This is a genomic window from Cupriavidus sp. FW305-3-2-15-C-LB2 (assembly GCF_058787575.1).
In genome coordinates, this window is record NZ_JBYSZW010000008.1 from 1 (window position 1) to 166,351 (window position 166,351).

A 166,351-nucleotide genomic window follows, 5' to 3' on the forward strand; every position below is an offset into this window, starting at 1 on the left:
ACCACCACGCCCTGTCCGGCGCCCTTTGTCCCCCCCACCCCGCCCCCGAGAGATGATGACCATGATGTCTGCAATCCCGCTTCGCCGTGCCGGTGCCGTCGCGTTGTGCGCCCTGGCATGCATGTCCGCCGGCAGCGCAATCGCCGAGACCGTGCTGCGCACCGTGCCGTCGTCCGACCTGAAGATCCTGGACCCGGTCTGGACCACCGCGAACATCACGCGCAACCATGGCCTCATGATCTACGACACCCTGTTCGGCATGGACGAGAAGGGCGTGATCCGGCCGCAGATGGTGGACAAGACCAGCACCAGCGCCGACAACAAGACCTGGACCTTCACGCTGCGGCCAGGGCTCAAGTTCCATGACGGCACGCCGGTCACCGCGCAGGACGTAATCGCCTCGCTGGCGCGCTGGGGCAAGCGCGACGTGCTGGGCCAGCGCATGTATGAAGCCATGGCCAGCATCACTGCCGAAGGCCCGGCCACGGTGCGCATGACTTTCCGCCAGCCCTTCGGCGCAGTGCTGGATGCGCTGGGCAAGCCCAGCCCGCTGGTGCCGTTCATCATGCCCAAGCGTGTCGCCGAGACGCCTGCCGACAAGCAGATCGACGACCTGACCGGCTCCGGCCCCTTCACGCTGAAGAAGGAGGACTTCCGGCCCGGCGACCGCGTGGTCTACCGTCGCAATCCCGACTATGTGCCGCGCAAGGATGCGCCGTCCGGCCTGGCCGGCGGCAAGGCCGTGCACGTCGACCGCGTCGAATGGGTGTTCCTGCGCGATACGCAGACCCAGGTAAACGCGCTGCTCAACGGCGAGGTGGATATCCTCGAGGTCGTGCCGTCATCGCACTATCCGCAACTGCGCACCGACAAGCGGGTGCAGATGTTCGACATCATGCCCGCCGGCCCCTTCACCGTGATCTACAACCACAAGGTGCCGCCGTTCAATGACGCCAGGGTGCGCAAGGCCGCGATGCTGGCGATCAACCAGGAAGCGATGCTGCGCGCGCAGGCCACCTACCGCGACTTCTACAAGCCGTGCGCCTCGATCTACCTGTGCGGCTCGCCCTATGCCAGCGACCAGACCGGCTTCTTCACCGGCAAGCCGCAGTTCGAACAGGCGCGCAAGCTGCTCAAGGAGTCCGGCTATGACGGCAAGCCAGTGGTGATCATGCTGCCGGGCGATGCCCCCGCGCTGAGCCGCCTGCCGGTGGTCTACGGCCAGCTGCTCAGGCAGGTGGGCTTCAATGTCGACGTGCAGGCCACCGACTGGAGCACCCTGATCACGCGCCGCACCAGGAAGGAACCGCCCGAGAAAGGCGGTTGGAATGCCTACATCACCTTCTGGGGCGGCGTCGACGCCAGCAGCCCCATCACCTACAGCCCGCTGACCGGCAACGGCGACCGCGGCTACTTCGGCTGGCCGGAAGACGCCGAGCTGGAAACCCTCAAGACCCGCTTCATCGAAACCGCGGACGCCGCGCAGCGCAAGGACATCGCCACCAGGATCCAGCTGCGCGCCATCGAAAACGGCATCCTGGCGCCCGTCGGCGAAGGCAAGGCGCCCACCGTGGTGCGCAGCGGTGCGATCAGCGGCCTGCTGCCGGCACCGGCGGTGCTGTACTGGAACGTGCGCAAGCAATAGCCCGCTACGGCGCCCGCGGCCCCGGCTGCCGTGCCGCCAGCCTGCTGACCTCCCTTTCCCCCAACGAGGTAGTGCCATGATGAATTTCCTGGTCCGCCGCAGCCTGGCCACCGTGCCAGTGCTGGCGGTGGTGGCTGTCATCGTCTTCACGCTGCTGCGGCTGACCCCCGGCGACCCGGCCGCGGCCATTGCCGGCGACGCCGCCAGCGTGGAAGACATCGCCCGCATCCGCACCCAGCTCGGGCTGGATCAAGCGCTGCCGCGCCAGTTCATCGGCTGGCTCGGCCACGTGCTGGGCGGCGACCTGGGCTATTCCTTCTTCTACAAGATGCCCGTGACCACGCTGATCGCGCAGCGGCTGGAGCCCACGCTCTCGGTGGCGGCGCTGACCATCGTGCTGACCGTGCTGACGGCGGTGCCGCTGGGCACGCTGGCGGCCTACCGGCGCGGCCGCTGGCTCGACCGCCTGGTGATGGGCGGCTCCGTGCTGGGCTTCTCGGTGCCGATCTTCGTGGCCGGCTACCTGATGATCTGGGTGTTCTCGCTGCACCTGGGCTGGCTGCCGTCGCAGGGCTACAGCCGCCTGGCCGACGGCATCTGGCCATGGCTGCGCAACCTGGCCCTGCCCTGCGTCACGCTGTCGGTGATGTCGTGCGCGCTGGTGGCGCGCACGACCCGCGCCGCCGTGTCCGAAGCACTGACCGAGGACTTCGTGCAGACCGCGCGCGCCAAGGGCATTCCAGAGTGGCGCATGCTGACGCGCCATGCGCTGGCCAATGCCGCGGTGCCGATCGCCACCGTGATCGGGCTGAGCGTGGCCGGCCTGATCGGCGGCGTGGTCGTGACCGAGAGCATCTACGCCATTCCCGGTGTCGGCCAGCTCACAGTGGATGCCGTGCTGTCGCGCGACTACCCGCTGATCCAGGGCATCACGCTGTTCTTCTCGGTCTCGTACGTGGTCATCAACCTGCTGGTGGACGCGAGCTATCTGCTGCTCGATCCCCGCATTCGCTACTGATATCTCCCACGGAAACCCGGCCCCATGACCTCACTCACCACTGCCATCGAATCCGCCCCGCCCGGCACCGGCGCCCGTCCCTCGCGGCTGCGCGCGGTGCTGGCCAACGGTGCCGTGCGCGCCGGCGGCACCATCCTCGGCCTGATGCTGTTCCTTGCCGTGGCCGCGCCCTGGCTCTACACCATCGATCCCAACACCATGGACCCCGCCAGCAGCCAGCTGGCCCCCTTCACGCGCGCCGAGATCGTGACGCTGGCCGGCGATGCCTTCGAACGCCTGTTCCCGCTGGGCACCGACAGCCTGGGCCGCGACATCTGGAGCCGCACGTTGTACGGCGCGCGGGTCTCGCTGGCGGTCGGGGTGTCGGTGGCGCTGGCCTCGGTGCTGCTGGGGCTGGCGGTCGGGCTGGTATCGGGCTATGTGCGCTGGCTGGACGGCTTCATCATGCGCGTGATGGACGGCATGATGGCCATCCCCGGCATCCTCTTCGCCATCGTGCTGGTGGCCGCCTGGCGGCCCAGCCTGCTGACGGTGATCGTGGCCATGACCGTGCCCGACACGCCGCGCGTGGCGCGCCTGGTCCGATCGGTGGTGCTGTCGGTACGTGAAGAGCCTTATGTCGAGGCCGCCATCGCGCTCGATACGCCGACCTGGAAACTGATGCTGCGCCACATCCTGCCGAACACCATCGCGCCGCTGCTGGTGCAGGGCACCTTTATCTGCGCCGGCGCGATGCTGGTGGAAGCGGTGATGTCCTTCCTCGGCATCGGCCTGCCCACCGACATCCCCACCTGGGGAAACATCATGGCCGAGGGGCGCGCCCATTTCACCGCGCATCCGCACAGCGTGCTGCTGCCCGGCGCCTTCCTGGCGGTAACGGTGCTGGCCGTCAACATGCTCGGCGACGGCCTGCGCGACACCCTCGACCCCAAGTTCAGCAAGCGGAGTGCCTGATGATGCCAACGAACACGACCGCGGCCGCGGACTCGGCCACGCCCTGCCTGCGCGTGCGCGACCTGCGCATCGACCTGCCGCCCGGCGCCGACCGGCCGCATGCGGTCCAGGGGGTTTCCTTCGACGTCATGCCGGGCGAAGTGGTCTGCCTGCTGGGCGAATCGGGCTCAGGCAAGTCCGTGGTCGCGCGCGCGGTGATGGGCTTGCTGCCCGAAGGCCTGAAGGTCTCAGGCGGCAGCATCGCGCTGGCCAGCGAAGACCTGCTGGCGGCCACCCCCGCACGCCGGCGCGAACTGCGCGGCACCGGCGTGGCCATGGTGTTCCAGGAACCCATGACCGCGCTGAACCCGGTCATGCGCTGCGGCCGGCAGGTCGAGGAAATGCTGGCGCAGCACACCAGCCTGGGCGCCGCGCAGCGGCGCGAGCGCGTGCTGTCGATCTTTGCGCGCGTGCGGCTGCCGGATCCCGAGCGGATCTACGACGCCTATCCGCACCAGCTGTCCGGTGGGCAGCGCCAGCGCATCGTCATCGCCATGGCGCTGATCCTGCGCCCGGCCCTGCTGGTGTGCGATGAGCCCACCACCGCGCTGGACGTGACCACGCAGGCCGAGATCCTGGCACTGGTGCGCGAACTGCAGCACGAGAACCAGACCGCGGTGCTGTTCATCACGCACGACTTCGGCGTGGTCGCCGACATTGCCGACCGGGTGGTGGTGCTGCAGCTTGGCCGCCAGGTGGAAAGCGGGCCGAAAGACCGGGTCTTGCGCCAGCCCGAGGCGGACTACACCCGCATGCTGCTCAATGCCGTGCCGGGACTGGAGCCCGCGCAGCGCCCGTCGGTGGCGCAGCGAGCGTTGCTGCTCGACGCCAGCGGCATCGGCAAGACCTATGTCTCGGGAGCCTGGCCGGGCCGGCGCCGCGTGGTCGAGGCGGCCACCGATGTGTCATTGCAGGTGCGGGCGGGCGAGACCGTCGGCATCGTGGGCGAGTCCGGCTCGGGCAAGTCCACGGTGGCGCGCTGCATCGCGCGGCTGATCGAACCGTCCGCGGGCAATATCCAGGTGCTGCCCGAAGCCGCGCAGCAACTGCCGCGCCGCGCGCAGCTGTCCGCGTTCCGGCGCATGGTGCAGGTGGTGTTCCAGGACCCCAACCGCTCGCTCAATCCGCGCCGCACGGTGGGCCAGTCCATCGTCGAAGGCGCGGTCAATTTCGGCGCGACGCCCGCGCAGGCGTGGCAACGCGCCGAGTCGCTGATGGAACTGGTGCGGCTGCGGCCCGACGCGCTGCACCGCTACCCGAGCGAGTTCTCCGGCGGCCAGCGCCAGCGCATCTGCATTGCCCGCGCGCTGGCGTGCGAACCGCGCGTGCTGATCGCCGATGAAGCGGTGTCGGCACTGGACGTCTCGGTGCAGGCGCAGATCCTGAAGCTGCTGGCCGATATCCAGCAGCGGCTTGCCATCGGCATCCTCTTCATCACCCACGACCTGCGCGTGGCCAGCCAGGTGTGCGACCGCCTGATCGTCATGCACAAGGGCCGCGTGGTCGAGCAAGGCGCCACGCGCGACGTCGTGCTGTCGCCGCGCCAGGACTACACCCGCGCGCTGCTGGCCGCCGCGCCGGGACGCCATTACCCGTTCGGTGTGCAGTAACGCCGGCCATGCAGATTCCCAAGCGCCAGCCAACCCTCTCGGAAAAGACAATGAAGACTCCGCTCTACGCACTCAGCGCCGCCGAGCTGCTCAGCAACTACCGCCAGCGCGAACTCTCCCCGTTCGAAGTCATGCAGTCGGTGCTGGACCGCATCGAACACTGGGAGCCCGGCATCCGTGCGATGTACGCGGTGCATGCCGAGCAAGCGCTGGCCGCCGCGCGCAGCGCCGAGGCGCGCTGGCTGGCCGGCACCCCGAACGGCCCGCTCGACGGCGTGCCGGTGACGCTGAAGGAGAACATCGCCACGCGCGGCACGCCGGTGCCGCTCGGCAGCGCCGCCACCGTGCTGGCGCCGGCACCGGCCGATGCGCCGGCCGCGGCGCGCCTGCTCGAGGCCGGCGCAATCGTGGTCGGCAAGACCACCATGCCGGATTTCGGCTTCCTGGGCGCGGCGCCGTCCAGCTTCCATCCGCTCACGCGCAACCCGTGGAAGCTGGACCGCAACACCGGCGGCTCCAGTTCCGGCGCCGGCGCCGCGGCTGCGGCGGGCTACGGCCCGCTCCACCTGGGCACGGATATCGGCGGCTCGGTGCGTATTCCCGCCAGCTTCTGCGGCGTTTTCGGCCTGAAGCCCAGCCATGGCCGCGTGCCGGTCCATCCGCCAGCCGCCGCGCGCGTGATCGGTCCGCTGACGCGCACCGTGGCCGACGCCGCGCTGGCGATGCAGGCGATCTCGCGCCCCGATGCCCGCGACTACATGAGCCTGCCTCCGCAGGACATCGCCTGGCAGCAGCTTGAGCGCGATATCCGCGGGCTGCGCATCGGCCTGTGGCTGGACCCGAGCGGCGACTGGCAGGTCGATGCCGAAGTCCGCGCGGCGGTGCTGGCGGCAGCGCACCTGTTCGAGCAAGGCGGTGCCGTGGTCGAACCCGTGCGCGACTGGACCACCATGGACATGCGCATCGGCATGGCGCACTTCTTCACCATGCGCTGCCGGGTCGACCTGGCCGGGATGCCGCCGGAGCGCGCCAGCCTGGCGGCAGGCTACATCCGCAAGGCCGCCGAGTTTGCCGGCACGCTCACGCCGGAGCAGACCTTCCAGGCCTTCACGCGCATGCAGCAGCTGCGCGAGGCCACCGTGGCCGCGACCCAGCCCTATGATTTCGTGATCTCGCCGGTGTCACCGGTGCTGCCCTTCGCCGCCGATGCCATCAACAGCGGCGGCGACCTGCCGCTCAAGGACTCTCACTTCACAGCGGTGTTCAACCACTCCGAACAGCCCGCGGCATCGATCCCCTGCGGCATGTCGCGCGACGGCCTGCCCATCGGGCTGCAGATCTCCGGCCGGCGCTTTGACGACCTGGGCGTGCTGCAGCTGGCGCACTGGTTCGAGCGCGCCTCGGAACCCCAGCGGCAATGGCCTGAGCCGCAGTAAGCCCTGCGTGACCGGCGCGGGGGAGGTGCGGCGCTACAATGGCCCGCACCGACCCCAGCGCCATCACGCCCCATGCGATTCGAGGATCTTGAAGCCTTCCTGGTTGTCATCGAGCAAGGCAACCTGCACCGCGCCGCCGACACCCTCGGCATGACCCAGTCCGGCCTGTCCAAGACGCTGGCGCGGCTGGAAGGCGAAGCCGGCATGCCCTTGTTCGAGCGCACCCCGCGCGGGCTGGTGCCGACCAGCGTGGGCCGCACCCTGGCCGCCCATGCGCGCCGGATCGCGCTGGCGGCGGGCGACATGCGCAACGAACTGGCCGAGCAGCGCGCGGCGCGCGCGGGCACGGTGCGCCTGGGCGCCATCCCCTACCTGCTGCCGTCGCTGCTGTCGCCGCTGCTGGCCCGCTTCTTCCTGAGCCGGCCGCTGGCCACGTTCTCGATCGAGACCCACCTGAGCGCGCGCCTGATGGCGATGCTGCAGAACGGCGAGGCCGACCTGATCCTGGGCGCGCGCCCGACCAGCCTGCCGCCGGACATTGCCTGGCTGCCGCTCGGTCCGCTGACCATGCAGATCGTGTCCCGCACCGGCCATCCGCGCCGCGAGGGCTTCCGCACGCTGGCCGACCTGAGCGGCGAGCGCTGGGTGGTGCCGGCGAGTTCGCTCTACCTGCGCCAGTGGCTGGAGGAACGGTTTACCTCGGTCGGGCTGCCGCCGCCGCGCGTGGCGGTGGAAAGCACGGCGTCGCCGGTGGCCTTCGGCGAGCTGCTGCGGCACTCGGACCTGCTCGGCATCATGCCGCCGCGCATGCTGCACCAGGCCGAGGGCCAGGGGCTGGCCGCGATCGAGGCGCCAGGCATGTCGTGGCAGCATGAGCTGGCCGTGCTGTGGCGCGCCGATGGCTACCTGTCGCCGATCTGCCAGGACTTCCGCGATGCAGTGGTGGCGTGGTGCGAAGAGATGGAGCTGTGAGGGCCGGGGTGCTCAGGGCACCCACCAGTAGCGGGTGATATGGAAGAACACCGGCGCGGCGAACACCACTGAGTCCAGCCGGTCCAGCATGCCGCCGTGGCCCTGGATCATATGGCCCCAGTCCTTGATGCCGCGGTCGCGCTTGATCGCCGACATCACCAGCCCGCCGAGGAAACCCATCAGCGCAATCACCAGCGCAATCGCGCCGGCCTGCCACGGCGAGAACGGCGTGATCCACCACAGCGCCGCGCCCAGCGCGGTGGCACTGGCCACGCCGCCGACAAAGCCCTCGACGGTCTTGGACGGCGACAGCAGCGGCGCGATCTTGCGCTTGCCGCACAGCTTGCCCCACACATACTGCAGCACGTCGCTGCCCTGCACCACGATCACCAGGAAGGCGATCAGCAGCAGGTTGCGGCCTTCAAAGCCCGGGATCGGCAGCGTCAGCAGCGCCGGCACGTGCGAGATGCAGAACACGCACACCATCACCGCCCACTGCACTCCGGCGCAGCGCTCCAGGAAGCGCGTGGTCTCGGACGACAGCGCCGCCAGGATCGGCAGGATCAGGAAGGCATAGACCGGGATCAGGATCGAGAACATGCCGTACCAGCCGATATAGACCAGCACGTACTGCAGCGGCAGGAACACGAAAAAGGCGGCGACGATGGCGTGATGGTCGCCGCGCCGCGTGGTGATGATGGTGACGAACTCGCGCAGCGCGAAGAACGAGAGCAGGTAGAACAGCACGATCACCGCGGTGCGGCCCAGCGCAAAGGCCACGCCCATGATGCCGATCATCCACCACCAGGCCCAGACGCGCTGCGCCAGGTTGTCGATCACCGCGTGCTGGCCGCCGCCCGCCACCCGCCAGCGCAGCAGCGCGGTCACGGTGGAGGCCAGCAGCAGCACACCGAACAGTCCGCCGAACAGCAGCCAGGTCTCGGGGCTCCAGTGCAAAGTGGGCATGGCGGTCATTCCAGCTCCGGGGCAAGCGCTAGCAGGCCGTCGCGGCAGCGCGCAAGGAAGGCTTCCTTGCTGTCCTCGGCGGCCAGCAGCACCGGCTGCCCAAAGGTGACGGTGCACAGCAGCGGCACCGGCACGACTTCGCCCTTGGGCATCACGCGGTTGAGGTTGTCGATCCACACCGGCACGAACTCCACCCCGGGGCAGGCCCGCGCCAGGTGGTAGATGCCGCTCTTGAACGGCAGCAGGCGCGCGTCGGTGGTATTGCGCGTGCCTTCGGGAAACAGGATCAGCGAGTCGCCGGATGCCAGCGCGCCGTGCATCAGCGCCACCGGGTCGCTGCCTGGTTCGCTGCGGGTGCGGTCGATCAGCAGCGCGTGGAATACGTCGCGGCCGATAAAGCGCCGCAGCGACGAGCGATCCCAGTAGTCGGCACCGGCCACCGGGCGCGTGACTGTGCGCAGGTCGGGCGGCAGGCAGCCCCAGACCAGCACGAAGTCGCCGTGGCTGCTGTGGTTGGCAAAGTAGACGCGCTGCACCGCGGCGGGGATGCAGCCCTGCCAGTTGGCGCGCATGCCGGTCAGCAGCCGGGCGAAGACGATGATGGCGCGCGCGGTCGCGCGGGCAAGCCACATGGTTGGTTACCTCAGGATCACGGTCAGCAAGGCCAGCGCCAGCTGGCACACAGTCAGCGCGGCGCTGGCGCGCACCAGCCGCAGCGCACCGCGGGCGCGGTCCGGCAACGGACGGCCGGCGCGCTGCGCCGGCATCCAGCCCAGTTCGAGCAGCGCGGCGTCCAATCCGGCCAGGTCGGGCTGGTCCTGCCGCCCGGCCGCGAGCGCATCGAACAGCCGGCGGTCGATGGCAACGCGCAGCAGCAGCCAGACCTGGGGCAGCGCCAGCAGCAGCGACGCGGCCGCCAGCACGCGCGGGACCGGCGTGGCCACCCCCAGCCATACCGTGGCCACGCCGAAAGCCAGCCCGGCCGCGCCGATCCACACGGCGCCCGACAGCGCCCCGGCGACGGCGTGCGCGATCCAGGCATCAGTGCCTTGCGTGAACTCAGCGGCCATCATCGGGCTCCGGCATGGCGGGACGGTCCAGGCAGCGTTGCAGCGCCTCAGCATGTTCGCGCCCGAGCACCACCGCCGGGCGATGCTCGCGCAGCAACGCCAGCGCAGCGCCGGCGTCGCGCAGTCCCTGCCGGCGCGCCAGCCATGCGGCGGCAACCAGCGCGCTGCGCGAATAGCCGAGCGCGCAGCTGACCAGCACGCGGCGGCCCTGCCGCTGCCAGGCGTCGAGTTGAGCCACGGCCTTGTCCAACTGCTCCGGCGTCGGCACGGTCAGGTCCAGTACCGGCACGCAACGATACGCAAGCGCCGGGTCGGTGGCTGCGCGCGACAGTTCGGCGGTCAGGTCGAGGACGGCGTCCGCCCCGATCGCGCGCAGTTCGGCGCGGGTCGGGAAGCGGCCAACCCAGATGCCGTCCGCGATGGCACTGGGCTGCGGCGCGCGCCGCGTCCACCAGCGCGAATTGAGGAAGGCGCCCAGCAGGTACGGCGCCAGCACCCAGCGCGCGGCCGGGGCCATCATCCCATCGCCGTCCTTCTGGAACCACGCCGGCGCGGCCAGCGCGTAGATCCGGGCGACGCAGGCCAGCGCCAGCGCGGCCCACAACAGCAGCAACGCCAGCGTCACCGACGCACCCACCGCCAGCACCGCGCACAGCAACCCCACCAGCGCGCCCACGGTGTAGCGGCGCGACAGCTGGCGCGTGCGCGCATCCGGCGCGCCGGCAGCGGGCCGTTGCATCGGGAACAGGTAAACGCACAGCCAGCCCACCAGCGCGCCGGTGGGCACATCGATCAGGTGGTGCTGCCAGGTGGTCAGCACCGAGACCCCGATCAGCGCAAACCAGCCGTGCAGCAGCCAGCGCCAGCCGCCGCGCAGGTGCGCCGCAAAGGCGACCCACAGGATCACCAGCAGGCTGATATGCAGCGACGGCGCCTGGTTGAACGGCAGGTCGAAACCGCCCAGCAGCGTGAACAGCTGGCCCGGCAGGCCGTCGGCCTCGGGCCGGGCAAAGCTGAAGCGCAGCGGGAAGGCGATAAAGCACGCCACCGACACCAGCTGCGCCAGTACCAACCGCCTGACGTGCGTGAGCAGCGCCGCGCGCGTGCGCCACAGGAAGAAGGAGATGCCGTACAGCAGGTCGATCGACCAGTACGGCACGATGGTCCACGGCAGGAACGGGATCCCCTGCTCCCATTCGAAATAGACCGCCGGAACGTTGGCGCGCTGGCTCGCCAGCCAGTTGGCAAAGCCGTAGCTGGAGAAAAAGAACGCGCCGGCCAGCGCCAGCAGCAGGCAGGCCAGCCCCCAGGGCCGGTTGCCTGCAGGCAGCTGCGAATGCGCCCCGGCGCCAACCTCCGTCGGCACCGTGCTCATGCGCCGCGCCTGCGCGCCAGGCTGACGGTGAAGATGCCCCACGGGTCGATGCGCTGGGTCACCTTGTCAAAGCCAGCGGCCCGCACCAGTTCGTCCATCTCGGCCTGCGAGCGGCGGCGCATCACCCAGGCGGCGCCGGCGCGGTGGCTGGTGAGCGCGCGCGCGATGAATTCCAGCTGCGGATGCCAGGGCTGGCCGGTGTAGACCAGGTAGCCGCCGGGCGGCACCGCGCGCGCCAGGCCCTCGAGCGAGCGCCGCACCATCGCGTTGTCGGGAAACAGTTCGTACAGGCCGGAAACCACCGCCAGTGTCGGCGCCGGTGCCAGCGCCGCCAGGCTGTCGCCGTCGAAGGCATCGCCCTGCTCGAAGCGGGCCACGTCCGCGAGGTCCTTGGCGGCGATCAGGGCGCGGCCCTGCTCGACGTTCAGCGGGCTGTAGTCGCGCAACAGGATCGACTCGACCGCCGCGGCGCCGCCATCCAGCGCGCCCAGCGCCTCAAGCACATAGCGCCCGTGCCCGGCGGCGATGTCGACAATCCGCACCGGCATGCCGCCCGCGCGCAGCCGCCGCACGGCCTCGGCGATCAGGGCCTCGGCGTGGACCTTGCGCTGGCGGATGCCGCGCCAGCCGATCGCGTCCAGGTACTGCTGGTCGGCCAGCCGGCCCAGCTTGCCGCGGCCCGAGGGGGCGTTGCGGTAAACATAGTCGAGCGTCGAGCCCGAGTCGAAGCCGGTCTCATGGCCCAGCCGCACCCCGTCCGACAGTATTCCGCCCAGTTTCAGGTTGGCCCGCGCCGCGCGCCAGTACCAGGCGGCCAGCCCGACAGGCGCCGACGCCAGGCGGTCGGATTCCTCGCGGAACGGGCCGATCTGGTCGGCATCGAGCAGCGAGCGCGGCGCCGACGGCATGTCGAATTCGCGCAGGATAAAGCGGCGCGCGGCATCGACCGCCAGCTTGCGGTCGCGCTCACCGAGCGTGTCGTGATAGAAGCCGTCCAGCACGATGCGCTCCTTGGTGCGCGCACCCAGGCGCTCATAGAAGCGGTCCTGCGGCCCGCGATGCACGACCCAGTCGGCGCCGGAGATCAGCAGCTGCGTCGGCACCGTGATCGCCGCGGCATCGGCGACGATGCGCTCCGCCGTGTCGTACAGGTCCAGCAGGATATTGACCGCGATCGGGCGCGTGATCAGCGGATCGCTGTCGTAGCTGGCGATGCGCTCGGGATCGTGCGTGAGGAACTTGGCCTTGACGTAGCTGTTGACGAAAAACTTGCCGCGCAGGCGCTGCATCAGCTTCAGCCCCGGCCGCGCAAAGGGCACGTAGAGCTTGACCTTGAACGCGGGCGAGGCCAGCACCAGCGCGCGGATCGGCGGCGCGTAGTCGTGCACCCAGGTGGCGGCCAGCACCGCGCCCACGCTCTGCGCGATCACCGCGGTGCGTTCCAGCGGGATGCCGTGGACCTCGGCGATATGGGTGGTGAAGGTCTGGATATCGCGCACCGAGTCCGCCAGGCTGGGGCTGTAGCCGCGCTCGCCGGGCGAACGGCCGTGGCCGCGCGCATCCCAGGCAAAGATCTCGTAGCCGGGCAGGTTCAGTTCGTCGGCCAGGTGGGCGACCCGGCCGGAATGCTCATGGCCGCGATGGAACAACACCACGGCGCCGCGCGCCGGGCCCTCCACCGCCGGCCAGTGCCGATAGAACAGCGTCTGGCGGTCGTGGGTCTCGAATTGCCGCTCTTGCGGCTGGCGCGTCGACGGTCGGTCCATCTCGCTACTCCGCTGTGCGGGACTGGGCCTCGGCGACACCGCGGCGCACCCGGTTGGCAATCGTAAACAGCGACAGCAGCGACAGCACCAGCCACAGCCAGCTGGCGGCCGCGCCAAAGCCCAGGCCAACACCGGCCCACAGCGCGATCGCGCCGACCGCGAAGGCGCGGTCGCTCTTGCCCAGCGGGCCGTCGTAGCGCCGGCTGGCCCCGGCCAGCGGGCCGATCAGCCCGGTGGCCTCGACGATCACCGCCAGCAGCGCGAAGGTGCCGACCTGGCCCAGGCTGAAGTCCGGCAGCGCGGCCAGCGGCAGGATCAGCGCCAGGTCCGAGGCAATGTCGCCAAGCTCGTTCAGGTAGACACCCAGCACGCTCTGCTGGCCGTGCTCGCGCGCCAGCATGCCGTCGACGGCGTTGAGCGCCATGCGCAGGAACAACCATAGAGGGAACAGCAGGAACAGCGCCGGGGTCTCGGCCACCAGCATGCCCAGCGTGGCCAGCACCCCCACCGCCAGGGAGCCGGCCGCGGCGGCCAGCGTCACCTGGTTGGCAGTCACGCCGCGCTGCGCCAGGTCCTGCACCATGGGGCGCAACCGGGCCTGGAACCTGGGCTTCAGTTCATAGAGGGTCATCGCACCGGCCTCCCTGCCGAGCTGATGCCGGAAGCGACGCCGTGCGCCAGGCCGCGGCGACGCGCAGGATCATGCGCCCGGGCCTGCCCCGACCTCTTCCGTCTTGTTTCTGGTAGTTTTCTGACCGCGGCGCGGCTGCTGCTCGTGCCGGCCAAGGCATGGCGGCAGTGCCTGGCTCAGCACTCTACCGCCAACGTCGAGACATTACCAGAAGGCGCTTGCGGCCAGAGCCGGCTAGGCCGAGGCAATGGTGTCCCGCACTGCGTCGGTCACCTGCGCCACCACGCCCTCGCGCCAGTCGTCGGTATCGCCATAGAAGGCACGCCACATCGCCTGGCGGACCAGCGCGCGCTGGTTTTCGTCGGCTTCCGGGTGCTGGTGCAGCCAGTGGTCGCCGCGCAGCGCGTCCAGCACCTCGCCCACCGGCAGCGTGCCGAACTCAAGCGCGATGCCGGCGTAGTCGATGGTGGGCAGGGTCTGCAGCACCGCGTGCCAGGCCAGGCCGGTGAGGTTGGCCGAGGTCGACGAGCCATCGTAGATCGAGGTTACCCGCGCGCCCCAGATCGCGCGCGTGCGCGTGAGCGATTCCGGCGTGTCCGGGCCCATGTGGATGGGCTCGCCGTAGCCCCAGGGGCCAAGTCCGGTATGGACGTCGATCCAGCGCAGCGCCTCGCGCCCGGCGCCGAAGCGCGCCAGGATGCGGCACAGCGTGTAGTTGCTCCAGGCAGCCTTGTCGCCGCCGTAGAACATGCCGCCCGGGTCCTGGTACTGGCCGCGGCTGACCGCGGCCTGGTACCACGGCATGCCGCGCTCGGCAACGGCCTTCATCAGTTGCGCCTGGTCGGTGTCGGACGGCGGCCATTGCGCCGGCACCAGCAGCGGCGCGATCTCGGCATAGGCCTCGTTGTACGGCAGCGGCTGGGTGAAGTCCATGAAATTGCGGTTCAGGTCGACGTTGTCCTCGTTGACCCGGCGCAGGTGGGAAAAACCGTAGGGATTGATCGCATGCACCAGCAGCAGGCTGGTGTCGGCGGCGGCGCAATCGGCAAGCAGCGCGGCGTCGTGCAGCATTGTCACCTGCGCGCCGGATCCGGCAAAGCCTTCGGCGCCGTGCGTGCCCGAGGTCACCATCAGGCAGCGGCGGGCCTCGGCCGGACCGGCCAGCGCCACGTCGATGGCGAGGTCCTCGCCGGCACTGCCGCGCTTGGTGGGGTGCGGGAACTGGGCCAGCGCGGCCCCGGCCGTGCGCGCGGCGTCAAGGAACTTCTGGCGGGCTTCGGCGTAGCTGCGAGAAAAATGGCTCATGGCGTGACCGGCTGATGCGATGCAGGCATTAGACGCCAAATCCGCAGGTCTTGCCACCCGCAGCTAAAACAGCGATCCGGATGCGTACCCGGGCGATGCCGGCGCGGGCTCTGTCCCCGGCCCCCAGATGCCGGGCGCGGTGAACGCCTGCGGATGCATCTCGATCCCGGCCGCGGCCAGCTGGCCGGCGGTCAGCACCAGGTGACGGGCCAGCCAGTCGTGCAGACTGCGCAGGAAGCGGATGTTGTCGACGCTGTTGGACCCCGCGATCAGCCATTCCAGCTTGATATGCGCGGTATAGACGTCCAGCAGGTTGGTGGCGCGCAGCCGCGGCGGGGTGGACGGGCTGCGCTCGATCGCCAGGATGCGGCGCACTTGCGCCATGCCGATGTCGCCGGTGCGCTGGTACTGCTCGTAGACGCCCTCAAGCGCCGGGAAACGCACTGTCGGCTGCACGCGCGGCACCGCGGCCACCTTCTCCATGCGCAGCACCAGGTAGCGGATCGCGGCGGCGCGCTCGGCGGCCTGCGCCTGGCCGGGATCGCGCCGGCGGGCCGGGGGCGCCACCTCGGGCAAGGCCGTGCGCGGCACCACATCGCGCTCGGTGTAGTCCGGCACCTGCAGCAGCAGGCCCGGATGCGGCACCGCGGCACGCGCGCAGTCGTCGCCAAAGGGGTATTCATGCCCTGCGGCGTCGCGCAGGATATAAGCCTGCCCGGTCGGAAAGCCATGGTGGCGGCGGCTCGCGCCCCGCGCATGGCAGCGCGTGGCGGGGTCGACGAAGTCCTTGCGCACGGGGATCCAGCCCCCGTCGTGTGCCTGGGTCATGCGTTGCGGCTCATGCCTGAATTGCTAGACCCGCCATTGTCGCCGATCTGCGCGACCGCCCCGGCGAATCTGCCCTGCCCTACTTCAGCATGAACGACATCGCCGACAGGCAGTTCAGCATGCGCACCGCCGCCTGGACCGAATCGGCCTGGAAGGACAGCGTCACGCCGTCGCGGCGCTCCAGCGCCGGCCACTGGCAGAACAGGTCCGCGTGCGCGGGCGTCAGGGTCTGCAGGGTGCAAGTCACCGGCGCGGCGATGTGCAGGCATTGCGCCTGCGCGCGTTCGCGCACCGCGGTTGCGGCCGCCGCGGCAATGGCCTCGCGCGCCGCCGCCGGCGACAGCGAGGTGCCGCTGCCGAAGCCGTCCGCTGACTTGGTCTCGACATAGCGCACCCACGGCATCAGCGCATGGGTTTCCTGCACGAAGACATCGTCGCCGCTGGCCATCAGCACCGGAGCGCCGAACTCGCCGGCCAGCGCGGCGTACAGGCCCGCCTCGCCCAGTTCCTTGCCGTTGAGCCAGACCCGCGCAAACGCGCCGCTGTTGATGGTGTGCGCCAGCACGCCGCGGCTCTGGGCGCGGCCGTGGTAGCCGATCATCAGCACGCCGTCGACTCCGGCCTCGACGCCGGCCATCATGCCAAGGTAGCGCGGCTTGCCAAGCACCACCCGCGCGCGCGGATCGAGCTGGTCCGGCAGCAGGTTGCGGAAGCCGCCGTGCGAATCGTTGACCAGTACTTCAGTCGCGCCGCCGGCAAAGGCACCATCGACCGCGGCATTGGCTTCGCCGGTCATCCAGGCGCGGGCGCGTTCGTATTCGCCGTTGCCGGGGCGCGTCTGTTCGGCGTGGAAGACGCCAGCCACGCCTTCGATATCGGTGGAAACAAGGATCTTCATCAGGCGGTTTGGCCCAGTTCGGGCATCACGTCCAGCAGTGCGCGCCGGCCGTGGCCGTCGCGGCCCTGCACCGGTGCGGCATGCCACAGGGCATGCAGGATGGCTTGCTCGACGCTGTCGGCCGCGGCGCGGAACAGCGGGTCGAGATGGGTTTCATGCAGCATGGCGACGGCCGGCATCGGCCGGGCGGTGTCGTGCGGCACGGTATACGCGCTCGAGAACGCGACTGCGATATCGCCCGAGCCATGCCCGAACACCGAGCCAGTACGCGCCAGCCCGGCGCCAGCGCGCAGCGACAGCCGGCGCAGCTGGCGCGCATCCAGCGGGGCGTCGGTGGCGAGGATCATGATGATCGATCCCTTTTCCGGTTGCGCCGCGGTGTCGGGCTGCGCCAGGCGCTGCGCCAGTTCCGGACCGGCCAGCCGGCCGGCCACGGTCAACGATTCCGGCGTGCCGAAATTGGCCAGCACCAGCGCGCCCACGCGATAGCCACCGGCCAGGCGTGAAGCAGTGCCGATACCACCCTTGACGCCGAATGCCGACATGCCGCGTCCGGCACCGACCGCTCCCTGCGCGACGTCATGACCGGCACCGGCCAGGGCCGCCTCATAGTGGCTGCCCTCCACCGCCATGCGCTGGATATCGTTCAGGTAGCCGTCATTGCACTCGAACACCAGCGCATTGACGGTCGGCAGCGCGCGGCCGATCTCCGGATTGGCCGCCACCGCCGCACGGATCTGCGCCTGCGCGACCGCGCCGACCGAGAAGGTATTGGTCAGCGCCAGCGGGGTTTCCAGCACGCCCAGTTCGTCCACCTGCACCAGCCCGATGCTCTTGCCAAAGCCGTTGAGCACCGTGGCCGCGGCGGGCACCTTGTCGCGGTACGGATCGCCGCCATGCGGACGGATCACGGTGACGCCGGTCTGCACGGCGCCATCCGCCAGCGTGCAATGGCCGACGGTCACGCCGGCCACGTCGGCGATGCTGTCCTGCGGACCTGCCGGCAGGCTGCCGACACGCGGCACGCCCGTTGTCGATGCGGTCATGTTCAGCGGCTCAGGTTCAACGGCGGTCGATCTTGGGGTCAAGCGCGTCGCGCAGGCCGTCGCCCAGCAGGTTGAAGGCCAGCACGGTCAGGAAGATCGCCAGGCTGGGGAAGATCGCCACGTGCGGCGCGGTCACCATGTCGGCGCGGGCTTCGTTGAGCATCGCGCCCCATTCCGGCGTGGGCGGCTGCGCGCCCAGCCCCAGGAACGACAGGCTGGCCGCGGTGATGATCGAGGTGCCGATACGCATCGAGAAATACACCACGATCGACGACACCGTGCCCGGCAGGATATGCCGCATCAGGATGGTCCAGTCCGACGCGCCGATGCTGCGCGCCGCCTCGATATAGGTCAACCGCTTGAGCATCAGCGTATTGCCGCGCACCAGCCGTGCAAACGCCGGGATGCTGAAGATGGCCACGGCGAAGATCACGTTGGTCATGCCGTTGCCGAGGATGGCCACGATGCCGATCGCCAGCAGGATGCCCGGGAAGGCGAAGAGCACGTCGGAAATGCGCATCACGATGCGGTCCCACCAGCCTTCGTAGTAGCCCGCCAGCAGGCCCAGCACGGTGCCGATCAGCGCGCCGATGATCACCGACAGGAAACCCGCCGCCAGCGAGATGCGCGCGCCGGCCAGGATGCGGCTGAAGATGTCGCGTCCGAGCGAATCGACGCCCATCCAGTGCGCGGCCGACGGGCCGGCGTTGAGCGCGTCGTAGTCGAAGTAGTTCTCCGGGTCGTACGGCACGATATGCGGCGCCACGATGGCAATCACCACCAGCACCAGCACGAAGGCACCGGCGCCCAGCGCCAGGTGCTGCTTGCGGAATTTGCGCCAGAACTCGGTCCAGGGCGTGCGCACGGCCTCCGGCACGGGGGCGGTGGCGGGTGCCGCTTGCGCTGCGGCGGGCGTGGAAAGCTCAGTCATGCCGGCCTCACTTGTAGCGGATGGTTGGGTTGATCACGGTGTAGAGCATGTCCACCACCAGGTTGATCAGAATGAATTCGAGCGAGAACAGCAGCACCTCGGCCTGGATCACCGGGTAGTCGCGCATCTCGACGGCATCGACCAGCAGGCGCCCCAGGCCCGGCCAGTTGAACACCTTTTCCACCACGATCGAGCCGCCCAGCAGGAAGCCGAACTGCAGGCCCATCATCGTCACCACCGGGATCATGGCGTTGCGCAGGCCGTGCTTGGCCACCACCAGCGTCTCGCGCACGCCCTTGGCACGGGCGGTGCGGATGAAATCTTCTTGCAGCACCTCGACGAACGAGGCCCGCGTAAAGCGCGCCATCACCGCGGCCACCGCCGCGCCCAGCGTGATCGAAGGCAACACGTAGTGCTTCCAGCTGTCGGCGCCGATCGACGGCAGCCAGCCCAGCTGCACCGAGAACACTTCCATCAGCAGCATGCCCAGCGCAAAGGCCGGGAACGAAATGCCCGACACCGCCAGCGTCATGCCGAACCGGTCCGGCCAGCGGTTGCGCCATACGGCCGAGCCGATGCCGATCGCCATGCCGAACACCACCGCCCAGGCCATCGACGCCACCGTCAGCAGCAGCGTGGGCATGAAGCGGTCGCCGATCTCCTCGCTGACCGGGCGCTTGGTGCGCAGCGAATGGCCGAACTCGCCGCGGACCGCATTGGAAAAGAAGTTGACGAACTGCTCGTGCATCGGCCGGTCCAGGCCCAGGTCCTTGCGCACCAGTTCGACGGTGGCGGAATCGGCCTCCGGGCCCGCCGCCAGCCGCGCCGGATCGCCCGGCAGCAGGTGGACGAACAGGAACACCAGCACTGCCACGATCAGCAGCGTGGGGATCACGCCCAGCACACGTTTGAGGAAGTAATTCAGCATGACACACCAGAAAGAAATGCAGCAGCAGAGGCCGCAGGCCGCCCGCCTGCGACCCCGCGACGCGGGCAAGGCGGCCACCTCGGCGTACTGCTTTACTGCTTACTGCTCTTTGGATGGGATTACAGCCGGCACCCGTTGTTTGCTCCCCTCTCCCGCTTGCGGGAGAGGGGCCGGGGGAGAGGGCAGGAGCTTCCACGAAGTCCCGGCCCTCGCCTCACCCATTACTGCTTGATATCGATCTCTTCGAAATTGAACGATCCATCCGGCATCACATAGGCGCCGCTCAGCCGCTTGCTGCGCGCGAACAGCACCTTCTCGGTCACCAGGAAGGCCCACGGCGCATCCTTCCAGATGCGTTCCTGGGCGTCCTTGTACAGGCGCGCCTTTTCGCCACGATCGGTGGTGCGCAGCGCGCCGGCGATATCGGCGTCGACCTGGTCGTTCTTGTAGTACGCGGTATTCAGCAGCTTGGGCGGCATCGACTCCGAAGCCAGCAGCGGACGCAGCGCCCAGTCCGATTCACCGGTCGACGACGACCAGCCCACGTAGTAGATGCGCACGCCGGCATCTTCCGGCTTGGGCACGCTCTCGACCTTCTCCACGCGCTGGCCGGCCTCAAGCGCCTGCACCGAGGCCTTGATGCCGACCTGCTGCAGCTGCTGCTGCACGAACTGGATCACCTTCTGCGCGGTGGTATGGTTGTAGGCCGACCACAGCGTGGTCTCGAAGCCGTTCGGATAGCCGGCTTCCTTCAGCAGCGCGCGCGCCTTGGCCGGGTCATACGGCCACGGGCCCAGCTTCTCGGCATAGTCCACGCCAGGCGGCACCACGCCTTCGGCCGGCACCGCGTAGCCAGCGAAGGCGACCTTGGCCAGCGCGTCCTTGTTGATGGCATAGTTGATGGCCTGGCGCACCTTGGGGTCGTTGAACGGCTTGACCATGGTGTTCAGCGACAGGTAGCGCTGGATGATCGACGGCGAGGCGATCAGATCCACCTTGGCGCTGTTCTTCAGCACCGCGGCCTGCTCGAACGGGATACTGAAGGCAAAGTCAGCCTCGCCGGTCTGCATGATCGCGGCGCGGGTGTTGTTGTCGACCACCGGCTTCCAGGTGATAGTGTCGATTTTCGGGTAGCCGGTCTTCCAGAAGCCCGCGAATTTCTTGCCCTTCAGGTGGTCGGGCTGCTTCCATTCGACAAATTCGAAGGGGCCCGTGCCGACCGGGTGGAAGGCGATTTCCTTGCCGTACTTCTGCAGCGCGGCCGGCGAGATCATCACCGCCGACGGGTGCGCCAGCACGTTGATGAACGGCGAGAACGGCTCCTTCAGCGTGACCTTGACGGTATTGGCATCGACCACGTCGGTCTTGGCGACACGGTTGAACAGCGTGTAGCGCTTGAGCTTGTTGGCCGGGTTGGTGACGCGGTCCAGGTTGGCCTTGACGGCGCCGGCGTCGAAGGTGGTGCCGTCGTGGAATTTGATACCCTTCTTCAGCTTGATCGTATACGTCAGGCCGTCCTTGCTGACGTCGTAGCTGTCTGCCAGCACATTGACCAGCTTCATATCCTTGTCCAGGCCGAACAGGCCCTGGTAGAAGCTCTTCCCAACCGCCTGCGACAGCGTGTCGTTCGAATCGTACGGATCCAGCGAGGTGAAGGTCGAACTCACCGCCATCACGGCATCCTTGGCGGCGAAAGCCGGGGCCGAAACCAGCATGCCCAGCGTGCCGGCGGCAAAGGCGCCGGCCACCCATCGGGGCGAAACCATACGTGCAGACATCGTCGATTCTCCTTGGTAACTTGGTGACTTCCAGGACTTCAATAGGCGCCGCCGACGGCATGCCGGGCGACATAGTGGCCGAGCGACCCGCTGCCGGCGACCTGCACCAGTGGCTGCACCACCGGCTCGTCGCCAACCGCGCGGATCGGGCTGGGGATCTCGTCGTTGAGCGGCTCGCGCCGCAGGTGGCGCCGAGCCGGGTCGGCGATCGGCACCGCCGACATCAGCTTCTTGGTGTACGGATGCTGCGGATTCTCGAAGATCGCGCGGCGCGGCCCGATCTCGACGATCTGGCCCAGGTACATCACCGCCACGCGATGGCTCACGCGCTCCACCACCGCCATGTCGTGCGAGATAAACAGAAACGCGATGCCCAGTTCGCGCTGCAGGTCCAGCATCAGGTTAACAATCTGCGCCTGGATCGACACGTCCAGCGCCGACACCGATTCATCGGCCACCACCACCTTGGGGTTCAGCGCGAGCGCGCGCGCAATGCAGATGCGCTGGCGCTGGCCGCCGGAGAATTCGTGCGGATAGCGCGCCGCGTGCGATGCATCCAGCCCGACCTTGTCGAGCAGCCAGGCCACGCGCTGCTCGGCCTCCTTGCCGCTGGCGACCTTGTGCACCAGCAGCGGCTCCATGATCGAATAACCGACCGGCACGCGCGGATCGAGCGAGGCGAACGGGTCCTGGAAAATGAACTGGATATTGCGGCGCAGGGTCTGCAGCGCAGGCCCTTCCATCTTGCTGATGTTCTGCCCGGCGAATTCGATGGTGCCGCTCTGGCTTTCCACCAGGCGCAGCAGCGAGCGGCCCGTGGTGGACTTGCCGCAGCCGGACTCTCCCACCAGCGCCAGCGTCTCGCCGGGATAGAGGTCGAAGCTGACCTTCTCGACCGCATGCACGCGCCGCGTGACGCGGCCGAACAGGCCGCCGGGCACGTCGAAGCGCGTCACCAGGTCCTGCACGCGCAGGATCGGCGCCACGCCCGGCGTCACCGTGTCCTGCGGTGCGACCGGCTCGGCGTTGGCGCTATCGAGTCGCAGCAGCGGGAACTTGGCCGGCAGGTCGGTGCCGCTCATCGCGCCCAAACGCGGCACCGCCGACAGCAGTGCGCGCGTATACGGGTGCGCCGGCGCGCGGAACACATCGTCGGAAGTGCCCTCTTCCACCTTCTCGCCGCGGTACATCACCAGCACGCGGTCGGCGACCTCGGCCACCACGCCCATGTCGTGGGTGATGAAGACCACGCCCATATGCATCTCGGCCTGCAAGCCGCGGATCAGCTGCAGGATCTCGGCCTGGATGGTCACGTCCAGCGCCGTGGTCGGCTCGTCGGCGATCAGCAGCGCCGGCTTGCACGACAGCGCCATCGCGATCATCACGCGCTGGCGCATGCCGCCGGAGAGCTGGTGCGGATAGCGCTCCAGCACGCGGCGCGCCTCGGGGATGCGCACCAGCTCCAGCATGCGCAGCGCTTCGGCACGCGCCGCGGCGCGGCTCTTGCCCTGGTGCAGCCGGATCGATTCGGCGATCTGCTCGCCCACCGGGAACACCGGGTTGAGCGAGGTCATCGGCTCCTGGAAGATCATCGCCACGTCGGCGCCGCGCACGCTGCGCAGCGTGGCGTTGTCCGCGCGCGCCAGGTCGATCACCTCGCCGCCGCGCCGGCGCAGCGCCATGCTGCCGGAGGCAATCTTGCCGCCGCCATGCTCGACCAGCCGCATCAGCGCCAGCGACGTGACCGACTTGCCCGAGCCCGACTCGCCCACCACCGCCAGCGTCTCGCCGCGGTCGACATGGAAGGACAGGTTGCGCACGGCCTCGACGGTGCGCTCGGACGTGGCAAAGCGCACGGTCAGCCCGTTCACCGAGACCACGCGCTGCGGTGGCAGCACGATGCCGGACTGGGAGGCTTGCATAGGGGAAGTGGCCACTGGAACTCCTTGTATTGCCGGGTGATGCAGGGGGATGGCGCTCAGCCGTAGATCGACACGTTCACGGCCTCGCCCACCCGGGCGAAACCGCGGTACATGCCTTCGGTGTTGAAAGGCAGCGTGACGTTGCCGGCGCGGTCCACCGCGATCAGGCCGCCGCGGCCGTTGATGGCCGGCAGCTTCTCCATCACCACGCGCCGCGCTGATTCCTCGAGCGACAGGCCCGCATAGCGCATCTGGGCAGCCACGTCGTGCGCGGCCACGGTGCGGATAAACATCTCGCCGGTGCCGGTGGCAGACACTGCCGCCACGTCGTCCGCATAGCAGCCCGCGCCGATCACCGGGGTATCGCCCACGCGCCCCACCTGCTTGTTGGTCACGCCGCCGGTGGAGGTGGCCGCAGCCAGGTTGCCGCGGCCGTCGCAGGCCACCGCGCCGACGGTGCCGAACTTGCTGTCCGGATCGATCGGGTCGCTCGCCTGCGTCTTGCCTTGCGCCACCAGCGCAGCGCCATCGTGGTCCAGCAGCGCCATGCCGGCGTTGCCAAGCGCACGCTGCCACTGGTCATGGCGGGCCTGCGTGAAGTAGTAGTCCGGGCCCACCAGTTCCAGCCCCTGCGACTGCGCAAAGGCCTCGGCGCCGGCGCCGGCAAAAAGCACGTGCTCGCTGTGGTCCAGCACCGCGCGCGCGGCCAGCACCGGGTTGCGCAGGCGCGTGACGCAGGCCACCGCGCCGGCTGCCAGCGTGGCGCCGTCCATCACCGCGGCATCGAGCTCATAGGTGCCGGCATGGGTCAGCACGGCGCCCTTGCCGGCGTTGAACAGCGGGCATTCTTCCAGCAGGCGCACGGCCTCGGTGACCGCATCGAGTGCGCTGCCGCCCTCGGCCAGGATGCGCTGGCCGGCTTGCAGCACGTGTTGCAGCGCTTCGATGTATTCGCGTTCGCGGGCGGCGTCCATCGCCGCGCGGGTGATGGTGCCGGCGCCGCCGTGGATGGCAATGACTGCTGGTTGCATGTGGATGCTCAGGACTTGCGGGTGTTGGAGGATCGGCCGCGCGTGGCGCCAGCCGTGGCTTCGGTGGACTGCGGGGTGCCGGGCGCGGCACGGCCCGCGGACTCCGCGGCCGGCGTGCCGTACAGCCACGGCAGCAGGAATTCGGTCATTTCGGCGGCGGCCTTGACCGGGCGCTCGGCCCGGTGCGCGACCGCGCCGCACAGCGCCTCGATCAGCGCCAGCACGGTGGCATCGGAGTTGGCCGAGAGCCGGTTGCCGGCCTGCGCGTAGAGCGCGATATCGGCCAGCGGCGCCAGCGGCGAGGTCGGCCCGTCGGTCAGCGCCAGCACCTGGCCGCCGCGCGACTTGGCCCGCTCGGCCAGTTCGATGGTGTCCGTGACGTAGCGCGGGAAGGCAATCACGATCAGCAGGTCGCTTGGCTGCTGCTTGAACAGCTGCCGCGCCGCATGCGAGGCGCCGCCGGCGCCCGCCACCGAGGTCACCATGCGGCAGTGCATTTCCAGCCCGTGCTGCAGCAGGCCCGCCAGGAAACCGCTGGCGCCGAAACCGGCCACGTAGACACGCTGCGCCGCCAGGATCGCCGAGACCGCGCGCTCGCAGGCCTCCGGGTCGATGCCGCGCCGCGTGGCTTCCGCGTTGGCCGCGGCATCTTCCAGCGAGGCGGCGAAGACTTCGGCCGCGGTCGCGGGCCGCTCCAGCTCGCTGCGCAGCCGCTCCACCGGAGCCAGCGTGGCCTCGAAGCCGCGCACCAGCTCGGCCCGGAACTGCGGATAGCCGTCGAACCCCAGCGCCCGCGCAAAGCGGTTGGCCGTGGCCACCGACACCTCCACCGCCGCGGCAAATTCATCGATGCGCATGGTCGCCGCGCGGAACAGATTGGCCAGCACGTATTCCGCCATGCGGCGGTGCGCCGGCGTCAGCGTCGGCAGGCTGCGCGCAATGCGGTCTGAGATCGAATGGCCTTTTTGCATGGTGGAAGCGGTTGGTCTGGACGTCGTCTGGTGCACGCCGTTTTCGTGAAAATGAATTTACACGCAACGCACGAACAAGAAAATAGAGTTTTGCAAGACCAAGGGTAATCCCTGAATCGTCGAGGCACGAAGGCACATTGGCGGTGCACGTTGCCGAGCTGTTTTGCACCGCCACGGCGTGCGGCGCACCGGAAACGCTACAATGCCGGCCAGCGCACCAGACCCGGCGGTTGCCCGCTTTCTCCGCGCTTTTTCTGTTTTTCACTCAGGCATTTCCCCCTCCCGTGATCCGAATCGACCAGCTAGTCCTCCAGCGCGGCACCAAGGTGCTGTTCGACCACACCAGCGTGACGCTCAACCCGGGCGAGCGCGTGGGCCTCGTCGGCGCCAACGGCAGCGGCAAGTCGACGCTGTTCGCGCTGCTGCGCGGCGAGCTGCATCCGGACGGGGGCGACGTCATCGTGCCGGCGCAGTGGCGCGTCGCGCACGTGGCGCAGGAAACGCCTGCGGTCAGCCGCACCGCCGTGGATTACGTGATCGATGGCGACACCCGTCTGCGCGAAATCGAAGGCGCCATCGCCGCCGCACAGGCCAGCGGCAACGGCAGCGCCGAGGGCGAAGCCCACGCCGCCTTTGCCGACGCCGACGGCTACACCGCCCCGGCGCGCGCCGAGGCCCTGCTGCTGGGCCTGGGCTTCACGCTGGCGCAGGTGTCGCAGCCGGTGGCCTCGTTCTCCGGCGGCTGGCGCATGCGCCTGAACCTGGCGCAGGCGCTGATGTGCCCGTCCGACCTGCTGCTGCTCGACGAACCGACCAACCACCTGGACCTGGACGCCATCGTCTGGCTGGAAGACTGGCTGGCGCGCTATCCCGGCACGCTGGTGATGATTTCGCACGACCGCGAATTCCTCGATGCGATCTGCAACGTCACCGTGCATATCGAGAACCAGCAACTGCGCCGCTACGGCGGCAACTACACGCTGTTCGAGACCCTGCGCCTGCAGCAGATGGCGCAGCAGCAATCCGCCTACGTGCGCCAGCAGAAGGAAATCGCGCACCTGGAATCGTTCATCACGCGCTTCAAGGCCAAGGCGACCAAGGCGCGCCAGGCGCAGAGCCGCGTCAAGGCGCTGGAAAAGATGGAGCGGCTGGCGCCGGTGCACGTGGCCGCCGGCTTCGCTTTCGAGTTCCGCGAACCCGACGCCGCCCCCAACCCGATGATGGTGCTCGACGGTGTCGATTGCGGCTATGCCGAGGCCGAGCCGCCCGTCACCATCCTGCACAACCTGGCGCTGTCGATCCAGAACGGCCAGCGCATCGGCCTGCTCGGCGCCAACGGCCAGGGCAAGTCGACGCTGGTCAAGACGCTGGCGGGCACGCAGGATCCGCTCAAGGGCAACCTGCGCCTGGGCAAGGGCCTGCAGATCGGCTACTTCGCCCAGCACCAGCTGGAGACGCTGCGCGACCACGACTCGCCGCTGCAGCACCTGGCGCGGCTGGCACCCGATACCCGCGAGCAGGAACTGCGCGACTTCCTCGGCAGCTTCAACTTCCGCGGCGACATGGCCACTTCGCCGATCGAACCGTTCTCAGGCGGCGAGAAGGCCCGCCTGGCGCTGGCGCTGATCGTCTGGCAGAAGCCCAACCTGCTGCTGCTGGACGAGCCGACCAACCACCTGGACCTCGACACCCGCGAGGCGCTGACCATGGCGCTGGCGCAGTTCGAAGGCACGCTGATCCTGGTGTCGCACGACCGGCATCTGCTGCGCGCGACCGCCGACCAGTTCATGCTGGTGGCCGACGGCACCATCAAGCCGTTCGACGGCGACCTGGACGACTACCGCGACTGGCTGCTGCAACAGGCCGCGGCCAAGCGCAATGCCGCCACCGCCGCGCACCTGGCAGAGAACGCCGGCGATGCCGCCGCGGCGGTCAACCGCAAGGACCAGCGCCGCGCGGAAGCCGACGAGCGCCAGCGGCTGTCAGCACTGCGCAAGCCGTTGACCAAAGAATTGGAAAAGGTGGAAAAGCGCATGGCGGTGCTGCAAACCGCCAAGGAGGAGATCGACCAGTTCATGGCCGATGAAAGCAGTTATGCCGAAGCCAACAAGAGCAGGCTGATGGAGATGCTCAAGCGCCAGGGCGAGGTCAACGGCGAGCTGGAGACGCTCGAGGAGAAGTGGCTGGAGTTGCAGGAGCAAATCGAGCAGATTGCGTGACCGCCTCTTTTCGGGCGCAGGGGGTACACGCTCATCGGCACAGCCAGCTCAGCGGCCTCAGCACCAAGACTACCCGCGCCACGTGCTGGGCCGCATCGCCGATCATCCGATTAACCGGACCCGAACTGCCGCCTGGGCCGTCGCTGCCGAACTGCCGGCCCTCGAACCGGCCCTGGCCTCCTACGTCAAAATCCCTTGCCCCTGGCACCGTCAAGGACGGCACGTTACATCTTGGCAGAGGTTCAGTCAGGTTTGCCGAGGCAGTTCGTACGCGATGGTACGAATGACGCCTACGTTGTCCTGCACCTCACAGAGTATCCGCGTCGACAAGGCTTTCAGCTCGAACGGCGGCTCCGTCAGCACAATCCCGCTTGGTATGGCGCCCCAAATCCGGAGACCGGGACCGATCGGCTTGTCGAGATTTGGCGGGAAATCGGTCAGAGGCAAGTACTCAGTCAGAATCAGGCTCTTGTATGGCGTCAGGCTGGCAAGCACGCCGGCAATGCGTGCGTTGTCCAGATGATCGAGCACCTGGCGCAGGAAAACGACGTCACCTCTCGGCCAGGGCTCGCTTGTGATGTCGAGGCACCGGAAGTCCACATCAAGACTGGAGAACCTGGTGCGGTTCGACTGGATGACTGCCTCCACCACGTCGCAAGCAATGTAGCGTGCGCAAGCCGGGCGGATACGGCTGCCGACATTGAAATCGCCGCAACCGAGGTCAACCACGTCTGGCCGGTATGGCAACGAGCCGAGGTAGGCCGTTACGGCTTCGACATAGGTGTCGACGATCGCCGGATCATGAGAACTGCTCCCGCTGTAGAACCCGGAGTGGTCCTTCGCCACGCCCCACCCCCCGGTTTCGTAGACATGGGAAAACACCTCGCGAAGCGCCTTTCCCTGATACAGTGCGCGGTCTTTGCGGATGGTCCGGTCGTGGTGGTATTTCAGCAACCAGGCTGGCGTGTACGGCTTGAGCCGTTGTTTCAGCCGTTGCATCAACACCGCGCGCAAAGGCTTGGTCGGTATGCTTGAAGTGTTCACAGTGCCTCCTGCTGAGAGTGGCGAAATTGACCCGCCGCGCCATGGAAATGAGCGCGCAACCGCTCACGGAATCGCCGCGATTTGCCGACAGTCTTGTTCAAGATCCATTTCGGACGAGTGTGGCTGCTCCGTCCTGTTGCATTGCTCGTTATCGCCTGCCTTTATCCCTCCTCAACCCGTGCTCCCACGCCGACCGGGTAGTCGCACTTGGCCAGTTCGATACCGGCCTGATAGCGGACTTCCTGCCCTTGCTGCCCGCCGCGCACGCAATTCAGCAGTATCCGCACCAGGTTGGCTCCCGCTATATGGGTGAAGGGATAGCCTCCTCCGAATCTTGGATTCATCTCCAGGAGGTACTGACGCCCGTCGCGCTCGATCACATCGCAGTCGACATTGCCGATGTGCCGCAATTCGCGACTGATTCGCGTGGCCAGGTCGTTGAATGGCGCGCTTTCGACAGTGATCGCCCGGTCCGTCTCCCCCGCCCGCATCGACAGCTTCTTGCGGACCGCAAACCCGATCGGCCTCGCCTCAAAGTCGTTGAAGATATCGAGCCCGTACTCCTGGCCCGAGATCACTTCCTGGATCAGCACCTCCATCCCTGGCTGTCCCATCTTTGCGAAGATCGATTTCTGCAAGATCCGCTGGCAGTACGCACGGGCGAAGCGAAGCTCGTTCAGGTCCTCGACGACGAAGATGCCAAAACTAGCGCTGCCCCAGCGGGGCTTGACAATCAGAGGGAAGGCTACCGAGCCCGTCGCAATGGCATGCTCTGCGCTTTCGAGGGTCGCATAGCTGCGCGGCGTGGACAGCCCGATTGATTCGGCGAACTGCGCAGTCAGGAACTTGTCCGCGCAAAGGTTAACGACCTCTGCCGACGAGATGACCGGTATCGTTCCGATTTCCCGAAACCGTTGAGCGTGCTCGGCAATGAGCGGGAGCTCCAAGTCATTCAGCGACAGGAGGGCCGAGACCCGATGCACCCTGCATACATCGATCAGGAAGTCGATGTAGTTATCCGCCAAGAGGCCGGGGCCTACCAGGAACATGTCGCATGCGCTCGCGGCCGGCGCGCCGCGTTGCATGTCCACCCCAAGCACCATGCCGGTCCCGTTCAGCTCCGACTTGAAATACTCCACCAGATAGCGCCGTCTCCCTATGCAGGTCAAAAGAACGTTCATCTTCACCCCAATCTCATTCCAATCACAATGACCCTGCCATAGCCCCACAGCCCCATCATGCAGGTCTTTCGATGCTTTCGTCGGACCGGATTTCGGTCCTGCGGCTGGAGCGCCGACTTTCTTCTTTGCCGCTCTTGAACCGGGGCTCACCGATCGCGCGAAGCCGTCCCGCCAGAACTGCGGCCATTGTCCTGCGCCCAACCGTAACACCTACCATCTAATCAGAATCACCGGCTGGAAAGAAGCACGATACGTGCGCAAATTCACGTAGTAGCAACACGCCTTTGAACACCCACCGGCACAGCCTCTCACCAACGTCCTTCCCCTCCTGGTCCGGTAGTTTGTCTTGTTCGAGCTGAACTGCCACGATACGGCATCGATCTCTTCGCGAGAGAAGCATGGTCACAAGGAGAACATGCGGCATTCAGCATGAACACTCGTCATGCCGTGCGAATCGGAACTTCTTCTTTCTGCGCGGGCTCGGACTCGCTGGCGACGTACTGGGTGCCTGGGCTGCCTGTAAATGAAGGCACGGTCAGATCCCCCGCGGCGTTGATGCCCCGGCGGTCCATGACAGTGCCCACCGTGAGCCAGAGGATCTTCAGATCCAGCCAGAAAGAGCAGTGGTCCACATACCAGGTGTCGAAGTGAAACTTATCTTCCCAGCTCAGAGAGTTCCGCCCGTTCACCTGCGCCCAGCCGGAAATGCCGGGACGGACCAGATGACGCCGTGCCTGGTCCGGTGAGTAGAACGGCAGGTACTTCATCGGCAAAGGTCGTGGACCAATGACACTCATATCGCCCACCAGAACGCACCAGAACTGAGGCAGCTCATCGAGACTGGAGCGGCGCAGAAAATTGCCGAACGGCGTGAGCCTTTCTTCATCCGGCAAGAGCTGGTCATCAGGGCCTCGCTCTTCCGTCATGGTTCGGAACTTCACGACTTCGAATGGCCTGGCGCCCAGGCCTGCACGTGTTGCACGAAACAGCACCGGACTGCCCAGCTTCCATCGCACTGCGCCAGCCAGGATCAGCAACGGAATGGCCAGCACGAGCAATGCCATGGAGGCGAAAACTATGTCGAACAAACGCTTCATGATCGATCCGCCCAGTTCGTCCCGCAGCGGCATTCATGGCCATCCCCTGACAGACAATGGATTTCCGCTCCGGAGTCTATCTAACCAAAGCCGAGCCTCCGTGTGAAGGACCAAAATGTGGTCGAGGCCACGTTGCGCCGCGCCACCGGTGCTGGAACCGGTTGCATCGCCAGCAATTCGACTATGTCCGCCATGGCATACATGGCTCTGACGACCTGCGCCTGCGCGCAAGCAGTGTCCGGCCACCCGAAAGAGAATCAAGAAAGCGAGTGTGCGCGCCCGTACAGAAGACACGGCGGCCTGGTTCTGGATTGCCTTAATCTGGCTGGACGGCACGATAGAAGCAATCGGAAATCGCTGTGCAGCACGCCACGCCGATCTATTGGACACGCTGAATTGGGCGATCGCAACTGTTCAATTGCCTGGATTGGCGCGCCCGATGGTCAATCGTGAAGTCAATAGAGCGGTTGATCTCTCAAGGCGCCGCACTATGGTCGCGCCACGCCTGTGGTTATTTGGTTCGCACTTTCAGTGGCATGATTTTATCGAAGACATGACAGCACCGGAAAAATGATTCAAGAATGATTTTCTGCACCCGCAGCATCATGCGGTGGTCCGTACTGCGCGGCTCCGCAAGCCAGGCAAGTTTAAGGGGAAGAGCAATAATGATCTCGTCAACGGATACGGTTATCATCGGAGCTGGTCCCTATGGCTTATCGGTTTCGGCCTACCTGACCTCAGCTGGCGTGCCACATCAAATTCTTGGGAAACCAATGCATGCCTGGAGGAATTTCATGCCTCCAGGCATGCTGTTGCGCTCGGAAGGATTTGCCTCGAATCTCTATGCGCCGCGGGAAGGCTATACGATTGAAGAATATTGCCGTCGCAATCGTATTGAATATAAGCCGATTGGTATGCACCTGCCGCTCGAGCTCTTTGTGGAATACGGGCTTTGGTTTCAGTCGCAGTTGGTCAGTCATGTTCGCGCAGTGGAAGTTGTCGATATGCACCGCAAGGATGGATTCTTCCGGCTGGCCCTGGGCGACGGCAGTTCCCTGGCGGCGCGGCGCGTGGTAATGGCTTTGGGTCTGAAGGGATTTTCGCAAATGCCTCCAGCACTACAGGGCATGCCGACACCTTACGTGGTTCACTCCAGCGAATTCGGGAGTCTGGAATGGGCTAAGAACAAGAACATCGTCGTTGTGGGCGGAGGTCAGTCGGCAATCGGGCTCGCCGCACTGTTGAGCGAGATCGGAGCGCGGGTTCGCTTACTCGTGCGCGGTGCGACTGTGAATTGGAGTAATGAACCGCGTACCTCCCGTGGGGGTATCTCAAGGCTACTGAGATCGCACGTCGGGATAGGACGCGGTTGGCAGTCGAATACTCCGAGCGCTCTTTTGTCTTCCTTCTTGCTGTCCGAGTACCCTATTGTCTTCCACATGATGAATCTTGAGCGCCGCAAGAGAACTCTAGAGACTGGGTGGGGACCGTCGGGTGCCTGGTGGCTGCGCAATCGCGTGGATGGCAAGATTGATATCTTGACTCAGACTGAAATCAGGCAGGCCGAAGTCAAGAATGGTCAGGTAGTTCTGCAGGTCGCGACCAGGAACGAAACGTCCTGCCTTAGCGCTGATCATGTTGTTGTCGCGACGGGGTTCAAGGTTGACATGGCCAGACATTCATTCATTTCCCAGGAACTCTTGAATTCGCTTTCACTCATTGACGGCTCGCCAAGTCTGACGCGCAATTTCGAAACCAATGTACGCGACCTATATGTGGTTGGGCCGGCCGCCGCGCTGAGCTTTGGGCCTGCTCTGCGTTTCATCTATGGCGCAAAATATGCGGCTCCACAGTTGGCACGGCACATCAGTAGATGCTTCAAGAATGAAACCAGGATTTCTGTCGCCCAGTCACAGGCCCTCCCTTCGGAGTTGGTCGAGGGAAATGGTGGCAGCGGCCTGCATGGGCAAAGCATTCTTCAGGCCCCGGGAAATAATATGGAATAGTTTCAGAAGGAGCTCTCAACTTGCTAAGAGCGAGACGGAGTAGTGGCAAGCCGGACCACTGCACCCAGGACATCCTGACTGCGGTAACTGACGGCCTCAAGGGCATGGAACAGGCCCTGAACGCGGTGTTCCCCCAAACGAGGCTGCAGTCCTGCATCATGCATCTGATCCGCAACAGCCTGGGATACGCCAGCAGGAAGGAGTGCCGGGCCGTGGCGGCGGCGATCAAGCTACTGTGGCTGGCCCTGCGCAACAGGTACTACCCGACTACGTCAAAGCAAACCAGCGCTGCTCGAAAATCCGTTGCATCAAACAAACACCGGCGCCTGGTGCGCCGGTTTCTTTATCAATTCACCACTCAGCGGAAATTCTTCTCGCGCCGGATCAACCCCACCGCCAGCGTCAGCGTCAGGATAAACAGCCAGATCAGCGACCATGCCGGCACCGACAGCCCCAGAACCGGCGGCAGCGGCGCGGTGCACAGGCCATCCGCGTAGAACACCTGCGGCAGCGCCTTGGCAGTCGGCAGCGCGTTGACCCAGTTCTCCAGCGGATCGATGCCGCAGCTGGCCTTGGGATTGAGCAGCAGCGACACGTGGTAGACCGCCACCGCAATCCCGGCAATGCCGGACAGCATGCCCAGGCCCTGCCACAGCGAGCGCGTATTCTGCGCCACGGCGGCCAGCAGCGAGAAGATGCCGATGCCGATAAAGGCAAAGCGCTGCATCACGCAGAGCGGGCAAGGCTGGTAGCCCTTTTCAAACTGCAGGTAGAGCGCAACGCCGACCAGGCCGAAGGAAACGAGGGCGATCAGCAGGAAATAGGCGCGTGAGTTGGCTTGCATAGTGGGTGATCAGGTAATCCGGTAAGCGGTGCCGTCAGTGGATGGCGCGGCATTGCTGCGCATTATTACCTATTTTGCAGCGCCTGCAGTTGGCGTCACATGCAGCGCAAGCCCCCTGCCCTGTGGCGGATTGACGCAGGGGTGCTATGCGCCGGCTGCCTGCCACGCCGTACGCGGCAAACGGTACAGGCAATGGGGCCGCAAGGGGTGCCCTGGCGGCAACGCGGGATGCTCGAAACCCACGGCATCCTCACGCATGCCGAGCCTTTCCATGACCGCCCGCGAGCGGGCATTGGCGAGTGTCGTGAAAGACACGATCTCATCCAGCCCCAGCCGCTCAAAGCCCCAGGCAAGCGCGCCGCGTGCCGCCTCGGTCGCGTAGCCGCTGCCCCAGGCGTGCCGCGCCAGGCGCCAGGCGATCTCCACGCAGGGCGCGAACGGCAGCGCCGCGGTGGGCTCGTGCAGTCCGACAAACCCCAGGAAAACACCGTCCGCCTTGCGCTGCGCCACCCAGACGCCCCATCCCTTCGCTGCGATCAGGCTGCGGCAGTGGTCGGCCAACGCATCGCTTTCAACACGCGCCAGCGGCGCAGGGAAATAGCGCATCACCTGCGCGTCGGCATTGAGCGCGGCAAACGGCGCATAGTCCGCCTCGCGCCACTGGCGCAGCCGCAGGCGTTCGGTCTCGAAGGCGATGCCGTCGTCCATGGCTCAGTCCAGATGGCGCACGCGGTCGATGGCCTGCTCGATGCGTTCCACCGCGATCACTTCGAGCCCGTCGATCTTCTGTTTGGGCGCGTTCGCCTTGGGAATCACAGCGATCGTAAAGCCCAGCTTGGCGGCTTCCTTCAGACGCTCCTGCCCGCGCGGGCTGGGCCGGATCTCGCCGGCCAGGCCGACTTCGCCGAACACCACCAGGCCGCGCGGCAGCGGCTTGTTGCGCATCGACGAGTGGATCGACAGCAGCACCGCGAGATCGGCGGCGGGTTCGGTGATCTTGACCCCGCCCACAGCGTTGAGGAACACGTCCTGGTCAAAGCAGGCTATGCCCGCGTGCCGGTGCAGCACTGCCAGCAGCAGCGCCAGCCGGTTCTGCTCAAGGCCCACCGCCAGCCGGCGCGGGTTGGGCACATGGGCGGTATCGACCAGCGCCTGGATCTCCACCAGCAGCGGACGCGTGCCCTCCTGCGTCACCAGCACGCATGAGCCCGGCACGGTCTCTTCGTGCTGCGACAGGAACAGCGCCGACGGATTGCTGATGCCGCGCAAGCCGCGCTCGGTCATGGCAAACACGCCCAGCTCATTGACCGCGCCGAAGCGGTTCTTGAAGGCGCGGATCAGCCGGTGCGAGGAATGGGTATCGCCCTCGAAATACAGCACCGTATCGACGATATGCTCCAGCACGCGCGGACCGGCCAGGCTGCCTTCCTTGGTCACGTGGCCGACCAGGATGATGGTGATGCCGCTGCTCTTGGCAATGCGCGTCAGCTGCGCCGCGCATTCGCGCACCTGCGCGACCGAGCCCGGCGCGGAGGTCAACGCCTCGGAGTACAGCGTCTGGATCGAGTCGATCACCGCGACTTCGGGCTTTTCCACTTCCAGCGTGGCCTGGATCTTCTCCAGCTGGATTTCGGCGAGCAGCCCCAGTGACGGGCTTTCCACGCCCAGCCGCTGCGCGCGCAGCGCGATCTGCGCACCGGATTCTTCGCCGCTGACGTAGAGCACGCGGCGCTGGCCCGCAAGGTTGGCCAGTGCCTGCAGCAGCAGCGTGGACTTGCCGATGCCGGGATCGCCGCCGATCAGCACCACCCCGCCCGACACCAGGCCGCCGCCCAGCACGCGGTCGAATTCATCGATGCCGCTGGAAAAGCGCGGCACGTCGGCGGCATCGATCTCCGACAGCTTGCGCACCGTGGCCGAGGCCGCCAGCGGCTGGAAGCGCTTGTTCGCGGCGGACTCGGCCACCGTCTCCACCAGCGTGTTCCACTGCTGGCAATGCGGGCACTGGCCGGCCCAGCGCGGCGTGGTGCCGCCGCATTCAGTACATGTATAGACAGTCTTGGTCTTGGCCAACGGATGTCCTTGCAGGAAAAAACGAGCCGGGCCCACAAGTGGCCCGGCCGGCAGATGGCAAGTGCGCGGGCCAGCGCCCGCACCAACGCCCCGGATCAGGCCACGGCAGGCGCGGCGCTGTCCGAAGCCGTGATCGTCGCCACCGAGGTCGGCACGCGCGGGGCCAGTGCGCACATCAGCTCATAGCCCACCGTGCCGCTGGCTTGCGCCACCTCGTCGATCGGCAGGCCCTGGCCCCACAGCGTGACCGGGCTGCCGACCCTGGCCTTCGGGCACGGGGTCAGGTCCACGCACAGCATGTCCATCGACACGCGCCCGACCAGTTCGGTGCGCACGCCATCGACCAGCACCGGTGCGCGCTGCTCGCCCCAGCCCGACGCATGGCGCGGGTAGCCGTCGGCATAGCCGCACGCCACCACGCCGATGCGCATCGGCCGCTCGGCGGTGAACAAGGAGCCGTAGCCGACGGTATCGCCCGGCTGCAGGTCCTGCACCGAGATCAGTTCGCTGTGCAGCGACATGGCGGGCTGCAGGCCGGTGCCGGCAATATCGGCATCGCGCCCGGTCGGCGAGGCGCCATACAGGATGATGCCGGGGCGCACCCAGGCGCGGTGCGCCTGCGGGTGCCACAGCACCGCGGCCGAGTTCGACAGGCTGGCCTCCCCCGGCAGGTTGGCCGTAGCGGCGTCGAAAGCCTCGATCTGGTGGGCCACGCCTCGGGCACTATCCGCATCGGAAAAATGCGTCATATGGACGATACTGCCCACACAGGGCATGGCGCGTGCGCGCTCCCAGGCGGTACGGTAAGCGGCCGGATGGAAGCCGAGCCGGTTCATGCCGGTATTGAGCTTGAGCTGGATCGCCAGCGGTCCCTTGGCGCGTGCGCTTTCCAGCATGCGCAGTTGCTCGTCGCAATGGATCGCGGTGGTCAGGCGGTATTGTTCGATGACGGCAACATCCTGCGGCTGGAAGAAGCCCTCCAGCAGCAGGATCGGGCCCTGCCAGCCAAGGTCGCGCAGCAGCACGGCCTCGTTCAGGTCCAGCAGGCCGAAGCCGTCGGCGCCCCGCAGGGCGGCAAAGACGCGGCGGATGCCATGGCCGTAGGCATTGGCCTTGACCACCGCCCAGATGCGCGACTCCGGCGCCTTGCCGCGGATGATGTCGAGATTGTTGGCCAGGGCGGGTTGGTGGATGACAGCGTGGATGGGTCTTGGCATGGAAGTCACATCTCAGGAAGCGGACGAGCAAGCCGGCGGCGCCGCTGGCGGCGTGGGCGGCCGGCGCGGGCGCTGGAAGTACGGCTCTGTCTCAGTATCGATGGCGCAAACGTCACCTGTCGGTGTGCAGCAGCATGTTGCGGCGACTGGCATGCGGGAATGTGCGGAATTGGCACGCCCTTGTATCCCAGTCACCATATCGGTTCGACCACGCACCAGATCGGGGAAGACCCGGTCGGCTGGTCGCGGTCGCAGTCGTTATTTGAACACATTCAGATGCCGTTGCCGGGGGTCATTGGGGAATCGGCACGGCAATCCGCTGTCAAAAAGAGCCCTTGCCGGGGTTCGGGAATGTCACGTTTTCGTGATATAAAGCCGGACGCTCCGGCCATGTTCTAAAAGCGAAGCATTATGTCAATGACTGTCAGGCAAGCCTCAAGGCGCCGCAGCGCAGCACCACAGACACAATTCGACACGGCCGCGGCACAAGGTTCCCTGCAAACCATGGCCTCCCCGGTGGGCGCCAGCCTGGCCAACCTGAGCGGAGCTCGCGATGGAGAAAAAGTCGACAGCATGAAGAAGGGTTTTTACACCATCATGGCCGCGCAGTTTTTTTCTTCGCTGGCCGACAATGCCTTACTGATCGCCGCCATCGCCCTTCTCACCGAATTGCATTCCCCGCAGTGGATGACCCCGCTGCTCAAGCTGTTCTTCGTTCTTTCCTACGTCGTTCTCGCCGCCTTCGTCGGCGCCTTTGCCGACTCCATGCCCAAGGGGCGGGTGATGCTCATCACCAACGCCATCAAGGTGGTCGGCTGCGCCATCATGATGTTCGGGCTGCACCCGCTGCTGGCGTATGGCGTGGTGGGATTCGGCGCGGCGGCGTACTCGCCGGCCAAGTACGGCATCCTGACCGAGCTGCTGCCGCCGGAGAAACTGGTGCTGGCCAATGGCTGGATCGAAGGCCTGACGGTGGGCTCGATCATCCTGGGCACCGTGGTCGGCGGCGCGCTGATTTCCGTGCACGTGTCAGGCATGCTGCTGCAGCTAGATGTCCCGTTCCTGAACACCGGCATCGACACCCCGGCCGAGGCCGCGATGGTGGTGATCATGCTGTTCTACGTGGTCGCCTCGATCTTCAACCTGTTCATCCCCGATACCGGCGCCCGCTATCCGGCGCAGGAAAAGAACCCGATCAGGCTGATCGCCGAGTTCGGCGACTGCTTCGTGGCGCTGTGGCGCGACAAGCTGGGACAGATCTCGCTGGCGGTGACCACGCTGTTCTGGGGCGTGGGCGCCACGCTGCAGTTCATCGTGCTGAAGTGGGCCGAGAAATCGCTGGGCCTGAACCTGTCCCAGGGCGCGCTGCTGCAGGCCGTGGTGGCCGTGGGCGTGGCCGTGGGCGCGATCCTGGCCGCGGCGCGCATCCCGCTGCGCAAGTCACTGTCGGTGCTGCCCTTTGGCGTGGCAATGGGCGCCACCGTGATGATCATGGCGTTCTACACCAAGGATGCAATGCCCAATGTCACGCTGGACGTGATGGGCCTGCAGATGCCGCTGTACATGGCCATTGCCTATGTGTTCCTGATGGTGGTGGGCGCCATGTCTGGCTACTTCGTGGTGCCGATGAACGCGCTGCTGCAGCACCGCGGGCACGTGCTGCTGTCGGCCGGCCACTCCATCGCGGTGCAGAACTTCAATGAGAACGTCTCGGTGCTGCTGATGCTGTGCCTGTATGCGCTGCTGATCAAGCTGAACGTGCCGATCGGCGTGGTCATCGTCGCACTGGGCCTGTTTATCTGCGTGACCATGGCGCTGGTGCTCAAGCTGCACAAGTACAACGCGCGCACCTTCAACTCGCTGGCGATGATCGGCGAGGACAAGCACCACTAGCCGGCGCAGCGAGGGTCAGGCCGCGTCCTGCGCGGCCTGCGGCCCCGGTCTTGGCGGCTCCGCCGCCCGCGCCAGCGCCCGCTCTTCCCACCCCGGCGGCACCACGAACCCGCGCGAGCATTCGCGCCACCAGCCTGGCGCCTCTGGCCCGGCCGGCTCCAGTTCGCACAGCATCACCGGAGATTCGCGCCGCCAGCCGTGGTCATGGCGCGGGTCGGCAAAGCGCTGCGCCAGCATCGCGCGCAGCGCGCCGGCTTCTTCCGTGCCGGATTCGGGCACCAGCGCGCCCGACAGCCAGCCGGTACGTGGCAGGCGGCACCAGCGCAAGCCGGGCCGAGCGGCTGCGCGGGCGGCCCAGTCATCGAGCGTGGACCACCAGCCGTGCAAATGGTCTGGCGCGATGCCCAGCGCATCCAGCCCCGGCGGCACCCGGCCATCGTGATAGAACAGCCAGCCCAGCAGGTAGACCTCGCTGCGGTCCACCGTATGTCCCAGCAGGGCCTGTGCCTCCGCGGTGCAGCCCAGCGGCAGCTGGCGGTGCACGATGTGGCCCAGCTTGTCGCCAAGGCGGTCGACCAGGTTCGGGCCGACGAAATCCTGCGCCCGCGCTACCTGGCTGTCGCCAGGCGCCATCAGGTAGAACTTGGCCGCCATCTCCCAGTGGACCACCGCGCCCGACGCCTGCTCGCGCCAGATAAAGTCCAGCTCACCCAGCGTGCGGATACCCTGCCGTCCTGCGCACCGCACCGGCACGTTGGCGGCCAGCAGCGACAGCCCCTGCATATGGCGCAGCGCAAAATGCAGCAGCCGCTCGGCATGGCGGCCCAGGCGCAGGCTGCGGCTGGCGGGATCCTGGTCGGGATCGTCGGCGGAAGGGGCGACGTGGCCGTCGGCCAGTTCGTCGATGGTGGCGGGCAGCGTGGCGGGGTCAGCGGCTTCCAGCCAGTGCTGCCAGGCGGCCAGCGTGCCGGCGGGCCAGCGCGCCGGGGCCGCGCCCGGCACCGCCGCCAGCAGCGGCGGCGAGAGCGTGGTCCAGGCCAGGTCGCGCGTGCGCGCCGACGCGGCGCGGCGCCACAGCGGCGGGCCCGACGGCCTGTTGCCGTCGCCGCCGCGGGTCAAGGAGAGGTCAGGCCCCAGCTCCCGCACGGTCATGGACCTCCCTGGCCAGGCACAGGTCTTCCCACGCGCGCGCCTTGTCGGTCAGGGTGCGCAGCAGGTAAGCCGGATGGTAGGTCACCACCACGGGGATACCTTCATAGCTATGTACGGTGCCGCGCAGCTTGCCGATGGGCGTGGTGCTGCGCAGCAGCGACTGCGCCGCAAAGCGGCCCAGCACCACGATCACCCTGGGCTTCACCAGCGCGATCTGGCGGCGCAGGAACGGCTCGCACTGCGCCACCTCCTCGGGCTCCGGGTTGCGGTTACCGGGCGGGCGGCACTTGAGCACGTTGGCGATAAACACATTGCGCCCGCGCGCCAGCCCGAGCGCGCCGAGCATATTGTCGAGCAGCTTGCCGGCCTGGCCCACGAAGGGCTCGCCCTGCAGGTCTTCGTTCTCGCCGGGGGCTTCGCCCACCAGCATCCATTCGGCCTGGCGGTCGCCCACGCCGAATACGGTATTGGTGCGGTGCTGGCACAGGCCGCACGCGGTGCAGCCGGCCACGGCGGCGTCCAGCGCCGGCCATTCCATGCTGGCAATGGCGGCTTCGCGATCTGCTTGCGCCGAGCCGGGTTCCGGGCCGGCCGGAACCAGAGCAGGCGCCGCCGGTGCCCGGGAGACCGGCGGCGCCACTGGCGCCGGCACCGGCATGGCGGGTTCCGCAGCCGGAGCGGCAACCACTGCGGCAACCTCGGCCACAGGCGCCTCGGCAACAGGCATCGCTGCCTGCGCCACGGCCACCTCCGGCGCAGCCTCTGCCTGCGCATCCGCGCGCTCGCGCGGCACCCATTCGGTCGGGATGCCCAGGACTTCCAGGAACTGTGCGCGGCGGCTCATGCCCTGCCCTCCGTGCCTTCATTGGCGGCGGACTCGGCCGGCCAGCTGCGGCGCAGCACCAGCGCATCCTCGCGCTTGCTGCCCAGGGCCGGGTAATAGCCCTTGCGGCGCCCGATCTCGGCAAACCCCGCCGCCTGGTACAGCGCGATCGCCCCGGTATTGGACGGCCGCACTTCCAGCAGCATGGTATGGATGCGGTGCGCGTGCGAGGTGGCCAGCACCACCGCCAGCATCAGCCGCCCCAGCCCCTGGCGCTGGCGCCGCGGCTCGACGGTGATATTGAGCAGGTGCATTTCATCGACCACCGGCATCAGCACGGCGTAGGCCACCAGCGTGCCAGCCGGGTCGCGCAGCGTCAGGCCGAGATGCCCGGACTTGACCGAGTTCTCGAAATTGCCGCGGGTCCACGGATGGCTGTAGGCACGCGCCTCGATGCCCGCCACGGCCGCCAGGTCAAGCGCGCTCATGCGGCCCAGCGCCCAGCCGTGCGGCAGCACCGGCATGGCGGGCACGGCCGGCCAGTGGTTGCGGGGATCGAGCGGATAGGCTGCACTCACGATGCGCTCCCGGTCTGGGCCGCGGCACGGGCGGCAGCGGCGGCTTCGCGTTCGGCGATGGTCTGCGCGACCTTGTCGCGCAGGTAGATCGGCATGGCCTGGTCGGCGTCGATGGCCTCGCCGCGCGCCAGTGCGCGCAGTGCAATCGCGATCATCGGCTGCGCATGGGGCATCGCCTCCGGCAGCACGCGCGCGGCACGCGCCAGGCCCGCCAGCCGCTCGCCGAAAACCGTCGAGGCATTGCCGGCCAGCCAGAAATCGCCGTCGGGCAGCGGCACGGTTTCCGGCGCGCTGACCTGCATCGGCGTGACTTCCGCCCATTCCCGCGCGCTGGCATGCCAGCGGAAAGCAGCGGAATAGGCTTCATCCATGCGCGCGTCCAGGGCCACCAGCACCGCGGTGTCGTCCGGCAGCGCCGGAGTAGCGGCGCGCGCGCGCTCGGCGCACGTCATCAGGGTATTGACCGGAACCACCGGCAGCCCGGCGCCGAAGGCCAGCCCCTGCGCCACGCCGCAGGCGGTGCGCAGGCCCGTGAACGAGCCCGGGCCGGCGCCAAAGGCAATCGCAGCGCAGTCCGCCAGCGCAATGCCGGCTTCGGCCAGCAGCTCGCCGGCAGCCGGCAGCACGCGTGCCGACGAGCGTGCACCAGTGTGCTCATGGCGCACCAGGCACTCGACTCCGGCACCCGGCACCGCACGTCCGAGCGCGACCGAGCACCACTCTGTAGAAGTTTCAACAGCAAGAATCCAGGACATGGCGCGATTGTATCCGGTGACGCCCGGAATCGAGGGCTTCTTCGGTTTTATACGGACGGCGCGGCGCCGCCGGGCGGCTATCATCGGCCTGCACTTTCGCAATCCAGACAGCACACACGGAGGAACCCCCATGAGCGACCTGCAGGCACGCTTCGACCAGGCCCAGATCGACGTCAAGCAACTGAGCGAGCGCCCCAGCAACATGTCCCTGCTGCGCCTGTACGCCCTGTTCAAGCAAGGCAGCGAAGGCGATGCCCACGGCGACAAGCCCGGCATGACCGACTTTGTCGGCCGCTACAAGTTTGAAGCCTGGGAAGCCCTGCGCGGCACCGCACGCGAACAGGCGATGGAGCAGTACGTCGCGCTGGTGGAAGAACTGCGCAGCGGCGCAGCCAGCTAAGCCGGCGCAGCCAGGCCCGGCGGCCTCAGGCCGCCGGCACCGGCCGCGGCCGGATCCGCCACGCCGCGATCATCGCACTGGCAATCACCACGCCCACGGCCAGGAAGGTTTCATCGAAGGCACGGATGCGCGCCGCCTGCACGGCGGCGTCGCCGGCCTGGCCCAGCACCGCGCCGTGCTCCGCCAGCCGCCATTGCAGGCCCACGCCCGCCAGGCTCACGCCGATGGCGCCGCCCAGCTGGCGCAGGAAGTTGATGCAGCTCGAGCCCTGCGCGATCAGCGTGAAGTCCACCCCCCGCATTGCCCCCAGCGTCAGCGACGGCAGGATGCAGCCCAGCCCGATCCGCCCCAGCACCGCCAGCGCCACCAGCACCAGATATGGCGTGGAGCGCGAGCCCAGCGCCATCAGCAGGAACGACAGCGACAGCAGCGCCAGCCCGAACGACACCTGGATATGCGGCGCGATCTTGTGGGTGAAGCGCCCCGATATGGCGATCGTCAGCGCCAGCATCACGCCCGCCGGGAACAGCACCAGGCCCGCGCGCGACGGCGTGTATTCCAGCGCCATCTGCATATAGACCGGCAGCAGGTAGGTCGAGCCGAACAGCCCCGCGCCGTAGATAAAGGCCACCACCGCCCCGGCCGCGAACTGCCGGTAGCTGTAGAGCCGCAGGTTCATCAGCGGATGCGCCGCGCGCAGCTGCCACAGCACGAACGCCGCCAGCATCAGCACGCCGAAGCCCGACAGCGCCAGGCCCGCGGGCACGCTGTCGCGCATCTCGACCACGCCGTTGAGCAGGCTTACCGTGGCAATACCGGCCAGGCCCAGCCCGCGCCAGTCCAGCGGCTGGCGCTCGCCCATCATGATCGAGTCCACCGCCATGAAGCGCCGCGCCATCAGCACGCCGATCAGCGTCAGCGGCACCACCACGAAGAAGATCGAGCGCCAGCCGAAGGCCTCGACCAGGAAGCCACCCAGGCTGGGCCCCAGCGCCGGCGCCAGTACCACGCCAAAGCCGAACATGCTGATCGCCTTGCCCTGCTCGCGCTCTTCGAACACGCGCAGGATCAGGATATTGGGCAGCGGCTGCATAATGCCTGCGGCGACGCCTTCGGCCACGCGCATCGCGATCATCACGCCGTAGGTCGGTGAAAAGCCGCCAAAGAGCCCGCCCGCGCCCAGCAGCAGCGAGGCCCCCAGGAAGGTGCGGCGCAGCCCGTAGCGGTTCAGCAGCCAGGGCGTCAGCAGCATCGACAGCGTCATCGCAATCATGAAGCTGGCCGCCACCCATTGCGCCCGCTCCTGCCCCAGCACGAAATGCCGGCTCAGGTCCGGAATCGCTACGTTGATGATGGTGGACGAGACGATCGACGAGATCGTGCCCAGCATCAGCGTCACCAGCACCAGCCAGCGCAGCCGCTCGCCGTAGCGCACACGCAGCGCCAGCCGGGTCGGCAGACCCGGCCGCTGGCCGGAACCCTCCGGCGTGGCGGGACCCTCGCTCACCCCAGCCGTCCGGTGTCAGCGATCTCGCGGATCTTGCGCACGGTGTCGATATCGGCCTCGTGGTAGGCGGACTTGACGATCTCGGCATAGCGGTCATCGCCGCTGGCGTCGACCGCCGGCATGGTGGTGTTGTAGACAAAGCGCAGCAGCAGCGCGCCCGGGCCCGGGGTCTCGATCGCCATGGTCAGCGTGCCGCCGGCATGCTCGGCCGTGGCCGCGGTTTCATAGCGCACCTGCCGGCGCGGCTCGAACACCACATGGTCATGGATCGACGCCTCGCCAAAATGCAGCACGCGATCGATCCAGTTGTCGCCGCGGCCGACTACTTCGGCGCGGTCCAGCCCCAGCACGAAGAGTTCGGGCGACTCGGCGCGCAGCACCAGCCCTTGCCACAGCTGGTCAGGCGTCAGCGGATCCAGTTGAGGATTGCCTGGATCGTTGATCTCAACCAAGTGCTCGAAACGCAACTTCATTCTCCCGATCGTCAGTAAGTCGATATTATGAAGTCTTCGCGTATTCGGGAGACCTTTTTGTCTGCGCGGTGCAACATGGCTTGACACGGACCATTGCCCTTTATCGACCAATATCCACGCCAACTGGAGTCCCGCATGACCGCCGCGCCGCTGGCCGAAACCGATCCTCTGCAGATCCTTGTCTACGCCGACTCGCTGTCATGGGGCATCGTGCCCGGCACGCGCCGGCGCCTGCCCTTCCCGGTGCGCTGGCCCGGCCGGCTGGAACTGGGCCTGAACGCCGGCGGCGGCGCCCCGGTGCGCGTCATCGAAGACTGCCTGAACGGCCGCCGCACGGTCTGGGACGACCCATTCAAACCCGGCCGCAACGGCCTGCACGGGCTGGCGCAGCGCGTTGAAATCCACTCGCCGCTGGCGCTGGTGGTCCTGATGCTGGGCAACAACGATTTCCAGTCGATGCACCCGCACAACGCCTGGCACGCCGCCCAGGGCATCGCCACGCTGGTGCAGGCGATCCGCAGCGCGCCGATCGAGCCGGGCATGCCGGTGCCTCCGGTGCTGGTCGTCACCCCACCCCCGATCCGCACCCCGCGCGGGCCGCTGGCGCCCAAGTTTGCTGGCGGCGAACATAAGTGGACGGGCCTGCCGCAAGCCGTGGCCGAGGTCTGCACGCAACTGGGCTGTCCGCTGTTCGACGCCGGCACCGTGATCCAGAGCAGCGAGGTCGACGGCGTGCACCTGGATGCCGACGCGCACCTGGCACTCGGCGACGCGCTGCGCCCGGTGGTGCGGGAGCTGTTGCGCGGCTAGCGCGCCGTTCCTGGCACCTGCCTGGCCGGCTGAAACATCACTCCTGACAGCAGTTGTCAGGAGACCCGGCGCACAATGCGGCCGCTTTCACACGGAACGCCGCCAGGAGGCTGTCATGGAGTTGCTGATCAATATCGATGTCGACGATTTGCCGCGCGGCATCGACTTCTACGCGCAGGGGCTTGGCCTGAGGCTGAACCGCAAGCTGTTCGACGGCACCGTTGCCGAAATGCTGGGCGGCAACACCCCCATCTACCTGCTCGCCAAGCCCGCCGGCACCCGCCCCACCACCCGCGCCGATACCCGGCGCGACTACCGCCGCCACTGGACGCCGGTCCACCTCGACTTCGTCGTGGCCAACCTGGAACAGGCCATCGAACGCGCGCTGGAAGCCGGCGCCGAGATCGAGGACTGGCCGCAGGACTTTGACTGGGGACGGCAGGCAAGGCTGTCGGACCCGTTCGGCCATGGCTTGTGCTTTATCGAGTGGAAGGGCCAGGGATATGGGGCGGTGACCGGCTGAGCCAGTGGCGCACCGTCACCGTGGCGCCAATGACTACCGGCAGCAGGCCGGCACCGTTTCGCGTCCCGGTGACTTTTCAGCGCAAGACTGGCCTGATCCTGCTGGACCAGCTCCGGATCGTGGACAAGTCCCGGCTGGTCAGGCGGGCCGGCGGCCTGAGTGACAGGATCGTGGAAGACACCTTGCGGACATTGCGCGAAGTCTTTGCAGACTGAGCCTTGGCACAGAAGCATTTAATGCCGGTCATCTGGCGTTGTTTGGATTCATAAGCTTATGAAAAAGAAATAGACGCCAGATTCATTCCCGCCGCGCCATCTTGACGCAATTGCGTTAATCTGTGGCCCTCGCCCCGGTCAGGCGATCCCTGCCCAGGCGACTGTCTCACTCGCCACATAACCAGAATATCTCCAGAACTCCTATGCGCAGCACGTCTCTCATCAAGCGCCTGGCGGTCGCAGTGTCCGCTCTTGGTTTTTTCGCCGCCGGCAGCGCGTCGGCCCAGGAACAGACCATCCGCGTCGGCACGGTCAGCGGCCCGGATGCCGAAGTCTGGCAAGTCGTCCAGAAAGTGGCCAAGCGCAATGGCCTGAACGTCAAGGTCGTCGAGTTCAACGACTACGTGCAGCCCAACGCCGCACTGGATGCCGGTGACCTGGACGCCAACAGCTTCCAGCACCAGCCCTACCTGGACAGCCAGGTGAAGCAGCGCGGCTACAAGATGCAGAGCGTGGGCTACACCTATATCTCGCCGCTCGGCATCTACGCGAAGAGCCTGAAGTCGCCGAAGGACCTGCCGCAAGGCGCCAAGGTGGCCGTGCCCAACGACCCGTCCAATGAAAACCGCGCCCTGCTGCTGCTCCAGTCGCAAGGCGTGATCAAGCTGAAGGCAGGCGCCGGCACCAACGGTGTCAACGCCACGCCGCTGGACGTGGCCGAGAACCCGAAGAAGCTGAAGCTCGTGGAACTGGATGCAGCGCAGCTGGCCCGCGCCCTGCCCGATGTCAGCGCCGCCGTGATCAACACCAACTACGCGCTCGCGGCCGGCCTGCAGCCGACCAAGGACGCGATCGCACTGGAAGACATCCACAGCCCGTACGCCAACATCATCGTCGTGCGCACGCAGGACAAGGACAAGCCGTGGGTCAAGAAGCTGGTGGCAGCGTACCAGTCTGAAGACGTGCGCCAGTTCATGAAGGCCCAGTACAAGGGCGCGATGGTGCCGTCGTTCTGATTGCCCGTGGCACATCCGGATCGCCGTAACGCAGTCCGGCCAGCGATGCTGCGTGTGCCCGCCGGAGGTGCTTGCAAATTTGTGAACCTTCGGTAAAATGCGCCGCTCACCTTGCCCAGGTGGCGGAATTGGTAGACGCACTAGGTTCAGGTCCTAGCGGTGGCAACACTGTGGAGGTTCGAGTCCTCTCCTGGGCACCAGAGATTCAAGCAGAAAGCCCGCACAAAAGTGCGGGCTTTTTGTTTTTTGCGGCCGCCAACGGATATTGAAGCGGTTCAGCGTTGTTCCGGCTGCCCCAGAACCGGCGGAGCCGGCGGCGGCAGCGGCGTGGCAACCGGCTCCGGTCCGGTCGTTCGCACGATCGTGGCTGCCGCCGGGGACGCCAGGAACCGAACAAACCGCGAAGCCGCCGCGCTCTGGTGGCCCGCCACCATCCCGGCGGAGAAGAAGACGCGCTGCTGCAGTTCGGCTGGTACCCGGCTGCCCGCTGCCACCTTGCCCTCCGATATCAGCTTGTCGAGACCCGAGTCCGCCAGGATCACCACATCGAAGGTCTCGCCGCGTGCCAGCCGGCTGGGGAAGCCAACCACGTGGTTGGCGTGCTGGCGCTGGTGGAAGCCCGCCTCGGCATGGCCGTGCTGCCGGGCCTGGCACTGCCACGCGATCATCCCCGCCTGTGCGCCATCGCGCTGACCGAGCCTGCCGTGGACCGTGTCCTGGCGCTGATACGCCGTCGCGACCGGGCGTTGCAGCCTGCGGCCAAGGCGCTGTTTGACATCCTCACTTCCGACGCTGACGTGTCCACCGATTGACCAGCAACAGCGGCCCACCGCAGCTCAACCGGATTTCTTGCGCCAAAGCCGGCCGAGGGACTTGCAAAATCCGCAGCGCGCTGTAAAATCCGGCGCTCACCTTGCCCAGGTGGCGGAATTGGTAGACGCACTAGGTTCAGGTCCTAGCGGTGGCAACACTGTGGAGGTTCGAGTCCTCTCCTGGGCACCAAGGTTTCAAAGCGAAAAGCCCGCACGAACGTGCGGGCTTTTTGTTTTGCCGCGACGGACTCGTCATTCATCCGCGCACAGCTTTGCCGCCGTCTGGTCCAGCTGCGCCTTCACCATTGCCAGCAGCGAATACACGTTGTGGCAACCCTCCGAACGCTCGCTCTCGATTTCAACCAGCAACAGGATGGCACTCAGCCCGGCGCTGATTTGCTCAAAGGACTCGATCGTGCCGGCCGGCACGATATGCCGGGGTCCTGAAGGGTGATGGGTAGACATTTGCATCGCGCTTATCTCCTACTAGCCAGAGAGAGCCCGCCTGCCCAGACGAGAAGAAGGTGGCGGGCCTGACAACGGGGGTGACATACCGGGGAACCTCAGCAGAAGAAGACCCGGCCAGCCTTGCAGCTGCCCCGCCCGGCCCGCCATGGAAACATGGTTGCCCGCGCGACTCTTGATTGAATGAGATCGAATCTGCCGAGGTTCTTTCGGGTTGTCACCCCCGCCCACCGAACCCTTCGGTGAGGCCTGCAGTTTCTCGCCCCCGCCATCGTGCGGCGATAAGACGTTTCGCATTCGCCACTCCCCGCCCCCATCGCCTACAGTATTCCTATCCAAGGGCGCGGCCGACCCGCCTGACCTAAGAACTGCGGAGAACCACCGTGGGCAAACTGCAAGAGCGTCGCCGTTTCCTGGGAGCCGCGCTGGGCGGCCTGCTGGTCCCTGCCCTGCCCGCCTGCGGTGGGGATGACGACGATCCGCCCAGGCCGCCCGGTCCGGTTCCCGAATCCCAGATCACCCAGGCCATCGCCCAGGTCGACAAGCTGGCCGCTGACCTGATGGCCAGTTCCGGCGTGCCGGGCATGGCCGTCGCCGTGGTGCGCGGCAATCAAACCGTTTACGCCAAAGGCTTTGGCCGCAGGCTGGTAACCGACCCCGCGCCGGTCGATGCCGACACTGTGTTCCAGCTTGCGTCGGTGTCAAAGCCCATCGGGGCAACCGTGGTGGCCCGGCAGGTCGGCCGCGGCGGCATCAGTTGGGATACGCCGGTGCGCGCGCACCTGCCGTGGTTCGCGCTCGCGGAAGCGGAAGTCACGGAAGCCGTCACCATTGGCGATCTCTACGCCCATCGCTCCGGCCTGCCCGACCACGCCGGCGACCGGCTTGAAGACATGGGCTTCGACCGCCAGCAGGTGCTGACGCGCCTGCGCTACCTGCCGCTGCATCCGTTCCGGGCGGTCTATGCGTACACCAACTTTGGCATGACCGCCGCCGCCGAGGCCGTGGCCACCGCGGCCGGCATCGACTGGGCCACGCTGTCCGAGCAGGCCATCTACCAACCGCTGGGCATGGCGCGCACCAGTTCGCGCTACGCCGACTTTGCCGCGCGCGACAACCGCGCCCTCGGCCATGTCAGGATCAACGGCGCCTGGGTGCAAGGCATGGGCACGATGCCGGATGCGCAGTCGCCCGCCGGGGGCGTCAGCTCATCCGTCAACGACATCGCGAAATGGCTGGCGATGCTGCTCGCCAAAGGCGAGTTCGCAGGCCAGCGCATCGTCGACGCCGCCGCGCTGGCACCCGCGCTGAGCCAGCAGATGCAAAGCAGCCCGCCCGTCAGCGGACGGCCGGCCAGCTACTACGGCTATGGCTTCAATGTCGGCACGACCGAACTCGGGCTGGCCTCCTATAACCACTCCGGCGCGTTCGCGGTGGGCGCGGCCACCAACTTTACCGCGGTGCCGTCGCTGAACCTGGCCATCGTCACGTTGACCAACGGCTATCCCATCGGCGTCCCGGAAACCCTGAACGCACAATTCTTCGATCTCGTGCAGTACGGCGCCATCCGGCGCGACTGGGGCAGGATCTACGGCGATGCGCTTGCGCCGCTGCTGGCACCGGAAGGCCGGCTGGTCGGCCAGACACCCCCGGCCAACCCGCTGCCGGCGCGCGCACTCTCGGCTTACACCGGCACCTACCAGAACGACTACTACGGTCCGCTGCAGGTGGCCGACCAGGGCGGCACGCTGGTGATGACGCTGGGCGCCACCCCTCTCACCTTGCCGCTGAGCCACTGGGACGGCGACGTCTTTACCTTCACGCTCAATAACGAGAACGCGACGCCGGGCACGATCTCGCAAGCGGCGTTCTCCAGCGACCGCGTGTGGCTGGAGTATTACGACCACGAAGGATTGGGCATGTTTGTCCGCTAGTACTGCAAGTTGCCAGGCCAATTCATCCAGGGAAGAAAGACCATGACCAGACTGCGCGCCGTTCTCCTCGCCACCGTCATCGCCCTGCTCGGCGCCTGCGCGGCGCCCACGCCGCCAGCGGAGGCCCGGCGCCCGATGCCGGCCGGCCAGCCCACCGCCGGCAAGGCCGAAGTGCTGTGGCTGGGCCAGGCCGCCACGCGCATCACCACGCCCGGCGGCAAGGTCATCGTGGTCGACCCATGGCTCACCACCAATCCCAAGACGCCGCCAGGCTTCAAGCAGCTCTCGGCGCTGGGCAAGGTCGACCTGATTCTGGTCACGCACGCCCACAGCGACCACCTGGGCGATGCCCCCGCCCTGGCCAGGCTGACCAACGCGCCGATCTACAACGGCGGCGGCCTGGGCCAGGCCCTGGTCAGCCTGGGCATGGTCCCGGCCGCGCAGGCGCAGCGCTTCGGCAAGAGCGGCACGGTCATGCCCTTTGGCCCGACCGGCCCCAGAATCACCGCAGTGCATGCCGAACACTCGTCGGAACTGGCGCTGAAGAACCCCGCCACCGGCAAGGACGAAACCCACTACGGCGGTGAGCCCGTCGGCTACATCATCGAGCTGGAGAACGGCTTCAAGATCTGGCACATGGGCGATACGGGACTGTTCGGTGACATGCGGCTGATCGGGGAGGTCTACAAACCCGATCTCGTGCTGATCCCCATTGGCGGCCATTTCACCATGGGACCGCAGGAAGCCGCCATCGCGGTGCGCGACCTGATCCGGCCGCGCTTTGCGATCCCGATCCACTATCAGACCTCGCCGCAGTTGAGCGGGACACCGGAAGCGTTCAAGGCGGCGCTGGGCGCTGGCGCCGCGGCAGGCGTGATCGTGCCGCAGCCGGGGGAGAAGGTGGATTTCTGATGCCGGGATGATGCTCACGCAACGCGATATCGCCGAATGACCTCCGGATCCGGGTCGATGCCCAGGCCCGGGCCAGCGGGTACCGCGATCATGCCATCGCGCGGCACCACGGCATCGCCAAGCACCTGCGCCTCCATGTCGAAGTAGCGCCATTCGATCATGGCCGCAGCATCCCCCAGCGCTGCCGTGGCATGCATGCTGGCCAGCAGCCCCGGGCCGTCATAGAAGGTATGGACCATCACTTGCGTGTTGTGCGCCTCGGCCAGCGCAAAGACGTTGCGCAAGGCGCTGATGCCACCCATCTTGGCCGGGCTGGGTTGCACCACATCGACGGCGCCCACGCTGAGCAGGTGCTGGAACTCCATCAGCGTGGTGGCATTCTCGCCGGCGGCGACCGGGATGGCGCACTGCTGGCGCAGGGCGGCCAGTCCGGCATAGTTCTCCGGCGGCCACAGGGGCTCTTCCAGCCACCGTAGCGACAAGGGTTCCAGCGCGCGCGCCATGTCGATGGCCTCATGGAGCGGCCACGGGCAGTTCGTATCCAGCGTGATCTCGATGTCCGGGCCCGCTGCTTCGCGGGCGGCGCGAATGACCGCGAGGTCGACCTCGTGCAGCTTCAGGCTCCGGTAGCCATCGGCGATGGCGCGGCTGACATTGACCGCCATCGTTTCGGGATCGGCATACCGGATCAGGCTGGCATAGGCAGGCAGGCGGTCCCGGCGCGCGCCGCCGAGCAGTTGGTGAACAGGCAGCCCGGCCGCTTTGCCGCAAAGGTCCCACAGGGCGATATCGAGCGCGGACAGCCCGTAGAAGATAGCCCCGCTGCGCCCGAAGACATGGAACCTGCGTTGCAGGTCCAGGCCGATGGCATCGATCCGGGTTGCGTCCCGGCCGAGGCAGGCCGGCGCCAGCATCTGTTCGATGGCCGCCTTGACCGCCGGAATCCCCACGAAGCCGAAGGTCTCGCCCCAGCCGACCAGCCCATCGTCGGTCGTCACCTTGAGCAGCAGCGAGTCGGCGGCCTGCATCCCGGCGCCGCCCCAGACGCCCGCGGCGGAAACGCCGCCCACCGTGAACGGAATGCGCAGGACGATGGCTTCGATGCTCGCGATCTTCATGGCGCCCTCCCTCCGTTACCCGCAGTCCGCCCGTGCAACGCATAAGGCGATGCCGGGCAGAGTTCAATATAGGCGAGAAGGCAAGCAACCGAGTGACGGCGGGTCGCCTACTCGATCGTCACCTTCCCGTCCTTCACCAGCCTGGCGAACTTGACCGTCTCGTCCTGGATCCGCTTGGCAAACTCCTGCGGCGTGCTCGCCATCGGCTCGGCCCCGACCGCCACCATGCGCTGCTGGAAGTCCGGCGATTTCACGATCTTGACGATCTCGGCGTTCAGCCGGGTGACGATGGGCGCTGGCGTGGCGGCCGGCGCCAGCACGCCGAACCAGGTGCCGATATCGAAGCCCTTCAGCCCCGCCTCTTCCAGCGTCGGCACATCAGGCAGGACGCTGGAGCGCCGCGCGGTGGTCACGGCCAGGGCGCGCAGCTTGCCCGACTTGATGTGCTGCAGCACCGGCGTCAGGGTATCGAACGACATCGTCACCTGTCCGCCGAGCAGATCGGTGGTCAGCGGGCCACTGCCCTTGTAGGGCACGTGCAGCAGCGGCGCACCCGTGGCGGCCTGGAACTGGGTGCCGATCAGGTGCTGCGCGGTGCCGTTGCCATTGGAGCCATAGGCAAACTCCGGCGCTGCCTTCTTCGCCAGGGCCACCAGTTCGCTGACGTCCTTCGCCGGCGTCTTGGCGGCATTGATGACCAGCACGTTGGGCACCATGGCGACCGTGGCAATGGGTGCCAGGTCCTTCTGGAAGCTGTAGGGCAGCTTCTTGTAGACGCTGCTGGCAATCGTATGGTGGACCGCGCCCATCAGCAGGGTGTAGCCGTCCGGCTTGCCCTTGGCGACGTAGTCCGCGCCCACGGTGGCGCCGGCGCCGGGCCGGTTCTCGACGATCACGGGCTGGCCCAGGCTCTTCGACAACTGGTCGCCCAGCGCGCGGGCCAGCACGTCGGTAGTCCCGCCCGACGGGAACGGCACCACCACGGTGATCGGCTTGGCCGGCCATTCCTGTGCCAGGCAAGTGCCGCTGAGGATAAAGCCGGCTGCCAGCACGGCCACGCCGGAAATACGACGCACGAGTTCAGTACCACGCATGCTTTGTCTCCTGAATGTTCTATGTTTGCAGCCGGTCTTCGGCTGATTAGTGCTTGATAGCGCCTTGGCCCCCTGATGTCTGCCTGCTGGACCTGCGCGATGCGCAGCAGGTTGGCGGTGCCGGCCACGGTGAACGGCAGGCCGGCCGAGATGACGATCTGCTGCCGGCCACGCCGAACTGCTCCTTCAGCACGGTGTGGCTGGCCAGGTTGGTCATCTCCAGCACATCCACCACTTCATGGCAGAGCACCGCAGGCTCCAGAGGCGCGCGTCAGCAAGATCGCGCGAAAGTCGTTGACGTTGGTCAGCGTGGGGCCGGTGATGACGGCATCCCCCAGCGCCTCGAAAAATCCATGGCCGTCGTTGGCGGCCAGCGCATCCTGCGGACGCAGTCCGGCGCGCCAGGCACGTTCCAGCGTGTCGGGGCCGATCACGGCACCCGCGATCTCTTCCTGGCCGTCGACGCCGTCGGTGTCGCCCGCAATCGCATGAATGCCGGGTTCGCCGCGCAGCGTCAGCGACAGCGACAGCAGTAACTCCACGTTCCTGCCGCCCCTGCCCGCGCCCCGCACTGTGACCGTGGTCTCGCCGCCGGACAGCAGCACGCACGGTGCCGCAAACAGCTGGCCATGCCTGGCGGCTGCCAGCGCGATACCGCCCATGACCTTGCCGACATCGCGGGCCTCACCTTCGATGGCGTCGCCCAGCACGTGCACGGCGAAGCCTGCGTCGCGGCCCACCTGCGCCGCCGCTTCCAGCGCCAGCCGGGGCGTGGCGATGAACTCGGTGCGGATGCGCGGCAGGCGCGGGGCGCCGGACTTGAGCGTCTCGGCCGCGTCGGACGCCAGCACTGCCATCACATTGGGCGGAAGGTCGATCGCATACTGCTTGACGATGGCCAGCGCATCGGCGCGCGTGGTCGGGTCAGGCACGGTCGGGCCAGAGGCGATATCGATGGGGTCATCGCCCGGCACATCGGAAACCAGCAGGTTCAGCACGCGCGCCGGATAGCATGCGGCTGCCAGCCGGCCGCCCTTGATGGCGGACAGGTGCCGGCGCACGCAATTCATCTCCGAAATCGTGGCGCCGGACTTCAGCAGCGCGCGATTGACGCGCTGCTTGTCGTCGAGCGTAATGCCGGCAAGCGGCAGCGGCAGCAGCGACGATCCGCCGCCGGAGACCAGGCAGATCACCAGGTCGTCCTCGGCCAGGCCCGCCACCATCGCCAGCATGCGCTGCGAAGCGGCCAGCCCGGCATCGTCCGGCACGGGGTGAGCGGCCTCCACGATCTCGATGCGCGAGCACGGCACCGCATAGCCGTAGCGGGTAACCACCAGGCCTTCAAGCGGCCCGGGCCATGCCGCTTCCAGCGCGCTCGCCATCGCCGCCGAGGCCTTGCCCGCGCCAATGACGACGGTGCGTCCGCGCGGCGGCGGCGGCAGGTGCCGCGCCAGGGTCCTGGCCGGCTGGCCGGCTGCGACCGCCGCATCGAACATGCGCCGCAGCAACACGTTGGGCTCGGAAAATTGCAGGCTCACGAAACGGCCCTTGCGCTCAGGCGGCCTTCGCTTGCTGGCCAGCGGCAAGCAGGTCGCACACCGCCCTGGTCACTTCAGCGGTAGTCGCCTTGCCGCCCAGGTCGCCGGTGTGCAGCGCGGGGTTGGCGGTGACGGCTTCGACGGCCTGCATCACGCGCTGCGCCGCCTCGTTTTCGCCCAGGTGTTCCAGCAGCATGACCACCGACCAGAAGGTGCCTACCGGGTTGGCCAGGCCCTTGCCCATGATGTCGAAGGCCGAGCCGTGGATGGGCTCGAACATCGACGGGTAGCGGCGCTCCGGATCGATATTGCCGGTCGGGGCGATGCCCAGGCTGCCAGCCAGCGCCGCCGCCAGGTCGCTCAGGATGTCGGCATGCAGGTTGGTGGCGACGATGGTGTCCAGCGAGGCCGGACGGTTCACCATGCGCGCCGTGGCCGCATCGACGAGTTCCTTGTCCCAGGTAACGTCCGGGAAGTCCCTGGCCACCTGCACGGCCACCTCATCCCACATCACCATGGCGTGACGCTGCGCGTTGGATTTGGTGATCACCGTCAGCAGCTTGCGCGGACGCGACTGGGCCAGCTTGAAGGCAAAGCGCAGGATGCGCTCCACCCCTACGCGGGTCATCATGCTGACGTCGGTGGCCGCCTCGATCGGGTGGCCCTGGTGCACGCGGCCGCCCACGCCCGAATACTCGCCTTCCGAGTTCTCGCGCACGATCACCCAGTTCAGGTCTTCCGCGGCGCAGCGCTTGAGCGGCGCATCGATGCCGGGCAGGATGCGCGTCGGGCGCACGTTGGCGTACTGGTCGAAGCCCTGGCAGATCTTCAGGCGCAGGCCCCAGAGCGTGATGTGATCGGGAATATGCGGGTCGCCGGCGGAGCCGAACAGGATGGCATCCTTGTCGCGCAGCGCATCCAGGCCGTCGGCGGGCATCATCACGCCGTGCTGGCGATAGTAGTCGCCACCCCAGTCGAAGTCTTCGAACTCAAAGCGGAAGTCAGCACCGGCAGCCGCCAGCGCCTCCATCACTTCACGGCCGGCCGGCACCACCTCCTTGCCAATGCCATCGCCGGGGATCGTTGCAATGCGGTACGTCTTCATCCGTGTCTCCTGGTCCAGATCGATTCAAGTACGAGTTGAGTGCATGGGGCGGATTCTGGGCCGTGGACAAGGTTTTGGATCGCTTGTAGAGTTAAACCATTGTTAACCTGAAATTAAAGATGGAATGGCGCTATCGTCCGGCATCCAACCGTCAGAACTGGGATTCTTCACGTCGGTGGCCACGGCAGGCAGCCTGAGCGCGGCCGCGCGCGACCTTGGGATCACTACCGCCGCGGTCAGCAAGCGGCTGGCGCAGATGGAAGCGCGCATCGGCATGCCGCTGGTGACGCGCACCACGCGGCGCATGAGCCTGACGCCGGAGGGCGAGGTCTACCTCGAGCACGCGCGGCGCATCCTCAGCGAGATCGACGACCTGGACCAGATCCTGACCCGCTCAAAGGGCCGGCCGAGCGGCCTGCTGCGGGTCAATGCCACGCTGGGGTTCGGGCGCATGCATGTGGCGCCGGTGATTTCCGAGTATGTCGCCACCTACCCCGAGGTCGATGTCCAGCTCCAGCTGTCCGCCGACCCGCCGCCGCTGACCGAAGATGCCTTCGACGTCTGCGTCCGCTTCGGCCAGCCGCCCGACGCCCGCATCGTGGCCCGGAAGCTGGCGCCGAACCGGCGCCTGCTGTGCGCCTCGCCCAAGTACCTGCGCAGCCACGGCACCCCGCACACGCCCGCCGACCTGCGCCAGCACAACTGCATCGGCATCCGCCAGGGCAGCGACGCCTATGGCGTGTGGCGCCTGACCTCAGGCAAAGGGACCAAGGCGCGGACCGAATCGGTCCATGTGCGCGGCAACCTCACCACCAATGACGGCGAGATCGCGGTCAACTGGGCGCTGCAAGGCCACGGCATCCTGATGCGCGCCGAGTGGGACATCGAGCGGTTCCTGCGCAGTGGCCGCCTGGTGCAGGTACTGCCGCAATACGCGACGCCCGAGGCGGACATCTATGCCGTCTACCAGCAGCGGCACCAGCTGTCGTCCCGGATCCGGCTGTTCGTGGAATTCCTGGCGGCCAGGTTCAGTGAGTTTGGGAAGTAAACGCAGCAGGTTGTTTTCCGGCGTCCGGGCCGCCAGGCGTGTATTCGAATCTATCGGTTGAACGACCGGAAAGGGACAGAAGCGCCCAAACCCCGGGCCCGCGCCGCCCCCTGTGGAATCCCCACCGACGGCCCACAGATCACGATGGACCGCCTGTGCTGGCCGTTGGTCCACGGAGTGGGCGAGTGTATGCAAATTCCGCCATGGGCGGAACGCCCCGTTCGGGGGAAAAAGAGACTAACGAGATTCGCTGCGGCACCAGAGGCGGACTGCGGTGCGGGCCCGGGCCAGCTAAATCGATCTTCACTTCAGATCTGAACGCAGCTTATGTGGGACGTTCCCCGCCCTTGACACGCGCTACCAGGCTTCCGTCCGGCCCAGGGCCGCGAGCAGTCGAGCGTTCAAGCAGGCGAAAGCAACTCAACCCCTATTGGCTCTCGATCCACTGAATCGCGAAGCGCATCAACTCCTTGCCGTTGGGGATGTCCAGCTTTTCCTTGATGTTGGCCTGATGCGCCTCGATGGTCTTGACGCTGCGATTCAGTTTCCCGGCGATCTGGCGGGTGCTGAAGCCAAGCCCGATCAGGTGCAGGACTTCGAACTCCCGTTCCGACAAGCTTGCGATCGAGCCCGCGCGGGTTCTTTGAGGAGCCTTCAGGGCCCGCGCCAGCTTGTCATGCATGGCGGCGCTCAGGTAGACATTGCCTGCCAGCACCTCGCGGATGGCATTCACAATATGCTCCGTGGCCTCGAGTTTCATCAGATACCCGTTGGCGCCTGCGCGCAGTGCGCGTTCGGCAAACAGCGTTTCGTCATGCATGCTGAGGACAAGGATTGCCAGCCTTGGATAGTGTTGCCGCAGCATCCTGACAAGATCCAGGCCGGAGTTCGAGTGCAGGCTGAGGTCGACAACGGCCACGTCAGGCTGGCAGGCCATCAACGCCAGAGCCTCTTCGGCACTGCCGGCCGCACAGCAGACGTGCAGGTCCTCATGCAGATTCAGCATTTGGCTTAACCCCTCGCGGATGATGGGGTGGTCATCCACGATCAGGATCTGGGTTGCGCGGCCCGGGCTAGATGGCTTCTGTTGCATGGCCCGGACTCTCTGGTATCGGATAGCTGATGGCAACCGTGGTGCCGCCCAGAGCATTGCGGGTGATCGTGCAGGAGCCGCCCAGGAGGCTCGCCCGGTGACGCAGGTTGTGAAGTCCCAGTCCCGAGGCACGCTCCATTTGCTCCGGGTCCACCCCCACCCCGTCGTCACTGATGGAAAGCCGCTGCATCCCGCCTTCGCGCTCAAGGTCGATCCCGATGTGGTGTCCCTGGCTGTATTTCAGCGCGTTGTTCACGGCTTCCTGCGCCGCACGATAGAGGTTGATCTGCATCGGCGGATCGAGCGAGTCCACGTCCGACCCGATGCGCAGCGTGCAGTCAATGCCATCCAGCGCGCAGGTCGTCTGCGCCAGCCTCTGCAGGGCGAGCGCAAGGCCACCGGACTCCATGGCGACCGGGTCCAGGCCGTGGGCAATCTTGCGAGTCATCAAGGACGCCTGCTTCACCAGTCCGACGATGGTAGCCGCGTCCGCCGCAGCCGGGTGGCCATGCTTCTGCAGCGTTTGATTCAGGCTCGTGCAGTAGAAGCCCAGGCTGGTGAGGTGCTGCCCGAGGCCGTCATGCAGCTCCCGGCCGATGAGTCTCTGCTGCTGGTCGCCGATCCGGATCAGCTCCGCTTCCAGCAGGCGACGCCGCGCCATCTCCTGCTTCAGTTCATGGTTTGCCCGCTGCAGGTCCCGGGTTCGCTCCCGCACGCGCCCCTCCAGTTCGATTTGGGATGCCTGCAGCAGGCTATGGACGCGCTTCTCCTGGGCATGTGCCGCCACCAGCAGCAGCCCGGTGACTGCCACGACGTTCGCGAAGGCGCACCATCTCACAAGGCTATCCACTGGAGACACTGCGGCAAAGGGACCGGTGCCGTTGGTGGTGCCCCAGATGGCAACGATCGAGACCAGCAAGGTTGCGAAGGTGGTGCCAAGGTGATCGAAACGCAGAGCCGCCCAGATGATGAACGGAAGAATCGCCAGGGCTGAAGGGTAGTAGCCGTGCCCGGCAAGCTCGGGAGCGCCGAAGATGAGGTAACTTGCCCAGAGCATGGCAACGGTCAGTCCGCACGCTTCCACGGCCTGCTTTGTGGAGTGCACAGGGCCAGGACTCGCAAGCAGGCTGAGCAGGGGCGGAGCCACTACCAGCACCCCCATCATGTCACCGAGCCACCATTCCAGGACTGCTTTGCCGTACTCGGAAGCCGACACCCGGCCCCCGCCAAGGAGAGCAGTCGCACCAATCAGGGCACTCACTGCTGTGCTGACTGTCGCGGCCAGGATGATGAAGGCCAATACGTCCCTGACGCGGTCGAGGGTAATCCGGAACCGGGCCACGCGCGTCAACAGCAACGTGGCCGTCAAGGCTGCAGCCGTCGCGCCGAAGCCAATCAGCGCGGCCATTGGCAGTGGCACGCCGACCGACATATTGGCAAAAAAGGAGCCAATGGCAATTCCCGGGGCAGCTGCGAAACCCATGACAAGGAGCGCAACCAGGGCCACGCCGCTGGCAGGCCACACCAGAGACACCGCACCGCCCACTACTGCATAAGCCAGTCCCAGCTTTGCACTTGCGAAATACGCCAAAGCGACAAGTCCGGTATGGACGAAAAGTCTGAGCCTTAAGTTGCGCGGGACAATAAACATGGTTCGCTTCAAACCCCCGGGAACCGACACTGTCACATCCAGTCATTTCTGTGGTTAAACGGAATGACGACACTCTTGCGAAAGTGAATGTTCCATGCACCTGCGGCAAATCACGAGCCTGCACCGAATCGATGCAAGGCGAAGCGCTGCAAAACCATGGTGCCACAACACTACTATGAATCTACGCCAGAACTCCCTTGCGCGGTAAGAGTTGCCGGATGGATTCGATCGCCACCGTGCAGTAATGCAGGACTGAATCTGCCTGCCCACCGGCTAGGGCAATCCCCTAGCCTCTTTTCGGAAAAAAGCCCGATTCATATGCTTGTCGCCAAGGCCTACATTTCATTGCACTTGTGCGAAGTTGCGACCCTCAAACTGAAGCGAAAGAAGAATCGTTTCGGTGTTTTTGCAACGACCTGAAATGGAGGTAAGAAAAATGGTAAAGACAGTCATACTGCTCGCTGCGGCGGGTGCGGCGCTTAGTGCCGGAATCGCCTATGCCGGCATCGGGACGCGGGATGTCTACACTGACGGCGCCAGCGTGATGGGGCCGCGAGACCCATATTCCGATGGGGGCAAGACCACAAAGTTTGACGTCTATTCAGACGGGGCGAAAGTCTCGGATAGGCGCGACGTGTACACCGATGGCGCGAGAATCACCAACCGCGATGGACTCGTTGACCACAGCATGTAAGGAACTACAGAAAAGAGTGTCCCCTCAAAAAATTCGTGGCCGGGACTCAGCGTCTCCGGCCACAGACCAGCACCTCCCCCAAGTAACAGCCTCGGGGGATTTTTTTGCCGTGAGCGGAGCGGTATTGCCGAGGCCGCTGCAGCAGTCAACAGCAAAAAAATCGCTCCGACCGATGGCCGGATTTCAGTGCGGCCATGATGTCGCCAGTGTGCGGCTCCGCTGTCGGGGTTGCACCTTACGGAGTGCGCTTGCGCTGAAGCGCCACCCCCTGCTCGAGCAGCTTTTCGATCTGTGATTCCGTAAGGCCCGCCTCGCGCAGCACCTCCACCGTGCTCGCGCCGATCTCTTGCGGAGCTTCACGGTACGTTGCCGGCGTGCGGCTAAGCTTGACCGGCGAAGCGACCGACTTGAATTTTCCAATTTCAGCCACCATGCCCCGGTGTGCCGTGTGCGGGTGGTTCAGCGCCTCGACCACGTTGTGGATGACACCGCACGGCACGCCAACTGCCACCAGGCGTTCGAACAGCGACTGCGCTTCGAAGCGGCTGAAGGCGGCCTCAAGATCGCGCTTGAGCTCGAAACGATGCACGGCTCGCTGAGCATTGGTTGCGTAGCGCGCATCGACCGCCAGTTCCGTTCGGTCCACCGCTTCGCACAGCCGCTGAAACTGGCCATTGTTGCCGACCGCGAGATAGATGGGCTCGGTGGCAGTGGCATAGGTGTCGTAGGGCGCGATGTTCGGATGGCCATTGCCAGACCGCATCGGAGCCTTGGCGGTGAAGAGCGTGTTGATGGAGTGTGGGTATAGGGAGAACAGAGCGTTGTCATACAGTGCCGACTCAATGGACTGTCCTTTACCGCTGCGCTCACGCTCATGCAAGGCCAACAACACCCCGATCACGGCGCTCAGACCAGTCGTCACATCGATGATCGGCACCCCAACGCGCGTGGCCGTTCCATCCGGGTCACCGTTGATGCTCATGATGCCACCGAGCGCCTGTACCGCGGCGTCGTAGCCGGGCAGCCCACCGAGCGGCCCCGTCGCACCGAAGCCCGTGACACGACAATGGATCAGCCTTGGAAAGCGCAAGGAGAGCACGTCGTCGTACCCCATCCCCCAACGCTCCAGGGTGCCGACCTTGAAGTTCTCGATAAGCACGTCCGCTTCGGTGAGCAGCTGCATCAGTACTTCGCGTCCTTGCGGCAACGCGAGGTCGAGGCACACAGTGCGCTTGTTGCGATTGATGCCCGCGAAGTACGAAGCCATGCCAGCCTCATTAAAGGGCGGCCCCCAGGTGCGCGTCTCATCGCCCATCGGACCTTCCACCTTGATCACGTTGGCACCGTGATCCCCGAGGATCTGCGCACACAGGGGACCACCAAGTACGCGGGACAGATCCACGACCTTCAAGCCTTCCAGCGATGCCATGATTTCCAACCTCCGAAAAGTTGACGTTCGACGCGTGTGGTTCAGTTCGCCGCAAGCGGCGGCAGTTCGGCCCCCACGTTCCAGAGCGCCGGCCTGCGCTCCCGGGCGGCTGTCACGCCTTCCACCGCTTCGGAGCGCATCTGCTGCGCAAACTTGACGGAGGCAGTGTCCAGGTAGTGCGTCAATGCCTCGTGCGACTGTGCCGAAAGTGGGCGCATCTGCGTCAGAAGGCACTTGGTTGCAGCGCTGGCTGCGGGTGCCGTGGCAACGACGGACCCCAGAATTTCCCGCACGCGCGCAGGCAACGCCTCCTCGGATTCGGCAAGGTAATCCAGCAACCCGAGACGGTGGGCCTCCGCGCCATCGATCCGTTCACCGGTGAGCATGAGGCGGCGCGCTACTTGAACGCCAATGCGTGCGCTGACGAAAGGCAGGATTTGCCCGGGCACCAGGCCAATACCGGCCTCTGGAAAGCCGAACCGGGCCGCGGGTGAACCGATGGCGATATCCACCGCGCATACAAGGCCCGCGCCTCCGCCCATGGCTGCGCCGTGCACACAGGCCACCGTGACCTTCGACGACCGGATGAGCCGGGCAAGGAACTCGCCATAGCGCCGGTTACCCACCGCGATGGGATCCTGGCCATCCGCGCCGGGCTTGACCGCCAGGCGGTCCGAGATATTGCCGAGATCCCCACCAGCACTGAAGGCCTTGCCCGCTGCGGTGAAGAGGATGATCCGCACGTCATCCATTTGCTCGGCCTGATCAACTGCCTTTGACAAGGCCGCAACCATGTCGGCGCCCAGTGGATTCCTCGCATCGGATCGGTTAAGCTCGATGCGAAAAACGGGTCCGTGAACGACGGTGCGAACGAACGGTGCGTCCGTGATGGCAGACGGCCCTGTAGCTTCGATGGGTGTGGAGGATACGCTGGAAGTCACGCTGTTCAATCCTGAATGTTAATGTTGGGAATCACGACAACTTGCAAGCGGCAGCCGCAACGCTATTCGACATGAGCTTTCGCAACCTTGACATCGGCCTGCTTCGCACGTTCGTTGCCGTGGCAGAGAAAGAAAACTTCGCTGTGGCGGCAGAGCAGGTCTTCCGCACCCAGGCGGCCGTGTCGCAGCAGATGCAAAAGCTGGAGACCGCGCTCGACTGCGTGTTGTTCGAGCGCGTTGGACGCAGCAAACGCCTGACCACGGCGGGCACCAGGCTCCTGGACTACGCGCGTCGCATCGTCGGCCTGAACGATGAGGCTTATCGCGCCATGACCCAGAGAGCCTTCGACGAACCGGTGAAAGTCGGAGCTTGCGCGGATGCCGTCGACTCGCTCATTCCCGAATACCTGAAGATGTGTGCAGAGGTTTTTCCCGGCCTGCGCGTGGACATCCAGGTTGGCCGCCGCCGTTGGCTGACCTCGTCCCTGCGCCGCGGCGAGATTGACCTGGTCGTCATGCTTGACCCTGTGCCCAACCCGGAGTTCGATCAGGTCGTGCTGCGCACCTCTCCCGTAACCTGGATCGCAGGCGCGCGATACCACCATCAGCCCGGCGCGCCGGTACCGCTCGTGCTCATCGAGGGGGCCTGTCCGTTTCATAGCATGGCAATCAAGTCCCTGTCGGACGCGAACATCCCCTGGCGTGTCGCTTTCCAAACCTCGACGCTGGCGGGTATCCGGGCGGCATTGCGAGCGGGCATGGGGGTCACGCCTCGCACCGTGGAGATGCTGGCCCCTGACCTGAAGGTCCTGGACCCTCACGCCGGCATGCCAGCGCTGCCGACCATCAGCTACCGGCTCTATGCGCGCACCGACAAGCTTAGCGAGAGCGCACTGGGCATCAGCCGCCTGATCTCGCCGCGCTGAACGTGCTATGGGCTTCATGGCTGCTGCATTCCCGCGTCAATGATGATTTTTCCCCAGAGCTTGGTGTCGCGCCGCTGCAACTCCTGCAGATGCATCGGGGCAACCTTGGCCGGAATCAGGCCCTTGCCGATGAGGAAATGACGACCATCGGGCGAGTCCAGCGTATCGGCGATCCAGCGCGACAACAGCCTGGCCACAGGCTGGGGAGTCGACGCGTTAGCGCTCCAGATGCCGATCCACGAACTGACGTCAAAGTCCGGGAATCCGCTTTCCGCCAGTGTCGGCACATCAGGTAATGACTGCACTCGTTCGGAGCTGGAGATTGCCAGGGCGCGCACGGTTCCGGCCTGGATCTGCGGCAGCGCGGTGACCATGTCGCACAGGTAGTAGTCGAACTGGCCGCCAAGCAGGTCCGTCATGGCCTGGCTGCTGTTCTTGTACGGAACGCTGACTGCCTTGACGCCTGCTCGTTGCTTGAACAACTCCCCGCTGATACGGCCTCCCACGTTGGCGCTCGCAAAGGAAAGCGGATTGCTCTCCTTCCTGGCCCATGCCAGGAACTCCTTGAACGTTGCTGCGTGAACACGCTTTGGATTCACGAGCAACACGAAGGGTGTGCTGGCCATTGTGGCCAGCGGCGTGAAGTCCGCTTCCGGGTCATAGGGAAGTTTGCGGTAGATGGTGGCGTTTGCCGCGTGCGTCGATGAGCCGGACACCAGCAGCGTGTAAGCATCGGTCGACGCGCGGACTGCAGCGTCGGCTGCAATGTTGCCGTCAGCACCGGACTTGTTTTCTACGATCACGGGCTTGCCGGCACGCCTGGAGAGTCCGTCGCTCACGAAACGCGCGATGCTGTCCGAAGCCCCGCCGGCGCCGTAAGCAACGATGATGCGCACCGGCTTGTCGATGCGATCAGTGCCGGGAGTGGACGTTGGCTGGGCGCTGGCTGCAGCGCCCCACAGGATGGCACCCAGCGCGCTCACGGCGACGCGGCATCGTCGCTTGGCGAGCCGCCGCGTGGTGCTCTGAGCTTGGTAGTCCGGTTGCTGTGTCGCTTGCATGGCTCATGTCTCCTGGTTCGTTGTCGGTCGCAAAGTGCCCTGCCGCCCGGTCAAGGTGTGGGCGCTGTCCCCGCTGTCCCCGCCGCCGTTTCTGGCAGAAGGTCCGCGGGACATTCGATTTCCATGTCCAGCAGCATCTGTGCATAGCACTTGCCCAGCGGATCGGAACGCAGGCTGCAGGAACCACCGCCACCCAGTGCCTTTTCCAGTACAAAGTTGAAGGCGCCGATTTCCGGCAGTTCGTAGCGTTTCACCGGGCCTTCAATCAGATGCGCAAAGTAGTCGCGTACCCTCTGCGCCGTCGCCTGCGCGCTGACCACAGGCAGCCACGCAGGATCGCGCACCATCAATCCGATGTTGGCATCGTTGCCTTTGTCGCCGCTGCGCCCGACCGCCAGTGTGCCGAGCGGAATACGCACGAGGCCGCGCGCGTCCTGCCGCGGCTCGTCCCCAGGCGGTCTCCAGGGCGTGTGCGAAGTCATTGCCGGCCGCTCCGAGGGCACACCACACGCCGGCACCGCCACCGTTGTCGCCGGCTCGTCAGCCAGCCTCCATTGCACCGTCACCTCCTGCTTGGGGAGCAGGAACGAGGCCGTGCGGATCACACTCTGGATATCCGAACGCCCGCCAAAGTGGCTGCGCGTTCCCGGCCCCATGGAGGTGCCGGCTGACGCCGCCTCCTTCTGCAAGAACGTCAACGCTTGCTTGTCATCGTGCTGGGCAGCAATGCGCAGCACCACCTCCCGGCTGTCTCGTACGCGACGATGCGGCCCGTACATGGATTCGGCGCCTAGCAACTCCACCAGGGTGTCGCTGTAGTCGGCATGGCCGGCCTTGGCCATCAGGCCGCGGCTACGCGCCAGCAGCGCTTGCGCCGTACGCTCGGCCTTCTCCAACGCCCGCTGTCCGCGAATGGCCATCATCAGTGCAATCTGGTAGCCCTGCTGGTAGGTCGCTGTCACCTTGTAGCAATCGCCGGGCGCCCTTCCCCGCGCCCCACTGACGCGCACGCGGCCGCCACTGGCTTCGAAGCCCGGCAGGTCCTCGATGCGGACCTCGGAGAAATCGCAGACCACATCAGGCAGCGCATAGGCCTGCGGATCACCGATCTCGTAGAGCAGCTGCTCGCCCACGGTCTGGCGCGTCACCAGTCCGCCCGCGTCAAACGGCTGGTAGAGCTCGAATACGCCGTCGGCTGTCATGCGCACCAGCGGGTAGCCAATGTTGGTCCAGTCCGGTACGCGCTCCCAGTCCGTGAACAGCCCGCCCGTGGCCTGCGCCCCGCACTCCACCAGGTGGCCTGCAAGGCTGCCCTGCGCCAGCCGGTCGTAGTCCTGCATCGACCATCCGAACTCGTGGATGGCAATGCCAAGCAGCGCGGCACTATCCACGCAACGGCCGGTGACGACAATGTCCGCGCCGCCGTCCAGTGCCTCGGCAATGGGCAGGGCACCGAGGTAGGCATTGGCCGACATCAACCGCGGGAGGCTGGCATCGGCCTCGTCACCGGGCCAAGGCAGGAATCTCCCCTGAAGTGCCAGCACGTCGTCGCCGGATACGATCGCCACCTTCAGCTCCAGCCCTTGCTCTCGCGCCAAGGCAAGGATGGCATCGCGGCAGCCTGCCGGGTTAAGGCCGCCTGCGTTGGACACCAGGCGCACCCCATGCTGCTTCAGAGCCCGCAGGTTGGGCCTCAGCGCCGCGCTGACAAAATCCGTTGCATAACCCAGCTCCGGCGCCCGAAGGCGCGCTCGCTGAAGGATCGCCATGGTGGTCTCGGCCAGGTAGTCGAAGACGAGGTAGCCCAGTTCCGGCTCCTGCAGCAATTGCGGGACGGCAATCTGCGAGTCGCCCCAGAATCCCGATGCGCCGCCAATGACAACCGCGCGGCCGGACTTTGCGTTTTGGCCCATTCATGCTCTCCTGTAGTGTGTGCGGACGTGCTTGTGGTCGTGCCCCGCGGGTCCGATCTGCGTTTCGGCTTCCGTGCAGTCAGGTCGCCTCCTGGGCTTGGATGGCACCCTCCTCGGCGCCCGTGCCGACTTCGATCAGCACCTGGCCGGCATTGAGCTGCATACCCTCCTGGACAAGCAGGCGCGCAATGCGTCCCGTGCTTGGCGCGGCCAGGGGCATTTCCATCTTCATGGACTCCATGACGGCCAGGGTCTGGCCTCGCTCGACGGCGTCGCCCTCACCCACCATGACGGCGATCACGCGCCCGCTCATCGGCGCCCGCACGCTGCCTCCCTGCGTCTCGCCGTCGCTGGCCTCGAAGCGCGCCAGCCGCCTGAACACGAAGGTATCCGCGCCATCCTGCAGCCACCATTCGTCGCGCCGAGGCGAGTCGCACAGCAGCTGGCGGTACACGCCATCGACGGCCAACCCGAGCGTGCCGCCATGTCTCCCGGCTGAGCCGGCGATCGGCGCCCAGTGCACATTGCCGACGCTGCAGACAGGCTCGTCGTCACACGCTTCGGAACGCTTCCCGTCGCGCGCGGGCACCGCTGCGCCAGCCCGGAAGCTGATGAGAACTTCGCCCCCGTCATCGGACGGCCGCAGTTCGACTGCGCTGGCCGTCCCTTGCGCGGCGGCGCCTGCGTTGAGCGCATGGGTCGCGTCCACGAGCCACAACGCCCGCGTCTGCGCCGGGCCAGCCGGCAGCCGGCGAATGCCAGATGACTCGCGGCCGACTGCGCCTGACAGCAGCAAGGCCGCCGCGGCGCGTGCATGCACCGACGGCTGTGCTCGCCAGGCCGGGCCGCCCATGTCTTCGCCCGCCAGGAAGTCGGTAGTGACTTCACCGGTCACGAAGCGTGAATGACGCAGACAGCGGGCGAGCAGGCCAAGGTTCGTTCGGACGCCCAGCAGCGCCGTGCGCTCGCAGGCCCGGACCAGGCGGTTGATGCTTTCCTCGCGCGTCTCGCCCCAGGACATGATCTTCCCGACCATGGAGTCGTAGTCGGAACCGATCTCCATGCCGTCCTGCAGCGCGCTATCAACGCGGATGTCGGGCGACGGCCGCCAGACGTCGACGCGGCCCACCTGAGGCAGAAAGCCCGCCGCAGGGTCCTCCGCACACAGCCGCACCTCGATGGCATGGCCGCGCATGCGTACATCCTCCTGCCCGAACGCGAGCCGCTCACCCTGGGCAATGCGCAGTTGCTGCTCCACCAGGTCCAGCCCCGTGACCAGTTCTGTCACGCCGTGCTCAACCTGGAGCCGCGTGTTCATCTCCATGAAATAGAAGCGTCCTTTTCCGTCAAGCAGGAATTCGAGCGTGCCGGCGCCCGTGTACCCGATGGCCTCGCAGGCGCGCACAGCGACCTCTCCCATCGCGCGGCGCAGCTCGGCGTTCACCGCGGGCGAAGGGGCTTCCTCGATGAGCTTCTGGAAGCGCCGCTGTGTCGAACAGTCGCGCTCACCGAGGTGCAAGCAGCGACCATGTTCATCGCACAGCACCTGGATCTCGATGTGTCGTCCCCGTTCGATGGCGCGCTCGATGATGATCTCGTCAGAGCCGAATGCGCCTGCCGCCTCGGAGCGCGCCTGTCGCAGCGCCGCCAGCAAGGTCGAGGCATCGCGCACGACCCGCATGCCGCGGCCGCCCCCGCCTGCCGCCGCCTTCAGGATGACCGGGAAGCCGATACGCTCGACCGCAGCGATTGCCTCCTCGTCGGTCGCGCAGCCCTGTTCTCCTGGCACAGTCGGCACGCCGGCTTTCTGCATGGCGAGTTTTGCCTGGGCCTTGTTTCCCATCAACGCAATGACGTCTGCAGAGGGCCCTACGAAGGTAATTTCCGCATCGGCGACCGCCTGCGCGAATTCCGCGTTCTCAGACAGGAATCCATAGCCCGGATGTATCGCCTGGGCTCCGGCGCGCCGGCATGCCTCGATCAGCGCATGGGCATGCCGATAGCTGCGGGCAGCCTCGGCCGGTCCAATGCGCACGGCCAGATCGGCCTCGCGCACGTGGAGGCTGCGGGCATCGGCGTCCGAATAGACGGCGACCGTGCGCAAGCCGAGCTTGCGCGCGCTGCGCAGGACCCGCAGTGCGATTTCTCCGCGGTTGGCGACAAGCAGTGTGTCAAAGCGCATGTGACTCTCCGTTGATCAGGCCGCCCGTTTCGGCAGGATCCCCATGTGCTTGCAGATGATCGTCAGCATGATCTCGTCGGCTCCCCCGCCAATGGAGATCAGCCGCAGGTCCCGCCAGGCGCGCGATACACGGTTGTCCCAGGTGAAGCCCATGCCGCCCCAGTACTGCAGGCAGGAATCGGTCACCTCACGGCACAAGCGGCCGGCCTTGAGCTTGGCCATGGATGCCAGCTCGGTCATGTCGCCGCCCGACATGTGCACCTGTGCCGCGCGGTAGATAACGGATCGCAGCAGCTCGACTTCCGTCTTCAGCTCAGCCAGCCGGAAATGGACCGCCTGGTTGTCCAGGATCGAGCGCCCGAATGCCTTGCGCTGACGGGTGTATTCAATGGTTTCGTTGATCGCATTGGTGAGCGCGGTGACCCGGCGGGTAGCGCCACTGAGGCGCTCCTCCTGGAACTGACGCATCTGGTAGGTGAAGCCCATGCCCTCATCTCCGATGCGGTAGCGCTGGGGCACGCGAACGTCGTCGAAAAATACCTGGGCGGTGTCGGAAGACCACATGCCGACCTTCTTGATCTTGTTCATCGTGATGCCGGGACGCAGCTTCCCGCCTTCCCTCAGCGGCAGGCAGATGAGCGACTTGTTGCGGTGGATATCTCCATCGCTGGTGTTCGCCAACAGGCACATCCAGTCGGCTTGCAGCCCGTTCGTGATCCACATCTTGGAGCCGTTGATCACATAGTCGGAGCCATCCTTGCGCGCCGTGGTCTTCAGCGATGCCACGTCCGAACCGGCACCCGCTTCCGACACGCCCAGGCACACCACGAAGTCGCCCGCGACGGTCGGCTTGAGAAAGGTCTCCCGCAATTCGTCGGAGCCAAATCGCGCCAGCGCCGGAGTTGCCATGTCAGTCTGCACCGCGATGGCCATGCCGACGCCGCCTGCGCTGATGCCGCCGATGGCCTCGCAAAAGGCAATCTCATATGAGTAATCCAGCCCCATGCCGCCGAATTCCACGGGCTTGTTCACGCCGAGATAACCCGCCGAGCCGAGCTTCTTGAACACTTCGTGCGCGGGAAAGATTTCGTCAGCCTCCCATTTTTCGACATGGGGTTCGATCTCCCGGTCGATCAGCTTGCGTACGCTATCCTGCAGCGCGATGTGGTCGGGGGTCATCATCTTTCGTGTCTCCTTGTGGTTCGAAGGGATGGGGCGCGGCAAGCCGCCCGGCACGCGAAGGTGCCGGCGCGCAGCGCCGCCTTGTGGCTAGAGGCGGGCGACGCCGAACTGCATCGGTTGCACGGTGCGGTGCTTCGCCTGTTCCACCGTGGCCAGGGCCATGCCCAGCCAGGACCGCGTGTCTCTCGGGTCGATGATCCCGTCATCGAGCAGCAGGCTGCTGGTGTGGATCGCGCTGGATTGACGATCGAAGGTAGCGACGATGTCGCGGCTCTCGGCCTCGATCGCCCGTTCGTCGGCGGAGTTTCCGCTGCGGCGGGCGGCGTTCTCGGCGACCAGCCGCATGGTCATGGCGGCCTGCTCGCCGCCCATGACCGCCGTGCGCGCATTCGGCCAGGAGAAAAGGAAGTCGGGGCGAAAGGCGCGGCCGCACATGCCATAGTTGCCGGCGCCAAAGGACGAACCGCACAATATGGTCAGGCGCGGCACCGGCGCATTGGACAGCGCCTGGATCAGCTTGGCGCCGTGCTTGATCATCCCCGCCTGCTCATGCTCGCGCCCGACCATGAAGCCGGTGATGTTCTGCAGGAAGACAAGCGGCCGGCCCAACTGCACGCACGACTGGATGAACTGCGCCGCCTTGGTGGAGCCATCGCAGTCGAGCGGCCCATTGTTCGTCAGGATCCCCACGTGGTACCCCTGGATACGGGCATGACCGCAGACGGTGTGAGCCCCGTACATCGCCTTGAATTCCCTGAAGCGGGATCCATCGACAATGCGCGCAATCACTTCGCGCATGTCGACGGGCGTGCGGGTGTCGACCGGCATCAGCCCCAGCAGGTCCCCGGCAGGCTCAAGGGGCTCGTCCCAGCTCTCGCCGCCCGGCACATCGCGCCAACCGATCGTATCCATCACCTCTCGCAGGCAGGCAATGCCATCAAGATCGTTGTCGGCGACGTGGTCGGCGAGGCCGGAGACGCTGGCGTGCATGTCGGCCCCACCGAGCTCCTCATCGCTCGCCTCCTCGCCTGTCGCGGCACGCAGCAACGAGGGCCCGGCCAGGTACGCATGGGCCTGGCGCCGCACCATGATGACGTGGTCGGAAAGTCCCGGCAGATAGGCACCACCAGCGGCCGAAGATCCATGGATGAGAGACACCACCGGCACGCCGGCCGCGGACAGCCGCGCCAGGTTGTAGAACATGCCGCCACCCACGACGAAGCGTTCGACCCGGTATTTGCGCAGGTTCCCCCCCGCGCTTTCGACCAACTGGACAAATGGCAGCTTCTGGGCAAGCGCAATCTCCTGCGCCCGAATCAGCTTCTGGCCGGTCAGCGCCTGCATCGCACCGGCGCTGATGCCCGAGTCGTTTACCGCGATCATGCAGCGCACCCCCTCGATATAGCCGATGCCGACTATGAGTGCCGCACCGGGTACGCTGGTGGCCGGGTCCGGATCTTCGAGGCCGCAATACCCGGCCAGGGTCATGAGTTCAAAGAACGGGCGGTCGGCGTCCAGCAGGTGCGCCAGCCGCTCCCGTGGCAACAGCTTGCCTCGGGCATGAAATGAATCTGCCGCCCTTGCAGATTTTCTGACCGTCCGTTGCTCCAGTTCCCGCACCTGGCCCAGCATCGCCAGCATGTGCTCACGGTTGCGTTCGGCGCCTGACGTCAAAGGACGTGCGCCTGAAATCGTTGCGTCCTGAGTGATATTGTTCTCTGCCATCTTCTGCCCTTGTGGCCATCGCATGCTGGCTCGTACGTGGATTCGAAGCGTGTCTGACTGCTGCATGATGGCCTCCTGGCACGAGAGCTTCCAGTTAGAAATTCATCCCGATTTGATAAGAAAACCTTATGTTTTCTCGCGAAAGTGCCTCACGCGGGAACGTGCAGCCGCACTCGCCGCCTGCCATGCCATGGCATCGCGTCGACAGCAGCAGACGCGGCATAGCGCGGAGCCGTCAAGGCACCGTTCAGGATCGAGTGGGAAATTTCGGGAAGCAGCAGCCCGCGGTCATGCCGCGGTGGAAGCCGAGACGTCATGGCCATCGGCCAGCGCGCAACCGCGCCGGCCGGCTCTTGGCCTGGCCAGCGCATCAACAATCAGCCGGTCTTCCAGATGCCGCTGGGGTGGCTGGCGTTTGTTGCGGCCATAATCTCGCCAGTGTGCTGGCCGCGCCGTGGAATCGCGCCCGCCGCCATGGCCTTGCCATCGAAGCGCGGCGCGGGGGCAGCCTGCAGATGGCCCTCCGCTTCGAAGTAGACGCCCCGCGCGGCAAGGTGCGGATGCCCGGCGGCCTCTTCCGGGCTCAGCACCGGGCCGAAACAGACGTCGGTGTTTTCCAGCAGAGCGCACCATTGCGCGCGAGTCCTGGTGGCAAAGAGTTCTTCGAAGTGCCGATGCAGCTCCGGCCAACGCTCGCGGTCCCATTGCCGGGCGAAGCGCGGATCCTCGGTCAGGCCCAGCTTTTCCAGCAGCAGCGCGTAGAACTGCGGCTCGATCGAGCCGAGCGTGACGAACTTCCCGTCCGCGCAGCGGTAGGTCGAATAGAAATGAGAGGCATCGTGGATATTGTTGCCGCGCTCGCCGGTGATGAAGCCCTTGCGGCGCGTGGACAGCAACAGCTGCAGCATATGGGCCGAGCCATCCACGATGGATGCATCCACCACGGTTCCCTTTCCGGTGGCGCGGGCGTTGAGGATGCCTGACAGCAGGCCCACCGCCAGGTAAAGCGCGCCACCGCCGACGTCGCCCACCACGGTAATGGCCGACGACGGCGGCTCTGCCGGTGTGCCGTGGTAGTACAGCGCGCCGGAAAGCGAGATGTAGTTGTTGTCATGCCCCGCGGCCTGCGCCATCGGGCCGCTCTGCCCCCATCCTGTCATGCGCCCGTAGACCAGGCGGGGATTGCGTTGCAGGCAGACATCCGGGCCCAGCCCCAGGCGCTCCATGACGCCGGGGCGCATGCCTTCGATCAGCGCGTCGGCATCCTGGATCAGTGCCAGCACCAGCTCACGCCCTTCGGCCGTTTTCAGGTCGGCAACCACCGAGCGCTTGCCCCGGTTCAGCACGTAGCCTTCGGTGGATAGCGCCGCATCGTTGGCCGGTGCCGCGCGTTCCACGGCAATCACATCGGCGCCGAGATCGGCGAGGTGCATCGCGCAGAACGGGCCTGGACCGATCCCGCAAATCTCGACAACTTTTACACCGGAAAGCATGAACGATCCCCCTGATTCAGCATGAAAGTGAAGGTCTTCCGTACAGTACGTTGGAGTCTTGGAGGCTATCAGCCGTCCGGCCAGGCGCGGCCTCCCCGGAACAGGGAGGGCGGCCCGGCCTGCGACACCGCTCAGTCAAGCGTGATGCGCGCGTTGGCCGCGATCCGTCCCCAGATCTCGGCGTCGCGCCGCATCAGCTTCAGGAATGCCTCGGGCTCCAGCGTTCCCGGCTCCAGGCCTTGCTCACGAATCGCCGTTTGCATGGCCGGCTTGGCCAGGATTGCCAGCACCGCCGCGGATAGCTTGTCCTTCACCGCCTTCGGCGTCGCCGCCGGCACGAACAGGCCATACCAGCCGTTTGGCTCGAAATCGCGGTAGCCCAGTTCGGTAAAGGTCGGCACCTCCGGCAGCAGCGCCAGCCGGCGCTCGCCCGTGACGGCCAGTACCTTGATCTTCGGGGAGTTGAGCGCGGCCTTGCCGCTGGCCACATCCACAAACCCGGAACTCACCTGCCCACCCAGCAAGTCCTGGATCAGTGGCGAGCCGCCCTTGTAGGCCACGTGGGTCAGGTCGACGTCCCCCTGCATCCGCAGCAATTCCCCGTGCATGTGGGAGGAGGTGCCGTTGCCGTAGGAGCCGTAGCTGATCTTGCCAGGCGTGGCCCGGGCCGCGGACAGCAGCTCGCTCACGCTGGCAACGCGGGTGGATACCGGAGCGGCAAATACGTCCGACGAGAGCGCCAGGCGCGCCAGCGGCGCGAAGTCGCGGAAGGTGTCATAGGGCAGTGACTTGTAGACGCCCTGCAACTGCACCAGCGGCGTTGCGCCCAACAGCAGCGTATAGCCGTCCGGTGCAGCCTTCGCGACCGCGCCTGTGCCAATCGCGCCGCTGGCACCGGGCCTGTTCTCGACCACCACCGTCTGGCCCCACATCGCCGTCAGCTCGCGGCCGAGCAAGCGGGCCACGGTGTCGGATCCGCCTCCGGCCGGGAATGGCACGACCAGCCGGATGGGCTTTTGCGGATAGGCAGAATCGTCAGCGGCGTGCGACCAGGCCGGCAGTGCGGCGATGCACGCCAGCGCGGCCAGGGCAGCACGCCGCCGCGGCACAGTGATGATGGGCATGGGCCCTCCTTGGGGCAGGATTGGGTCAGTCGATCAATTCGAACTGCGGCAGGCTCACGTCGTCACTCGCCTTCTCGAACACCACTCGCACGCGCTTGCCGATAGCAATGGCCTCGGGCGATGCGTTGAGGATGTTCGCCATCATGCGCACACCTTCGTCAAGTTCGACGATGGCAACGGCGTACGGCAGCCGCGCCTTCATGAAGGCATTGGGTGCGCGATGGTTGATGGTGAAGGTATAGATCGAGCCAAAGCCGCAGACCTCCGTCCAGTCGACCTGGTCCGATTCGCACGCAAGGCACAGCGTGCGCGGATAGAACTGGCGGTGGCCACAGGCGCTGCAGCCTTGCACCACCAGCCGGCCCTGCGCCGCCGCATGCCAGTAGCCTTCGGTGATCTCGGTGGGACGCGGCAGGGGACGTTGTGCTTCGCTCATGCTTCAGACTCCGAGGATCATGGTGGTGTTGCAGGAGAAGACCAGTCCGGGCGCATGGCACAGCGCCAGTTCGGCATCAGGCAATTGCCGCTCGCCGCACTCCCCGCGCAACTGGCGCACGGCCTCGATCAGCACGAACATGCCGAACATGCCAGGGTGGCCGTAGGAAAGGCCGCCGCCGGAGGTATTGATGGGGAAGCGGCCACCCGGGCCCAGGGCGCCATCGGCGACGAAGGCACCGCCCTCGCCTCGCTTGCAAAAGCCCAGTTCTTCCAGCGACTGGATGACGCCGATGGTGAAGTGGTCATAGATCTGCACCACGTCGATGTCTTCGCGGGTGACGCCAGCCATGCCGAACGCTTCGTCCGCCGTCTCGGCGACGCGCGTATCCAGCCAGTCCGTCGTGCTGAACGGGGTGTAGTGGTGCGAGAAGGTCTCGGCTGCGCCCATCACATAGACCGGCTTCGACTTCAGGTCTCGGGCACGATCGGCGGAGGTGATGATCAGTGCGCCACCGCCATCCGTGACGAGGCAGCAGTCACGCGTACGCAGCGGCGACGCGATCACGGGCGACGCCATGACCTCCTCGATGCTGGTTTGCTCGCGCCGGTATGCCTTCGGGTTCAGCTGCGCCCAGCGCCGCGCCGCCACTGCCACCTCGGCGAGATCCCTGGACGTGGTGCCGTAGCGATGCATGTGCAACTGGGCAACCATTGCGTAGTAGCCGATCGGGCTGAGCTGGCCATAAGGCGCGATGAACTGGCCACGCGGCGAGTCCGGCGTATCCGCGGCGACGGCGCCACTCTTGCGCGAGCCGTCGGACAGTTGCGTACTGCCATAGGTCACCAGCGCCACCGAACACATGCCGGCGGCAATGGCCGCCATCGCATGGCGGATGTGCATCAGGTTGGACATGCCGCCGACGTTGCTGGAGTCGACGTACCTTGGCTGGATACCGAGGTATTCGGCCAGCTGCACGGTGGCAAAGCGGTCATCGGTATGCGCAAAGACGGCATCCACATCGCGCAGCGACAGCCCCGCGTCCTGCAGCGCCAGCCGCGCGGCCTGCGCCTGCAACTCCAGTGCCGTCTTGCCGGGCACCTTGCCCAGGTCGGATTCCGCGGCACCCACGATGGCGACCGAGCGAGAGAGGTTCTTGGTCATGGTGAATTCAGAGTGCGCGCGCGATGACTTCGCGCATGATTTCGGCCGAACCGCCGTAGATCCGGTTCGGACGCACGTCGGTGTAGGCACGGGCGATGGGGTACTCGCGCATATAGCCGTAGCCGCCAAAGAACTGCATCAGGTCATCGATGGCCCGCGTGGCCTCGCCGGCCCAGTACTTGGCCATGGCGGCACCATCGGGCGTCAGCGTGCCGGCCAGGTATTGTTCAAGGCAGCTGTCGACGAAGGCACGCGTGGCACACGCATGCGTCTTGATTTCGGCCAGGCGGAAGCGGATGAACTGGTTGTCGATCAGCGCCTTGTCGAAGGCACGGCGTTCCTTGACATGCGCGATGGTCCAGTCAAGCGCCACCTCCAGCGCCACGGCGCAACGCAAGGCGATCAGCAGGCGCTCACGCACCAGCCCGCTCATGGCGTAGCCGAAGCCGGCATTGCGCTCGCCGACCAGCATGTCGTCCGGCACGAGGACGTCCTCGAAGAAGAGTTCAGCGGTGTCCTGGGCCTTCTGGCCGATCTTGTCCAGCAGGCGGCCGCGGCTGAACCCGGGGCTGGTGGTGTCGACCCAGAACAGGCTGATGCCGCGCGCACCGGCGGCCGGCTCTGTCTTGGCGAACACCAGCACGCGGTCAGCGTGGTAGCCATTGGTGATAAAGGTCTTCTGGCCGTTGAGCCGGTAACCACCATCCACCTTGACAGCGCTGGTGCGGATGGCTTTCAGGTCACTGCCAGCCCCCGGCTCGGTCATCGCGATCGATCCAACCACATCGCCGCTGGCCATGCGCGGCAGGAACTCACGCTTCTGCGCCTCGGTGCCGAACTCCAGCAGGTACGGCGCGACGTTCTCCGAGTGCGTGGTGAACCCCGTCACGCCGCTGGCCAGGGCCCGGGCGATCTCTTCCACCACGATGGCGCTGTGCAGGAAGTCGCCGCCGGCACCGCCGTAGGCTTCGGGCAAGCCGGGGCACAGCAGGCCGTGGGCGCCGGCATCGCGCCAGAGATCGCGCGGAACCAGGCCGGCGGCTTCCCATTCGGCGTGTCCGGGCATGACCTTGTCAGCCAGGAAACGGGCGACGCTGTCGCGGTACATCTCGTGCTCCGGCGCGAACATCTTGCGCGGCGCGTGGTAGCTGGCTTCTTGTCGGGACATGGCATCAGTTGCGCTCAATGCGCGATTCGGTTTTCGGTTGGCCAGTAGCTGGCCTTGACGGCGCGCTTGAGCAGCTTGCCGGTTTCGGTGCGCGGCAGCGCCGCGACGAAGTCGACCGAGCGCGGGCATTTGATTGGGGAGATCCTGCTGCGGCAAAGCGCGATCAGTTCTTCGGCCAGGACCGGCGACGCCCGCTCAGGCTCGTGCAACTGGACCACCGCCTTCACTTCCTCGCCGAACTCGGTATTCGGCACGCCGACCACCGCCACGTCGAAGACCGCCGGATGGCTCATCAGCACGTTCTCGGATTCCTGCGGATAGATATTGACGCCGCCAGAGACAATGGTGTTGGCAAGGCGGTCCGTGAGGTAAAGGAAGCCGTCGGCATCGACGTAGCCGACGTCCCCATAGGTGGCCCACCCACGGTCGTTATAGACCTGCCGGGTTTTCTCCGGATCATTGTGGTAAGCAAAGGTCCCGCCGCCGGAGAAGTAGACCACGCCGGTCTGGCCCTGCGGCACTTCATTGCCATCGTCGCCGACGATGTGTACCTGCCCGAACTCGGGCCGTCCGACCGACCCCTTGTGCGCGAGCCATTCCACGGAGTCCAGCGAGGTGCGCCCGACCAGTTCGGTGCCGCTGTAGAACTCATAGAGGATCGGCCCCCACCAGTCGATCATCTGCTGCTTGACTGAGATCGGACACGGCGCGGCGGCGTGGATCGCATAGCGCATGGTGGACAGGTCGAAGCGCTCGCGCTCCGCCGCAGTCAGCCGCAGCAAGCGCACGAACATGGTCGGCACCCACTGGCTATGGGTCACGCCGTAGCGCGCGATCGCATCCAGCGCCGCCAGCGGCTCGAACTTTTCCATCATGACCGAGGTGCCTCCGGCGCGCATCGTGGCCATGTTCCAGCGCACCGGGGCAGTGTGATAGAACGGCGCGGTCGACAGGTAGACCGTATCGCGGTCCAGCGACTTCCAGCCCAGGCGAGCGTCATCACCGGTGCGGAAAAAAGCGTTGGCGCCTTGCAGTGGACGCTTGATGCCCTTGGGCCTGCCCGTGGTGCCGGAAGAATATGAGAAGTCAGTTCCCTCCACCGTGCGCGGCAACGTGACCTCGGCCGGCATCTGCTCCAGCCACGCTTCATAGTTGCTGTAGCCCGGCTCGCTCCCATCCAGAAGCACCCGCGTGACCCGAAGCGATGCCAGGGCGCCGGGCGCAAGGTCGCCAAGGGTCTGCGCCGAGCAGAACAGTACCCGGGCGCCACAGTCCTGCACGATGTACTCCACCTCGTCGGCTTTCAGGTGACGGCTGATCGTGGTGTAGTACAAGCCGATCCGGTGCGCGGCCCAAAGGATCTCGAAATAGCGGACATGGTTCTCCAGCAGCACGGCAATGCCGTCGCCCTCGCGCAGACCGGCAGCCAGCAGTGCGGCAGCGCACTGTCGCGAACGCTGCTCCAGTTCGGCCCACGTCACCGCCTGGCCGGACGGCACCATGCGGTAGGCAACCCGGTCGGGCGTGGCACGGGCGAATTGCTCGATCACGGACATCTTGACTCCTTGATTACGGATGCAGGTCGGCGACGCCGTGGCTCAGCACGACCACATTGCGCTCGTCTGCGAGCGCACGGAACCGGACCTGCCCTTCGCCGCGCCACATCTCCACGCGCAGCGTTTCACCAGGCACGAATGGCGATGAAAAGCGCACCGAAAGGCTGGCCAGGCGCGACGGATCGCCACCGCAAGCCTGCTTCAGCAGCGCCCGGCATGCCATGCCGTAAGTGCAAAGGCCATGCAGGATCGGCCGCTCGAAGCCGGCCTGCCGGGCGGCGGCGGGCAGTGCGTGGATGGGATTGCGATCGCCATTGAGGCGGTACAGCAAGGCCGCGGAAGGCTGGGTCGGCATCGACATGATCATGTCAGGCGCGCGCTCCGGCACCGCCGGCAATGGCTCGAGCGGTGCATCGCCGGGCGTGGCGGCGCAGGCAAAGCCACCATCAGCCCGGCAGAACGACACATGCTCGACGGTCGCCAGCAACTCGCCGCTGGCCTGGTCCTCGATGCGCCGCTCAGTGACCACCAGCGCGCCCTTGCCGGCGCCCTTGTCCACCACGCGGCTGACGCGCGTCTGGCTGCGTACCGCGCCAGACGCCGCGGGCACTGAAAAAAAGCGCATCCGGTGCTCGCCGTGCAGGATCTGCATCCAGTCGATGCCCGTACCCGGGTCGCTTGCCCATGCACCTGGCGCGCCGACGGTGGCGAGGAAGGTGGGCACCACGCTCAGTCCTTCCTCAAAGACAAAGGGCAAGTCCGCCTCGTCCATCGGATCGGAGCCAAAGCCGAGGCTCAGCGCATAGCGAATGTTGTCATTCGCCGCATAGCTGGAAACCTGGTCAAAGAACGCCCACGAGCGCAGGCGGTGATAGTCGATGGCCATCGCTGCGTACCTCCGTTCTCAGATCGGGTCCCAGGAAAACACCTCGGGCGAGCGCTCCAGCGGCGTGAAAGCGCGCTTCACCGCCGGCACGGCATGCTCCGCCAGCGTCTCCAGCGTCCAGCCTTCGGCGCGATGCACAGACGCCACCGGGCGCGGCTGGCTCATGACGATCAGCTCATTGCCGCGCACGGCCAGCACCTGGCCATTGACGTCCGCCGAAGCATCGCCAGACAGGAACGCGGCAACCGGGGCAACCTGCTCCGGCTTCATCGCCTGCATCCGCTCAAGGCGCTTCTTCTCGGCCTCGGTTTCGCTGGGCAGCGTGCCGATCAGGCGGCTCCATGCGAACGGGGCAATACAGTTGGAACGGACATTGAAGCGGGCCATGTCCAGCGCGATGGATTTCGACAGCGCCACGATGCCAAGCTTGGCGGCGGCGTAATTGGCCTGCCCGAAATTGCCGACCAGGCCGGTGGTGGAGGTCATGTGGACGTAGGTGCCGCCTTGCTGTTCCTTGAAATAAGGCGCCGCGGCACGGCTGACAAAGTAAGCGCCGTTCAGGTGCACATCCAGTACCGCCTGCCATTCAGCGGTGCTCATCTTGTGGAAGATGCGGTCGCGCAGGATGCCGGCGTTGTTGATCACGCCATCGATGCGGCCGAACTCGCGGATGGCGGTATCGACAATGGCCTGCGCGCTCTCCGCAGTCGCGACCGAATCGGTGTTCGCCACAGCCTTCCCGCCGGCTGCGCGGATCTCGTCAACCACCTTCTGGGCTGGTCCGGCATCACTGCCCTCGCCGCTGCCGCTGGAGCCCAGGTCGTTGACGACCACCCTGGCGCCCTGCGCGCCGAGCAGCATGGCAATGGCACGGCCGATGCCATTGCCGGCTCCGGTGACGAGGATGACCTTGTCCTTGAAATTGTTTTGCATGGCGTTGTCTGCAAGAAGAGAGTGATGAATTTGTTCGCGCTTACTCGGGCTTGATGTTGCCGTCCTTGATGACCTGCTCCCAGCGGGCTTTTTCGGCGCGCACGAAGCTGTCGAACTGCCGCGTCGACCCGCCCGCGGCCGTACCGCCCTGCTGCGCCAGCTTCTCGCGCAGAGCAGGATCGGCCAGCGCCTTGTTGACGGCAACATTCAACGCCTGCACCACCGCGGGCGGCGTTCTGGACGAGACAAAGAGGCCGAGCCAGACCGAAACGTCGAAGTCGCGGTAACCGGATTCGGCCATGGTCGGCGTATCCGGGAGTTCCGGGGCACGCTGCCTTGTCGTGACCGCAAGCGCGCGCAGCTTGCCGGCTCGCACCAGCGGCAATGCGGTGATGAGGTTGTCCACCATGAAATCGACTTGCCCCGCCACCAGGTCGGTCAGCGCCGGCGATGCGCCCCGATAGATCACGTCGACGGCGGTAATGCCGGCGCGCTGCTTCAGCAGGTCCCCGGCGAGATGGCCGGAAGAACCGCTCGTCGACACCGCCATGGACAAGCCGTTGGGGCGCGTCCTGGCATAGGCCGCCAGCTCGGCAATGGTCTTGACCGGCAGTTTCGGGTTGACCACCACGACGTCCGGCATCGTCAGCACATGCGCCACCGGTGCAAAGTCCTCGAACTTGTAAGGCAGCTTGTCGTGCAATGCGTAGTTGGCCGCATTGGGGCCAAGGCTGCCCATCACCAGCGTGTGGCCGTCCGGTTCCGCGCGCAGCATGGCCTGCATCCCGATCACGCCGCCCGCGCCAGGCAGGTTCTCCACGACGACGGGCTGCCCCAGCTGCTCAGACAGAGTCTTGCCGAGCAGGCGGCTGGTCAGGTCAAGGATGCCGCCGGGCGAACTTGGCGCGATCAGGCGCAAAGGACGCTTGGCCTGGAAGGTCTCGGGGGACGGGTTGGCGAATGCAAGGCCCGAGGTGGACACGACAGCGAGGCAGGCTAGCGCCTGGCAAAGAAAACGCCGCTTCATGGTTGTCTCCTGTTTAATTTTTTTCGGACATTTATGTCCGCCTAGCGGTCATTGCCGCCCGTTTTTTCGAACTTTACGTCCGGCCTTGCTACAATGTCAACCTGAAATCAGACCTCGTACAGACATGACTACTACCGACAACGATGGCTTCGTACGCTCTTTTGCCCGCGGACTGGCCGTGATCCACGCGCTCGGGCGCAGCGGCACGCACACCGTTGCCAGCATCACGGCATCCACTGGCCTGCCGCGGACCGTGGTGCGGCGGATCCTGCTCACGCTGTGCGAGCTGGGCTATGCGGCGGAATCCGAAACGCGGGGTTTTCGCCTGACCCCGAAGATCCTTACCCTCGGCATGACCTACCTGACCTCGCTGCCCTTCTGGGGGCACGCGCAACGCGCGCTGGAAACCCTGTGGACGCAGGTCACCGAGTCGTGCGGCATGTGTGTGTTCGACGGGCACGATGCGGTATATGTCCTGCGCATTCCGTCGCTGAAGATCCGCTCACTGGGGCTTGGCGTGGGCAGCCATGTGCCGGCCTTCGCCACAGCACCAGGCCGGGCGGTGCTGGGCTTCCAGACCACGGAATTTCTCTCGCAGTTTCTCGACGAGGCCTCCCTGCGGGCCTACACGGACCGCACCGTGCACGACAAGGCAGCATTGCTTGAAGCGTTCGCTGCCGTGCGCCGCGATGGCTATGCGTGGGTGGATGGAGAATTCGACCAGCACATCGCAGGCCTCGCCGTACCGGTACGCGACGAACACCACAACGTGGTGGCATCGATCAGCGTCAACCTGCCCTCGGGCGAAGTCACGAGGGAGGAAGCGGTGAAGCGCTTCCTGCCGCCCTTGCGAGCGGCCGCGGAACAGTTGACTGGCCTGGCGCCGGCATTCCTGAACCCGGTCGTGGTGCCCACGCAGCGTGAAGCAGCGGTCAGCATGCAAGCTTGAGCAGGCTGCATGCCAGCAAACGCCGACTTCCAGTGCTGCTTGCGAAGTTCGTGCTTGAGCACCTTGCCGACGCTCGACAAAGGCAACGCCTCCACGAATTCAACGCTGCGGGGGACCTTGTAGCTGGCAATGCGTTCTCGGCAGCTTGTCGCCAACCTTCACGTCGGCGAAACGGGGGGCTTGCATGGTTCTGTTCTCCTTGTGCGCGATCAGCCGCGGCGTTCCACCAGGGTGCTGCGCATGTCGGCGACATGTTCGCCGTCCTGGTTGGTCACGCGGGTGGTGTTGACGACAAGATGCAGCGCGCCCCCCTTCTTGTCGTAGACGTCGCTGACCGTCGTGTCGAAGTGCAGCGTGTCGCCGGCGTAGGCCATGCGGTGATAGTCGAAGGCCTGTTCAGCGTGCAGGATGCGGCCCAGGTCCACTTGCAGCACCTTCATGCGGTCGATGCCCGATGCGGCCGACACATCGCTGTTCAGGCACATGAAGAAGCCCACCCGACGGGTTGACCACGACCTTGCCGCCGTAGGTGTTGTCACCGTCCCGCACCATCATCTCGGCCTCGCCGGCCCTGGCGAAGCCCAGCGACTCATAGCTCAGCAGTTCGTTCTGCGCGAAGCAATCGTGCAGTTCGCAGACCTGGATATCCGACGGGCCGACGCCGGCCTGCTCGTACACGGCCTGCGCGCCCGCCTCGGCCATATGGAAGCCCACCAGGCCGATCATCGAAGGCGGCTCGAAGCTCGGGGCCACGTCGGTGGTCAGCGACTGGGCCAGGATGCGCACGTCGGTGCGCAGGTTGTGCTTGTTCGCGAAGGCTTCGGTGCAGACAATGGCAGCGGCGGCGCCGCAGGTCGGCGGGCAGGCCATCGAGCGGGTCATCACGCCGGGCCACATCACCTTCTCGGCCATCACGTCTGCTTCCGTGACGACGGTGCGGAACACGGCCAGCGGGTTGTTGGCAGCGTGGCGGCTGGCCTTGGCGCGGATCCTGGCGAAGGTCTCCAGCCTGGTGCCGTAGCGCTGCATGTGCTCGCGGCCGGCGCCGCCGAACAGCGTCAGCGCGCGCGGGCACGCCGGCCTCGACCGCATCCTGCACCATCGGGGCGGCGATGTTGGTGAACTCGACCATGGCCGCCTCGCGGTCAGTCCACGCGCTCTTCAGCGGGCCCGGCTGCATGAACTCGAAGCCCAGCGCCAGCGCGCATTCCACCGCGCCGCTCTCCACTGCCTGGCGCGCCACCATCCCCGCTGTCACAGCAGCCGCTCCGCCTCCTCGATCAGGGCGGTCGGCGACAGCATGTCGCCACGCGCGAACCGCACCAGTGCGATGGATCGCACCAGTGGAGGATCGCCCGGGACGTGGGCAGTGAGCAGGTCGATGTCGTATGCCGGCCCCGCGCTGTCCGCCGCGAGCAGCACGTTCATGGCACTAAGCCGCAAGTGTCTTTGCTCGATGGAAAAGCAGGAGCGTGCGTCCGCCAGGACCTCGGCCAGGCATTCCAGTTGACGGTCAAGCGCCCCGGTTTCGGGGCCGAGCTGCGCAAGTTCCTGCTCGTTCGCGGCAATCTGCCCGCCCAGGGCGGCCTGCTCGCCGGGACTTGCGTCGGCATCGCCGCCGAGCACCGAACGCATGCCGGTGCCTTGCTGCTGGAGCAGGCGCAGGCGCGCCACCAGCAGCGCCTGCTCGCGCGCGAGCACCTCGCGGCGTGACTTGCCGGCAGCGAAACGGGCGAGACCCTCCATGCTGAACTGATCGAACATGCGCCGGACAATTTCCTCGCGCAGCGCGGCCTCGCTGCGAGCGATGATCCTGACCTTGTGATCGCCGAAACTGACGGTGGTTTGCGGCACTTCCGTGCGCATGACATCCCCTTCCAGCGCAACCCCGAGCGTGCGCCGCTCGGTCATCGCCATCCCCAGCACCGCAAACGCCTGCGGCGCATCGGGCGACTGTTCGAAGAACGCGCGCAGTTCAGGAGAGCGGCTGAAGGCCAGCGGCACGTCACGCGGCGCGCCGAAGAAGGCGTGAACATAGGGATCGTCACCCCATGCCTGCATGCTGGCTTCCCGCGGCGCGGGAAGACCCTGGACGAGTTCGCGCACGTAGTCCTGCGCTTGCTCGAGCGCAGGCCGAAGCCGCTGCTGGTAGCGTGACACCAGCCGCAAGCGCGGATAGATCCGGGTCACGCGCTCGGTCAGCTCGGCAATCTCCTGCTTGCCGTGCGCATGGACTTGCGCATTGCGCCAGCGCAACCACCGCAGAAAACCCATTGGCATGCTCCCACCCGGCGCCGCCTTACTCAGCGGGCACGCCTGGGCGTGACAGAAATGGCAAGGGCTTCGGTGTAGACGGCCTGCACCTGGTCACCGCGTCTAACCGCCTTCAGTTGCTCCGGATCCTCGACATGCACGTCCACCGTCTTGCCCTTTGGCCCCTTGAGCGTCACCATGCCGGTCTTGGCGTTGACGGCCACCACATCGGCAGTGACCGTCACCTCGCGCCCGACCATGCCGCCGGGCTTGGCGCCAGGAGCGGCCCGCTCGGCGATCTCGCGTTCGGTGCTGGAGCGCATGCCGCTCTGCTTGGCGAGAGCCACTGACAAGGCCTGCGTGTACTCGACGGTGACCATGTCGCCCACGCGGAGCTGCTCGAAGTTGCGCACGTCCTCGCCGACCTGTACGTCCGTGACCTTGCCCTGCTTGTTCTTGAGCGAAATGGTGCGCGTGGCGGCATCGATGGCCACCACCGTGGCAGTGGCCTTGACCGTGCCGGTGGTCCTGGTAGCCCCCACGCCCGACACCGTGTCCACGCGCGTCTCGGGCTGTGCCAGCACCGGAAGAGTTGCCGCGGCAAGTATCGCCGCCACGATTAGCTTGCTGGGATGCATGACTTACTCCTCGAGCCCCGTCTGCTGGCATGCCGTCGTTCGGCGGCGCCGGCACGACGCCGGCGCTTCTACCGGAAAGGTCTATAAACCATAGCATACGAACGGTTATTCGCCTGCCCCGCGTCCCTCACGCCACATTTGACGTCGGCGTTCACGGACTGGCCCCTGAGCGCGGAGGTGGTCATCATCGATGTTGCGCGAATCCGGGCCGAAGGCCAGGCGCTGGAAGCTCCCCCGCCGCGAAGCCAGCGGCCCCCGCAGGGCATCTCAAAGATCTCTGGAGATTTCTAGTCCCGGTGGGAATCGGCATCGTGCTCTGGTTCCTGCCGGCGCCGGCCGGCCTCGCGGTGAAGGCGTGGCACATGTTCGCGGTATTTGTCACCACCATCGCCGGCATCATGACCGCCCCTGCCCATGGCGGCCGTCGCCATCATCGGCGCCAAGGAAATCATCATGGCGGCAATTTTCCTTGGCTTGCTGGTGCTCTGGATTTTCGGTGAGGACCTGGCCATCGGCGCAACGCTGGCGGCGGCTCTCGGCGTCTCGCTGCTGTTCATCACCGGCGTGCTGACCTGGGAGGATGCCCTGAACGAGAAATCCGCCTGGGACACCATGATCTGGATCGGCCTGCTGATCATGCTGGCCTCCAAACTCAATGAGTACGGCATGGTTGCCTGGTTCGGCAAGGAGTTCGGGGCACACCTCGAGGGCTTCCACCGGCTGGCCGTCTATATGCTGGTGGCGGCGATCTATTGCTACGCTCACTACTCCTTCGCCAGCGCCACGGCACACATCAGCGCCCTCTTCCCGCTATCCATGGCGCTGATGGTCGCGGCCGGTATCCCGCCTTTCACCGCGGCGCTTTGATCGCGCATGCGCTAACAAGCACTTTTCATATTCTTTGGTTGGCGGAGCAAATCGCGCTAACAATAGCTTACATACACGGACATCCGCTTGATTTACCCTCCGCTGCCTGAACCTTGCCCGCCCGGGCCCACCACACGAAAAACAGGCAAAAATGAAGAAGATCCACGCGTACCCGCTGATGGCAATCGCCATGCTGACCGCCTCGGGGGCCGCCTTTGCGCAGCATGTCGTCGGGGGGATGGGCGAGGAAGTCAGGATCGGCGCGTTCTCCGGTCCGACGCACCGCACCGACAGCAGTCGCGGCACGCCCACTGGGCGCAGGGACAATACGGCAAAGCCAGGCCGGCAAGCCGCCGATCCGCGTAGCGCACGTCCGGTCAGCACGCGCGGACCTGCACCCACGCTTCCCGGCAAGCATTTGCCATAGCCGCGCACAGGCGAACCTCACCGAAGCCAACCTGGCACAGAACCAGTTGCTGCCGGCACGGAACGCGTCAGCTGACGCCTATAACGGAGCGCTCGCCGCCGCGGCGACATTGGCGCTGGCAACCAGCTCGGTTGGCGCGGCGCGCGATGGGGGTGGATGGCCGGTGCGGTGACGCGGCCTGTGCCCTGCTCCCGGCGTCGGGGACGAAAGCAATGGGGGCGAAACCTTGTGGCACGCGCGCTTTTGCACGCACGAGAAGGCAGCGGGCCGGCCCAGATCAGCCCTGCCGCGGCTGCACCGTCGCCGCAAGGCCGGGCTTGCGCAGCATTTTCTCGACCTCTCCCGCATGCAGTTCCTCCAGCTGGATCAACTGCCGCGCATACTCCTCCAGCGCGACTGAGCGCCCCTCGACCAGGCTTAGCAGCTCACGGTACAGGTCCAGGGCCTCCATCTCGGTCGCGAGCGATTCACGCAGGATCGCGCCGATATCGGTCGTGTGGGTGTCCAGCAGCTCGCCGATGCCAAGCGAGGGATAGGCGCCGAGGGTCGTGATCCATTCGCCGGCCTGGTGCGCGTGCAGCAGCGACTCATTCGCCTGCTCACGCAGCCACGACACGATGGGAATGCGGCCGAAGCCGAATATCAGGAACGAATAGTGCGTGTAGCGCACAACCCCGGCGAGCTCGGCTTCGAGTATTCGATCCAGCACACCGACGACTTTCTCCTGTTCCATTTCCGTCATGGCAGGTTCCCCCCGTGAGGTGGATTCGACAGTACGCCAGCACCCGCGGCGGCACGCCGCGCAGTGTCTAGCGGTAGACGAGGACAGGAACCCGGCAGTGGGTAAGAACCTTCTGGGTTTCACTGCCGACCAGCAGCCCCTCCAGGCCCCTGCGGCCGTGCGACGCCATGAAGATCACGTCACACCCGTGCCTCGCGGCCGCATCGATGATGCCCTTGTAGGGTACCGAAGTCGTCATATCCGTTTCGCATGTGACTCCCGCAGCCCTGGCCGCAGCAACAACCGCTTCCAGCCTGGCGCTTGCATGTGCGGCCTCTTGCTCTTCGAAGGCCTTGCGCCTGGGATGGCCGGCATCGCCTGACGCCACGTAGGGATACTCTTCCATGCACGTATAGGCCGTCAGCCTGGCGCCGCCGGCTTTGACAAAACCAATGGCCGCATCCATTGCCATTTTTGACAGTTCCGAGCCATCGGTGGCCAGCAAGATGTGCTTGAACACGATTCTTCTCCTTGGGCGATTGATCCCGGCGGGCAGCGACAGCCCGCCAGTCAAGTTCAGTATGGACAAGAATCCGCCTCTCGCCACCCACGCCGATGCACCCGCGCACACGCCGACGCTGCCGCGGCGCCCTCACCCATCGATCTTGAAGCCGATATCCTTGATGAACTGCCCCCAGCGCGCATGATCGGTCCGGATCTGCGCGGCGAAGGCCTCAGGCGTGACCGCCTGCGGCGGCAGCACGCCAACGCCTGCCAGCCGCTTCTGGTAGGCCGGGTCGGCCAGCACCTTGCGCACCGCAGCAGAGACCGCATCGACCGTGGCCTTGGGCATGGCCTTGGGGCCGAACAGCGCGAAATAGCCGCTGAGCTGCTCCATCTCAGGAAAGCCCTGCTCACGGAAGGTAGGCGCCCCGGGCGCCAGATCAGAGCGTTCCGGGATGGTGGTGGCCAGCGCCTTGGTCTTGCCGGCCTGGTATAGCGGCACGCCGGTGGTCAGGCCGTCGATCATCAGCGGCACCACGCCGCCCACGAGGTCCTGCGTGGCCGGCGCCGAGCCCTTGTACAGCACCGGTTCAAGGTTGGTGCCTGCCAGCCGGTTGAACAGCAGCGGACCGAAGTGCGACGAGGTGCCCGGACCGTACGAGGCCGAGTGGATCGGCTTGGTCGGATTCGCCTTGGAATAGGCGATCAGTTCCTTCAGCGTGGAGTACGGCGCATCCTTGTTGGCCGCCAGCAGCACCGGGGCGCGGCCAAGTTCCGCCAGCGCGGTGAGGTCGGTCAACGGGTCGTAAGGAACGCGGTTGATATGCGCGCCCGAGGTGGCCGAGGAACCCAGCGTCACCAGCAGCGTCTGCCCGTCATTCCTGGCGCGGATCACGTCCTGCGTGGCGGGAATGGTGGCCCCGCCGGGCTTGTTCTCCACCACCACCGACTGCCCGGTCACGCGCGTCAGGTAGTCGGCAAACAAGCGTGCCACCACGTCGGTGCCGCCACCAGGCGGATAGGCCACGACCAGCCGGATGGCGCGCGCCGGCCACTGCTGCGCGATGGCGTGCGGCGCGACGCCGGCGGTCGCCGCGATGGCCGCGGCGCTCAGGAACTTTCGACGATCCATGTATGAAGTCTCCGCGTTATCGTTGTTTGCCGCGATGGCGGCGGGTACTTCATGTTAGAGGCTGATGCGCCGTGGGACAGGCCCGGGTTTTCCTCCATGCGGCGGAGCCGGGCACGGACTGCCGGTGGCTTGCCTGCCTTGCATTCGCCTACATCGCCTGCGGGCTGCTGCCGTTGTCGTCCCGCGTCATGCGCTGCGTTTCTGGCGCACGGTCGCCGGCACGCAAGTCCGCGCCGGCGAAAACCCCAGCGATCACCTCGCCTTGCCAGGAGAAATAGGGATTGAACGTCAGCCGCGCATGCACCTTGCCGGCTTCGCGATAGCCCCAGTCCGAATACCACACGGCCTCGCCACGCTCGCAAGCCCGCGTCGCCAACTCATCCTGCCCGTTCCAGCAGATGCGCAGGCGGCCCTGTTCCCCGTACAGCGGATTCGCCGGCGAGAACAGCAAACCCATATGGGAGAACTGGCTGATCCGCAATTGCGGCAGCGTATCGCCACGCACCAGCACGCGGCCGCTGTCCGCCGTGGTTTCCGGCCTCTGGCCATACCAGATCAGGCGGCTTGCGGGATGCGTAAACCTGTCCTGGAACACGGTCAGCAAATAGCGGGTATCGAGCACCGAATCGTGCTGCGCCACCGCCATGAAGACCGGCTTGTCGTAGGCCCCCTGCTCCAGCCGCAGGCGCGCCGCGCGACTGCTGCGGTAGAACTGGGCGAAGCCGTTGGTTGGCACCGTCATGTAGCGCACGGCGTTCTGCATCGGCCGGCGCCCGTCCGGCTCCAGCAGCCATGGGCGGATCCAGCCAATCAGCGGGGTCAGCCAGTCGTAGCGGCTGTTGGACTGGAATGCCGGTGAAAACAGCACCAGCCCCGCCACGTCCGGGTGAGCGTAGGCGTATTCAAGTGCCAGGTTGGCGCCAGTGGAGAAGCCTCCCAGGTAGACCTGCCCGACATCGCGGCGCAGCACCTCGGCCTGCTCCCGCACCACGCGCTGCCAGTCTTCCAGCGTCACGTCCAGCAGGTCCTCCGGCCGGATGCCATGACCGGGCAGCAGCACGGTCCTGACCAGGAAGCCCTGCGCGGCGAGCTGCCGGGCGAGGTCATGGAACGACCACGGCGAATCGCCAAGGCCGTGGATCAGCAGGATGCCCTTCTCCGGCTTCGTTCCGGCACGGGACAGCGCCGGCAGCCATTCGCCGGGGCCGTTCCACGCGAGTTCGGCTGCCTTGTCGGCAAGCTGGAAGTGGCGCCGCGCCTGCAGCTGGCTGAGGGTTTCGCTACGGTAATCGCTGAAGCTCGCGCGCGCGGGCAGCGGGCCGCCGCTGCCGATGCCGGCGCACGCTGCCACGGTCAGTGCCATGGCACCCAGCACGGCCCTGGCTGCGTTCAGCTTGTTGCGGTTGGATCTCAACCTGTCCTCCACATCGTCTGCCCTCACTGGCAGCGTCGCTGCCGTGCGCCGGATTCCGGGCATGATGGCCCGGCCCTGCCAATCGATAAACCGCGTAGCTTAGCTGCCCGCAGCCAACGGCGTGCTGACAGGCAACTGGCAAAGCTGTCAGCAAGCACGCCGCGACTACCGCATGCGCGCGCGCCGCGGCCTTCCTGACAGCCCTGACAGGCTGGAGTCACCGTTCCAACCGCCTCCGTTGGCTATAAACCAGCATGCCAATGACTTGTGGATCCGGCGGGTCCGACTGCCATGCCTGCGTTCTCCCTCACCTCCTATCTGCTCGCGGCGCTCGGGCCTTATGCGCGACGGTTGTGGTTTGCAGCCGCGGCGCTCTGCGTGCTCGCGCTCGGCACGCTCGGCCTGGTCCGGCGCAGCCAGTCCGATGCGCCCCCACCGCCGCCACCGCCTGTTCCTGTGCGCGTGGCGCGCGTGGAGGCACGCGACGTCGCCCGCCAGGCGGAAAGCGTCGGCACCGTCCGGCCCTTGCGCGACGTGGTGGTGCGCACGCAGATCGACGGCCAGCTGATGCGCCTGCATGTGCGCGAAGGCCAGCAGGTGGCCCGCGGCGAGCTGCTCGCCTCGCTCGATGACCGGCCGATCCAGGCCGCACTGGGTCAGGCCCGCGCCACGCTGGCGATGAACCTGGCGCAGCTGCGCGCGGCCGAGCTCGACCTTGGGCGCTACCGCACGCTGATCGCCGCCGATGCCATCCCGCGCCAGACGCTGGACCAGCAGCTCGCCACCGTCGAGCAGCTGCGCGCCACCGTGCAGGGCAACCGCGCCGCTATCGTCGCCGAGGAAGTGCGCCTGTCATACACCCGCATCCGCTCGCCCATCGCCGGGCGCATCGGCTTGCGCAACGTCGATGAAGGCAACCTGGTGCGGGTCGGCGACGCCGACGGGATCTTCACCGTCACGCAGCTGTCGCCCATCACCGTGGAATTCACCATGCCGCAGTCGGCGCTGCCGGTGCTGCAACACCTGAGCGCCGGCGGCGCGAACGCGGCCGTGCACGCGCATGCACGCGACGGCGGCGCGCCGCTGGCGCAGGGGCGCCTGCTGGTGATCGACAGCCGCGTGGGCACCGGCAATGGCGCGGTCCGGGTCAAGGCCGAGTTCGACAACCGCGCCGGCGAGCTGTGGCCGGGCCAGTTTGTCGCGGTGCGGCTGCACACCGGGCTGCTGCGCGATGCGCTGGTGGCCCGGCCCGCGGTGCTGCGCTACGGCGAACAGGACCAGCCTTATGTGTTCCGCGTCAGGCCGGACAACACCGTGGAGATCGTGCCCGTCAGCGTGCGCTACCAGGACCGCCAGCAGGTCGTGCTGGAGGGCGTCGCCGCCGGTGACCAGCTGGTGTCGGACGGCCAGTCCCGGCTGCGCGCCGGCAGCCGCGTCTCCGTGCCGATCGCAACCCCGGCCCCGAGAGCCTGAAGTGAAATCATCCTCTTCGCTATATGGCTGGTGCATCGATCACCCGATCGGCACCGCCTTGCTGGCTGCCGCCCTGGTGCTGCTGGGTGCGGCCGCATATTTCCGGCTGCCGGTGGCACCGCTGCCCGAAGCCGAAGTGCCAACCATCCAGGTCAACGCCCTGCTGCCCGGCGCCAGCCCGGACACCATTGCCTCGTCGGTTGCCACACCGCTCGAAGTGCAGTTCAGCGCAATCCCCGGCATTGCCGAGATGACTTCGACCAGTGCGCTGGGCTCGGTCACCATCGTGCTGCAGTTCACGCTGGAGACCCGGCTCGACAGCGCCGTGCAAGAGGTACAGGCGGCCATCAACCGCGCCACCAGCCGGCTGCCGCCGGACATGCCGGCAATGCCGACCTGGCGCAAGGTCAATCCCGCGGACAGTCCGGTGGCGATCCTTGGCATCACCTCTGACACGCTGCCGCTGACCGAAGTCAGCGACTACGCCGAGCGCGTGCTGGTGCGCCAGCTCGGGCAGCTGCCGGGCGTGGGGCTGGTCAACGCCACCGGCCTGCGCCGCCCCGCGATCCGTGTGCAGGCCTCGCCGGCGGCGCTGGCCGGCGTGGGCCTGACGCTGGCCGACGTCCGCGGCGCAATCCGCGCGGCCAGCCGCAACGCGCCCAAGGGCGCGCTGTACGGCGAGGCGCGCGTCAGCACGCTGGAGACCAATGGGCAGTTGCTGGAACCGGACGACTATCGCGAGCTTGTCGTGGCCTGGCGCAACGGCGGCCCGGTATTCCTGAAAGACGTCGCGCGGGTTGCGGCCGGGCCTGAAGACGCCTACGTCAATGGCTTTCCGAATGGCCGGCCGGGCGTGGCGCTCGCCGTCATGCGCCAGCCCGGCGCCAACATCGTGCAGACCTTCGATCGCATCAACGAAGCGCTGCCGTCCCTGCGGCGTGCCTTGCCCGCCGATGTCCGCGTGGAGATCCTGAACGACCGTACCCGCACCATCCGCGCCTCGCTGCACGAGGTCGAGCTGACCCTGCTGATCGCTGTGATGCTGGTGATCGGCGTGATGGCGCTGTTCCTGCGCGAGTGGTCGGCCACGCTGATCGTGACGGCGGTGCTGGGCGTGTCGCTGGCGGCCACCTGCGCGGCGATGTACCTGATGGGGTTCAGCCTGAACAATCTCACGCTGGTGGCGGTGGTGGTGGCGGTCGGCTTTATCGTCGACGACGCCATCGTGGTGGTGGAGAACATCCACCGCTACCGCGAATCCGGACTCGGCCTGCGCGAGGCCGCGCGCCGCGGCGTGGCCGAGGTCGGGCCCACGGTAGTGTCGATCGGCCTGTCGCTGGTGGCGGTGTTTATCCCGTTGCTGTTCATGTCCGGGGTCGTGGGCCGCCTCTTCCGCGAATTCGCGCTGACCTCGGCGATGGCGATACTGATCTCGGTGGTGGTGTCGCTGACGCTGGCGCCCGCGCTGGCGGGCATCGCCATGCGCAAGGCGCATCACGATACGGGCGCGCGCCAGGCGGACCTGTCCACGTGGCTGGGGCAGCGCTACGCAGCCGGGCTGCGCTGGTGCCTGCGGCGCCAGGCGCGCGTGCTGGCGGTGTTCGGCCTGACGGTATGCGCCAGCGTGGCAGGCTTCGTGCTGATCCCCAAGGGCTTCTTCCCGCTGCAGGACACCGCATTCGTGCTGGGCACCTCGCAGGCGGCGGCGGATATCCCCCATGCGGACATGGTCGCCAAGCATCGCGCCCTCGCCGACATCATCGCGGCCGACCCGGCCGTGCTGACGGTCACCCATTCGGTCGGCATGACCGGCGGCAGCCAGACCCTGGCCAACGGCCGCTTCTGGATCGTGCTCAACGACCGTTCCGACCGCGACGTCTCGGCCAGCGGCCTGATCGACCGCCTGCGGCCCAGGCTGGCCGCGGTGCCGGGCATCCGGCTCTACCTGCGCGCAGCACAGGACATCAACATCGGCGCCGGGCAGCCGCGGGCCCAGTACCAGTACGTTCTCAAGGGCAACGAAACCGCCGAGCTCTATGCGTGGTCGCAGCGGCTCACCAGCGCGCTGCAAGGCGAGCCGCTCTACCGCGACCTGTCCAGCGACCTGCAGCTCGGCGCCAATGTCATCCGCATGCGCATCGACCGCGCGGCGGCAGCGCGGCTGGGTCTCACCTCAGCCGATATCGACGAGGCCCTCTACAACGCCTTCGGGCAGCGCCAGATCAACGAGTTCCAGACCGACACCAACCAGTACCAGGTGGTGCTTGAAGTCGACGACGACGGGCGCGGGCATATCGAGACGCTGCAGTCGTTCCGCCTGCGATCCCCGCTGTCGGGCGAGATGGTGCCGCTCGCCGCGGTGGCGAGCATCGCGCCGCCGGGCGCCGGGCCGGTCTCGATCCTGCACCACGGCATGCTCCCTGCGGTCAACCTGTCTTTCAACCTCGCGCCGGGCGCACCGCTGGGCGATGCGGTGGCACGGCTGGAGCAGGTACGGCAGCGCATCGGCATGCCGGCCGCCATCCAGGGCACGTTCCTGGGTTCGGCCCAGGCGTTCCAGGAGGCCCTGGCCGGGCAGCCCTGGCTGATCCTGGCGGCGCTGCTGGCGGTCTACATCATCCTTGGCGTGCTCTACGAAAGCCTGGCGCATCCGCTGACGATCCTGTCCACGCTGCCGTCGGCGGCCATTGGCGCGCTCGCGCTGCTGTGGCTGGGCGGGTTCGACTTTTCCATCATGGCGCTGATCGGCGTGATCCTGCTGATCGGCATCGTCAAGAAGAACGGCATCCTGCTGATCGATTTTGCGCTGGCGGCGCAGCGCACCCGCGGCATCAGCGCCGGCCAGGCGATCTACGAGGCGGCGCTCACACGCTTGCGCCCGATCATGATGACCACGCTGGCCGCATTGCTGGGCGCGGTGCCGCTGATGCTGGGCTTCGGCACCGGCGCGGAACTGCGCCAGCCGCTGGGCGTGGCCGTGGTAGGCGGCCTGCTGCTCAGCCAGGCGCTGACGCTCTTCACCACGCCAGTGGTCTACCTCGCGCTGGACCGGCTGTCCCGCTATCGCCGGCCCCTGGCGGCGGTGCCGGGCGCTGCCACGCCTAATGGCAGGCCGTGATGGCTGCATGGGTGTTGGTGGGCTGCGGGGCTCAGCCGTTCGCGTCAGCGGGCCGTGGCTCGCTGCGCGCGCCGTCCGTGTACGTGTCGCGCGGTTCACGCACCCGGGCGCCGTCGCTGTACACATCGAAGCGGCCCTTGGCTGTCGCCGCGCTGGCCGCGCCATCGGTATACGGGTCAACGGCCCGCGGTGCAGCCTTGGCCGACAACGAAATGCTTGCGCCGACCATCATCAGCAAGGTCGGGATCAGGGCGCGCAGCAGCGCGGAACGGTGGCCTGTGCTGTCGTGGTGGTGGGATCGCTTGGGTGAGGTCATGGAAGGACTCCTGTGCAAGTGGGAAAACCGGCCCGGCCGGGCACGCATGGAGTCTAGGGAGCGCAGCCGACGCCACCCTGACGCAACGCTGACAATTGCGTCAGGCTGGAGCGGCGGCGCGTCTTCAAACAGTCTTTTCCACCAGTGTGAACAAAAGCGGCACGTGCTCCTGTCATGCTTGCGGAGCGCGCGCCGCAAGGCCTGGCTGCACAGCTTCGGTGCGGCACCGGGAAACTGACAGGATTGACAGGTTGGAGCCGCACACATCTTCTATATTGTTTAGATTCCGAGGACTGGACCAATGAAACTCCTGCTGGTCGAAGATGAGATCAAGACGGTCGATTACCTGCGCCGCGGCCTGTCCGAGAATGGCTACGTAGTCGATACCGCGCACAACGGCGTGGACGGCCTGCACCTGGCCTGTACCGAGCCCTACGACGCGATCGTGCTCGACGTGATGCTGCCCGCGCTGGATGGCGTCTCGGTGCTGAAGTCCCTGCGCCGCGAGCAGCAGACCCCGGTGCTGATGCTGACCGCGCGCGACGACCTGGATGACCGCCTCAATGCCTTCGATGCCGGCGCCGACGACTACCTGTCCAAGCCCTTCTCTTTTCTGGAGCTGCTGGCGCGGCTCAACGTGCTGACGCGGCGTGGCCGGCAGACTGAGCCGTCGCAGCTGACCGTGGGCGATCTGCGCATCGACCTGCTGTCGCGGCGCGCCACGCGCGGCACGCGGCGCCTGGAACTGAGCGCACGCGAATTCACGCTGTTGTCGGTGCTGGCCAGGCGGCAGGCGCAGATCGTGTCCAAGACCGCGATCACGGAACTGGTCTGGGACATCTCGTTCGACTGCAACACCAACGTGGTCGAAGTTGCGGTCAAGCGTTTGCGCGCCAAGCTGGACTGGCCCGGCGAAGCCAAGCTGCTGCATACCATCCGCGGCATGGGTTACGTGCTGGAGCACCGCGACGGATTGAGCGCATGAACCGGCAACGCTCGATCGCGGCGCGGCTGGCCGCCATGTTCGGGCTGGCGGCAGCCCTGGTCTTCACCGTCACCGGCATGGTGCTGTACCGCGTGCAGTGCGTGGAACTGGAAAAGCGCCAGCTCGGAGAGATCCGCGCCCGCTTCGACCTGGCCGGCACCAAGGCCGCGGGCCTGGGCACCGAAAAGCAATGGGAGCACTTTGCCGCCATGCTGCGCACCCTGACGCCGGCCGATCACAGCGTGCGCTACTTTGTCGAAAGTACCGACCCCCGCTTCGACTACGGCGAGCCCTTCCCGCGCGAGGCCGACACCAGCCCGCGCGCACCCGACGTGTGGGCGGTGGAGTTCGGCGACCACCGCTTCCTGATGCTGAAGCGCCGCATCCCGGCGCTGAATGATCGCCCCGAGGTGGCGCTCGCGGTCGCGGTGGACCAGGCGGCATTCTTCGAGACCAGCCGCACGCTTGGCATCGCCCTGGTGGTGTCGTCGGTGCTCGGCGTGATCGCGGTGAGCCTGCTTGGCTGGCGCATTGCCAAGTCCGGCCTGGCGCCGATCGAGCGCCTGTCGCAACATGCCGGCGCGCTCGACCCCAAGCAGCTGGAGCACCTGCCCGACGCCGACCTGCCCGCCGAGCTGGGCGGCCTGGTGCATGCCTTCAACGGCGCGCTCGACAAGCTCGAGCACGCCTACCAGCAGCTATCCGCCTTCAATGCCGACGTCGCGCACGAACTGCGCACGCCGCTGGGCAATGTCATCGGCCAGACCCAGGTGGCGCTGTCGCGCCCGCGCAGCACCGAACAGCTTGAAGAGATCCTGCAGTCCAACCTGGAAGACCTGGAGCGCCTGAGCCGCATCGTGATCGACATGCTGTTCGTGGCGCAGTCCGACCGCGGGGCGCTGGCGCGCGACCTGGTCGAGGTCTCGGTCGCCCAGGAAGTCCGGCGCAGCGCGGACTTCCTCGACATGCTGTTCGAGGAAGCCGGCGCCACGCTGCACGTGACCGGCGATGCACGCGTGCGCGTCAACGTCTCGCTGCTGCAGCGCGCGCTGACCAACCTGATGAGCAACGCCCTGCAGCACGGCCGGCCCGGGCGGCCGGTGACGGTCACGATCGCGCAATCGGCGGACACGCTGACCATCGCCGTGCGCAATGAATCCGATCGCCTGCACACGATCCGGCCCGAGCGGCTGTTCGATCGCTTCTACCGCGCCGACGCCGCGCGCAGCGACAGCCGGCAGAACCACGGACTGGGGCTGGCCATCGTCAAGGCAATCGCCACCATGCACGGCGGCAGCGTGTTCGCGCAGGTGCAGGCGGACGCGATCCGGATCGGCATGACACTGCCGGTCAGCGAGCCGGCGCAAGCCGCACCCGCGCCGGCACGGCCGCTGCCGCGCCCCGCGGCGGCCTGATTGCGCCGTGTTGATGCCTCAGGCCGCGCCCCGGAGCGGCCCGAACCGCTCCACGTACAACCCCGCCACCCAATCGACAAACACCCGCACCCGCGGTGCCAGCTGCCGGTGGAACGGATACAGCGCCGACACCGGCAAGTCCGGGCAGGGCCAGGCCTCAAGCACCGGCACCAGCCGTCCCGCGCGCAGGTGCTCTTCCACGCGGAAGCGCGGCACCTGGATCAGGCCGCAGCCGGCCAGCGCCGCGCTGGTATAGCACTCGGCATCGCTTACCGAGATCCAGCCGCGCGCCTTGAACTCCTGCACCTCGCCATCGACGGTCAGCGTGAAGGGATAACGGCGGTCATGGTTGCGCGAGAAGAATCCCACGCCGATGTGCTGTGCCAGCTCCGACGGGTGTTCCGGTTTGCCATGCGCGGCCAGGTATGCGGGGCTGGCGCACAGCACCTCCGGCATTTCCGCCAGCCGCCGGGCCACCAGCGAGGAATCGCGCGGCTGGCCGGCACGCACCACGCAATCGATACCCTCCCCGACCAGGTCGACCAGCCGGTCGCCGCTGCTGACGATCAGGTCGATATGCGGATAGCGCTCCCGGAACTCGCCGATGCGCGGCAGGATGATCATGGTGGCGTGGGTGCCATGCAGGTCCAGCCGCAGCGTGCCGCGCGGGTTGGCCACCTGCGTGCTGAGCGAGGTCTCGGCGTCTTCCAGGTCCTGCAGCAAGCGCTTGCTGCGCTCATAGAACGCCTGCCCGTCCAGCGTGGGGCGCACCTGGCGCGTGGTGCGCTCCAGCAGGCGCGCGCCGACGCGGGCCTCAAGTTCCTTGATGGCGTGCGTGGCGGTGGCGCGTGGCATGTCCAGCGCGCTGGCGGCGCCGGTGAAGGAGCCCAGTTCCACGATCCGGGTAAAGAGTTGCAGCGCGTCGAAGCGGTCCATGCGGAGGGGCTGTCATAGCGGAAAGGTCACTTCCGGATTGGAATCAGGTTCCGGGCGCGCGTCAAGCCAGATCCCCGCTCGCCTGTCCGGGGTCGGGTCCTTGACTGCGGGCAGGGACCACGAATCAGCCAGGCATCGATGCTGCTAGCCTATATTTCATTAATAGTCTTCTGCCGTTCTCCCACGTGTCCCGTGCCGGGCCATGTGGCGAGTATGCAATCCGGTTAGTGCTGGGAGATGGGATATGAGCGCCGTTCCTGAGTCGCGGGTCACCGGCACCACTTCGGCCCCAGGGAAACGTCCCGTCACTTCCACCCGGCATGTGTGGACCCGATACTGGGCCATTGCAAAACTTTACTGGTTCTCGCGGGAAAAATGGAAAGCCTCCGGCTTGCTGGTCCTGCTGATCCTGCTGCTGTTGGGCCAGACCCAGACCGAGGTACTGATCGTCCAGCAAACCGGTGAATTCACCTCGGCCCTGGCAGCGCAAGACGCGGATCGTTTCTGGGCCTCGATCAGGAAGTGTCTCTATATCCTGATGGTTGCAGTCCCCATCTACGCGGTCTATTACTACCTGAGGAACAAGCTGAGCCTGCTCTGGAGACGCTGGCTGACGCATCACTATCTGGACGGGTATTTCAAGGGCCGGGTCTACTACAAGCTCAATTCAGATGCCGCGATCGACAATCCGGACCAGCGCATCGCCGAGGACATCAATACCTTCACGCGGCAATCCCTGTTCTTCCTTTCAATCGGTATCGGCGCGCTGCTGCAGCTCATCGCCTTCAGCGCCGTCCTGTGGTCGATCTCAAGAGAGCTGGTCTACTTTCTTGTCATTTATGCCATCGCCGGTACATTTGTCTCCATCTTCTTCTTCGGCCGCGTCCTGATCGGCCTGAACTTCTTCCAGCTAAGGCGGGAGGCGGATTTCCGCTTCAGCCTGATCCGGGTGCGTGAGAACGCCGAGTCCATCGCTTTCTATCGCGGCGAGGCGCTGGAGTCATCCCATGTGAGAGGCCGTTTTGGCAAGGCCTTCCAGAATTTCGACCGGCTCATCAAGTGGCAGCTGAGCCTGAACATGTTCCAGTATGCCTATGGCTTCCTGACCATCCTGCTGCCCAGCGCCATCGTCGCTTCACGCGTGCTTTCCGGCGAGCTTGAAGTCGGCAGCGCCATCCAGGCGGCCGGCGCGTTCGCCGCCATCCTGAACGCGCTGACCGTGATCGTCGACAACTTTGAAGACCTGAGCCGCTTCGTGGCGGGGCTGGATCGACTGGACACATTCTCCATCTCGCTGACCGGGACGGCAGCAGCCTCCGTGAAGCCGGCCACCACGATCGAGTCCATCCATGACTCCCGCCTGGCGCTGGAACATGTGACCTTGCGCACGCCGAATCAGGAGCGAACGCTGGTCACCGACCTGACGCTGTCGGTCAACCCGGGAGAGGGCCTTCTTATCGTCGGCGCCAGCGGCGGCGGCAAAAGTTCGCTGATGCGCGCGATCGCCGGATTGTGGAACAACGGCACGGGATGCATCGTGCGGCCAATGCCGCAGGAAATGCTGTTCCTGCCGCAGCATCCTTACATGGTGGTCGGCAGCCTGCGCAGCCAGTTGCTATACCCGAACCACATCGGCCAGCGGATCCCTGACGAGGAGCTTCTGAAGCTGCTGGAAGCGGTCAACCTGAAGGACATCGCTGGCCGCTTTGGCGGCCTGGACACGGAAGTGGACTGGGGCAAAGTCCTGTCCCTTGGCGAGCAGCAGCGGCTGACCATCGCCCGCGTACTGCTGTCAAAGCCGCGCTATGTCATGCTGGACGAAGCGACCAGTGCCCTGGATATCAGCAATGAGGAAGCCATGTACCAGTTGCTGGCCGACATGCAGTCGACGCTTGTCAGCGTCAGCCACCGGCCCACGCTGCTGAAGTTCCACCACCAGGTGCTGGAACTGCCCGGGAACGGAAAGTGGTGGCTGCATCCGACCAGGGACTATCGCTTTGGCTGGTAGGCATCCGGCCCGCCCCCAACCATCATCGTGCAGTGCTAACGTCGAACGTCGCCCAAATCGAGGACCAGTTGCTGTCGCAGCGCCTGCAAGGCAACCGCGCCGACCTGGGTTCGATGCGGCGCGGGCCGGTGCGGCTGCAACGGGCCCGCGCCGCGCATTCGCCTGGCGGCGCCTGGCCCAGCACCCTTACTGCATGTGCTGCCCGCCATTGATGGCGATATTGGACCCGGTCACGTAGGCCGCTTCCTCCGAGCACAGGTAGGCAATCAGCGCTGCGACTTCTTCCGGCTTGCCGACGCGGCCGACCGGAATCTGCGGCAGGATCTTGGTCTCCATGATTTCCTTGGGCACGGCGTTGACCATCTTGGTGGCAAGGTAGCCCGGAGAGACGGTGTTGACGGTCACGCCCTTCCTTGCCACTTCCAGCGCCAGCGACTTGGTGAAGCCGTGCATCCCGGCCTTGGCGGCGGCATAGTTGGTCTGGCCGAAGGCGCCCTTGGATGCGTTGACCGATGAGATGTTGATGATGCGTCCCCAGCCGCGTTCGACCATGCCTTCGCAAAGCGGCTTGGTGAGATTGAACACCGAGTCGAGATTGGTCCGCATCACGGCGTCCCAGTTCGGCTTGTCCATCTTCTTGAAGGCCATGTCGCGGGTAATGCCGGCGTTGTTCACCAGGATATCCACGCGGCCTACGTCAGCCAGGATCTGCGCCGCGCAAGCCTGGCAGGCATTGTAGTCGGATACATCCACCTCGTAGGCACGCATCTCGCGGCCGCCGGCGGCCATCGCGGCAAGCCAGTCCTGGGCGGCCGCATTGCCCGGCGAGTGCGTCACCACCACCGCATAGCCTGCGTCGTGCAGCTTGATGCTGATGGCTTCTCCCAGCCCACCCATACCACCTGTTACCAGTGCAATTTTCTTCATCATCCTGCCTGCTTCATTCTCGTAAAGTTGAAAGACCCCTGCCTTGCCGGGACGGGCTCTTGCCTGATTGTCCCGAGCACATTCCCGCTGCCCTGGCGCGGACAAAGCGAGGGCGAGCCGGGCCGGATGACTCCGGGCCCAGCTTGTATACCGATGCGGGAAGATTGGCGTCGCAGTGCTGTGGCCTGCAAGCCTGCGATCTATGTCCAGCGCGCTGGCCTGGCCTGCTTGGCCAGCCGCACGCCGTTATTGCTTGGAAGCGCGGGGCGCCGCCTGCTGGGCCGCGCCGGAGGCCGCTGCGGCGGTCTTGGCAAAGTTGGCCTTGGCGACTTCAGCCGTCTGCTTCGCGGCGTCCTGGAAGGATTGAAAGGTGCTGCTGGCGGCTGCAACGCTCGATTGCAGCAGCGCGGTGATCGCTTCAGACCCGGCTGGCGCGTTCTTCACGAAGTTGTCAACGAAGGCTTGCACATTGCGGTTGTGCTGTTCGTACTGGCCCTCGACTGCCTTGGTCAGTTCCACCTGCGTGTTCGATGCGATTTCGTACACATGGCGTGCATATGCAACCGCCTTCTCCGCGGCAGGCTGTGCCAGATTGCCCTGCACGGCGAACACTTCACGCAGGTCCTTTCCGGCCAGCACCGCTTCGATATTGCCCTGGCCTTCGGCAAGCGTCGTCCTGACTGCCTGCAGGTTCAACTCGGTCAACTTCTGGAAGCCGTCAAAAGCCATGTTCGTCAGCGCGAACAGTTGGTTCAGACTGGACTTTTGCACTGCAGCAAATTGCTCGGGCATAAAAGGGGACATGCAAAATCTCCTGTGGATTGATCGAACGGATTCGCGCAACAGTTTGCAACGTGAATCCGCTTCGGTTTGGCTTCCGGATTGACAGCGCCACCAATCCCGCAGCGCAGCATCCGAGTGCGAATCCTAGAGGGTTTCCTCTAATTTGATCCCTAGGTATATACCCAAAAAGTCTTTAAAACAGGACATTAAAAGTGCGTCGTACGTCTCTAAATTTACATGTGCTTACGCAGAAATGTTGCAGTGCATGACATGTGTAGGGCGCACTTCACCCCAGACGCTTGGAACGGATCTCTGAATACAGCAAGGGGAAAATGGAAATGAGCCCTGAGCGGCCACACAGGGCAGCCCGAGCTGCCGGTATGCCTCACGTCGCAGCCTTCCTGAGCCGCAACGCATTGGTAATGACCGAGGCAGAACTCAGGCTCATCGCCAGCGCCGCAATCATGGGCGACAACAACAGGCCTGTCATTGGATACAGAACGCCCGCCGCCAGCGGAACGCCCAATGCGTTATAAACGAACGCAAAACCGAGGTTCTGCTTCATGTTTCGAATGGTCGCTTGCGAGAGTTTCCGGGCACGGGCAATCCCGCGCAAATCCCCCTTGACCAGCGTGACCTGAGCGCTGTTCATCGCGACATCAGTGCCCGTGCCCATGGCAATACCGACGTCGGCCTTCGCCAGCGCCGGCGCATCGTTAATGCCGTCGCCCGCCATCGCCACCACCGCGCCTGCCTGTTGCAGCGAACTGACAAGTTCAAGCTTGTCCGCCGGCTTCACCTCGCCGTGGAACTCGTCAACGCCAAGTTTCCCGGCCACCGCCTTCGCCGTCGCAATCCCGTCGCCGGTCGCCATCACGACACGGATACCTTCTCCCCTGAGATGCGCCAGCGCCTCCGGCGTGGTGGCCTTGACCGGATCCGAAACGGCGAGCAGGCCAGCAAGCTTGCCATCGACGGCAAGATACATCACGCTGGCGCCTTGCGCCCGCAGCTCATCGGCCTGCGCCACGAGCGGATCGATGGGAACGCCTTCGGCTTCCATGAGCGCAGTATTCCCGATCGCGACCTTGCTGCCTCCCAACTTGCCTCTTACCCCAATCCCGGAGCTCGACTCGAAGCCCTCCGGCTTTTCCAACTGCAGGCCGCGCTCACGGGCTGCTGCAACAATCGCGGCAGCCAGGGGATGCTCGCTGCCCTGATCCAGGCTGGCAGCTAACCGCAGCATGTCCTCCTCGGCATAGCCATTGGTGCCGATCGCGCGCTCAAAAGCCGGCCGACCCTCGGTAAGCGTCCCGGTCTTGTCGACAATCAGGGTATCGATCTTGCGCAGGTTCTCGATTGCAGCGGCGTCGCGGAACAGCACGCCGCTGGAAGCGCCCTTCCCGCTTGCAACCATGATGGACATCGGCGTGGCGAGACCCAGCGCGCACGGACATGCGATGATCAGCACCGCGACGGCATTGATCAGCCCGAACACCCAGCTCGGCTCGGGGCCGAAGAGTCCCCACGCGACAAAGGTCAGCACCGCAATGCCGATGACACCGACGACGAAGACGCCGGCAACCTGGTCGGCCATCCGCTGCATCGGTGCCTTCGATCGCTGCGCTTGCGCCACCATCTGGACAATCTGGGACAGCACGGTCTGGGAGCCGACCTTTTCGGATTGGATGACAAGGCTGCCCGAAGTGTTCATCGTGGCGCCGATGACGCGGTCGCCGACGCGCTTGGTGGTCGGAATGGGCTCGCCAGTGATCATCGATTCGTCGACCGCGCTGGTGCCTTCCGTTACCACGCCATCGACCGGCACCTTCTCGCCGGGCCGCACGCGCAGCAGGTCGCCCACGTGGACACGGGCGAGCGGCACGTCCTCTTCGGCGCCGTCGGGACCGATACGCCGCGCCGTCTTGGGCGCCAGTCCCAGCAGCGACTTGATGGCGGCGGAAGTCTGGGAGCGGGCCTTGAGTTCAAGCAACTGACCCAGCAGCGTGAGGGAAATGATCACCGCCGCTGCCTCGAAGTAGGCACCGATACGGCCATGCTCGGCGAACACCTGCGGAAATGCGCCAGGTATGACGGTCGCAATGACGCTGTAGACATAGGCCGCACCGGTGCCGATTCCGATCAGCGTCCACATGTTCGGACTACGGTTGACGATCGAGTGGAAACACCGCACAAAGAACGGCCAGCCTGCCCACAGCACCACAGGCGTCGCCAGCGCAAGCTCGACCCAGCTCTGGGTCGACACCTCCATCCAGCCAAGGCGATGCCCGAACATGGCCATGACGAACACCACACCGGTGAGCGGTAGCGTCCACCAGAAGCGGTGACGGAAATCCACCAGCTCGGGGTTCTCGCCTTCATCCAGTTCCGGCAACAACGGTTCCAACGCCATGCCGCACTTGGGGCAGTTGCCGGGATGATCCTGGCGGATCTCCGGGTGCATGGGACAGGTATAAATCGTTCCCTCGGCAGCTGGCTGCGCCGCCCCGGCTCCAGTGCCAGCCGGTTCATGAACATGGTCATGGTGATGCGCATGCTCGTGATGAACAGGACCGGACTGGTCCTGAGTCGAGCCATGTGCACCGGCGCTGTGGCGGCCAGGCTCGGTTGCATCGCGTTCGTTGCTTGTCCTGTTCATCCTGGCTGCTTCCTTCAGTTGTCGGGCCGGGCATCCACTGCGTCATCCGGCGTGCCTTTTACCTTCATGACACGCTCATGATGCGAAGACGACGGCCATTCGCGGTGGGACGTCCATGTCACGCCTGATGACCCCAGCTTAGAGGTTCCCATCGTTGGAAGGTCAAGGCCAAGGAAGCACGGGACTGTGCTCAAAGGCCAACGCGCCTCGGTCCAGGATCAGTTGGCCGCCAATGAGACGTCGCCTTCAGGGGCGAGGTCAGCCGCCGAAGAGATGACTACGGTCGATGGACGCGCACACCTTTTGCATTCGGCGCGCCCCGCAAGAGGACACCCAGGTCTACGGTGCTCCATGCCGTGGAGATGGACAACGCCGAAAGAACCAGCGTTGGGCGGCGAGGCAACCGCCTCGCCCTGTGCGTTTGGGCTCCCGTCAGCGCGCCTTGTTCGCAAGCCCTTCAACTTCAGCGCGCAGCCGCTCTTCCTGCTCCCGCAGTTCTGGCGTGAATTCAGCACCGAAGTCCTCGACCTCGAACAGCGGGCGAATTTCGATTTCGGACTCGCTTTCCATGGGATTGGGGCAGCGCCTGACCCATTCGACAGCCTCATCCATTGACTCGACTTGCCACAACCAGAACCCGGCAACGAGTTCGCTGGTCTGCGGGAACGGCCCGTCCGTCACAGTCCGCTGATCGCCCGAAAAGCGCACCCGCTTTCCCCTTGCGCTAGGGTGCAAGCGCTCGCCCGCAAGCATGACGCCCGCCTTGACGAGCTCTTCATTGAACTTGCCCATTGCCGCAAGCAACTCCGTGCTTGGCATCTTGCCGCTTTCTGATTCGCTCGTGGCCTTCACCATCACCATGACACGCATTGTGGTTCTCCTTGAAGGAATCGTTGGCGCCACAAGACCCCGAAGCGGGAACCGCCGCGGCGGCGGGCGCCGGAAGCAGGATCCAATCAGAATAGTTGAATTCGACGGCACCTGACTTGCGCGGACCGCGCCAGTACCTCTACAGTTCGACCAATGAAGAATGAAACCGCCGTAGCAGCGCTCGCTGCACTTGCCCAGGATTCCCGATTGGCGATCTTCCGCTTGCTGGTCCAGGCCGGCCCGGACGGCGTCAGCGCGGGCCGGATCCGCGAAGCGCTGGGTGTCGCACCCGCGACGCTGTCCTTCCATCTGAAAGAACTGGTCCACGCGGGTCTCATCAAGAATACGCAGGAAGGCAAGTTCGTGATCTACCGGGCGCAATTCGAGACGATGAACGCGCTCATTGCCTTCCTGACGGAACATTGCTGCCAAGGCAATCCGCAGGGCTGCGGCGTGCCGGAAGTGGCATGCAAGCCGGCGGCCACCAAACGCCGCGGCGTCTCGACCGAAGCGGCCTGAGCCATGGCAGCCTGAGCATCACGGCCGCCGGGATCGGAGTGCCTTGGGGCGGGCGTCAGGCCTTGCGCCCCGCTTCATACCAGCCTTGGGTCCGATTGACGATGCTGACCACCAGCAGCATGACCGGCACTTCAATCAGCACGCCGACCACCGTTGCCAGCGCCGCCCCGGACTTGAAGCCGAACAGGCTGATGGCCGTCGCCACGGCCAGCTCGAAGAAATTGCTGGCGCCGATCAGCGAGGACGGGCCCGCCACGCAATGCGCCACACCCAGTTTCCGGTTCAGCAGATACGCCAGGCCGGAGTTCAGGAACACCTGGATCAGGATGGGCACGGCCAGCAGCGCGATCACCAGCGGTTGCTCGATGATGGCCTGGCCCTGGAACGCGAACAGCAGCACCAGCGTCAGCAGCAGCGCGGCGATGGAATAAGGACCGAGCTTGCCCACGACCCGCTGGAAATGCGCCACGCCCTTGCTCAGCAGCAGCTTGCGCAACACCTGCGAAATCGCCACCGGCACCACGATATACAGCGCCACCGACGTCAGCAGCGTATCCCACGGCACCGTGATCGACGACAGGCCAAGCAGCAGCGCCACCACCGGCGCGAACGCCACCACCATGATGGCATCGTTCAGCGCCACCTGCGACAGCGTGAAATACGGGTCGCCCTTGCACAGCTGGCTCCACACGAACACCATCGCCGTGCACGGCGCCGCGGCCAGCAGGATCAGCCCGGCGATATAGCTGTCGAGCTGCTCGGCGGGCAGCATGGGCGCAAACAGGTGCCGCACGAACAGCCAGCCCAGCAGCGCCATCGAGAACGGCTTGACCGCCCAGTTGATGAACAGCGTCACACCGATGCCGCGCCAGTGGGATTTCACCTGGCCCAGTGCGCCGAAGTCGATCTTCAGCAGCATCGGGATAATCATGATCCAGATGAGGATGCCGACCGGCAGGTTCACCTGGGCGTACTCCATGCTGCCGATCGCCTGGAACGCGCCTGGCATCGCCTGCCCCAGCGCAATCCCGACGACGATGCACAGGGCCACCCAGATGGTCAGGTAGCGTTCAAAGAAGCCGATGGCGGGCTTGGTCGAAATGGGGGCGTGGGTGGTTGCGTTCTGATTCATTGGAGTTCCGGCGCCTTCAGTTCTTCGCGATCGCGTTGAGCGCGTCCTGCAGCTGCGCATTGCTCATGCCTTCCAGCGGCAACGCCAGCAGTTGCAGCATGCGGTAGCCAATGGCCTCGCGCGTCAGCTCGAATGCCAGGCGCTTGCCCTCGTCGCCGCCCAGGGCGTTGGACGGATCGGCATAGCCCCAGTGCACCTTGACCGGGCTGCCCGGCCAATATGGGCACTGTTCCGCCGCGGCGCTATCGCAGACCGTGATCACGATCCGCATTTCCGGCGCGTTGTCGCCGACGAATTCGTCCCAGCTCTTGCTGCGGTAGCCGCTCACGTCGACGCCGGCACTGGTCAGCGCTTCCAGTGCGAACGGGTTCAGGCGCCCGCTCGGTGCGCTGCCGGCGCTGAAGGCGCGCACATCCTTGCCGAGCTTGCTGGCCCAATGGTTGAGCATCCCTTCGCTCAGCACGCTGCGGGCAGAGTTGTGGGTGCACAGGATCAGAACGTTTGTAGTCATGGACAGTAAAGAGTCAGCGTTGGCCGATGTCCCGTACGGCCTGTTGCAGGCCTACGGCATCCAGTTTATCGATGGGGAGTGCGAGCAGGTACTCGATGCGTCGCGTGAGGATTACCGCCGCTTCGCGGACCAGCTTTTGCCTGCGCTCGTCCGATACTTCACCGGCTGCAGGATCCGCCACGCCCCAATGCGCGGTCATCGGCTGGCCCGGCCAGACCGGGCAGAGTTCACCGGCGGCCTTGTCGCACACCGTGAACACGAAGTGGAGCGCCGGGGCGCCATCTCGCGCGAATTCGTCCCAGCTCTTGCTGCGGAACCCGCCGGTCGGAAGACCCAGCTTTTCCAGCGCTTCCAGCGCGAACGGGTTCACCACGCCAGTCGGGTGGCTGCCTGCCGAATAGCCGCGGAAGCGGCCTTGGCCAAGATGGTTCATCAGTCCCTCGGCCAGGATCGAACGGGCCGAATTGCCGTTGCAGACGAAGAGAACGTTGTAGACGCTGGCGCTCATGGCGAGTCCTTAGCAGCACGACGAGTTGGAGTTCACTGCAATTCCGATCGGCTTGCCGCGCGGGGCACGCGGTGCACAGCAGGCGGAGCCTTCGGCGGACGCCGCTTCGGCCTTGCCTTCACCAAATACCGGGACGTTGCCCAGCGTATGGAAGTGCTCCCATGCAATGCCCTGCGGATCGGTGACCCAGTGCTTCTCACTGCGGGCATAGCAGCAGGTGGTTTCACCCTGGTCCAGCAGCGCCATGTCGGCCGCCTCGGCGCGCGCTTTCAGTTCAGCAAGCTCGGCGGCGTCATCGGTCTGGAAACCGAGATGGTCGACGCCCGTCCCCTGGCCGCGCGTGGAGATCGCGAAGTTGATGCGCGGATCCTCGAGCATCCATTTGGCGTAGTCGCTCTCGACTCGCGTCGGTTCAGCGGCAAAGAGCTTCGAATAGAAGGCAATGCTCTTGCCAAGGTCGTCGACATGGACGTGAACGTGAAAGCGCTTCATCGGAACATCTCCATCAGCAGTGGCAGGGAACCGCCGCTTTGTCCTCGACACCTTCGCAGCAATTGGCGGTCAGGTAGCCGAGCAACGCACTCATATGCGCGAAAGCGGCGCGGTAGATCAGGTTGCGTCCGTCCCGCTCCTGCGTCACCAGGCCGGCGTGTGCCAGTTCCTTCAGGTGGAACGACAGGGTGGCCGCAGGCACGTCCAGCCGCTCGGCCATCGCGCCGGGCGTCATGCCACCCGGGCCGGCGACGACCAGCATCCGGAAGACCTGGAGGCGCAGCCCGTGGGCCAAGGCTGCAAGGGAGCGGACAACATCATATTCTTCCATATTTCTACAATACTAGAAATATAGGATTGATGCAATGCCTGATCCGCCGAAGCGCCGCTGGCACCCTGCCCGTCGTCCGAGTTGTCCAGAGGACAACCGCGCCTGCGATAGCCGCGGACTAGTCCATCAGATCCGTGTACTCACCTTTCACATAGGGCCGGGTGCGGTTCCACGGAGCGGGTTGCGGCAAGGCAGCGGCGGTCACCCGCGTGATCTTCTTCTGCGTGCCGCTGGCATTGCGCGACTGGACCAGGCGCGGATATTGGCCGGCCACGTCCCACTGGACCGTCACCTGTTCATCGCCGCGCTTCGCGCGGTACTCCTGCACACCGCCGCGTGCAGGACCGCTCGCGCTCATGGTCTTGAGCGCTGCCGGATCCAGCAGGTGGTAGGCGGTCGCCCATGAGCCGTCGAAGCCGATGTTGCCGTATTCGGCCGGGCTGACTTCGAAGGTCTTGCGCATGGCGTCGCTGACCAGCCGCACCGACAGCTTGCCGGACGGCTGCCGCTCGATCCAGCGCGCGGCGGCCGACATGTCCATGTGCTTGTGGCCCTTGTCTGCCTTGGCGTGCTCGGCTTCGTCGTGCGCCCCGTGCGGGATCTCGCGCTCGATCCAGACCGTGCCGCCCTCGCGGTAGACACGTTCGGTGAAGTAGATGTCGCGGCGCACGCCGTCGGCCCCGAGCGCCGACAACTCATGCTGCACGCGCAGCGCCAGCGGGCCGGAGGCCTTGGACGGTTCCGCCGCCACGGCAGTGAAGGCTGCCGAGACCAGCAGCAGTGCGAGGACGGGAGTGGCTTGCTTGGTTTTCATGAAATCCGTTCAGAAAGCGAAAATGCGCACGCCGGCAACCGGCGCGCGCATGGCATCAAAAGACCCTGTGCTCAGTCGTGCAGCAAGGCCGCGGCCGGCATCACAGGCCCAGCGCGGACTTTACGACGCTGAACACCTTGGTGTTGTCGATGGTGCCCTTGAGCGCGGCGTTGCCCGGCCCCGTCGAGAACAGCATCACATCGCCGCCGCCGTGGGTTTCCGAGCCCGGCGAGCCAAGGTTGACGCCAACTTCCTGCAGATAGCCGTCGGCCGTGGTGTCCACCAGCGCGGGGTTGTCGCGCGGGGTCTTGCGCGGACCGCCGCCGTTGCCGAACACCAGCGTGGTGTAAGGCAGGCCGTCGGCCGCCGTGGCCGGCTGCCTGGTCTTGATGTCCGTTGCCGTGCCCAGGATCGGGTTGCCGCGATGCGAGTAGCCGTTGATCGTCATCGTATGGTCGTGGTCGGCAGTGACCACGATCATCGTGTTCGACAGGTCCACCATCGACAGCGCACGCTTGATGGCATCGTCAAACGCGATCGTGTCTTCCAGCGCGCGCTTGGCGTTGGTGCCATGCAGCGCATGGTCGATCCGGCCGCCCTCCACCATCAGGAAATAGCCGTTGCCGTTCTTCTGCAGGATGCGGATGGCCTTCTCGGTCATGTCGGCCAGGCTGGGCTCGTCGACATTGTTCTTGACGCGGTCCAGCTCGTAGTTGAGGTGGTCCATGTTGAACAGGCCGAGCAGCTTGCTGGTGGATGCCGGGTCAACGGCCTTGAACGCGGTGCCGGTGGTCACGTAGGTGTAGCCCGGGAACTGCGTGGTCAGGTCGACGCCATCGGTGCGCTTGCCACCCGTGACGCTGTCGGGCAGGAACTGGCGGCGGCCGCCGCCAAGCAGCACGTCCAGGCCATCCTTGAGCGCGGTGTTGTAGCCGGCGTTGCCGGGCGTTGCCTGCGCGGCGATATTGTTCTCGCCGTCGCGGTGGCAGACGTGCGAGAAAGTGGCCGCCGGCGTCGCGTGGGTCACGCGCGTGGTGGTCACCGCGCCGACCGACTTGCCGGCGGCCTTGGCCAGTTCCAGCACGGTCACGACCGGCGCGCCGTTGCCGCTGGGACAGGTGCTGTCGCCGGCGCTGGTCACATAGGCCTTGCCGGTGCCGTCGCTGGCCTTGGTATCGGCCGACATCGAGATGACCTCGTTGTTCATCTTCACGCCGGTCATGTAGGCCGCCATCGACGGTGCGCTGTCGGTGGTCTGCGCGTCGTTCGAATACGTCTTCACGCGCGCGGTGCGCTTGAGCGACTCCATGTTGAGCTTGCCCGTCTCGCCATACTTGTAGATGCGCGAAGCGGTGACGGTGGTCGGGCCCATGCCGTCGCCCAGGAAGAAGATGACATTCTTGGCCTCGCCCGCGGCTTGCGCAGGGAGAGCAATGCAGGCGCAGGCAGCCGCAAGTGCGGACAGGCCGGTACGAATGATGAGTTTCATGGCGTTATTCCGTCAGCGATAGTGGCTTAGAGGCCGATGGCCGTCTTGATCAGGCCGAACACGTCGGTGTTGTCCATCACACCGGCGAAGGATTCGGCACCGTTGCCCAGTGCGCCGATAAAGACATCGGTGCCGCCATGGGTCTCGCCACCCGCCGCCGTCGGGATCGCGGCTTCCTGGTGATAGCTCTTGTCGTAGACCTGTGCATCGGTCAGCGCGGTGCGCGTGGCCGGGCGGTTCTCGCCGGTGCCGAAGCCGATAATGGTGAAAGGATTGCCGCCGGAGTCCGTGGACAGGGCGCCGGTCACGTAGTTCTTCAGCAGGCCCAGCACGCCGGGGTTGCTGTCGCTGGTGGGGCCGGTGCGCTTGGCGTAGCCGTTCAGCACCAGCGTGTGGTCATGGTCGGCGGTGACGACGATCAGCGTGTTCTTCAGGCCCGGGTCGATCACGTTGAGCTTGTCGATCGCGGTCTTGATCGCGGTGTCGAAGGCCACGGTGTCCTGCAGCGCCTTGCGCGCGGTGGTTTCATGCAATGCGTGGTCGATGCGGCCGCCTTCCACCATCAGGAAGAAGCCCTTCCTCTTCGCGGCAAGCACGTCGATGGCCTTGCCGGTCATCTCCGCCAGGCTCGGTTCATCGCCGGGCACGCGGTCCAGGTCGTAGGCCATATGGCTGGACGTGAACAACCCTGCCACCTTCTTCGCGCTGGCGGCGTCGATCTTGTCGAACTCGGCCTTGCTGGAAACGTAGGCATAGCCGGCCTTGGTCAGCTCGCCGACCAGGTCGCGGCCGTCGGTGCGGGCGCCGCCCGCGGCCTTGTTCTGGAAGTGCTTGCGGCCGCCGCCGAAGATCACATCGACGCCATCACCAAGCGCGCTGTTGTAGCCAGCGCCGTGCGGCACCAGTTGCGCGGCGATGGTGTTCTCGGCGTCGCGGTGGCACACGTGCGCGTAGGTCGTGGCGGGGGTTGCGTGCGTGATGCGGGTGGTGGTGACCACGCCGGTGCCGTAGCCTGCCGCCTTCATCTGCTCTAGCAGCGTCGGCACGCTCTGGCCGTTGCCGGAAGCCGGGCAGGTGCTGTCCGCGCCGGACAGGTAGTCCTTGCCGCTGGCGTCGAAGGCATTGGTCTCCGGCGTCATCGAGATGACTTCGTTGTTCATCTTGACGCCAGTCATGTAGGCCGCCATCGACGGCGCACTGTCGGTCACCTGCGCGTTGTTCGAATAGGTCCGGATAAACCCGCTCTCGGGGAGCGTATCCATGGTCAGGTCCCCATCCTCGCCGACCTTGTAGATCCGCGCCGCGGTCATGGTCGTCATGCCCATGCCGTCGCCAAGGAAGAACACGACGTTCTTCGCCGGCGCGGTGCTGCCGGCAGCCGGCGGCTGCGTGACCGGCGCATTGTTGTCATCATCGCTGCCGCACGACGCTACGGCCAGCGCCAGCAGCGGGGCTGCCAGTATTGAAAGACGCCTCATATTTCCTCCCCGTTGGTTTTGGCGGGAGGATGCACGACGAATATTTCGGCACCGTGACGTGTCACAGGACGGCATCGTTGCCGCTGCAGGAAAACATGCGAAAGTGCAGCATCAGGCCGTTCGCTATGTTCGCGAACGGCCCACCTGTGCGGCAAGCTGCCGCAGTAGCGATGCTGCCTGGTGGCGCCGAACACTGATATATTGTCGCCAAAACAGGCACCGCTCTCGTGAGCAAATCGCATCGCCGGCCATGGTTCGCCGGCTTCCTCCTCGTTGTCTTCCTGGCAGCCCAGCTGGCAGTGGCGGCGTACGCCTGTACCGGCAGCCGCTACCAGGCGGAACACAGCGGCACGATGGCGGCGATGACCGAATCCTGCGCCGATATGGCCGCCAGCGACACCCAGCAGGACATCGACCAGAGCGGGCTTTGCCTGGCGCATTGCCAGGCCGATTCCAGGAACGCCGACCATGCTTCGCCGCAGCTTCCGGCCTTCATGCCGGTGCTGATGCGCGTGCTTGAGCCAACGCGCGTGGTCCTGGCGGAGGTTCGCGTTGGGCTGCGCGCCGAGGCAGAGGCGCGCGCACCGCCTCCCCTCACCGTCCTTCACTGCAGTTTCCAGACTTAGCCTCCGGCTCGACGTCACCTGGTGCTGCCTGCTTCCATGCGGGCAGCAGTCGTCGTCCCTGGAGGCTTTATGCTTTTTCTACGTCACCTGTCCGTGGCGCTGCTCAGCGCGCCCGCAATCGGCCTGGCTGCGCCGCAAGGCGCGCCCGGGCAATCCGCCCCTTCCCTCTCCCTTGAGGAAGCCGTCGCGATCGCGAGCGCCCATGCCGGCGACGCCGAATCGTCGCGCGGCGCCGTGGAGGCCGCCGGGCAAATGGCCGTCGCCGCCGGCCGCCTGCCGGATCCCGTGCTCAAGCTCGGCGTCAACAACGTGCCGGTCAACGGCTCGGACGCGTTCTCGCTGAGCCGGGATTCCATGACCATGCGCTCGATCTCGGTGATGCAGGAATTCACGCGCGCGGACAAGCGCCGCGCCAGGGCCGCGCGCTTCGAAGCCGAAGCCGCCGCTGCCGACGCGCAGCGCACAGTGGGGCTGGCAGGCGTGCAGCGCAATGCGGTCAATGCCTGGCTCGACCGGTGGTATGCGGAGCAGGCCGGCGTGCTGCTCGGCCATCACGGCCATCCGCTTGAACTGGCGCTGCAGGCCGCCACCGCGGCCTACCGCGGCGGGCGCGGCTCGCGTGCGGAGGTACTGGCGATGGAGCTGGAAATCCAGAAGCTGCACGACCGCGAGGACGAGAACCGCGCCGCGCTGGCAACGGCCACGCTGAACCTGGAGCGCTGGGTCGGCGCCGCTGCGCGGCGCCCGCTGTCGGAGCGGCCACCGCTTGAAGTGCCGCCGGGCGCCCGGCAACTCGCCAGGGGCGAGTTCGAGGCCGTGCCCGAACTGTCGGCTGCGCAGCGCGACGTGGCGCTGGCCGAATCGGAAATCCAGGTGGCAACGGAAGCCCGCAAGCCGGACGTGACGGTCGAGCTGATGTACAGCCAGCGCGGCTCGGCCTACTCGAACATGGGCTCGCTCAATGTCAGCTTCCCATTGCCGTGGGACCGGGGCAACCGCCAGGACCGCGAAATCAGTGCGCGGCTGGCGCAGGCCAATGACGCGCGGGCCAGGCTGGAAATGGTCCGGCGCAATACCCAGGCCATGGTCGGCGCCAGGCTGGCCGAGCTGCAGCGCAACCTTGACCGGCTGCGGCGCTACGACGACAAGACCTTGCCGCTCGCGCGGGCACAGGCGGATGCGGCACTGACGGCCTACCGCGCCAGCACGGGCACCTTGGCGGCGGTCGCCGAAGCCAACCATCGCGCCATCGACACCGCCATGGATCGCCTGCTGCTTGAGGCAAAGACCGCGAAGCTGTGGGCGGACCTGAACTACCTGGTGCCATTGCCTACCGCCCAGGCCGAAGCCGCAGTGAGGGAGGCAAAATGAAGAAGCACATCATTGCAGCAGCAGCCGGGCTGGTCGTCGCCGGCATCGCCCTCTACGGCGCTTACCACTTCGGGTTCACGCGCGGCACACAGACTGCGCAACCGTCGAGCACGGCTGGCGCGCAATCCACCGTGCTCAAGGCCGGCGACATCGATCCGAAGACCGGCAGGAAGATCCTGTACTGGCACGATCCCATGGTGCCGGGCCAGCGCTTCGACAAGCCGGGCAAATCTCCCTTCATGGAGATGCAACTGGTGCCGGTCTACGCGGACGGCGATGGCAGCGGCAGCGGTGTCACCGTCGACAGCCATGTCGCGCAAAACCTCGGCATTCGCACCACCGAGGCAAAGCCTGGACGGCTGGCCGCGATGCTACAGGTGCCCGGCAATGTCGCCATCGACGAACGCAGCGTGCAGGTCATCCAGGCGCGCACCAACGCCTTTGTGCAGCACGTCGCGGTCCGGGCCACCCTTGACCCGGTCCGGCGCGGACAGGCGCTGGTCACCCTGTACTCGCCCGACTGGGTCGCGGCGCAAGAGGAATACCTGGCCGTGTCACGCATGGCAGCGAGCGAGCATCTGGACGACCTGCGCAGTGCTGCCAGGAATCGCATGCTGCAGGCAGGCATGACGCCGGGCCAGGTCAGTGCGGTCGAAAGATCCGGCAAGCCGCAGCCCGGTGTTGCCATCGCCAGCCCGGTCGATGGCCTCGTGACCGAGGTGGCGGTGCGCGAGGGCATGACCGTGTCGCCGGGCATGACGCTGTTCCGCCTGGCTGACCTGAGCCAGGTGTGGGTGATTGCCGAGGTACCAGAGGGCCAGGCCGGCACCATCCGGCCCGGCGCGGCGGCCACGGTACTGCAGGGCGGCACGGCCAGCCCCCTTGCCGGCAAGGTCGACGCCATCCTTCCCGACGTCAACCCGGCGACCCGCACCGTCAAGGCCCGCATCATCCTGCCCAACCCCGGCAGGCGCCTGCTGCCGGGCATGTTTGTCACGGTCGGCTTCGACAGTGGCGCGCAGAAGGAAGCGTTGCTGATCCCGTCGGAGTCGGTCATCCGCACCGGCCAGCGCAGTATCGTCATGGTCGATGCCGGCCAGGCAGGGTTCGTTGCCACCGAGATCAAGACCGGCCGCGAAGCCGATGGCATGGTCGAGGCGCTGGACGGACTGGCGCCGGGACAGAAAGTGGTCACGTCCGGCCAGTTCCTGATCGACTCGGAAGCCAGCCTGCGCGGCAGCGCGCAACGCATGTCCGCCCCGCCTGCGGCCTCCGCACCTGCCGCACCATCGGCCGAGCATGAAGGCACAGGCCGCATCGAAGCCGTGAACGGCAGCGAGAGCCTGACCATCTCGCATGGCCCCATCCCGTCGGCACAGTGGGGTGCGATGACCATGGATTTCGCCGCGCCGCCGACGGGCCTGCCCAAGGGACTGAAGCCTGGCGACCGCATCCGCTTCCGCTTCCACCTGGACCGCGACGGCGCGGCCATGCTGTCGTCGGTCGAGCCCGCCGGCACCGCCCAGGGAGCCCGGCCATGATCGCGCGCCTGATCCTGGCCTCGATCCGCCACCGCATCCTGGTCCTGCTGGCCACGGTGATGCTGACCGCATGGGGCCTGTGGGCGGTGCGAAGCACGCCGCTCGACGCCCTCCCCGACCTGTCCGATGTGCAAGTGATCATCCGCACGCCCTTCCCGGGCCAGGCGCCGCAGATCGTCGAGAACCAGGTTACGTATCCGCTGACCACCACCATGCTGTCGGTGCCCGGCGCCAGGACGGTCCGGGGTTACTCTTTCTTTGGCGATTCGTTCGTCTATGTGCTGTTCGAGGATGGCACCGACCTGTACTGGGCGCGCTCGCGCGTGCTGGAATACCTGAACCAGGTGCAGTCCCGCCTGCCTGCCGCGGCCAGGCCGGCGCTGGGGCCGGATGCCACCGGCGTCGGCTGGATCTACGAGTACGCGCTGGTGGACAAGACCGGCCAGCATGACCTCGGCCAGTTGCGCGCACTGCAGGACTGGTTCCTGCGCTTCGAACTGAAATCGCTGCCCAATGTGGCCGAGGTCGCTTCGCTGGGCGGCATGGTGAAGCAGTACCAGGTGGTGCTGCTGCCGGACCGGATGCGCGCCTACAACCTGTCGCAGGGCAAGGTGCTGGCGGCGCTCAGGGGCGCCAACCAGGAGGCCGGCGGGTCGGTGCTGGAAATGGGCGAGGCAGAGTATATGGTGCGCGCCAGCGGCTACCTGAAGACGCTCGACGATTTCCGGCAGATTCCGCTGGTGACCAGCGATGCCGGCATTCCTGTGCGGCTGGGCGATGTCGCCATCGTCCAGCTCGGCCCGGAGATGCGGCGCGGCATCGCCGAACTTGACGGCCAGGGCGAGGTTGCCGGCGGCGTGATCGTGATGCGCTCAGGCAAGAACGCGCTGGAAACCATCGAGGCGGTCAAGGCGAAGCTAGCCACGCTGCAGAAGAGCCTGCCTGCCGGTGTGCAGATCGTCACCACCTACGACCGCTCCGCGCTGATCAAGCGCGCGGTGGAAAACCTGACACACAAGCTGGCCGAAGAGTTCGCCGTGGTCGCGCTGGTGTGCCTGCTGTTCCTGTTCCACCTGCGTTCCGCGCTGGTGGCGATCGTGTCGCTGCCGCTGGGCGTGCTGGCCGCCTTTTTGGTGATGCGCTACCAGGGCATCAATGCCAACATCATGTCGCTGGGCGGCATTGCCATTGCCATTGGCGCCATGGTCGATGCCGCGGTCGTGATGATCGAGAACGCGCACAAGCAGCTGGAACACTGGCATGCCGAGAACCCCGGCCGGGAGCTGGCAGGGAACGAGCGCTGGGGCGTGATCGGCCGGGCCGCCACCGAGGTCGGGCCCGCGCTGTTCTTCTCGCTGCTGATCATCACGCTGTCGTTTATCCCGGTCTTTACGCTGGAGGCGCAGGAGGGCCGGCTGTTCTCGCCGCTGGCCTTTACCAAGACCTATTCCATGGCCGCGGCGGCGGGCCTGTCGGTGACGCTGGTGCCGGTGCTGATGGGCTACATGATCCGCGGCAGGATTCCTTCGGAGCAGTCCAACCCCTTGAACCGATGGCTGATCCGCGCCTATCGGCCGGTGCTGGCACGGGTGCTGGCCTACCCGAAGACCACCCTTGCGGTCGCCGCAGTGCTGCTGGCCGCGACGGCGTGGCCGATGCTGCGTACCGGCGCCGAATTCATGCCGCCGCTCGACGAGGGCGACCTGCTCTATATGCCGTCGGCATTGCCAGGCCTTTCCGCCGGCAAGGCGGCGCAGCTGCTGCAACAGACCGACCGCCTGATCAGGACCGTGCCCGAGGTGGCGACCGTATTCGGCAAGGCCGGCCGCGCCGATACCGCGACCGATCCGGCGCCCCTCGAGATGTTCGAGACCACCATCCAGTTCAAGCCGCGCGACCAGTGGCGTGCCGGCATGACCACCGACAAGCTGGTGGAAGAGCTCGATCGCGTGGTCAAGGTGCCGGGCCTGTCCAACATCTGGGTGCCGCCGATCCGCAACCGCATCGACATGCTTGCCACCGGCATCAAGAGCCCGGTCGGCATCAAGGTGGCGGGCGCGGACCTGAAGGAGATCGATCGCCTGGCAACGCGCATCGAGGAAGCCGTCAGGACAGTGCCGGGGGTGACGTCGGCACTGGCCGAGCGGCTGAGCGGCGGGCGCTATGTCGATATCGACATCAATCGCGTGGCGGCGGGCCGCTACGGGCTGAACATCGCGGATGTGCAGAGCGTGGTATCGTCGGCCATCGGCGGCGACAATGTGGGCGAGGTCGTCGACGGGCTGGCGCGCTTCCCTATCAACGTACGCTACCCGCGCGACTACCGCGACTCGGTGGAGCAACTGCGCAGCCTGCCCATCGTCACGGACAAGGGCCAGCAGATCGTGCTGTCCGACGTGGCGCGCATCCAGGTGGTGCAGGGAGCGCCGATGCTGCGCAGCGAAAACGCGCGACTGTCGGGCTGGGTGTATGTCGACATCCGCGGGCGTGACCTGCGCTCGGCCGTCCGGGATATGCAGGCCGCCGTTGCGAAAGCGGTGCCGATGCCGGCTGGCTATTCGCTGAGCTGGTCGGGGCAGTTCGAATACCTGGAGCGGGCCGCCGCAAAGCTGAAGGTGGTAGTGCCGTTCACGCTGCTGATCATCTTCGTGCTGCTGTACCTGGTGTTCGGCCGTCTCGATGAAGCCCTGCTCATCATGGGCACGCTGCCGCTGGCGCTGATCGGCGGCTTCTGGCTGCTCTACCTGCTGGGCTACAACCTGTCGGTTGCCGGCGTGGTCGGCTTCATCGCGCTGGCGGGCGTGGCGGCGGAATTCGGCGTGATCATGCTGCTCTACCTGAAGCAGGCATGGACCGCGCGCGCGAACCAGGGCGATGCCAGCCTGTCCGCGCTGCTTGAGGCCATCCAGGAAGGCGCGGTGCTGCGCGTGCGCCCCAAGGCAATGACCGTCGCCGTCATCCTTGCCGGCCTGGTGCCGATCATGTGGTCGCATGGCACCGGCTCCGAGGTCATGCAGCGCATTGCCGCGCCGATGGTGGGCGGCATGCTCACCGCGCCATTGCTTTCGCTCTTCGTGGTGCCGGCGGTGTATTTGCTGATGCGCCGGCGCCAGACCAGACCTCAACCAGTTTCCGTACACCCCTCACTTCAGAAGGAACCACAATGAATTCCATCAAGACGCTCGCCCTTGCGCTGGCTTTCGCCACCACGCCGGCCGCATTCGCAGCGGGATCGATGGACGGCATGGACATGAAGCCGTCCGCACCCGCGCAGCAGGCGCCGCAACCCGTGGCAGCCGAGATCAAGAAGATCGATGCGCAGGCCGGCAAGGTCACGCTCAGGCACGGACCGATCGCCAACCTCGGCATGGGACCGATGACCATGGCGTTCCCCGTCAAGGATCGCGCATCGCTGAAGGATTTCAAGGAGGGCGAGGCGGTATCCGTGACGTTCGACAACGTTGATGGCAAGCCTACGGTCATGCAAATGCGGCGCAAGTGAGGGCTACCGTCGCTGGAGGTGATTGCGCGTTCGGCGCGCAATCACTGTGTGCTCACGCTTTGGTGCCCAGACACTCCTTCAGGAACTCGATAAAGCGCTGTGTCTTTGCCAGCAGCAAGCGTGTTTCGGTCAGCGCATAGACCGGCGTCGGCCTGGTCTGCCTGCCAGGCAATATCCGGCGCAGGCGGCCGGCCGCCACGTCCTCTGCCGCCACCTCCTCGGCCAGCAAGACCACGCCCAGGCCCAGCATTGCCAGGCGGCAGCATCTCCCCCAGTTGCTCGTGGGCGATCCGTGCTTCGTCCAGATGCGCTTGCAGCGCTCGTAGTAGAGCTGCCCGGCCTCGGTCAGCTCGACCTTGCGCATCGTGCGATGCAGCAGCCGCAGGCCAATGGCCTTCTCCAGCGCGCTGATCCGCCTGGAAAGCGCGTGTGCAGGAGGTGATTTTGGGTGCCCTGCAGGGCTGAGGGAGGCCGCCTATGCAGGCGGGGTGCAGGTGCAACCTGGCCTTGCCTGCGGCCTGAGATCGTGCGCGCCTTGACCGCGGCGCATGCAATCAGCCCCGGCTGGTTGGACCGGGGCTGTCAGATAAGTTAGTGCAGTTGGCGCTTCAGGTCAGCAAGTTCCGAATGCATCGAACTGACTGCATCCTTGACCTTTGCATCGAGACTGCCGGCCTGCTGGCAAGCGCGGTCTGCACGATCACCGATCCGTTCGAGATCATCGACCCACTGCCGGATCCGATCCTCATCCTTGGAAGACACGACCTTCGATGCCGATTTGCACTCCTTGTCGAGCTCATCCACCCAGTTCATCAAGTCTTGTGGAATCCCCGTATCGGCATGACAAGTCCGGGATGTCTCGCTGATGGTTTGCTGCAGATGACTAAAACGTTGCTGCATTTCACTGGCTTGCAACATGATGCCCCCTTCGTGAACACCAATCCACATGAGTTCAGGCAGCAGATGATTGTGTGTTGCCTGTGCCATTGTCATTCGCCCGCATCAGTTGGCTGCCAATGAAGCTCCATTGCCCAGCCTCGAAGCGCGCGAAGGCACTTTTTCAGTCTAGGTCAAATTCAACCGCACGCTCCGATGTGATCGCCGGGGTTCCGCGGCATTACTAGGCATTAGCCGCGCCTCGCTATATCTTGAATTCAAGACAGTCCGGCGCTCGGGCTGAGCTACGGACATCGTAAATTGCCGGAGGCTGAAATGCTGGAAAAAAAGCGGTCTTACAAGGGATTCCACGTTGCGCTCTTCGTGCCGGAGGTGATTGAGCCAGGCAAGCCAGGCGGGCGAGTCCAGATCTCCACGCGCAATGAGGACATGGGCATCCGCTTTACGCCGGACTGGCCCCACCCGCCCGCAACGCTGGAGGAGGCAGAGGACTGGCTTTTCGCCTACGCCGCCGGGATCATCGATTGTGAACTGGCGGGCGGCTTCGGCATTGATCTCAGGAACGAGTAAGTCAGTCCGGCGACGAAAGATCTGCGGAAGCCGGTCGGCGCGTCTCCTGCGCCTGGCGGGGATGGCGGTGTTCGTGGAGATTCTGGCATGCCGTGCAGCGCGTGGCGGTCGGGTACGCTTGCAGGCGGGCGAAACGGATCGCCTGCTGGCAGTCAATACAGACGCCATACTGGCCGCTCCTCATCCGTGACCGGGCTGCTTCAATGTCGGCCAGTTGCATGCGATAGTGTTTCAGCATCGCGTCGCCCTGGCGCTGCACAGTCTTTTCGTCCGCCACTTCACCATCATCAAGGTGTTCACGTTGTGTTGGCGCCACAACAGGCGAATCCGCGGTTCCGGCGACGGCACGAATGCGCAACTCCTCAGCGTCCATTTGGGCCACCAACTTCGCCAACTCTTCCTTTGTCAGCCCGTCCATGACTGGCCTCCTGGGTAAACATCCTGCGGGTCGCACGTAAGCAGACCGTCCAGCGTAGCGCGTCTGGGCAATCGCACCTGGCGGGCACAGTTGTTGTATTGCCGCTCAGATGTGTCGCCACTTAGATCGAGGCTCCCGCAAGGGGCTGTAGCCATTTGCCGGCATGGCAAAAAACACGTGCCCCTTGCGGGACCAGCACGGGTCACTGCCGTGCCGGTCCCTCAGTCACGAATGCCTAACGGTGGCTGGCAGCCAGCGCGACGATAGCGCCTGTGGTAGCCGCGATGGCGGCCACAGTACCCATGCTTTGCCACGGATGCTCATGAACGTAGCGATCGGTCGTTGTCGCCCACTCGGAGACTTTGGCGCGGCTTTCTTCGCGCAGCGTAACGATGCGCTCCTGCAGCGCGCGCTGCCGGGCCTTGAGTGCATGGCGCTCAAGGCTGGTCCCTACGCCGGTTTCGGCTTTGACATCATGAAGAAGTGCCTGAACGTCGGCCATCAGCGTATCGACGTCGCGGGCCAATGCGTCCTTGCGCATAGAGAAATCAGATTGGATGTCGTTCATCTTGCCCTCCTGTTAGCGAAATCATCGCGGTGCGTCGCGCAGCACGATTGGCACTGTGTCAAATATAGGACTGGGCTGACAGCCCGGCATGACAAAGAACACGCTACGACGAAGCCGTCCGGAAGGAGGCAAGAGGACCGTAGAACCAATGCGACGGAAGTATCGCCGCGCTTACGCGCCAAGCCTTTTGTCGCTGATGGCTATCAGGTGCCGAATGCGGTACTGCCGACGCTGCCGCCCCCGTCCCGCCGGAACTGTACGCGGCGCTGCGCATGCAGGGAGTCGCGCGGCACCGGAGTCACGCCTTTCGCGTCCCTCGCCTTATCCGCTCCAAATATTTTCCTGAAGCGACCTCGATTCGCACCGTGTCCCCTTCCTTGACGAACTGAGGAACGAGAACTTCCATGCCGTTCTCCAGCGTGGCAGCCTTGAAGGTAGAGGATTCATGCTCGTGCAGGCCCGGCGGCGTGGACATGATGGTTACCTCGACCGCAGGGGGGAATGCGATGGTGACTGGCTCGCCCTCATAAAGCTGCACCGGGATTCGCATATTGGGACGAAGAAACTTCTGGTATGCGCCCATGGTTTCCGCAGGAAAACTGATCTGCTCGAAGGTGTCGGGATTCATGAAGAAAAAGGCGTCACCATCGGTGTACAGATATTCCATCTCCTGGTGATCAAGCGCGACCTCTTCGAGCTTGTTGCCCGGGTGTAACCGCAACTCCTTGATGTGGCCAGTCTTAAGGCTCTTGAACTTGGCGAAAACTGCGCTCCCCTGTTGGCCGCCGCCGGCGTGGTACCCGGCGCTGGTAACGCTATGAAGTTCACCTTCAAGCATGATGACCATGCCCGACTTCAGTTCGGAAGCTTCGACCATTGGTGTCTCCGCGTGGGCGGCAGGATTTCGCCTTCAGCCTAGCACACGCGGAACGAGAAACTCGATGGCGCTGACCGCATTGGGAGAATTGCGCACCGGCGACAGCGGGATGCTGCAGCGCCGCATGCACTAGGCTGACAGCAGGAAACGCCAGCGACGAATGTGCGACGCCGTCCAGTGTATTTGCCCTGGTTGCAGCGAGTAAAGGAATGGCAGCGTCCAGGCCTTTTGATTCGCATGGCCATCATCTATGATGTGATTCATGTAATCATCGTATTGCCATCTTGAGGATCCCATGGAGCAAAAGACCGCTCGGCTTACGTTGCTCATCGATCCCAACAAGAAGGCCGCCTTCGAGCGCCTCTGCGCACAACAGGATCTGACTGCCTCGCAGGTGATACGGCGGCTTATCCGCGACTACCTGGCCCAGCATGGCGTCCAGTACGTGCCCAGCGGCGTAGGCACGGACAAGGCGGAAGCCAAGGGCAAAGAGAGGCCACCGGTCGGCGCGTCGTCGCGGCGCGACGCGGCACCTCCTGCCAAGCGCCGTACGACCCGTCGTGGAGCCTGATCCATGAGCACCGTGCCCCCTCTCACGCAATGGCTCCATCTCGACTGGATGCTTGTTGTGGTTGGGGCCTGGCTGCTTATCGGCGTGGCAGGGGTCCTGGCGCTGCATCGGTTTGCCCTGGTATCCCACGTGCTGTTCCCCATCGGGGGACTGCTAGGGCTTGCGCTGTTCAGCCTGGCGCTGCACGCTGTGTCCGGCACGCCCGAGGCAGCCGTGCTGCCCATTGGCCTGCCATCGCTGCCGTTCCACGTCCGGCTCGACAGCCTGTCCGCCTACTTCCTGATGGTAATGGGGGGAGCGGCGGCTGGCATCTCCACGTTTGCGGCTGGCTACTTCCGCACGGGCGAAGGTACGCCGCCAGGCCTGCTTTGTCTTGAATACCACCTGTTTCTTGCCAGCATGGCCGGGGTGATCCTGGCCGACGACGCCTACTCGTTCATGGTGATGTGGGAAACCATGGCCCTGGCTTCATTCTTCCTGGTGACCGCCAACCACCGCATCGCCGAAGTGCGCGCCGCCGGCTATCTCTACATCACGATGGCGCGCATCGGGGCGATTGCGATTCTGCTGTGCTTTGGCGTGCTGCAGGCCAATACCGGCGACTATACGTTTGCCAACATGCGCGCCCAGGCGCTGACACCGTTCTGGGCCTCCGCCGGTTTCCTGCTCGCGTTGTTCGGATTCGGCGCCAAGGCCGGCATCCTGCCTCTGCACATCTGGCTGCCGGAGGCGCATCCGGCCGCGCCGTCACCGGTATCGGCAATGATGAGCGGCGTCATGCTCAACACTGCCATCTACGGCCTGTTGCGCGTATCTTTCGACCTGCTGCCGATGCGCCTGTGGTGGTGGGGCGGATTGCTGCTGGCGATTGGATTGGCCACCGCGCTGTTCGGCGTGGTCTTCGCAGCTGTTCAGACCGACATGAAGCGGCTGCTGGCTTATTCGTCGATCGAGAACATGGGCCTGCTCTTCGTTGCCATGGGGCTGACACTGCTGTTCTCGGCCTACGGCATGAAGCCGATGGCCGCCCTCGCCCTGACGGCCGCGCTCTACCATGTCGCCAGCCATGCATTCTTCAAAAGCCTGCTTTTTCTGGGAACCGGTAGCGTGCTGCATGCCACCACCGAGAGAAGCCTGGGCAAGCTAGGCGGACTGATTCGCTACATGCCATGGGTGGGCTGGCTGACACTGCTGGGCGTGCTGGCCAGCGCCGGGCTGCCGCCGCTTGGCGGTTTCGTCTCGGAGTGGCTGCTGCTGCAGAGCTTCCTGTTCACGCCTGGTCTGCCGGAACCGATACTGACCATGCTGATCCCGGTGGTCGCCGCGCTGATTGCGCTGGTGGCGGCACTGGCCGGTTACACCATGGTCAAGTTCTTCGGCGTGGTCTTCCTCGGCCAGCCCCGTGAGCCCAGTCTGGCCAACGCGCACGACGCCGGCCGTTGGGAGCGCGCGGGCATGCTGTGGCTGGCGCTGGGCTGCATCGCGCTTGGCCTGCTGCCGACGCAATTCGTCCAGCTGATCGATCCGGTGACGCAGCAACTGGTGGCGAGCGGACTCGGCGCCCGGACCGCGGCCAGCAGCTGGCTGCTGGCGCCGAATGGCCTGGCCCAGGCCAGCTACGGGCCGGTTATTTTCCTGTCAGGCATCCTGGCCAGCGTTGCGCTCGCCTACCTGCTGGTGCGCCGCTTGTACCACGGTCGGCTTCGCCGCAGCCCGCCCTGGGCTTGCGGCTTTCCCTGGGGCACCGCGCGCATGCAGGACACTGCCGAGGGGTTCGGGCAGCCGATCCGCCAGATCTTTGAGCCGTTTTTCCTGATGCGCCGCGACCTGCCGACGCCATTCGATGAGCAGCCGCACTACCGGGTCACAGTGGCGGATCATTTTTGGCGCTGGATGTATGTCCCCGTGATCGATCTGGCGTCGTACCTGGCCCGGCTGATCGGCCTGATGCAACAGGGACGCATCTCGGTTTACCTGCTGTACAGCTTCCTGACCCTGGCCGCCACGCTGCTGGCCGTGATGTGAAGAGGGCCGCATGAACCTGACCGGGATCCTGTCACAGCTGCTTGAGATCGTGATCTCGATCGCGCTGGCGCCGCTGCTGACCGGCTGGGTCAATCAGTGGCGGGCCTGGCTGCAGAACAAGTCGGCACCCAGCCTCTGGCAGCCCTATCGCATGCTGCACAAGCTGTTCAACAAGGACTCGGTGGTCGCGGACAATGCCTCGCCGCTGTTCCGCGCCACGCCTTACGTGGTGTTCGGCTGCATGGCGCTGGCTTGCTCGATCGTCCCGACCGTGTCCACCGATCTGCCACTGGCACCGGCCGCCGACGCGATTGCCCTGGTCGGCCTGTTCGCGCTGGCGCGGGTTTTCATCTCGCTGGCGGCGATGGACGTCGGCACCGCTTTCGGGTCCCTGGGAGCGCGGCGCGAGATGCTGATCGGCTTCCTGGCGGAACCGGCGCTGCTGATGGTGCTGTTCTCCGCCTCGCTGGTCTCCAAGTCGACCTCGCTCACCACCATCGTCGAGACGATTGCTCACCGGGACCTGGCCATCTATCCCGGCCTGGCGTTTGCCGGCGTGGCGTTCACCATGGTATCCCTGGCCGAGAACGCCCGCATACCGGTCGACAATCCCGCCACCCACCTCGAGCTGACGATGATCCACGAGGCGCTGATCCTGGAATATTCGGGGCGGCATCTGGCCCTCCTTGAGTGGGCGGCAAGCCTGAAGCTGTTCGCCTATTCCTGCATCGGCCTGGCGCTGTTTTTCCCATGGGGCGTTGCTGAAGCGCAAGCTCCCCTGGCCATGCTGCTGGCGCTGCCCGCGCTGCTGTTCAAGCTCATGGTGGGCGGGATCCTGCTGGCGGCGCTGGAGACGGCGAGCGCCAAGATGCGCATCTTCCGCGTGCCGGAGTTCCTGGCCACCGCCTTTCTGCTGGCGGTGATCGGCATGCTGGTCCACTTGCTGCTGGCACGCTGAACCCCGGGAGGCCAGTCCAGTGACCGTACTCCTCACCCAGTTTGTCAACCTGCTCGGCGCGGTGCTGTTGATCCTCGCCTTCGCCATGATCTCGCAACGACGGATCCTGTCGCTGATCAACTTGTTCACGCTGCAGGGTGCGACCCTGGCCTTGGCCACGGCTATCGTCGGCTACGTGACGGGCCAGCCGCACCTCTACCTGTCGGCCGGCCTGACCGCGATCCTCAAGGCGTTGCTCATCCCTTATCTGCTGCACCGCGTGATCGATCGTCTCCGGATCCGCAGGGACGTCGAGACGCTGATCAACATTCCCACCACGATGCTGATCGGCATCCTGGTCGTGATCTTCGCCTTCAACCTCACCATGCCGATCTCGCGGCTGTCGCTGAAGCTCGCCAGCGGCACGCTGGGCATTGCGCTGGCCTGCGTGCTGCTGTCCTTCCTGATGATGATCACGCGCTCCAAGGCGGTGCCGCAGGTCATCGGCTTCCTGGCGATGGAGAACGGCCTCTTCTTTGCGGCCACCGCCGCGACCTATGGCATGCCGATGGTGGTCGAGCTGGGCATCGCGCTGGATGTGCTGATCGGCGTGCTGATCCTGGGCGTGTTCATGTTCCAGATCCGCGAGCAGTTCGACAGCCTGGACATCCGTCACCTTGAGAAGCTGAAGGAGGATTGAGTTGACCGCGCTGGCCTTTCTGCTTGGATTTCCGCTTGCCGGCGGGCTGGTGCTGGCGCTGACGGGACATCGCGAGCGCGCCCGCGACATCAATGTCGCCTTCAGCCTGGGCACATTCCTCGCCGCCTGCGTGCTGACGGCGCAAATCGTCGCCGATGGTCCCATGCTGGCATGGGACCGGGAGTTCTACATCGATGCCCTGAACGTCTTCCTGGTTGCGCTGACCGCGTTCGTGGGGCTGACCACCTCGATTTTTTCGCGGCCGTACATGCGGGTGGAGCACGACCACGGCAAGATGACGCCGCCGCGGCTGCGTCTGTACCACAGCATGTACCAGCTCTTCACCTTCACCATGCTGCTGGCGCTGACGACCAACAATATGGGTATCGTGTGGGTTGCGATGGAGGCCGCCACGCTGACCACGGTGCTGCTGGTCAGCGTCTACCGCACCGCCGCGAGCCTCGAGGCCGCCTGGAAGTACTTCATCCTGTGCGGGGTGGGGATTGCCCAGGCGCTGTTCGGTACGGTGCTGCTGTACATGGCCGCCGAGCAGGTCATCGGCCCGGAGGGCGGGGCCCTGCTGTGGACCAACCTGGACGCGGTCAAGCGCCAGCTCGATCCCAACATCATCACGCTGGCGTTTGCCTTCCTGTTTATCGGCTATGGCACCAAGGTCGGCCTGGTCCCACTGCACAACTGGCTGCCCGATGCCCACGCCGAGGGGCCAACCCCGGTATCCGCCGTGCTCTCCGGCCTGCTGCTCAATGTGGCGCTCTATGCCGTGCTGCGCTGCAAGGTGCTGACCGATGCGGCGCTTGGCAACCATCTGACCGGCCGCCTGATGATGGGGTTCGGCCTGCTATCGGTGGTCGCGGCTGTCTTCTTCCTGATCCGGCAACGCGACATCAAGCGCATGTTCGCGTATTCGTCCATCGAGCACATGGGCATGATGACCTTCGCCTTCGGCATGGGCGGGCCGATCGCCAGCTATGCCGGCCTGCTGCACATGACGGTGCATTCGCTGGTCAAGTCAGCGATCTTCTTCGCCGTCGGCCACGCCGCGCAGAAGGCGGGCACGCAAGTCATGGACGATATTCGCGGGTTGATCCGTGTCAGTCCCACGGTCGGCTGGGGCCTGATGGTAGGAGTGCTCGCCATCCTGGGCATGCCCCCGTTCGGGGTCTTTGCCAGCGAGTTCCTGATCGTCACCACCGCCATGCGCGAACAGCCGTGGGCCACGCCCTTCCTGCTGTTGGCACTTGGGCTGGCGTTCGCCGCGGTGTTCAGCCGGGTGCAGCCGATGGTCTTCGGCGACACCACGCTCATGCCGCTGGCGCATCCGCCAGCGCTGGTCCCGGTGTTCACGCACCTCGCCCTGGGGCTGATGCTGGGCCTCTATGTTCCGCCCTATCTCGACACCTGGTACCGGCAGGCAGCCGCAATGCTTGGGAGCTGAACCGATGACTCTGTCCGATCCCGGCCTCAACCTGGAGCGGTTGCCCGCGCCGCTGCCAGTCTGGCATGGCCGGGTCGATCCAGACGGCTGGTCGGTCACGGCCCGCGCGGTGGCGGACGCTGGCGGGCGCCTCGTTGCGCTGTGGGGCGTTGATCGGAGTGCCAGCGGCGGCACGTTGACGGCATGCGTCACATACGCCGCGGCGCGGGGGCTGATGTGGCTCGAACTGCGACTGGATGGCGTCGCGCCCGCCGTGCCGGACCTGGCCGGCGTATTCCCATGCGCGGGCCGGATGCAACGTGCCATGACCGACCTGGTGGGTATCCCCGTGCAGGACAGCCGCGATGGCCGGCCCTGGCTGGACCACGGCCTGTGGCCGGCAGGGGCGCGGCCGCTGCAAGGCGGCGCGCCGGCGGGTGCGGCCACCGGCGGCATATTGCCTGCCAACTATCCTTTCGTGCGCGTGGAGGGCGACGGCGTGCACGAGATCGCGGTCGGGCCGGTGCATGCCGGCATCATCGAACCCGGCCACTTCCGCTTTTCGGTGGTCGGCGAGAAGGTGCTGCGGCTGGAGGAACACCTGGGCTACACCCACAAGGGCATCGAGCGGCGTTTCACCGAACTGGCGCCGCCCGAGGGCTACCGGTTGGCCGGCCGGGTCTCGGGCGATTCCACCGTGGCCTATGCCTGGGCCTATTGCATGGCGCTGGAGTCCGCCTGGCGCTGCGCGCCTCCACCGCGGGCGGACTGGCTGCGCGCCCTGATGCTCGAGCGTGAGCGGGTGGCCAATCACCTGGGTGACCTGGGGGCGCTGGGCAATGACGCGGGGCTGGCCTTCGGCCTGGCGCAATTCTCGCGCCTGCGCGAGGACTGGCAGCGGTTGTCCGCAGAGGCTTTCGGTCACCGGCTGATGATGGACGCCGTGGTACCGGGCGGCGTTGCGCAAGACCTGGCACCAGCCATGGCTGAGCGCCTGGAACAGCAGTGCGGTCACATCGAGCGGGAAGTACGCGTGCTGCGTGCGGTGTACGACGAACATGCGGGCCTGCAGGACCGATTTCTTGGAGCAGGCTGCGTCACGCCGCAGCTTGCCGCCCGGCTTGGGCTTACCGGCCTGGCCGGACGTGCCAGCGGTTGCGCCGCGGACCTGCGCTGCGACCATGCCTGGCGGCCCTACGATAGCGTCGCCGTGAAGATGGCCACGCACCGTGGCGGCGATGTCGCCGCCCGGGTGGCGGTGCGCTTCGATGAGGTGCTGGAGTCGCTGCGACTGATCCGTGCCATCTGTGCAGGCCTGCCGGAGGGTGCCACGCGAATCGTTCCGCAAGCGCCCGCCGGCGCCGCCATCGGGGTCGGATGGGTGGAGGGCTGGCGTGGCGAAGTCCTGGTCGCGCTCGACCTTGCCGATGACAGCCGCATTCTGCGCTGCCATTGCCACGACCCGTCGTGGCAGAACTGGCCGGTGCTGGAGCATGCCATCATCGGGAACATCGTGCCGGACTTTCCGCTGATCAACAAATCCTTCAACCTCAGCTATTCGGGGCACGATCTCTGATGTGGAAAATCCTCAAGCAGATCGCACATACCGGCATCGTTACTGAGCCTGCTCCGCGCGGCGCGGCGGACGAGGCCGCCTCCATCCAGCGCATCCACCGGGAGCTGCTCGACATTCTCGGGCAGGCGCTGACGATCCGGCAGGTCGACGCAGGCTCCTGCAATGGCTGCGAACTGGAAATCCACGCACTCGGCAATCCTTACTACAACATCGAAGGCCTGGGCATCAAGTTCGTCGCAAGCCCGCGCCATGCCGACATGCTCCTGGTGACGGGACCCGTTTCGCGTCATATGGAAGAGGCCCTGCTGCGCACCTATGCGGCAACCCCGGAGCCGAAACTGGTGGTGGCGATAGGCGACTGTGGCTGTACTGGCGGGATCTTCGGGGAGAGCTATGCGAGCTGCGGCCGCGTCGCCAATGTCATCCCGGTAGACATAACGGTGCCGGGCTGTCCACCGCCGCCGATAGAGATCCTGCGCGCAATACTAAGCGCCGTCCGGCAGACCAGTGCCACAAGACGCTAGTGATCCGGCCCTGGCAACAGCGGTGTGCACCTGAGGTGTGCACCTGAGCGTGGGCACCGGCTGGCCCCTTCCTGCATCACCCGCGTTCCTTCGCCACTGACCTTGGCGCTCCGAGCGTCGGCCGGGTGGCGTAGTCCACCTCGTACTGCTGCAAATAGTCGCGAATCATCTGGCGAACGACTTGGGATGGCGTCTGGTCCTGGGCGGCGCAGAGCGCCTCAAAGGCCTTTTTCTTCTCCGGATCGATCAATACGGTCAGGCGGGCAGTCTTGGATTCCATGCGTCTAACAATGTCATCATATAATAATGGCATTATAATAGTATACATCTCCAAGATGCGCCGGCATGTCTTAGTAGATGCTGGCAGGGCGCGCGGTCCCGCGCAAACAAGTCTTCAGGGGGCACAACTTTTTGATGAGGGGCGCAGTGGTAGAAGTGACGATAGCGGTAACTGCCGGGAATGCATTTCAAGGGCGGAATTCCGCACGGCTGGCTTTCACGGCCAATCAATTTGAGTGCGAGATCCTGCTTACCAGTGGCCCCTGGGTTGCAAACGCCAAGCGCGTGATGGAGGTCATGCGCCTGTCCGCCCGGGTGGGAACGCACATCCGCATCCAGGCGGACGGAGCGGACGAAGCCGCCGCTGTCGTCACCATCGCGGCATTGTTGCGGGGAGAGGCGCTTCCCAAGGCGCTTTGATGGAATCCTGAGCTATGCATGCCGACCGCACCTCGTTCGACGCCTACCTGAAGTTCCTTGCCGAGGCGAGCCACGACGGTACGCCCAAGGTGTTGGAAACCCAGCACGCCCTGTCCCTGCATTTCGACGCGCTCGCGACCCAGAGCTTCATGTCGCGCAAGGATCCCGACAAGCTCGTGCTGGGCTATACCCGGACGATGATGGGATTCCTGTTGTTGCACCCAGTCCCGGCCAGGATCTCAATGATCGGCCTGGGTGGCGGTTCGCTTGCCAAGTACTGCTACCGGCATCTGCCCAACACCAAGATCGTGGCAATTGAAATTAATCCGGCGGTCATCGCCCTGCGCGAGCAATTCCAGATCCCGCCGGACGACGAACGACTTGAGGTGGTTTGCGCAGATGGCGCCGACTATGTTGCGAACCAGGATGCGCGACCGGACGTGATCCTGGTGGACGGGTTTCTGGCCGATGGCATGCCGGTGCAGCTGGGGACGGCAGACTTCTATGCCGCCTGTCATGCCCGCCTGGCCGATACCGGCGTGCTGGTCGCGAATTTTCTCGAAAGCGATCCCGATATCCCGCTTTACCTGGAGGAAGTCAGCACCGCGTTCGGCCAGTCGATGTCGATTTCTCTTTCCGAAGACAGTTCCAACTACACGCTGTTTGCCTGGAAGGGGGCGCACAAGCTGCCCTCCCTGGACGCGCTGATTGCACGAGCGCGCATCCTGGAAACCGCGCATTCGCTAAGCCTGACCGCGGCCGCTCGCCGCCTGAAACGCGGCGAGCGCCTTGCGTCGGATCGTGCGGCCTGGCCGAAGCTGGCAAGACCGCAGGTCCGGTATTGACACCGCCCTCCCCCGCGCAAGCCTCCTTACCAACGCAACCATGCCTATCCTGTACTTGCGCAAGCTGACTGGGAAGGAGCGCAGTCCCGGCAGCAATCGGCAACTGGCCTGCTACCTGGCGTTTGTGGCCGGAGCAACCAACGCAGGCGGCTTCCTGGCCGTGCAGCAGTACACCTCGCACATGTCGGGCGTTGTGTCCGCCATGGCCGACAACCTGGCGCTTGGCAGTTTCTGGCTGATGTTGGACGGCCTTGGGGCCTTGCTGTCGTTCCTGGCGGGCGCCGCCTGCTCAGCGGTACTGATCAACTGGGCCCGGCGCGAGCGACTGCATAGCGAATACGCATTGCCGCTCATGCTGGAAGCCTTGTTGTTGGTGTGTTTTGGCCTGCTAGGCAGCAATCTCGAACACCACGAATGGTTGTTCGTGCCGGCAACAGTCATGGTGCTCTGTTTCATCATGGGCTTGCAAAATGCCATGGTCACCAAGCTGTCGAATGCCGAGATCCGCACCACGCACGTGACCGGCATGGTCACCGACATCGGTATCGAACTGGGCAAGCTGTTCTATTGGAACCTGTCCAGGGCCGATTCGAGCAAGCCGCCGGTGCTCGCCAATCGGCATAAGCTGCAGGTACTCATCACACTCGTCGTATTGTTCTTTGCCGGCGGCGTCATTGGCGCCCTGGGGTTCAAGCACGTCGGGTTCAGCGCCACACTTGCGCTGGCAACCCTGTTGCTTGCCCTCGCTGCGGTTCCGGTGCTGGACGATGTGCGTCTGCATTTGTGGCGCCGGGATCTTCTGGCTCATTTGATCGCACGTTCCCGGCGTTGGGCTCGCGCAGTCAAGGAAGATGTGCACGCCGTGTGGCTGGCCGCGCAAGATCCCCGCACGCCATGGTATGCGAAAGCACTGGCCTTGCCGGTCGCCGCCTATGCCTTGTCGCCCATTGACCTGTTTCCCGATTTCATTCCGGTGCTCGGCTATCTGGATGACGTGGTGGTGGTGCCGCTGGGCTTGTTGCTGGCAATACGGTGGATTCCGGTCGCGGTAATGCGCCAGCATCGCGCGGCGGCCGCGGCATCCGCCCACCGCCCCGTCAGCCACGTTGCGGCGCTGGTGATCGTGACGCTCTGGGCCGGTGCAGCGGTGTCGGCAATGATCTGGCTTGTGCAGCATCTGTCTGGGCGGGGAGGCACATGAAACGGCGGCCCGATCAGGCGCGGCCATCGGCCAGTCCCACAGCAAGGTCCCGGTCTGAGCTGACGACACGGCTCGATGGCCTCGTAGAGGGATAGAGATGAGCGACGAACAGTATCACCGTGCCGTGGACCTGATCCACTTGCTCTATGCAGCACTGGCCGGCCTGATGACGCCCGGCGGCGGCGAGGAAGCCCGTGAGCTGGCCGAGAGCGCTATGCAAGAGGCGTCGGAATTCCTCAGACTACCGCCGGGGGCACGTTAGTTGAACTAGATCGCGGCGCACAGTTGGGTTGAATGTAGCGCGCATCCTACCTCGGCCAGCTCCTGACCGACTTTCTGATAACCGCACCAATGAATAGTCAAAAGATCAGATTTCTTCGCTCACGAATTCCCACATTTGAGTGCACCCCTGGATGTCATGACTGTTGTGGTCCTGTGACAACCTCAACGGAGGAAATGTCGAGGCTTCCCGTCAAAAGCGATGCCGAGCACGAAACGGCGCTGGCAAACCTGAGTTGCCCTCACCTTGATACCAAGGGATGCAGCGTGTATTCGGAGCGCCCGTTGATTTGTCGCTTGTTTGGAACGACCCCAAGGCTTGCCTGCCCGAACGGAAACCGGCCGGTCAGAATGATCGATCCGGAGATTGAACAAGAGATTCAGCGCTTCTTTCTAGAGACACGTCACGTGCTGGTCTGACTGAGGCATGAAGCTACCGCTGGCAGCCGCTGTCAAACAGCCTCCCAGAGAGAAGCTCCTTCCAGACAGAGCTTGCCATTCATTCTAACGTTCCATAGAATGAAAAAATGAGAACGTTAAAGAACCACCTGTACGAGCAGGTCGCGCGCATCGGGAAAGCCGTAGCCAGCCCGAAACGTCTGGAGCTTATCGAGCTTATGTGCCAGGGTGAGAAAACCGTCGAGGTTCTGGCCGCCCAGGCAGAAATCAGCGTGAAGCTCGCCAGCGCTCATCTCAAGGAGCTGCGCCAGGCTCGTCTCGTCGAGACCCGCAAGGATGGGAAGTACGTCCAGTACCGTCTGGCCAGCACCAGCGTGGCCGACCTCTGGGTAACGCTTCGTTCAGCGGCCGAGGAGCGGCTAGTGGAATTGCAGGTGGCCCTGGCGTCAATCATCGGGCATGGCGACGACCTCGAAGGATTCGACCGTGCTGCCATCTTGAAGAAGGCCAGGGCCGGAGAAGTGCTGGTTCTCGATGTGCGCCCAGCAGAGGAGTTCGCCACGGCCCACTTGCCGCATGCTCGCTCCCTGCCACTCGACGAACTCAGGAAGCGGCTTGCCGAGCTGCCCAAAGACATGCCCGTTGTCGCGTACTGCCGCGGTCCCTTCTGCCTGATGGCCAAGGACGCTGTCGAGCTCCTGCGCAAGAAGGGCTATCGCGCCTTCCACCTGACTGATGGCGTGGCCGAGTGGCGCGCTCACGGGCTGCCCATCGAGGCATAGGGCAAGGAGACGGATGTCATGGCACGGAAAGCGCGGGCCGACTAGGCGCCAGTGTCCAGACACAGGAAACCGTCATGTTCTTCCGCCAACGTCCCACTGAAAACGCCACCTTTTCCTATTTCTTTGGATGTGCCGGCCGGCCGGACCTGGCCGGGAGAGAACGCGAAATGGCCGCCCGACTGCACGATAGCTTGCATCGCAAGCTGTTGAATCTCCCTGCCGAGCTTGAGATTTATCCTGGACATCAAGCCGGCAGCGCCTGCGGCGCAGGCCTTTCTGGCAAGCCTGCATCGACCATCGGGTTCGAGAAACGCTTCAACCCGATGCTCGCAATGTCGCGCGATGCCTTTGTCGATGCGGCGGTTGCCGACATCCCGCAGCAACCGGAGAACATGGCTCGCATCATAGAGGTCAGTCTGCGTGGCATTAAGCCCGAAGGTGCGCGCGATTGAAGCCGCTCTCGATTGACTTCGGCATACGTGCCAATCTTGGCCAGATTCTGCAGCAACTGCTGCAGGTGCTGTTCGTAGGCATGACCATTGGCATGATGCGCAACGTTGTACCGGCGCTCGCCGAGACCGAGTTCGGCGTGCCACGTGGGTCGTTCATGCTACTGGTGGCCTTCGTCGTGGCATTCGGCTTCGTCAAGGGTGCTATGAACTTCGTTGCGGGTCGCCTGGCGGAGCACATCGGCCGCAAACGAGTGCTGCTCATCGGATGGCTTGTAGCGCTACCGATTCCGCTGCTTATCTATTTCGCGCCATCGTGGAACTGGATTGTCCTGGCAACTACCTTGCTCGGTGTGAATCAGGGCCTGACCTGGTCAATGACCCAGACGGCCAAGCTCGACATTACGCGAGCCGACCAGCGCGGCCTGGTTATCGGGCTGAACGAATTCTCTGGCTACGTGGGTGTCGCCGTGGCAGGAGTGGTCACGGGCTATGCGGCTTCCATCTCGGGTCCGCGCGAAGGATTGCTGTGGTTCGGCGCTGTCGTCATTGGGCTGGCGACATTGCTCGCCTGGCTGGTGGTGATGGAGACGCTGCCCTGGGCCCGGGCTGAGGTCAAACGCCACACCGCCGGCACATCCGCGACAGTGCTTCACCCACGCTACCCGCCGGGCGTAAGCGAGCAACCATCGAGCAGCGAGATGTTCGTCCTGATGAGTTGGCGCGACCGTCGAATGGCCGCGCTCTGCCAGGCCGGGCTAGTGGAGAAGTTCGTTGACGCGCTGGTTTGGGCCTTGTTTCCCATCTACCTGCACCAGCAGGGAGTGAGCCTGCCCGGCATTGGCTGGATAGTGGGTGTCTACGGCTTTACCTGGGGCGGTGCCCAGCTATTCACCGGTAGATTCTCGGACAAGGTCGGCCGTCAGCGCCTCAATGTCGGGGGTATGTGGGTGTGTGGCGCTGGCGTGGCCCTGCTGCCGCTAGGCAGCGGCTCGGTTTGGTGGAGCACCTCGGCCGCCGTGACCGGGCTGGGCATGGCGATGTTGTACCCCAATCTGAGCGCTGCGGTAGCCGACATCGCACACCCCAGTTGGCGGGCGTCTGCCATTGGCATCTACCGCTTCTGGCGCGACCTCGGGTATGGCATCGGCGCGCTCTGCCTGGGCGCAGCTGCAGCGCTCGGTGGCCGCGTCGAGAGTGCATTCTGGTTCGTCGCCATCGCGATGGGACTGTCTGGCCTTGTACTGTATCACTGGGGAGAGGAGACGCATCCGCGTCTCAACCCAGCACGCTGATTTCAAGCCACACGTACAGCTTCTGCATGGAAGCGCACAAGAATATGTTTGATGAGAACCCCGCGAGCGATCTCGCCGGACAAAAAAACGCCAACCCGTATCGGTTGGCGTTTTGCTTGGGGTATTACTGGTATCAGAACTGGTTCATGGTGTTGTCTTTACCCGCCGCTTTCAGGGCCGCTTCGCCGCTGAAATACTCCTTGTGGTCGTCGCCGATGTCCGAGCCGGACATGTTCTGGTGCTTGACGCAGGCGATGCCCTGACGGATTTCCTTACGCTGCACGCCAGCCACATAACCCAGCATGCCCTGGTCGCCGAAGTATTCCTTGGCCAGGTTGTCGGTCGACAGCGCGGCGGTGTGGTAGGTCGGCAGCGTAATCAGGTGGTGGAAGATACCTGCTTCGCGCGACGCGTCGGCCTGGAAGGTCCGGATCTTTTCGTCGGCGAGCTTCGCCAGTTCGGTCTGATCGTATTCCACGCTCATCAGCTGGGCGCGGTCATATGCCGACACATCCTTGCCCGCGGCCTTCATCGCGTCATACGCCTGCTGGCGGAAGTTCAGGGTCCAGTTGAACGACGGGCTGTTGTTGTACACCAGCTTGGCGTTCGGGATGACCTTGCGAATCTCGCTGACCATGCCGCCGATCTGGGCGATATGCGGCTTTTCGGTTTCGATCCACAGCAGGTCAGCGCCGTTTTGCAGTGCGGTGACGCAATCCAGTACGCAACGCGCTTCGCCCGTGCCGGCGCGGAACTGGAACAGGTTGCTGGGCAGGCGCTTGGGACGCAGCAGCTTGCCGTCGCGCTTGATGATGACGTCACCATTGCCCAGTTGGTCGGCCGACAACTCCTCGCAATCGAGGAAGGAATTGTACTGGTCGCCCAGGTCGCCCGGCGTGTTGGTCACGGCGATCTGCTTGGTCAGGCCGGCACCCAGCGAATCGGTACGGGCCACGATGATGCCGTCGTCCACGCCCAGTTCCAGGAAGGCGTAGCGGATGGCGCGGATCTTGGCCAGGAAGTCCTCATGCGGCACGGTGACCTTGCCATCCTGGTGGCCGCACTGCTTCTCGTCGGACACCTGGTTTTCGATCTGAATGCAGCATGCGCCCGCTTCGATGAACTGCTTGGCCAGCAGGTACGTTGCTTCGGCGTTGCCGAAACCCGCGTCGATGTCCGCGATGATGGGCACGACGTGGGTGACGTGGTTGTCGATTTTTGCCTGGATGGCGGCCTTGGCAGGGCCCTGGGCAGCGTCCAGCTCGCGGAACAGGCCGCCCAGCTCACGGGCGTCGGCCTGGCGCAGGAAGGTGTACAGCTCGCGGATCAGCGCGCTGACGGAGGTTTTTTCGTGCATCGACTGGTCCGGCAGCGGGCCGAACTCAGAGCGCAGCGCGGCCACCATCCAGCCGGACAGGTAAAGGTAGCGACGCTCGGTGCTGTTGAAGTGCTTCTTGATGGAGATCATCTTCTGCTGCCCGATGAAGCCGTGCCAGCAGCCCAGCGACTGGGTGTACTTCGACGAGTCGGCATCGTAGGCGGCCATGTCGGCGCGCATGATCTTGGCAGTGTACTTGGCGATGTCCAGGCCAGTCTTGAACTTGTTCTGGGCACGCATGCGGGCGGCATACTCGGGATTGATGGCATTCCACGCGCTGCCGTGGTTCTCTTTCAAACCGGCAACTGCCTTGATGTCGTCTTGATACTGGGCCATGGGAATTTCCTAAGAAGAAAGCGCGTTTGAAAAAATAGTTGAGTGTGCTGGCGGATGTCGAGGCGAGCAGCGTGGGTTCATTGTAGGGCGTTCTTGATGCGTCGCGGCAAAGTCTTATATAAGACATAAGAGTTGATTTTTCCTTATTTTTCAATGAGATAAACACTAAATTCCGCAATGTGGAAAGCATTTTCAAGGAACGAAAGATAGCGCCGGGGGAAACCCGGAGCAAATTCCACAATGTGAAACGCTCTTTCAGTTGCCGGAGGCAGGCCGGGCACGGATGGGATGGTCGTCAGAAACCGGCCAGAGTCGGTCAATAAAAATGGGATCGGGCTACCACCGCGATGCGGCCATCCAGTGGTTTTGCGCACGCAGGTCTTCGAGATGTTCTTCGAGTAGGCACCCAGGCCGGGCATCGGCCTAGTGTGGCGCCTGCATGCGGAGATGCGACGCGCGCAGCGTCTGGCTGGGCAGCACGCCGAACAGCCGGCGGTACTGCATGGCGAACCGGCCGATGTCCCAGACCCCGAAGCGCATACAGATGCTCGTGACCGTCTCGCCTGCCTTGGCATGCTTCAGCGCCTGGCGCGCGTGGTGCAAGCGGTGGAGCACCAGGTACCGGTGGGGGCTGATGCCGACGTACCGGTTGAACACGTTGCGAATGGTACGTTCCGAGGCACTGGTAGCTGCGCACAGATCTTCAAGCAGGATGGGCGTGTGCCGCGCCGCTGCCAGCAAGTCCATGGCCTGGCTCAGGATGCGCCGGTGATTCTGGTGCCTGGCAGTGTCGGTGCTACGCGCGGCTAGCGGCAGCAGGGTGTTGAACGCGAGCCGGAGGAGTTCGCTGCGTGCGGTCTGCTCGCCAGCCGGGTGATGCAGTTGGGCAGGCTGGCGATCATCGATGAAGAGCAGGCGCTGGGTCAGCGCAAGCAGGGCGCCCAAGCTTGGACCGCCGGTCAGGACAAGATTGCGGGCGAGCAATGACAAGTCGGCATTGTCTGCGTATGTCGCCATCCACCGGCAGACGAGCTCGCATGGCATGGAGATTGTCATCCAGCTTGCCGGGCGGCTGGCGTCGATATGGAACATGCGGTCCGGCGCCATCCAGCCGATTGCATGGCGGTCGAACCGGCGCCCGTCGACCACCGTGCATTCATGTCCGCTCAGCGGCAGGAACAGGTTGAAGCATCCCGGCATGCCTGCGCCACTGTAGATCGTCGCGGCGCCTTCCTGTCCGGCCATCAAGGCAACGCCATTCAGCTCGAGCACACGCAGGCGCCAGTCCCGTCGCTGCGCCGAGCGCAGCATGTACCGGCCGTTTACGCCATACAGTGACGCTTCGAATTCATCAAACTCCGCATAGCTGGCGTTGGTCATCGTCACCCTCTTGCGCTCAAGTGAATTGGAGTGCCCTGCGGCGCGATGGCTGACACCTGGCGCAGGCTCGGCAGGCACCATCCGATTTGCCGATTTTACGTAGCGTCTGGCCAGAGTCCAGGAGAATAATGGCCGTCACCGCGATGGTTGCCGACCGTGAAGCAGGCTGCCATGCCGCCAGCGCACAGGCTGGCGACGATCGCACACATCGGGTCCTCGAGCCGCCGCGGGCTTTCCAATCCCCTTCAGACGGAGCAAGCCATGGGAACGATTACAACCAGGGACGGGACCGAGATCTACTTCAAGGACTGGGGCGCGGGGCAACCAATCGTCTTTCATCACGGCTGGCCCCTGACCGCCGACGACTGGGATGCCCAGCTTCATTTCTTCCTGGCCAGGGGGTTCCGGGTCATTGCGCACGATCGCCGCGGCCACGGCCGCTCCACCCAGACCGCCATCGGCAATGAGATGGACACCTACGCCGCCGACGTGGCCGCGCTCGTTGCGCACCTCGACCTGAAGGACGCTGTCCATGTCGGCCACTCGACTGGCGGCGGTGAAGTGGCACGCTATGTCGCGAAGCATGGCGCCGGGCGCGTGGCCAAGGCGGTCCTGATCGGTGCCGTACCGCCGATCATGGTCAAGACGGACGCCAATCCGGGGGGCTTGCCGGTGGAGGTGTTTGACGGCTTTCGCGAGCGGGTAGCCACCGACCGCGCCCAGTTCTACAAGGAAGTGCCGGTGCCCTTCTATGGCTACAACCGCGATGGCGCGAAGGTCTCGGAAGGCGTGAAGGACAACTGGTGGCGACAGGGCATGATGGGCGGGGTCAAGGCCCAATACGATTGCATCAAGGCATTCTCGGAAACTGACTTCACCGAAGACCTGAAGGCGATCGACGTGCCGGTGCTGGTCATGCACGGCGACGACGACCAGATCGTGCCCATCGGGGCCTCGGCCCCGTTGAGTGCGGAGCTGCTGCGCAACGGCACCCTGAAGGTCTACAAGGGCCTGGCGCATGGCATGTGCACGACCCATCCGGATCTCATCAACAACGATCTGCTGGCGTTCGTGCAACGCTGACCAGTGTCGCAGAGGCACGATTGCCAGTGCCAGGGAGGACGATCATGACAGGCCCCGCCTACACCAGCGAGTCCACCGGGCTTCTGCTGGTGGATCCGTACAACGATTTCCTGAGCGAAGGCGGCAAGCTGAACGGCCTGGCCAAGCCGGTGGCGGACAAACTCGGGACGCTGGCAAATCTGCGTGCGGTGACCAGCGCGGCGCGTTCGCGCGGCATACAGGTGTTCTACGTGCCGCACCATCGCGCCCGCCCGGACGAGCATCTCGGCTGGCAGCACGCCAGCCCCTACCAGCTCGGTGCCAGCCGCGCGCAGGTCTTTGCCGAAGGCACCTGGGGCGGAGACTGGCATCCTGATTTCCGCCCCATGGCCGGCGACGTGATTGTCCATGAGCACTGGGGCGGCAGCGGCTTCGCCAACACGGACCTGGATTTCCAGCTCAAGCAGCACGGCATCCGGCAGGTCGTCCTGGTGGGCTTGCTGGCGAACACCTGCATCGAAGCCACGGGGCGGTTCGCGGCGGAACTTGGCTACCATGTGACCCTGGTGCGGGACGCGACCGCGGCATTCTCGCCGGAAGCCTTGCATGCCGCGCATGAGATCAACGGGCCCACGTTCGCGCATGCCATCCTGACCACCGCCGCATTGCTCTCCGCGCTGGGCGCGCGCTGACGGGGAATTGCGCTACATTGACGGCTGCCCGCATGGGCAAAACCCCCGCATAACAGGAGGCATCATGGGCGAGTACACATCGATCGACGTAGCGGACGGCAACTTCCGGGCCTACCTTGCCAGGCCGACATCAGCGGCCAACGGCAAGGCCATTGTGGTGATCCAGGAGATCTTCGGCATCAACGACGACATGCGTGCCACCTGCGATCATTTCGCGCAACACGGTTTCACCGCCATCTGCCCGGATCTCTACTGGCGCCAGCAGCCGAACGTCGAACTCACCGACAAGAGCGATGCGGAATGGCAGAAGGCCCTGGCGCTCTACCAGGCCTTCGATGTCGATGCGGGCGTGGGCGACCTGGATGCGACCATCCAGTTCACGCGGCGGCTGGACGACATTACCAGCGGCGTGGGCACGGTCGGCTACTGCCTTGGCGGACTGCTGGCATTCCTGACCGCAGTCCGCACCAATGCCGAAGCGGCTGTCTCCTACTACGGCGTCGGCATCGACAAGCATCTCGGCGAGGCCGCGACGTTCACCACGCCGCTGCTGATGCATATCGCCGAGGAAGATGAATTCGTGCCGCCGGAAGCGCGGGCGCGGATCGTCGCGGCGCTGTCGGACAAGCCCAATGTCGAGATACACACGTATCCCGGCTGCATGCACGCCTTCGCGCGAAACCAGGGCGTCCACTATGTCGCCGACGCCGCCGAACGGGCCAATGCCCGGACGCTTTCATTCTTCCAGGCTATGCCATAGCCTGCGCCGCAACCACGCTCCGTCCGGCGGGACCGGGAACGGCGCCGTTGCGGTCCCGTTCCGGTCGTACCGTGTCGCGCATGAGGCGACGCGATAAAGCCCGCAGGCGACCCTCAGTCTCCAACGGGCGAAAACTATCCTGGCTTGGCGCCTGACCCGATGATGAGTTCAAGCTCGGTCTTGAAGCCTTCACCGACGTCGAACTGCTTAAGGCATTCATAAACCTCGTTCCAGGCCCTCAATCTCGCCGCGACGTCGAGGTCCGCTACCACAGCCCGGTATGCCCCGGCGGCTTCCTGCATCAGTTGCAGAGCATCGGACGCGCTCGGCAAGACGAGCTGCGCTCGAACATGCTGTGTTTTCACATCGCCAAGACCGCTGTCGTTCATCAGGCGTTCCATCACGCCATCGCCTCCCAGTGCGAAGATTCCAGGTTGTCCGGGGGCGGGCGGAGACTTGCCCGCGTGGCGTAGAAGGATCGCCATCGGCTGGGCCATAAAGGGATTGTTGGCCGGCGTCGTGAAGACCAGCGCCGCGAAACGCGCACCAGGCTTGAGTACGCGTCGGACAGATTCCAATGCCTCACCAGGTGACGGGAAAAGCATCAATCCCAATCGACACATTGCCGCGTCGAACGGCGCCAGTGTCTCGTCCAATTCGTCTACTGCGCATTCCAGCGTTTCGATATTCTGAAGACCGGCACGAGCGGCATTTCGGCGGACATGCTCCAGCATGGTGCCCGATATATCACTGGCGACCACTTCGCCGCCGGCACCCACACGCATCGCTGCCTGGATGCTCTGGCTGCCGGCACCGCAGGCCAGATCGAGAACGCGCATGCCCGGCCGGATACCGGCCATATCGATGAGCGTGTCCGTGGCGCCCGAAAGATTGGTGGCAAACACATGCTCCCACTTCGCCCAGCCGGGTGCTGCCGACTCCCACGTATTGCGAAGATTGGATTTCACGCTGCTGTCGGTCATCTGGAGACTCCCTCAGGACGCCGCCTGTACAGGAGCATTGTAGTGCGCAAGCGATGCGTGTGGCCCCCGTCATCCAGCGCCCGTAAGTTGGCGGCTTCCACGCAGAAGGCTTACGTTCTGCGCACATTTGGAGGCTGTGCCAGTGAGTGACCGCCTTCCTGAACGACTCCAACAGTTGAGTGGACACTCGATCGGCATCCTAAAAGAAAAAACCGCAGCCAAAGCTGCGGTTTTTACATCCTGCTAGCACCCTACCCGCTTAAACTTCCTCATACAGCGGCAGCGTCAGAAACTCAGCAAAATCCTCCGACGTAGACATCTGCTCAAAAATCTCGGCAGCCCGGTCATAGGTCTTGGTATCGCCACCCACCAGTGCCTTCACCTTCGCCAGCTCTTCCGGAATCAGCTTGCGCACCAGCTCGGCCGTCACCTTGGTGCCGTCTTCCAGCTTGCCCTTCGGCGAGCGGATCCACTGCCACACCTGCGAGCGCGAGATCTCGGCAGTAGCAGCATCTTCCATCAGGTTGTGGATCGGCACGCAGCCGTTACCAGCCAGCCAGGCGCCCAGGTAGTGGATGCCGACGTTGATGTTCATGCGCAGGCCATGCTCGGTGATCGGCGTTTCCGGCTTGAAGTCGAGCAGGTCGGCGCCCTTCACTTGCACGTCGGGGCGTTGCTTGCCGAACTGGTTGGGCTTGTCGCCCAGCACTGCCACGAATTCCTTCATGGCCGGCTCGACCAGGCCCGGGTGGGCAACCCAGCCGCCGTCGTAGCCGTCGGTGGCATCGCGGCGCTTGTCGCTGATGATGCCTTCCATGGCGATGGCGTTCTTCTCCGGATCGTTCTTGATCGGGATCAGCGCGCTCATGCCGCCCATGGCGGGAGCGCCGCGGTGGTGGCAGGTCTTGAGCAGCAGCAGCGCGTAGGCACGCATGAACGGCGCGGTCATCGTGACCTTGGCGCGGTCGGCCAGGCAGAAGTCCTTGTCGTTCTTGAACTTCTTGATGCACGAGAAGATGTAGTCCCAGCGGCCGGCGTTCAGGCCAGCGCTGTGCTCGCGCAGTTCATACAGGATTTCGTCCATCTCGAACGCCGCCAGGATCGTTTCGATCAGCACGGTGGCCTTGATGGTGCCTTGCGGCAGGCCGATCTCGTTCTGCGCCATCACGAAGATGTCGTTCCACAGGCGCGCTTCCAGATGGCTTTCCATCTTGGGCAGGTAGAAGAACGGGCCGGCGCCGCGGGCGATCTGCTCGCGGGCGTTGTGGAACAGGAACAGCGCGAAGTCGAAGATGCCGCCCGAGATGCGCTTGCCGTCGATGGTGACGTGCTTCTCGTCCAGGTGCCAGCCGCGCGGACGCACTTGCAGGGTGGCGATCTTGTCGTTCAGCTTGTATTGCTTGCCCTTGGACTCCAGGGTCAGCGTGCGGCGCACGGCGGCCTTCAGGTTGACCTGGCCCTGCAGCTGGTTGTGCCAGTTGGGGGTGTTGGAATCCTCGAAGTCGGTCATGTAGCTGTCAGCGCCCGAGTTGAAGGCGTTGATGACCATCTTGGCCTCGACCGGGCCGGTGATTTCCACGCGGCGGCATTCCAGGGCCTGGGGGATCGGGGCAACCTTCCAGTCGCCTTCGCGGATGCTCTTGGTTTCCGGCAGGAAGTCGGGGATCTCACCGGCGTCCAGGCGCTTGGCGCGTTCCACGCGCGCGGCCAGCAGTTCCTGACGGCGCGGCTCAAAGGCGCGGTGCAGCTTGTCTACCAGGGCCAGGGCTTCCGGCGTGAGGATATCTTCGTAGGCCGGCAGGATCTCGCCGGTAATCTTCATGCCCGCGGGCAGCGTGATAGCCATCAGTCTTCTCCTGTGATCGATAGCGGTAAGGCTTGGTTGAAGGGACCCTGCTACACCGCCACGCCACGGACGCGGACGAATTCAAGCAGGTCGTTCATGTCGTGCCCGGTGCCGGAGGGGGCTACGTCGAGCCGCTCCGCCGGATGGCCGGCACGGTTGATCCAGAACGTGGTGTAGCCGAACCACGTGGCGCCGCAGGCGTCCCAGCCGTTGGACGAGACAAAGAGCATCTCTTCGGCGGGCAGGCTGAAGGCTTGCGGCCCCAGCGCGTAGGCGGCCGGCGCGGTCTTGTACTGGCGCACGGCGTCCACCGACAGCACGTGGTCGAACAGGCCATGCATGCCGGAGCTCTTGACCGAGATGTCCAGCATCTCGGCATTGCCGTTGGACAGGATGCCCAGCGGCAGCCCGGCGCGGCGCAGGCGCTTGAGCGCTCCCAGGTTCTCCGGGAACGCGGACAGGCACGCGTATTCCTTGAGCAGCTGCGCCTCGGCGGCTTCATCCAGTGTCAGGTTCAGGCGCTCGGCGGCGTAGCGCAGCGCGTCCACGGTGATCGCCCAGAACGGCTTGTAGCGCGAGCCATCGGGGGCGGCCATGGTGCGGATGCGCGTGTAGTCGATCTGCCGGTCCCGCCACAGCAGCGCCAGCGCCTCGCCGCGGCCCGGGAACAGTTGTTCCGCGCGCGCGGTGACGGAATACACGTCGAACAGCGTGCCATAGGCATCGAAGACGACTGCGCGGATCTTGTTCATGAGGGCCTGGGCAACCTGCAACGGTACGGGCGACTGGGTGGATGGACGAGCAGACCACAGCTGCGTGGCTCTGTACACCATTGAATGCATCGAATTGTAGGGAGACGCTGCAGTGCGGCAAAGTGGTCGCGGGTCACTTGATCTTTTACTTTTAGGCAACTAATCTTGGCTGACTAAAACAAAACTCCGCACCAAATCCTCCTCACTGCCGGCCATATGGACGCAACGCCACCGCTTGCGTGACCGTGCCGGCACACCGCAGGCACATCAGGCAAACATTTGTGGACCACTTCAAACAACTGGAGACCTTTGTATCCGTCGCGTCGCGCGGCAGCCTTTCCGCAGCGGCGGCGGCTGAAGGCGTGGCGCCGGCCATCATCGGGCGGCGCATCGACGCGCTGGAGGAGCGCCTGGGCGTCAAGCTGCTGGTACGGACCACGCGCAAGATCAGCCTGACCTTTGAAGGCTCTGCCTTCCTGGAAGACTGCCAGCGCATCCTGAACGACCTGCACAATGCCGAGGCCAGCGTCTCGGCGGGCGGGGTCAAGGCCAGCGGGCACCTGCGCGTGACCGCCCCGGCGGGCTACGGCCGCAAGCACGTGGCGCCGCTGGTGCCACTGTTTATTGAGTCGCATCCGGATGTGTCGATCACGCTGGACCTGTCTGACCGCGTGGTCGACCTGGTCAATGAAGGCTTCGACTGCGCCATCCGCCTGGGCGACCTGCCCGACTCCAGCCTGGTATCGATCCGGCTGGCCGAAACGCGCCGCGTGGTGGTGGCCTCGCCCGAGTACCTGGCGCGCGCCGGGCGCCCTATGGCGCCGGAGGACCTGCAGCGCCACAACTGCCTTGCCTTTGGCGCCAGCGCCAATGTGCAGCGTGGCTGGGTGTTCCAGGAGGAAGGCCGCGCGGTCACGGTCAAGGTCGGCGGCACCATGGAATGCAGCGACGGCGCGGTGCTGCATGAGTGGTGCCTGCAAGGCAACGGGCTGGCGTGGCGCTCCTGGTGGGAGGTCGGCAGCGAGATCGCCAGCGGGCGGCTGGTGACGGTGCTGGACGAGTTCCAGGCGCCGCCGATCGGCATCCATGCGGTGTTTCCGCAGCGCAAGCACCTGCCGCTGCGGGTGCGGCTGTTTATCGATCACCTGAAGAACACCTACGGCAACCCGTCCTACTGGCGCCGGGCCGAACAGGCCGCAGCCCCCACGCCGGTCGCCGAGGTCCTGGCGGACTGAAGGATAGGCGCCTGCCGGTGTGCTGAGACGCTTTCATTGCAATTGATTCCGCGCAATGCCCTTCTCGGCACACTGACTACAATGGATTCGTGACAGGCGCTTACCGGCGCCCCGGCATCCGCCGATGCCAGCTGGCTGCCCTGCCCCGATCCCTAGTCAGAAAAGGAGCCCCGCATGTTCCAACATATCCTGCTACCCACCGACGGCTCGGAACTCTCCAAGAAAGCCATCAACGGCGGGCTGGAGCTCGCCAAGGCCATCGGCGCGCGCATCACGGCCTATGTCTGCCTGGAGGAGTACCCCTACACGCCGTTCAGCGAGATCGTGGTCGAAGCCCCGCAGGCCTTCAAGGACCGCATCGAGAACCAGGCCAAGCTGTATCTGAAAGAGGTCGAGAACCTGGCCACGGCGGCGGGCGTGACCTTCGACGCCGATATGTCGACCTTCGCGGTGCCCTACCTGGGCATCATCGACGCGGCCGAGCGCCATGGCTGCGACGTGATCTTCATGGCATCTCATGGCCGGCGCGGGTTGTCCGGCCTGCTGCTGGGCAGCGAGACGCAGAAGGTGCTGACGCATACCGACATCCCGGTGATCGTCTACCGCTGACCCCCGGGCGCACAGCGCCAGCAAAGCAAAACCGCCCGCACCGGCATGACCGGTGCGGGCGGCTTTTTGCTTGCGCAGGCCGCTTACGAAGCCTTGTTGATGCGCTGCTCGATATGCTTGGCGCGGTCTTCCGAGCCCGGGTGCGACGAGAACATGCCGGACTTGCCGCCGTCCAGCTTGGCCAGTTTCTGGAAAGCCGTCACCAGGCCACGCGTGTTGGCCTTGTTCTTGGTCAGCAGGTCGAAGGAATAGTCATCCGCCGCGCTTTCCTGCGACTGCGAGAACTGCGCATTGATCAGCTTCTCGCCCAGCTCGCCCAGTTGCGACTGCGACAGTGCCGCCACCGCGCCGTTGCCGGCAGCTGCCGCCGCGCCGCGTGCGGCCGTGGCGGTGTAGGCGACCTGCATGGCCTTCTTGGTGTGGCCCAGCGCCACGTGGCCCAGCTCATGGCCCAGCACGCCGCGCACTTCATCGTCGGTCATCATGTCCATCAGGCCGCTGTAGACACGCACGCAGCCATTGGCCATGGCCCAGGCGTTGACGTCCTTGGTCATGTAGACCTTGGCGTTGACGTTGGGCACGTCGCTGTTCTTCAGCCCGCTCATGATCTTGACCAGGCGCTTGCTGTAGGTGGTGTTGGCAGCGGCGATCTTGTTGGTCTTGTCCGATTCAGCGCAGGCCTGGTCGGACAGGCTCTTGACGTCGGCATCGGACAGCGTGGCAGCCTTGGCCAGCGAAGTGCCGGCGCTCATCACGCCATCGAGATTGGTGGGCATGCCGCCGGAACAGCCGGCCAGCAGTGCCGCCGCGATGGCGCAGGAAGCGAGCGAGAGAGATGCTTTCATGATGTTGTTCTTGGTGGGTAGCTCGGAAAGTGCCGATAAAGGCCACGGCACTTTAAGCCATCTCTCTTACGGCGGGAATCACCCAAATGCCGCAACTTGGCAAAAGTGACAATTTATTGCGTTTCAGCAAATTCGAGCCCGCCGCGGGCCCAGTGCCTCGATGTCGGCTCAAGCGGGACCGCCCCCCAACCTGTTCGCAGGCAATCACTGCTTGCGACTACCATCTCCCGTTTCGCTGCCGCCAACCTTGACATCTTGTGGGGGTAGTGACCGGGGCAGCGCTGACGCCGCCGCGTCCCCAATCGCCTCGATCTCCCGCGCGACTTCGTGCGCGCGGGTCGATAGTTGATATTTGAAATATCCAAAAGCGACAAGAGCCGCAAGCGCGTATGCGGTGACTGCCATCCAGACTGGAATACCCCACAGCGGCCGGAAGTTCCGTTCTTTGGAGACTTCCAGATCGCCGGATAGTGCATCCCGCACCGGCGGACGTTGTGACTTCAATAGTTCGTAGAGCTTCTGCCGGATATGCTCATGCTGCCGGTCTCCCCCGGTTTCCACCCGATAGCGGCCCATGAACCCAAGGCTCATGACGAGATAAAACAACTCGATCAGGTCGCATTTGCCGTGCGGGTCCTCAATGGCGCGGGCCAGCAGTTGGTAGACCTTGATGCCGCCTTCGCGGTCTCCGTGGAACTGGCTGGATAACGCCATCTGTGCCCAGACGCCGGTGCCGTCTTTTCCGCCGCCCCATTTCGAATGCTGTGCCGCCTCGTCCAGTGCCGAACAAAGCGTGTAGCTTGCAATGGTGATATGGTCGGGCTCGATGTTCGCCTGATGGCAAAGCGTCCTGAACGCGCGAACTTCTCGCTCCAGCAAGGCGCGCAACTGCTCCACCTGCCTGCGCCGAAGCTTCATCTTCGGCTTCAGGTCACACATCGCCCGCAGTAGTGGTCGAGCTGCCTCATGGAGCGGATTGCGAGCGGCCTGGATGGCCTTCAGTCGCTTCGCCAGCATGGCGTCATCGTAGGGGGCGACCGTGACCGGTTCCGCATCCTTGCCCTGGATAGCCGCATCGATGTCCTGGGCGGATTTCCGCTTTGCCTTCGGCTTCTCCCTGGGGCTCGGTGATGGCTTGCCGCCCGGTTGGCCGCCCTGTTTCGGCAACCAGGATGGGGCTTTGCGAGGGGTGGGATTAGTCTCCAACATGGATCGACTCAGCCAATCTCTGTATTGTTAATCATGCATCGCCATTTCCGCGGGCGTAGGCTTTGGACTCGTATTGACACTCTTGACCAACGCATCCGTGCCGAATCCCAGATGCCGCACGCAGTTGTCATGGCCGATGAAGAACACGCGCGCCCATCCATAACCGCCGGGCGCATATTCATGGAAGTCGGGCACCCGGAACCAGGCCCGGCTGTCGTGGACATAGTTGTCGAACAAGGCAATGGCTGCCTGCTCCTGGCGCGCGAATTGGTCGACCACCGCTGGTGCCGTCCAGGCGCGCAATTGATCGAGCATGTCTCTGGCCGGCAGCACCAGGACATCGAATTTCTCGGCGTCGAATTCTGAAAATACCGCGGTCTGGACGTAGAAGTCCTTGGGGATCAATAGCACGCGCTTGCTGTCGGGGTCGTTCTCGCGCGGCACGCAGAGGTATTGACCGGTCGGGTTGGTATATGCGGCCAGAGGAACGCGTAACGGGCAGAGCATGTGAGCGCCTACCGCCGGCGGTCGCGGCGTCATGGGCGATAGCTCCACGCCGAGGCTTGCCCGCTGCTCGGGATGGAGATAGCCCAGCAGCAGCCGGAATTCCTCGGCAGCTTCGCGGAGATCGTGCTGGTCGTTGGTCACAGTCTCAGCGGCCCCCTCGCCGGGCCGGGTTTTGTCCTTCGCTCGTGCAACCTCCTGGTACTTCTGCTCTCGACGCCGCTGGAGCACATCCCATGCCTGCCTTGCCTGCTTGTCCAGCTTCTCGCCCTCCTGCATCTGGTCGGCGCTGATGTATCCTTCCTGCGCCATCCCGGCCAATCCAAGCGCCGTGCGGGCAGCGGCCAACTCATCGATGCGCTTGCGAATCTTGATCGCCTCGGCATCGGTTTTCATGGCCTTGTCAACCTGCTGCTCCAACTGGTGCGGCGTCATGCCGTCCTCATGCGCTGCCAGGAAGAACGGCTGGTTGGTCACATAGTCGCCCTTGTTCCATCGGGCACGCAGGGTGCGCCACGCAAGGCTCTGGCGCATGCCGAATCGCAAGGCATCTTCGACGCGCGAAATTTCGACGGTTCTGTCCAGCCAACGGTTGAAGGCATCGATCAAGGGCTCATTCAGCACCAGATCATGCTGCTTACCGTGCACGCGAATGATTTCCTCCTCTAATTGCAGAGGCACTCCGGCCCGCAACGCTTCGATATACATCTGGTGCAGCGGAATCTGGCTGAGCTTGTCGCCATCCCCATCCCGCGCCTTGCCTTGATCCCCTGGCGGATAGCCGCCTCCGACATCCGAATGCACCCCGGGAAAGGCAACCTCAAGTCGCTGGCCTGGGCCTCCCGGATAAGCGCTGCCTTCCCGGATGGTGTCCAATGGGAAGCTCATGCGCTGCTCATGGATGGAAAAGAAATGCACGCAACGCTGCACGTCCTTGGGAATGTTCATCAGCCCGTCATTCGACCAGGCGAAATGCCCGTCAAACACGCTGATATCGAGGGCGGACTTGAACGAATCGGGCGGCCCGACCGACGCCACTGTATCGAACAACCCCATGAAGTTGATCTTGTAGGGAATCTCGCCCGCAATCTTACCGCCGGGTGCCCAGTCGCGGGTTAGCTTGCCAATGAACGAACGCGCCCCGGCTGCCCCCCGCGAGAAGCCGAAGGCGTTGATCCACACCTGCTTGACCATCTTGTTGCGATGGCTGTCCCGCTTACGATCCCGCTGCATGCCGGCCAGCTTCTTGTGCTTCATGTCGAAGACACTGGAGAACGGCCGGAAGCCATCAGCAGCAGCCAGGCAAAGCGCCTTGGCTTCAATATTGTCAATCAGAATAGCATCAGAACCCGCAATTGCTTGATAGACGGCATTCAGGACGCGCGTGTAAGCCCACACGCAACGACGCCCATAGCCAACAGCGAACCCCTTGCCAATTGAGGAGTACTCGGTTTCCCCAACTTCCGGAAGTGGCGTGCCGACACCGGCGATGTAGTATCGATAGATGCCATACGTATGCTCTTCTCGTGCGGCCGCATGGAGCCGGGCTACATTTGTGTGAGCCTTCCACTTGGAGTCCCGAAACGCTTTGTTACTCTCGTCGTCGTTGTTGTTCGTGCCATCGAAAAACAGGCTGATATGCAGGATCTGTTCGCATCCCGCGTGGGGGTCGCGGACTTTCCCCTTGCCTAGATCATAGGCGTCCTTGCCTTTCGACAGCAGCCCGCCCTCTGGCATCTTCTCCGGCCATCGCAATACGCTCATTGTTTCAAGTCTCCAATAGATGGGTCCGCTTTGATTACCTCGCCAAATCTTACTAAGCGCGCTGCCTCTTCCTCTCGATTCGCTTCATCGTCCACCTTCCCTACAGCAATATAGGGGTCGCTATCTGCCGGCCGAAATGCAAGGCTGTTATGGCCGTTTGCATTTTCATCCTGCACCATGACCTTGATGCGATCCCCAGGCAGGAAAATGACAAACATGGCACCTGCCCTCGGCCCGTACTCTGCAATCTCCGCATCAGCCTTGTACCAGGAACCCCAAGCATTACCATCGAGCTTCTTATTGGCTATCCAATGAACGCTTACTTTCAAGCCCGGCCGCCATTTCTTCGGAAACGAAATACAGCACATTTCCCCACCCCCACCGGTTGGCGTATTACTCGGAGTGGCCGGTGAGATATTTGGGCCAGCCCCTGATATTCCATTGTCTCCGGCAATGCCAAAGGTAGCGATATAGTAAGGGGTATAGTTCAGTCCGCTAACGCCGCCGTCTTGCATCTCGTTCGGGTCATCGACTGGCTGGATTGCATGGGGCTCGCATCCCGACAGGCAGGCAAGGAACACCGCCATCAAAGCCCACACGAACAGGGATTTAATGCGCTGGCCTCCCATTTCGAATCTTCTTCCAATTGCTCCCAGACGGATGGATGCACCCCATCCGCGCAGGCGATCATAATTCCCCCGAAACGAACACTCGCTTCCAATTTCAGGCCATCGCGATATGCTCATTGCCTTAAATCTCCAATTGATGGATCTGCTTTAATTACGCTGCCGAAATTCCTGAGGTGTCTTTCCTCTTCCTCACGATTCGCCTCATCGTCCACCTTACCAACGGCAACGTAGGAATCATCGTCAGCCGGCCGAATAGCAACGCTGTTATGGCCGTTCGCATTGCCGTCTCGTACCATGACCTTGATGCGGTCCCCTGGCAGGAAAATGACAAACATCCCCCCTGTGCGCAGGCCATACTCCGCAACCTCGGCATCCGCCTTATACCAGGAACCCCAAGCGTGCCCATCGAGCTTCTTGTTGGCAATCCAGCGCACCGTGACCTTCAACCCAGGACGCCAGTGGACAGGAAACGTGCCACAGCAAGCGCCACCACTCTGTGCGGGAATATGGTCAGGCCTTGCCGGATCGATGTTTGGCCCGCCACCTTCGATGCCATTGTCATGTCCCGTTATGATGAACCTGTCAACGTAGTAAGGGGTGTAGTTCAGGCCCTCAACATCGCCTGACATCATGGCGTCAGGATCGTCGTTTGAGTGAGCTCCAACGACAGTGCTTTCATTGCAGCCTGGCAGAATCGCGAGGCATACCGCCATCAAGGCCGACACGAACAAGGATTTCATGGCGTTGACCTCCCAGCTTGCATCTATCGCCAAGCCGCCCAGGGGAATTTTTTCCGGCCATCGCAATACGTTCATTATTTCGACTCTCCGATTGATGGGTCCGCTTTGATTACCTCGCCGAATCTCAATAAGCGCGCTGCCTCTTCCTCACGATTCGCTTCGTCGTCCACCCGCCCGACTGCCACGTAAGGATCGTCGTCAGCAGGCCGAGCCCTTACCCTGTTGTAGCCGTTTGCATTTCCATCCATAACCATGACCTTGACGCGATCTCCTGGCAGGAAAATGACCCACATGCCATAAGTGGTTGTGCCATATTCGGGAATTTCCGCCTCAGCCTTGTACCAGGAACCCCATGCGTGCCCATCAAGTTTCTTGTTGGCGATCCAGCGGACCGTGACCTTTAGCCCTGGCCGCCAGCGGACCGGAAACGTGCCACAGCAGGCGCCACCGCTCTCTGTCGGTATATAGTCGGGTCTTACCGGAACAATGTTTGGCCCGCCGCCTCCGATGCCGTTGTCGTGCCCCGCTATGTTGAAGGTGTGAACGTAGTAAGGGGTGTAGTTCAGGCCCTCAACATCGCCTGACATCAGGGCGTCAGGATCGTCGTTTGGCAGAGTGCCAACAACGGAGCTTTGATTGCAGCCGGGCAAAACGACGAGGCATATCGCCATCAAGGCCGACACGAACAAGGATTTCATGCGTTGACCTCCCGCTTTGCATTTTTCGCCAACTGCTCCCAGACGGATGGATGCACCCCATCCGCGCAGGCGATCATGGCTTGCCCGGAACGAGCACGTTCTTCCAAGGCGCGTCGCATTTCATCGTGGGCGTCGAAGTCGCGGCAGTATCGGTACGAGAGTTCGCAGAAGTACATTCGATCCGCTGGCTCTGTCAGCCCCCACTCGGCGGCACGCTGATAACGGGGCAGAAAATCCATGAAGCGCGTGAGATAGGGACCTGCCCCATCCACCACGCCATCCTCTGCGAGCGCCGCGAGCAACTGATCCGGCTCGCAGTGTTCGGTCAGTCGGTCCAGTTGCTCCTGGCTGAGCTGAATGGACAGCGGCGTTTCCTGTGTGCTCTCGCCCTCCATCGGGCCGTCAATGCACTGCCATTCGTCGCTGTAGCCGCGGTATTTCCATTGCTGAATGGGTCGCATGATCCGTTCCACGATGTCGTCGCCCCAGACTTCCATCGTCACCAGCAGGTTGCGCGGGTCGTAGTAGCGAATCAGGGCGGTCATGCCTTCGCCAATGTCCGCAACGAGAAACTGATGCAAATGACGGGCGAGACGGTCAATGTCCACGCGGCTCCAGATGAGCGTGAAGCATGGCGCCCACAAATCCATCGCGTCGAATTGCGCCAGCCAGGGTGCTTTGGGATCGTCCACCCGCGCCAGGAACAGGCAGGCGTCGCCGGCATCGGCTTCGGGCAGGCCGGCATACACATTTCGAAAATCGGCGCCCGATTCGCGCAGCAATGCACCAATGCGAGTCGGATGCACGGCGCCATCGGCCAGCACGTAGATATGAACTGCGCTTTCTTCTTCTGTCATCGAGCTGCTGTTCCTGGTTATTTATCGAGGAACCACGGCGGCATTGCGTGCGGCCGCCTTGAGCAGGCATTCCAGGCAGACTTGCCTCGCCTTTAGCTCCACCGGAAGACTGCTGGGACCGGTCAGGTTCTTGCTGGCCGCGTGCACGATCCACCCGCCATTGGTGCCGTTCTCAATGCCGCCTTCGGTCAGCTTGATGTAGCTGCCACCGCCGTCGAGCAGCACTTCCTTTGCCTTTAGGCTGATCTTCCCGGCAGTGGCGTTGATTTCAAGCTTTGCCAACAGGTTGATATTGTTCTTGAGAGCTTGCAGGTCGATGTCGCCCATGTTGGCAACCAGCTTCATGCCGGCTTCATATACGAACAGACGCAGTGCCTTGCGAATGCTGGCAAAGAAGCCCCCGCCCGTGGTCACGGACAGGTGCTCCCCGGTAGTCAACGCGGTATGCGTGCCGCTGGCGATGTGCGTGGAACCCGCTGCGGTCGAGACAATGCCAGCGGGGCTCGCTGATACCAGGTGCGGCGCCGTGAACTCCTTCAGCTCGCCACCGCCCTTGATTTGCTCAAGCTGCTTTTCCAGCAATCTTGCAATGTCGGGCTGTTCGCCATCCTGCGCCTGCGCCTCGGTCGCCTTGTCGCCCATGGTGCTGGCGATATCCAGGGCCTTTTGCATCAGTTGAATGACATCGCTGACATTCATCATGTTGCCTTCGGCGTTCCGGCGCGAGAAGGTGGTGATAAGCATGCCGAGTGCGGCACGCAGTGCTCCATGCGCATCGGTTCGAAGCTCAAAGCCTTCGCCGCGCTTGTCCTTGCGCCCCTCCCAATCGTTGACGCGGACGTTGTGGCCCAGCGCCAGCAGGCTGTTCTGGTGGTCCGACGCGACCTGCACCTGCTGCTGGCCCTGGGTATCGTCGTAAAGCGTGTGGTTGCGGCCTTCGCCGAACAGTTCCTTGCTCTGGTAGCCGGACAAGGCATGCTGGCTCGGCAGATCCCACGGCGGCAGGTTCAGCCGGTTATTGACCGGTCCCATGATGATGGGCCGGTCCGGGTCGCCACCCTCATAGCTGACAATGACTTCCTGGCCGATGCGAGGCAGGTGCGTGTTGCCGAAGCGGTCGCCGGAGGAAAAGCCGGTGACGCGAATCCAGCAGGAGCTATTCTCGTCGTAGCTGCCATAGCGGTCCCAGACGAATTGACAGCGCACCCTTCCCAGGTCATCACACCAGATTTCCTGATTGGCTGGGCCGACGACCCTGGCTTTGTGATGGCCGCCGATGTAAGGCTTTTCGACCAGTTCTGGCCGGAAGATTTCGCTAGTGGGCTGCGCCTCGAATTCGACTTCGCAGCGCCAGGACTGGCCGCTGCCGGCGAACTCGCCCACGTCCTCGATCAGCAGGTGCGTGGCGAAAATCAGGTACTCGCGGTTGGCCTTGGTGCGCAGGAATCGCTTGAGGGTAAAGGTATGGCCCGACGCCATCGCGCGCACATTGCCCTTGCCGCGCGTCCGTACGCCGTGCTGCCGCAGGCGTTCCATGTTGATGCGCGCCAGCATCTCGCCTTCCTTGCGGGCATCGTTGCCGCTCTTGGGTTCGGCGTAATCGCCCGGCCAGTGATACAGCTCATAGGTCGCGTGGCCGGTGTCGCGCGGGTCGGCGGCGCAGACATTGAGGTCGGCGCGCGGTTGGTTGTGGTCGTAATCGCCTTGCGCCCAGGCCCCCGAGACGAGCCGGTCGCGCACCTCGAATTCGTGAAGGTGTTCCTCGTCCGCCCGGTCCGAGGATGGATACCAGCTAATGGCATGGTAGGCAGGGCTGGGGATATTCCGGAAAGCGCCATTGCCATCGGTCAACACCATGCGGTGGTGGCCGTCCGAATGCTCCCAGTGGAAATTCACGCCCCATTCCGCGAGCAGGCGGCGCACGAACTGGTAGTCCGTCTCGCCGGCCTGCATCTGAAATCGGCGCTTGGGATACTGGCTATCCAGCAGGCGGCGCTCGACCGGGAAAGTGTATTTGCTGAGCACCGCCTCTACGATTTCCAGCACAGTCATGTTCTGATAAGGCCGGATGGTGCTGGTGAGCGTGGCCAGCCACAGCCACGGGCGCAGGGTCAGGCGGTACAGGATGCGTTCGTGTTCGTAGTAGGGGCCGCGTACGTCCGTGACGAGGCCGGTAATCTCTCTCTTGCCGCTGCCGAAGCCGCCATCCGGACCGGTGCCGGAGCCGTCCAGCTCGATGCTGACGGTCAACTCCTTGCCTTGCATGGCCTCCATATCAAAGTCACCCGCCGGCCCGTATAGCACGTTGCGTTCGTCGGGCGTCTTCAGTTCCAGTTCGTATTCGAACAGGGAATTGATACTCTCGGTGCCGGACAGTTTGGAGAACAGCAGCAATGGCTGCCCCAACAGTTCCGGCAGACCGTCGCCGGAAACGGTGACGGTACGGAAGGAAAACCGCAATCGGCTACCCATGCAATCACGCTCCGTGGAAAGTGGACTGTCGCCGCCGTCAGCAGCCAGTGGCTCGGTCGTCCATCGACCAGCCAATGAGAGTGCAGCAACGCGGCCTCGATAATAGGAGCAGCGAAGTGGGGAATAAATCAGACGATTCCTAATTACGCAGCCCAAAACGCCTGAAAACAGAATTAAGCAAGACTGAAATCGCGTTAGGATCCCTATTCCGCAAAGACGTGCGGACACATGGACTGCGCTGACGCTTCAGAACTTTCCAATTGTGAAGAATTGAAAAGGCGGTAAGGCACGAAGCAAAAGGGGCGGCACACATAACTTGAGAATGCGCGCCGCTCTGGAAGATGCGGGCATTGACCTGTCCCGCGTCAGGCTTCTAAATAGCCGGCGTGAACCCGGCCAGGCTTGGGCGGTAACTCTGCATGGAGTTTGAGTTTTGAACACCAGTTGAACAGCTACCCGCTAACCCGCCCCAGCATTGGAAAATAAAAAAACGCGCCGTCCCTGAGAGAGAACGGCGCGGCGCCTAAATCAGAAGGCGTGATGGTCGCACGCCTTCCTTAACCGCCGGACCCACGTTCCGGCGGGGGTGACCAGGAGAGTCAGGCCACTTTCTTGTCTTCGAAGAACTGCTCGTCTTCGGTCGAACCCTTCAGTGCGGTCGTCGACGACTGGCCGCCTTCGATGGTCTGGGTCACGGCGTCGAAGTAGCCGGTGCCGACTTCGCGCTGGTGCTTGACCGCGGTGAAGCCCTTCTCGGCGGCCTTGAACTCGGCTTCCTGCAGTTCCACGAACGCGCTCATCTGGTTGCGGGCGTAGCCGTAGGCCAGGTTGAACATCGAGTAGTTCAGCGAGTGGAAGCCGGCCAGCGTGATGAACTGGAACTTGTAGCCCATCGCGCCCAGTTCCCTCTGGAACTTGGCGATGGTGGCGTCGTCCAGGTTCTTCTTCCAGTTGAACGACGGCGAGCAGTTGTAGGCCAGCATCTTGCCCGGGAACTTGGCGTGCACGGCTTCGGCAAACTTCTTGGCGAACTCGAGGTCCGGCTTGCCGGTTTCGCACCACACCAGGTCAGCGACTTCAGCGTAGGCCAGGGCGCGCGAGATCGACTGCTCCAGGCCGTTGCGCACGCGGTAGAAACCTTCCACGGTGCGCTCGCCGGTGCAGAACGGCTTGTCGTTGTCGTCCACGTCCGAGGTCAGCAGGTCCGCGGCTTCGGCGTCGGTACGGGCGATCACCAGGGTCGGCACGCCCGAGACGTCGGCGGCCAGGCGCGCGGCGGTCAGCTTGGCGACGGCTTCGCGGGTCGGCACCAGCACCTTGCCGCCCATGTGGCCGCACTTCTTCACCGAAGCCAGTTGGTCTTCGAAGTGAACGCCGGCGGCGCCCGCTTCGATCATCGACTTCATCAGCTCGAAAGCGTTAAGCACGCCGCCGAAGCCGGCTTCGGCATCCGCCACGATCGGGGCGAAGAAGTCGGTGTCGCCCTTGCCTTCGCTCCACTGGATCTGGTCGGCGCGCTGGAAGGTGTTGTTGATGCGCTTGACGACTTGCGGCACCGAGTTGGCCGGGTACAGTGACTGGTCGGGGTACATTTCACCGGCCAGGTTGGCGTCGCCTGCGACTTGCCATCCCGACAGGTAAATAGCCTTCAGGCCGGCCTTCACTTGCTGCATGGCCTGGTTGCCAGTCAGCGCGCCGAGCGAGTTGACGAACGGCTCCGTGTGCAGCAGGTTCCACAGCTTCTCGGAACCGCGGCGGGCCAGGGTGTGCTCGACCTGGACCGAACCACGCAGGCGCACCACGTCCTCGGCGGTGAAATTGCGCTTGATCCCTTTCCAGCGGGGATTGGTATCCCAGTCTTTCTGCAGGGCCTGGATCTGTTCTTGGCGGGTCATGGTCACTCTCCTGATGATGCGGGGATGGCTGAGAATCTGTTGATCACCTGACCTGGGCTACGTCGCGGTGGCTGCGTCGCCTGCTGTTTTTCGCGCCTCATGTCATGAGTCTTATATAAGAGTGTAGAGAACCCTCCCGCGTTGCAACAACCTTGATCTACAGTTCCCGCTTAGTTTTTTCTTCCAATAATTCAATGGTTTATAGATTTTTTTTCACGATGCGGGAAATGATCTTCCATCATGAGAAATGGTCTTGTGCTCCGCAAACCATGTATTTTTGCGGTCCAAAACATCTTTCCACATCGTGAAATATGCGCAGGATGCGCTGCCTCCGCTAGCGCAGGCGCGCGGCCAGCAGCGCCGGTGAGGCCGGCTCCCCTTCCATATGCTCGACAAATTCCCGCACCATGATGGCAAACCCCTGGGCGTCGGCCAGCGGCAGCCAATGGTGCGCGGGCACGGTGCGGCGCCAGAGTTGCGTGGTCCAGCGGTGCAAGTCTTCAGTTAGCGCCGGCTTCACATACCGGTCATGCAACGGCACGATCACCTGCACCGGCGCATGGGCATGACAGTGGCGCGGGGCACGCAGTACGGGCACGAAGTTGGCACGGTACAAGCGCACACCATGGCAACCGTCGGCTGTTTGTGTGGGGCTGGGCCCCGTGCGCAGGCCCTCGGTCAGGCGCAGGTAGCGCGGCCACGCACGGCCGAGCCACAGCCGCCAGGTCAGCTCAGGCAGCCACGGCAGGTGGAAGGCGCCGATATACCACGATGCTGCGAGCTGCCGCAAGGTCTTGCCCAACGCAGCCAGCGACCGCTGCCCGCGCAGTTCGCGCAAGCCGATTGCCGCGTGGTCCAGGCAGGGACCAGAGCATGAGGTGAATGAGGCGATGCGCCCTTGCAGCCGAGCATCGGTCACGAACTCCCAGCTCTGGATCGAACCCCAGTCATGGCCGACAAGGTGCACCGGGCGCTGCGGCGAGACCGCGTCGATGACTGCGATGAAGTCATCGGCAAGCTTCTGCAGCCGGTAAGCGTCAGTCGCGTGCGGCGCGGTTGAGCGCCCTGCCCCGCGCACGTCATAGGCCACCACGTGGAAGCGCCCCGCCAACTGCGCCGCCACGTCGTGCCAGACCTCGCTGCTGTCGGGATAGCCGTGCACCAGGACGATGGTGGGCCGCCCTGGCCCGGGCTCGCCCCAACTGGTGGCGTACAGCCGCACGTCGCCGGCGTGGATAAAGCACTGCCGAGGGAAGACCTGCGGCGGCAGGGATTGCGGAGCGTTCATGGCCGTCGATTCCATTGTTCGATGTCATCGCCGGCCATGCTACGCAAAAGCAGACGGCGCCGCGAATGGGCGCCGTCCGTTTGAAACGAGCCGGGGCTCAGGCCGCGGCGGTATCGCGTGCGCGGCGATAGGCCACCCAGTCGCCGCTGTCGATGCGCGGCAGCGTGGCCACCGCGGACTCGGCCACCGGATACAGCAGGCAGGCGACAGGCTGGCCGTTGTGCAACACGGCCCGTTCCTCGCGCACGAACAGCGTGGCCTGGCCGGGATAAACCTCTTCGATCTCGTCGAGCACCGGCAACAGCGCGTCGGCGATCTCGTAGAGATCGCCCACGACCGGCCCGCCACTGGCGTCCAGCACCAGGCCGGGATAGGTGCCGAAGTCATAGAGCCTGCCGGCCACCGTACCCGTGCCCAGCAGCGTGGGCGCGGCAATGCCGTGGCGCTGCGCGGCGGCGTTCAGGTCGTTGACCTCGCCGGCGCGCAGCGTGCCGTAGACAAAGACGCGCGGCATGCTCAGTTCCCCAGCCTTTCGTCCGAGACCAGCACGCCGTCGGCGTCGACGTAGATCCAGTTGCCCGGGCGCACCACTGCGCCGGGCATCTGCACCGCGACGTCGCTTTCGCCAACGTTGCGCTTCTGGCTTTTCTGCGGATGCACGGCCAGCGCGCGGATGCCGATGTCGCACACGTCCAGCTCGGCGGTATCGCGGATGCAGCCGTTGACGACGATGCCGACCCAGCCGTTCTTCTCGGCCAGCAGGCCAAGGTTGCCGCCCACCAGCGCGCAGCGCAGCGAGCCGCCACCGTCGATCACCAGCACGCGGCCCTGCCCCGGCGCTTCCAGCGCGGTCCGCACCAGCGAGTTGTCTTCGAACACCTTGAGCGTAGCCGCGGGGCCGGCAAAGGCGCCCTGCTTGCCGAAGGCGCGGAACACCGGCGCCATCACGCGCAGGGTGCCGTCGGCAAGGTGGTCTTCATGCGCGTCGCACAGGTCGGTGGTGACAGGCTTCATCGATGGTCTCCTGATAGGCAAGAAAGTATCCGGTCGGGCCGCTCGGCCTCACTGTTGCTGGCTGGCCAGCGCCTGCGCGCGGATGGCGCTCAGCGTGGTGCGCGGCGTGATCACGTCCGGGTCCACCTGGATCTCGATCAGCGTGGATACCGGTGCGGCCAATGCCTCGCGCAGTGCCGGGGCAAAGGCTTCGGTCGTGGTCACGGTGGCGCCGCGCGCACCATAGGCGCGCGCCAGCGCGGCAAAGTCGGGGTTGTGCAGCTCGGTGCCCGAGACATGGGTCGGGTATTCGCGTTCCTGGTGCATCCGGATGGTGCCGTACATGCCGTTATTGACGACGATGAAGATCACCGGCGCCTGGTATTGCATCGACGTAGCCAGTTCCTGGCCATTCATCAGGAAGCAGCCATCGCCGGCCAGCGCCACCACGGTGCGTTGCGGGAACGCGATCTTGGCGCCGACCGCCGCCGGCACGCCATAGCCCATCGCGCCGCTGGTCGGGGCCAGCTGGCCGCGGCCGCCGCTGGTGAACGGGCGATAGTGGAAATAGCGGTGCAGCCAGCCGGCGTAGTTGCCGGCGCCATTGGTCACGACCGCGTCGGCCGGCAGCAGCTGGTCCAGCGTGCGGATGACTTCGGCCATGTCGACCCCCTGTCCCGTAAATGGGGGCGGCTGCAGGTAGCGTTCGTAGTCGGCGTGCGCGGCTTCTGTCCACGCCTGCCAGCGCGGCTCGGCCGTGGGCTGCAGGCCGGCCAGGCGCGCGGCGATGGCCGGCATCGACGCCTGGACCATCAGGTCGGCCTGGTAGACGCTGCCCAGCTCCTCGGCGCCGGCGTGCACGTGGATCAGCTTTTGCGCGGGCCGCGGCGCGGCGATCAGCGCGTAGCCTCCGGTGGTCATCTCGCCCAGGCGCGGGCCGATGGCCAGCACCAGGTCGGCATTGCGGACGCGCTCGGCCAGCGCTGGGTTGATGCCAATGCCGACATCGCCGGCGTAGTTGGGATGGCAGTTGTCGAACAGGTCCTGGCCGCGGAAGGCGCAGCCCACCGGCAGCGCGAAGCGCTCGGCAAAGGCCTGCAGGTCGGCGCAGGCCTGCGGCGTCCAGCCGCTGCCGCCGGCCAGCACGAAGGGACGCTCGGCGGCGTCGAGCATCTCGGCCAGCCGCGCCAGGTCGACCTCGCCGGGCCAGCTCATGACGCGCTGGTAGGCCTGCAGCTGCGGCACTACCGCAGTCTGCGCCAGCATGTCTTCGGGCAGCGCCAGCACCACCGGGCCCGGACGGCCCGAGGTGGCGGTCTGGTAGGCGCGCGCAATGTATTCGGGGATGCGTTCGACCCGGTCGATCTGCGCCACCCACTTGGCCATCTGGCCGAACATGCGGCGGTAGTCGATTTCCTGGAAGGCCTCGCGGTCCATGAAGTCGGTGCCGACCTGGCCGATGAACAGAATCATCGGCGTCGAGTCCTGGAAGGCGGTGTGCACGCCGATACTGGCATTGGTGGCGCCCGGCCCGCGCGTGCAGAAGGCCAGCCCGGGGCGGCCGGTCAGCTTGCCGTAGGCCTCGGCCATCACCGCGGCCCCGCCCTCCTGGCGGCAGATGATGAAGCGCAACTGATCGCGGCGGCGGTGGAAGCCGTCGAGCACGGCCAGGTAGCTTTCGCCCGGCACGCCGAAGGCCAGCTCGGCGCCGTGCGCCAGCAGCGCATCGACCAGGATATGGCCGCCCGGCAGCGGCGTGCCGTGTTCGGAATCGTCAGGCTGGGTGGTGTTGGCCGGCGTCATTGACATGAAAGCATCCTCAGGCAATCGAATTCGGAAGGCGGTGCTTGGGTGGCCCGGCCCGGGCTAGGCGGCCTCCGCCTGGCCCGCCGCCGCGCCGCGGCGCGAGCGGTTGCCGTTGCCCACTGTCACCGCGGTGAAGATCGACAGCAGCTGGAAACCGCCGATCATGAAGAACACCCAGGCCGGCAGCTTTGCATCCATCAGCGCACCGAAGAACAGCGGGCCGCACGCCAGGCCGATATCCAGGCCCGAGTAGACCACGCCATAGACGCGCCCGGTGGCACCGGCGGGGGCGGCGGCGCGCACCAGCAGGTCACGCGACGGCCCGGCGGTACCGGCGCCAAAGCCGATCACGCCCATCAGCACCGGCACCAGCAGCGCCGGCACCAGGTTCAACCCGACCAGCACCGCCATCAGCCCCGATACCGTGAAGCTCACCGCGATCAGCCGGTCATGGTTGCTGGTGCGGCCGGCGGCAAAGCCACCGACGATCATGCCGCCGGCGCTGCACAGCATGTAGATGGTGTAGGACGCGGTCGCCAGCGTGAACGGCATGCCGTACAGGTAAGTCAGCGCGGTCGGGGCAAAGCTCTGGATGCCGGCCGCGGAGAACGTGGTCAGCAGGAAGAAGGCCCAGCACACCCACACCTGCGGCAGGCGCAGAAAGCCCAGCACGCTGCCGCCGGATGTGGCCACCCCGGCCGCAGCCTTGGCCGCGGGCCGGCCCACGGCGCCCTGCACTTCGCGCGGGTCCAGCACATGGCGCAGCACAACCAGCACGGCCAGCACGATAAAGGCGACTGCCGAGGCCGCCGCCAGCGCCACGCGCCAGCTGGCGAGGTTGGCGATCGCCACCAGGAACAGCGGCGCCGCCGCCCAGCCCAGGTTGCCGGAAATGCCGTGAACCGAAAACGCGTGTCCCAGCCGGGGCTGCGACACATGCTTGTTCAGCAGCGTGAAGTCGGCCGGGTGAAATACGCCGTTGCCCAGCCCCGCCACGGCCGCGCCGAACAGCAGCGCGGCGTAGCCGGAACTGGTCGACAGCAGCAAGGCCGCGGCGCCCAGGAAGGCCAGCCCGGCAAACAGCACCGGCCGCGCGCCGAAGCGGTCGACCACAAAGCCGGACGCGGTCTGCACCACCGCCGAGACCGCGAAGAACACCGTCATCAGCAGGCCCAGCTCGGCATAGCTCAGGCCGAATTCCGCCTTGATCCATGGGAACAGCGGAGCCAGCAGCAGGTGGTAGAAGTGGGAGACCCCGTGAGCCAGGCCAACCAGCCCGATCACCTGGGCGTCATGACGAAGAGGGTTGCGCGTGGGATCGAGTGCGGCGGTGGACATGGCGCTGGTGGCAGGGGCTATGCGGCAGGACGGAAGGCGGCAGCCCAAAAAAATACGGGCCGAAGCCCGCATCATAGAGGAAAACCCCTGTCCTCTGCAGCCAGGTGGCGGCCACGCCTCCCGCCAACCGCGCTTACATCTGCTTGAACAGGTGCGCGTACTGTCGCGCCACCGGCAGCAGTTCAGGACGGTCGCGCAGCCGCAGCGACAGCCGTCCCAGCGACTGGTTGACCGCGCTGGCCACGCAGGTGATGTTGACCACGGTGCCGCGGTGCACCTGCCAGAAGCGCTCCGGGTCCAGCTGCTGGGTCAGCTCGCGCAGGCTGGTGCGGATCAGCGCTTCGCCGGCGCCGGAGACCACGTTGACGTACTTGTCGGTGGCCTCCAGGTAGATGACTTCGTCCACCGGGATGATACGCACCTCCTGCCCCACCAGTGCCTTGATAAAGCGCAGGTACTGCCGCTGCGGCGCGCCGCCCGGGCCTGGCGTGGCGTGCTCCAGCGATTCCAGCCGCGCCAGCAGCTGGCCAAGCCGGTCCGTCTCCGCGATCGAGGCTTCGGCCTCGGTGTCTTCATCGTCGGCGGGGCCGGCCAGGCGGTCCTTCAGACGCTGCACCGTGGCCTCAAGCCGTTCGCGCTGGACCGGCTTGAGCACATAGTCCACCGCGGCGCGCTCGAACGCCTCCAGCGCGAACTGGTCGTATGCGGTCACGAAGACCACCAGTGGCGGGGTGTCGAATTCGATCAGTTCGCGCGCCACATCCATGCCGCTCATGCCCGGCATGCGGATATCCAGGAAGGCCACGCGCGGCTGGTGCTCGCGCGCCGCCGCCAGCGCGGCCACGCCGTCGTGGACCACGGAAACGATACGGGCCTCGGGCCACAGCGACATCAGTTCGGATTCCAGCACGCGCGCCAGCAGCGCTTCGTCGTCGGCGATCAGAAGGGTCGGGGTCATGGGGGCGTTG

At 65.4% G+C, this 166,351-nt stretch carries 156 protein-coding genes, 2 tRNA genes and 7 pseudogenes; 61 read left to right on the forward strand and 104 right to left on the reverse strand.

What is annotated here, in order from left to right; genetic code table 11:
- The first annotated feature begins 61 nt into the window (after positions 1-61).
- The 6 genes from AC3WRR_RS08250 to AC3WRR_RS08275 all read left to right on the forward strand — a co-directional run bounded on the left by AC3WRR_RS08250 (position 62) and on the right by AC3WRR_RS08275 (position 7,674).
- Positions 62-1,645 carry an ABC transporter substrate-binding protein gene (locus AC3WRR_RS08250; protein WP_058698026.1) on the forward strand — a complete coding sequence of 528 codons (1,584 nt, stop codon included), beginning with the start codon at positions 62-64 and terminating at the stop codon, positions 1,643-1,645.
- A 76-nt stretch (positions 1,646-1,721) separates the two neighbouring features.
- Positions 1,722-2,663, forward strand: coding sequence for an ABC transporter permease (locus AC3WRR_RS08255; RefSeq protein ID WP_010814195.1), 942 nt, complete (start codon positions 1,722-1,724; stop codon positions 2,661-2,663).
- A 24-nt stretch (positions 2,664-2,687) separates the two neighbouring features.
- On the forward strand, positions 2,688-3,617 hold the full coding sequence (locus tag AC3WRR_RS08260; protein WP_011615485.1) for an ABC transporter permease: 930 nt from the start codon (positions 2,688-2,690) through the stop codon (positions 3,615-3,617).
- Positions 3,617-5,266, forward strand: coding sequence for a dipeptide ABC transporter ATP-binding protein (locus AC3WRR_RS08265; protein WP_492296655.1), 1,650 nt, complete (start codon positions 3,617-3,619; stop codon positions 5,264-5,266). The genes AC3WRR_RS08260 and AC3WRR_RS08265 overlap by 1 nt, the downstream gene beginning before the upstream one ends.
- A gap of 50 nt (positions 5,267-5,316) precedes the next feature.
- Complete coding sequence (locus tag AC3WRR_RS08270; protein WP_492296656.1) at positions 5,317-6,702, forward strand: amidase; 1,386 nt, start codon at positions 5,317-5,319, stop codon at positions 6,700-6,702.
- 72 nt (positions 6,703-6,774) lie between these two features.
- Entirely contained in the window at positions 6,775-7,674 is a 900-nt protein-coding gene (locus tag AC3WRR_RS08275; protein ID WP_010814199.1) for a LysR family transcriptional regulator, read from the forward strand.
- Positions 7,675-7,686: 12 nt separating this feature from the next.
- Here AC3WRR_RS08275 and AC3WRR_RS08280 read toward each other — a convergent pair whose 3' ends face one another.
- The 16 genes from AC3WRR_RS08280 to AC3WRR_RS08355 form a co-directional block, all read right to left on the reverse strand.
- Positions 7,687-8,649: a phosphatidate cytidylyltransferase gene (locus tag AC3WRR_RS08280; RefSeq protein ID WP_010814200.1), complete on the reverse strand. Its 963-nt coding sequence runs from the start codon at positions 8,647-8,649 to the stop codon at positions 7,687-7,689.
- Complete coding sequence (locus AC3WRR_RS08285; RefSeq protein WP_454749062.1) at positions 8,646-9,272, reverse strand: lysophospholipid acyltransferase family protein; 627 nt, start codon at positions 9,270-9,272, stop codon at positions 8,646-8,648. Before AC3WRR_RS08285 ends, AC3WRR_RS08280 begins: the two co-directional genes overlap by 4 nt.
- A gap of 6 nt (positions 9,273-9,278) precedes the next feature.
- A complete protein-coding gene (locus tag AC3WRR_RS08290; protein ID WP_231881345.1) occupies positions 9,279-9,713 on the reverse strand; it encodes a hypothetical protein in 435 nt (144 codons plus the stop codon).
- Positions 9,700-11,085 carry a phosphatase PAP2/dual specificity phosphatase family protein gene (locus AC3WRR_RS08295; RefSeq protein ID WP_010814203.1) on the reverse strand — a complete coding sequence of 462 codons (1,386 nt, stop codon included), beginning with the start codon at positions 11,083-11,085 and terminating at the stop codon, positions 9,700-9,702. The genes AC3WRR_RS08290 and AC3WRR_RS08295 overlap by 14 nt, the downstream gene beginning before the upstream one ends.
- The gene (locus tag AC3WRR_RS08300) at positions 11,082-12,851 is read right to left on the reverse strand and encodes a bifunctional alpha/beta hydrolase/class I SAM-dependent methyltransferase (protein WP_010814204.1); all 1,770 of its coding nucleotides are present in this window, start codon (positions 12,849-12,851) and stop codon (positions 11,082-11,084) included. The genes AC3WRR_RS08295 and AC3WRR_RS08300 overlap by 4 nt, the downstream gene beginning before the upstream one ends.
- A gap of 4 nt (positions 12,852-12,855) precedes the next feature.
- Complete coding sequence (locus AC3WRR_RS08305) at positions 12,856-13,482, reverse strand: CDP-alcohol phosphatidyltransferase family protein (protein ID WP_010814205.1); 627 nt, start codon at positions 13,480-13,482, stop codon at positions 12,856-12,858.
- A gap of 234 nt (positions 13,483-13,716) precedes the next feature.
- Positions 13,717-14,787, reverse strand: a complete 1,071-nt coding sequence (locus AC3WRR_RS08310; protein WP_010814206.1) for a M14 family metallopeptidase — start codon at positions 14,785-14,787, stop codon at positions 13,717-13,719.
- Positions 14,788-14,850: 63 nt separating this feature from the next.
- Positions 14,851-15,615: a hypothetical protein gene (locus AC3WRR_RS08315; RefSeq protein WP_010814207.1), complete on the reverse strand. Its 765-nt coding sequence runs from the start codon at positions 15,613-15,615 to the stop codon at positions 14,851-14,853.
- Between the two features lie 79 nt (positions 15,616-15,694).
- Positions 15,695-16,513, reverse strand: a complete 819-nt coding sequence (locus AC3WRR_RS08320) for a M55 family metallopeptidase (RefSeq protein ID WP_058697983.1) — start codon at positions 16,511-16,513, stop codon at positions 15,695-15,697.
- Positions 16,513-17,559, reverse strand: coding sequence for a DmpA family aminopeptidase (locus AC3WRR_RS08325; protein ID WP_492296659.1), 1,047 nt, complete (start codon positions 17,557-17,559; stop codon positions 16,513-16,515). The genes AC3WRR_RS08320 and AC3WRR_RS08325 overlap by 1 nt, the downstream gene beginning before the upstream one ends.
- A 16-nt stretch (positions 17,560-17,575) precedes the next feature.
- Positions 17,576-18,490: a glutathione ABC transporter permease GsiD gene (gene gsiD, locus AC3WRR_RS08330; protein WP_010814210.1), complete on the reverse strand. Its 915-nt coding sequence runs from the start codon at positions 18,488-18,490 to the stop codon at positions 17,576-17,578.
- 7 nt (positions 18,491-18,497) lie between these two features.
- Positions 18,498-19,418 carry a glutathione ABC transporter permease GsiC gene (gene gsiC, locus AC3WRR_RS08335; RefSeq protein WP_010814211.1) on the reverse strand — a complete coding sequence of 307 codons (921 nt, stop codon included), beginning with the start codon at positions 19,416-19,418 and terminating at the stop codon, positions 18,498-18,500.
- A gap of 221 nt (positions 19,419-19,639) precedes the next feature.
- Positions 19,640-21,196: a glutathione ABC transporter substrate-binding protein GsiB gene (gene gsiB / locus AC3WRR_RS08340; RefSeq protein WP_037024891.1), complete on the reverse strand. Its 1,557-nt coding sequence runs from the start codon at positions 21,194-21,196 to the stop codon at positions 19,640-19,642.
- 38 nt (positions 21,197-21,234) lie between these two features.
- Entirely contained in the window at positions 21,235-23,118 is a 1,884-nt protein-coding gene (locus AC3WRR_RS08345; RefSeq protein ID WP_010814213.1) for a dipeptide ABC transporter ATP-binding protein, read from the reverse strand.
- A gap of 56 nt (positions 23,119-23,174) precedes the next feature.
- The gene (locus tag AC3WRR_RS08350; RefSeq protein WP_011615493.1) at positions 23,175-24,149 is read right to left on the reverse strand and encodes an isoaspartyl peptidase/L-asparaginase family protein; all 975 of its coding nucleotides are present in this window, start codon (positions 24,147-24,149) and stop codon (positions 23,175-23,177) included.
- Between the two features lie 8 nt (positions 24,150-24,157).
- Positions 24,158-25,120 carry a MurR/RpiR family transcriptional regulator gene (locus AC3WRR_RS08355; RefSeq protein WP_010814215.1) on the reverse strand — a complete coding sequence of 321 codons (963 nt, stop codon included), beginning with the start codon at positions 25,118-25,120 and terminating at the stop codon, positions 24,158-24,160.
- 284 nt (positions 25,121-25,404) lie between these two features.
- Here AC3WRR_RS08355 and AC3WRR_RS08360 point away from each other — a divergent pair, with 284 nt between their 5' ends.
- Positions 25,405-27,339 carry an ATP-binding cassette domain-containing protein gene (locus AC3WRR_RS08360; RefSeq protein WP_492296661.1) on the forward strand — a complete coding sequence of 645 codons (1,935 nt, stop codon included), beginning with the start codon at positions 25,405-25,407 and terminating at the stop codon, positions 27,337-27,339.
- A 246-nt stretch (positions 27,340-27,585) separates the two neighbouring features.
- On the opposite strand, the gene AC3WRR_RS08365 is transcribed toward AC3WRR_RS08360, so the two are convergent.
- From AC3WRR_RS08365 to AC3WRR_RS08375, 3 genes are all read right to left on the reverse strand, one after another.
- On the reverse strand, positions 27,586-28,383 hold the full coding sequence (locus tag AC3WRR_RS08365; RefSeq protein ID WP_454749068.1) for a class I SAM-dependent methyltransferase: 798 nt from the start codon (positions 28,381-28,383) through the stop codon (positions 27,586-27,588).
- A 161-nt stretch (positions 28,384-28,544) separates the two neighbouring features.
- On the reverse strand, positions 28,545-29,564 hold the full coding sequence (locus tag AC3WRR_RS08370; RefSeq protein ID WP_492296728.1) for an ATP-grasp domain-containing protein: 1,020 nt from the start codon (positions 29,562-29,564) through the stop codon (positions 28,545-28,547).
- Between the two features lie 440 nt (positions 29,565-30,004).
- The gene (locus AC3WRR_RS08375; protein ID WP_037024914.1) at positions 30,005-30,661 is read right to left on the reverse strand and encodes a sugar transferase; all 657 of its coding nucleotides are present in this window, start codon (positions 30,659-30,661) and stop codon (positions 30,005-30,007) included.
- Positions 30,662-30,932: 271 nt separating this feature from the next.
- On the opposite strand from AC3WRR_RS08375, the gene AC3WRR_RS08380 reads away from it, so the two are divergent.
- From AC3WRR_RS08380 to AC3WRR_RS08390, 3 genes and pseudogenes are all read left to right on the forward strand, one after another.
- Positions 30,933-31,235, forward strand: a complete 303-nt coding sequence (locus AC3WRR_RS08380) for a hypothetical protein (RefSeq protein ID WP_011615497.1) — start codon at positions 30,933-30,935, stop codon at positions 31,233-31,235.
- Between the two features lie 91 nt (positions 31,236-31,326).
- Positions 31,327-32,667 (forward strand): NAD(P)-binding domain-containing protein, encoded by a 1,341-nt coding sequence (locus AC3WRR_RS08385; RefSeq protein WP_058697980.1) that lies wholly within the window; start codon positions 31,327-31,329, stop codon positions 32,665-32,667.
- A gap of 68 nt (positions 32,668-32,735) precedes the next feature.
- Positions 32,736-32,912: pseudogene (locus tag AC3WRR_RS08390) on the forward strand (transposase); the annotation flags it as partial.
- 113 nt (positions 32,913-33,025) lie between these two features.
- Here the strand turns inward: AC3WRR_RS08390 and AC3WRR_RS08395 are convergent.
- From AC3WRR_RS08395 to alr, 4 genes are all read right to left on the reverse strand, one after another.
- Complete coding sequence (locus AC3WRR_RS08395) at positions 33,026-33,511, reverse strand: disulfide bond formation protein B (RefSeq protein ID WP_010810635.1); 486 nt, start codon at positions 33,509-33,511, stop codon at positions 33,026-33,028.
- 144 nt (positions 33,512-33,655) lie between these two features.
- A complete protein-coding gene (locus AC3WRR_RS08400) occupies positions 33,656-34,219 on the reverse strand; it encodes a GNAT family N-acetyltransferase (RefSeq protein WP_010810634.1) in 564 nt (187 codons plus the stop codon).
- A 3-nt stretch (positions 34,220-34,222) separates the two neighbouring features.
- Positions 34,223-35,584, reverse strand: coding sequence for a DNA repair protein RadA (radA, locus tag AC3WRR_RS08405; RefSeq protein ID WP_010810633.1), 1,362 nt, complete (start codon positions 35,582-35,584; stop codon positions 34,223-34,225).
- 95 nt (positions 35,585-35,679) lie between these two features.
- Positions 35,680-36,801, reverse strand: coding sequence for an alanine racemase (gene alr / locus AC3WRR_RS08410; protein ID WP_010810632.1), 1,122 nt, complete (start codon positions 36,799-36,801; stop codon positions 35,680-35,682).
- Between the two features lie 573 nt (positions 36,802-37,374).
- Between alr and lplT the strand changes: the two genes are divergently transcribed.
- Positions 37,375-38,694 carry a lysophospholipid transporter LplT gene (gene lplT, locus AC3WRR_RS08415; protein ID WP_010810631.1) on the forward strand — a complete coding sequence of 440 codons (1,320 nt, stop codon included), beginning with the start codon at positions 37,375-37,377 and terminating at the stop codon, positions 38,692-38,694.
- Between the two features lie 15 nt (positions 38,695-38,709).
- Here lplT and AC3WRR_RS08420 read toward each other — a convergent pair whose 3' ends face one another.
- Genes AC3WRR_RS08420 through tsaB form a run of 4 tightly spaced genes read right to left on the reverse strand, consistent with a single transcriptional unit; the run spans position 38,710 to position 42,002 of the window.
- Positions 38,710-39,846, reverse strand: a complete 1,137-nt coding sequence (locus tag AC3WRR_RS08420) for a DUF1853 family protein (RefSeq protein ID WP_011615501.1) — start codon at positions 39,844-39,846, stop codon at positions 38,710-38,712.
- Positions 39,821-40,690, reverse strand: a complete 870-nt coding sequence (locus AC3WRR_RS08425) for a uracil-DNA glycosylase (protein WP_010810629.1) — start codon at positions 40,688-40,690, stop codon at positions 39,821-39,823. The genes AC3WRR_RS08420 and AC3WRR_RS08425 overlap by 26 nt, the downstream gene beginning before the upstream one ends.
- Positions 40,687-41,247, reverse strand: a complete 561-nt coding sequence (rimI, locus tag AC3WRR_RS08430) for a ribosomal protein S18-alanine N-acetyltransferase (protein WP_011615503.1) — start codon at positions 41,245-41,247, stop codon at positions 40,687-40,689. Before rimI ends, AC3WRR_RS08425 begins: the two co-directional genes overlap by 4 nt.
- Positions 41,244-42,002, reverse strand: coding sequence for a tRNA (adenosine(37)-N6)-threonylcarbamoyltransferase complex dimerization subunit type 1 TsaB (gene tsaB, locus AC3WRR_RS08435; RefSeq protein ID WP_041687412.1), 759 nt, complete (start codon positions 42,000-42,002; stop codon positions 41,244-41,246). The genes rimI and tsaB overlap by 4 nt, the downstream gene beginning before the upstream one ends.
- Before the next feature lie 130 nt (positions 42,003-42,132).
- On the opposite strand from tsaB, the gene AC3WRR_RS08440 reads away from it, so the two are divergent.
- A complete protein-coding gene (locus AC3WRR_RS08440; protein ID WP_492296664.1) occupies positions 42,133-42,402 on the forward strand; it encodes an acyl-CoA-binding protein in 270 nt (89 codons plus the stop codon).
- A 25-nt stretch (positions 42,403-42,427) separates the two neighbouring features.
- Here AC3WRR_RS08440 and AC3WRR_RS08445 read toward each other — a convergent pair whose 3' ends face one another.
- Entirely contained in the window at positions 42,428-43,909 is a 1,482-nt protein-coding gene (locus AC3WRR_RS08445; RefSeq protein WP_010810625.1) for a DHA2 family efflux MFS transporter permease subunit, read from the reverse strand.
- Positions 43,906-44,382, reverse strand: coding sequence for an SRPBCC family protein (locus AC3WRR_RS08450; protein ID WP_010810624.1), 477 nt, complete (start codon positions 44,380-44,382; stop codon positions 43,906-43,908). Before AC3WRR_RS08450 ends, AC3WRR_RS08445 begins: the two co-directional genes overlap by 4 nt.
- Before the next feature lie 135 nt (positions 44,383-44,517).
- Between AC3WRR_RS08450 and AC3WRR_RS08455 the strand changes: the two genes are divergently transcribed.
- From AC3WRR_RS08455 to AC3WRR_RS08475, 5 genes are all read left to right on the forward strand, one after another.
- Positions 44,518-45,192 carry an SGNH/GDSL hydrolase family protein gene (locus AC3WRR_RS08455; RefSeq protein ID WP_010810623.1) on the forward strand — a complete coding sequence of 225 codons (675 nt, stop codon included), beginning with the start codon at positions 44,518-44,520 and terminating at the stop codon, positions 45,190-45,192.
- A gap of 115 nt (positions 45,193-45,307) precedes the next feature.
- A complete protein-coding gene (locus tag AC3WRR_RS08460) occupies positions 45,308-45,715 on the forward strand; it encodes a VOC family protein (RefSeq protein ID WP_492296667.1) in 408 nt (135 codons plus the stop codon).
- A complete protein-coding gene (locus AC3WRR_RS08465) occupies positions 45,667-45,930 on the forward strand; it encodes a type II toxin-antitoxin system PemK/MazF family toxin (RefSeq protein ID WP_492296669.1) in 264 nt (87 codons plus the stop codon). The genes AC3WRR_RS08460 and AC3WRR_RS08465 overlap by 49 nt, the downstream gene beginning before the upstream one ends.
- Positions 45,931-46,133: 203 nt before the next feature.
- Entirely contained in the window at positions 46,134-46,946 is an 813-nt protein-coding gene (locus tag AC3WRR_RS08470) for a MetQ/NlpA family ABC transporter substrate-binding protein (protein ID WP_010810620.1), read from the forward strand.
- A 113-nt stretch (positions 46,947-47,059) separates the two neighbouring features.
- Positions 47,060-47,146: transfer RNA gene (locus AC3WRR_RS08475), tRNA-Leu, on the forward strand.
- 75 nt (positions 47,147-47,221) lie between these two features.
- Here AC3WRR_RS08475 and AC3WRR_RS08480 read toward each other — a convergent pair.
- Positions 47,222-47,524: pseudogene (locus tag AC3WRR_RS08480) on the reverse strand (substrate-binding domain-containing protein); the annotation flags it as partial.
- Between the two features lie 33 nt (positions 47,525-47,557).
- On the opposite strand from AC3WRR_RS08480, the gene AC3WRR_RS08485 reads away from it, so the two are divergent.
- Together AC3WRR_RS08485 and AC3WRR_RS08490 are read left to right on the forward strand one after the other, a co-directional pair.
- Positions 47,558-47,758 carry a LysR substrate-binding domain-containing protein gene (locus AC3WRR_RS08485; protein WP_492296730.1) on the forward strand — a complete coding sequence of 67 codons (201 nt, stop codon included), beginning with the start codon at positions 47,558-47,560 and terminating at the stop codon, positions 47,756-47,758.
- 103 nt (positions 47,759-47,861) lie between these two features.
- Positions 47,862-47,948 (forward strand) — tRNA-Leu (locus AC3WRR_RS08490).
- A gap of 62 nt (positions 47,949-48,010) precedes the next feature.
- Here AC3WRR_RS08490 and AC3WRR_RS08495 read toward each other — a convergent pair.
- Positions 48,011-48,229, reverse strand: a complete 219-nt coding sequence (locus tag AC3WRR_RS08495) for a DUF1484 family protein (protein WP_037024065.1) — start codon at positions 48,227-48,229, stop codon at positions 48,011-48,013.
- A gap of 377 nt (positions 48,230-48,606) precedes the next feature.
- On the opposite strand from AC3WRR_RS08495, the gene AC3WRR_RS08500 reads away from it, so the two are divergent.
- Both AC3WRR_RS08500 and AC3WRR_RS08505 read left to right on the forward strand, forming a co-directional pair.
- Complete coding sequence (locus tag AC3WRR_RS08500) at positions 48,607-50,157, forward strand: serine hydrolase (RefSeq protein WP_058697972.1); 1,551 nt, start codon at positions 48,607-48,609, stop codon at positions 50,155-50,157.
- A gap of 42 nt (positions 50,158-50,199) precedes the next feature.
- Complete coding sequence (locus AC3WRR_RS08505; protein WP_010810615.1) at positions 50,200-51,069, forward strand: metal-dependent hydrolase; 870 nt, start codon at positions 50,200-50,202, stop codon at positions 51,067-51,069.
- Between the two features lie 14 nt (positions 51,070-51,083).
- On the opposite strand, the gene AC3WRR_RS08510 is transcribed toward AC3WRR_RS08505, so the two are convergent.
- From AC3WRR_RS08510 to AC3WRR_RS08530, 5 genes and pseudogenes are all read right to left on the reverse strand, one after another.
- A complete protein-coding gene (locus AC3WRR_RS08510; protein WP_010810614.1) occupies positions 51,084-52,187 on the reverse strand; it encodes a mandelate racemase/muconate lactonizing enzyme family protein in 1,104 nt (367 codons plus the stop codon).
- Between the two features lie 107 nt (positions 52,188-52,294).
- A complete protein-coding gene (locus AC3WRR_RS08515) occupies positions 52,295-53,281 on the reverse strand; it encodes a tripartite tricarboxylate transporter substrate binding protein (protein ID WP_011615511.1) in 987 nt (328 codons plus the stop codon).
- A gap of 86 nt (positions 53,282-53,367) precedes the next feature.
- Positions 53,368-53,534 (reverse strand): annotated as a pseudogene (locus AC3WRR_RS08520) (pyruvate kinase); the annotation flags it as partial.
- The gene (locus AC3WRR_RS08525) at positions 53,518-54,777 is read right to left on the reverse strand and encodes a glycerate kinase type-2 family protein (RefSeq protein WP_051398530.1); all 1,260 of its coding nucleotides are present in this window, start codon (positions 54,775-54,777) and stop codon (positions 53,518-53,520) included. The pseudogene AC3WRR_RS08520 and the gene AC3WRR_RS08525, both read right to left, overlap by 17 nt.
- Before the next feature lie 58 nt (positions 54,778-54,835).
- Positions 54,836-55,924: a tartrate dehydrogenase gene (locus AC3WRR_RS08530; RefSeq protein ID WP_010810612.1), complete on the reverse strand. Its 1,089-nt coding sequence runs from the start codon at positions 55,922-55,924 to the stop codon at positions 54,836-54,838.
- A 124-nt stretch (positions 55,925-56,048) separates the two neighbouring features.
- Between AC3WRR_RS08530 and AC3WRR_RS08535 the strand changes: the two genes are divergently transcribed.
- Positions 56,049-56,972, forward strand: coding sequence for a LysR family transcriptional regulator (locus AC3WRR_RS08535; protein ID WP_010810611.1), 924 nt, complete (start codon positions 56,049-56,051; stop codon positions 56,970-56,972).
- 427 nt (positions 56,973-57,399) lie between these two features.
- On the opposite strand, the gene AC3WRR_RS08540 is transcribed toward AC3WRR_RS08535, so the two are convergent.
- Positions 57,400-58,065, reverse strand: a complete 666-nt coding sequence (locus AC3WRR_RS08540) for a response regulator (RefSeq protein WP_492296672.1) — start codon at positions 58,063-58,065, stop codon at positions 57,400-57,402.
- Entirely contained in the window at positions 58,046-59,716 is a 1,671-nt protein-coding gene (locus tag AC3WRR_RS08545; RefSeq protein ID WP_492296674.1) for an MASE1 domain-containing protein, read from the reverse strand. Before AC3WRR_RS08545 ends, AC3WRR_RS08540 begins: the two co-directional genes overlap by 20 nt.
- Before the next feature lie 436 nt (positions 59,717-60,152).
- On the opposite strand from AC3WRR_RS08545, the gene AC3WRR_RS08550 reads away from it, so the two are divergent.
- The gene (locus AC3WRR_RS08550) at positions 60,153-60,410 is read left to right on the forward strand and encodes a hypothetical protein (protein WP_010810608.1); all 258 of its coding nucleotides are present in this window, start codon (positions 60,153-60,155) and stop codon (positions 60,408-60,410) included.
- 235 nt (positions 60,411-60,645) lie between these two features.
- On the opposite strand, the gene AC3WRR_RS08555 is transcribed toward AC3WRR_RS08550, so the two are convergent.
- Both AC3WRR_RS08555 and AC3WRR_RS08560 read right to left on the reverse strand, forming a co-directional pair.
- Complete coding sequence (locus tag AC3WRR_RS08555; protein WP_439670646.1) at positions 60,646-61,839, reverse strand: CaiB/BaiF CoA transferase family protein; 1,194 nt, start codon at positions 61,837-61,839, stop codon at positions 60,646-60,648.
- Positions 61,840-61,880: 41 nt separating this feature from the next.
- Positions 61,881-62,780, reverse strand: a complete 900-nt coding sequence (locus AC3WRR_RS08560) for an enoyl-CoA hydratase/isomerase family protein (protein WP_492296677.1) — start codon at positions 62,778-62,780, stop codon at positions 61,881-61,883.
- Between the two features lie 71 nt (positions 62,781-62,851).
- On the opposite strand from AC3WRR_RS08560, the gene AC3WRR_RS08565 reads away from it, so the two are divergent.
- Positions 62,852-63,706 (forward strand): LysR substrate-binding domain-containing protein, encoded by an 855-nt coding sequence (locus AC3WRR_RS08565; protein ID WP_010810605.1) that lies wholly within the window; start codon positions 62,852-62,854, stop codon positions 63,704-63,706.
- 14 nt (positions 63,707-63,720) lie between these two features.
- Here the strand turns inward: AC3WRR_RS08565 and AC3WRR_RS08570 are convergent, their stop codons facing one another.
- The 14 genes from AC3WRR_RS08570 to AC3WRR_RS08635 form a co-directional block, all read right to left on the reverse strand.
- Positions 63,721-64,767, reverse strand: a complete 1,047-nt coding sequence (locus AC3WRR_RS08570; RefSeq protein WP_492296679.1) for a Bug family tripartite tricarboxylate transporter substrate binding protein — start codon at positions 64,765-64,767, stop codon at positions 63,721-63,723.
- Positions 64,768-64,817: 50 nt separating this feature from the next.
- Complete coding sequence (locus tag AC3WRR_RS08575) at positions 64,818-66,680, reverse strand: acyclic terpene utilization AtuA family protein (RefSeq protein WP_492296681.1); 1,863 nt, start codon at positions 66,678-66,680, stop codon at positions 64,818-64,820.
- Positions 66,681-66,759: 79 nt separating this feature from the next.
- Positions 66,760-68,862, reverse strand: a complete 2,103-nt coding sequence (locus AC3WRR_RS08580; RefSeq protein ID WP_492296683.1) for an acetyl/propionyl/methylcrotonyl-CoA carboxylase subunit alpha — start codon at positions 68,860-68,862, stop codon at positions 66,760-66,762.
- 15 nt (positions 68,863-68,877) lie between these two features.
- The gene (locus AC3WRR_RS08585; RefSeq protein ID WP_010810601.1) at positions 68,878-70,044 is read right to left on the reverse strand and encodes an acyl-CoA dehydrogenase family protein; all 1,167 of its coding nucleotides are present in this window, start codon (positions 70,042-70,044) and stop codon (positions 68,878-68,880) included.
- Positions 70,045-70,131: 87 nt separating this feature from the next.
- On the reverse strand, positions 70,132-71,685 hold the full coding sequence (locus tag AC3WRR_RS08590; protein ID WP_492296732.1) for an acyl-CoA carboxylase subunit beta: 1,554 nt from the start codon (positions 71,683-71,685) through the stop codon (positions 70,132-70,134).
- 461 nt (positions 71,686-72,146) lie between these two features.
- Positions 72,147-73,262 (reverse strand): CaiB/BaiF CoA transferase family protein, encoded by a 1,116-nt coding sequence (locus AC3WRR_RS08595; protein WP_037024070.1) that lies wholly within the window; start codon positions 73,260-73,262, stop codon positions 72,147-72,149.
- A 131-nt stretch (positions 73,263-73,393) separates the two neighbouring features.
- Positions 73,394-74,386 carry a tripartite tricarboxylate transporter substrate binding protein gene (locus AC3WRR_RS08600; RefSeq protein WP_010810598.1) on the reverse strand — a complete coding sequence of 331 codons (993 nt, stop codon included), beginning with the start codon at positions 74,384-74,386 and terminating at the stop codon, positions 73,394-73,396.
- A 25-nt stretch (positions 74,387-74,411) separates the two neighbouring features.
- The gene (locus AC3WRR_RS08605) at positions 74,412-74,822 is read right to left on the reverse strand and encodes a Zn-ribbon domain-containing OB-fold protein (RefSeq protein ID WP_010810597.1); all 411 of its coding nucleotides are present in this window, start codon (positions 74,820-74,822) and stop codon (positions 74,412-74,414) included.
- Positions 74,823-74,825: 3 nt separating this feature from the next.
- Positions 74,826-75,986: an acetyl-CoA acetyltransferase gene (locus AC3WRR_RS08610; protein WP_492296685.1), complete on the reverse strand. Its 1,161-nt coding sequence runs from the start codon at positions 75,984-75,986 to the stop codon at positions 74,826-74,828.
- A gap of 7 nt (positions 75,987-75,993) precedes the next feature.
- Positions 75,994-77,154: an acyl-CoA dehydrogenase family protein gene (locus AC3WRR_RS08615; RefSeq protein ID WP_011615520.1), complete on the reverse strand. Its 1,161-nt coding sequence runs from the start codon at positions 77,152-77,154 to the stop codon at positions 75,994-75,996.
- A 14-nt stretch (positions 77,155-77,168) separates the two neighbouring features.
- Entirely contained in the window at positions 77,169-78,710 is a 1,542-nt protein-coding gene (locus AC3WRR_RS08620) for an acyl-CoA synthetase (RefSeq protein ID WP_492292477.1), read from the reverse strand.
- A 13-nt stretch (positions 78,711-78,723) separates the two neighbouring features.
- Entirely contained in the window at positions 78,724-79,596 is an 873-nt protein-coding gene (locus AC3WRR_RS08625) for a MaoC/PaaZ C-terminal domain-containing protein (protein ID WP_492296686.1), read from the reverse strand.
- Between the two features lie 18 nt (positions 79,597-79,614).
- Entirely contained in the window at positions 79,615-80,529 is a 915-nt protein-coding gene (locus AC3WRR_RS08630; RefSeq protein WP_010810592.1) for an SDR family NAD(P)-dependent oxidoreductase, read from the reverse strand.
- Between the two features lie 40 nt (positions 80,530-80,569).
- Positions 80,570-81,556, reverse strand: coding sequence for a Bug family tripartite tricarboxylate transporter substrate binding protein (locus AC3WRR_RS08635; protein ID WP_010810591.1), 987 nt, complete (start codon positions 81,554-81,556; stop codon positions 80,570-80,572).
- A gap of 124 nt (positions 81,557-81,680) precedes the next feature.
- Here AC3WRR_RS08635 and AC3WRR_RS08640 point away from each other — a divergent pair, with 124 nt between their 5' ends.
- Complete coding sequence (locus AC3WRR_RS08640; RefSeq protein ID WP_010810590.1) at positions 81,681-82,505, forward strand: IclR family transcriptional regulator domain-containing protein; 825 nt, start codon at positions 81,681-81,683, stop codon at positions 82,503-82,505.
- A 209-nt stretch (positions 82,506-82,714) separates the two neighbouring features.
- Here the strand turns inward: AC3WRR_RS08640 and AC3WRR_RS08645 are convergent.
- The 4 genes and pseudogenes from AC3WRR_RS08645 to AC3WRR_RS08660 form a co-directional block, all read right to left on the reverse strand.
- Positions 82,715-82,936, reverse strand: a pseudogene (locus tag AC3WRR_RS08645) (FAS1-like dehydratase domain-containing protein); the annotation flags it as partial.
- A gap of 55 nt (positions 82,937-82,991) precedes the next feature.
- Positions 82,992-83,760, reverse strand: a pseudogene (locus AC3WRR_RS08650) (thiolase C-terminal domain-containing protein); the annotation flags it as partial.
- Positions 83,760-84,779 carry a hypothetical protein gene (locus AC3WRR_RS08655; RefSeq protein ID WP_492296689.1) on the reverse strand — a complete coding sequence of 340 codons (1,020 nt, stop codon included), beginning with the start codon at positions 84,777-84,779 and terminating at the stop codon, positions 83,760-83,762. The pseudogene AC3WRR_RS08650 and the gene AC3WRR_RS08655, both read right to left, overlap by 1 nt.
- Before the next feature lie 29 nt (positions 84,780-84,808).
- Complete coding sequence (locus tag AC3WRR_RS08660; RefSeq protein WP_010810585.1) at positions 84,809-85,396, reverse strand: hypothetical protein; 588 nt, start codon at positions 85,394-85,396, stop codon at positions 84,809-84,811.
- Positions 85,397-85,425: 29 nt separating this feature from the next.
- Here AC3WRR_RS08660 and AC3WRR_RS08665 point away from each other — a divergent pair, with 29 nt between their 5' ends.
- The 3 genes from AC3WRR_RS08665 to AC3WRR_RS08675 all read left to right on the forward strand — a co-directional run bounded on the left by AC3WRR_RS08665 (position 85,426) and on the right by AC3WRR_RS08675 (position 86,690).
- The gene (locus AC3WRR_RS08665; protein WP_234788213.1) at positions 85,426-85,896 is read left to right on the forward strand and encodes an anion permease; all 471 of its coding nucleotides are present in this window, start codon (positions 85,426-85,428) and stop codon (positions 85,894-85,896) included.
- Entirely contained in the window at positions 85,811-86,263 is a 453-nt protein-coding gene (locus AC3WRR_RS08670) for an anion permease (RefSeq protein WP_010810584.1), read from the forward strand. Before AC3WRR_RS08665 ends, AC3WRR_RS08670 begins: the two co-directional genes overlap by 86 nt.
- A gap of 151 nt (positions 86,264-86,414) precedes the next feature.
- Complete coding sequence (locus tag AC3WRR_RS08675; RefSeq protein WP_010810583.1) at positions 86,415-86,690, forward strand: hypothetical protein; 276 nt, start codon at positions 86,415-86,417, stop codon at positions 86,688-86,690.
- A 277-nt stretch (positions 86,691-86,967) separates the two neighbouring features.
- Here the strand turns inward: AC3WRR_RS08675 and AC3WRR_RS08680 are convergent, their stop codons facing one another.
- The 4 genes from AC3WRR_RS08680 to AC3WRR_RS08695 form a co-directional block, all read right to left on the reverse strand.
- A complete protein-coding gene (locus AC3WRR_RS08680; RefSeq protein WP_010810582.1) occupies positions 86,968-87,432 on the reverse strand; it encodes a ferritin-like domain-containing protein in 465 nt (154 codons plus the stop codon).
- Between the two features lie 67 nt (positions 87,433-87,499).
- On the reverse strand, positions 87,500-87,931 hold the full coding sequence (locus AC3WRR_RS08685; protein ID WP_010810581.1) for a universal stress protein: 432 nt from the start codon (positions 87,929-87,931) through the stop codon (positions 87,500-87,502).
- Between the two features lie 132 nt (positions 87,932-88,063).
- A complete protein-coding gene (locus AC3WRR_RS08690) occupies positions 88,064-89,047 on the reverse strand; it encodes a Bug family tripartite tricarboxylate transporter substrate binding protein (RefSeq protein WP_010810580.1) in 984 nt (327 codons plus the stop codon).
- A 148-nt stretch (positions 89,048-89,195) separates the two neighbouring features.
- Complete coding sequence (locus tag AC3WRR_RS08695; protein WP_492296691.1) at positions 89,196-90,461, reverse strand: alpha/beta hydrolase; 1,266 nt, start codon at positions 90,459-90,461, stop codon at positions 89,196-89,198.
- Between the two features lie 291 nt (positions 90,462-90,752).
- Here AC3WRR_RS08695 and AC3WRR_RS08700 point away from each other — a divergent pair, with 291 nt between their 5' ends.
- Positions 90,753-91,934 (forward strand): efflux RND transporter periplasmic adaptor subunit, encoded by a 1,182-nt coding sequence (locus AC3WRR_RS08700; protein WP_011615528.1) that lies wholly within the window; start codon positions 90,753-90,755, stop codon positions 91,932-91,934.
- Position 91,935: 1 nt separating this feature from the next.
- Positions 91,936-95,052, forward strand: a complete 3,117-nt coding sequence (locus AC3WRR_RS08705) for an efflux RND transporter permease subunit (protein WP_492296693.1) — start codon at positions 91,936-91,938, stop codon at positions 95,050-95,052.
- Positions 95,053-95,083: 31 nt separating this feature from the next.
- On the opposite strand, the gene AC3WRR_RS08710 is transcribed toward AC3WRR_RS08705, so the two are convergent.
- A complete protein-coding gene (locus AC3WRR_RS08710; protein WP_011615530.1) occupies positions 95,084-95,368 on the reverse strand; it encodes a hypothetical protein in 285 nt (94 codons plus the stop codon).
- A 301-nt stretch (positions 95,369-95,669) separates the two neighbouring features.
- Here AC3WRR_RS08710 and AC3WRR_RS08715 point away from each other — a divergent pair, with 301 nt between their 5' ends.
- Both AC3WRR_RS08715 and AC3WRR_RS08720 read left to right on the forward strand, forming a co-directional pair.
- On the forward strand, positions 95,670-96,353 hold the full coding sequence (locus AC3WRR_RS08715; RefSeq protein ID WP_010810575.1) for a heavy metal response regulator transcription factor: 684 nt from the start codon (positions 95,670-95,672) through the stop codon (positions 96,351-96,353).
- Positions 96,350-97,768, forward strand: coding sequence for a heavy metal sensor histidine kinase (locus AC3WRR_RS08720; RefSeq protein WP_010810574.1), 1,419 nt, complete (start codon positions 96,350-96,352; stop codon positions 97,766-97,768). Before AC3WRR_RS08715 ends, AC3WRR_RS08720 begins: the two co-directional genes overlap by 4 nt.
- Positions 97,769-97,786: 18 nt before the next feature.
- Here AC3WRR_RS08720 and AC3WRR_RS08725 read toward each other — a convergent pair whose 3' ends face one another.
- Positions 97,787-98,704 carry a LysR family transcriptional regulator gene (locus AC3WRR_RS08725; RefSeq protein WP_492296695.1) on the reverse strand — a complete coding sequence of 306 codons (918 nt, stop codon included), beginning with the start codon at positions 98,702-98,704 and terminating at the stop codon, positions 97,787-97,789.
- Positions 98,705-98,948: 244 nt separating this feature from the next.
- Between AC3WRR_RS08725 and AC3WRR_RS08730 the strand changes: the two genes are divergently transcribed.
- Both AC3WRR_RS08730 and AC3WRR_RS08735 read left to right on the forward strand, forming a co-directional pair.
- Positions 98,949-100,712 carry an ABC transporter ATP-binding protein/permease gene (locus AC3WRR_RS08730; protein ID WP_492296697.1) on the forward strand — a complete coding sequence of 588 codons (1,764 nt, stop codon included), beginning with the start codon at positions 98,949-98,951 and terminating at the stop codon, positions 100,710-100,712.
- Positions 100,713-100,756: 44 nt separating this feature from the next.
- A pseudogene (locus AC3WRR_RS08735) lies at positions 100,757-100,864 on the forward strand (magnesium transporter CorA); the annotation flags it as partial.
- A 34-nt stretch (positions 100,865-100,898) separates the two neighbouring features.
- Here AC3WRR_RS08735 and phbB read toward each other — a convergent pair.
- From phbB to AC3WRR_RS08755, 4 genes are all read right to left on the reverse strand, one after another.
- Positions 100,899-101,642 (reverse strand): acetoacetyl-CoA reductase, encoded by a 744-nt coding sequence (phbB, locus tag AC3WRR_RS08740; protein ID WP_492296699.1) that lies wholly within the window; start codon positions 101,640-101,642, stop codon positions 100,899-100,901.
- 243 nt (positions 101,643-101,885) lie between these two features.
- A complete protein-coding gene (gene phaP3, locus AC3WRR_RS08745) occupies positions 101,886-102,443 on the reverse strand; it encodes a TIGR01841 family phasin PhaP3 (RefSeq protein ID WP_011615535.1) in 558 nt (185 codons plus the stop codon).
- A 364-nt stretch (positions 102,444-102,807) separates the two neighbouring features.
- The gene (locus AC3WRR_RS08750; RefSeq protein ID WP_492296734.1) at positions 102,808-104,886 is read right to left on the reverse strand and encodes a copper-transporting P-type ATPase; all 2,079 of its coding nucleotides are present in this window, start codon (positions 104,884-104,886) and stop codon (positions 102,808-102,810) included.
- Between the two features lie 627 nt (positions 104,887-105,513).
- Positions 105,514-105,951 (reverse strand): YciI family protein, encoded by a 438-nt coding sequence (locus tag AC3WRR_RS08755; RefSeq protein ID WP_492296700.1) that lies wholly within the window; start codon positions 105,949-105,951, stop codon positions 105,514-105,516.
- A gap of 153 nt (positions 105,952-106,104) precedes the next feature.
- On the opposite strand from AC3WRR_RS08755, the gene AC3WRR_RS08760 reads away from it, so the two are divergent.
- Positions 106,105-106,470 (forward strand): ArsR/SmtB family transcription factor, encoded by a 366-nt coding sequence (locus tag AC3WRR_RS08760; RefSeq protein WP_037024078.1) that lies wholly within the window; start codon positions 106,105-106,107, stop codon positions 106,468-106,470.
- Between the two features lie 55 nt (positions 106,471-106,525).
- Here the strand turns inward: AC3WRR_RS08760 and arsB are convergent, their stop codons facing one another.
- From arsB to AC3WRR_RS08800, 8 genes are all read right to left on the reverse strand, one after another.
- Positions 106,526-107,602 (reverse strand): ACR3 family arsenite efflux transporter, encoded by a 1,077-nt coding sequence (arsB, locus tag AC3WRR_RS08765; protein ID WP_010810566.1) that lies wholly within the window; start codon positions 107,600-107,602, stop codon positions 106,526-106,528.
- A gap of 16 nt (positions 107,603-107,618) precedes the next feature.
- A complete protein-coding gene (locus AC3WRR_RS08770; RefSeq protein WP_011615539.1) occupies positions 107,619-108,113 on the reverse strand; it encodes an arsenate reductase ArsC in 495 nt (164 codons plus the stop codon).
- 13 nt (positions 108,114-108,126) lie between these two features.
- Entirely contained in the window at positions 108,127-108,621 is a 495-nt protein-coding gene (locus tag AC3WRR_RS08775) for an arsenate reductase ArsC (protein ID WP_011615540.1), read from the reverse strand.
- Positions 108,622-108,630: 9 nt separating this feature from the next.
- Positions 108,631-109,113: an ArsI/CadI family heavy metal resistance metalloenzyme gene (locus AC3WRR_RS08780; protein WP_011615541.1), complete on the reverse strand. Its 483-nt coding sequence runs from the start codon at positions 109,111-109,113 to the stop codon at positions 108,631-108,633.
- A 13-nt stretch (positions 109,114-109,126) separates the two neighbouring features.
- Positions 109,127-109,444, reverse strand: a complete 318-nt coding sequence (locus AC3WRR_RS08785) for an ArsR/SmtB family transcription factor (RefSeq protein WP_010810562.1) — start codon at positions 109,442-109,444, stop codon at positions 109,127-109,129.
- A 118-nt stretch (positions 109,445-109,562) separates the two neighbouring features.
- Complete coding sequence (locus tag AC3WRR_RS08790; RefSeq protein WP_492296703.1) at positions 109,563-110,258, reverse strand: hypothetical protein; 696 nt, start codon at positions 110,256-110,258, stop codon at positions 109,563-109,565.
- Positions 110,259-110,358: 100 nt separating this feature from the next.
- Positions 110,359-111,747, reverse strand: a complete 1,389-nt coding sequence (locus AC3WRR_RS08795; RefSeq protein WP_011615543.1) for an alkaline phosphatase — start codon at positions 111,745-111,747, stop codon at positions 110,359-110,361.
- A gap of 26 nt (positions 111,748-111,773) precedes the next feature.
- Entirely contained in the window at positions 111,774-113,225 is a 1,452-nt protein-coding gene (locus AC3WRR_RS08800; RefSeq protein WP_011615544.1) for an alkaline phosphatase, read from the reverse strand.
- A 227-nt stretch (positions 113,226-113,452) separates the two neighbouring features.
- Here AC3WRR_RS08800 and AC3WRR_RS08805 point away from each other — a divergent pair, with 227 nt between their 5' ends.
- From AC3WRR_RS08805 to AC3WRR_RS08825, 5 genes are all read left to right on the forward strand, one after another.
- A complete protein-coding gene (locus AC3WRR_RS08805; RefSeq protein ID WP_010810558.1) occupies positions 113,453-113,851 on the forward strand; it encodes a hypothetical protein in 399 nt (132 codons plus the stop codon).
- Between the two features lie 69 nt (positions 113,852-113,920).
- Positions 113,921-115,222 carry a TolC family protein gene (locus tag AC3WRR_RS08810; protein ID WP_492296705.1) on the forward strand — a complete coding sequence of 434 codons (1,302 nt, stop codon included), beginning with the start codon at positions 113,921-113,923 and terminating at the stop codon, positions 115,220-115,222.
- Positions 115,219-116,763: an efflux RND transporter periplasmic adaptor subunit gene (locus AC3WRR_RS08815; protein ID WP_492296707.1), complete on the forward strand. Its 1,545-nt coding sequence runs from the start codon at positions 115,219-115,221 to the stop codon at positions 116,761-116,763. The genes AC3WRR_RS08810 and AC3WRR_RS08815 overlap by 4 nt, the downstream gene beginning before the upstream one ends.
- Positions 116,760-119,930, forward strand: a complete 3,171-nt coding sequence (locus AC3WRR_RS08820; RefSeq protein ID WP_492296709.1) for an efflux RND transporter permease subunit — start codon at positions 116,760-116,762, stop codon at positions 119,928-119,930. The genes AC3WRR_RS08815 and AC3WRR_RS08820 overlap by 4 nt, the downstream gene beginning before the upstream one ends.
- Complete coding sequence (locus AC3WRR_RS08825) at positions 119,927-120,265, forward strand: copper-binding protein (RefSeq protein ID WP_010810554.1); 339 nt, start codon at positions 119,927-119,929, stop codon at positions 120,263-120,265. Before AC3WRR_RS08820 ends, AC3WRR_RS08825 begins: the two co-directional genes overlap by 4 nt.
- A gap of 52 nt (positions 120,266-120,317) precedes the next feature.
- On the opposite strand, the gene AC3WRR_RS08830 is transcribed toward AC3WRR_RS08825, so the two are convergent.
- The 3 genes and pseudogenes from AC3WRR_RS08830 to AC3WRR_RS08840 all read right to left on the reverse strand — a co-directional run bounded on the left by AC3WRR_RS08830 (position 120,318) and on the right by AC3WRR_RS08840 (position 121,183).
- Positions 120,318-120,629, reverse strand: coding sequence for a LysR substrate-binding domain-containing protein (locus AC3WRR_RS08830; protein WP_492296711.1), 312 nt, complete (start codon positions 120,627-120,629; stop codon positions 120,318-120,320).
- Positions 120,609-120,680, reverse strand: a pseudogene (locus AC3WRR_RS08835) (hypothetical protein); the annotation flags it as partial. The pseudogene AC3WRR_RS08835 and the gene AC3WRR_RS08830, both read right to left, overlap by 21 nt.
- A gap of 176 nt (positions 120,681-120,856) precedes the next feature.
- Positions 120,857-121,183 (reverse strand): hypothetical protein, encoded by a 327-nt coding sequence (locus AC3WRR_RS08840; protein ID WP_010810552.1) that lies wholly within the window; start codon positions 121,181-121,183, stop codon positions 120,857-120,859.
- A gap of 294 nt (positions 121,184-121,477) precedes the next feature.
- Here AC3WRR_RS08840 and AC3WRR_RS08845 point away from each other — a divergent pair, with 294 nt between their 5' ends.
- Positions 121,478-121,732, forward strand: coding sequence for a hypothetical protein (locus AC3WRR_RS08845; RefSeq protein ID WP_058697953.1), 255 nt, complete (start codon positions 121,478-121,480; stop codon positions 121,730-121,732).
- A 1-nt stretch (position 121,733) separates the two neighbouring features.
- On the opposite strand, the gene AC3WRR_RS08850 is transcribed toward AC3WRR_RS08845, so the two are convergent.
- The 3 genes from AC3WRR_RS08850 to AC3WRR_RS08860 form a co-directional block, all read right to left on the reverse strand.
- The gene (locus AC3WRR_RS08850; RefSeq protein ID WP_058697952.1) at positions 121,734-122,150 is read right to left on the reverse strand and encodes a TraR/DksA family transcriptional regulator; all 417 of its coding nucleotides are present in this window, start codon (positions 122,148-122,150) and stop codon (positions 121,734-121,736) included.
- Between the two features lie 235 nt (positions 122,151-122,385).
- Positions 122,386-122,718, reverse strand: coding sequence for a glycine zipper domain-containing protein (locus AC3WRR_RS08855; RefSeq protein WP_010810549.1), 333 nt, complete (start codon positions 122,716-122,718; stop codon positions 122,386-122,388).
- Between the two features lie 298 nt (positions 122,719-123,016).
- Positions 123,017-123,595: an elongation factor P gene (locus AC3WRR_RS08860; RefSeq protein WP_010810548.1), complete on the reverse strand. Its 579-nt coding sequence runs from the start codon at positions 123,593-123,595 to the stop codon at positions 123,017-123,019.
- A 295-nt stretch (positions 123,596-123,890) separates the two neighbouring features.
- On the opposite strand from AC3WRR_RS08860, the gene AC3WRR_RS08865 reads away from it, so the two are divergent.
- Genes AC3WRR_RS08865 through AC3WRR_RS08895 form a run of 7 tightly spaced genes read left to right on the forward strand, consistent with a single transcriptional unit; the run spans position 123,891 to position 131,363 of the window.
- A complete protein-coding gene (locus AC3WRR_RS08865; RefSeq protein ID WP_010810547.1) occupies positions 123,891-124,166 on the forward strand; it encodes a ribbon-helix-helix protein, CopG family in 276 nt (91 codons plus the stop codon).
- A gap of 3 nt (positions 124,167-124,169) precedes the next feature.
- The gene (gene hyfB / locus AC3WRR_RS08870; protein WP_058697951.1) at positions 124,170-126,191 is read left to right on the forward strand and encodes a hydrogenase 4 subunit B; all 2,022 of its coding nucleotides are present in this window, start codon (positions 124,170-124,172) and stop codon (positions 126,189-126,191) included.
- Positions 126,192-126,201: 10 nt separating this feature from the next.
- Positions 126,202-127,149 carry a respiratory chain complex I subunit 1 family protein gene (locus AC3WRR_RS08875; RefSeq protein ID WP_058697950.1) on the forward strand — a complete coding sequence of 316 codons (948 nt, stop codon included), beginning with the start codon at positions 126,202-126,204 and terminating at the stop codon, positions 127,147-127,149.
- A gap of 19 nt (positions 127,150-127,168) precedes the next feature.
- Complete coding sequence (locus AC3WRR_RS08880) at positions 127,169-127,828, forward strand: formate hydrogenlyase (RefSeq protein WP_010810544.1); 660 nt, start codon at positions 127,169-127,171, stop codon at positions 127,826-127,828.
- 1 nt (position 127,829) lies between these two features.
- On the forward strand, positions 127,830-129,284 hold the full coding sequence (locus tag AC3WRR_RS08885; RefSeq protein ID WP_010810543.1) for a hydrogenase 4 subunit F: 1,455 nt from the start codon (positions 127,830-127,832) through the stop codon (positions 129,282-129,284).
- Positions 129,285-129,288: 4 nt separating this feature from the next.
- Positions 129,289-130,839: a hydrogenase large subunit gene (locus AC3WRR_RS08890; RefSeq protein ID WP_492292500.1), complete on the forward strand. Its 1,551-nt coding sequence runs from the start codon at positions 129,289-129,291 to the stop codon at positions 130,837-130,839.
- Positions 130,839-131,363, forward strand: coding sequence for an NADH-quinone oxidoreductase subunit B family protein (locus AC3WRR_RS08895; RefSeq protein ID WP_058697946.1), 525 nt, complete (start codon positions 130,839-130,841; stop codon positions 131,361-131,363). Before AC3WRR_RS08890 ends, AC3WRR_RS08895 begins: the two co-directional genes overlap by 1 nt.
- A gap of 76 nt (positions 131,364-131,439) precedes the next feature.
- Here AC3WRR_RS08895 and AC3WRR_RS08900 read toward each other — a convergent pair whose 3' ends face one another.
- Positions 131,440-131,643, reverse strand: coding sequence for a ribbon-helix-helix protein, CopG family (locus AC3WRR_RS08900; protein WP_010810540.1), 204 nt, complete (start codon positions 131,641-131,643; stop codon positions 131,440-131,442).
- Between the two features lie 146 nt (positions 131,644-131,789).
- Here AC3WRR_RS08900 and AC3WRR_RS08905 point away from each other — a divergent pair, with 146 nt between their 5' ends.
- The 8 genes from AC3WRR_RS08905 to AC3WRR_RS08940 all read left to right on the forward strand — a co-directional run bounded on the left by AC3WRR_RS08905 (position 131,790) and on the right by AC3WRR_RS08940 (position 137,312).
- Entirely contained in the window at positions 131,790-132,062 is a 273-nt protein-coding gene (locus AC3WRR_RS08905) for an HPr family phosphocarrier protein (protein WP_136227778.1), read from the forward strand.
- A 14-nt stretch (positions 132,063-132,076) separates the two neighbouring features.
- On the forward strand, positions 132,077-132,907 hold the full coding sequence (locus AC3WRR_RS08910) for a fused MFS/spermidine synthase (RefSeq protein ID WP_439668004.1): 831 nt from the start codon (positions 132,077-132,079) through the stop codon (positions 132,905-132,907).
- Between the two features lie 40 nt (positions 132,908-132,947).
- Positions 132,948-134,108, forward strand: coding sequence for a DUF1275 domain-containing transporter (locus AC3WRR_RS08915; RefSeq protein WP_010810537.1), 1,161 nt, complete (start codon positions 132,948-132,950; stop codon positions 134,106-134,108).
- A gap of 97 nt (positions 134,109-134,205) precedes the next feature.
- Entirely contained in the window at positions 134,206-134,370 is a 165-nt protein-coding gene (locus AC3WRR_RS08920; protein ID WP_011615551.1) for a hypothetical protein, read from the forward strand.
- 89 nt (positions 134,371-134,459) lie between these two features.
- Complete coding sequence (locus AC3WRR_RS08925) at positions 134,460-134,807, forward strand: YkgJ family cysteine cluster protein (protein ID WP_010810535.1); 348 nt, start codon at positions 134,460-134,462, stop codon at positions 134,805-134,807.
- Between the two features lie 107 nt (positions 134,808-134,914).
- Positions 134,915-135,568, forward strand: coding sequence for an ArsR/SmtB family transcription factor (locus AC3WRR_RS08930; RefSeq protein ID WP_492296714.1), 654 nt, complete (start codon positions 134,915-134,917; stop codon positions 135,566-135,568).
- 74 nt (positions 135,569-135,642) lie between these two features.
- Positions 135,643-136,020: a hypothetical protein gene (locus tag AC3WRR_RS08935; RefSeq protein ID WP_492296716.1), complete on the forward strand. Its 378-nt coding sequence runs from the start codon at positions 135,643-135,645 to the stop codon at positions 136,018-136,020.
- Positions 136,017-137,312, forward strand: a complete 1,296-nt coding sequence (locus AC3WRR_RS08940; RefSeq protein WP_010810532.1) for an MFS transporter — start codon at positions 136,017-136,019, stop codon at positions 137,310-137,312. The genes AC3WRR_RS08935 and AC3WRR_RS08940 overlap by 4 nt, the downstream gene beginning before the upstream one ends.
- Before the next feature lie 133 nt (positions 137,313-137,445).
- Here the strand turns inward: AC3WRR_RS08940 and AC3WRR_RS08945 are convergent, their stop codons facing one another.
- From AC3WRR_RS08945 to AC3WRR_RS08955, 3 genes are all read right to left on the reverse strand, one after another.
- Positions 137,446-139,026 carry an isocitrate lyase gene (locus tag AC3WRR_RS08945; RefSeq protein ID WP_010810531.1) on the reverse strand — a complete coding sequence of 527 codons (1,581 nt, stop codon included), beginning with the start codon at positions 139,024-139,026 and terminating at the stop codon, positions 137,446-137,448.
- Between the two features lie 143 nt (positions 139,027-139,169).
- Positions 139,170-139,400 (reverse strand): hypothetical protein, encoded by a 231-nt coding sequence (locus AC3WRR_RS08950; protein WP_143010713.1) that lies wholly within the window; start codon positions 139,398-139,400, stop codon positions 139,170-139,172.
- Positions 139,401-139,449: 49 nt separating this feature from the next.
- Positions 139,450-140,406, reverse strand: a complete 957-nt coding sequence (locus AC3WRR_RS08955; protein WP_010810530.1) for a helix-turn-helix domain-containing protein — start codon at positions 140,404-140,406, stop codon at positions 139,450-139,452.
- A gap of 261 nt (positions 140,407-140,667) precedes the next feature.
- Here AC3WRR_RS08955 and AC3WRR_RS08960 point away from each other — a divergent pair, with 261 nt between their 5' ends.
- The 3 genes from AC3WRR_RS08960 to AC3WRR_RS08970 all read left to right on the forward strand — a co-directional run bounded on the left by AC3WRR_RS08960 (position 140,668) and on the right by AC3WRR_RS08970 (position 142,920).
- Positions 140,668-141,489, forward strand: coding sequence for an alpha/beta fold hydrolase (locus AC3WRR_RS08960; RefSeq protein ID WP_010810529.1), 822 nt, complete (start codon positions 140,668-140,670; stop codon positions 141,487-141,489).
- Positions 141,490-141,533: 44 nt separating this feature from the next.
- The gene (locus tag AC3WRR_RS08965) at positions 141,534-142,160 is read left to right on the forward strand and encodes a cysteine hydrolase family protein (protein WP_010810528.1); all 627 of its coding nucleotides are present in this window, start codon (positions 141,534-141,536) and stop codon (positions 142,158-142,160) included.
- A gap of 64 nt (positions 142,161-142,224) precedes the next feature.
- The gene (locus AC3WRR_RS08970) at positions 142,225-142,920 is read left to right on the forward strand and encodes a dienelactone hydrolase family protein (protein ID WP_454749116.1); all 696 of its coding nucleotides are present in this window, start codon (positions 142,225-142,227) and stop codon (positions 142,918-142,920) included.
- A 134-nt stretch (positions 142,921-143,054) separates the two neighbouring features.
- Here AC3WRR_RS08970 and AC3WRR_RS08975 read toward each other — a convergent pair whose 3' ends face one another.
- From AC3WRR_RS08975 to AC3WRR_RS08985, 3 genes are all read right to left on the reverse strand, one after another.
- Positions 143,055-143,903, reverse strand: coding sequence for a class I SAM-dependent methyltransferase (locus AC3WRR_RS08975; RefSeq protein ID WP_010810526.1), 849 nt, complete (start codon positions 143,901-143,903; stop codon positions 143,055-143,057).
- A 259-nt stretch (positions 143,904-144,162) separates the two neighbouring features.
- Positions 144,163-145,749: a malate synthase A gene (gene aceB / locus AC3WRR_RS08980; RefSeq protein ID WP_454749115.1), complete on the reverse strand. Its 1,587-nt coding sequence runs from the start codon at positions 145,747-145,749 to the stop codon at positions 144,163-144,165.
- 50 nt (positions 145,750-145,799) lie between these two features.
- Positions 145,800-146,501: a haloacid dehalogenase type II gene (locus tag AC3WRR_RS08985; RefSeq protein WP_010810524.1), complete on the reverse strand. Its 702-nt coding sequence runs from the start codon at positions 146,499-146,501 to the stop codon at positions 145,800-145,802.
- Positions 146,502-146,782: 281 nt separating this feature from the next.
- On the opposite strand from AC3WRR_RS08985, the gene AC3WRR_RS08990 reads away from it, so the two are divergent.
- Positions 146,783-147,736, forward strand: a complete 954-nt coding sequence (locus AC3WRR_RS08990; protein ID WP_010810523.1) for a LysR family transcriptional regulator — start codon at positions 146,783-146,785, stop codon at positions 147,734-147,736.
- A gap of 174 nt (positions 147,737-147,910) precedes the next feature.
- A complete protein-coding gene (locus tag AC3WRR_RS08995; protein WP_010810522.1) occupies positions 147,911-148,345 on the forward strand; it encodes a universal stress protein in 435 nt (144 codons plus the stop codon).
- 83 nt (positions 148,346-148,428) lie between these two features.
- Here AC3WRR_RS08995 and loiP read toward each other — a convergent pair whose 3' ends face one another.
- The 15 genes from loiP to AC3WRR_RS09070 form a co-directional block, all read right to left on the reverse strand.
- Positions 148,429-149,190 (reverse strand): metalloprotease LoiP, encoded by a 762-nt coding sequence (gene loiP, locus AC3WRR_RS09000; RefSeq protein ID WP_010810521.1) that lies wholly within the window; start codon positions 149,188-149,190, stop codon positions 148,429-148,431.
- 204 nt (positions 149,191-149,394) lie between these two features.
- Positions 149,395-150,399 carry a type IVB secretion system protein IcmH/DotU gene (gene icmH, locus AC3WRR_RS09005; RefSeq protein WP_492296720.1) on the reverse strand — a complete coding sequence of 335 codons (1,005 nt, stop codon included), beginning with the start codon at positions 150,397-150,399 and terminating at the stop codon, positions 149,395-149,397.
- A gap of 27 nt (positions 150,400-150,426) precedes the next feature.
- The gene (locus AC3WRR_RS09010; RefSeq protein ID WP_010810519.1) at positions 150,427-152,667 is read right to left on the reverse strand and encodes a phospholipase effector Tle1 domain-containing protein; all 2,241 of its coding nucleotides are present in this window, start codon (positions 152,665-152,667) and stop codon (positions 150,427-150,429) included.
- A complete protein-coding gene (locus AC3WRR_RS09015; protein ID WP_439668014.1) occupies positions 152,664-153,296 on the reverse strand; it encodes a DUF3304 domain-containing protein in 633 nt (210 codons plus the stop codon). The genes AC3WRR_RS09010 and AC3WRR_RS09015 overlap by 4 nt, the downstream gene beginning before the upstream one ends.
- A 113-nt stretch (positions 153,297-153,409) precedes the next feature.
- A complete protein-coding gene (locus AC3WRR_RS09020) occupies positions 153,410-154,111 on the reverse strand; it encodes a DUF3304 domain-containing protein (protein ID WP_234788203.1) in 702 nt (233 codons plus the stop codon).
- A complete protein-coding gene (locus AC3WRR_RS09025) occupies positions 154,111-154,734 on the reverse strand; it encodes a DUF3304 domain-containing protein (RefSeq protein ID WP_454749113.1) in 624 nt (207 codons plus the stop codon). The genes AC3WRR_RS09020 and AC3WRR_RS09025 overlap by 1 nt, the downstream gene beginning before the upstream one ends.
- Entirely contained in the window at positions 154,731-155,591 is an 861-nt protein-coding gene (locus tag AC3WRR_RS09030; RefSeq protein ID WP_010810516.1) for a DUF4123 domain-containing protein, read from the reverse strand. Before AC3WRR_RS09030 ends, AC3WRR_RS09025 begins: the two co-directional genes overlap by 4 nt.
- 21 nt (positions 155,592-155,612) lie before the next feature.
- A complete protein-coding gene (locus AC3WRR_RS09035; protein ID WP_492296724.1) occupies positions 155,613-158,138 on the reverse strand; it encodes a type VI secretion system Vgr family protein in 2,526 nt (841 codons plus the stop codon).
- Between the two features lie 524 nt (positions 158,139-158,662).
- A complete protein-coding gene (aceA, locus tag AC3WRR_RS09040) occupies positions 158,663-159,958 on the reverse strand; it encodes an isocitrate lyase (RefSeq protein WP_010810514.1) in 1,296 nt (431 codons plus the stop codon).
- 334 nt (positions 159,959-160,292) lie between these two features.
- Positions 160,293-161,261 (reverse strand): alpha/beta fold hydrolase, encoded by a 969-nt coding sequence (locus tag AC3WRR_RS09045; RefSeq protein ID WP_492296726.1) that lies wholly within the window; start codon positions 161,259-161,261, stop codon positions 160,293-160,295.
- A gap of 82 nt (positions 161,262-161,343) precedes the next feature.
- Positions 161,344-161,760 (reverse strand): gamma-glutamylcyclotransferase family protein, encoded by a 417-nt coding sequence (locus AC3WRR_RS09050; RefSeq protein ID WP_011615563.1) that lies wholly within the window; start codon positions 161,758-161,760, stop codon positions 161,344-161,346.
- A 2-nt stretch (positions 161,761-161,762) separates the two neighbouring features.
- On the reverse strand, positions 161,763-162,260 hold the full coding sequence (gene rraA / locus AC3WRR_RS09055; protein ID WP_010810511.1) for a ribonuclease E activity regulator RraA: 498 nt from the start codon (positions 162,258-162,260) through the stop codon (positions 161,763-161,765).
- A 48-nt stretch (positions 162,261-162,308) separates the two neighbouring features.
- Complete coding sequence (locus AC3WRR_RS09060) at positions 162,309-164,048, reverse strand: thiamine pyrophosphate-binding protein (protein ID WP_371258347.1); 1,740 nt, start codon at positions 164,046-164,048, stop codon at positions 162,309-162,311.
- Between the two features lie 57 nt (positions 164,049-164,105).
- Positions 164,106-165,383 carry an MFS transporter gene (locus tag AC3WRR_RS09065; RefSeq protein ID WP_037024085.1) on the reverse strand — a complete coding sequence of 426 codons (1,278 nt, stop codon included), beginning with the start codon at positions 165,381-165,383 and terminating at the stop codon, positions 164,106-164,108.
- A gap of 133 nt (positions 165,384-165,516) precedes the next feature.
- Positions 165,517-166,341, reverse strand: a complete 825-nt coding sequence (locus AC3WRR_RS09070; protein ID WP_010810508.1) for a LytR/AlgR family response regulator transcription factor — start codon at positions 166,339-166,341, stop codon at positions 165,517-165,519.
- Positions 166,342-166,351 lie beyond the last annotated feature (10 nt).

Bases quoted from the DNA above. Each gene is read 5' to 3' on its own strand.
- AC3WRR_RS08720 (WP_010810574.1), top strand. From the start codon at position 96,350: ATGAACCGGCAACGCTCGATCGCGGCGCGGCTGGCCGCCATGTTCGGG.
- AC3WRR_RS08855 (WP_010810549.1), bottom strand. From the start codon at position 122,718: ATGAACGACATCCAATCTGATTTCTCTATGCGCAAGGACGCATTGGCC.
- AC3WRR_RS08530 (WP_010810612.1), bottom strand. From the start codon at position 55,924: ATGAAGACGTACCGCATTGCAACGATCCCCGGCGATGGCATTGGCAAG.
- AC3WRR_RS08285 (WP_454749062.1), bottom strand. From the start codon at position 9,272: ATGTGGCTTGCCCGCGCGACCGCGCGCGCCATCATCGTCTTCGCCCGG.
- AC3WRR_RS08635 (WP_010810591.1), bottom strand. From the start codon at position 81,556: ATGAAGCGGCGTTTTCTTTGCCAGGCGCTAGCCTGCCTCGCTGTCGTG.
- AC3WRR_RS08640 (WP_010810590.1), top strand. From the start codon at position 81,681: ATGACTACTACCGACAACGATGGCTTCGTACGCTCTTTTGCCCGCGGA.
- AC3WRR_RS09025 (WP_454749113.1), bottom strand. From the start codon at position 154,734: ATGAAATCCTTGTTCGTGTCGGCCTTGATGGCGATATGCCTCGTCGTT.
- AC3WRR_RS08775 (WP_011615540.1), bottom strand. From the start codon at position 108,621: ATGAGCGCCAGCGTCTACAACGTTCTCTTCGTCTGCAACGGCAATTCG.
- AC3WRR_RS08495 (WP_037024065.1), bottom strand. From the start codon at position 48,229: ATGCAAATGTCTACCCATCACCCTTCAGGACCCCGGCATATCGTGCCG.
- AC3WRR_RS08585 (WP_010810601.1), bottom strand. From the start codon at position 70,044: ATGATGACCCCCGACCACATCGCGCTGCAGGATAGCGTACGCAAGCTG.
- AC3WRR_RS08670 (WP_010810584.1), top strand. From the start codon at position 85,811: ATGGCGGCCGTCGCCATCATCGGCGCCAAGGAAATCATCATGGCGGCA.
- AC3WRR_RS08525 (WP_051398530.1), bottom strand. From the start codon at position 54,777: ATGTTCGATGCGGCGGTCGCAGCCGGCCAGCCGGCCAGGACCCTGGCG.
- AC3WRR_RS08610 (WP_492296685.1), bottom strand. From the start codon at position 75,986: ATGACCAAGAACCTCTCTCGCTCGGTCGCCATCGTGGGTGCCGCGGAA.
- loiP (WP_010810521.1), bottom strand. From the start codon at position 149,190: ATGAAAGCATCTCTCTCGCTCGCTTCCTGCGCCATCGCGGCGGCACTG.
- AC3WRR_RS08280 (WP_010814200.1), bottom strand. From the start codon at position 8,649: ATGACCGCCATGCCCACTTTGCACTGGAGCCCCGAGACCTGGCTGCTG.
- lplT (WP_010810631.1), top strand. From the start codon at position 37,375: ATGAAGAAGGGTTTTTACACCATCATGGCCGCGCAGTTTTTTTCTTCG.
- AC3WRR_RS08550 (WP_010810608.1), top strand. From the start codon at position 60,153: ATGGTAAAGACAGTCATACTGCTCGCTGCGGCGGGTGCGGCGCTTAGT.
- AC3WRR_RS08315 (WP_010814207.1), bottom strand. From the start codon at position 15,615: ATGACCCAGGCACACGACGGGGGCTGGATCCCCGTGCGCAAGGACTTC.
- AC3WRR_RS08845 (WP_058697953.1), top strand. From the start codon at position 121,478: ATGCTGGAAAAAAAGCGGTCTTACAAGGGATTCCACGTTGCGCTCTTC.
- AC3WRR_RS08985 (WP_010810524.1), bottom strand. From the start codon at position 146,501: ATGAACAAGATCCGCGCAGTCGTCTTCGATGCCTATGGCACGCTGTTC.
- AC3WRR_RS08295 (WP_010814203.1), bottom strand. From the start codon at position 11,085: ATGAGCACGGTGCCGACGGAGGTTGGCGCCGGGGCGCATTCGCAGCTG.
- AC3WRR_RS08725 (WP_492296695.1), bottom strand. From the start codon at position 98,704: ATGGACCGCTTCGACGCGCTGCAACTCTTTACCCGGATCGTGGAACTG.
- AC3WRR_RS08260 (WP_011615485.1), top strand. From the start codon at position 2,688: ATGACCTCACTCACCACTGCCATCGAATCCGCCCCGCCCGGCACCGGC.
- AC3WRR_RS08850 (WP_058697952.1), bottom strand. From the start codon at position 122,150: ATGGACGGGCTGACAAAGGAAGAGTTGGCGAAGTTGGTGGCCCAAATG.
- AC3WRR_RS08920 (WP_011615551.1), top strand. From the start codon at position 134,206: ATGAGCGACGAACAGTATCACCGTGCCGTGGACCTGATCCACTTGCTC.
- arsB (WP_010810566.1), bottom strand. From the start codon at position 107,602: ATGAATCAGAACGCAACCACCCACGCCCCCATTTCGACCAAGCCCGCC.
- AC3WRR_RS08310 (WP_010814206.1), bottom strand. From the start codon at position 14,787: ATGAGCCATTTTTCTCGCAGCTACGCCGAAGCCCGCCAGAAGTTCCTT.
- AC3WRR_RS08875 (WP_058697950.1), top strand. From the start codon at position 126,202: ATGAACCTGACCGGGATCCTGTCACAGCTGCTTGAGATCGTGATCTCG.
- AC3WRR_RS08680 (WP_010810582.1), bottom strand. From the start codon at position 87,432: ATGACGGAAATGGAACAGGAGAAAGTCGTCGGTGTGCTGGATCGAATA.
- AC3WRR_RS08965 (WP_010810528.1), top strand. From the start codon at position 141,534: ATGACAGGCCCCGCCTACACCAGCGAGTCCACCGGGCTTCTGCTGGTG.
- AC3WRR_RS08755 (WP_492296700.1), bottom strand. From the start codon at position 105,951: ATGCGTGTCATGGTGATGGTGAAGGCCACGAGCGAATCAGAAAGCGGC.
- AC3WRR_RS08760 (WP_037024078.1), top strand. From the start codon at position 106,105: ATGAAGAATGAAACCGCCGTAGCAGCGCTCGCTGCACTTGCCCAGGAT.
- AC3WRR_RS08625 (WP_492296686.1), bottom strand. From the start codon at position 79,596: ATGGCCATCGACTATCACCGCCTGCGCTCGTGGGCGTTCTTTGACCAG.
- AC3WRR_RS08370 (WP_492296728.1), bottom strand. From the start codon at position 29,564: ATGAACGTTCTTTTGACCTGCATAGGGAGACGGCGCTATCTGGTGGAG.
- AC3WRR_RS08455 (WP_010810623.1), top strand. From the start codon at position 44,518: ATGACCGCCGCGCCGCTGGCCGAAACCGATCCTCTGCAGATCCTTGTC.
- AC3WRR_RS08620 (WP_492292477.1), bottom strand. From the start codon at position 78,710: ATGTCCGTGATCGAGCAATTCGCCCGTGCCACGCCCGACCGGGTTGCC.
- AC3WRR_RS08375 (WP_037024914.1), bottom strand. From the start codon at position 30,661: ATGAAGCGTTTGTTCGACATAGTTTTCGCCTCCATGGCATTGCTCGTG.
- AC3WRR_RS08970 (WP_454749116.1), top strand. From the start codon at position 142,225: ATGGGCGAGTACACATCGATCGACGTAGCGGACGGCAACTTCCGGGCC.
- AC3WRR_RS08795 (WP_011615543.1), bottom strand. From the start codon at position 111,747: ATGAAACTCATCATTCGTACCGGCCTGTCCGCACTTGCGGCTGCCTGC.
- AC3WRR_RS08545 (WP_492296674.1), bottom strand. From the start codon at position 59,716: ATGTTTATTGTCCCGCGCAACTTAAGGCTCAGACTTTTCGTCCATACC.
- AC3WRR_RS08255 (WP_010814195.1), top strand. From the start codon at position 1,722: ATGATGAATTTCCTGGTCCGCCGCAGCCTGGCCACCGTGCCAGTGCTG.
- AC3WRR_RS08470 (WP_010810620.1), top strand. From the start codon at position 46,134: ATGCGCAGCACGTCTCTCATCAAGCGCCTGGCGGTCGCAGTGTCCGCT.
- aceA (WP_010810514.1), bottom strand. From the start codon at position 159,958: ATGACCCGCCAAGAACAGATCCAGGCCCTGCAGAAAGACTGGGATACC.
- alr (WP_010810632.1), bottom strand. From the start codon at position 36,801: ATGCCAAGACCCATCCACGCTGTCATCCACCAACCCGCCCTGGCCAAC.
- AC3WRR_RS08715 (WP_010810575.1), top strand. From the start codon at position 95,670: ATGAAACTCCTGCTGGTCGAAGATGAGATCAAGACGGTCGATTACCTG.
- AC3WRR_RS08615 (WP_011615520.1), bottom strand. From the start codon at position 77,154: ATGTCCCGACAAGAAGCCAGCTACCACGCGCCGCGCAAGATGTTCGCG.
- AC3WRR_RS08270 (WP_492296656.1), top strand. From the start codon at position 5,317: ATGAAGACTCCGCTCTACGCACTCAGCGCCGCCGAGCTGCTCAGCAAC.
- rraA (WP_010810511.1), bottom strand. From the start codon at position 162,260: ATGAAGCCTGTCACCACCGACCTGTGCGACGCGCATGAAGACCACCTT.
- phaP3 (WP_011615535.1), bottom strand. From the start codon at position 102,443: ATGTCCCCTTTTATGCCCGAGCAATTTGCTGCAGTGCAAAAGTCCAGT.
- aceB (WP_454749115.1), bottom strand. From the start codon at position 145,749: ATGGCTATCACGCTGCCCGCGGGCATGAAGATTACCGGCGAGATCCTG.
- AC3WRR_RS08630 (WP_010810592.1), bottom strand. From the start codon at position 80,529: ATGCAAAACAATTTCAAGGACAAGGTCATCCTCGTCACCGGAGCCGGC.
- AC3WRR_RS08660 (WP_010810585.1), bottom strand. From the start codon at position 85,396: ATGCATCCCAGCAAGCTAATCGTGGCGGCGATACTTGCCGCGGCAACT.
- AC3WRR_RS08890 (WP_492292500.1), top strand. From the start codon at position 129,289: ATGACTCTGTCCGATCCCGGCCTCAACCTGGAGCGGTTGCCCGCGCCG.
- AC3WRR_RS08915 (WP_010810537.1), top strand. From the start codon at position 132,948: ATGCCTATCCTGTACTTGCGCAAGCTGACTGGGAAGGAGCGCAGTCCC.
- gsiC (WP_010814211.1), bottom strand. From the start codon at position 19,418: ATGCTGAATTACTTCCTCAAACGTGTGCTGGGCGTGATCCCCACGCTG.
- AC3WRR_RS08600 (WP_010810598.1), bottom strand. From the start codon at position 74,386: ATGCCCATCATCACTGTGCCGCGGCGGCGTGCTGCCCTGGCCGCGCTG.
- tsaB (WP_041687412.1), bottom strand. From the start codon at position 42,002: ATGTCCTGGATTCTTGCTGTTGAAACTTCTACAGAGTGGTGCTCGGTC.
- AC3WRR_RS08320 (WP_058697983.1), bottom strand. From the start codon at position 16,513: ATGAAGATCCTTGTTTCCACCGATATCGAAGGCGTGGCTGGCGTCTTC.
- AC3WRR_RS08300 (WP_010814204.1), bottom strand. From the start codon at position 12,851: ATGGACCGACCGTCGACGCGCCAGCCGCAAGAGCGGCAATTCGAGACC.
- AC3WRR_RS09070 (WP_010810508.1), bottom strand. From the start codon at position 166,341: ATGACCCCGACCCTTCTGATCGCCGACGACGAAGCGCTGCTGGCGCGC.
- AC3WRR_RS09015 (WP_439668014.1), bottom strand. From the start codon at position 153,296: ATGGGAGGCCAGCGCATTAAATCCCTGTTCGTGTGGGCTTTGATGGCG.
- AC3WRR_RS08830 (WP_492296711.1), bottom strand. From the start codon at position 120,629: ATGCGCAAGGTCGAGCTGACCGAGGCCGGGCAGCTCTACTACGAGCGC.
- AC3WRR_RS08955 (WP_010810530.1), bottom strand. From the start codon at position 140,406: ATGACCAACGCCAGCTATGCGGAGTTTGATGAATTCGAAGCGTCACTG.
- AC3WRR_RS08350 (WP_011615493.1), bottom strand. From the start codon at position 24,149: ATGCAACCAGCAGTCATTGCCATCCACGGCGGCGCCGGCACCATCACC.
- AC3WRR_RS08535 (WP_010810611.1), top strand. From the start codon at position 56,049: ATGGCGCTATCGTCCGGCATCCAACCGTCAGAACTGGGATTCTTCACG.
- AC3WRR_RS08460 (WP_492296667.1), top strand. From the start codon at position 45,308: ATGGAGTTGCTGATCAATATCGATGTCGACGATTTGCCGCGCGGCATC.
- AC3WRR_RS08900 (WP_010810540.1), bottom strand. From the start codon at position 131,643: ATGGAATCCAAGACTGCCCGCCTGACCGTATTGATCGATCCGGAGAAG.
- AC3WRR_RS08250 (WP_058698026.1), top strand. From the start codon at position 62: ATGATGTCTGCAATCCCGCTTCGCCGTGCCGGTGCCGTCGCGTTGTGC.
- AC3WRR_RS08595 (WP_037024070.1), bottom strand. From the start codon at position 73,262: ATGCTTTCCGGTGTAAAAGTTGTCGAGATTTGCGGGATCGGTCCAGGC.
- AC3WRR_RS08785 (WP_010810562.1), bottom strand. From the start codon at position 109,444: ATGGAAGAATATGATGTTGTCCGCTCCCTTGCAGCCTTGGCCCACGGG.
- AC3WRR_RS08510 (WP_010810614.1), bottom strand. From the start codon at position 52,187: ATGAAGATCGCGAGCATCGAAGCCATCGTCCTGCGCATTCCGTTCACG.
- AC3WRR_RS08505 (WP_010810615.1), top strand. From the start codon at position 50,200: ATGACCAGACTGCGCGCCGTTCTCCTCGCCACCGTCATCGCCCTGCTC.
- icmH (WP_492296720.1), bottom strand. From the start codon at position 150,399: ATGTTGGAGACTAATCCCACCCCTCGCAAAGCCCCATCCTGGTTGCCG.
- AC3WRR_RS08910 (WP_439668004.1), top strand. From the start codon at position 132,077: ATGCATGCCGACCGCACCTCGTTCGACGCCTACCTGAAGTTCCTTGCC.
- AC3WRR_RS08305 (WP_010814205.1), bottom strand. From the start codon at position 13,482: ATGACCCTCTATGAACTGAAGCCCAGGTTCCAGGCCCGGTTGCGCCCC.
- AC3WRR_RS08995 (WP_010810522.1), top strand. From the start codon at position 147,911: ATGTTCCAACATATCCTGCTACCCACCGACGGCTCGGAACTCTCCAAG.
- AC3WRR_RS09060 (WP_371258347.1), bottom strand. From the start codon at position 164,048: ATGTCAATGACGCCGGCCAACACCACCCAGCCTGACGATTCCGAACAC.
- AC3WRR_RS08800 (WP_011615544.1), bottom strand. From the start codon at position 113,225: ATGAGGCGTCTTTCAATACTGGCAGCCCCGCTGCTGGCGCTGGCCGTA.
- AC3WRR_RS08690 (WP_010810580.1), bottom strand. From the start codon at position 89,047: ATGGATCGTCGAAAGTTCCTGAGCGCCGCGGCCATCGCGGCGACCGCC.
- AC3WRR_RS08820 (WP_492296709.1), top strand. From the start codon at position 116,760: ATGATCGCGCGCCTGATCCTGGCCTCGATCCGCCACCGCATCCTGGTC.
- AC3WRR_RS08865 (WP_010810547.1), top strand. From the start codon at position 123,891: ATGGAGCAAAAGACCGCTCGGCTTACGTTGCTCATCGATCCCAACAAG.
- AC3WRR_RS08570 (WP_492296679.1), bottom strand. From the start codon at position 64,767: ATGCAAGCGACACAGCAACCGGACTACCAAGCTCAGAGCACCACGCGG.
- AC3WRR_RS09045 (WP_492296726.1), bottom strand. From the start codon at position 161,261: ATGGAATCGACGGCCATGAACGCTCCGCAATCCCTGCCGCCGCAGGTC.
- AC3WRR_RS08575 (WP_492296681.1), bottom strand. From the start codon at position 66,680: ATGGGCCAAAACGCAAAGTCCGGCCGCGCGGTTGTCATTGGCGGCGCA.
- gsiB (WP_037024891.1), bottom strand. From the start codon at position 21,196: ATGTCTGCACGTATGGTTTCGCCCCGATGGGTGGCCGGCGCCTTTGCC.
- AC3WRR_RS08325 (WP_492296659.1), bottom strand. From the start codon at position 17,559: ATGACCGCATCGACAACGGGCGTGCCGCGTGTCGGCAGCCTGCCGGCA.
- phbB (WP_492296699.1), bottom strand. From the start codon at position 101,642: ATGATGAAGAAAATTGCACTGGTAACAGGTGGTATGGGTGGGCTGGGA.
- AC3WRR_RS08935 (WP_492296716.1), top strand. From the start codon at position 135,643: ATGTTCTTCCGCCAACGTCCCACTGAAAACGCCACCTTTTCCTATTTC.
- AC3WRR_RS08825 (WP_010810554.1), top strand. From the start codon at position 119,927: ATGAATTCCATCAAGACGCTCGCCCTTGCGCTGGCTTTCGCCACCACG.
- AC3WRR_RS08810 (WP_492296705.1), top strand. From the start codon at position 113,921: ATGCTTTTTCTACGTCACCTGTCCGTGGCGCTGCTCAGCGCGCCCGCA.
- AC3WRR_RS08945 (WP_010810531.1), bottom strand. From the start codon at position 139,026: ATGGCCCAGTATCAAGACGACATCAAGGCAGTTGCCGGTTTGAAAGAG.
- hyfB (WP_058697951.1), top strand. From the start codon at position 124,170: ATGAGCACCGTGCCCCCTCTCACGCAATGGCTCCATCTCGACTGGATG.
- AC3WRR_RS08975 (WP_010810526.1), bottom strand. From the start codon at position 143,903: ATGACCGACAGCAGCGTGAAATCCAATCTTCGCAATACGTGGGAGTCG.
- AC3WRR_RS09010 (WP_010810519.1), bottom strand. From the start codon at position 152,667: ATGAGCGTATTGCGATGGCCGGAGAAGATGCCAGAGGGCGGGCTGCTG.
- AC3WRR_RS08450 (WP_010810624.1), bottom strand. From the start codon at position 44,382: ATGAAGTTGCGTTTCGAGCACTTGGTTGAGATCAACGATCCAGGCAAT.
- AC3WRR_RS08345 (WP_010814213.1), bottom strand. From the start codon at position 23,118: ATGCAAGCCTCCCAGTCCGGCATCGTGCTGCCACCGCAGCGCGTGGTC.
- AC3WRR_RS08860 (WP_010810548.1), bottom strand. From the start codon at position 123,595: ATGGTCGAAGCTTCCGAACTGAAGTCGGGCATGGTCATCATGCTTGAA.
- AC3WRR_RS08780 (WP_011615541.1), bottom strand. From the start codon at position 109,113: ATGAAGCGCTTTCACGTTCACGTCCATGTCGACGACCTTGGCAAGAGC.
- AC3WRR_RS08515 (WP_011615511.1), bottom strand. From the start codon at position 53,281: ATGCGTGGTACTGAACTCGTGCGTCGTATTTCCGGCGTGGCCGTGCTG.
- AC3WRR_RS08385 (WP_058697980.1), top strand. From the start codon at position 31,327: ATGATCTCGTCAACGGATACGGTTATCATCGGAGCTGGTCCCTATGGC.
- AC3WRR_RS08440 (WP_492296664.1), top strand. From the start codon at position 42,133: ATGAGCGACCTGCAGGCACGCTTCGACCAGGCCCAGATCGACGTCAAG.
- AC3WRR_RS09050 (WP_011615563.1), bottom strand. From the start codon at position 161,760: ATGCCGCGCGTCTTTGTCTACGGCACGCTGCGCGCCGGCGAGGTCAAC.
- AC3WRR_RS08930 (WP_492296714.1), top strand. From the start codon at position 134,915: ATGAGAACGTTAAAGAACCACCTGTACGAGCAGGTCGCGCGCATCGGG.
- AC3WRR_RS08925 (WP_010810535.1), top strand. From the start codon at position 134,460: ATGAATAGTCAAAAGATCAGATTTCTTCGCTCACGAATTCCCACATTT.
- AC3WRR_RS08895 (WP_058697946.1), top strand. From the start codon at position 130,839: ATGTGGAAAATCCTCAAGCAGATCGCACATACCGGCATCGTTACTGAG.
- AC3WRR_RS08420 (WP_011615501.1), bottom strand. From the start codon at position 39,846: ATGACCGTGCGGGAGCTGGGGCCTGACCTCTCCTTGACCCGCGGCGGC.
- AC3WRR_RS08355 (WP_010814215.1), bottom strand. From the start codon at position 25,120: ATGCAAAAAGGCCATTCGATCTCAGACCGCATTGCGCGCAGCCTGCCG.
- AC3WRR_RS08555 (WP_439670646.1), bottom strand. From the start codon at position 61,839: ATGGCATCGCTGGAAGGCTTGAAGGTCGTGGATCTGTCCCGCGTACTT.
- AC3WRR_RS08675 (WP_010810583.1), top strand. From the start codon at position 86,415: ATGAAGAAGATCCACGCGTACCCGCTGATGGCAATCGCCATGCTGACC.
- AC3WRR_RS08665 (WP_234788213.1), top strand. From the start codon at position 85,426: ATGCCGTCGTTCGGCGGCGCCGGCACGACGCCGGCGCTTCTACCGGAA.
- AC3WRR_RS08700 (WP_011615528.1), top strand. From the start codon at position 90,753: ATGCCTGCGTTCTCCCTCACCTCCTATCTGCTCGCGGCGCTCGGGCCT.
- AC3WRR_RS08655 (WP_492296689.1), bottom strand. From the start codon at position 84,779: ATGGGTTTTCTGCGGTGGTTGCGCTGGCGCAATGCGCAAGTCCATGCG.
- AC3WRR_RS08605 (WP_010810597.1), bottom strand. From the start codon at position 74,822: ATGAGCGAAGCACAACGTCCCCTGCCGCGTCCCACCGAGATCACCGAA.
- AC3WRR_RS08815 (WP_492296707.1), top strand. From the start codon at position 115,219: ATGAAGAAGCACATCATTGCAGCAGCAGCCGGGCTGGTCGTCGCCGGC.
- AC3WRR_RS08425 (WP_010810629.1), bottom strand. From the start codon at position 40,690: ATGAGCCGCCGCGCACAGTTCCTGGAAGTCCTGGGCATCCCGACCGAA.
- AC3WRR_RS08960 (WP_010810529.1), top strand. From the start codon at position 140,668: ATGGGAACGATTACAACCAGGGACGGGACCGAGATCTACTTCAAGGAC.
- AC3WRR_RS09065 (WP_037024085.1), bottom strand. From the start codon at position 165,383: ATGTCCACCGCCGCACTCGATCCCACGCGCAACCCTCTTCGTCATGAC.
- AC3WRR_RS08565 (WP_010810605.1), top strand. From the start codon at position 62,852: ATGAGCTTTCGCAACCTTGACATCGGCCTGCTTCGCACGTTCGTTGCC.
- AC3WRR_RS08395 (WP_010810635.1), bottom strand. From the start codon at position 33,511: ATGCAAGCCAACTCACGCGCCTATTTCCTGCTGATCGCCCTCGTTTCC.
- AC3WRR_RS08750 (WP_492296734.1), bottom strand. From the start codon at position 104,886: ATGCACCCGGAGATCCGCCAGGATCATCCCGGCAACTGCCCCAAGTGC.
- AC3WRR_RS09030 (WP_010810516.1), bottom strand. From the start codon at position 155,591: ATGACAGAAGAAGAAAGCGCAGTTCATATCTACGTGCTGGCCGATGGC.
- AC3WRR_RS08710 (WP_011615530.1), bottom strand. From the start codon at position 95,368: ATGACCTCACCCAAGCGATCCCACCACCACGACAGCACAGGCCACCGT.
- AC3WRR_RS08290 (WP_231881345.1), bottom strand. From the start codon at position 9,713: ATGATGGCCGCTGAGTTCACGCAAGGCACTGATGCCTGGATCGCGCAC.
- AC3WRR_RS08840 (WP_010810552.1), bottom strand. From the start codon at position 121,183: ATGTTGCAAGCCAGTGAAATGCAGCAACGTTTTAGTCATCTGCAGCAA.
- AC3WRR_RS08590 (WP_492296732.1), bottom strand. From the start codon at position 71,685: ATGCTGGCGATGCTGGGCCAGGTGCGGGAACTGGAGCAACGGACGGTC.
- AC3WRR_RS08580 (WP_492296683.1), bottom strand. From the start codon at position 68,862: ATGCGCTTTGACACACTGCTTGTCGCCAACCGCGGAGAAATCGCACTG.
- AC3WRR_RS08730 (WP_492296697.1), top strand. From the start codon at position 98,949: ATGAGCGCCGTTCCTGAGTCGCGGGTCACCGGCACCACTTCGGCCCCA.
- AC3WRR_RS09020 (WP_234788203.1), bottom strand. From the start codon at position 154,111: ATGAACGTATTGCGATGGCCGGAAAAAATTCCCCTGGGCGGCTTGGCG.
- AC3WRR_RS08790 (WP_492296703.1), bottom strand. From the start codon at position 110,258: ATGAAAACCAAGCAAGCCACTCCCGTCCTCGCACTGCTGCTGGTCTCG.
- gsiD (WP_010814210.1), bottom strand. From the start codon at position 18,490: ATGACTGAGCTTTCCACGCCCGCCGCAGCGCAAGCGGCACCCGCCACC.
- AC3WRR_RS08400 (WP_010810634.1), bottom strand. From the start codon at position 34,219: ATGGACGACGGCATCGCCTTCGAGACCGAACGCCTGCGGCTGCGCCAG.
- AC3WRR_RS08275 (WP_010814199.1), top strand. From the start codon at position 6,775: ATGCGATTCGAGGATCTTGAAGCCTTCCTGGTTGTCATCGAGCAAGGC.
- AC3WRR_RS08540 (WP_492296672.1), bottom strand. From the start codon at position 58,065: ATGCAACAGAAGCCATCTAGCCCGGGCCGCGCAACCCAGATCCTGATC.
- AC3WRR_RS08770 (WP_011615539.1), bottom strand. From the start codon at position 108,113: ATGACTACAAACGTTCTGATCCTGTGCACCCACAACTCTGCCCGCAGC.
- AC3WRR_RS08265 (WP_492296655.1), top strand. From the start codon at position 3,617: ATGATGCCAACGAACACGACCGCGGCCGCGGACTCGGCCACGCCCTGC.